We start from the raw sequence: 221750 nt of genomic DNA, 5'->3' as shown, positions 1-221750 counted from the left end.
TCACGTAGAGCCGCGTGGGCTGCATCACGGCCGTGCGGAAGGGCTGGCCGTCGAGCGTGGCCGGCAGGTCGTCGCCCGCGCGCTCGATCACCTTGCGCACCAGGCTGAAGCCGTTGGAATGCACGCCGGAGGAGGCCAGGCCCAGCACGACGTCGCCCGCCGCCACATCCCGGCCGGTGAGGATCTTGGACTTCTCGACCGCGCCGACGGCGAAGCCCGCGAGGTCGTACTCGCCCGGCGGATACATGCCCGGCATCTCGGCGGTCTCGCCGCCGATCAGGGCGCAGCCCGAGAGCTCGCAGCCGCGCGCGATGCCGCCCACCACGGCCGCGGCCGTGTCGACGTCGAGCTTGCCGCAGGCGAAGTAGTCGAGGAAGAACAGGGGCTCGGCGCCCTGCACCAGCACGTCGTTCACGCTCATGGCGACCAGGTCGATGCCCACGGTGTCGTGCATGTCCCACTCGAAGGCCAGGCGCAGCTTGGTGCCGACGCCGTCGGTGCCGCTGACCAGCACCGGTTCCTTGTAGCGCTTGGGCACCTCGAACAGCGCGCCGAAGCCGCCGATGCCGGCCAGTACGCCTTCGCGCATCGTCTTCTTCGCCAGCGGCTTGATGCGGTCGACCAGCGCGTCGCCGGCATCGATGTCGACGCCGGCGTCCTTGTAGCTGAGCGGGGTGGGCGAGTTGGAGGTCATGGCGGTCGGACGGTTTGGAAGCCGGAAGAAGGAAGGATGACGAGGAAGGGGCCGGGGAGGCCGGGAAAGCCGGACCGGCCCGCGATGGGCGCCGTGTGCAGGGGATGCGGCGGCGCCCAGGGCCACGATGGCCGGGCCGATAGAATTCGCCACGATTTTAAGGGCCGTCCGGCCCGGTCCCATGAACCCTTCTCTCGCGTCCTCCGTGCCACGGCAGCCGCCCGCTTCGCTCCCGGCATGAAGCAGCTCGCGCTCGACATCGGACTGGCGAGCGGTCCCACGCTGGCCGATTTCCACGCGGGTCCCAACGAACCGGTCCTGCGCCACCTCGCGCTCTGGGTCGACGACGCGCCGCCGCTGCCGGGGCAGTCGCCGGTGCCGGTCTACCTGTGGGGCGAGAGCGGCAGCGGCAAGACGCACCTGCTCGAGGCCGTGCGCAGCGCCTTGCGCGAGCGCGGCGCGCTGGTGGGCGTGCTGCACGCCGGCACCACGCAGCCGCTGGCCTTCGACGAGCGCTGGGGCGCCGTGCTGATGGACGACGTGCACCTCTACAACCCGGTGCAGCAGCACGTCGCCTTCACGTGGTTCGTCACCGCGCACGCATTGCAGCGCGGGGTGCTGGCCACGGGGGGGCTGCCGCCGGCCGACCTCGCGCTGCGCGAGGACCTGCGCACGCGCCTGGGCTGGGGACACGTCTTCCACCTGCAGCCGCTCGGCGAGGACGAGCGCCGCGCCGTGCTGCGCCAGGCCGCCGACGCGCGCGGCGTGCTGCTGGCCGACGAGGTGCTCGACTACATGCTGCATCGCTTCAGCCGCGACCTCGGCAGCCTCATGGAGCTGCTCGACCAGCTCGACGGCTACGCGCTGCAGACGCAGCGCGCGGTGACGATCCCGCTGATCCGCTCGATGCTCGAGAACCAGTAGGCCCGCCGATCCCCGAACGAACCTTCCGGGCGCCAGGCGTCCGGCTTTCCCAGACTGCTTCCAAATGATCAAGACATTCATCGACAAACTGCTCGGCAAGTCCGCCGGATCGGCCCGCGGCGCCAAGTCGCGCTTCGGCAAGCGCGAGGAGGTGGCCGCCGGCGTCCACGGCATCGACCCGGCCCTGGTCGACGAGCGGGCGAAGAACGTCGTCACCACGCTGCAGGACGCCGGCTACGAGGCCTACGTCGTCGGCGGCGCGGTGCGCGATCTGCTGCTGGGCCTGCGGCCCAAGGATTTCGACGTCGCCACCAACGCCACGCCCGAGCAGGTCAAGGCGCTGTTCCGGCGCGCCTTCATCATCGGGCGACGCTTCCGCATCGTGCACGTGGTGTACGGCCGCGGCCGCGAGCACGAGGTGATCGAGGTCTCGACCTTCCGCGCCTACATGGACAACGCCGCGGCCGAGCAGGTCAAGGGCAACGAGCGCACCAGCAAGGGCGAGCTCGCCGGCATGACGCACGCGGTCGATTCCACCGGACGCGTGCTGCGCGACAACGTCTGGGGCCCGCAGGAGGAGGACGCGGCGCGACGCGACTTCAGCGTCAACGCCATGTACTACGACCCGGCCAGCCAGGTGGTGGTCGACTACCACGGCGGCATCCGGGACGCGAAGAAGCTGGTGCTGCGCATGATCGGCGACCCCGTCACGCGCTACCGCGAGGACCCGGTGCGCATCATCCGCGCCATCCGCTTCTCGGCCAAGCTCGCCGCGCTGGGCTTCGAGATCGAGCCCAAGACGGCCGCGCCGCTGGTCGAGTCGGCGCGCCTGCTGGCCGACGTGCCGCAGAGCCGCCTGTTCGACGAGATGCTCAAGCTGCTGCAGACCGGCCACGCCGTCGCGACCATCGCGCAGCTGCGCAAGCTCGGCCTCGCGCGCGGCATCTACCCGCTGCTCGACGTCATCGTCGAGCGCGCCGATCAGCCGTTCGTGCGCGCCGCGCTGCAGGACACCGACCGCCGCGTCGCCGAGGGCAAGCCGGTGGCGCCGAGCTTCCTGCTGGCCTGCGTGCTGTGGGCCGACGTGCGCGACGGCTGGGCCGATCGCGTCGAAGGCCGCAACGGCCAGCGCGGCATGCCGGCCTTCCCGGCGCTGCAGGAAGCGATCGACGAGGTCTTCGACACCCGCATCGGCGACGTCTCGGGCCGCGGCAAGCTCGGCGGCGACATGCGCGAGATCTGGATGATGCAGCCGCGCTTCGACAAGCGCGTCGGCTCGACGCCCTACAGCCTGGTCGAGCAGGCGCGCTTCCGCGCCGCCTTCGACTTCATGCGCCTGCGCGCCGACGTCGGCGAGGTGAGCGAGGCGATCGCCGAGTGGTGGCAGGAGTTCGGCAGCGCCGACGACCTGCGCCGCCAGGACCTGCTCGACCAGGTGCGCGAGGAGCAGAAGCCGGCCGCGCGCACGCGGGTGCGGGTGCGCAACCCGGCGGGCGAGGGCGCGGTGGCGCCGCGGCCTTCCCAGTCCCGCGACGACGGCGACCGCGCCGCATCCGGTGAACGCGACGAGCGCCACGACGGTGGCGGATTCGACGGCGATGCCGGCCCGGCCGTGCCGCCCGACGGCGAAGCGGCGCCGCGCAAGCGCCGGCGGCGCCGCAAGCCGCGCAGCGGCGGCGAGGGCGGTTCGGACGGGTCGTCGAAGCCGTCCGACGCGGGCGGCGGCGACCACGGCGCATGACCCACGCCGCCCGTGCCTTCGTCGCGCTCGGCGCCAACCTGGGCGACGCGCGCACGGCAGTGCTCCGGGCGATGGACGCGCTCGACGGCCTGCCGGGCACGCGCATCGCGGCGCGCTCCTCGCTCTGGCGCAGCGCGCCGGTCGATGCCGCCGGTCCCGACTTCATCAACGCCGTGGTCGCGCTCGACACGACCCTGGACCCCCACGCCCTGCTGGCCGAACTGCAGCGCCTGGAGCACGCCGCGCTGCGCGAGCGCCCCTACCGCAACGCGCCGCGCACGCTCGACCTCGACCTGCTGCGCCACGGCGACGCGTCGCTGCGCACCGAGCACCTCACCCTGCCGCATCCGCGCATGAACGACCGTGCCTTCGTGCTGCGGCCGCTCGCCGAGATCGCACCGCTGCTGGTCCCGGCGGCACGGCTCGACGCCGTCGCCGATCAGGTCATCGAGCGGCTCTGAGAACCAGGGCGCGGTGCCGGGGCTCGGGCCCGCCGCCGACGGGTCGATCGAGGCCGCCCCTTACACTCGCCGGCTGTCACGAAATCGTCATCACGGCGACATCCGCATCGTTTAAGGAGCCAACGTCATGTTCGGCAAGCTGCTGCCCCGAGAGGGCAATTTTTTTGAGATGTTCAACCAGCACGCGGAGCGCATCGTCGAGGCCGCGCGTGCCTTCGAGAACCTGGTGGCCAACTACGGCGACGTGCATCTGCGCGAGCAGTACAACCGCGACGTCGACAACGCCGAGCGCGCCGCCGACCGCGTGACGCACGACGTCAACCGGCTCATCCACAAGACCTTCATCACGCCGATCGACCGCGAGCAGATCCACAAGCTCATCAACACGATGGACGACGTGGCCGACCTGATCCAGGACTCGGCCGAGACCATGGCGCTCTACGACGTGCGCCACATGACCGAGGAGATCGTGCGTCTGACCGCCCTGAGCGTGAAGTGCTGCGACCGCCTGAAGGACGCGGTGAAGTTCCTCGGCAAGATCGCCGACCCGGCCGTGGCCGAGGCGACGCTCAAGACCTGCGAGGAGATCGACCGCCTCGAGTCCGATGCCGATCGCGTCATGCGCAGCGCGATGAGCAAGCTCTTCCGCGAGGAGCCCGACGTGCGCGAGGTGATCAAGCTCAAGGCCATCTACGAGCTGCTGGAGACGATCACCGACAAGTGCGAGGACGTGGCCAACGTGATCGAGGGCATCGTCCTCGAGAACTCCTGAAGCGCGGCGTTCCATGGCATCGGTACAGGTAGGGCTGTGGGTCGTCGTGCTGCTGGTGGTGCTGGCCATCGCGTTCGACTTCATGAACGGCTTCCACGACGCGGCGAACTCGATCGCGACGGTGGTTTCGACCGGGGTGCTCAAGCCCGGTCAGGCGGTGGTCTTCGCCGCGTTCTTCAACCTGGTGGCGATCTTCGTCTTCCATCTGAGCGTGGCGGCGACGGTGGGCAAGGGCATCGTGCAGCCCGGCATCGTCGACGTGCACGTGGTGTTCGGCGCTCTCATCGGCGCCATCACCTGGAACCTGGTGACGTGGTACTACGGCATCCCCAGCAGTTCCTCGCACGCCCTCATCGGCGGCATCGTCGGGGCGGTGATGGCCAAGGCCGGATCGAGCGCGCTGGTGGCCGCGGGCATCTGGAAGACGGTCGCGTTCATCTTCGTCTCGCCGGTGCTGGGCTTCGTCCTGGGCTCGGCCATGATGGTGCTGGTGGCGTGGGTCTGCCGGCGCGCGACGCCCTCGCGCGTGGACCGGTGGTTCCGCCGGCTGCAGTTGGTCTCGGCCGGTGCCTACAGCCTGGGCCACGGCGGCAACGACGCCCAGAAGACCATCGGCATCATCTGGATGCTGCTCATCGCCACCGGCCACTCCGGCACCGACACCCCCCCGACCTGGACCATCGTGAGCTGCTACACCGCGATCGCGCTGGGCACCATGTTCGGCGGTTGGCGCATCGTGAAGACGATGGGCCAGAAGATCACCAAGCTCAAGCCGGTGGGCGGCTTCTGCGCCGAGACCGGCGGCGCGCTGACGCTGTTCCTGGCGACGGCACTGGGCATTCCGGTGTCGACCACGCACACCATCACGGGCGCGATCGTCGGCGTGGGGTCGGTGCAGCGGGCCAGCGCGGTGCGCTGGGGCGTGGCCGGCAACATCGTCTGGGCCTGGATCTTCACGATCCCCGCCTCGGCCTTCGTGGCCGGCGTCGCCTACTGGGTGAGCATGCAGATCTTCTGACCGCCGAGAAATCCTCCGGTCATTGCGAGATCTTCCGGCCTTCCTCAACCTGATGCTCGAAGTAGCGCTGGAAGCTGAAGACGATGCTGGACATCAGCACCGTGGTGCCGATCAGGAGCGCCACGACGACGGCGCCGATGGTCAGCCAGCCGGTCCGCCCGGCCGGTGCATCGGGCGCCGCGCCCGCGTTGAAGCGAGCGTTCCACTTCTCGGGCGCCATGAGGCCGTAGACGATGGCCGTCAGCGCGCAGCCGGCGATGGTGAAACCCACCAGCGGGATCAGCACCCAGCTCAGGCCGTCGTCGAGTCCGTAGGCGCGCGCCCGCTCGATGCCGTAGACGCCCAGGGCGGTCGGGATCGGCAGCAGCCAGCCGAGCATGTCGCCTGCGCCGTGCAGGTAGAAGCGATGCAGGCCGAGCGGCCCGCCGACGAAGGCCAGCCAGGCCGCGAGCGTCTTGTTGCGGGGCGTCCTCATGACGCCGTCATGCCGGCCTGGTCAGGCTGCCGTCGCCGAGCACCCGGTCCATCAGCACGACGTCGAGCCAGCGGTCGAACTTCCAGCCGACGTCCTTGAGCACGCCGACGTGCCCGAAACCCTGCGCGCGATGCACGCCGATCGAGCCGAGATTGGCCGCATCGCCGATGACGGCGATCAGCTTGCGCACGCCGGCGGCTTCGGCGGCCTCGATCAGCGCCTCCAGAAGCGTCGTGCCCACGCCCCGGCCGCGCGCGTCGTCGGCCAGGTAGATCGAATCCTCGGCGGAGAAGCGGTAGGCCGGCCGGGGCTTGAACCAGTTGCAGTAGGCGAAGCCGAGGATGGCGCCGTCGCCGGAGCGTTCGGCGACGAGGTAGGGCAGGCCCTTGGCCAGCACGTCGGCACGGCGTGCGGCCATGTCGGCGGCGCCGGGCGGTTCGGTCTCGAAGGTGCCGGTGCCGTGCAGCACGTGGTGGGCGTAGATGGCGGCGATCGCGGCGATGTCGGCGTCGAGGCTGGGTCGGATGAGGATCGTCATGGCGGCGGGGGGAGACGCAGGAAGAAGGGGGGGGAGGAAGCCGGGCGGGCTATAATCGCGGGCTTTTCAGCGTGTCGCTGGCCGGGTGGCCATGTCGCGTGTCTCAACGCTGGAAGATCATTGTGGGCGAACCTTGCGGGTTTGCCACCACCCCAAGGATAAATCATGGTCGTCATTCGACTCTCCCGCGGCGGCTCCAAGGGCCGTCCGTTCTTCAACATCGTCGTCTCCGACAAGCGCGTGCGCCGCGACGGCCGCTTCATCGAGCGCCTGGGTTTCTACAACCCGATCGCCAAGTCGAACGAGGAAAGCATCCGCATCGCCCAGGACCGTCTGACGTACTGGGAAAGCGTCGGTGCCCAGGCATCGCCCACGGTCACCCGCCTGATCAAGCAAGCCGCCGCCGCAGCCCCCAAGGCCGCGGCCTGATCGCTTCGGCACGGCGATGCTGCCCACCCTCGAAACCGCCGCACTGCCGGCGGATGCCGTGGAGGTCGGTCGCATCGCCGATGCCTGGGGCATCAAGGGCTGGTTCAAGGTCCTGCCCCACAGCGCCCAACCCGAGGCGCTCTTCTCTTCGAAGCGCTGGTTCATCCAGCCTTCCGGCCCGGTCCATGCGGCACCGCAGACCCAGGCCTTCCGGCTCGCCATCCGCGAAGCCAAGGAACATTCCGACTGCATCGTCGCCACGTCCGACGACGTGCCCGACCGCAATGCCGCCGAGGCCTTGCGCGGCGCCCGCGTCTTCGTGCCGCGTTCGAGCTTTCCCACCGCGGGCGAGGACGAGTACTACTGGGTCGACCTGATCGGCCTGAACGTCGTCAACCGCGAAGGCGTCGCGCTGGGCACGGTGCGCGAGCTGCTCGCGACCGGACCGCAGACGACGCTCGTGCTGACGGCCGATGCACCTGCGGACGAGACCGGCGCCAGCACCGGGACGATCGAGCGGATGGTGCCTTTCGTCTCCGCCTTCGTCGACGAGGTCGATCTCGCGGGTCGCACCATCAGGGTCGACTGGCAACCCGACTACTGAGGAACGCTGGCGCGGCATCGCGCCAGGACTCGGACGCGTTCCGCGCGTTCCGCATCACTCAGGTTTTCCAAGCACGGAGTCCTTCCCGATGCGCTTCGACGTCATCACGCTCTTCCCCGAACTGTTCGTGCCCTTCCTGGTCACCGGCGTGACGCGTCGCGCCTACGAATCCGGGCAGGTCGAGGTGCATTTCTGGAATCCGCGCGACTTCGCCGCCGGCAACTACCGGCGCGTGGACGACCGACCGTTCGGTGGCGGTCCGGGCATGGTGATGATGGCCGAGCCCCTGTCCGCCTGCCTCGACGCCGCCCTGGCGGCCCGGGGCGCGGCGGCGCCGGTCGTGCTGTTCTCGCCCATCGGCGAGGTGCTGCGGCATGCGGCGGTCGCCGACTGGGCGGCCGGGGAGGGCGCGGTGCTGGTCTGCGGCCGCTACGAGGGCATCGACCAGCGGTTCATCGACGCGCGCGTCACGCACCAGATCAGCCTGGGCGACTTCGTGCTGTCCGGCGGCGAGGTGGCCGCGATGGCACTGCTCGACGCGGTGGCGCGGCTGCAGCCGGGCGTGCTGGGCGACGAGGCGAGCCACGTCCAGGACAGCTTCAATCCGGTGCTCGACGGCCTGCTCGACTGCCCGCACTACACCCGGCCCGAGCAGTGGAACGGGGAGTCAGTGCCGGCGCCGCTGCTGTCCGGGCATCACGCGCAGATCGAGCGCTGGCGGCGCGATCAGCGCCTGACGATCTCGGCCGCCAAGCGTCCCGAGCTGGTCGCCGCGGCACGCGCCCAAGGCCGTCTCGACGAGATCGACGAGAAGGCACTGGCGAAAAAGCTATAATCGAGGGCTCCCCGATCCTCTGCCCGGCCGCGGCACCCAGGAAACGGCTGGCTCTCGTCGATCGACACGATCCTCGGGGCCGCCGGACCCGCCGCCTTTTGTGTAGCGCGTGCAAGATCGAATCCAGGACCTCCATGAACCTCATCGAAACGCTCGAGCAAGAAGAAATCGCTCGCCTCAACAAGACCATTCCCGCATTCATGCCCGGCGACACCGTGATCGTCAGCGTGAACGTCGTCGAAGGCAGCCGCAAGCGCGTGCAGGCCTACGAAGGCGTCGTGATCGCCAAGCGCAATCGCGGCCTCAACAGCGGTTTCACCGTGCGCAAGATCTCCAGCGGCGAAGGCGTGGAGCGCACGTTCCAGACCTACAGCCCGTTGATCGCCGGCATCGAGATCAAGCGTCGCGGCGACGTGCGTCGTGCCAAGCTGTACTACCTGCGCGAGCGCAGCGGCCGTTCGGCACGCATCAAGGAAAAGCTGCCCAGCCGCGCGGCCAAGGCTGCGTCCGCCGCCGCTGCCGCCCAGTAAGCAGTCGGTCGGAGAGCTTCGGCTCTTCCCCGCCTTCCGACGAGCCGCCCTTCGAGGCGGCTTTTCGCATTCATGGGCTGCGTTTCTCGACGCGTTGGTTTCCACCGAAACGGCCGCATGTCCAATCACTTCATCTCCCTCGCGCCCGCCATGTCGAACGCTCCGTCCACCATCGAACCGATCAACGCCGTGTCACCAGTGGCTCTCGATCCGCGATCGGTTCCGGTGATCGGGGTCGACGACGATCTGCCGGCCGTGCCGCCGTCGCAACTCACCGTCGCCGCCCTGCGCGCACGCTTCGCGAATCCACCCGACTGGATGCCGGAGTTGCGACGTGAGCCTGCCATCGGTGATCGCGCCCCGGCGCAGGCGGCCGTGCTGGTGCCCATCGTGCAGCGCGTGCAACCCATGGTCCTCCTCACGGAGCGGGCGACCCGCATGTCGACGCATTCGGGACAGGTCGCGTTTCCCGGCGGCCGGGTCGACCCGGACGATGCGAACGTCGCTGCCGCTGCGCTGCGCGAAGCCTGGGAGGAGGTCGGCCTGTCGGCGCGATTCGTCGAGGTGCTGGGGGCCTTGCCCACCTACACCACCGTCACGTCGTTCATCGTGACGCCGGTCATCGCCATCGTGCAGCCGGGTTTCGAACTGAGGCTCAGCCCGCACGAGGTGGCCGACGCGTTCGAGGTACCGCTGGCCTACCTGATGGATCCTGCCCATCACCGCCGCCATCGGATGGTCGGCGAAGGCGCCGAGGCGAGACAGTGGTTCTCGATGCCCTACCAGGACGGCGCGCACGAGCGCTTCGTCTGGGGCGCCACCGCCGGGATGCTGCGCAACCTCTATCGCTTCCTTTCCGCCTGACCGGCGGACGCCCGGCCGCGCCTTCGGGAGCGGTCGCTATCATCGAATCATGAGCTTCTTCGCCATCCTGTGCGCCTTGCTGATCGAGCAGGCACGGCCGCTCGCATCGCCCAATGCCGTCTACAACGGCGTGCTGGCCTGGACGCGCTGGACCAGCCGCAACTTCGATGCCGGCAAGCCGCACCACGGATGGGTGGTCTGGGCGATCGCGGTGCTCGTGCCGACTCTGTCGGTGCTGGGCGTGCACTGGCTGCTGGTCATGACGCTGGGGTTGCCGTTCGCCGTGCTGTGGAGCGTCGCGGTGCTCTACACGACGCTCGGTTTCCGGCAGTTCAGCCACCACTTCACCGGCATCCGCGATGCGCTGGAAGACGGCGACGAGCCGCTGGCGCGCTCGCTGCTCGCGCACTGGCAACAGATCGGCGTCGCCAACCTGCCGCGCAGCGAGATCGTGCGGCACGTGATCGAACATTCGGTCATCGCCGCGCACCGGCACGTGTTCGGCGTTCTCGTGTGGTTCTCGATCCTCGCGGCCCTGGGTCTGGGTCCTGCGGGCGCCGTGTTCTACCGGATGAGCGAGTTCGTCTCGCGCTACTGGGCGCACAAGGAGGGCGCTGCGCTCCAGCCGTCGAGTCGCGGCGTGCAGCACGCGGCGCGGCGGGCCTGGTTCGCGACCGACTGGCTGCCCGCGCGCGTCACCGCGCTCGGCTTCGCCGTGGTGGGCAGCTTCGAGGATGCCATCGACTGCTGGCGCAACGACGCGCGGCGTTTCCCCAACCCCAACGACGGCGTGATCCTGGCGGCCACGTCCGGTGCGGTCAACGTCCGGCTGGGCGGCGGCGTGCTGGCGTCGGGGCCGGTGGTCGATGCGCTGCCGCGCGCCCAGGCCGGTGACACGACCCCGGCCCTGTCGCGCAGCCACAGCGGCAGCACGCCGGGTCGCGAACCCGATCTCACGCACCTGCGCAGCGTGGTCGGGCTGGTCTGGCGCTCGGTCGTGATGTGGATGGTGCTGCTGGCGCTGTTGACGCTGGCGCGGCTGCTCGGCTGAACACGCGATTCGCGAGCATGCGGTCGCCGGGCCGCGGCAGGACGGGCCCGGCACCGTCTCAATAGGTTCGTGCCTGGCTCAGTTCGTCGAACAGTTCGCCGTAGATCCGGTAGCGGGTGGCGCTGATCGGGCCATCGGGATGCGCGGGTGTCTCGACGTTCGCGATGACGCCGCAGCCTGGTTCGTGCAGGTGGGTGCAGTTGTAGAACCGGCACTGTCCCGCATGGTCGGCGATGTCGGGCATCAGCTGAGCGAGCTGCATCGGCTCGATGTGATGGAGGCCGAATTCCTGGAAGCCGGGCGAGTCGATGAGGCCCGTCGTGCGCGCCTCGTCGACCCAGTACCAGGTCGTGCTGGTGGTCGTGTGCTTGCCGGAGTTGAGCGCCTGCGAAATCTCGTTGGTCAATGCGCTCGCACCCGGCACCAGCAGGTTGATGAGGGTGCTCTTGCCCGCACCGGACGGCCCGAGGACCAGCGTCGTCTTGCCTGCGAGCAATTCCGCGAGCGATGCGCGGTCCGGCGCGCTCGATGCGGTCAATGACAGCGGCAGCACGGTGTGACGCATGCGGCGATAGGGTGCGAGTCGGTTCCAGGCGCGTTCGAAGGGCGTCGAGAGGTCGCTCTTGTTGAGCGCGATGACGGCGTCGATCCGCTCGGCCCGCGCGGCGATCAGCGCGCGCGTGAGCTGATGTTCGGAGAACTCCGGCTCGGCCGCGATCAGGATCAGCACCTGATCGAGATTGGCCGCGAACGACTTGGTGCGGATCTCGTCCTGGCGGTAGAACAGGTTGCGCCGCGGCACGACCTGCTCGATGGTGCCTTCGTCCTCGCTCTTCTGCCAGCGCACCCTGTCGCCGACGACGGCCTGGCTCTTCTTGCCGCGCGGATGGCAGATCAGCCGTTCGCCCGCCGGTGTCTCGACCATGCAGTGGCGGCCATGGCCGGCGACGACGAGGCCGTCGTGCAGGCCGGATGCGACAGGTTGCGGCGTGCCGCTGCGCTTAGCCAAGGCGGCGCATCCGACTCACGACGACGTGCCCTGGCCGAGCAGGGCATCGGCCTGTATCGCGCAGTCGAGGTCCGTGACGGAGATGCCGCCGACATCGTGCGTGCTGAAGCGCACCACGCAGCGGTCGTAGTGCACCGACAGGTCCGGATGGTGATCCTGCCGATGCGCGATCAGCGCCAGCGCGTTCACGAAGGCGATCGTCTCGAAGTAGTCGGCGAAGCGGTAGGTCTTCTCGATGGCGACATCGGCGCCGTCGCCTGCGAGGCGCCAGCCTTCGATGCGCGTGAGGCCGGTGACGATCTCGGTCGCGCTCAGGGCGCGGCGCTTCTCGGTCTTCCAGTCGCGTGGGATCAGCATGCTGCGGGTCATGAGGTCGTGTGTCCTTTCAGGCCGCGACGGCCGTCGTGGCATTCATCCGCGCGAGTCGCTCCGACGCCGGCGGGTGCGAGTAGTAGAACTTGACGAACACCGGATCGGGCGTGAGCGTCGAGGCGTTGTCCTGGTAGAGCTTGAGCAGCGCCGTCGACAGGTCGGTACCGTTGGTCTGCGCGATGGCGTAGGCATCGGCCTCGAACTCGTCGCGGCGCGACAGCCGTGCCGACAACGGCGCGATGAAGAATCCGAACACCGGCACCGCGATCATGAACAACAGCAGCGCCACGGCGTCGTTGGATGCACCGAGGATGGGCTGAACGCCCAGACCGGCGTAGAACCAGGATCGACCCGAGAGCCAGCCCAGGAGCGCGAAGCCCGCGAAGCTCGCGGCGAACAGCATCGCCATGCGCTTGACGATGTGGCGATGCTTGAAGTGGCCCAGCTCGTGGGCCAGCACCGCTTCCACTTCCCCGGCGCTGAGCTGGCGCAGCAGGGTGTCGTAGAACACCACGCGCTTGCTGGCGCCGAAGCCCGTGAAATAGGCGTTGGCATGGGCGCTGCGGCGGCTGCCGTCCATCACGAACAGGCCCTTGGCGGCGAAGCCGCAGCGCTGCATCAGCGCCGTCACCCGGGCCTTCAGGCCGGCGTCGTCGAGCGGTGCGAACTTGTTGAAGAGCGGGGCGATGAATGCGGGGTAGATCAACATCAACAAGAGGTTGAAAGCCATCCATGTGCCCCAGGCCCACAGCCACCACATCGACCCGGCGGTGCCCATGATCCACAGGATGAGCGCGGCGATGGGCAGGCCCACGAGCACGCCGACCACCAAGCCCTTGGCTGCGTCGGCCAACCACAGGCGCCACGTCATCTTGTTGAAGCCGAAGCGTTGCTCCAGCCGGAAGGTCTGCCACAGCGTGAACGGCAATTCCAACAGTCCTCCGATCGCGGCGAAGGCGGCCAGCAATGCCAGTTGACGTGCCACGCCGCCGCCGAGGACGTCGAGCAGCACCTTGTTGAGCAGGTCGAGACCGCCCAGCAGCGTCCAGGCCAGCACCACCGCCGCCGACCATGCCGTTTCCGCCAGACCGAATCGCACTTTCGCCACGGTGTAGTCGGCGGCCTTCTGGTGGGCGGCCAGTGTCATGGTGGTGGCGAACGCGGCCGGCACGGCATCGCGATGTCGCGCCACATGCCGGATCTGGCGCGAGGCGAGCCAGAACTTCGTGACCAAGCCGATCGTCAGGGCTGTCGCGAAGGCATAGGTGAGGATGAGAGGATCGGGCATGGGTGGTCGAGTTTAGTCCTGCGTCCCGGTGCCGGAAGGCGGGCAAGGGCATCGACGACAATCGTCCGATGCCTGAATCCCTCGACCCCACACCGACCGCGCCGACGCCTGCATTGAAGAAGAGCGACCAGAACCTGGTCTGGCTCGACTGCGAAATGACCGGTCTCGATCCCGACAGAGAGCGTCTGATCGAGATCGCGGTGGTCATCACCGGCCCGGACCTGACACCGCGCATCGACGGCCCGGTCATCGCCATCCATCAAAGCGATGCCGTGCTCGATGCCATGGACAACTGGAACAAGGGCACGCATGGAAGAAGCGGCCTGATCGACAAGGTCAAGGCCTCGACCATCGACGAGGCGACAGCGGAACAACAGCTGCTGGACTTCATCGCACGCTACATTCCCAAGCAGGGCTCGCCGATGTGCGGCAACACCATCGGTCAGGACCGGCGATTCCTGGTCAAGTACATGCCCCGTCTGGAAGCGTACTTTCACTATCGCAATCTCGACGTCAGCACGCTAAAGGAACTGGCCAAGCGGTGGAAGCCCGCCGCCTACGCCGCCTTCAAGAAGCAGCAGGCCCATACGGCGCTCGCCGACGTGCATGAGTCCATCGAGGAACTCGCGCATTACAGATCGACGTTCCTGCGCCTTGAGGATTAGGTAAAACCCCAAGACTGTGTCATAATCAGAGGCTCCGCTGCACAGTCGCAGCGTTTCTTGCATCTCCCTATCTTGCACACGCGCCCGATCGAACGGGCCGCAGCCGAAGCAGCTTGCCGGACCCGCCCGGTCGGCCTCATCGCTTTGCTGAATGTCGTTGGATGGTTGATGTTTTTCACCACCCGACGGAGCGCCGCCTACGGCAGCGCTCGCGTATGAGATTGAATCATGACCGACGCTTATCAAGCGCAGGGCGAATTCGCGCCTGTGCAATCCGACGACTTCAACGCCGTGCCTGAAGCCGCCCACGACCAGGACTTCCTGGTTCCTGCCCTTTCCGACGGCGATGCTGCCATGACCACCGATGTCGCGGTCGACGCGGCACCGAAGGGCCCCAACGGTTTCGTCCGTCTGGGACTGGCTGCCGAACTGGTCGCCGCCGTGGCCGACTTGGGCTACGACGAGCCGACCACCGTGCAAGCCAAGGTCATCCCGTTGGCATTGACCCATTCCGACGAAGGCGATGCGCGCTTGGTCGACCTGATGGTGTCGAGCCAGACCGGCAGCGGCAAGACCGCCGCCTTCCTGCTGCCTGTCCTGCATACCCTGCTCAAGCAGGAAGCGGAGGCCGAAGCCGCTGCGAAGGCCGAGTTTCAGCGTCTGGCCGCAGAAGCCGCCGAGCGTGGCGAGGCATTGCCCAAGAAGGCCAAACGCAAGGATCCGACCAATTCGCGCAATTTCAAGGCTGCCACGCCGGGCGCCTTGATCCTGTGCCCCACCCGGGAACTCGCTCAACAGGTCGCGCACGATGCCATCGATTTGGTTCGCCATTGCCGCGGCCTGCGTGTGGCCAGCGTGGTCGGCGGCATGCCTTACCAGCTTCAGATCGCGAAGCTGCAGAACGCCAACCTCGTCGTTGCCACGCCGGGTCGCTTGCTCGACCTGCAGCGTTCGATGCAGATCAAGCTCGACCAAGTGCAATTCCTGGTTGTCGATGAAGCCGACCGCATGCTGGATCTGGGTTTTTCCGACGATCTCGCCGAAGTCAACCAACTCACGATCGAGCGTCGGCAGACGATGATGTTCAGCGCGACCTTCGCACCGCGCATCCAGCAACTCGCCACCCGTGTCATGCGGCAGCCGCAGAAAGTGCAGATCGATTCGCCGCAGGAAAAGCACGCCAACATCAAGCAGGTGCTCTTCTGGGCCGACAACGTCACGCACAAGCGCAAACTGCTCGATCACTGGCTGCGCGATACCACGATCAACCAAGCCATCGTGTTCGCCAGCACCCAGGTGGAATGCGACGGATTGGCCAATGACCTGCAGCAGGAAGGCTTCAGTGCCGTGGCTCTGCACGGCGCACTGAGCCAGGGTCTGCGCAATCGCCGCCTGATGGCGCTGCGGCAAGGCCAAGTCCAGATTCTGGTGGCGACCGACGTGGCCGCACGCGGCATCGACGTGCCGACGATCACGCACGTCTTTAACTTCGGTCTGCCGATGAAGGCTGAGGATTACACGCACCGCATCGGCCGCACCGGTCGTGCCGGTCGCGACGGCATCGCCGTGACGTTCGCTGAATTCCGCGACCGTCGGAAGATCTTCGATATCGAAGGCTACAGCCATCAGCAGTTCAAAGCCGAAACCATTCCTGGTTTGGAGCCGCAGCAGCGCATTCAGCAGTCGCGTCCGCAAGGTGATTTCGGCGGCCGCGGGCGCGACGGCCATTCGCGCGATCGCAAGTTCGGTGGGGCTGGCGGTGGTGCTCATCGTGGCAACAGCGGCTTCGGCAGTTCGAGCGGCAACTATGTCGGGGCCAGTGGATTCAACGACCGCGGTCCTCGCGGTACGGCACCGGTCGTCGTGAATCGCGGCCCACGCGGCAGCAATCAGAATGCCGCTTTCGGCCAACGCGACGAGATCAGCTACGGTGGTCGTGGTCGGTCGGGTCCGAGCGAAAGCATGGGTGGTCAGCGCAGTGGTGTGGCCGGACGCGGCAGTGACATGGGGCTCGCGGGATCGGGACGTGGTGGCATGGCTGGCAATGGTCCTGCAGGTGGCGGCAAGGTCTTTGTTCCGCGCGACGCTCAGAAGCGGCCCTTCAAGCCTGTCCGCTGATCGTTTCGATCTGAAAGCATCCGAGCGATTCGAAACTGCTTGAGAATGGAAAGCCCGCACTTCTGAAAGTGCGGGCTTTTCTATTTTTTGAGTCGTTCGAAGAGGCGGTCCTGGCCATGCAGTGATCGAGCTTGTGTCCGGAAGCTCGCTCTTTCCATGATTGCAGCCACCTTGGCTTCGATCGCGCACTGCCTGCTGGCAAATCAGGACTCTGCCGGCCTCTCTGACGCAAGCTTCAAGCGGGATCCTTTCGGGTCATCCATTCGATGAATGGTCGCCGACTCGTGCCAAAGACCCGAAATGTCGATTCAGCCAGGACGGTTGCAGCGCGAAGTACCATGATGCGCTGCACCAAAAGGTCGTCCGGCAAGTACCGTGCGACACGATCTTGAGAGCATCGAACGACTCGGATTCCTCCGCGATGCCATGGACCGGGCGTATGCCATGGTCACGGGATCGGTAAGCGACGTATCCACTTCGAGCGACAGATCGATCTCCAGCTGGCTCTGCTTGAACCGATATGTGGGATCGGCAAGTCTCGCTTTATGGAAATTCATTGGCAGCATCGCGTTCGCCGAGCGCTTTCGTCTTTGTCTTTGCCACCTCATAAGGTTTTTCTGCCTAACGGAATGTGCTGGCGGCTGTGTTTCAAGAACGAGCCTCGATGGTTGAGGTCGTTTAAATGTGCCGCCCTGTGCAGAGTGAGAAACGAGCAGCGCTTGAACAAATGACTTCGAAAAATTCCGAGTAAATCGCTGCCTCAGTCGAAATTTTTTCTGGTTGCGATGATCCGGATCTTTGAATTTGCGTCAGGCACCGATTGTTTGCCGATGCAGTGAGACTGATCTTGCATGATTACCGACGAACGAAATAATAGGAATCTTTGGGTTTGCCAGCGTCCTCGTCGATACGGACACACAATCGAGGCCGAGACAATGAGTCAAAGCATGTCTTGATGGGTGTTTGGTTGCCAGCACCTTGAAGTTGGTCGATCGTTCTTTGCAGTTCCAGTATCTCCGTCGTCAACTTGAGCGTTCTTGCGCCATTGACGGTCGTCCAGAAGGCTGCAGATATGCCGACGACGATGGCTGTAAAAGTGAGTGCCATCGAAATTCGCCGTGATTGCGACAGAAACGACAGTCCTGAATTGTTGAATTGCTTTGCAAGTTCATCGAGCATCCGGCTGGATCGGTCGAGTCGCTGTACCAGCACGGGACGTTCAGCAATCGACGCATCTTGAAGTAGCGCGTCTTCAACGACTAGCCGTACCGTCGCCGGAAGCTCATCGAGCTTGCGTGTCATGGATGCAGCTGCAGACGCCAGTTGCAGTCGAGTCGCCTCGGCATCTACATGGTAACGACGGATTTCGACGAGCAACTCATTGGCCCTCATCACCAAAGCCGCATCCCAATTATCTGTTCCCATGATGGGTAGTCCGTCAAATCTTAACAGTATGATGTGATGCTCTCGATTCGATAAGGCTTTACGAAATTTTTAAAACCTTAGATATCGAAGGTGCCATTGAACTGCACTCACAGCATGAAAGTGCCGGGTCGACCTCGAGCGATGAGGGTTTATCAGTCGGAAGTCGAAATCGTCGTCGACGCCGTGCTTCGTTGCAGTCGGTAACCTTGGCCGTAGACCGTTCTCAAATGGACGTCTCGCGTCCCTTCAAGTTGGAGCTTGTTGCGCAGTCTGTAGATGTGAATGTCGAGCGAGCGGGTTATCGATTCGCTGCTGTATCCTGCAGAAGCCAGAAGGTGTCCTCTGGATACCGGTCGATCGAGATTTCGAAATAAAGTAAGAGCGAATTTAAATTCTTTCTCAGTCAGTCGAACTTCGTCGATTTTTTCGCCGTCTTCCGAACGATATTTGACTATGTTGGTAGCGCTGTCGAAATTCCAGCGACCAAATCGTGAGCCTGAGCCCACCCGACTCTTCAACGTCCTTTCGAAAAGACGTGCAACTCTTGCTCTAAGTTCCAAAGGCCTGAAGGGTTTGAAAATATAGTCATCTGCACCGAGAGTCAATGCTGCGGCGACATCGCGCTCTGCGGCACGCGCGCTCAACATGATGACGGGGGTATTGTCGTTTCGCTCGGTTCTAAGCCAGTGCAGCAAGTCGAATCCGTCCAGGTCAGGCATCATCCAATCGAGTACCAGCACGTCAAAGGTTTCGGTTCTCAACGATCGGCGCAGAGACTCTCCACTGGAGAACGTACTGCAGATCGTTTCACTCTCGGCCGCCACGAATGGCGCTTTCAATGCACCTATCAGTTGTGCGATCTGTGCATCGTCATCGTCAAGAAGTGCTATGCGCATGAGATTTCAGTCTATTGAAACAAATGACGGGTAAACATCGATGCCGACCGATGGCATCAGAATGGGATGTTCACGATTCTTTCACTCATCAGGCGAAGCGGAAATATGAAAAACTGAACATTTATTAACAGCAACACCAACTCTACATAGAATTGTTGTGATTTTTAGTAACAAAGCTCTTGACATGGCACGTCTTTTTGTATCAGAAGTGTATCCGAATCTTACATTAAGGTATTTTTGAATATTTTGGTTACTTTTTGATAAATTGGATCGAAGTTTAAAATTGTCAAATTATTTAGGTAAAAACTTTGCCATTTTTAGCTTGCTGTGAGACTGAAAAAATTTTCAAAATGGATTCATTTCATGGCGATCTTGTCAAGCTGATTCGAATCTAGGGTGAACTATGGAAGATATTCCAGAATAGGTTTTTGAAACTGAAATTGAAATCATTCTTGCGATCGTGATGTGATTTTCTATGCGGTACTGATCTGAATAATTAGAATTTCGCTTGTCGAGGTGAGGGTGTTCATGAAAAAGAAAGCGTACGTAAATAAAAGAACTTTTGGGTTGTTGACGACATGTTATTAATGATCTTGCCCCGTATTTCGGGGCGCGGTCTGTTCGCGATGTGACGTCCACTCGAACTGAGCGAGGCGCTGTTGGGCAGCACGATGACGTCCGAACTCCCTGGGTGATCTCATCCTCAGCGCCGAGAGTGGGTGGATTTCGTTGAAGTGCTCGAAGGCCGCAGCCATCTGCGCCATCACCGTCCTTGCATCGGTCAGGTCCATGTGGCCGACGTGGTCGCGCCTGAGCGTATTGACGAAGTTCTCGGCCATCCGGTTGCTTTGCGGACTGCACACGGGTGTATTGACCGGCGACCGGCCCAACGCCTGGCGATCTGCCGCGTCTTGGGGGCAATGGGGGTGTCGCCGTTGTCCGAGACCAGCTCCAAGGCGTGAGTCTCTGAAATGCCTTCTACGTCGCCGAAGCGCTTTTCCACCGCCACGCTGAACATCTCGCGCTCGGACTCGCCCGGCAGGCCTCGCCTTCCCAGGCCCGATAAATCAGGATTTCCCGATCGCAGCAGTCTTTGCATGTTGGTCGCCCTCACGGTTTGATTCGAGTCGCGCTTGATCTCGAAACCGTCCAGCACCACCGCATGTCGCTTCGGGGACTGTAGCCTTGCCTTCGTGAGGCCGACTGGACTGGCGTCGTTGTAGTGCCTCGGGCGGCAACAGCGCATGGCTGGCCATCACGCGGTCGACGCTCTTGGCGTTGACTCGCGGCACGCCAGCATCGGCTCGCTGGCGGTTCACCAGCGCGCAGGTACGGCGGTAGCCATAGATCGGCAGGTCGGTGACCTGGACCCCGATCTTGTCGAGCAGCAGGGCGTTATCGACCTGTGCAGTACGGCAGGTCCGGGCGTCGATCCAATCGTCGCTGCGAGCACGCAGTCGCCGAACGTTCGAGCGCGCCAACCCCAGGGTCTCGCAGACGACCTTCATAGGCCGTCCCTGCCCAGCAAGGGTGAGTGCGCAATCCACTTTCTTGCGGTGTCGTACGCCACGGCTTCCTTGAAGATCTCGTTCTTCAAGGTCGTCTTGCCCAGCACACCCTGGAGCATGGCGATCTCGGTCCGGGTGGCGATGGCGAGCAGCAGCGGGCCGCTGCCGGCGATCACGATGCGTTCGCCGGCCACCGTCAAGCCGCCCTTGACGAGCGATGAGCGACACGCTCATGCCTGGCTCGTAGCTGCGTCGAACCAGCGCGGCCTTCTCCGCAAGAGACCAGCGCCTGCGACGCTGGTCTCTCATGATCACCTTGACGGTGGTGTCCGTATTCCTGGTCGTGTTCACAGTCCTGCTCCTACCCTGAAAGACAGGCGACAAACCGTGTCTTGCCATTTACGGGGCCAACTCACTGAATCTGCAATCGATCAGAATGGGTATGCCCGCATTTCGAAGAAATGCCGAGAAGGCTGCAATTCACTAATGTCAGAGATGGAAAATTAAATTTTCTCGCATCGTCTCCGTATCATGACCGGGGAATGTTGGAAAGTGCGAACACAGGCTTCGGAAAATCCCAATGCCTTGCAACGAGTCGTGCGAGCGGGTTCTTCTCGGCGATTATTGCTCGATGACTTCACACTTTGAGGGGTGGTCGAGCAGCAAAGTCTCTGTCGGCTCGATGCGTCGCTTCACTTCAGCTTGGTAAGGCCGGAACTGTGGCCTTGCACTGCGCATATCGGGTCGAGTTGCCAGAGTGGACACTGCAGTGACTGTGAAGGCGACAAGCGCGGCCAGGTCAATGAAGTACACATGGCAGTCGACGCCAGGCTTTTTCTATGCCGCGCATGCGATGCTCCATTAATCGAAAAAACGCGCATGTGCTCCAGTTAAATAAAGACGGTCAGTGGTCACATGGTCGAACGGCTTTGAGTGGATCGGGACTATGTGTGGAAGCAGACTGGGTACGACGTACAAGCTCGTGGAATCGGGTTCCAGCCGATCAAGTTGGCCGAAGTAAAGAACTTTGCTGTGGTGTTGTTCGGACTTCACATGGTCGAGCACTGCTTCACCCCAAAGGCATGGCTTTGCCGTCTGAACGAAGACTGCAAACTTTTGTTACGAAGTGAATACGCATGCAATCTTCAAACTCCTCACTTTGCATGAATGGACGATTTTTGCCTAATCTTCGATCTAGCGTTTTTCTTGAAAAATGACAAATATCTCATCACCTTACAATTGGATTAGAAAGAATTTTCTTCAAGATAGAGATGGAACTTTTCAAAAGAGCGATGTCTTCAATATCCTTGGCCCCAGAGATTTCCCTGCAGATTGAAATGCCTTCGTCGAAACCATGGATGGCAGGACTGCCAGCAAGTGTATGGGCGGCTCTTTTCGCGGCAATGAAATCTCCTGATTCGGCTGAACGTTCAATTTCACTTACTAACGCACGTCTGGACTCGATAAAACTCGGAAAGGCTTCAATGAAGCTCTTTTCAATCCACAACTTGTTCTCCATCAGACTTGTCGCTGTCTTGGAAGAAATAATCTTCAGGATTTCTTCGAAGTCTTCTTGCCTGACGGGTTTCGTCAAAATTCCGTCGAAGCCTGCCTTTTTTGCTTTTTCGATGGTCTCAATGTCATCGTACCCAGTGAAGGCATAGATTATGCTGGCTTCTTCTGCGGCCGAAGATTGCATTTCTCGGATCCGACTCAATGCTTCGAATCCGTCCATTATGGGCATTTCGAGATCCATCACCACGATGTCTGGCCTCCTGAGCGTCAGGGCTTCGATGGCATCTCTTCCGTTGATCGCGCGACGTGCTCCGACATGACGGGGCAACCAACTCAACAATAGCAACCAGTTGTATTCATCGTCTTCCACGACCAAGAGTTCGATGGGAGTTTCTTTTGCTTCGGAATCTGGTGAAAGTGCAATGTCGACCAAATTGCCAGGCAAAGATGGACCAAATGAGTTCGCATGCAGGCGATCGCTCCTATCGTCTTTGGGTTCGACTCTAGCGCGGTTGAGTTTCAACATGAGAAGCGTACCTCTCTCCGTTGAGGTCGACATTGTCAGATCCCCACCCTGGGCCCGAGCGATCAATCTCGCAGAATATGTACCGAGTCCTAGACCACCACGTTTTCCGTGAGTAGCATATTTCTCGAAAAATTCATCGCGAATGGACTCGTGTACTGCGCCCTCGTTGTGAATCAACAAGCCTGCTCTTGCACCTTGGTATATAGCCATCGTGACGGTACTGTTTTCCGGGGCCGCTTCCAGAGCATTTCGAACGAGGTTCTCAACAATAGAAAATGTAAGGAGATGGTTTCCCGTGGCTTTCAAGTTGTTCACGGACGCGTTGAACTCAAGATGAACGTTCTTGGAGCGGGCATGATTGATGAGTTCGCCGATTACATTCCTACCGATCACGACAAGATCGATCGTTTCCGGAACGAATCGAAATGTTCCTTCTTCCATTCGATAAAGATCCAAGGACATCGTCACCATGGAAAGAGCCCTCGCGGCGGTGCGCTCTATGGATGTCAAAAGATGCTCTTCCGTGTTGGATAAGACGCGCCCTTTGCGCAGTAAAGCCGCTGCGGACTCGATGCTTTTTAAAGGAGAGCGTAGATCGTGTTGCGCCAGCCTTTCCACTTCCTGACGAGCATGAAGGGCGCTTTTTGCGGAATTGAATTGTGTCGATATCTCGATTGCTTGAGAGGCGAGTTTGCGTTGACTTTCTCTGAGCAGTTCTTCTATTTGCAGACGTTCCTCGATGCTCAATAAAGTGACAATCAACTTGTTGTCCACTCCGCTAGCTCGAACAAATTGAGCGTGAACCCATATGGTGCCGCCGGTTTTCCGTACCAGTCTGCAGTCACATGAAGCCATTGAACTGATTTGTCCTACAGACAGGCGACTCGCATGGAAGCGAGCTCTGTCTATTGATAGATGATCCGCAGGATGGAAAATATTGGAGAAATGAACTCTTCTCGACGGATCTGGAATTTCCAGGTTTTTCGTTAACGGTTCACTTAAATATTCAACTTGATCATTTTCTCCTATTTCCATGTGCCAAAATCCGGCAGCGCTTTGCGCCATTTGCAGGTTGCGAATGCGTCGGTTCAAGTCATTTTGGCCTACATCTTTGAATCGCCTATAAACTGCTACGCTTCCTGCGAGTACCACGGTGGATCCGAGAAATTCCAATCCTTCGCTAATATGCTCAGCAAGAAGCAGTACGACGGAAACCAGCATGACGCTGAGCGATACGATGGGAAAAATGATCTCCGAAGACGCGATTAATATCGTCAGCACTATCGATGGGAGCCACCACAGGAAAAAATCAAGACCGCGATGTGCCGTCCATGTGGTCCAGATTAAAGTAGTCAGCAATAGGAGGAATTCGTGAGTTCGATTCTTGTTGTCTTCTATAATCCTCCATCCTCGCCATGCAAGAGAAACGAGGAAGCCTATATTTATGGCGAGAGATAATCCATCTTTTGGTTTCGTGTCATAAATGCATCTTATGCCTACCCAAATTGCCATGCCGCATATGATTAAAAGAAATGCGAAATCGTCAGGCTTCGTGATTTTTGTGCGAAAAAAGATATTTGGAACTTTGGGCATGGATTTGTTCGATTGTTTGAAATAGAAAGATCATGTTTTAGATCGATGCTATCGTTCTGACGTGTGATGCTCTTGGTGAAGCATTCTTGATATATAACTGACAGACTGATTTATATATTTTTATTTTTTAGGAATTTGCCGATAGGTGTTCGGTTCGAGGTCAAGTCAGAATGTGTGGCCGAGTAAAAAGATTTTCTGGGAAATCCAATGAGGAAATCAATTGGGGATGAGGATGGTCAAATCAGAAGAATTAGGCTTCAGCATTTGGAGTTGGCGGCTGTTATGGGAGCAGGTCGTAGCTTCTTTCCAATCTACGCACTATTCGCGGTGTCGGCGACCGTCGTTATTTATCCCAGTGTCTCACGTGTGGTGACCGCTGCATGGGTAAGCACATATTTGATTTACACCGTAATCAGGACCGTTGCAACAGCGCTTTACCATGACGATGTGGATCGTGAAATTCCGTCTCGAATTCAGAAGTGGCGAAAATTCGTATTTTTTTCTGCCTTTACCCATGGGGCGATTTTAGGAAGTCTTGCAGTAATCGCGTTGCCGGTCCTGAATTCGGCGCGACAATTGGTTTTGACTGCATTCATTTTGATCGTGACTACAGGCGCGGTCCTTTATGTCTCGGCAGTTCTACCCGCACTTATCATTCTGATTTCCGCTGCCTTGCTTCCTTACGTAGCGGTATGGTATCTATATGCAAGCGCTTCTGAGATTCCAGTCGCATATTTTCTTTGTGCGGCTTGGATCATCAACTTGTTCATGAGCTTGATTCACCATAGAGCGGGATCCCGACTTTTTGAATTGGTGGCTGAGAATGAAGTTCTTGTAAAGGCTTTCGAGGAGAAGAACAGGGAGCTTGAGATAGCAGATCGAGCGCGGCTGCAATTGCTGGCGGTCACCAGTCATGATCTCCGTCAACCAGTTCATGCTTTGGGTCTAATCCTCGCGCATGCCAGTGAGCATGACGATACAAGGCTAATCGGTCAGCATTTCGAAAAAATGAGGGAAATATCGAACCTGATATCGGAGATGCTTTTGGAGTTGATGGACTTGAGCATGCTTGAGCATGAGAAGACCGTAAAGAAAATTGAAGAAGTTTGTTTGACTACAATCCTCATGCAATTGAAGGCAAGTCAGGAACCTGTTGCCAGAAGAAAAGGACTTGCTCTCAATATTCTTGCAAATAAGGAGATATGGGTGTTGGCAGATGCAGGATTGCTAAGAAGAATGCTTCTCAACTTGCTTTCTAATGCAATAAAGTATACAACGATAGGATTCGTAGAAATAGAATGCCATGTTCAAGGTGGTCATGTTTTGATTGGCGTCCGAGATACGGGAATGGGAATCCCTTCGGAAAGATTGAATGAGATTTTTCAGCCTTACGTGAGGCTCGACCCCAGAATCGAGGAGAAGGAAAGTGTCGGTCTTGGTCTTTCCATTGTTCAACGCGCTGCGATAGCACAAGGCTTCAAGATTCGGGTCTCTTCGGTAATGGGTAGTGGCTCTGTGTTTGAACTGTGTGTTCCGCATGTTGCGAACCCTCAGAAAGTCGATCAGACTGAAATCGCAAGTTCGAACGCGCTGCCATCCGGCGAAGTTCTCATTGCCGTGATCGATGACGACTTCTTTGCACGCGAAGCACTCGTCATGCTTTTAAAACATTGGGGGTATTCCACCGCAAGCGCAGAATCGATTGGTGACTTGCAGAAGGAGTTGAAATCGCAAAGAAAGCCCGCTTTGATCATTGCTGATAATCATTTGAGTCCGATCGAGTTTGGGTCCGATGCTATTCAAGCAGTTCGAGAGGATTTCAATGATTTCTCAATCCCGGCGATCGTTGTAACCGGGGATGCGAATGTGCGGCTCAGTGGATTGAGCCATGTTGAAGTTGCTCACAAACCAATCAAGCCAGCTTTGCTCAAGGAGCTTGTCGTCAGAATGACGCCGAGCATCGCTAGATCAAAATCCACACCGCAGCGATAGCCAAGTACGCACAGATGTGGGTGCCTCTGCATTATTTCTCAAAAACTGCTGACTCTTCGTGCAATCGAGTTGTTTAATCTGAACATATCTTAATGAGATCAACAGATCGCAAGGTGGCTGTCGGATGATGCGGTTTTGAAACGGCTAGCTGTCGTACGAAATATCGAGGCCCTGAAAACTTTGTTGATCAACACTGGTTTGATAGTTCGAAAAATTCGATCTCTGACGGCAAATGGCAAAATAATAATGAACACGCTCAGGGAAATTGATAATTCGTTGCGTTCTGGATCTCAAATGGGTGAATTTTTGCCTATTAAAAAGGAGCATTCAGTAGTTCATGGGCATGGAATCCATCTGGATTGATGATGCGGAAAACTCATTCGAAGGCTAACTCGCGGCCTCGAGTTGCATTGATCGCTTTTACTCCGCGTAGCAGAGAGTATGGGCGAAGGGCCTTGCGTGTGCTGGGATGCATGCCGCTCGTATTCATGGATGCGGAAGAGTTCTTGCAGATCGGAAAGCGAGCGAGAGAACTCTCGATGATGTTGTTGGAGCATCCGATCCCGAGCGGCGAGGTCGATACTGATTCGTCAGACACAGGCGAGACAATCAGGCGGGCTGTGGGCGATGAATTGCCTGTCGTCCATTCGATCGCCATTCAGGCCGGGGGCGCCATTCCCGCTTTTCGTGCGGGAGACATGCTGCTTCCGGGCTCTTTATCGTTCGCTCAGCTCTGCCGCACGCTACGCGGTTTTTTGAAGAAACACGGAATGCAGACCACCGATTCGATTCTCGAATGGGGTGTCTATCGGTTCTGTGTCGATTCGGGTCTGGTGTATGTCGGAGGGACGCCGGTTTCCTTGAAACCGGAAGAGTTCGATCTGGCCTTGGAACTCTTTTTCAATGCAGGGGCGAAAGTGTCGAGGCCATGGCTCAAAGCGATGATTCCAAGTCTGCAGACACTCCGCCGACGTGCTTCTGCGCCAGCTGCCGATGCGACATTGCTACGAGTCCGAGACTTGCTGGATTTGCAAACCCAACACGGGTGGGACTTGCAGGTGAACCCAGGTTCCAGTTGCACGCTCGTGAGATCGGACTGGCTGGTGTAATACTTCGGATTAAAAACGCGCCGTTTTTGCTAACGCAAGCGTCCGTTCAAGTACGGCTCCGGATCGATTGCCACGCCGTTCTTCCTGAGTTCGAAATGAAGTTTGACTCTTTCCGCGTCTGACTCACCCATTTCGGCGATCTTCTGGTTCTGCGCAACGACATCATTTTCTTGCACCAGGATGGCTTGGTTGTGCGCATAAGCCGTCAGGAAGATCTCATCGTGTTTGATGATGACCATTTTTCCATATCCGCGCAGTTGATCACCGACATACACCACGCGCCCGTCCGCGGCAGCGACCACCGGATCACCGGCTCGGCCTGCGATGTCGATGCCCTTGCTTCTGACACTGTCGTAGCGCGTGATCGTCGGGCCTGCCGAGGGTCTGATGAACTGAGCTTTGAGGGGAGAAGAACCCGCGCTCTGGGACACACGAGGCAAGGGTGTCGTTCGCGAGACCACCGTGGGCGTCGCACAAGCTCCGATCAATGAAGTCAATGCGATGACAGTCAGCAGTCGCAGAGGTCGATCGATGTTAAAGGTCAGATGCAACGTCATTGAGGTGCTGGTTGATTTGGCGATGAGACGATCGAAGGGCTTCCTCGCAACCCCTTTTTGTCGGAAAAACTATTTGGAAATGGGGATCGTCATGCTTCGATCGACCGGAACCGCCGTCACGCTGTTCTGAGGTGAACCATCAATCAAACGATCGGAGTAGTACAGATAGACGAGCGTGTTGCGTTTGACATCGAGCATGCGCACGACACGCAAACGCTTGAACATGATCGAGAGACGCTCGCTGAAGACTTCATCGCGTTTTTTCAGCGGCTCGGTGAAGGATATCGGACCGACCTGTCGACATGCGATGGAGGCCTCCGCCTTGTCTTCGGCCAGTCCCAGCGCGCCGCTGACGCCACCTGTCTTTGCCCGCGACACGTAACACGTCACCCCGTTAACTTTGGGATCGTCATAGGCCTCGATCACGATCTTGTGATCGGGGCCGATCAGCTTGAAGGCGGTGTCCACGTCGCCAACGGTTTCCGCCGAAGCGACACTGCCGAAGGCAAAGACCGCGAGACCGACCGCGGTCGATCCCAAGGCTCGCATGACTCGCATGACTCGCATGACTCGCATGACTCGCATGACTCGCATGACTCGCATCATGGACGGACACAGGGCGGGGGATCGCATGAAAGCCTGTGCGTCCGTCATCTGATGTCGAGCGTGTGAACGCGCTCGAAGCTGCCGAGGCGCCGATCCTCGAAGTAAAGCCTCAATGTTTCGCGGACGGTGCGGAAAGCAATCTCTTCCCACGGAATTTCCGTCTCGGCGAATAAACGCGTTTCGATGGTTTCATGACCTGGGTCGAAGACATCGTCGAGCAACTTGGCGCGGTAGAACAGATGCACCTGACCCACATGCACGACGCTCATCACGGCGAAAAGGCCCTGCATTTCGAAATGTGCACCGGCTTCCTCGTCCGTTTCTCGTGCCGCACCTTGCGCGGTCGTCTCGCGGAGTTCCATGAATCCGGCCGGCAGGGTCCATTTACCTCGGCGCGGCTCAATGTTGCGCTTGCACAGCAGCACCCGGTCGCCCAACACCGGGATCGTGCCCACCACGTTGAGGGGATTCTCGTAATGGATCGTGCCGCACGAGGGACACACGGCGCGCTCTCGCGTATCACCGTCGTCAGGCACACGATAGACCACGGAAGCACCGCAGTTCCTGCAGTGCCTGATCGTCCGGACCGGAGGGTCGATGGATTCCGCGACGCTCATGGATCAAACGATCTTGATCTTCAAGGCCGGCAGTCCGCCGACGCTTCCTTCCAAGACGTCACCCGCCACCACGGCGGCGACGCCCTCGGGAGTGCCTGTGAAGATGAGATCGCCCGGCTGCAATTCCCAGGCCGACGAGAGGTGCTCGATCGTCTCGGCGATGGTCCAGATCAACTTGGCCACATTGCTGGCCTGGCGCGGTGTTCCATTGACTTGCAGAGCGATGTCCGCCTTCTCCACGTCCCCGGCTTGCGAGGTGGGAACGATCGGACCGATCGGTGCGCTCTGGTCGAAACCCTTGGCGATGTCCCAGGGGCGACCTTGCTTCTTCATGTCGGCCTGCAGGTCGCGACGCGTCATGTCCAGACCCACGGCATAGCCGAAGATGTGCTTGTGGGCGTCGGCGGCGGCGATGTCGCGGCCACCCGTCCCGATGGCGGCGACCAGTTCGATCTCGTGGTGCAGGTTCCGTGTCAGCGTGGGATAGGCGATGGTGCCGGTCGCGCCATCCTCGACGACCACGATCGCGTCGGCGGGTTTCATGAAGAAGAAGGGCGCCTCGCGACCGGAAAAACCCATCTCCTTCGCATGATCCTCGTAATTGCGACCGACGCAATAGATGCGGCGCACCGGAAAACGGCCTGCCTGGCCGACCACGGGAATCGACACCACATCGGGTGCGGGAACGACGTATTCGGAAGCCATCGCTTGGGTCCTTGTAATTGACGAGTTCAAACCTGACTCGAGGAATTTTTCACACGGCAGGCAGTGTGCCAGAGGACGGTCGATTCGACCGGGCGACGCCAGCCCGGGGAAGCCCGTGGGTTCCTGTGGGCATGCCGCCGCTATGCTCCGGCCGCATGATGATGAAGCTGCACAACTATTTCCGCTCGTCCGCCTCGTACCGGGTGCGCATCGCGCTCGCGCTCAAGGGCCTGGCCTACGAGTACGCGCCGGTCCATCTGGTGCGTGGGGAACATCTCAAGGCACCCTTCACGTCGATTTCGACGGACATGCTGCTTCCCTTGCTGGAAGTCGAGGATGACGCCTCGGGCGGGACGGAACGTTTTTCTCAGTCGATGGCGATCATCGAATACCTGGACGAAACGCATCCCGAGCCCCCGCTGCTGCCGGCCGACCCTGCCGATCGCGCGCATGTTCGTGCCCTGGCGCAAACCATCGCCTGCGAGATTCACCCCGTCAACAACCTGCGGGTGCTGAAATACCTGGTGCGTGATCTCAAGCTCGACGATGCCGTGAAGACGGCCTGGTATCGGCATTGGGTGCGCGAGGGTCTTCAGGCCTTCGAGCGTCAATTGGCGCAGCGACCACCCGGTCTCTACTGCTACGGCGACACGCTCACGCTGGCCGACTGCTGTCTGGTGCCGCAGATCTTCAATGCCCAGCGCTTCGACTGCGACCTCGCGGGACTGCCGCGCACGATGGCCGCCTACGAGGCTGCGATGCAGGTCGACGCCGTGCAGCAGGCCCATCCTTCGCGTTGTCCCGACGCGGAAGCCTGATCGGTGCCGACGTTGCGCATGCCGGCCGACTGGCTCGTGCCCGACTGGCCCGCACCTCCCGGTGTGCATGCACTCTGCACCACGCGAGCCGGCGGCGTGTCTCCATCGCCCTACCAGAGCTTCAATCTGGGCACTCATGTCGGTGACGCGCCCGCAGCCGTCGCCGCCAATCGTTCGGTGCTGCGCGATGTCCTCGGTGTCCGGCCGGTCTTCCTGGAGCAGGTGCATGGCGTCGAGGCGACGGTGCTCGACGACACCACGCCGGATGGTGCGCGCGCCGACGCCTGCATCGCGCTGCATCCCGGGATCGCCTGCACGGTCATGGTCGCGGACTGCCTGCCGGTGCTGTTCGCCAGCGCATGCGGCACGCGCGTGGCGGCGGCGCATGCCGGATGGCGTGGCTTGGCCGCGGGGGTGCTCGAACGGACGCTCGAGCGGCTGACCGCCCACGGTGGACGACGTCCGGTGGTCTGGCTGGGTCCCTGCATCGGACCACGCGCTTTCGAAGTCGGCGACGAGGTCAGGGCTGCTTTCGAGAAGCACGATCCGTCGATGGCGACCTGCTTCCGCGCCGCCGGTGCGCCGGGCAAATGGTGGGCCGATCTGCCCCTGATCGCCAGGAAAAGGCTGACGGCCGCTGGCGTTCGCGACATTCACGGCAACGACGGCACCGGCATCTGGTGCACGGCAAGCAATCCGTTACGTTTCTTTTCGCATCGGCGCGACGGTGTCAGTGGAAGATTCGCCGCTTGCATCTGGCTGCACGGTTGAACCGCCCGCTCCAGGCGACGCGATCGCACGCGCCGCGTCCTGCTGTGCCTGCTCCATCTGCCGGATCCGTTTGCGACGCGCCGGGGCGTTCATTAGGTAAACCACCAACGCAACCGGTGCCGCGCCATAGAGTAGAAACGTGAACACGGCGCCGATCACGGTGCCCGTGGTGTTGGTGCCTTCGGCTACCGCCATCATCAGGGCGACGTAGAGCCAGGCGATCACGACGATGTGCATGTGGTGGGGTGCGCCGAAAGGGCCGGACGGGTGGGGGATGTCGCGTTGTGGGCGACTTGTGAATGCAGGATACTTTCTTCGTAAAGCAATGGACATCGACGAGGATTCAGGAGACATCATGAAACAACAAGCGGCCGCGGCCGACGCTTTCGTTCCCTTCCAGCAGGCCTTGGCACGCGGATGGCAGCAGGCCATGGAATCTTTCCAGTCCATCGGCACGGCCGGTGTTCCGGGCGGAACGCCCTTGACCGACTTCGCGAAGCCGGCGGGCTCGAGCGGCGCTCTGCCGAAGCTCTCGCTGGCGCCCGAGAAGATGAAGGAAATCCAGCGCCAGTACATGGCCGAGGCGACCGATCTCTGGCGCCAGGGCCTCACGGCCAAGCCGGCCGGCGACCGGCGCTTTTCGGCCGAAGCTTGGTCGGGCAATCCGCTGTCGGCCTTCACGGCGGCGGTGTACCTGTTGAATGCCCGCACGCTGCTGGGCATGGCCGATGCCGTCGAAGCCGATGCGAAGACGCGGGCCCGGCTGCGCTTCGCGGTCGAGCAGTGGCTCGCCGCCACGTCGCCGAGCAACTCGCTGGCCTTCAATGCCGATGCGCAGAAGAAGGCCCTCGAGACGCAGGGGCAGAGCATCGCCCAGGGCATGCAGAACCTGCTGCACGACATCCAGCAGGGCCATCTCAGCATGACCGACGAGAGTGCCTTCGAGGTCGGGCGCAACGTCGCCACCAGCGAAGGCGCCGTAGTGTTCGAGAACGAGATCTTCCAGCTGCTCGAGTACAAGCCGCTCACGGCCAAGGTCTACGAGCGGCCGTTCCTGCTGGTGCCGCCCTGCATCAACAAGTTCTACATCCTCGATCTCCAGCCGGAGAACTCGCTGATCCGCTATGCCGTCGAACAGGGCCATCGTGTCTTCGTGGTGAGCTGGCGCAACCCGGACGAGTCGATGCGCGACTGCACGTGGGACGACTACATCGAGGACGCCGCGATCAAGGCGATCCACGTGGTGCAGGACATCGCCACGAAGGACAACAAGGACGACAAGATCAACGCGCTGGGCTTCTGCGTCGGCGGCACCATCCTGAGCACGGCGCTGGCCGTGCTGGCCTCGCGCGGAGAGAAGCCCGTGGCGTCGCTCACGCTGTTGACGACGCTGCTGGATTTCACCGACACCGGCGTGCTCGACATCTTCATCGACGAGCCGATGGTGAAGTACCGCGAGATGCAGATGGGGCAGGGCGGCATGCTGCCCGGCAAGGAGCTGGGCTCGACCTTCAGCTTCCTGCGGCCCAACGACCTGATCTGGAACTACGTCGTCGGCAACTACCTCAAGGGCGAGAAGCCACCCGCGTTCGACCTGCTCTATTGGAACGGCGACGCGACCAACCTGCCGGGACCCTTCTATGCCTGGTACCTGCGCAACACGTACCTCGAGAACAAGCTGATCGAGCCCGGTGCGCTCACCGTCTGCGGCGAGCCGATCGACCTCGGCAGCATCGACGTGCCGACCTACATCTACGGCTCGCGCGAGGACCACATCGTGCCGGTCGGCGGCGCCTACGCGTCGACGCAGGTGCTCAATGGCAAGAAGCGCTTCGTGATGGGGGCGTCGGGCCACATCGCCGGCGTCATCAATCCGCCGGCGCAGAACAAGCGCAGCCACTGGAGCCGGGACGACGCACAGTTCCCGGCCACGTCCGCCGAGTGGCTCGACGGTGCCACCGAGCATCGCGGCAGCTGGTGGACCGACTGGTCGCAATGGCTCAAGACGCACGCCGGCAAACAGATTCCCGCACCCAGGAATTACGGCAGGGAACGCGCCTACAAGGCGAGCGAACCTGCCCCGGGCCGCTACGTCAAGGCGAAGGCCTGACGACCCAGAGGCACGGCCCACAGAAGAATCATCAAACTGGAAAAGAACGGAGAGCATTCATGGAAGACATCGTCATCGTTTCAGCCGCACGCACGGCCGTCGGCAAGTTCGGCGGATCGCTCGCGGGCATTCCCGCCACCGAACTGGGCGCCCTGGTGATCAAGGAAGTCCTTTCTCGCGCGCGTTTGGGCAATGACCAGATCGGCGAAGTGATCATGGGACAAGTGCTGGCGGCAGGCGCGGGACAGAACCCGGCACGTCAGGCGCTGCTCAAGAGCGGCATCGGCAAGGAGACGCCGGCACTGACCATCAACGCGGTGTGCGGCTCCGGCCTGAAGGCCGTGATGCTGGCGGCCCAGGCCGTGGCCACGGGCGACAGCGAGATCGTCGTCGCGGGCGGCCAGGAGAACATGAGCCTGTCGCCCCACGTGCTGCCCAACTCGCGCAACGGCCAGCGCATGGGCGACTGGAAGATGGTCGACACCATGATCGTCGATGGCCTGTGGGACGTCTACAACCAGTACCACATGGGCATCACGGCGGAGAACGTCGCCAAGGAATACGACATCAGCCGCGCGATGCAGGACGAACTGGCGCTGGGCAGTCAGACCAAGGCCGCCGCCGCGCAGGATGCCGGCAAGTTCAACGACGAGATCGTCAGCGTGAACATCCCGCAGAAGAAGGGCGATCCGATCGTCTTCTCCAAGGACGAATTCATCAATCGCAAGACCAATGCCGAAGGCCTCGCTGGCCTGCGTCCGGCGTTCGACAAGGCCGGCGGCGTGACGGCGGGCAATGCGTCGGGCCTGAACGACGGCGCCGCGGCGGTGGTCGTGATGACGGCGAAGAAGGCGGCGGCACTGGGCCTCACGCCGCTGGGCCGCATCGCCAGCTACGCCACGATGGGTCTCGACCCGAAGATCATGGGCATGGGCCCGGTGCCGGCGTCCAAGAAGGCGCTGGAGCGCGCCGGCTGGAAGGCCGCCGATCTCGATCTGCTCGAGATCAACGAGGCCTTCGCGGCCCAGGCGTGCGCGGTCAATCGCGAAATGGGCTGGGACACGAGCAAGGTGAACGTGAACGGTGGCGCCATCGCCATCGGCCACCCTATCGGTGCGTCGGGCTGCCGCATCCTGGTGACGCTGCTGCACGAGATGCAGCGTCGCGATGCCAAGAAGGGCATTGCCTCGCTGTGCATCGGCGGCGGCATGGGCGTCGCGCTCACGATCGAGCGTTGAGGACGGTCCCGGCGAAGGCTCGCATGGCCGATGCCGGGACATCCGCAGAAATCCATTCTTCGCATGCATCCCATCGGGTCGATGCGTGCAAATCAATGTCGTGGCTCAGTGTTTTCCTGCACCTGTCGGTGTGAGAAATTTGGGTACAGTGACTTTGTCTCCTGAGAGACAAGAACAAATCAAGGAATCGTCATGAGTAAAAAAGTCGCTTACGTCACCGGTGGCATGGGTGGTATCGGAACCGCCATCTGCCAACGCCTGCACAAGGATGGCTTCACCGTGATCGCCGGTTGCGGTCCCACCCGCGACTTCGCGAAGTGGCTGGCCGAACAGCGCGAACTGGGCTTCGAGTTCCACGCTTCCGTCGGCAACGTCGGCGACTGGGCTTCCACCGTCGAGGCCTTCAACCAGTCGAAGTCGGAACACGGCAGCATCGACGTGCTGGTCAACAACGCCGGCATCACGCGCGACCGCATGTTCCTCAAGATGTCGCCGGAAGATTGGAGCGCGGTGATCGAGACCAACCTCAACAGCATGTTCAACGTCACCAAGCAGGTGGTGGGCGACATGGTGGAAAAGGGCTGGGGTCGCATCATCAACATCAGTTCCGTCAACGGCGCAAAGGGCCAGGCCGGCCAGACCAACTACTCGGCCGCCAAGGCCGGCATGCACGGCTTCACCATGGCGCTGGCGCAGGAACTCGCCGCCAAGGGCGTGACCGTCAACACGGTGAGCCCGGGCTACATCGGCACCGACATGGTCAAGGCCATCCGCCAGGAAGTGCTCGACAAGATCGTGGCCACCATCCCGGTCAAGCGCCTGGGCGAGCCCAGCGAGATCGCATCGATCATCTCGTGGCTGGCGACCGACGAAGGTGGCTATTCCACCGGTGCCGACTTCTCCGTCAACGGCGGCCTGCACATGCACTGATGCCGCGGCGTCCGCGGTCCTCGCATCGCGCGAGGTGAATGCAGGCTTCGAAAACCCGCTCCGGCGGGTTTTTTCCATTGGGGCCACGGGTCACGCATCGGACGGCGGCTAAAGTCGGCCTGTCTTCGCACGCCGAGCGATACGGCGACATGCTCACGGATCCCGCGCGGTCTGCGCACCCTTTTTGCCATCGGACAAGGATGCCCCACAGCGTTTCACTGATCAACACCATCGCGGCCGGACTCGGGCTGGCGCTCATCCTGGGCTTTCTGGCCGTTCGACTGCGGCTGCCGGCGCTGGTCGGCTACCTGCTGGCGGGCGTGATCCTCGGCCCGTTCACACCCGGCTTCGTCGCCGACATGGAAATCGCGGCGCAATTGGCCGAGATCGGCGTGATGCTGCTGATGTTCGGTGTCGGGCTGCACTTCTCGCTGGACGACCTGATGGCCGTGCGCAAGATCGCCGTTCCCGGAGCGCTCGTGCAGATCGGCGTGGCGACATTGCTGGGCGGGGCGTTGGCGATGTGGTGGGGTTGGCACCTGGGCGCGGCCCTGGTGTTCGGCCTGGCGCTGTCGGTGGCGAGCACGGTGGTGCTGCTGCGCGCGTTGGAAAGTCTCGGACTGCTGGACAGCTACATCGGACGCATCGCGGTCGGTTGGCTGATCGTCGAGGACCTCGCCATGGTGCTGGTGCTGGTGCTCCTGCCGCCGCTGGCCGGAGTGCTGGGCGGTCGTACCACCACCGGCGGCGGCGATGCGGCGGCGATCTGGCAGACGCTGGGCTTCACGTTGCTGCAGGTGAGCGGCTTCATCGTGCTGATGCTGGTGGTCGGGCGACGCGTGTTCCCCTGGGTGCTGTGGCAGGTCACGCGCACGGGTTCGCGCGAGCTGTTCACGCTGTGCGTGGTGGCCGCCGCGGTGAGCATCGCCTTCGCGTCGGCGGCGCTCTTCGGCGTTTCCTTCGCGCTGGGCGCCTTCTTCGCGGGCATGGTGATGCGCGAGTCGGAATTCAGCCACCGCGCGGCGGAAGAGTCGCTGCCGCTGCGAGACGCCTTCGCGGTGCTGTTCTTCGTCTCGGTGGGGATGCTGTTCAATCCCGCCGTGCTGGTGGAGCGACCGCTGCAGGTGCTGGCGGTGGTGCTGGTCATCATCGTGGGCAAATCGATCGCGGCCGGCGTCCTGGTGCTGGCGTTCCGCTATCCGCTGCGCACCGCGCTCACGGTGAGCGCCAGCCTGGCGCAGATCGGGGAGTTCTCGTTCATCCTGATCGCGCTGGGCATGTCGCTCGGCCTGCTTCCGGACGAGGCGCAGAGCCTGGTGCTCGCTGGCGCGCTGATTTCCATCGCCACCAACCCGTTGTGGTTCAGCCTGATCGCACCCGTGCAGGGCTGGCTGCACAAACGCTTCGCCTTCGCCCGCACGCTCGAACTGCGCGAGGATCCACTGGCCGAACTGCCGGTGTCGACCGAGGCACGTTACCTGTCACGCCAGGTGGTGCTGGTCGGCTACGGACGAGTGGGACGCCGCATCGCCGCCGAACTGAAGACCCACGAAATACCCTTCGTCGTCGCCGAGCAGAATCGCGAACTGGTCGAGCGGTTGCGCGCCGGCGGCACCGCAGCGGTGTGGGGCGACGCCGCAGAGCCCGCGGTACTCATCCAGGCACACATCGCCAAGGCGCAGGTCCTCGTCGTCGCGACCCCGAACACGCTGCACGTCCAGCAGATGATCGAGACGGCCCGATTGCTGAACCCCACCATCCGGACCGTGATCCGCAGCCACAACGAGGAAGAAGCTCGCCTGCTCGCGGAAGATGCATCGGTGACCGTGTTCCTCGGCGAACACGAACTGGCTCAGGCGATGGCCCGACAGGTATTCGAGCACGCGGCACCTTGAGTGCCGTCCGGTCGCGATCGCCCGAATCGCGATCGGATCGATGCTCAGAGGTCCTCGATGACCAGCATGCGATATCGCTGGGCGATCGAGTACGGCACCGTGCGGACGACCTCCATGACGCGTTCGGCGTCTTCCTCGTTCTCGGTCTTGACCATCAGGCCGGTATGACCTTCGCGGGCCAGCTTGGTGTAGGCGCGAACGACGGCACCTTCGGTGCCGGCGGAGGGCAGCGGGTTGTCGGCATCGCTGGTGGTCGGCGTGATCTGCGACAGCACGATCTCGGGCGGCACCAGGTACACCGCATCGGTCGGCACGCCGTTCTCCTCGAGCTTCCGCCCCACCGCGCGCGCATCGCCGGCTTCCGGGAACATGATGAAAGAATGGCCCGTGGGATAGAAGGCGCCGCCGATGGCGGCGGTCATGCTGGAGTCGAGTGTGAAGTTCTGCATGAGGTCTCCTCGAGACGATGAATCCGGATCAGGCACCGTGCCTTGTGATGACGAGTCGGTTCAGGGTAGAGCGTTGGCGACCACGAACTGTAGGAAAACCATGGGATCTGGTGACGCCGCAAGGCGTGCCGTTTCCGTGCCTGTTTGTAAGCAATACAATAACATTTGTATCAAAACGTGAATTTCTATGCTGGTAGCGCAAGCTTGCGCTCCTTAGGATTCAACGGATCTGAAATCCAAAGTTTTAATTTATGTCGCACTTGCGGAACGTCGCGCTGACTGTGCACGAACTCGAGGCCGGTGAGTACTACTGGGTGCTGATGGAAGGGACGGACTACACCATCGAGGATGTGCTGCCCTACCTGCCGATCGAGTCGTCCGCCGATCCCTATGGCACCTATGCGAACGCCTTGGTCGCGGGAATGGCCGCCATGCGGCGCATGTTCGGCCCGGGCGGACCGCGGGAATGACCGGCGAAGGCGATTAACATGCGGTCCCGGGTCGACGCCGATCGCGTCGCATGGCGACAGCCCATGCGCCGGCCGCCGTCAAGGTCGATGGCCCCGGCCCCCGTTTCCATCCAAACCGCAGGTGCGGACCCCGACGGTCCGCATGCCACCCGATCCGGAACGATCGCGGAAGCCGCAGCGGTCTGAAATCCTTTCAACCGCATTCTCGAATCTCTTCATGACGTTCAGCGTCTTTCTCGTCGAAGACAACCTTTCCGTTCGCGACGGCCTCCTCGACATGCTGGAGGAGGTCGGCGACGCCACCGTCGTCGGCGTCGCACCGACCCAGGACGAAGCCACCCGGTGGCTGCTCGAGCATTCGCACGTCTGGCATCTGGTGATCGTCGATCTGTTCCTGTCGGAAGGCTCCGGCATGGAGGTCGTGAAGGTGTGCGCGCCGCGGCAGGCCCACCAGCGCGTCGTCGTGCTGACCAACTACGTCGAGGCGTCGGCGTCGCGCGCGCTGTCGCAGGGCGCCGACGCGGTGTTCGACAAGACCTCGCAGCTGGAGGAATTCCTCGCCTACGTGCAACTGTGCGGCACGCAGCATCGCGACCGGGAGCAGGCATGACGCGGCAGACCGCCATCGTCCCGGGGCTGCCGGCCAAGGTGCTCTCGGTGGCGCCGATGCTCGATCGGCAAAGAAACCCAGCCTTCATGCGGGTTTGAAGCTGAGGGTGTGCAAAGTGTGTGCGTGCGGTGCGTTGCGCCGCGTCAACGATGAGGAGAAAAGTCTTCCTTTTCGACACGTGTGACAGTTACATTCAAGAAACAATGTCGATTGCACATTGAAGTTCTTTGAAGCTAAGGGATAACGCTGAGAACTTATGAGGCTTTGAGGCATTGACACTAACCAATCAATAAGTTATTTGGCAAAAAGTGTTTTGCATGGCAATTTGATTGGCGAGACTGCCTTAATAAGATTCGTTTTAGATAAAACTGCGGTATAAAAAAATGACATTTAGAGAGATCTTGCCTCTTAGTTGCCCTCCTGCAAGCACTAAGGCGCCGACTGTGTCTACTCTATGGAGACTTTTGAAAATTCAATCGGTTTGCGAAAAAGATTTCGATTCGACTGCTCAACGAAATCCTCATATGCCTCAACCTCATCCATGCGAGGCTAGAGGAATATCTTTGATTCCGGATCTTCAGCATTGTAAAAATATTGTTAAGTCGCCAAGATACAAGCATTTTAATTTTGCGGCAGCAATTCCTTATTCAATTTCTACCGGAATTTGGCATCAAGATTCAGATGACCATGTCAATTGGTGGATCTATCAATCTACCAATCCCTTGAATGTGGTTGTCAAGGTTGAGGCTTTGAAATGATTAGCGTAGTAATCACAGAAGTATTGCTCAGATATGACGAGCCACTTGTAGTTGTGGCAAGGAATGCCGTTGACGACAAAAAATATGTTGGAATTAATTATGGTGATGGGGCTGCAGGCTATCTGTTTTACTTTGCAAGGGTAAATCATCACAATCTTCAACTTCTCTATGAGCAGAGAATTGACGTTCGATATTTAATTACAAAGCTTAAGCAAGGGAAATATCTGTTAGGTCAAGGATGGGGTAGCAAAGAAGAAGTTTTCCGTGTACATGCTGTAAAAGAACTCGATCCAGAGTTTTTGCCTGAGACGGGAATGTTTATATTCCATCACGCTCTCACCAGTCCACAGTCTGAACTAAGGACTGTCCACATAGATGGACGATGGGGAATCGAAGATCTTAGGAAATTTTCCGATCTGGTCCAAGATGCTTACGCTTTCGTATATGCGTTGTCAGGAGCAGGTGCTACTTCGACAAAACAACGTATGGGCGAACTTTTTCGAAAGTATCCTTGGCGTGGAGGGTTTAGCTCGGTTAATTTTTTTGATGATCTTTACAAAATCATTCCTTCTCCAAACCGTGCGCAAGTTCGAGAAATCCAGTATGCATCGCCAGGTTTTATCAAGTTGAAAATGGATGGTGAAGTTGCTACGTCGATAAGTGATTTCATAACAACCATCAACCAGAAAGATTCTGACGCTACGACAGCCTACAACGATGCAAGGGCTACGCTACGAGCTCGTAATTGGCTGGGGAAGGCCAAAGACGATCTGGATTTAAGCGAGCAAGACGTTGGCATGCTTATCGATTTGGTGAACAAATTGTCGAACGCTTTTGGTTTGTCCATACAAGTTGAAGAAATAGTCCAGTTTGCTGGGTCCGATCCACTCGGCGCCGTAAAGATTTTGCTGGCTTACTACAGACGCTTGGCTGGACTTGCGGACTATGTTGCTACTGGAAAAGCTCAACAACTATTCGTTTAATCTCAGATCGTTGATATATGAAACCATTGCGATTCGCGCTGGGGGATGAATAATGGAAGGTGCTTCGACGGGAATTGGCCTAGTAATCATCTTGGCTGGCCTGGTGGTGACAGTGCTGTGGATCTGCATGCCGTTCGCCATCTTCGGGACCAAACCAATCCTGCGCGAGTTGCTGGCCGAGCAGAAAAGGACGAATGAACTTCTGGTGGAGGCTGCAGAGCGGGCCAAGCCGGCGCAGCCATCGCTTGTCAGCGAGAGGTATCGCGACCCTGCGTGAGGGTGTGCACCGTAGAGCGGCCGGATGTTGAGCAACCGCGTCCCCTCATGCACTACAGGCAACCGCGATAGTTATGTGAATTGACCTGATCGACGTGGTCACAAGTCTTTCCGTTCGCAACCCCCACGCCCACAGGTATGCCATAGCCTAAACGCGCCCGCGTGGGCACGCCCGCGCCCAAATGCCGCCAACTGGCGCCGCCGCCCATCCGGTCTTCTGCCATAGCGGTCGGTGCCGTCGCCCCGGAAACTGGCGGTATGCCGAAGCACCCTATCGTCGACTCGCCTACGCCGCCCAAAAACAGAGATGTCAGGCGGAAGAGGACAACCGGGAAGGATCCAAGATCCGCCTGCCACTGGACTGCAAAGGAGGACGCGTTCATCAAGCGTCACTGCGAGTCGATGACGGACCTGGCAATGGCAGCCGCCCTCGGTCGCTCCAGTGATGCCATCAGCCTCCGGCGTCAACGAATCACACAAGTTCTGAAAAGGAAGTCACCGCAGAAGTGGGACGCTGAGCAGGATTTCTTGCTTGCAGAACTCTACGGCAAGGTCGACACCGTGTTCTTGGCCGCCGTGCTTGGGCGTTCCCTTCGCGTGTTACGCGATCGCGCTTCCTTAATGGGCCTGCAGATCAAGAATCTTTGGTCGCCCGAGGAAGACGCGATCTTGAGAGAGCACTTCCCCTATGCCCCAGTCTCGCGATTTGCCAAGTTGCTGCCTGCGCGCGGCCTCGGATCGATTTATGACCGCGCCGACACGCTGGCCCTGTCCAGAGATCCGTCCTACATGCTTCGTACCCCAAAGCTCCGAAGGTTTTGGGCCTATCCGCCCGAGCTGCGATCACTCATCCAGCTGTTCAACCAAGTTGAAAGGAGACTGCGAGATGTCCAAGCGAAACATTGAAAGCATGAGAGGTCACTTGTTCAGGGTACTCGAGGCCCTGGATGACGACACGAAGCCGCTCGACATCGCGCGGCAGCGGGCCGTGTGCGAGACGGCCCAGACGCTCATCAACTCCTTGAAGGTCGAGGTTGAGTTGCATGCCATGCTGCGCGGTGCCATCGACGTGCCGTTCATCGAGAGCCAGAGCAGCGAACGCCCGAACAGTGCAGACAGGTCACCCGCACGTGCTCCTGTGGAACGAAATCAAAGCGCCCTTACAGCAGGCCCTAGCCCCAGCCATCCTTGGCGCAGCTCTCCAGCAACTCGAGTACGGACCTAATCGAGAACGCCCCAGGGTGCAGGCGCTACCGAGGAAGCACCTTCATACATCGGAGCTCTTGGGTGTACGACTCTGGGGCGTCGCAGTCATCGTCTACCTCGACGCCGTCCGAGAGCCGTAGCGGTTCTCGATGGAGCGGCCGATGGTTCCGCCGGCGGCGATGTCGCTGGCGACCATGTTCTTGACCTCCCTCATCAGGATGTCGATGCGCACGCCGCCGTCTTCGGTGGGCGTCTGCCTGACCTCTGCGTCAACGGGCGCGCCGTTGTTGTGCACGTGCACCTCGACGCTGCCGTTGCTGCCCGACGCCGCCACACCAAGCCGGCCATCCGCGCCGCGGCGTAGCGGCATGATGGCCTCTGGCCCTTCTTCGGCGAATACCCCGCCCTTGGCGAAGGCGAAGAGCTGCGGTTTGTCGTACACCTGGTTCGAGTAGGAGCTGAGACTGGGCGACTCATAGACACCTCCCAAAGCGTTCTTGGCTACGCTACCTGTCACACCCCCTGTTACGCCACCAAATAGGCCACCCAGGGCACTCGCCAGTGGCCCGGTGATGCTCTGGCGGATTGTGATTCGCACGATGTCGGAGATGATGGAGTTGGCCAAGCTCTTGAAGTCGGCTTTGCCAGTCATCACGAAACTGACAAGCTGGTCCTCCATGCCTTTGAAGGCACCGCCGACAGCTTGCTGCATCTGCCGGGCGACGTTGGCTGAGTCCTCGGCGTAGGTGGCCAGCGCGCTTTGGGCGCCCAAGCTCCAATCGCTCTGCATCCTCTTCAATTCGCCGTAGTAGGTGGCATGGTCGGCCAGCGATGTGCCCAAGGCGCTCTTGATGCTGGCGATCTCAGCGAGGTAGTTCTCTGAGCCCAGCTGGCTCTTGGGCGTGGCCTTGGTGAGCTGGTCCTGCAGGCGCAGAGACTCGCGGTACAAGCCGTTGATCTCCTGAATGCGTTGCTGCTCGAAGTCAGATTTGCCGAAAGCCCCCAGCGCCCGGCCGTAGCCCTCACGGCGCTCGGCTTGGGCGCTGGCGATCTGCTCCTGCAGCTGTGCGGCACGGTCTTGAAAGGCGATCGCTTCCTGGGCGAGCTTGGCCTTCTTCTTGGCCTCCTCGTCTTCGATCATGCCGAGCTTTTCGAGCAGGGCGATTTCTTGCAGGAGCCCACGGATCTCGCCCTGGCGCGCGAGCAGGTCCTTCTGGTCCTTGGTGAGGGTGCCCTTGCCTTTGATGTCGGCGATCTTTTGCTCGAACTCAGCCAACTCCTTGGCGGCGCCGGTCAGCTTTTCGCCCACCACCAGGCGCCGCATCGCCGCGGCTTCCTGCTCGCGCAGGTCCTGCAGATACTTCGTGCCGGCGTCGTCCTGATAGGCCTTCGGCTTCGCCGTCTTCGGCCCCTCGTTGGCCTTGCGGATCGCCGCCTCTTCCGCCGCGATCGTGCTCGCCGTCAGCTTGCCGCCGTCCGCGATGATCTTCGCGTTGTTGGCGCGATAGATCTCAAGCGCCCGATTGGTCTTCTCGGTCGCCGTCAGTGCTGCCTCGGCCCACTTCGCATTGGCTTGGCGTGCGGCCACGGCCTCTCTGCTGGTCTTTAAGGCTGCGCCCTCGGCCGTGGCCGCGCGAGCAGACAGACGAACGATCTCGCTCTGCGCTTCGACTGCTGCTTTGGCGGCCTCGAGCTGCGGCTGCACGTCGCCCGTCGCCATGCCCCGGGACACGCGGGAGTCGTAGGTCGCCTGCAGCGCCGCCACGGCCTTCTGTGCCGCGCTCAGCGCGATCTCAGGGGTAGCCTGCCGGCCCACGCCCAGAATCGAATCCCACATGCTCGACGCCGTGCCGGTAATGCCTTTCATCAGCCGTTCAAGGCTGCCCAGGTTGCCCTTGAGCTTCTCGGCTGTCGCGGCCTGGGCGGTGTCGTAGGCGGACTGCGCCACGGCCGCGGCCTCGCTCTTCTTGCCTTGGTCCTCCAGCGCTTTGATCTGGTCGTACAGGGCCAGCGTGAGGTAGCCTGTGCCCTTGGCCAGCTTCTCAGTCGCCTTCAGCGGTTCGTCGGCCAGCTCGCCAAAGGCCTTGGCCGTGTCGGCGACGCTGGTGCCGATCGTGCGCTCGACAGCGATGGCCGTCGCGGCAAACTTTTGCAGGTTGGCTGCGCCCACTTGGCCGGTGCCGGCCAGGGCCGCCAGCGCCTCGGCCGCTTGGCCTTGTGTGCCCGCGCCGATCCCCTTCAGACTGGCCGCCATGAGGTCCAGCTGCCCAGCCGTGACGCCGGCGGCGTTGCCGCTCAGGATGATGGCTCGCTGATAGGCCGTCTGTTCCTGCGAGCCCTTGTATGCGGCCGCGCCCAGGACGGCTGCTGCGGCCGCCGCAACAGTGAAGGGATTCGCCAGCCCAAGCACGTAGCCCCCCAACGCCCGCGACGCGGCGCCGACGCCCCCGAAAGAATCCTTCAGCTGCCCGCCTTGCTGCAGCAGGACGGTCAGCGGGTTCTGGCCGCCTTGCAGGCTGGTCACGATGTCCGTGAATTGCGCCGGCACCTGGCGCATGGCGGCGGCCGTCTGGCCGGCCGAGACGCCCACGGCCTTCTGCTTGAGCGACAGCTGGTCGAGCTGGTCGAGGTATGGTTTGAGGGCGCCGACATCGATGCCGCGCTGGCCGGCCAAAGCGCGGTAGTAGTCGGCGCCGGACTTGGACCCAGCTTCCATCACGGCGATCTGCCTCTGAAGCGAGCCGATCATGTTCTTGGTCGCAGCCTCAACCTTGAACGCCGCCGGCGCGGCAGCGGCGCCGATACCGTCAATGCCTGCTGCTGCCTGCTTTCCGGTGTCGGATGCGGCTTTGCCCAGGTCGGACAGTTTGCGCTTGATGCCTTCGACGCCCGATGTGACGCCGCTGCCGTCGACGCCGACGGCAATCTGTGTTTTCAGATCTCCGGCCATGTGGCCTCCTCAAAAGGGAACACCCCAGCCGCACGGGCGGCGGGTGGGGTGTGAAATGGATGAGCGCTGACGATGCGCCCAGGAAGGACAGGCCGAGCCCCAATCGGAGCCCGGCTGGGCGTCATGCCCTTTCGGCCAGCGCGGCAAAGAAGCCGCGGGTGCTGGAGCCCATCTGATACGGCGTCACCGGCGCGTTCCACCACGGCTGACCGCCGACGCGGAGCACGAAGCGGAAAGCTGTGATGTCGTAGTCGAACCAGATGTGGATCGACACGTCGGTGCGGATGCCGCCGGACTTCACGGCCGTCAGGTAGTTCGACAGGTCACCGAAGATGATGTCGCCCTTGTCGCCCAGCGCGGGCATGGCTTCCGAGTACACGATCGGACGGCCCATCAGGGTGCCATACGGTGCGGCCGACAGGCCACCCGGCGGCAGGTAGGCAGGGACGGCCGTGCCGGCACCGGGGAACGCCATCGTCATCAGCTGCGGCTCGACATCGGCGTTGAGCAGCCAGCGCGCATTGCGACGCGCGGCCGGCGTCACTGCGCTCCAGAGCTTCATGATGTTGTTGAACAGGATCGTGTCGGCAGCCTGGCCGGACTCCTTCGGAATGATCACCGTGCCGGGCGACTGCAGGATGCCCAGCGGCATGCCGACGCCAGTGCCGTTGATGATGGCGTCGTTGACCTTGAAGTTGATCTTCTCAGGCGCCTTCTTGTTCACGTAGCCGGCCATCGCAGGCGCGTCTTCGAGCAGCTCGTCGGTCAGCGGGACCAGGGCGATGACCTTGTTGAGCTTGACGGTCTTCTCGGTCAACTGCGGGCGCGACTGCGTCTTCTGACCGCCTTCCACCTCCCAGTAGGCCTGGATGCCGCCGCTCGACTGCCAGGGCGTCGTCTCGTCGGCGGGGAAGGTGATGGTGTTGCTCGAGCTGGTCTGCTGGTCGGTGAGGCTCAGCAGGGAGTCCTCGCCCATGACCTTCTGCATGATGGCGGCGCGGAAATCCGGAGGCACTGCGAAGCCGCCATCCTGGCCGACGCCCTCGGAGCCGAAGGTGGTCGGCGAGGCGTTGAACACCAGGCGGGGGTCGGTCTGGGCGCCCTTGGCCGAGCTCTTGATGACGGCGTTGAGGAACTCACCGGTCGAAGCGAAGCCGTTGCGGCCTGAAGCGGCGGCGCGTGGACTGGCAAACATGCGATCGGTGGACGGGCGGCGGGAGGCGGCTTGGGCGGCGGTGCGGTGGTCTTCGGGTTCTTCGCGCACCTGCACGTTGGTCTTGCGGCCCGAGGCCTGAGTGCGACGCTGTGCGACTTCGATGCGGGCTTCGATGGTCTCGAACTGTCGAAAGATTTCGGTGACCTGGGCGCTCTCGTCATCGTTCACTTCACGATTTTCCGAACGGGCCTTGGCATGGATGCCTTTGACCTGGTCGCTCAGATCGAGCAACTGCTCCTGCAGATCTTCGACCGTGGCAGTGTCATTGAAGGCGGGGAAGAGGGATGCGCCATGGGCGACTGGAGCAAAGCCGAAAGCCAATGCGACGGCTGCGGCGGTGAAAGCGCTGGAAAAAGCCAGCTTGTGTGTCGTGTTCATTGCATGTCCTTTTCAATCACAAGGCGCGATTGAGGCGCGCCGATCCGAAGCCTTTGCGGGAGTGCAAAAACCTCATTTCGATGCGCCGGACATGTCAGGTTAGGTCGCTGGCAACCTAACCGAGTGAAGCCGTTCAACATTCGGCCAATATGCCCATCGTCCGGTACTTCGGAATGCCGCTTGGCTGGCCAGAGCGGTCACTTGATGGATTGGCAGGGCGAATATTGCCATAAGCGTGTCAACTATTCAAGCTCAAGCTCGTAGTCGTCGGAAAAATTCCAGGCGCCGGAAATCTTGTAGGCGCTGCCAACGACTGCGACGAGTTTTCCGTTTCGGCCTTCGATCCGCAGACTGATCGCGGCGTTGTTCGTCTTCTTGACCATCTTGACCAGCTCACGACAGTGAGCACCGTCATCACCTTGAATGCTGCTCACGAGGAATTTGCCTGCCTTCTGCAGTTCGGGGTCGTATCTCATTGGGGTGGGTCCTCAGGTTGGGAAGTGGTCGACCTTGCAGATCTCGGTGGCCGAGCCGTCGACGTTGACCAGCATCAGCCGAACCGATGCGGCCTCATTCATCAAGCCAACGCGCAGCTCGCACCAGCTGCCGGCGGCGTGCGCGTCGACGATCTTTTGGCGGACCGGCTCGGGCATCTCATTCAAGGCGTGGGCCACGAAGGGACCAGTCGCGCCGATCAGGTCAGAAAGCAGGACGTTCATGCGCTGGTCTCCTGAAGCTGAGCGGTGCGCCGGCGTTGCTCAGGACTGGCCATCAGCCAGGTGCGCAGCTCCTTCAGGGAAGCGCCGCCGTGCACGACACGCTGGGCGAAGTAGTCGCGGAAGAAGTAGCGGCCCCGGATTCGTTCGGCCGATGGATTCAGCGCACGCTCGAGCACCCAGCCGTTCTGCCTGGCCTCTGCGGCGAGCTCATCCCACAAGGGATGGGCCTTAGAGCCCCGGCGCCAGCCGTCGCGCAGGTTTCTCTCGGTTTGCGTTTTGGTCATTGGTTGGTTCCTTGGTAGTCCAGTCAGTGCCCTGTGGGCGGTTGGAATTTGGAGAACGGGTTGCCAGCGGTCGGCGATTTCAGCAGCGGAACCTTGGAGCGATCGGCCGGTGTCAGACCCAGTTTTCCCAGCGCTGCCTCGAGGCGCACCATCAACTTGACGTCCAGGTGCAGCGGCCGCGATCGCAGAGCGTTGAGCACCCGCGCGGCGTGCTCGACGATCAGCCGGTCGGCATTGCACAGCGTGCCGGGGTGGCAGATGCCCACCACCTCGATCCAGCAGGCACGCTCGGCGTCAGACAGATGGGCCGGCGGCGCGCCAATTTCGCCGGTCGGCGTGGGCTCATTCGCGCGTGCAGCTCGTCGCTCAGGATGTGTCTTGAACGTGCCGCGCAGCTCGTGCACGTTGGTCGGTTTGCGTGGTCGGGCCATGGCAGGTCAGAGTTTTAGTTTTGGAGACGTGAGAAAAAAGGGAACCTTCCGGTCTTGGGTTTGATGCCGCCAGGGACTCGATCCACCCCCTCCGGTCGGCGACGCGACGCCAGCAGGTAGGTGTTAATCCTTGTTAAGGTTTTTTGATTCCCGCGCGACATTGAAGACAGGTCGAATCAGGCTGCAGGCCGCATCAGGCTTAGCTTTTGTCCTTGCTAAGGGGGTGAGCGCCACTTGTTAAGGTGTTCATGCGAGGGGAAATTTTCTGCACGTGAGGAGAACCGTGGTTTCCGGTCAGGCGAGGTTGCAGACATTGCACCCGCCCCTCCCGTCCAGCGGCGATGTGGACCCACCAGAACGACGCAGGAGCGGCGATCAGCGGCCGGCCCTCGCCCTGGCCTCGGCGGCTGTCTTCTCAGCATGGCAAGGCTCGTTGCACAAAGGCTGCAGGTTCGACTCGTCGTTGCTGCCGCCTTGCTCGCGCGGCACGATGTGGTCGATCTGGTCGCGATAGCTGACCCAGAGGCGGCCGCACATCGCGCACTTGTAGCCATGCCGGGCGGCGACACGCTCGCGCTTGGCCATCCAGGCGCGGCCGCGTTCCATCTCGGTCGTGCCGGCCTTGGTGCTCAACGTCGGCACCTTGCTCGTGTTGAACGTGGCGATCCTGGGTTTGAGGGTGCGGAGTGTCATGCCAGCCCCAGCCCCAGCGCCATGTGCCAAGGGCGGCGTGGATCGGGCGTGATCATTGCGATCCCTCGCGGATGGCATCGGTCAGCTCACGCAGGAAGCCGCGCATCACTTCCGCTCCCGCTGGTTCGACGATCGCGAGCGCGGCCTGGAGGGAGTCGAGGTCCTCCCAATTGCCGAGACGCAGGCACTCGATGAGCTCGCACGCCACGCTTCGACCTGCTTTCACGAACTCGTTTTCGCCGCCCTTTGCAGGTTGCAATGACGCAGATGCGAGAAGGTAGGTCTCCATGAGGAATCTACTTGCGAAGTCCGTATGACGGCGCGAGAGGAGGGCGGTGGATTCAGGCATGGTGGGCGGTGCTTTCGGGGTTAGTGGTGGTCGATGTGGTTTCCACTTGGCTATCCCTGTTTCGGTGGAAACCAGCGTGGAAACCGGGGTGGAAACCAACGGGCGAGCTATGCAGTTTCTGCAAGTCGGTGAAGTGGTCGAGCAGGTCGACACGCAAGTGCAGCGGTGTGCCCAGGCAGTCGGCGCGCATGTCCTCACGTGCTTGAGCGCCGTCGCCGTAGAGGTCACAGACATGCATCGCTGCCCTCAGCAGCTCGGGCGCGGAAACTTCAAACACCTGCATGGAGACCTCGCTTCTGCGCGTTCGGCGCCGACTTCTTCGGGGTGGGGCCGTTCCAATCGCTGATCTGCTGGTACTGCCCTCGGAACTGCAGCGGCGCGAGCCCCTGAGGCCCGTTGCGGTGGGCAACGATCTCGATTTCGGAGTAGCCGGCGAAGTCGTGCAGCTTCGGGCTCAGCGGGTGGGCGTAATCGGTGAACAGGACCGCGACCTGGTCGGCAGCAGCCTCGATGGCGCCGGAGTCGCGCAGGTGCGTCATCGTCGGCCGGCCGTAGTGCTCGTCGGCCTTTCGGCTCATCTGCGACAGCAGCACCACGGCGATGTCGAGATCCATCGCCAGCGCCTTGATGCCGTTGGCGATGATGTCGAGCTCACGGTTGCGGTTGTCGTCACCGCCGGCGCCCTGCATCAGTTGCAGGAAGTCGACGAACAGGACGTCAAGGCCATGCTCGCGCTTCACCTTGATGGCCTTGCGGCGCACGTCCATGAGGCTCTGTGCCGATTGGTCGTCGTGCACCAGGTGGAGTCGGCCCAGGCGATCGGCCGCCTCGGTCACGTCGGTCAGTAGGTCGACGTCCGCCGGATCAGCGCGCAGGATGCGGCCCAGGTCGATAGCCCCCATCGCGGCCGTGTGCCGGTGCATCAGTTGCAGCACGGGCATCTCCTGGCTGATGAACAGCACGCCGTACTCGCGGGCCATGGCACGGGCGAGGGCGAGGGCGAGGGCGGTCTTGCCGTGCTTCGGGCGCGCGCCGATCACCATCATTTCGCCGCGGCGCAGCCCACCATTGAGCAGCTGGTCCAAGCCCCGGATGCCGGTCGGAATGGCTGGGTTCTTGCCCTGCCTGAGGTCGTCGAGGTGCTGCAGGTAGTCGACGACGGACTGCGTGATGTGCTGCGGCTCGCGCTTGGCCCTCACGGTCGCCAGCTTGGCCAGCTTCATCTGCGCGGAGTCGAGCACCTGGGCGGTCGGCACGGCCTTGTCGAAGGACTCATCGGCGATGGCGTCGACTGTCGCGATCAGCTGGCGCCGGCGGTGGTGGTCGTTGACGATCTCGGCGTAGCGCCGGATGTTCGAGCCGCTCGGCATGTACTGCGCGATTTCGTTCAGGTGCACCAGGGCACGGCCGTCCTGGTCCTGGCCCTTCGCCCGGAGCCGCTCGTAGACGGTCACGACATCGAACGGCTGGCCAGCGGCGGCCATCTCCTGGACGGCGCGATAGACCTGGGCGTAGAAGGTCGTGTGGAAGGCCTCGGGCGGCAGGTGGATGCGGTGGATCGACTCGTTGTCCAGCAGCAGGGCGGACAGCAGGCTGGCCTCCGCCTCCGGGCTGTGCGGCGGAATGCGCCGGTCGTCTTGAGAGCTCATGCGTAGTCCCTTCTGGCCGGCGCGGCCTCGGTCTTGTTGTCGTAATTGCCCTGCACGACCTTGGCGAAGTTGTCGGCCTTCATGAGCCAGCCCAGGTCGCAGCCACCCCACTTGCCACTGCGGCCGCTCAGAAAGTCGCTGCTCGCCACGTGGTCGAAGAACAGGTCGAAGAAGCCGATCGCCTCGTCGGCGGTCGTGGCGTAGCGCTTGCCGCCTTCGCCCACGGCCGTCATCACCCACCGCCAGCGCGCCCGCATCGCCTCGGCGCTCTTGCCGTTCCAGAGTTCTCGACGCGGTTGAGGCAGCCCCGGCAGGTGTTTCCCGTACAGGTCCATCAGGTCTCGATGCGGGCACTCAGGCACAGCCGGCTTGCCGGTCGTGACCATGTCTCTGATGTCTTCTTGATGTATTGATGTATCGGGTGTGCCAGACGCACTACTCCCGTGCGTCTGGCGCACGGGTGGGGGTGCGTCTGGCGCACTGGTGGGGTGTGCGAGGCGTACGGGTGCTTCTGGCGTACCGGTGCGCGTGGCGCACTGGTTAGCGATGACTTCAAGCTGAATCGTGACCCGGTTGTTTCGGCCGGTAGTCCGCTCGACTTGGATGAAGCCGTCGCGCTCCAAAGCCTTCACGGCATGGATGACGGCGGTGCGACTCAGGCACGTCCATTCACAGATGCCGGGCAGAGAAAGCCACGCCAAGCCTTCGTCGTCGGAGCGATCTGCGAGGCACATGAGGACGCTCTTTTGCGGCGCTGTCAGCACCAAGCGCTTACAGGCGTTGGTGACCGGATTGCTCACGCAGCTGTCCCTTGATCGTCGGTGCGAGCCCCCAGCACAGCCAAGAGGCCTTCCAGGTCGTGCAGAGTGCTGCAGGTGCGGGTCTGGCCGGACTGGCGAACCTCGTAGTGCGCGCGGCCAGCCTTGATGACGGTGTGCAGCTCGTAGCCCAGGAGGGCGAATCGGGCGCCCAGGCTGGCGATGGTCTTTTCGATGGACATCAGTGTGCTCCTGCTGCTGGTGCTTGAACATCGTGGAGGCTGTCGGCACACCAACGTCCTGCGGCAGCGTCGCTCTCGTAGCAGAGAGTCGTCCAGCGGATGTAGTCCTCCACCAAGCCCTGATTGATGGCTGGACGGCGGTCGAGGAGATCTCGCAGGCGTGCGTTCTCGCTACGCAGTCGCTCGACTTCGAGAGCCTTGTCGGTGGCGGTGGACATGGTGGCGTTCATCGGATGCCGTCCTTGATGGCCTCGGAGAGTTCGTCGATGAAGCCAGCCATGACCTCCGGCGCTTGGTTCTTTCCGGACAGCATGACTCCAGCGGCGAGCAGGCTCGGGGTTTCATCACCGCTGCGCAAAGCGTCAATCAGCTGTACGGCCCAGGCGCGGCCAATGTCCATATGCGCGGCCTCCTTGGTGTTCTTGGGCTTGAGCTCCAGCTGCTTAGCCAACTGCTGGCAGGCGCTCACGAAGCGGGTCATAGGGAGCCCCTTGCCGTCGCGACGTTGGTGGAGCGCGCGCGGTTCTCCATGTACGCGGCGACGGACTTGCGCGGATAGAAGTACCTGTTGCCGACCAGGACGTAACCTGGGCCAGTGCCGCGACGGCGCCAGGCTTCAGCGGTCGCCGGCGTGATGCCGGCCAGCAGCATCAGGTCGTGCTCGGTCAGGCAGTCCAGGCGGGTCGCCATCTCGCTCAAGCGGTCCATCTCCTTCTCGCTCAATGGAGGAGGGGTGGTACTCATTGCTGAGCACCTTGGGCCTGCCGCTTGATGCCTTGTTCCAGCAACATGACGATCTGAGCGTTCATCGAGCGCCGGTTGGTGACCGACAGCTCTTTGATCTTGGTGCGCATGCCATCAGGCAGACGAACTACGAACTGCTCTGCACTCCGGCTTCGGGCCTCTGTCGCTCGAGTCTCGATCTCCATGACCGCTCCTGAAAGTAGTAGTGAGTACATATCATACGTCATGGCGATGAAAATGACTGGGGAGTATCATCGGACCATGGCAAAAGACCTTCCCCCCAGCAGAACCGCACCGCAATTTGTCGTCCGCCTGCCCAACGAAGCGTTCAGAGAGCGCTTAGCTGAAGCAGCGAAAGCGAATGGCCGGTCGATGAACTCGGAAATCGTGAGCAGGCTGGAATCCAGTTTTCAAGCTACCTCTCCTCGTGCGTTGAAAGCTGGGATGCAGATTGCTTTGATGGAATCTCGAGTAGCCACAGTGCGAGCAAACCGAGCGATTGAAGAATTGCGAGCTGAAACCCTGGTCGAACGAATTCAAAAGCTCAAAGACGCCAAATCGAAGGCGAACTTGCCCGATGTACAGGTGCTAACCGAGCAGTTGGACGCCGCAAAAGCTGCTGAAGCAGATCTGCAAGCTCAGTACTACAAGCTGTTGATCCAACTCAAAGACATGCACACAGAAGACAGCTCAACGAAAGATTCAGACATTGACTGACCCCGCCCCTTTTCAGGAAGCCTGCTCAGTTCTGAGCAGGTGTCAGCGGGCGCACGTTGAATAGAGCCCCGGAGGGCCAACTTCTTCAGCAGCAGGTCTTGCCGATAGGCCGTGAGGCTACGTACTGCTGCGGGTAGACGGCCCCGGCGCTGCGGTTGGATCACTGGCGCAGCTGCAGCTGTTGGAAGGGCAATGACGGTGCCGCTCACGATGGCACCTTCTGGGCGAGGCACTCGTTCGTGTAGGGCGAGAGCAGCCAGGCCACGGCGTCGCCTTCATAGATGGTGCGGTTGCTGCCGACTCGGTGCAGCCCCATGTCGGCGATCCATCCCAGCCTTCTGACGACGCGACGGAGTACGTCGAGCTCGTGAGCCTGCAGTTCGGCATCGTCGGTGGGGGTGACCTTCAGACGCTCTTCGGTGAGATATGCCGTGTTGGCGATCTCTTCGAACAGAGCCTCAATGGCGTCATCGGGCGCGGTCTGAGACGCACTGTTGCTGCGCGCAGTGCTCACGATTCCACCTCTTGCGACAGCAGCTCGATGGCGAGAGGCGGCAGCAGCCACTGCTCAGCGTGTCCGTTGCACAGGGTGTGGATGCTGCCAAGACGCTGCAGTGCGATGTCGGCCATCCAGCCCAGGCGGGCTACAACACCGCGAAGCCTGTCGACTTCGTGCTCGTAGAGCTCGGCGTTGTCGGCAGGACTGGCGCGCAGCTCCTGTTCTGTGGAATATGCCGTGGTCGCGATCTCTGCAAGCAGGATCTCGATGGCGCGATCGGGCGCGGCTTGGGTAGACTTCTGAGTAGCCATGATGTGCAGCTCCTTGCTGTTGATGCACGTTGTCGTTAGGCCGGTCGGGTGTTCCACCACCCTTCCTGGCCGCCTAGATTCGCTGCAGATGCAGGACTGTTCCACCAGCCCCACCGCCCTGCAGCACGGCGTTCATCCTGACCGGTAGGCTTTGTGCACGTCCTCCGGTTTTGTTGCGGTGTAGCGGCGCAGCATCCCCCAGGTTTTGTGCCCGGTCAGCAGCGCCACACGAGGAATGTCCAGGCCATCTCGGAAGAACTGCGCCGTCGCGCGGTGGCGAAGGTCGTGAAAGTGCAGGTCGTCGATGGGCGGCACCAGGCGCTGACAGGCGCGCGTGAATGCGGCCGAGACTGAATCACCCCTCACGCCAAAGATCGAGCCTTCTGTGCGGCCTTCCAGCAACGGCCGGACGATGGCCAGGGCGTCGGGCAGCAGTGGCACCGTCTGGTTGTTTCCGACCTTGTTGCGCGGGTCCTTGCGATCTCGAATCAGTACTGTCCGGCGCGTCAAGTCGACGTCCTCCACCTGCAACGCGCAGATCTCACCCTGACGCATGCCCGTGGCCAGCGCGAAGCGGCATAGCAGCGGCATGTCGATCTTCTGGCGGGGGAGGGTGGCCCAGTAGCCGTACAGGCGCTCCAGCTCGGCGTCCGTGGGTTCGCGTTCGCGCTCCGTGCTGCGCGTCTGCAGGCCGCGGTGCTTCAGACTGGCGCGGGCCTCGGCCGGCAGCTGGTCGGGGAGGTCTAGCTGGCGGGCGTGGCGGCCCCACTTGAGCACAGCCGACAGGAAGGAGAGGTCTGCCGCGATCGTCACGCCGCCAGCGCCTTCCTTCACGCGCTTGTCGATGAAGTCGCGCAGCACCAGGGCGGTGATGGCGTTGAGCTTGACCTTGCCCATGCGGGCCTTCAGCATCGCCAGCGTGGCCGCCTTGGTCCGTCCGGCTTCCTTGGCGTGCATCTCGATGTACAGGTCAATCAGTTCGGCCAGCGTCGAGCCCTTGGGCGGCTGCGCATAGCCACTCGCCACCACTTGATGCGCTTGGCTCTCGATCCCCTTGGCCCAGGCTTCAGCATCGCGCTTCAGCGGGAAGGTCGCAGCCCGGTAGAAGCCGCCGCGCCGAATCTGGGCGCGCCACTTGCCGCTGGGTAGCTGGGAAAATGAGGCCATGTGTGCAATCTGTGTAGGTCGCCGTGTGCACAGATTATTAACGCTTTCTTCACTTCGTGTGCGTGCCGTGTGCACATATTTTTGTGCACGTGCGAAAGTGCCTTGTTAGTCACCGTAGAAAATGCATACAGATCAACAACTTAAGTCGATGCGTGTTTCCGTAGCTCCGATGCTCGACTGGACCGATCGCCACTGCCGCCATTTCCATCGCCTGCTGTCGCGGCACGCGCTGCTCTACACCGAGATGGTCACTACCGGCGCGCTGATCCACGGCGACGTCGAGCGGCACCTGCGCTTCGGCGTCGAGGAGCATCCCGTCGCCTTGCAGCTGGGCGGCAGCGAGCCCGCCGACCTCGCCCGTTGCGCGCGCCTGGGCGAGGAGTGGGGCTACGACGAGATCAACCTCAACTGCGGCTGCCCCAGCGAGCGCGTGCAGCGCGGTGCCTTCGGCGCCTGCCTGATGGCCGAGCCGGCGCTGGTGGCCGACGGCGTCAAGGCCATGGTCGACCGGGTCGACATCCCCGTGACGGTGAAGCACCGCATCGGCATCGACCGCCAGGAGAGCTACGACTTCGTGCGCGACTTCGTGGGCACGGTGAGCGAGGCGGGCTGCGAGGGCTTCGTCGTCCATGCGCGCAATGCCTGGCTCAAGGGCCTGTCGCCCAAGCAGAACCGCGAGATCCCGCCACTGCGCTACGAGCTGGTGCATCGCCTCAAGCACGACTTCCCCCACCTGCGCATCGCGCTCAACGGCGGCATCGTCTCGGACGCGCAGGTGCACGAGCACCTGCGGCTGCTCGACGGCGTGATGGTCGGACGGGAGGCCTATCACAACCCCTGGTGGCTCGCCGACTGGGATGCGACGTTCTTCGGCGACGCCGTGGTCGAACGCACGCGCGAGGACGTCGAGTCAGCGATGTGCGACTACATGGCGCGCGAGGCCGCCGAGCACGGCACGCCCTGGTCGAACATCGCGCGCCACATGCTGGGCCTGCGCAACGGACTGCCGGGCGCGCGGCGCTGGCGCCAGGTCTGGAGCGACCACCGGCTCAAAGTGCTGGCGCCGCATGCCGTGATGGCGCTGGCGCACGCGCCGGCCGATCACGCCGCCGCCTAGATCCGCATCAGGCCGCGGCTTCGAGGCCGTTGTCGAAGTGCTCGCGCATGCGCGCCGTCGCGGCATCGGCGTCGCGCGCCAGCAGGGCGGCCAGCAGGGCGCGATGCTCGGCCAGGGATTCGTCGATGCGCCCGGTCTTGAGCAGCGAGTCGTAGCGGTTGAGCTTCATCACCTTGCGCAGGTCGGTCACCATCTGGGTGCGCCAGCGGTTGTCGGCGATCTCCAGCAGCCGCATGTGGAAGCGCTCGTTGAGGGCGAAGAAGTGGGCGCGATCGACCTGGCCCGGCGCCGCGGCGGCTTCGAGCTGGGCGTGCAGCGCCTGCAGTTCGCCCAGCTGCGCCGGCGACGCGCACCCGGCCACGGCGCCGGCCGCGTCGCTCTCCAGCAGCGACAACAGGTGGTAGACGTCGGCCAGATCCTGTCGCGACACCTCGGTGACGTAGGCGCCGCGGCGCACCTTCATCGTCACCAAGCCCTCGGCCGCCAGCACCTTCAGGGCTTCCCGCAGGGGAGTGCGACTGATGCCGTAGGCCTCGGCGAGCTTCATCTCGTCGATCCAATCACCGGGTGCCAGCTCGTGGCTGAAGATGCGCTGGCGCACGCGTTCGGCCACCTCCTGGTAGAGCGCGCGGGGCGTGAGGGTGGCGGCTGACATGGCGGCGACTGTACCGCAGAAAATTGGATTGAATTAATAATTACGGAGGCGTTAAACTGCCGCGCCGATGCTTCGCGAACCGGGGCCTCGGCGCTTTTCGCCCGACGCGCATGACCCCTGCGTGTCCGGCGGCCTTTCTCCACGAACCCGCTGCAGGCGACATGAGCATGCCCGAACCGACCTTCAAGACCGCCGACCTCGCCGCCTGGACGCGCGCCGCCGCGAAGTCCGCGCCGGGCGGCGATCTCGACGCGCTGACCTGGACGACACCCGACGGCATCAAGGTCAAGCCGCTCTACACCGCCGCCGACCTGCAGGGCCTGAAATACACCGACACGCTGCCGGGCTTCGAGCCCTACCTGCGCGGCCCGCAGGCGACGATGTACGCGGTGCGCCCGTGGACCATCCGCCAGTACGCGGGCTTCTCGACGGCGGAGGAGTCCAACGCCTTCTATCGCAAGGCGCTGGCCGCCGGCGGGCAGGGCGTCTCGGTCGCGTTCGACCTGGCGACGCACCGCGGCTACGACAGCGACCACCCGCGCGTGACCGGCGACGTCGGCAAGGCCGGCGTGGCGATCGATTCGGTCGAGGACATGAAGATCCTGTTCGACCGGATCCCGCTGGACAAGGTGAGTGTGTCGATGACGATGAACGGCGCCGTGCTGCCGGTGCTGGCGGGCTACGTGGTCGCCGCGGAGGAGCAGGGCGTGGCGCAGGACCAGCTCAGCGGGACCATCCAGAACGACATCCTCAAGGAGTTCATGGTCCGCAACACCTACATCTTCCCGCCCGCGCCGAGCATGCGGATCATCGGCGACATCATCGAGTACACGGCGCAGAACATGCCCAAGTTCAACTCGATCTCCATCAGCGGCTACCACATGCAGGAAGCCGGCGCCAACCAGGCGCTGGAACTGGCCTTCACCCTGGCCGACGGCAAGGAGTACGTGAAGACCGCGCTGGCCAAGGGGCTCGACGTTGACGTGTTCGCCGGCCGGCTCTCGTTCTTCTGGGCGATCGGCATGAACTTCTACCTGGAGGTCGCCAAGATGCGCGCCGCGCGCCTGCTGTGGTGCCGGATCATGAAGGAGTTCGAGCCGAAGAATCCCAAGAGCCTGATGCTGCGCACGCACTGCCAGACCTCCGGCTGGTCGCTCACCGAGCAGGACCCCTACAACAACGTCGTGCGCACCACCATCGAGGCCATGGCGGCGGTCTTCGGCGGCACGCAGAGCCTGCACACCAACGCGCTCGACGAGGCCATCGCGCTGCCCACCGAGTTCAGCGCCCGCATCGCCCGCAACACCCAGCTCATCATCCAGGAGGAGACGCACATCACCAGCGTGATCGACCCCTGGGCCGGCAGCTACATGATGGAGAAGCTGACGCAGGACATGGCCGACGCCGCCTGGACGCTGATCGAGGAGGTCGAGGCCATGGGCGGCATGACGCGGGCCGTCGACAGCGGCTGGGCCAAGCTGAAGATCGAGGCGGCGGCGGCCGACAAGCAGGCGCGCATCGACTCGGGCCGCGACGTCATCGTCGGCGTCAACAAGTACAAGCTCAAGACCGAGGACGCGATCGACAGCCTCTCCATCGACAACGTGCGCGTGCGCGACGGCCAGATCGCCAAGCTGAAGACGATCCGCGCGACGCGCGACGGCGCCGCCGTGCAGGCCGCCCTGGACGCGTTGACCGCCGCCGCCGAGAGCGGCGAGGGCAACCTGCTGGCGCTGTCCATCGACGCCGTGCGCCTGCGCGCGACCGTCGGCGAGATCAGCGACGCGCTGGAGAAGGTCTACGGCCGCCACCGCGCCGACACGCAGAAGGTGACCGGCGTCTATGCCGCGGCCTACGACTCGGCCGAGGGCTGGGAGGCGCTGCAGCACGAGATCGCCGCCTTCGCCGAGGAGCAGGGCCGCCGCCCGCGCGTGATGATCTCCAAGCTCGGGCAGGACGGCCACGACCGCGGCGCCAAGGTGGTGGCCACCGCCTTCGCCGACCTGGGCTTCGACGTCGACATGGGGCCGCTGTTCCAGACGCCCGAGGAGTGCGCGCGCCAGGCGATCGAGAACGACGTGCACGCGGTGGGCGTCTCCACCCTCGCGGCCGGCCACAAGACGCTGGTGCCGGCCATCATCGCGGAACTCAAGAAGCAGGGCGCCGACGACATCATCGTCTTCGTCGGCGGCGTGATCCCGCGCGGCGATTACGAGATGCTCTACGAGGCCGGCGTCAAGGGCATCTACGGCCCCGGCACGCCGATCCCGGCGAGCGCGAAGGACGTGCTGGAGCAGATCCGCGCGGCGGTGGCGGCCTGACGCACTGCCCGCATGATCGGCCCCATGACGACATCACCGACATCCGACATCCGCTGGCTGCAGCGCCTGGACAACTACCGGCGCGCCTTGCGCCAGTTGCAGGCCGCCGTGGTGCTGGCCGGCGAGCGTCCGCTGTCGGAGCTGGAGCAGCAGGGCCTGATCCAGGCCTCCGGGTTCACCCACGAACTCGCCTGGAACGTGCTCAAGGACTGTTTCTTCCACCAGGGCGCCAGCCAGATCACCGGCTCGCGCGACGCCACCCGGCAGGCCTTCTCGACCGGACTGGTCGAGGACGGCGAGGGCTGGATGGAGATGATCGTCAGCCGCGATCAGTCCTCGCACACCTGCAACCGTGCGACGGCACTCGCGCTGGTCGAACGCATCACGCAACGCCATGCCGGGCTGTTCGAGCGGCTGGCCTCCAAGATGGAGAGCTTGCGCGGTGCGTGAGGACGCCGCCCCGTTCGGCCTGCCGGCGGCGACGGTCGACGCCATGCGGACCGTGCTGTCGCGCCATCCCGGCGTGCGTCGTGCCGTGATCTACGGTTCGCGCGCCAAGGGCAATCATCGTCCCGGCTCCGACATCGACCTCGCCCTGTTCGGCGACGGGCTGACCGCTGCGGACCTGCTGACGGTCGACGGTGCGCTCGACGCGCTCGATCTGCCCTATCGCATCGACCTGTCCCTGCACGCCGACATCGAGGATCCGGCGCTGCGCTCGCACATCGAACGCGTCGGTCGCGTCCTGCACGAGGCCGCCGTGGTGCCGGCGCGCGACTGATGGACGCCCGCGCCATCCTCGATGCCCTCGCGGACGACGCCGCGCCGCGCCAGCGCCGCGCCGTCGCCAAGGCGATCACGCTGCTCGAATCGACCCGCGCCGACCATCGCGCGCAGGGCGACGAACTGCTCGGCGCGCTGCTGCCGCGCACCGGACGCAGCTTCCGCCTGGGCATCTCCGGCGTGCCGGGCGTGGGCAAGTCGACCTTCATCGAGACGCTGGGTCTGTTCCTGATCGAGCGCGGCCATCGCGTGGCGGTGCTCACCATCGACCCGTCGTCGACCGTCTCCGGCGGGTCGATCCTCGGCGACAAGACGCGCATGGAAAGGCTGTCGGTCCACGAGCGCGCTTACATCCGGCCGAGCCCGTCGTCGGGCACGCTCGGCGGCGTGGCCGAGAAGACGCGCGAGGCCATGCTGGTGTGCGAGGCCGCCGGCCACGACATCGTGATCGTCGAGACCGTCGGCGTCGGCCAGAGCGAGACGGCGGTGGCCGGCATGACCGACATGTTCGTGCTGATGCAGTTGCCCAACGCCGGCGACGACCTGCAGGCGATCAAGAAGGGCGTGATGGAGATCGCCGACCTGGTCGTCATCAACAAGGCCGACCTCGACCGCGACGCCGCCACGCGCGCGCAGGCGCAGATCACCTCGGCCCTGCGCCTGTTCGGCCACCACGGCAATCCGGCGCACGCCGAGGCGATGCGCGCCGCGCATGCCGAGCCCGGCTCGCCCGAGGCGGAGATCCGCTTCTGGCAGCCGCGCGTGATGCAGCTGAGCGCGCTGGAAGGCACCGGCGTCGACGCCTTCTGGGACGCCGTGTCGGCGTTCCGCCGGCTGCAGGAGGCCAACGGCAAGCTCGCCGCACGGCGCGAGAAACAGTCGCTCGCCTGGATGTGGGAGCGCATCGACGCCGGCCTCAAGCAGGCGTTCCGCCAGCATCCGCAGGTGCGCGAGCTGCTGCCGCGCACCGTCGCGCAGGTCGCCGCGGGCGAACTGCCGGCATCGACCGCCGCGCGCCAGCTGCTCGCGCTCGCACGCCGCGCGGCCGACGACGGCCATGGCGGGATGGCGAACCGGGCCGGGGTGCCGGCCCCGGAGCCGTCGTCCGGCTCGACGGGCGCCGGTGGGTCCTGATCCGTCCTTTCCTTTCTTTCTTCTTCTCACAAGACCAAGCGCCATGAAAGACATCCTCGAACAACTGGAACAGCGACGCGCCCAGGCCCGCCTGGGCGGCGGGCAGAAGCGCATCGACGCGCAGCACGCCAAGGGCAAGCTCACGGCGCGCGAGCGTATCGAATTGCTGCTCGACGACAACACCTTCGAGGAGTGGGACATGTTCGTCGAGCACCGCTCGACGGACTTCGGCATGGCCGACAACAAGATCCCCGGCGACGGCGTGGTCACCGGCTACGGGATGATCAACGGCCGCCTGGTGTTCGTCTTCAGCCAGGACTTCACCGTCTTCGGCGGCGCGCTGTCGGAGGCGCACGCGGAGAAGATCTGCAAGGTGATGGACCAGGCGATGAAGGTCGGCGCGCCGGTGATCGGCCTGAACGACTCGGGCGGCGCGCGCATCCAGGAGGGCGTGGCCTCGCTCGGCGGCTATGCCGACGTGTTCCAGCGCAACGTGATGGCCAGCGGCGTGGTGCCGCAGATCAGCATGATCATGGGTCCGTGCGCGGGCGGCGCGGTGTACTCGCCGGCCATGACCGACTTCATCTTCATGGTCCGCGACAGCTCCTACATGTTCGTCACCGGCCCCGAGGTCGTGAAGACCGTGACGCACGAGGACGTGACGGCCGAGGAACTGGGCGGCGCGCTCACGCACACCACCCGCAGCGGCGTGGCCGACATGGCCTTCGAGAACGACGTCGAGGCGCTGATGATGCTGCGCCGGCTCTACAACTACCTGCCGCTGAACAACCGCGAGAAGCCCCCCGTGCGCCCGAGCGGCGATCCGGCCGATCGTGCCGACGCCTCGCTCGACACCCTGGTGCCGGACAACGCCAACAAGCCCTACGACATGCTGGAGCTGATCACCAAGGTGGTCGACGACGGCGACTTCTTCGAGCTGCAGCCCGACTACGCGAAGAACATCGTCATCGGCTTCGCGCGCATGGAGGGCCAGAGCGTGGGCATCGTCGCCAACCAGCCGCTGGTGCTGGCGGGCTGCCTGGACATCCGCTCGTCGATCAAGGCGGCGCGCTTCGTGCGCTTCTGCGACGCCTTCAACATCCCGGTCATCACCTTCGTCGACGTGCCCGGCTTCATGCCCGGCACCAGCCAGGAGTACGGCGGCATCATCAAGCACGGCGCCAAGCTGCTCTACGCGTATGCCGAATGCACGGTGCCCAAGATCACCGTCATCACCCGCAAGGCCTACGGCGGCGCCTACGACGTGATGGCGTCCAAGCACCTGCGCGGCGACGTCAACCTGGCCTGGCCGCGCGCCGAGATCGCGGTGATGGGCGCCAAGGGCGCGGTCGAGATCATCTTCCGCGAGGACAAGAACGACCCCGAGAAGCTGGCCGCCCGCGAGGCCGAGTACAAGGCCCGCTTCGCCAACCCGTACGTGGCGAGCACGCGCGGCTACATCGACGATGTCATCCTGCCGAGCGAGACGCGCCGGCGCATCTGCCGCAGCCTGGTGATGCTGCGCGCCAAGAAGCTCGAGAACCCGTGGCGCAAGCACGGCAACATCCCCTTGTGAACGACTGGCTCGCCCCCAGTCTTCGCGCACTTCGTGTCGCTTTGCCAACCCCTACCGGGGGCAACACCAGCAGCCCGGCAAAGCCGGTTCTGCGCTGTTTCCCGAACAGACTTTCTGACGGACGGAACCATGTTTAAGAAAATCCTGATCGCCAACCGCGGCGAGATCGCCTGCCGCGTCATCAAGACCGCCCGCAAGATGGGCATCGCGACCGTCGCGGTGTATTCCGACGCCGACCGCGATGCGCGCCACGTCGAGCTGGCCGACGAGGCCGTGCACATCGGCGCCTCGCCCAGCCGCGAGAGCTACCTGCGCGGCGACCGCATCATCGCGGCGTGCAGGCAGACCGGGGCCGAGGCGGTGCATCCCGGCTACGGCTTCCTGTCGGAGAACGAGGCCTTCGCACGCGAGGTCGAGGAGGCGGGCATCGTCTTCATCGGACCGAAGCACGCCTCCATCGCGGCGATGGGCGACAAGATCGCGTCGAAGAAGCTGGCCAAGGAAGCGAAGGTCAACACCATCCCGGGCTGGAACGACGCCATCGAGACGGCCGAGCGCGCCGTCGAGATCGCCCGGGACGTCGGCTACCCGGTGATGATCAAGGCGTCGGCCGGCGGCGGCGGCAAGGGCCTGCGCGTGGCCTTCGACGACAAGGAGGCCTTCGAGGGCTTCACCTCGTGCCGCAACGAGGCGCGCAATTCCTTCGGCGACGATCGCGTCTTCATCGAGAAGTTCGTCGAGGAACCGCGCCACATCGAGATCCAGGTGCTCGGCGACTCGCAGGGCCATGTGATCTACCTCAACGAACGCGAGTGCTCGATCCAGCGGCGCCACCAGAAGGTGATCGAGGAGGCGCCGTCGCCCTTCATCAGCGACGCCACGCGCCGCGCGATGGGCGAACAGGCCGTGGCGCTGGCCAAGGCCGTGAACTACCAGAGCGCCGGCACGGTGGAGTTCGTGGTCGGCAAGGACCAGGGCTTCTACTTCCTGGAGATGAACACCCGGCTGCAGGTGGAGCATCCGGTGACGGAGTGCATCACGGGCCTCGACCTGGTCGAGCTGATGATCCGCGTGGCCGCCGGCGAGCCGCTGCCCCTGACGCAGGCCGAGGTGAAGCGCGACGGCTGGGCCATCGAGTGCCGCATCAACGCCGAGGATCCGTTCCGCAACTTCCTGCCGTCCACGGGGCGGCTGGTGAAGTTCCAGCCGCCCAAGGAGACGATGTTCGCCGCCGACACCGAGCACCTGCAGGGCGTTCGCGTCGACACGGGCGTCTACGACGGCGGCGAGATCCCGATGTTCTACGACTCGATGATCGCCAAGCTGATCGTGCACGGCCGCGACCGCGCGCACGCGATCGCGCGGATGCGCGAGGCGCTCGACGCCTTCGTCATCCGCGGCGTCGGCAGCAACATCCCGTTCCAGGCCGCGCTGCTCGCGCACCCGAAGTTCGTCGCCGGCGACTTCAACACCGGCTTCATCGCCGAGCACTACGCCCAGGGCTTCCGCGCCGAGGACGTGGCGCACGACGATCCCGACTTCCTCGTCGCGCTCGCGGCCTTCATGCACCGGCGCTACCGGGCGCGCGCCTCGGGCATCAGCGGGCAGCTCGAAGGCCACGGCGTGAAGGTCGGCGAGCGCTTCGTCGTCGTCACCCTGGGCGCCGGCGGCAGGAACGTGCACACGCCGGTGTCGGTCACCGACTTCAAGGGCAAGACCGGCTCCAGCGCGGTGCAGGTCGACGGCAAGACCTACCAGATCGACAGCGCCGCGCTGCTGGGCGACCCGCGCGTCGAGGGCATCGTCAACGACCGGCCGTTCTTCGCCCAGGTCGAGCGCGGCGCGGGCCGCAACCCGCTGGCGCTGCGCGTGGCGCACCACGGCACGCGCATCGACGCCATGGTGCTGTCGCCGCTGGGGGCGCGCCTGCACGAACTCATGCCCTACAAGGCGCCGCCGGACCTCAGCAAGTTCCTGATGTCGCCGATGCCGGGGCTGCTGGTGGAGGTGTCGGTGCAGCCGGGCCAGCAGGTGCAGGCCGGCGAGAAGCTGGCCGTCATCGAGGCCATGAAGATGGAGAACGTGCTGTTCGCCGCGCGCGACGGCGTGGTGGGCACCATCTCGGCGGCCAAGGGCGATTCGCTGGCGGTCGACCAGATCATCCTGGAGTTCGCGTGATGGGCGCGGACGACACCCGGACGGTGACGCTGCACCGGCCGCCGGCGCCCGCGGCGGCCGCCGCGCCGGCGCGCTGGACGGTCGAGGCGATCCAGGCGCTGCTGGACAAGCCCTTCATGGACCTGCTGTTCGAGGCGCAGACGGTCCACCGCGCGCATTGGCCGGAAGGCACGATCGAGCTGGCGACGCTGCTGTCGGTCAAGACCGGCGGCTGTCCCGAGAACTGCGGCTACTGCCCGCAGGCGGCCGAGTTCGACACCGGCGTCAAGGCGGAGAAGCTCATGGCGGTCGACGAGGTGCGCCGCGCCGCGCAGGCCGCCAAGGACGCGGGCGCGACGCGCTTCTGCATGGGCGCGGCCTGGCGCGCGCCCAAGGACCGCGACATCGAGAAGGTCGCCGAACTCATCGGCGCCGTGAAGGACCTGGGGCTGCAGACCTGCGCCACGCTCGGCATGCTGGAGGCCCACCAGGCCGACGCGCTGCGCGACGCCGGGCTCGACTACTACAACCACAACCTCGACACCGCGCCCGAGTACTACACCGACGTCGTCGGCACCCGGGCGTACCAGGACCGGCTCGACACCCTGCGCCACGTGCGCGATGCCGGCATCCGCGTGTGCTGCGGCGGCATCGTCGGCATGGGCGAGGCGCCGGTGCATCGCGCCGGCCTGATCGCGCAGCTGGCCAACCTGCAGCCCTATCCGGAATCGGTGCCGATCAACAGCCTGGTGCGGGTGCCCGGCACGCCACTGGCCGACAGCGAGCCGATCGATCCGCTGGATTTCGTGCGCGTGATCGCGGTCGCGCGCATCGTCATGCCCCGGGCGCGCGTGCGGCTGTCGGCCGGCCGTCAGCAGCTCGGCGACGCGGTGCAGGCGCTGTGCTTCATGGCCGGCGCCAATTCCATCTTCTACGGCGACAAGCTGCTGGTGACGGGCAACCCCGACGTCGAGGCCGACGTCCGGCTGCTGGCCCGATTGGGCCTGGACGGCCACCGCATCGCCAACCCGCCCGAGGTCCATCCATGAACGCCGCGTCGCGTCCTTTCAAGGTGCTGGGCATCCAGCAGATCGCCATCGGCGGCCTCGACAAGTCGCGCCTGCGGCGGCTGTGGGTCGACATGCTGGGCCTGGAAGTCACCGGCACGTTCAGGAGCGAGCGCGAGAACGTCGACGAGGACATCTGCGCCATCGGCGAGGGACCGTTCAAGGTCGAGGTCGATCTCATGCAGCCGCTCGACCCGGACGGCAAGCCCGCCGTGCACGCGACGCCGCTCAACCACGTCGGCCTGTGGATCGACGACCTGCCGGCAGCCGTCGAATGGCTGACGGCACAGGGTGTGCGCTTCGCGCCGGGCGGCATCCGCAAGGGCGCGGCGGGCTTCGACATCTGCTTCCTGCATCCGAAGGCGAACGACGAATTCCCGATCGCCGGGGAGGGCGTGCTGGTGGAGATGGTGCAGGCGCCGGCCGAGGTGGTCCGTGCCTTCGCGGCGCTGGCGGCGGGTGCTCCGGCCGCTCCGGTCGCTCCGGCCGCCGGCTGAGGTTCTCGGTCTTCGGTCAGGCGCCGTCGGAATCCGGCGGACCACGGCGCACGGCCGCCGCGCGAGCCAGCGCGGCTTCGATGATGGCGCGCTTGCGCGCGGCCGCCGCCTCGACGTCGGTGGGCGCCACCGGGGGCAGGGCGGTCGCCGCCGCATCGCGCGCCTGTCGCGCCCGGTGCGCGCCATAGCGTCGACGTGCCGCCTCGGCCTGTGTCGCCGACCAGGCCCGCCAGCCGCTTAGGCCGGGCGTCTCCACGGCCAGTGAAATGCAGTCGACGGGGCAGACCGGGACGCACAGCTCGCAGCCCGTGCAATGCGTTTCCACCACGGTGTGCATGCGCTTGTTGATGCCCAGGATGGCGTCGGTCGGGCAGGCGTCGAGGCAGAGCGTGCAACCGATGCACCAGGCCTCGTCGATGACGGCCATGACGCGCGGACCTTCCTCGCCGCAGGTGGGGTCGAGCGGCAGGAGCGCTCGGCCCGTCAGCGCGGCGAGCCGCTCGACGCCTTCGGCGCCGCCGGGCGGGCAGCGGTTGATGGCCGCGTCTTCCTCGACGATCGCCTCGGCGTACGCGCGGCAGTCGGGGTAGCCGCAGCGCGTGCATTGCGTCTGCGGCAGGGCGGCGTCGATGCGGTCGGCGAGCGCCTGCATCGAAAGGGTCGCCCGTGTCTCGACGGGGCTCAGGACTTGCCGGCGCCGCCGATGCGTCGCGTGGTGGCGGGGGAGGCCGCGCGCCGACGCGCTGGCGTCGCCGTCTTGGCGACGGTGAGACCGCCAGCCGTCTTGGCCGCCGCGGCGGTGACGGAGCGTGTCGTCGAGGACTTGCGTGCGGCAGGTGCCGTCGCGGCATCGGCGATGGCTTCCAGGACCGTCCCGGCGGCGACGACGGGTGCCGCGAGGGCCTGGGAGGTCCCCGAGACGACGTCGTTCGTCGCACGCTCGATGGCGTTGCCGGTGGCCTCGGTCACGGCGGATGCCGTCGCGTTCGCTGCGGTGTCCGGCTGGAACAACGCGACCTGGGGGTCGGGCGACGCTGCGGGTTCGGGTTGGCTCTTGGACGTCGCCGAGGCGGAGGCCTTGGCCGATGTCGTCGCCGCCTTCGATCGCGATGCGCCGGCGGTCGTCGATGCCTTCGTGGCTTTCGCGGTCTTCACCGGCACGGCCCGTGCCTTGGTCGCTCGAGTCGGTGCCGCCTCGGCCTCGGCCTTCTTCGGCGCCGCGACCTTGCGGGCCACCCGGACGCCGGTCTTCACCTTCGGCGGATCGATCTTGACCTTGTCCTCGGCCGTGACCTCGTTCGCCCGCTCGTGGGCGACGGCGCGCTTCTGGGACTGGTCGTGCGCCAGGATGAAGGACGTGACCTCCGGATAGACGACATCGCGCCAGCGACGGCCGGCGAAGATGCCGTAGTGGCCCGCGCCCGGCACTTCGAGGTGGCGGCGCTGGCTCTTGTCGATGCCGGTGCACAGGTCGTGCGCCGCGCGGGTCTGGCCCGAGCCCGAGATGTCGTCGAGTTCGCCTTCGACGGTGAGCAACGCGACCTTCCGGATGTCCTCGGGCTTCACGCGCTCGACCTCGCCGTCGACCCCGCGCACGTCCCAGGTGCCCTGCACCAGCAGGAAGTCCTGGAACACCGTGCGGATGGTCTCCAGGTAGTAGTCGGCATCCATGTCGAGGACGGCGTTGTACTCGTCGTAGAACTTGCGGTGCGCCTCGACGCTCGCGTCGTCGCCCTTGATCAGGTCCTTGAAGTAGTCGTAGTGGCTCGACGCATGGCGGTCCGGGTTCATGGCCACGAAGCCGGTGTGCTGCAGGAAGCCCGGGTACACGCGGCGACCGGTGCCGGGGAAGCCCTGCGGCACGCGATAGATCACGTTGTTCTCGAACCACTCGAAGCTCTTGTTCATCGCCAGGTTGTTGACCGCCGTGGGTGACTTTCGAGCGTCGATGGGCCCGCCCATCATGGTCATCGACAACGGCGTCTGCTCGCCGCGGCTGGACATGAGCGACACCGCCGCCAGCACCGGCACGGTCGGCTGGCACACGCTCACGACGTGGCAGTTGCCGTACTCGGTCTGCAGGTGGCGGATGAATTCCTGCACGTAGTTGATGTAGTCGTCGAGGTGGAACTCGCCGTCCGACAGGGGTACCGTGCGGGCGTTCTTCCAGTCGGTGATGTAGACCTTGTGGTCCTGCAGCATGGTGCGCACGGTATCGCGCAGCAGCGTGGCGTAGTGGCCCGACAGCGGCGCCACGATGAGCACCACGGGTTGCTTCTTGAGCATGGCCAGGGTCGCCGGATCGTCCGTGAAGCGCTTGAAACGGCGCAACTCGCAGAAAGGCTTGTTCAGCGCGATCGCTTCCTGGATGACGACGTCGCTGTCGCCGACCTTCACGCTCTTGATGCCGAATTCCGGTTTCTCGTAGTCCTTGCCGAGACGGAACAGCAGGTCGTAGCCGGCGGCCATGCGCTGGGCCATCGGCAGGTGCGACAGCGGGGACATGTCGTTGCTGTAGAGCTTCGACGCGGCCTGGGCGAAGTCGGTGAGCGGTTCCATCAGGGACCGCTGGGCTTCATAGAGTTGGTAGAGCATGGGGCTGGGACCTGGTTGGAACTGTTATCGGAATTGTTGCGGTGCAATATATCAACACAACGCCCCTTCATGGTAGGGGACCGGCCCTAGCCCATGGAGGGATTCCAGCCCGCTCGCCGGTCAGACGACCTTGGCGATGCTCGCGCAGACGTGGTCGATGTTCCTGCTGTTGAGCGCGGCGACGCACATGCGCCCCGTGTCGGTGCCGTAGACGCCGAATTCGCTGCGCAGACGCACCATCTGGTCCTTGGTCAGGCCCGAGTAGCTGAACATGCCGATCTGCTGGGTGATGAAGCTCATGTCCTGCGTCACGCCGGCGGCCTTCAGGCCGTCCACCAGCTTCTGGCGCATCGCCTTGATGCGGGTGCGCATCTCGGCGAGTTCGCCTTCCCAGACGGCCCGGCGCGCCGGGTCGTTGAGCACGGCCGCCACCACGGCGCCGCCGTGGATCGGCGGGTTGCTGTAGTTGGTGCGGATCACGATCTTGAGCTGGGAGAGCACGCGGGCCGCTTCTTCCTTGTCGGCGCACAGCACCGACAGCGCGCCGACGCGCTCGCCGTAGAGGCTGAAGCTCTTGGAGAAAGACGTGGAGACGAAGAAGGTCAGACCGGCGTCGACGAACTTGCCGATCACCGCGCCGTCCTCCTGGATGCCGTTGCCGAAGCCCTGGTAGGCCATGTCGAGGAACGCGACCAGGTCCTTGGCCTTCACGGCCTCGACCACGCGGTCCCACTGCTCGGGCGTGATGTCGTAGCCGGTGGGGTTGTGGCAGCAGGCATGCAGCACCACGACGGTGCCGGCCGGGGCGGCGTTCAGGGCGCCGAGCATGGCGTCGAAGTCGACGCCGCGGCGCTCGGCGTCGTAGTAGGGATAGCTCTCGACCACGAAGCCGGCGTTGGTGAACAGGGCGCGGTGGTTCTCCCAGCTCGGGTCGCTGATCAGCACCTTGGCGTCGGGGCGCAGGCGCTTGAGGAAGTCGGCGCCGACCTTCAGGCCGCCGGTGCCGCCGATGGCCTGCACCGTGGCGACGCGGCCGGACTTCACCGGCTCGCTGTCGGCGCCGAAGACCAGGCCCTTGACGGCCGCGTCGTAGGCGGCGATGCCGTCGATGGGCAGGTAGCCGCGCGCGCTGGGCGCCTTCATCATGTCCTCCTCGACGGAGCGCACGCAGGCGAGCAGCGGCAGCTTGCCATTGTCGTCGTAATAGACGCCGACGCCGAGGTTGACCTTCTGGGGGTTGCCGTCGGCGGCGTATTGCTCGTTGAGACCCAGGATGGGGTCGCGCGGCGCCATCTCGACGGCGGTGAACATAGACATGGGAGGAGTCCTCAGGATGATTCGGATCGCCAAGGAGGCCGGTCGGCCTCTGGCTCTGGCCCCGAAGCTGGATTAGGCTTTCAGGTTGCCTTGAATTTTACCGACCGCCCGCCAACTGCCACGGACACACGTCATGCCTCCCATCACCGAAGTCATCTCCCCGTCCCCCGCCGCCGACCCGACCGGTCCGTTCAAGGAAGGCACCTTCCTCACCTTCCCCGGCTCGCCCTTCGAACTGTTCCAGCCCTATCCGCCCGCGGGCGACCAGCCCACCGCCATCGAGGGGCTGGTCGAGGGCATCGAGAACGGCGAGGTCTTCCAGACCCTGCTGGGCGTCACCGGCTCGGGCAAGACCTTCACCATGGCCAACGTGATCGCGCGCATGGGCCGTCCGGCGATCGTCTTCGCGCCCAACAAGACGCTGGCCGCGCAGCTCTACAGCGAGTTCCGCGAGTTCTTCCCGAAGAACGCGGTCGAGTACTTCGTCAGCTACTACGACTATTACCAGCCCGAGGCCTACGTGCCGCAGCGCGACCTGTTCATCGAGAAGGACAGCTCGATCAACGAGCACATCGAGCAGATGCGCCTGTCGGCCACCAAGAGCGTGCTGGAGCGGCGCGACACCATCATCGTGGCGACGGTGAGCGCCATCTACGGCATCGGCACGCCCGAGGACTACACCCAGATGCGTTTCATCATGCGCGTGGGCGACGAGATCGGGCAGCGCGACGTCATCGGGCGGCTCATCCGCATGCAGTACACGCGCAACGAGCAGGACTTCTCGCGCGGCACCTTCCGCGTGCGCGGCGACACCATCGACGTCTTCCCGGCCGAGCACAGCGAACTCGCCATCCGCATCGAGCTGTTCGACGACGAGATCGAGTCGCTGCAGCTGTTCGACCCGCTCACCGGCCGCATCCGGCAGAAGATCCCGCGCTTCACGATCTATCCGTCGAGCCACTACGTGACGCCGCGCGACAAGGTGCTCACGGCGGTCGAGTCGATCAAGCTCGAACTCGACGCGCGCCTGAAGGAGTTCGTGAGCCAGGGCAAGCTGGTGGAGGCCCAGCGCATCGAGCAGCGCACCCGCTTCGACCTGGAGATGCTCGCCGAGATCGGCCACTGCAAGGGCATCGAGAACTACTCGCGCCACCTCTCGGGCGCGGCGCCGGGCCAGCCGCCGGCCACGCTGACCGACTACATGCCCAAGGACGCGCTGATGTTCCTGGACGAGAGCCACCAGATGATCGGCCAACTCGGCGGCATGTACAACGGCGACCGCGCGCGCAAGACGACGCTGGTCGAATACGGCTTCCGGCTGCCCTCGGCGATGGACAACCGGCCGCTGCGCTTCGAGGAGTTCGAGGCGCGCATGCGCCAGTGCATCTTCGTCTCGGCGACCCCGGCGCAGTACGAGAAGGACCACTCCGGCAACGTCGTCGAGCAGCTCGTGCGCCCGACCGGCCTGGTCGATCCGATCGTGGAAGTGCGTCCGGCCACGCACCAGGTCGACGACGTGCTCGGCGAGATCCGCCTGCGCGTCGAGAAGAGCGAGCGCGTGCTCATCACCACGCTGACCAAGCGCATGGCCGAGCAGCTCACCGACTACCTGGGCGACAACGGCGTGAAGGTGCGCTACATGCACAGCGACGTCGACACGGTCGAGCGCGTGGAGATCCTGCGCGACCTGCGCCTGGGCGCCTTCGACGTGCTGGTGGGCATCAACCTGCTGCGCGAGGGGCTGGACATCCCGGAGGTGTCGCTGGTGGCCATCCTCGACGCCGACAAGGAAGGCTTCCTGCGCGCCGAGCGCAGCCTGATCCAGACCATCGGCCGCGCGGCGCGCAACCTCAACGGCCGCGCCATCCTGTATGCCGACCGCATGACCGACTCGATGCGCAAGGCCATCGACGAGACCGAACGCCGGCGCGTCAAGCAGATCGCCCACAACGAGGCCCACGGCATCACGCCGCGCAGCATCGTGAAGAAGGTGCGCGACCTCATCGACGGCGTCTACAGCGAGAAGAGCGGGCGCGAGTCCGAAAAGCTGGAACTCGAGCGCGCCAAGGTCGAGGACATGAGCGAGAAGGACATCTCGCGCGAGATCAAGCGGCTGGAGAAACTGATGCTCGAGCACGCGCGCAACCTGGAGTTCGAGAAGGCGGCCCGGGTGCGCGACCAGCTCTCGATCCTGCGCGAGCAGGCCTTCGGCGCCGGGGGCGGCGACAACATCGCCGTCATCTGAAAACTGTCGCGCTTCCGGCCTACAGCGGCACGGGCTCGAATGTGGGTTAACCCGAGCAGGCCGAAGGGCCTTCTGTTATACTTGAGCGAATTAGTCAACAACAATAACTTCGCGATGAAGAGCCGGTGTCCGCCGCGAAGGCGAGGCGATCGGTAGAGGCGGAGACCGCGCCATCCGGCCATGAACGGGTCGGGTGTCAATTTACGAAGCACACAAGGAGCTTTCGATGCGTCTCACAACCAAAGGTCGTTTCGCAGTCACCGCGATGATCGATCTGGCCCTGCGCCAGAACACCGGCCCGGTGACGCTGGCGGCCATCAGCCAGCGCCAGCAGATCTCGCTGTCCTACCTGGAGCAGCTGTTCGGCAAGCTGCGCCGTCACGAACTGGTGGAATCCACCCGTGGCCCCGGCGGCGGCTACAGCCTCGGGCGCAAGGCGGCGGAGATCACCGTGGCCGACATCATCGTGTCGGTCGACGAGCCGATCGATGCCACGCACTGTGCCGGCAAGGAGAACTGCCTGGGCGAGGCGGGTCGTTGCATGACGCACGAACTCTGGGCCTCGCTCAACCAGCGCATGGTCGAGTTCCTGGACTCGGTCACGCTGCAGAAATTGGTCGACGACCAGATCGCCAAGGGCGTGCAGATCGAGAACAAGCCCGCCGTCAAGCGTGCCATCTCGGCGCAGCCGGTGGTCAAGCCGATCCGCGTGAACGCGCCCAACTCGGTCTTCGCATTGGGCAACGCCTTCGCCAAGTCCTGATCCGCCGGTCGAAATGCGTGGCGCCTCGGGGCGCCGCCCAATGCCTGCCCACGGACATCGACCCACTTCCCATCTACAGCCACTCACGCAGTCAGAGCCAGCCATGGACGTCACGCCTCATTTCCCCATCTACCTCGACTACGGTGCGACCACGCCCGTGGACCCGCGCGTCGTCGACGCCATGATCCCGTGGCTGCGCGAGCACTTCGGCAACCCGGCATCGCGCAGTCACGCGTGGGGCTGGGAGGCCGAGGAAGCCGTCGAGAAGGCGCGCGGCGAAGTCGCGCAGCTCATCGGCGCCGATCCGCGCGAGATCGTCTGGACCTCGGGCGCCACCGAGTCGAACAACCTCGCCATCAAGGGCGCGGCGCAGTTCTACAAGGGCAAGGGCAAGCACCTGATCACGGTCAAGACCGAGCACAAGGCCGTCCTCGACACCATGCGCGAGCTGGAGCGCCAGGGCTTCGAGGTGACCTACCTCGACGTGCAGGAGAACGGCCTGCTCGACTTCGAGGTCTTCAAGGCCGCGATCCGCCCCGACACCATCCTGGCGAGCGTGATGTTCGTCAACAACGAGATCGGCGTGATCCAGGACGTGGTCGCGCTGGGCAACCTGTGCCGCGAGAAGGGCGTGATCTTCCACGTCGACGCGGCGCAGGCCACCGGCAAGGTCGAGATCGACATGACGAAGCTGCCCATCGACCTGATGAGCCTGGCCTCGCACAAGACCTACGGTCCCAAGGGCATCGGTGCGCTGTACGTGCGCCGCAAGCCGCGCGTGCGGCTCGAAGCCCAGATGCACGGCGGCGGCCACGAGCGCGGCATGCGCTCGGGCACGCTGCCCACGCACCAGATCGTCGGCATGGGCGAGGCCTTCCGCATCGCCCGCGTCGAGATGAAGGACGACCTCGCGAAGGCCGCCGCGCTGCAGAAGCGCCTGATCGACGGCCTGAGCGACGTCGAGCAGGTCTTCATCAACGGCGACCTGACGCACCGCGTGCCGCACAACCTGAACATCAGCTTCAACTACGTCGAAGGCGAGTCGCTGATCATGGGCATCAAGGGCCTGGCGGTCTCCAGCGGCTCGGCCTGCACGTCGGCCAGCCTGGAGCCGAGCTACGTGCTGCGTGCCCTGGGACGCAGCGACGAACTCGCCCACAGCAGCCTGCGCATGACCATCGGCCGCTTCACGACCGAAGAGGAGATCGACTACGCGATCTCCACCATCCGCCACAACGTCGCCAAGCTCCGCGAGCTGAGCCCGCTGTGGGAGATGTTCAAGGACGGCATCGACATCAGCACGATCCAGTGGTCCGCCCACTGAGCGATCGCGACCGAACCCACGACGAAACCAACAAGGAATCCACCATGGCTTACTCTCCCAAGGTCATCGACCACTACGAAAACCCCCGCAACGTCGGCTCCTTCGAGAAGGGCGACGACTCCATCGGCACCGGCATGGTCGGCGCGCCGGCCTGCGGCGACGTCATGAAGCTGCAGATCAAGGTCAATGCCCAGACCGGCGTCATCGAGGACGCACGCTTCAAGACCTACGGCTGCGGTTCCGCCATCGCTTCGTCGTCGCTGGTGACCGAATGGGTCAAGGGCAAGACGCTCGACGAGGCCGCCGCGCTCAAGAACGCGCAGATCGCCGAGGAACTGGCGCTGCCGCCGGTGAAGATCCACTGCTCGATCCTGGCCGAGGACGCCATCAAGGCCGCCGTGCTGGACTACAAGCAGAAGCACGTCGACGCCACCGGCGCCACGGCGGCGGCCCCGGCCGCGGCCGAAGAGACGGCGGTCCACTGACATGGCCGTGACGCTCACTCCCGCCGCCGCGCGCCATGTCAACCGGTACCTCGGCAAACGAGGCAAGGGCGTCGGCGTGCGGCTGGGCGTCAAGACCACGGGTTGCTCGGGCCTGGCCTACAAGCTCGAGTACGTGGACGAGTTCTCGCCCGAGGACGTGGTCTTCGAGGACCAGGGCGTCAAGGTCCTGGTCGATCCGAAGAGTCTGGCCTACATCGACGGCACGCAGCTCGACTTCGTGCGCGAGGGCTTGAACGAAGGCTTCAAGTTCCTCAATCCGAACGAACGCGACCGCTGCGGCTGCGGCGAGAGCTTCAGGATCTGATTCCGCCGATCTCCGCTTGAACTGAACGAAAGCCGCCGCGTTTGCCGGCGGCATTTTTTTGCTTGTCATGAACCTGAACGACACCGACTTCGAACTGTTCGGCGTGCCGGCGACCTTCGCGCAGGAGCGCGCGGTGCTGGACGCGCGCTGGAAGGAACTGCAGCGCGAGGCGCACCCGGACCGCTTCGCGGCCCAGGGGCCGGCGGCGCAGCGCCTGGCGATGCAGTGGTCGGTGCGCATCAACGAGGCCTACCAGCGCCTTAAGGACCCGGTGCGGCGCGCGGCCTACCTGTGCGAACTCCACGGCGCGCCGGTCGACGCCGAGCGCAACACGGCGATGCCGACGGCCTTCCTGATGCAGCAGATGGAGTGGCGTGAGTCGCTCGACGACGCCGACTCGCCCGCCGCCGTGGAGCGCCTGCGCGACGAGGTCGAGGCCGGGCGGGCGCGGGCGCTGTCGGCGCTCGACTGGCTGATCGACGAGCAGGGCGACCACGCGGCGGCTGCGCAGCAGGTGAGAGCCCTCATGTTCATCGAGCGCTTTGCGCAGGACGTCGAGAACCGCGCCGACGGCTTGGGACAATAGGACCATGGCACTCCTCCAGATTTCAGAACCGGGCCAGGCGCCCGACCCGCACCAGCGGCGCGTGGCGATCGGCATCGACCTCGGCACCACGCACTCGCTCGTCGCCGCGGTACGCAACGGCGTCGCCGAATGCCTGCCCGACGACCAGGGCCGCGTGCTCCTGCCCTCGGCCGTGCGCTACCTCGACGGCGACCGGCGCCAGATCGGCCACGACGCGCTCGCCGCCCGTGCCGACGATCCGGCCAACACCATCACCTCGGTCAAGCGCCTGATGGGCCGCGGCGCCGCCGACATCGCGCATCGCGAGGCCATGCCCTACCGCCTCGTGGACGACGGCGGCATGCTGAAGGTCCATACGGCGGCGGGCGAGAAATCGCCGGTCGAGATCAGCGCCGAGATCCTGGCGACCCTGCGCTACCGCGCCGAGGACACCTTCGACGACGACGCGCTGCACGGCGCCGTCATCACCGTGCCGGCGTACTTCGACGAAGGCCAGCGCCAGGCCACCAAGGACGCCGCGCAGCTCGCCGGCCTCAACGTCCTGCGCCTCATCAGCGAACCCACGGCCGCGGCCATCGCCTACGGCCTCGACAACGCCAGCGAGGGCGTCTACGCCGTCTACGACCTGGGCGGCGGGACCTTCGACATCTCGATCCTGCGGCTCGCGCAGGGCGTCTTCGAGGTCATCGCCACCGGCGGCGACTCGGCGCTCGGCGGCGACGACTACGACCACGCGTTGGCCGACCTCGCGCTCGCGCGCCTGGGCCGGCAGGCCGGGAGCGACACCGACCGCGCCGCGCTGCTGGTGGCCGCGCGCGCCGCCAAGGAAGCACTGACCGACGCCGCGTCCGTGACCTTCGCGGCCCGCCTGGCCGGCGAGGAAGCGCGCGTCGACCTCACGCGCGACGACTTCGACGCCGCCACCCGGTCGTTGACCGACCGCACCGTCGTCGCCGTGCGCAAGGCCCTGCGCGACGCGCGCCTCGCGCCCGACGACCTGCAGGGCATCGTGCTGGTGGGTGGTGCCACCCGCATGCCGCAGGTGCGGGCGGCGGTGGCGGCCTTCTTCGGCCGCGCGCCCCTGACCGACCTCGATCCCGACGAGGTCGTCGCCTTGGGTGCCGCCATCCAGGCGAACCAGCTCGCCGGCAACGGCGGCGCCGACGACCTGCTGCTGCTCGACGTGATCCCGCTGTCGCTGGGCATCGAGACCATGGGCGGGCTGGTCGAGCGCATCGTGCCGCGCAACCAGACCATCCCGACGGCGATGGCGCAGGACTTCACCACCTACCAGGACGGCCAGACCGCCCTGGCGCTGCACGTGGTGCAAGGCGAGCGCGACCTCGTGGCCGACTGCCGCAGCCTCGCGCGCTTCACGTTGCGCGGCATCCCGCCGATGGCCGCAGGCGCCGCGCGCATCCGCGTCACCTTCACCGTCGATGCCGACGGCCTGCTGTCGGTCGCCGCGCGCGAGCAGGGCAGCGGCGTCGAGGCCAGCGTGGCCGTCAAGCCGTCCTACGGTCTGTCGGACGACCAGATCGCGACCATGCTGCAGGACAGCTTCGCCACCGCGCAGCAGGACATGTTGTCGCGCGCCCTGGTCGAGGCCCGCGTCGACGCCGAGCGCATGCTGATCGCCACGCGCGGCGCGCTCGAGGCCGATGGCGACCTGCTCGAGGCCGGCGAGCGCGAGGCCGTCGAGCGGCTGCTGGAGGCGCTCGACACCGCCCGCGCCGCGAGCACCGACGCCGCCGCCATCGAGGCCGCCACCAAGGCCCTGGCCGACGGCACCGAGGCCTTCGCCGCGCAGCGCATGAACCGCGGCATCGCCCGCGCGCTGGCCGGCCGCAAGGTCGAATCCCTGTAGAAATCCATTCCGATGCCCACGATCAAGATCCTTCCCCATCCCGAGTACTGCCCGCAGGGTGCCGAGGTCACCGCGCCGGCGGGCACCTCGATCTGCGAGGCGCTGCTGGACAACCACATCGACATCGAGCACGCCTGCGAGATGAGCGCGGCCTGCACCACCTGCCACGTCGTCGTGCGCCAGGGCTTCGACTCGCTCGCGCCGTCCGAAGAGATCGAGGACGACCTGCTCGACCGCGCCTGGGGTCTGGAGCCGCAGTCGCGCCTGAGCTGCCAGGCCATCCTGGCGCAGCAGGACCTGACCATCGAGATCCCCAAGTACTCGATCAACCACGCGAAGGAAAACCACTGATGTCGCGCCAGATCGTCCTCGATACCGAAACCACCGGCCTGTCCGCCGACACCGGCGACCGCGTCATCGAGCTCGGCTGCGTCGAGCTGCTCAACCGCAAGCTGACCGGCAACGACCTGCACATCTACTTCAACCCCGAGCGCGAGAGCCACGAGGAGGCGCTCAAGGTCCACGGCCTGACGACCGACTTCCTGCGCGACAAACCGAAGTTCGCCGCGCTGGCCGACGACGTGGTCGACTACCTGCGCGGCGCCGAACTCATCATCCACAACGCGGCCTTCGACGTCGGCTTCCTGAACAAGGAGCTGGAGCTCGCCGGCCTGCCGCCGCTGCGCACCTTCGTCTCCGAGGTCACCGACACGCTGGCCATGGCCAAGGCGGTCTATCCGGGCAAGCGCAACTCGCTCGACGCGCTGTGCGATCGCTTCGGCGTCGACCGCTCCAACCGCACCTTCCACGGCGCGAAGCTCGACGCCCAGCTGCTCGCCGACGTCTACATCAACCTGACGCGCGGGCAGGACGCGCTGCTGATCGACGCCGCCGCCGACGAGCCGACCCACGGCGTGGTCGTGGCGGTCGACCTGCGCCGCTTCGCGCTGCCGGTGATCGCGCCGGCCGAGGACGAGCTGGCGGCGCACGAGGAACTGCTCGCGCAGCTCGACAAATCGAGCAAGGGCAAGACGCTTTTTCGCAGATTGGAGCCGCAGGCCTGAAAGGATGTGGCATAATCGCGGGCTTCGCTGCACGGCGAAAACGATTTCAGCGGTTCGAAACCCATCGGGTTGCGGATCGCGGGGGCGGTTAGCTCAGGGGTAGAGCACAGCATTCACACTGCTGGGGTCCCAGGTTCGAAACCTGGACCGCCCACCAAACACCGAAGTGAAGAAGAAAGGCCCGGCCTGATCGCCGGGCCTTTTTTCGTTGGGCGTTCCGATGACGCACGGGCACTCGGGTCGGGGCGATGCGACCAGAATCGATGGCTTGTTTATTGCATGACCCATCGCACCCCATGAACATCGCCGACTCCTTCGCGGACATCAGCCGCTTCGTCGACATCCGTCGCGACATCCACGCCCATCCCGAACTCGGCTTCGAGGAACACCGCACTTCCGACAAGGTCGCGCGTCTGCTGGCCGAGTGGGGCATCGAGGTGCACCGCGGCATCGCCGGCACCGGGCTGGTCGGCGTGCTGCGGCGCGGCAGCTCGGGCCGGACCATCGGCCTGCGCGCCGACATGGACGCCCTGCCGATGCACGAGGCTAACGCGTTCCCGCACGCCTCGACCCACTCCGGGCGCATGCACGCCTGCGGGCACGACGGCCACACGACGATGCTGCTGGCGGCGGCCTGGCACCTGGCGCAGCACGCCACGCCCTTCGACGGCACGGTCCACTTCATCTTCCAGCCGGCCGAGGAGATGGGCAAGGCGGGCGCCAAGAGGATGATCCAGGACGGCCTGTTCGAGCGCTTCCCGTGCGACGCGGTGTTCGCACTGCACAACTTCCCGGTCGGTGAGGTCGGCCGCTTCGCGCTCAACGAGGGCGCGCTGATGGCCTCGAGCAACACCTACAAGGTCACCGTGCGCGGTCGTGGCACGCACGCCTCGCTGCCGCACACCGGCATCGATCCGGTCAAGGCCGTGGTCGCGCTGGCCCAGGCGCTGCAGACCGTGGTGGCGAGCGTCATTCCCAGCACCGAGCGCGCGCTGCTGGCCGTCACGCAGCTCCAGGGCTCGGACGCGCCCAACGTGATTCCCGACACGGCCACGGTCGGCGGCACGGTGCGCACCTTCTCCGTCGCCGCGATCGACCGCATCGAGGAGCGCGTGCGCGCGCTGGCCCAGGGCATCGCGCAGGCGCACGAATGCAGTGCCGAAGTGAGCTTCGTGCGCGCCTCGCCGCCGGTAGTCAACCACGCGGCGGAGGCACGCTTCGCCGCCGGGGTGATGCGCGAGGTGGTGGGCGAGGGCATGGTGACGACGGACTTCCCGGCCGTGATGGGCGCGGAGGACTTCGCCCACATGCTGCAGGCCCGGCCCGGCTGCTACGCCTTCCTGGGCAACGGCGACGGCGAGCATCGCCTCGACGGCCACGGCCCGGGGCCCTGCATCATCCACAACACCTCGTTCGACTTCAACGACGAGATCATCCCCATCGGCGCCAGCTACTTCGTGAAGCTGGTCGAGCGCTGGATGCCGGTCGCGGGCTGAACGGCGTCGCGGCGCGCGCCGGGGCCGTGCTCCGCCGCCGCGTCCGCCCGTCGTTCCCGCCGCCATCGCTGCCGCGCCACCCTGTTTCCTTCCTCCGTCCTCCAGAAAGCACTCCCGACCATGGCTCCACCGCTGCGCGCCCGCCGTTCCTTCGCCGCCCTCGTCTCCACCGGCCTGTTCGCCCTGACGCTGGTCGGCGCCGCGCTGCCCGCGCAGGCGCAACGCGTGATCCGCATCGTGGTGCCCTTCGGCACCGGCGCGGTGCAGGACACCGTCGCGCGCTCGTTCAACAACGAGCTGGGCGAGGCGCTCGGCGCCAACGTCATCGTCGAGAACCGGGCCGGCGCGGGCGGCACGGTGGGCGCCTCCCTGGTGGCCAAGGCGCCGCCGGACGGCAACACGCTGGTGCTGGCCGCGGCCAGCCACAACATCGCCGCCCATCTCTACGCGAAGCTGCCCTACGACACGCTGAAGGACTTCGTCGGCGTCGCCACCGTGGGCAACGCCGGCTACGTGCTGATGGTGTCGAGCGCCCTGAACGCCGGCACCACGGCCGACTTCATCCGCGAGGTCAAGGCCCATCCGGGGCAGTACAACTACGCCTCGGCCGGCAACGGCAGCGCCACGCACCTGGCGATGGCCGCCTTCCTGGCCAAGGCCGGGCTGCAGATGACGCACATCCCGATGAAGTCCACCGGCGAGGCGGTCAACGAGGTGCTCGCCGGCCGCGTGCAGGCGGTGATCTCGTCGAGCATCGGCGTCATCGGCCTGCAGAACGATGCGCGGGTGAAGTCGCTGGCGTCCACCGGCAAGCGCCGCAGCCCGTTCCTGCCCAACCTGCCCACCGTCGAGGAGAGCGGGCTGCCGGGCTACGAATTCGATTCGTGGATCGGCCTGCTCGCACCCGCCGGCACGCCCAAGACCGAGGTCGACCGGCTCAACGCCGCCGTCACCCGCGTGATGGGCGAGCCGGCGATGAAGGAGCGCTTCGCCCGCCTGGGCGTGGAGCCGCGCGTTTCCAGCGCGGAGGATTTCCAGAAGCTGCTGCGCGCCGACTACGACACGATGGGCGCGGTGGTGAAGGCCTCGGGCGCGCGGATCGACTGAGGGGTCATGCGGCGTCGTCAGGTCCTGATCGCGGTCGTTCCGATGACCGGCGCAGCGTGGGCGACGCCTGCGATCGCCGCCTCGTCCCGGCTCCCGTCGGAATGCCGCTGGCTCCCGGGCCGCTGGCGCTCCGACGTCGAACCGACGATGGCGCACTTCACGCTCCGGGGCCGCACGCCGGCGCTGCAGCACCGGGCGCGGATCGCCGACCTGTTCGGCCGCATGACGCACACGTTCACGCCGACGCGCTTCGTCGCCGAGCAGGTTCTGGACACGGGCACGATCCGCATCGAGAGCGGCTACCGCGTGAGCCGCTTCACGTCGAGTTCGGTCACGCTGGTCTTTCCGGACGCACCGGAGCCGATGCCGGAGACGACGCTCTACCGCAGCGGCGACCGCTACGTCGTGCGCAGCGGAGACAACTTCGAGTATTTCCGCAGGATCGACTGACCGATCCGACCGGGCGTCGGCGTCGTCCCACAATCCCCGCATGGACGCCCTCAAGACCCTCGCCCTGTTCGTCGCCACGGCGCTGGCGGAAATCGTCGGCTGCTACCTGCCGTACCTCTGGCTGCGGCAGGACCGATCGGCGTGGCTGCTGCTGCCCGCCGCGCTCGCCCTGGCCGCCTTCGCCTGGCTGCTGACGCTGCACCCGGCCGCCGCCGGGCGCGTCTATGCGGCCTACGGCGGGGTCTACATCGGCGTGGCGATCGTCTGGCTCTGGGCCGTGGACGGCATCCGGCCGTCCGCGACCGACTGGGTCGGCGTCGCGGTCAGCCTGTGCGGGATGGCGATCGTCATGTTCGGCCCTCGGCCGGCCGCGTGAGGGGCGCAGGGGGCGGGCCGAGCGGATCGGCCGGTGCGGCAGGGTCGTCCGACGGTGCCCGGCCGCCCGCGACGCGGGGCATGCGCCCGGCCGCGTCGCGCCGGTGCGCCAGCCGGTAGAGCAGCGGCAGCACCAGCAGCGTCAGCAGCGTCGACGACAGGATGCCGCCGATCACCACCGTGGCGAGCGGGCGCTGCACCTCGGCGCCGGTGCCCACGGCGACGGCCATCGGCACGAAGCCGAGCGAGGCCACGAGCGCGGTCATCAGCACCGGCCGCAGGCGCGTGAGCGCGCCCTCGCGGATCGCGGCGTCCAGCGGCATGCCGGCCTCGCGCAGGCCGCGGACGAACGCGATCATTACCAGCCCGTTGAGCACCGCCACGCCCGACAGCGCGATGAAGCCGACGCCGGCGGAGATCGACAGCGGGATGTCGCGCAGCCACAGCGCCAGCACGCCGCCGGTGAGCGCGAAGGGCACGCCGGTGAACACCAGGAGGCCGTCGCGCAGGTTGCCGAACATCGCGAACAGCAGGGCGAAGACCAGCGCCAGCGCCAAGGGCACGACGATGCGCAGTCGCGCCGTGGCCGACGCCAGCTGCTCGAAGGTGCCGCCCCACTGCAGCCACTGGCCGGTCGGCACCGCGACGCGTTCGGCCACGCGCGCCTGGGCCTCGCGCACGAAGCCGCCGATGTCGCGGCCGCGCACGTTGGCCGTCACCACCACGCGGCGCTTGCCGTTCTCGCGCCCGATCTGGTTGGGGCCGATGGCATGGACGAGGGTGGCGACGTCGCCCAGCGTCACGAAGCGGCGCGGCGCGCCCGGCTCGGCGGCCGGCAGGCGGATCGGCAGCCGCGCGATGGCCTCGACGTCGGCGCGCAGCGCGTCCGGCAGGCGCACCAGGATGTCGAAGCGGCGGTCGCCCTCGAACACCGCGCCGGCCTCGCGCCCGCCCAGCGCGGCGGCCAGTTCGTCCTGGATCTCGCCGACGCTCAGGCCCAGGCGCCAGGCCTTCTCGCGATCGATCCTCAGGGTCAGCACGGGCAGGCCGGTGGTCTGCTCGACCTTCACGTCGGCCGCGCCCGGCAGGCCTTCGAGCACCCGCGCGACGCGCGCGGCGACCTCGTTCATGGCCGCCAGGTCGTCGCCCGCGACCTTCACCGCGACGTCGCTGCGCACGCCGGAGATCAGTTCGTTGAAGCGCATCTGGATCGGCTGGGTGAACTCGTGGTTGCTGCCGGGCACGGCGGCCGCAGCGCGCGCTATCGCGGCCACCAGGTCGGCCTTGGCGCGGCCGGGATCGGGCCATCGGTCGCGCGGCTTGAGCATGACGAAGGTGTCGGCCACGTTGGGCGGCATCGGGTCGGTGGCGATCTCGGCGGTGCCGATCTTGGCGAAGACGGTCTCGACCTCCGGCAGGGCCCCGATCGCCTGCTCCAGCCGCGCCTGCATCTCGACGGCCTGCGTCAGGCTGGTGCCGGGGATGCGCAGCGCGTGCAGGGCGACGTCGCCCTCGTCGAGGCTGGGGACGAACTCGCTGCCCAGGCGGGTGGCGAGCAGGCCCGAGAGCAGCACGCAGGCGCCGGCCAGGGTCAGCACCAGGGGCTTGCGCGCCATCGCGACGTCGAGCGCGCGCGCGTAGCCGCGCCGGGCCCGTGTCATGAGCCGGCCCTCGGTCTCGCGCACCCGGCCGGTGACGAACAGGGCGACGGCCGCCGGCACGAAGGTGACCGACAGCACCATCGCGCCGAACAGCGCCACCACCACCGTGAAGGCCATCGGATGGAACATCTTCCCCTCCACCCCGGTGAGGGCGAACAGCGGCAGGTAGACCGCCATGATGATCAGCTGGCCGAACAGCAGCGGCCGGCGCGCCTCCCGCGCCGCCGCGAAGACCTCGCGCAGGCGCTCCTCGCGCGTGAGCGTGCGCCCGAGCGCGCCCTGCGCGTGCGCCAGGCGCCGGATGCAGTTCTCGACGATCACCACCGCGCCGTCGACGATGATCCCGAAGTCCAGCGCTCCCAGGCTCATCAGGTTGGCGCTCACGCGCTGGCCCACCATGCCGGTGAAGGTGAACAGCATCGACAGCGGGATCACGCAGGCCGTGATGAGCGCCGCGCGGATGTTGCCCAGGAAGACGAACAGCACCGCCACCACCAGCGCGGCGCCCTCCAGCAGGTTCCCGCGCACCGTCGCGATGGCCTTGTCGACCAGCACCGTGCGGTCGTAGACCGTGCGCGCGACCACGCCCGGCGGCAGGGTCCGGTTGATCTCCTCGAGCCGCCGGGCGACGGCGATGGACACCTCGCGGCTGTTCTCGCCCAGCAGCATGAAGACCGTGCCCAGCACCACCTCGCGGCCGTTCTCGGTCGCCGCGCCGGTGCGCAGCTCCTTGCCGTGGCCGACCTCGGCGACGTCGCGGATGCGCACCGGCACGCCCTGCGCGGTGGCCACCACGACGTCGGCGATGTCATCGATCGAGCCCAGCTGACCCGGCGCGCGGATGAGCTGCTGCTCGCCGCGCCGCTCGATGTAGCCGGCGCCGACGTTGGCGTTGTTGCGCTCCAGCGCGGCGACCAGGTCGCCCAGGGTCAGCCCGTGGGCCACCAGCCGCTCGGGCCGCGGCGCGACCTGGAACTCGCGCGCGTGGCCGCCGATGGTGTTGATCTCCGTCACGCCCGGCACGGTGCGCAGTCGCGGCTTGATCACCCAGTCCTGCAGCTCGCGCAGGTCCATCGGCGACCAGGCGCCGCCGCCGGGCTTGCGCGCGCCGGGCTCGGCCTCCACGGTCCACATGGTGATCTCGCCCAGGCCGGTGGCGATCGGCCCCAGCGCGGGCGAAAGGCCGCCGGGCAACTTGGCGCGCGCCTCCTGCACGCGTTCGCCCACCAGCTGGCGGGCGAAGTAGATGTCGGTGCCGTCCTCGAAGATCACGGTCACCTGCGACAGGCCGTAGCGCGAGATCGAGCGCGTCTGCGCCAGGCGCGGCAGCCCGGCCATCGCCGTCTCGATCGGGAAGGTCACGCGCTGCTCGGTCTCCAGGGGCGAATAGCCCGGCGCCTCGGTGTTGATCTGCACCTGCACGTTGGTGATGTCGGGCACGGCGTCGACCGGCAGGCGCTGCCAGCTGACGATGCCCAGCGCGGCCATGCCGAGCACGGCGAGCATGACCAGCCAGCGCTGGTCGATGGCGAAGCGAACGAGTCGTTCGAACATGGTTGACGACTCCGCTCAGTGGGAATGGCTCGCGCCGGCCTTGCCCAGCTCGGCCTTGACCAGGAAGCTCTGGGTGCGGGCGTAGCGCTCGCCCGGCCGCAGGCCCGCGCGCACCTCGACGTGGCGGTCGTCGGCCAGACCCGGTTCGAGCGGCCGCGCCACCAGCGCCGCGCCCTCGCGGACGAACACCGCCCGGGCGCCGTCGACGTCCTGCAGCGCCTCCACGGCGACGGCCACCGGCACCTCGCGCGCTTCCAGCAGCACGTCGATCGACACCGGCAGTCCCGGACGCCAGAGGCCCTTCGGATTGGGCAGCACCAGGCGCGCGACGGCGTGGCGCGTCTGCTCGCCGACCAGCGCGCCGATGTGGCGGATGCGGGCGTCGGCGCGGGCCTCGAAGGCCTCGGCGCGCACCACCGCCGGCAGCCCGGTGACGACGCGGCCCAGGTGCTGCGGTGCCACCTGCGCCTCGACCCAGACCGAGCCCAGGTCGGAGATCGTGAACACGGGGGCGTCCTCCTTCACCGTCTCGCCGGGCGCGAGGCGCTTCTCCGTGACGACGCCGTCGATCGGCGAGCGCAGCTCGTAGCGCGTCAGGTCGCCGCCGGCCGGCGCGCCGCCGAGCATCGCCAGCTTGCCCTGCGCGCTCCGCACGGCGATGGCCGCTTCCTCCAGCGTCGCCTGTGCCTGCAGCAGGTCCTGCCGGGCCGAGATCTTCTCCTCCCACAGCTGCTGCTCGCGCTCGACGGTGCTGCGCGCGAGCGCGAGGCGGCGCTGCGCGGCCAGCAGCACGGCGCGCTGGTCGGCCAGGCCGGGGCTGCTCAGCACCGCCAGCACCTGGCCCTTCCTGACCGTGTCGCCCGCGCTCGCCTGGACCCGCTCGACCAGGCCGGCCAGGCGCGGCACCACCTGCACGGTGCGGTCGGCGTCGTAGCGCACCTCGCCCAGCAGGCGCAGGGTGCTTTCGACGACGGCCGGCCCGGCCGTGGCCAGTTCGATGCCGGCGGCCCGCAGCTGCGCGTCGGTCATGGCGACGCGGTCCTTCGCGGGTTCGGCGTGCGCGTCCTTGCCGGCCGCGGCCGGCTCGGCGTGACCGGTGCCTTCGGTGCTCGCGGTGCTCCGGGCCCGTTCGTCGTGATCGCCATGGTCGTCGTGGTCGCCGTCGCCGGCCGCGCCGGGGCGCAGGATCAGGACCGCGAGGACGAGCGTCAGGGCGACGACGGCGGCGATGGCCAGCCACTGGGTGCGCGGCAGGCGCGAGAGGGTGTTCTTCATGATGCTGTGGAGTCCGTGGTTCATGGCGTGCCCGGCAGCGTCCCGGCGCCGAGGATGCGTTGGAGGTCGAAGGCCGCGCGCTGCGCCTCGGCCAGGGCGCGCAGCACCTGGGTGCGCGCCTGCAGCAGGGTGCGCTGGGCGTCCAGCGCTTCCAGGAAGCTGAACTTGCCCAGCTCGAAGCCCTTGGTGGCGGCGTCGAAGGCGCTCTGCGCGCCGGGCAGCACGTCGGACGCCAGGGCCCGTGCCTCGTCGCGCGCGGCGGCCAGGCGCGCGAGCGCCTGCTCGGCCTCGGCCTCGGCCAGCGCGCGGGCCGCGCGCAGCTCGTCGGCCGCCTTGTCCTCGCGCCGCTGGGCCTCGAGCACGTTGCCCTGGTTGCGGTCGAACAGCGGCAGCGGAATGCTCACGCCGACGACCGCCTGCTGGCGTCCGGCTTCCTCGACGCGCCGGGTGCCCACGCTCACCGTCACGTTCGACAGCCGGCGCGCGCGCTCCAGCGCGGCGAGCGCGCGGCGCCGTTCCAGTTCCAGCATCGCGCGTCGCACGCCGGGGGCGGCGTCGAGCCGGTCGCGCACCGCGTCGGCCGGCGGCAGCGCGGGCAGGTCGTCCAGGCGGCCCTCGGGCCGGGCGGCGCCCAGCGGCCGGCCCATGGCGTAGGCCAGGCGGGCGCGCGCCGCCACGATCTCCGCGCCGACCTGCGTCAGCTCGATGCGCACGCCGGCCTCGGCCACGCGCGCCTTGGTCTCCTCGACCGGCGACACCTGGCCCGCCGCCACGCGCCGGCCGGCGGCGCGCGACGAGCGCTGCGCCAGCGCCAGCGAGTCCTCGGCCACCCGGGCGCGTTCCTGCAGCGCCAGCAGGTCGAAGAACGCCGTGGCGACGGCAGCGCGCACCGCCAGCCGGCGCGCGTCCAGCTCGAAGCGCGCCGCGTCGAGCGCGCGTTCGGCCGCGTCGATGCGCGCCGCGCGCTGGCCGCCCAGTTCGATCGGCTGCTGGACCTGCACGGTGGTCGTGCGCGTGTCGCGCCGCGTGTCCTCGATCAGGTAGGCCAGCTCGGGATTGGGCCGCGTGCCGGCCTGCAGCCGGACACCCTCGACGGCCTCGATCTCGGTGCGGGCGGCGGCCAGCTCGGGATTGGCCGCGAGCGCGATGTCGATCGCCTGCCGCAGCGACAGCGACGGCGCGGCGGCCATGGCGGGCACGACCGGCACGGCCGAGACGGGCAGGACGGGAATGGAAGGAGGGGCGCCCTGGGCCAGGGCGGCCCCGGGCGAGGTCGAACAGAAAAAGAAAGCTGCCGCCAGCGGCAACGGGAACCTGCGCATCGGAATCTCCGGAAATCACTCGGGAAGAGAGGACATCCGGCGGGGGTCCGGGGCGCGGCGGCCCCTCCGGCTAGAGGAGAAGCCGCGCGGGCCCCGAGGAGGACGACCTCGCCGGAACGGATTCGGCGAGGCGTCGAGGGGGCTTGTCCGGGGCCGCGATCCAGCGGCTGGCATAGCGTTCGGCCCGGTGCGGCCGGGCGGCGTCGGCCGGTGGCTCCGGCGCCGCCAGCGCGGGCATGGCGGGGACCGGATGGACGAAGGACAGGTGATGGTGATCGACCTCGCCGGGCAGCGCGCGGCCGTCGCCCGGCGCGGCGTCGCTCGCGGCAGCGGCCGCGTCGGCCGCGTCGGCGTGCGACGCCTGGGCGTGGTGCGCCCCGTGGTGCCCGAAGTGCTGCACCGTCGGATCGGCCTCGTGCACGCACAGCGCCGCCGCCGCGCTCCAGACCGACTGGAGCGGCAGCAGCAGCATCAGGACGACGAGGACGAGGCGGCGCATGGCGGCGAGTGTCGTCGATGGACCGGGTGCCGCCACGGGAAAGTCCTCACGCCGCGCCGGCCGGGCGCTTCGTCGCGCGCAGCAGGCGCAGGCCGTTGGCCACCACCAGCAGGCTCGCGCCCATGTCGGCGAACACGGCCATCCACATGGTGGCGCTGCCGAACACCGCCAGCGCGAAGAACACGACCTTGATCGACAGCGCCAGCGCGATGTTCTGCCACAGCACGATGTGGGTGCGCCGGCTCAGGCGCAGGGTCTCGGCGATGCGTCCGAGGTCGTCGTTCATGACCACCACGTCGGCCGCCTCGACGGCGATGTCGGTGCCCGCCGCGCCCATGGCGAAGCCGATGTCGGCTCGCGCCAGCGCCGGGGCGTCGTTGATGCCGTCGCCGGTCATGGCGACCGGGCCGTAGCGCTGTCGCAGGTCGACGATGGCGGCGAGCTTGTCCTCGGGCAGCAGGCCGCCGCGCACGTCGTCGATGCCGGCGGCGCGGCCCACGGCGCGGGCGGTGGCGACGTTGTCGCCCGTGAGCATGACCGGCGTCACGCCGAGCGCGCGCAACTGCGCCACGGCCTCGATGGAACTGCGCTTGAGCGTGTCGGCGACCGCGAACAGGCCGAGCACGCCGCGTTCGTCGGCCAGCAGCGTGACGCTGCGGCCCTCGGCCTCGTGCACGGCCAGCGCCGCCGCCAGCGCCGGGCTCGACTGGCCACGCTCGGTCACGAAGCGGTGGTTGCCCAGCACCATCGGCCGGCCGTCGAGGGTGCCCTCGACCCCGCGGCCGGGCAGGGCGCGGAAGCCCTCGACCGCGTCGGCATCGGCGTCGCCGGGCACGGGCGTGTTCATCGTGGCCGCTGTCGCGGGACGACCCGCACCGGTGGCGAGCCCCGCCGCGATGGCCTTCGACACCGGGTGGTCGGAGCGTGCCGCGAGCCGGCCGGCCCAGGCCTCGACCCGCGCCGCGTCGGCATCGCCCCAGGCCTGGTGGGCGACCAGCTTCGGCCGGCCCTCGGTCAGCGTGCCGGTCTTGTCGAGCGCCACGGTCCGGATGCGGCGCGCCTCCTCCAGGTAGGTGCCGCCCTTGATCAGGATGCCGCGTCGCGCCGCCGCCGCCAGGCCGCTGACGACCGTCACCGGCGTCGAGATCACCAGCGCGCACGGGCAGGCGATCACCAGCAGCACCAGCGCCTTGTACAGCGCGGCCAGCCAGCCCCAGCCCAGCAGCAGGGGCGGCAGCACCGCCACGGCCAGCGCCAATGCGAACACGGCCGGCGTATACACGGCCGCGAAGCGGTCGACGAAGCGCTGCGTCGGCGCGCGCGTGCCCTGCGCCTCCTCGACGGCGTGGATGATGCGCGCCAGCGTGGAATCGCCCGGAGCGGCGGTGACGCGGAATTCCAGTTCGCCGTGCTGGTTGACGGTGCCGGCGAAGACCGGGTCGCCCGGGGCCTTGTCGACCGGAATGCTCTCGCCGGTGACCGAAGCCTGGTCGATGCTGCCCTCGCCGCGCGTGACGACGCCGTCGAAGGCCACGCGCTCGCCGGGCCGCACGCGGGCGACGGCGCCGGGCGCCACGCCGGCGGCCGGCACGCGCCGCCACGCGCCGTCGTCCTGGCGCACCTCGGCCTCGGCCGGCGCGAGGTCGACCAGCCCCTGGATCGCGTTGCGCGCCCGGTCGACGGCGCGGGCCTCGATCAGCTCGGCGATGGCGTAGAGCGCCATCACCATCGCCGCTTCCGGCCACTGGCCGATGACGAAGGCGCCGGTGACGGCGACCGACATCAAGGCGTTGATGTTGAGCCGGCCGCGACGCAGGGCGGTGAGCCCCTTGCCGTAGGTCTCGAGCCCGGCGAGGCCGATGGCCAGCGCGGCGATGGCCATGCCGGCGACGGTCCAGGCAGTGGCGTCGGGCGCGAACCAAGCCACGCCTTCGGCGACCAGCGCCAGGCCCAGCGCCGCGCCCAGGCGCACCAGGCCGCCGCTGCCGGCGCCGTGCGCGTGGTCGTGCGCGTCGTCGCGAGGCGCGTCGTGCCCGCCGTGGGCATGGCCGGCCGTCGCGCCGCCGCCGGCCGGACCGGTGGTCGTGGCGACCGCGACCGGCTCGGGCGCGTAGCCCGCCTTGCGGATCGCCGCCAGCGCTGCCGGCACGGCCGCGTCGTCGGCGTCGATGCGCAGCTGCCGGCGCGACAGCGCGAAGTGCAGGCCCTTGACGCCCGGCATCGGCTCGACGAGGCGGCGGATCTCCGATTCCTCGACGCTGCAGTCCATCGTCGGGATGCGGAAGACGTGGCGCGCCGCGGCCGGGGACGCGATGCCGACGTCGTCGGCCGCCGTCGCCTCTTCGGTGGTACCGCCGCAACACGGCGCGAGGACGAGCGGTCCGGGCAGTGCCGGCTTCGCCGCGCCGTCCACCGGCGCGCAGCAGGACGTCGCCGCCGCATGCGCCGGCGCCGATGGCGAGGCGGTCGCGATGCCCGACGCGCAGCTTGGCGAGGCCGGTGCGCAGCACGGAGCCGACGCCGCCGCATCGACGCCATTCCCCTCCGGTGCGGGGTGCGAATGGGCCCGTCCGTGCGCGTGCGCGGAAGCCGGATCGATGTCGTGCGTGTGTCGGAGCGCCATGAAACCTCGCTGATGAAGACGGCATTGCACACCCTGCACCCGCTGCAGGGTCAAGCCTCTACGATCGGTGCCTGTTCTGCCAGGAGGGGCATGCCATGAAGATCGGCGATCTGAGCCGCGCGACCGGCGTCGACGTCGGCACCATCCGCTTCTACGAGCGCTCGGGCCTGCTGGCCGCGCCCCGGCGCGAGGCCAACGGCTACCGCAGCTACGGCCCCGAGCACCTGGAGGGCCTGTCCTTCGTGCGCCACTGCCGCGCGCTGGACATCCCGCTGGCCGACATCCAGCGCCTGCTCGACTTCACCCTGCGCCCCGATGCCGATTGCGGCGACATCAACGGCCTGGTCGACCGCCAGATCGAGCGCGTGCGCGCCCGGCTCGACAGCCTGCGGGCCCTGGAGAAGCAGCTGACCCTGCTGCGCGGCAAGTGCTCCCAGGGCCACCGCGCGCAGGAGTGCGGCATCCTGGGCGAGCTGGTGTCGGCGGCCCACGGCGAGGCCTGCGCCTGCCACGCCTGAGCGCGGCCCTCAGCGCCGCATGGTCGCCTGCAGCGACACCGACGGCGCCTCGTTGCCCCAGGCGCCGCGCACGTAGGTCAGCACCGCGGCGATGTCGCCGTCGTCGAGCACCTGGCCGAAGGGTGGCATGCCGTGGGGGCGCGGATTGCCGGCGGTGGCAGGCAGGTAGCCGCCGTGGCGCACGATCTGGATCAGGTTGGCGGGATTGGCCATGAGGACGGCGCGGTTGCCCGCCAGGGGCGGGTAGGCGCCGGCCGCGCCCTGGCCGGCGTCGCCGTGGCAGTAGGCGCAGCGCTGGTCGTAGAGGCGCGCGCCGCGCTCCATCGTGCCGGCGTCGCGGCGCTCGGGCGCCGGGCGGGGCGTCGCGGGGGCGTCGGCGGCCACGGCGCCGTCGGTCGGCAGGTGCTGCAGGTAGGCCGCCATCGCGCCCAGGTCGGTCTCGCTCAGGTGCTGGGTGCTGCCGTACACCACGTCGGCCATCGGCCCCATGACCGAGCCGCGCGGCGAGGTGCCGGTGCGCAGCAGCTGCACGACCTCGCGCGCGTCCCAGTCGGCCACGCCGGCCTCGCGCGTGGATGCCAGCGAGGGCGCGTACCAGTTCTCGATCGGGATCAGTCCGCCCGAGAGCCCGCGTGAGGCCTCGGTCGCGCCCAGCGCGTTGCGCGCGCCGTGGCAGGCGATGCAGTGGCCCAGGCCGTCGACCAGGTAGGCGCCCCGGTTCCACTCGGCCGATCGCGCCGGGTCGGCGACGAAGGTGGCGGGCTCGAAGGACAGCGCCCGCCACGCCGCCAGCGCGAGCTGCGTGTCGTAGGGGAAGCGCAGCCGGTGCGGCGCGTTGGGCACGGCGGCGGCGGGCACGGTGCGCAGGTAGGCGTAGAGGGCGTCGGAGTCCTCGCGCGTTACGCGCGTGAAGCTCGGGTATGGGAAGGCCGGATAGAGCAGGCGGCCGTCCTTGGAGCGGCCGTGGTGCATCGCGCGCCAGAAGTGCGCCGCGCTCCAGCCGCCGATGCCGTGCGTGGCGTCGGGCGTCAGGTTGCTGGCGTGGACGGTGCCGAAGGGCGTCTCGATGCCCAGGCCGCCCGCGTAGGGCGCGCCGCCGCGCTGCGTGTGGCAGCCTGCGCAGTGGCCCGCGAGCGCGAGGTAGCGGCCGCGCTCGACCTGCGCCGGCGTGGCCTCGAAGGCGGCGGCCGGCGCGTCGACGGGCGCCTCGCCGCGCAGGTTCAGCCACGCCAACACGCCCAGGCCGAGGCCGGCCAGCACGACGGTTCCGAGCACGACGACGGCGAGGCGGCGCGCCAGGGACGGGGACTTCGGCGCGGTCTTCACGGCGTCCTCCCGGCGACGTCGGCGCCCGGCATCGCGCCGCAGGGCATGGGCAGCGGATGGGGCAGGGCGGCGATGGCCTTGGCGTCTGCGGGCACCGGCTGGATCGCCAGCCAGCCCGCGACCGCGTTGATGTCGGCCGTGCTCAGCCGGCGGCCGACCTCGCGCATGCAGTCGTTCGGCAGGGCGTGGCGGCTGTCGGTGAGCCAGGCGCCGAGCTGCGACGAGAGGTAGAGGCGCGGCAGGCCGACCAGGGCCGGGATGCCCGGCTGCACGCCGGTCAGCGCCGCGCCATGGCACTGCACGCAGGCGGGGATGCCGCGCGGCGCGTCGCCCTCGAGCGCCAGCACGCGGCCGCGCGCCAGGGTCGCGGCCGAGGCGTCGCTCGTGGTCGGCACGGCCGGGTAGGGCAGGTCGAGTCCGGCGAAGTACGCGGCCATCTCGCGCAGGTAGTCGTCGGACAGGTGCCGCACCAGGTGCGTCATGTCGGAATTGAAGCGACGCCCGTCGCGGAAGCTCGCGAGCTGGTTGAACAGGTAGCCCGCCGGCTTGCCGGCCAGGCGAGGGTAGTAGGCGGCGTTGCCGGTCGCGCCCTCGCGGCCGTGGCAGGCGATGCAGGCGGCCACGCGCTGGGCGATGGTGTCGGGCACGGTGTGGGGTGCGGCGGCGGGCACGGCGCGGGTCGCGGGCGGCACGGCGGTCCCGGCCGTCGCGCTGCCGGTCGCGGCTGCGGACGGCGGGTCCTGCGCGAGGGCCGTCGCCGTGCCCGCCATCGCCGTCGCGAAGGCCGCCGTGGCCGCCAGGATGCGCGAGCGTCGGGCGACGGTGGTGCGCCAGCGTGGCGCGTGTGCGGTGCGTGGTGACGAAGGCATGCGGATCGCGTCGTGGATGGGAATCTGCAGGGCGCGCCCTGCGCCGGGATCGGCCGATCGGCTGCGGCGCGTGCTTCTCGGATGCGGCGCCGGCCGAGCGACCCGTGTCATTCTCCTGCGCGGACACGGATGCGGCGGCGGACTTTTTGTCCCAGCCCGTGGCGGCGGGCGGCGGACGCATCGCGACCGCCGCCAACAAAATTTCATCGCCGCCGGTCGAAGAGGCGCTTTTTGCCCCCTATAATCGAAATCGCTTCGAAATGCGGGATTAGCTCAGTTGGTAGAGCGATACCTTGCCAAGGTATAGGTCGAGAGTTCGAGTCTCTTATCCCGCTCCACATTTCAGCAGCGTCGTTCAGAAGGGCCCTCGGGGCCCTTTTTTCGTTTCTGCCTCCACCGCAGTGCGACAGCGTCACGGTGCGGGCTCCTTTCCGGGAAAGCGCGACTTCCATGAAGATGAACTCACTGGACGGCCTGATCGAGGCCCTGGCGTCGGCTCACAGCGCCGGCACCGTCGTCGACGGTGCGGCGTGGGGCGATGCCCTGTCGGACGCCGAGCAGGCCTACTGGGTGCAGGACGGCGTCGGCCGCGCGCTCGGCGTCTTCGGCTCCGGGGTGCCGCAGCACTGGAAATCCGGCGGCCCCTCGCGCACCGCCACGCTCACGCACGCGCCCCTGCCGCCCGCGGGCGTGCGCGCCGGTCCGGCCCGCTTCGCCGACATGAGTTTCCACATTCCCGGCTTCGAGGCCGAGATCGCCCTGCGACTGGGCCGCGACGTGACGCCCGACATGGCGGCCGCCCTGACCGACGACGGCGTCGACGCGCTGATCGACGCCATGGCCGTCTCGGTGGAGATCGTCGACTCGCGCTGGGACGACACCGGGCGCACCTTCCCGTTGCTGAAGCTGGCCGACTTCCAGTCGCACGGCGCACTGGCGCTCGGCGACTGGGTCCCCTACGAAGCCCGCGACTGGTCGGCCCAGACCTGCCGCGTCCACATCGAGGGCGGCGAGCCGGTCGTGTTCACCGGCACCCATTCGCTGGGCGCGCCGCAGTGGCTGCTGCCGGCCTGGCTGCGCCACGTCACGCGCGGCGGCAAGACCGTCGCGGCCGGCACGGTCGTCACCACCGGCACCTGGTGCGGTCTGATCCCGCTGCGGCCCGATGCCGCGGCCTCGGTGAGCTTCGACGGCATCGGCGCGCTCGACCTGCGGCTCGCGGGCGGCTGACGCCGGCGGCCGGGAGCGAGTCTCCCGGTCCGCTTCCGGTCAGGCGGCGGGGCTAGAGTCGCCCGCATGCACCTGCCCTTCATCCAGGCCGCCGGACTGCGCCGGCTCGCCTATGGCGCCGTCGCCGGGATCGCGGTCGGCCTCGTTCCCTGGCCGCTGGGCGGCATCGCGCGCGGCCTGCTGGGCTGGAGCGTCGGCGCCGGCGTGTACCTGGCGCTGGCCTTCTGGCTGTGTCGCACCTTCGATGCCGAGCGCACGCGCGCGCGCGCCCAGTCACTCGATCCGCCCAACGCGATGATCCTCGCCATCATGGCCACGGCCGTCGGCGCCTGCATCGCCGCCATCACGATGCTGCTGCAGCAGGTCAAGGACATGACCGGGCTCGAGCGCGCCGGCCACATCGCGCTGGCGCTCGCGGCGCTGGCGACCTCGTGGCTCTTGATCCACACCGTCTACGCCTTCCACTACGCGCACCGCTACTACCAGCAGGAACTGCGCGACCGGCGCCTGAGGAAGACCGACGTCGAGCCCAGCCTCGACTTTCCCGGCAAGCCCGACCCGGACTACTTCGACTTCGTCTACTTCTCCTTCGTCATCGGCATGACCTCGCAGGTCTCCGACGTGCAGGTGACCACCTCGCGGCTGCGTCGCGTGACGCTGGTGCACAGCGTGCTGGCCTTCGCCTTCAACATGCTGGTCCTGGCACTGTCGGTCAATGTCGTGGCCAGCGCAATTTGATGACAGGGTCACGTCATTTGCGTTAAATTAATAAACAAGTATTACAAAAAAGACTCAGATGACGCACAAGACAGTCACGGTGATCGTGCCCACGCACCTGCCCGAGCCCGACGCCATGGGCAAGGTCTCGCTGGCGCAGACGCTCTCGGTTCTGCATCGCCACGTCATCACCTTCGTGGTGCCCGTCGGGCTCGACGTCCGCTGGTACGAGGACTTCTGCCGCGGCAAGGCGGAGGTCCGTTTCGAGCGCTTCGAATGGCACGGCTTCTTCGAATACAGCCGGCTGATGCTGAACCCGGCGTTCTACCGGCGCTTCCTGGACTACGACTACGTGCTCATCTGCCACCTCGACGCCTTCGTCTTCAAGGACGAACTGCTCGAGTGGTGCGAGCGCGGCTACGACTACATCGGCTCGGTGATCTACCGTCTGGGCTGGAAGGACGGCGTGCCGCTGTCGCGGCGCAAGGCGATGGTCAATGCCGGCCTGCGCAGACTGCTGCGGACGCGGCGCACCGAATACCTCGCCAACGGCGGCTTCGCGCTCAAGAAGGTCAGGACCTTCTTCCGGCTGACGAAGCGCTTCAAGCCCTGGCTCGACCTCTACGCCACCGTGGCCCGGCTGCGCGGACGCGGCATCTGGGAGGACATGCTGGTCAACCGGCACTTCCCGCGCCTGTCGCGGCGCTTCTCGCTGCCGCCCCGGGCCGTGGCCGAACGCTTCGGCGCCGAGTTCGTGGACTTCGACCCCGTGGACCTGCCGTTCTCCGCCCGGTCGCCCGACACCCTGCCGTTCGGCGTCCACGGCTGGCCGCAGTTCCAGCCCGACTACTGGCGGCCGGTCATCCGGGGCTACGGCCACGCCGTGTGAGGCGCGGGCGCACCAGCCCGGTCGACAGCGCCACGCCGCAGACGATGACGGCGGCGCACAGCAACATCCAGCCCGTGACGTGCTCGTCCAGGAACGCGACGCCGTAGACCACCGCGAAGACCGGCACCAGGAAGGTCACGGTCAGCGCCCGGGTGGGACCGGCGGTGTCGATCAGGCGGAAGAACAGCACGTAGGCGAAACCGGTGCAGGCGATGCCCAGCACGGCGACGGCCAGCCAGGCCCGCGGGCTCGGCAGCCGCGCGGGCCATGTCAGCAGCGCGGGCAGCGCCAGGAACAAGGTCGCGCCGATCTGGCTGCCCGCCGCGCTCGCCAGGGGCGGCAGGCCGGCCAGGTGACGCCGCGCCGCGCTGGCCGAGATGCCATAGCAGACGCAGGCGCCCAGGCAGGCGCCGATGGCCAGCGAGGGCACGAGCAGGCTGCCGTCGGCGCCCGCGTGGAAGCCGACGCTGCGGCTCGCGAGCATCGCCACGCCGAGGAAGCCGATCACCAGCCCGGCGATGCGCGCGCCGGCGGGCCGCTCGCCGAACCAGGCCCAGGCGACCAGCGCGCCGAACATCGGCACCGTCGCGTTCAACACCGACGCGGCGCCGCTGGTGAGCGTGAGCAGGGCGAAGCAGAACAGCGCGAAGGGCAGGCCCGAATTGAGCACGCCGATGCCCAGCATGGGCTTCCAGTGCCGGCGCAGGGCCGGTCCCTGACCGCGCAGCAGCATCAGCGGCACCAGGAACAGCATGGCGACGCCCACGCGCATCGTGGCGGCCGGCACGGCGCCGAATTCGGGTGCCGCGATGCGCATGAACAGGAACGACGCGCCCCACAGCGCGCCGAGCAGCACCAGGTCGACGAGCCAGCGCCGCGACGGCGTCGGGGACGACGTGGGTGCCGATGCGGACGAGGGCTGCGAAGGCACGGCCGGCACGACGGCGGCATCGGCCCCGGCAGCGAACGGGGTTCGGCTCACAGCGCGCCTTCCAATGTCAGCAGCGCGGTCTTGCGCGCGAGGCCGCCGGCATAGCCGGTGAGCGCGCCGTTCGCGCCGATCACGCGGTGGCACGGCACGATCACGCTGATCGGATTGCGCCCGACCGCCGCGCCGACCGCGCGCACCGCCGCCGGTCTGCCCACGCGTGCGCCGAGGGTGCCGTAGCTGGCGGTCGCGCCGCGCGGGATGTCGCGCAGGGCGTTCCACACCCCCTGCTGGAAGGCGGTGCCGTGCGAAAGGTCCAGCGGCAGGTCGAAGGCGGCGCGCCGGCCGGCGAGGTAGTCGCCGAGCTGCGCCGCCGCCTCGCGCAGCACGGGATGGTCGGCATCGGGATGCCAATCGGTGGTGTCGGGCGCGTGGCGCTGGGCGTCGAACCAGAGGCCGCACAGGCCGAGGTCGGTGGCCGCGAGCGTCACGCCGCCCAGCGGGGTGTCGACATGGGTGGCGTGGATCGCCGGGGTCCTGAATCTCATGATGGCTTCCTTCTCGTTGTCCGGGTCGTCTTCGCCGGAGTCGCCCGCTTCGGTGCCGGGGCGTCGGCCGGGGCGGCCGTCACGGCGGCCGGATCGGGCACCGGCTCGAGCGGCGCCCTGGCGGCCACGGCCGGCGCCAGGGTCTGCCAGGCGCGCAGCACCGCATAGCTGCGCCAGGGCCGCCAGGCGAGCGAGGCGTCGGCGGCGGCGCGCGCCGAGGCGACGCCCATCGCCTTCTGCAAGGCCACGTCGCCGGACGGAAAGGCATCCGGCCAGCGCAATGCGCGCATGGCGATGCATTGCGCGGTCCAGTCGCCGACGCCCGGCAGGGCGTGCAGGGCGGCCAGGGTGGCGACCACGTCGGCGCCGGGATGCAGGGGCAGCCGGCCGGCGATGGTCTCGCGCGCCAGGGCCTGCAGGGCGCCCTGGCGCTGGCGCACGATGCCCAGGTGGCCGAGCGCTTCGCTGCTGGCGGCCAGCAGGGCCTCGGGGGTCGGGAACAATCGGTCGATGCCGTCGAAGGGCGTCGCGATCGGCTCGCCGAAGGCCGTCACCAGCCGGCCGCCGATGGTGCGCGCCGCCGCCACCGAGATCTGCTGGCCGAGCACGATGCGCACCGCCATCTCGAAGCCGTCGAGCGTGCCCGGCACGCGCAGGCCGTCGCCCTGCGGGAAGGGGCCGCTGAGCACGGCGTTGATCGCCATCGGCTCGGCATCCAGGTCGAGCAGGGCGCGCACCCGGCTGATGACCACCGGCAGCACGATGGCCAGCGAGTCGCTGACCGACAGGCGCACCTGCTCGCGTTCGGCATCGAAATGCAGGCGCAGCCAGCCGGTGTGCGCCCGGCCGGCCTGCACGATGCGCAGGGTGCGGGCGAAGGGCGTCGAGGCGTCCGCGCCGCCGGTTTCCATGCCCTTGAGCGCGTGCCGGGCGTGGAATTCGAACATCGCGTCCATGTCGAAGGGCGGGCGGTAGCCCAGGCGGACCTCGATGGCGCCGGCTTCGGTGCCACCGCTGTCGCCGTCGCCGTCATCGCCACCGCTGTCGCCGTCGCCGTCATCGCCGCCGCTGCCGCCGCTCGCCGAAGGGCGGCCGGCGCGGCGCATGGCGCTCGGGTTGAGCCCGTAATGGGCGACGAAGGCGGCATTGAAGCGCCGCACGCTCGCGAAGCCGCTGGCGTGCGCCACCTGCGCCATGGGCAGGGCCGTGTCGGCGATGAGCTGCTTGGCGGCGAGCAGGCGGCGCGTTTGCAGGTATTGCAGCGGCGAGACGCCGAAACGGGCTTCGAAAATGCGACGCAGGTGGCGGTCGCTCACGCCCAGCCGCGTCGCGACATCGGCGGCACCGGGGCCGTCGACATGCCAGGCATCGGGTTCGTCGATCAGGCGGGCGGCTTGCAATGCCAGGATGGCGGAGGCGTCCTCGGTCGACCAGCTCGCCGCGCGGGGCGCGAGTTCGGGCCGGCAGCGCAGGCAGGGGCGAAAGCCGGCGGCTTCGGCTTGCGCCGCGTGGCGATAGAAGCGGCAGTTCTCCCGCAATGGCACGCGCACGCGGCAGACCGGCCGGCAATAGATGCCGGTGGAGGTGACGGCGGTGAAGAAGGAGCCGTCGAAGCGCGCATCGTGGGCCTGCATGGCGCGGTAGCAGGCGTCGCCGCCCAGGCCGTCGGGCAGGTCGGCGGGCGAGGCGGTGGAAGGAAGCGGTGTCATGCGGGCCATCTTACGGGCGACCTCGACCGGCATTGGCCGTTTCCGGACATGCGACTGCCGGAAGCACATGCCTACAATGTGAACTCGTTTTTTCCGCGAACTTTTGGGGCATACCTCCATGCAAATCAGCGCATCGATCTTCAAGGCCTACGACATCCGGGGTGTCGTCCCCACCACCCTCGACGCGGAGATCGCGGAAGCGCTCGGTCGTGCTTTCGGCAGCGCGGCGCGCGCGGCGGGCGAGAAGAGCGTGGCGGTCGGCCGCGATGGCCGCCTCTCCGGTCCGGCCTTGTCGGAGGCCTTAATCCGCGGTTTGGTGGCCACGGGTGTCGAGGTCATCGATGTCGGCGCGGTCACCACGCCGATGCTGTATTTCGCGGCGCACACGCTCGCCACCAGCGGCATCCAGGTCACGGGCAGCCACAATCCGAAGGACTACAACGGCTTCAAGATGGTGCTGGCGGGTCGCGCCATCTATGGCGACGAGATCCAGTCGCTGCGTCGCGTCATGGAAGCCGGCAGTGCCGACCTCGCCGAAGGCGGCAGCGTGCGCAAGGTCGATGTGCTGGAGGCCTACACGAAGCGCATCGTCGGCGACATCAAGCTGGCGCGTCCGATGAAGATCGTGGTCGATTCGGGCAATGGCATCGCCGGTGCATCGGCACCGGCCATCCTGCGCGCCATCGGCTGCGAGGTCACCGAGCTCTTCAGCGAGGTCGATGGCGACTTTCCCAACCACCATCCCGATCCGAGCAAGCCCGAGAACTTGGTCGACCTGATCGCCGCTCTGAAGTCCGGTGGCGCCGAACTCGGCCTGGCCTTTGATGGCGATGGCGATCGCCTGGGCATCGTCACGCGCGAAGGCAACAACATCTATCCCGATCGCCAGATGATGCTGTTCGCGCAGGACGTGCTCTCGCGCGTGCCGGGCGGCACCATCGTTTACGACGTCAAATGCTCGCAGCGCCTGGGCCCGGCGATCGAGGCCGCCGGCGGCGTGCCGATGATCTTCAAGACCGGCCACTCGCTCATCAAGGCCAAGATGAAGGAGATCGATTCGCCCCTGGGCGGCGAGATGAGCGGCCACATCTTCTTCAAGGAGCGCTGGTTCGGCTTCGACGACGGCACCTATGCCGGCTGCCGCCTGCTGGAGATCCTGAGCAAGAGTCCGGATGCGAGCGCCGTGCTCGACGGTCTGCCCACCAGCTTCTCGACGCCCGAGCTCAACGTGAAGTGCGCCGAGGGCGAGCCGCACACGGTGGTCGAGCAACTCGTGAAGACGGCCGACTTCGCCGCGCCGGCCAAGCTCTCCACCATCGACGGCGTGCGCGTCGACTGGCCCGATGGCTTCGGCCTGATCCGCGCGTCCAACACCACCCCGGTGCTGGTGCTGCGCTTCGAGGGCCAGACGCAGGAAGCGCTCGATCGGATCGAGCACGAGATGCTGGCGTTCCTGAAGACCGCCAAGCCCGACGCCACCATCGGCGCCGCGGCGCACTGAGCCTTCCCATCCTCTCCGAGCCCCAGCGACCGAAATCCTCCCGCGTGCCCTCGATGCTGCTGCGCCTGTACGGCGCCTTCACCCGTCTCGTTCAACCCCTGGTCCGGCGCAAGCTGCGCCGCCGCGCCGTGGCGGAACCCGGTTACGCGGTCGCGGTCGAGGAACGCTTCGGTCACTACGATCCCCTGCCGGCCGATGCCGAGCCGGTCGCCACCGGCGGCTGCTGGGTGCATGCCGTGTCGCTGGGCGAGACGCGCGCCGCCGCGATCCTGATCGCCGAATTGCGGCGCCAGCATCCGGACATCCCGATCCTGCTCACGCATGGCACGGCGACCGGGCGCGAGGAGGGCGCCAAGCTGCTGCGGCCCGGCGACATCCAGGTCTGGCAGCCGTGGGACGAGCCCGGCGCGGTCGGTCGCTTCCTCGACCGCTTCGCGCCGCGCATCGGCGTGCTGATGGAGACCGAGGTGTGGCCGGTGATGGTCGATGCCTGCCAGGCGCGCGGCATCCCGCTGGTGCTGGCCAATGCGCGATTGAGCGAGAAGTCGCTGGCCGCGGCCGAGCGTCTGCGCTGGCTGTCGCGCCCGGCCTATTCGGCCCTGACGGCGGTCTGGGCCCAGACCGAGGCCGACTCGCACCGGCTGGTGTCGCTCGGCGCCAAGGTCGAGGGCATCTACGGCAACCTCAAGTTCGACGCCACGCCCGATGCGCGGCAGCTCGCCACGGCCAAGGCGCTGCGCGGCACGCTGCCCAAGCCGCTGGTCGTGCTGGCGAGTTCGCGCGATGGCGAGGAGCGCCTGCTGCTCGACGTGCTCAAGCGCTTCGGAGCGACCGAGGCAGCGCCGCCGCCGACGCAGGCGGGTGTCGACTCGATCGCACGGCAGGTCGCCGCCGTGCAATGGATGATCGTGCCGCGCCATCCGCAGCGCTTCGACGAGGTCGCCGAACTGATCGAGTCGAATGGCTTCGCGGTCGCGCGCCGCAGCGTCGCCGGGGCGCCGGCGGCGCACGAGATCTGGCTGGGCGATTCGCTCGGCGAGATGGCGCTCTACTACGGCTTGGCCGATGCGGCATTGCTCGGCGGCAGCTTCGAGGACTTCGGCGGCCAGAACCTGATCGAGGCGGCGGCCTGCCGCTGCCCGCTGGTCCTGGGTCCCTCGACCTTCAACTTCGCCGAGGCGGCCGAGCTGTCGCTGGCCGCCGGCGCCTCGCTGCGCGTCGAGACGATGGAGCAGGCCGTCAAGGCCGCGCTGGCGCTGGTCGGCGATCCGGCCCGGCGCGAGACCATGGCCGAGGCGGCGCAGGGTTTCGCCGCCGCCAACCGCGGTGCCGCGCAACGCACGGCGACGTCGGTGCTCGCCGTGGTGGAGGCGACCGCCATGCAGCACGACGACCGGCCATCGGGCGGGGCGGCCGAGCCGGTGCTCGAACCGGTAGCGTCGAACGGGACGGCATCGAATGGATCGGGTGCAGCGGCGGCGTCGAACCCGTCGGCCGCGCCGGTCGCACCGGCCGTGCCCACCGCGCCGGGACGAGCGACCGCGAGTTCCGGCGGCGAACGCCCGGAACCCTGGCTCGACTGATTCAGCGCGAGGTCGGCGGCGCCGCTGCCGGCACGGCCGAACCGGTCGCCGGCGCCGGCACCGAAGGGTCGGCGGGACGGCCGCCGTCGCGCGCCAGCGTAGCGTCGATCGGCAGCAGGTCGGGCGCCGACAGGGTGCCGTTGGCCTGCCGCAGGCGCAGGTGGCCCAGCAGCACGTTGTAGCGCGCCAGGGCCAGGTCGCGCCGGGTCTGGAACAGCTGGCTCTGCGAGTTCAGCACGTCGATGTTGATGCGCACGCCGACCTGATAGCCAAGCTGGTTGGCTTCCAGGGCGCTCTGGCTCGATGCCTCGGCGGCTTCCAGCGCGCGCACCTGACCGGCCCCCGAGATCAATCCCAGGTAGGCCGTCCGCGTCGCCTGCGCCACGCCGCGGCGCGTGGCTTCGAGCGTGGCGCGCGACTGGTCCTCCAGCGACAGCGTCTCGCGGATGCGGTTCTGCGTCGCGAAGCCGGCGAACAGCGGCATGTTGAGCACCACGCCGACGTTGGGACCGCGGGCGACCGTGCCGACCGTGGTGAGCACGGTGCCGTTCGGATTGCGCGACACGTTGTAGCCCAGGCTGGCGTCGATGGTGGGCTTGTGGCCGGCCTCGGCCTTCTGCACCTCGAGCGCGGCGACGTCGACGCCCAGCCGGGCCTGCTCGATGGCCGGATGCGCCTCCTGCGCCCGGGTCACCCAGGCCTCCATGTCGGCCGGCAGGGGTGTGGGCAGCACGATCGGCAGGGCCAGCGGCAAGGGCGCGCTGCCGCGCTGGCCGACCAGGGTGTCGAGCGCCAGACGCTTGACCTGCAGGTCGTTGCCGGCGGCGATCTCCTGGGCCAGCACCAGGTCGTAGCGCGACTGGGCCTCGCGCGAATCGGTGATGGTCGCGGTGCCGACCTCGAAGTTGCGCTGCGCCGAGGCCAGCTGCTCGGCCACCGCCGCCTTCTGCGCGCGCACCAGCCCCAGGGTGTCCTGCGCGGCGAGGACGTCGAAGTAGGCTTGGCTCACGCGAACGATCAGGTCCTGCTCGGCGGTCGTCAGCACGGTGCGCGCGATCTCGGCCTGGCGCAGTCCCTGCTCGTAGGTGGCCCAGGCGGCGGGCCGGTAGAGCGGCTGGCTGGCGTTGATGCCGGCGTTCTGCGCCGTGTAGGCGCGCGTCGCCGAGCCGCGCGGGGCGCCGGAGAGGACCTCGATGTCGTAGTCGGTGCGCGTGACGCCCGCCTGCACGCCGACCTGCGGCAGGATGCCGGCCTTCGCCTGCGCCGCGCGGGCGATGCTGGCGTCGTATTGCGCCAGGGCGCCCTGGTAGGTGGCGTCGTAGCCGCGTGCCGCCTCGTACAGCGTGACCAGGCTCTGGCCGCATGCCGGCGCGGTGAATGCCGCCGCCAGCAGAAGGGGCGGGCCGGCCGCGAGAAGACGTCGAAGCGGCGCGATCATGGCTCAGTACCGCGGCACGGCGGCGTCGCGCGTGGCCGACCAGGCATCGATGCCACCGGCGACGTTGGCCACCTCGGCGAAGCCCTGCTGCGCCAGGAAGGCCGCCACCCGCTGGCTGCGCGCGCCGTGATGGCACAGGCAGGCCACGGGGCGCGCCGGGTCGAGCTCGGCCAGGCGCGCGGGAATCTCGTTCATCGGGATGGCGACCAGCTCGACGCCATCGGGCGCGGTCACGGCGGCGGTCTGCAGTTCCCACGGCTCCCGCACGTCGAGCAGCAAAGGCTTCGCGGACGTGCCGGCGCTCCAGGTTTCCAATTCGGCGGGGCGGACTTGTTCGATCATGCGGACGACCTTTCGCGGCGGACCTCCGCGCACGCTGGCGTCGGCGGTCCGCCCGGCACAGCGCGGCGGCTGCGGAAGTGGACGGACGAGGCGGCGGACGACGTGGGCGGGAAGCCGTCGTCCCCCGGTCTCAGAAGCTGAAGCGCGAGGGTTCCGGGAAGTTCAGCAGCCGGGGCGCGACGGTGTCCCAGGGCTGCACCACGTCCCACTGGCTCTCGCTGGTGCGGGTGACGACGTGGGCGCGCATCATGGGTTCCTGGCCGACGATGGCTGCCAGGCGGCCGCCGATGGCGAGCGAGCCCAGCAGGTTCTGCGGCACGTGCGCGACCGATCCGCTCAGGACGATGACGTCGAAGGTGGGGCCGCTGGGCAGCGGCTTGGAGCCGTCGGCCTGCCGCACGTCGACGTTGGCGACGCCGTTGCGGCGCAGGGTCGCGGTCGCGCGCTCGGCGAGCGTCGGGTCGATCTCCAGCGTCAGCACGCGCGCGGCCTGATGGGCCAGCAGCGCGGCCATGAAGCCCGAGCCGGTGCCGATCTCGAGCACGGTCTCGTGCTTCTGCACGTGCAGGTCGTTGAGCAGGCGTGCTTCCACCTTGGGCGCCAGCATGGTCTGGCCGGGCACCGAGCCGTCGCCGAGCGGCAGCTCCATGTCGAAGAAGGCGAGCGCGCGGTGCGCGGCGGGGACGTAGTCCTCGCGCCGGATGCTGCTGAGCAGTTCGAGGACCTGCGCGTCGTGCACGTCCCAGGGGCGGATCTGCTGCTCGATCATGTTGAAGCGCAGGCGCTCCGGCGTGGCGGGGGTGTTCATGGCGTGTCTTTTCTGGCTTCGGGAGCCCGGAGGGAGGCGACGATTTTAGTTGGCGCGGCGAGCAGGCCGCCGACGAGAAGTTCGGTCTGCACCGAGACATAGCGCTGCGGATCGACGGCGACGCTGCTGTCGACGCAGCTGATGGAGGAATGCCGCATCATCGTCAGCATCAGCATGGTCGAGGTGACGGCGTAGCTGGCGTGGTCGACGTCGATCGGATGGAATTCGCCGCTGTCGATGCCGCGGCGCAGGATGCGCCGGATGAGCGCGTGGCCCGGCTCGACCACTTCGCGGCGATAGTAGGCCGCCAGTTCGGGGAAGTTGTTGCCCTCGTTCATCATCAGCTTGGCGATGCCGGAGACCGGGGTGGAACCCACCAGCTCCCACCAGACATCGATGCAGCGGCGCAACATGTCGGCCGTGCTGCCCTCGAAGCGCTCGAACTCGGCGTTCCACTGGTCGTAGTGGCCGGCGAGGGTCTCGGCGATGACGGCCTTGAGGAGATCGGTCTTGCTGGGGAAATAGAGGAAGAGCGTACCCTTGGAGACCCCCGCGCGCGCCGCCACTTCCTCGGAACGGGTGGCCGCGAATCCCTTCTCGACGAACAGCTGCAGGGCCGCCTGGACCAGTTCGCCGGGTCTCGCCTCCTTGCGCCGCTCGTGCTTGGCACGGACCGGGCAGATCGAAGGGCTGATGAGGCGGGGCATGCGGGAGAGTTAATGACTGGCGGGTTATTAATCCTAGTGAAGCACCCGTGCAGCGTCAAGACACGACAATGGAGCGCTTCGTCTTTCGCCACCGAGCCGAATCCACCATGTCCAGCATCCCTCCCTCTTCCGCTCCTTCCTCCGACAGCGCAGCCGGCGCGTCGTCGACCGAGACCATCGTGCTCGGCGGCGGCTGCTTCTGGTGCACCGAGGCCGTCTTCGATCGCGTCCAGGGCGTGGTCGACGTCGAATCGGGCTACAGCAACGGCCAGGTCGCGCGACCGACCTACGAGCAGGTCTGCACCGGCCGTACGGGCGCGGTCGAGGTGGTGAAGGTGGCGTTCGATCCGTCCGTGATCTCGCTGCGCGAGCTGCTGGAGATCTTCTTCGTCATCCACGATCCGACGACGCTCAACCGCCAGGGCAACGACGTCGGCACGCAGTACCGCAGCGGCATCTACACCACGCACGACGGCCAGCGCGAGGTGGCCCGGGACGTGATCCGCGAGATCGCGGCGAGCGGCACCTACCGCGCGCCGATCGTGACCGAGGTCGTGCCGCTCGCGGACTATTCCACCGCCGAGGCCTATCACCAGGACTACTTCCTGCAGCACCCGAACCAGGGCTACTGCGCCTTCGTGGTCGGCCCCAAGGTCGAGAAGTTCCAGAAGACCTTCGCCGCGCGCGTGAAGGGCTGAAGGCGCCGGGGACCGACGAGGTGGAAGCCACGGGTCGCATGCGCGTCCGTACGGGGCCCGGCGGGGTGGCGCTCGTCCTCGCGCTCGCAGTGGCGCTGTGGGTCGCCTCGACGCTCGGCTTCATGCACCGGGTGGTGCATGCGCCGGACGCGCGCCCGGCGGTCCTGAATCCGGGCGCCACGGCGTCCCGGGCGGATTCACTCGAGTCGCACGTCCACGCCGGGGTCGGCGTGGCGGCGCTCTTCGGCCATCACGGCAGCGAGGACGACTGCCGTCTCTACGACCAGCTCGCCGGCGGCTTCGCCGTGCCGTCGGTGCCCATCGTGACGCTGCCCATCGCCCTGCCGACGGCGCGCTTCCACTTCTTCCTGGGCGAAGCCATCGCCCGCTGGGTCGCGCTGTTCGATGCGCGCGGCCCGCCCGCGACTCGCTGAATTTCCTTGTTCTCCGGTTCCGAGCCGCATCTCCCCCGGGATGGTGCGCCGGCCGGCTTTCATTCGATTCAACGAGTTCGCATCCCATGATCCACGACTTCCGGCGCCATGCCATCGGCATCGCCGTCCTTTCCTTCGCCTCGATCCTCGGCGCCAGCGCCCTGGCCCAGAACCGGGCCGCGACGCCGACCCTGAGCGAGGTCACCGTCACCGGCAATCCGCTGGGCGCAACCGACCTCATCGCGCCGACCACGACGCTGCAGCGCGACGAGCTCCTGCTGCGGTCGCAGTCCACGCTGGGCGAGACGCTCGACGGCGTTCCCGGCGTCGCCAGCAGCTACTTCGGCCCCAATGCCAGCCGGCCCGTCATCCGTGGGCTGGACGGCGACCGCATCCGCATCCTGCAGAACGGCGGCGCCGCGCCCGACGCCTCGGCGCTGAGCTACGACCACGCGGTGCCGGTCGACGCGCTGGTGACCGAGCGCATCGAGGTGCTGCGCGGCCCTTCGGCACTGCAGTACGGCGGCAGCGCCATCGGCGGCGTGGTCAACGTCATCGACAACCGCATCCCGACCGAGCCGCTCGACGGCTTCGGCGGCCGGGCCGACGCGGGCTACGCCAGCGGCAGCAACGAGAAGAGCGGCGGCGTGGTGCTCGAAGGCGGCGACGACCGCTACGCCCTGCACGTCGACGCCTTCGACCGCCGCTCGGACGACGTGCGCGTGCCGATCGAGCTCGACTGCGAGAAGCCCGGCGCGCCCGGTCTCGCGCGGCGCATCTGCAACTCGCAGAACCGCGCCAGCGGCGGCGCCGTCGGCGGCACGCTGTTCCTCGACCGCGGCTGGATCGGCGCGTCCGCCAGCACCTATCGCAGCGACTACGGCACGGTCGCCGAGCCCGACGTCACCATCGGCATGAAATCCGACCGCTACGCGCTGGAGGGCGAGTGGCGTCCGGGCGGCTTCTTCACCAGCGTCCACGCCAAGTTCGGCCACACCGACTACCGCCACACCGAGTACGAAGGCGCCATCGCCGGCACCACCTTCGCCAGCCTGAGCGACGACCTGCGCGTCGAGGCGCGCCACCGGAGGATCGGCAGCCTCGAAGGCCTGATCGGGTTCACGAGCGAGCGCAACCGCTTCTCCGCCGATGGCGAGGAGGCCTTCGCGCCGCACAGCCGCACGCGTTCGGACGCGCTCTTCCTGCACGAGGAACTGGGCATGCCCTGGGGCCGCCTGAGCTTCGGCGCCCGCACCGAGCGCGTGCGGGTGGCGTCGCTGGGCTATCCGGACGATCCGTCGATCGATCGCTTCTTCGTCGGCACGCGCCGCTTCGATCCGCACAGCGCGGCCTTCGGCGCGCTGGTCGATGTCGCGCCGCAATGGCAGCTGACGTCGAACCTGGCCTATACCGAGCGAGCGCCCAAGGACTACGAGCTGTTCGCCAACGGCCCGCACGTGGCGACGGCGGCCTGGGAGGTCGGCAATCCCGCCCTCGACAAGGAGAAGTCGCTCGGGCTGGACCTGGGCGCGCAGTGGAAGTCCGGTCCGAACAACGCCCGCGTGAACGCCTACGTGACGCGCTTTCGCAACTACATCGGCCTGAACGCCACCGGCAACCTGCTCGACGGGGAGGGTGCGCCCGCGGCGCCGGGCACCGGCGAGACCCTGGCCGAGTACGTCTACGGCAACACGCGCGCGCGCTTCACCGGCATCGAGGCGAGCGGCAACTGGCGGCTGCTCGGTCGCGAGGGCTTCGCGCGCACGGCCGACGGGTCCACGCTCGACCTGCTCTGGCGCGGCGACCTGGTGCGCGCCACCGACACCGATACCGGCCAGGCCCTGCCGCGCATCGCACCGGTGCGCGTGGGCGCCAGCCTGGCCTGGGCCCGCGGGCCATGGTCGGCGCGGGCCGGCTTCGACCATCACGCGGCGCAGAACCGCGTGCCCGACGTCGGCGCCCGGGCGACCGAGGCCTACACGCTGTGGAACGCCGCGCTGGCCTACCGCATGAAGGTGCAGGCCGCCAACCTCACCTGGTACGCACGGCTGGACAACATCGGCAACCGGCTCGCCTACAGCGCGACGTCGATCCTGACGACCACCGTCTACCCGGCCGCGCCGTTGCCGGGGCGGTCGTTGAAGGTCGGCTTGCGCGTGACCTTCTGACGCCCGGCGGGACCGGGGAGGAAATCCTTGCGCGGAGGGCGCGAGACGCCGAGCCGCTATGCTCCTCCGCGTGAATTTTTCCGTCGTCATTCCCCAGCACTCCGCCGTCCTCGCGATGACGCCGGGGCGCCTGCCAAGCATCCGGTCGGCAGCCACCGGGGCGGGCGCATGCCGATGAGGACCGGTGTCGGAGCGCGTCTGCCGCGTCAACTCTACCTGCCGCGCATCCTCGGTTGCGGGCTGGGTGGGTTGGGCATGGCCGCCGCGCTGCGCGAGGGCACGGCACCGGGATGGATCTGGGGGTTCCTGGCGTTCGTCGCCCTGGTCTGGCCGCATGTCGCCTACCTGTGGGCGTCGCGCGCCGAATGGCCGGGACGTGCCGAGAAGCGCAACCTCATGATCGAGGCGCTGATGATCGGTGCCTCCGTCTGCGCCATCGGCGGCAACCTGGTGCCCAGCGCCATCGCGCTGGCGATCGTCTGCATGAACAACATGTCCGTCGGTGGCATGCGATTGTGCGGCTGGGGCCTCGTCGCGGCGGCGGCGGGTGCGTTCGCCATGGGAGCGCTGGTGCCGTTCCGGTTCTCCTCCGATTCCAGCATGCTGGTGCAGCTGGCCGTGGTGCCGGTGATGCTGATGTACCTGCCGGCCTTCGGCTGGACGACGAACCGGCTCTCGCAGACGCTGCACCGCAGCCGGGAGGCCCTGCGCCGGGCGAGCCAGATCGACGCCCTGTCGGGTCTCTACAACCGGCGTACCTTCGAAGTCGGTTTCCAGGCCACCTTCCAGGGGCTGGCCGCATCCGATGCCGGGACCGGCGTGCCGCCCGCACGGCGGGCCACCGCCCTGGTGCTGTGCGACGTCGATCACTTCAAGCGCATCAACGACGGTGCCGGACATGCCGCGGGCGACGCCGTCATCCGCAGCATCGGCGAGCGCCTGCGCACCCACGTCCAGTTGCCCCACGTCGCGGCGCGCTACGGCGGCGACGAGTTCGCCATGCTGCTGCTGGATCACGACGGCGACCAGGCGCGAGCGTTCATGGAGCGGCTGTGGTCGCGTCTGGGCGCCGAGGCGTCCGCGTCCGGGCCGGTGCCGGCGTTCACGATGAGCGCGGGCATCGCCTGTTTCGATGGCACGTTGGGAAGCGCCGACGAATGGATGGCGCGGGCCGACGAGGCGCTCTACGAAGTCAAGCGCCGCGAACGCGGTGGTGTGTGCGTCGCCCGGCAAGCGGCAGCTCGCCGGGTGCCGGGCGACGCGTCGGCATGAACCGGCCCGGGTGGCGCCGGCGAAACCATCAGGACATCCGCTTCGACGCGACGGGGCGATGGATCAGGGTTTCGAGCAGTCGACCCATGTCGTCCACTAGCGGCACGTAGTCGGGACTGTCGCCGAGCACGGCATTGATCGTCATGCCCGGTATCGCGGCATCGGCGGGGCTCTGCACGATGCCCAGGGCACCCGGCGTGCGATGGATGGCGCGCAGGCCCGCCGTGCCGTCGCGGCCGCGGCCGCTCATGACGATGCCGATCATGCGGGCGCCGTAGACCTGCGAGGCCGACGCGAACAGCAGGTCGCCCAGGTGGGTGTCGACGGTGGCCGGCGCGCGGTCGATCCTGAAGTGGCCCTCGGCGTCGACCGTCACGCCCTGCTGGCGAGGCGCCACGAAGACCCGTCCCGGCTCGACGCGGGCGCCATCGACGACATACGTCACCGGCACCGAGAGACCGCGCGCGATCTGGTCGAAGGTCAACGGCGCACCGTCGGCGGGCTCCTTGATGACCACGACGATGGCGGCCGGGATGCCCGCGCGCAAGGGGTGGAGCACGCGATGCAGATCGTCGAGACCTTCGCTGGACGCGGCGATGGCGACGAACTTCCATTCATTGGGCATGGTGACATTTCCGGTGATGTCTTGAAAGTCAGGAGGCGCCCGCACGGGCCGCGTGGCGACCGGCGCCAGACATCCGACCGGGGTCCGGGCTCCGATGGACGACCCGGGCGGCAAAGCGACCCATTGTGCGCGCGTCGGGACACCGGGCGGAAATTCAAATAGCGTCTTATGTCGTGCGCCGGGTTGTGGGCCCTGGCTCGAACGAATAGCATGGGCGCCCCGCCGGCCGGCCCGGCTCCTGGCCCTGGCGCAGGCACGGCGGACCCACCTTCCGAGATTTCCCATGACAAAGAGACCGTTCCTGCTCGCCGCGCTCGCCCTGGGCGCCGCCTTCACCGCCCCGGCCATCCTGGCCCAGGAGAACTACCCGACCAAGCCGGTGCGCATGATCGTGCCTTTCCCACCGGGCGGCGGCACCGACATCCTGGCGCGGCTGGTGGCCACCAAGCTCGGCGAGAGCGCCAAGTGGACCATCGTCGCCGACAACCGCGCCGGCGCCGGCGGCACCATCGGCATCGCCGAGGCCGCCAAGTCGCCGCCCACCGGCTACGACATGGTGATGGGGCAGAAGGACAACATGGTCGTGGCGCCCTGGCTCTACAAGCACCTGAGCTACGACCCGACGCGCGACCTGGTCGCCGTGGCGAGCGTCGCCTACACGCCGGTCATCATCGCCACCGGCGTCAACTCGCGCTTCAAGACCCTGGCCGACGTGGTCGCCGCCGCGCGCGCCACGCCCGATGCCGTCACCTACGGATCGCCCGGCAACGGCACCACGATCCACCTGGCGGGCGACCTCTTCGGCAAGGCGGCCAAGGTGTCGTTGCGCCACGTGCCGTACAAGGGTTCCGGTCCGGCCTTGATGGACGTGCTCGCGGGCAACGTCGACCTGCTGATGTCGTCGGTGCCCTCGGCCATGGGACAGATCAAGTCGGGCAAGCTGCGGCCGCTGGCCGTGACCTCGGGGACGCGCAGCAGCTCGCTGCCCGACGTGCCCACGGTGGCGGAGCTGGGCTATTCCGGCTTCGACGTCAGCACCTGGTACGGCATCTTCATGCCGGCGCGCACGCCCGCGGCGGTGGTCGACGTCGTCAACCACAAGGTCAACGAGCTGTTGGCCACGGCCGACATGAAGGCCGCCATCCAGGGCCAGGGCGCCGAGGCGCTGCCCATGACGTCGCAGCAGTTCCAGAAGGTGGTCGTCGACGACGTGCGCAAGTGGAAGGGCATCGTCGAGGCCTCGGGCGCGACGATCGAATAGTCCGTTTCGGAAGTGGGCGCGGGCATCGGCCTTGCTAGCGGTCGGTGGCATGGACCTCGCCCACCATTTCGATGCCGCGTCCCGGCTGAGCCCGAAGAGCGCGGCCATCGCCCTGCGATTGCTGGCGCGGATCGGCGCGGTGCTCGACCCGCAGGCGCGGGAGGCCCTCCACGACATGCTGACCGAGCAGTCCCGGCGCTCGGGCGCGTTCTCCGACAGCGACCTGATGGCGCTCATCGCGCACGACGAACCGGTGTCCGGACGGGGTTTCGTCTTCGAAACCATGCACCAGCGCACGGCCCGGCTGTGGACCGAGCGCGTGCTGGCCGACGGCTCGCTGCGCGCTGGGTCGCGCCGGATGCCGGACGGCCGGCGGTAGCCGGTCCGGCGTCGAAACGAGAAAGCGGCGCCGAGGAGGCCGTGCCGCTCATCGCACCGCGCAGGGCACGGGCGCCCCGGCGATGCCCGTGCCGATTCAGGCGGAGGCGGCTTCCAAGGCCGAGTTGAAGGTCGCGCTCGGACGCATGACGGCGGCGGTCTTGGCCGGGTCCGGACGGTAGTAGCCGCCGATGTCGACCGGCTGGCCCTGCACCGTCTTGAGTTCCTCGACGATCTTCTGCTCGTTCTTCGACAGCGACTCGGCCAGCGGCGCGAAGTGCGCCTGCAGGTCCTTGTCCTCGGTCTGCGCGGCCAGGGCCTGGGCCCAGTAGAGCGCGAGGTAGAAGTGGCTGCCGCGGTTGTCGAGCTCGCCGGTGCGGGTCGACGGGCCCTTGCCGTTGTCCAGCAGCATGCCGGTGGCGGTGTCGAGCGTCTCGGCCAGGATCTTGGCCTTCTGGTTGCCGGTCTTCTGGCCCAGGTCCTCCAGCGACACGGCCAATGCCAGGAACTCGCCCAGCGAATCCCAGCGCAGGTGGTTCTCTTCCACCAGCTGCTTGACGTGCTTGGGGGCCGAGCCGCCCGCGCCGGTCTCGAACATCGCGCCGCCGGCCATCAGCGGCACGATCGACAGCATCTTGGCGCTGGTGCCCAGCTCCATGATCGGGAACAGGTCGGTCAGGTAGTCGCGCAGGATGTTGCCGGTCACCGAGATGGTGTCCTTGCCGCGGATCACGCGCTCGAGCGTGTAGCGCATCGCGCGCACCTGCGACATGATCTGGATGTCCAGGCCCTTGGTGTCGTGGTCCTTCAGGTAGGTCTTGACCTTCTTGATGAGCTCGGCCTCGTGCGGGCGGTACTCGTCGAGCCAGAACACGGCCGGCATGCCCGAGAGGCGGGCGCGGTTGACGGCCAGCTTGACCCAGTCGCGGATCGGCGCGTCCTTGGTCTGGCACATGCGCCAGATGTCGCCCTGCTCGACGTTCTGCTCCAGCAGCACCTCGCCGGTGGCGAGGTCGACGATGCGGGCGACGCCGGCCTCGGGGATCTCGAAGGTCTTGTCGTGCGAGCCGTACTCCTCGGCCTTCTGCGCCATCAGGCCGACGTTGGGCACGGTGCCCATGGTGGCCGGGTCGAAGGCGCCGTTGGTCTTGCAGAAGTTGATCATCTCCTGGTAGATGCGGGCGAAGGTGCTCTCGGGCATCACGGCCTTGGTGTCCTTCGGACGGCCGTCCGGGCCCCACATCTTGCCGCCCTGGCGGATCATGGCCGGCATCGAGGCGTCGACGATCACGTCGTTGGGCGCGTGCAGGTTGGTGATGCCCTTGGCCGAGTCGACCATGGCGAGTTCGGGGCGGTGCTCGTGGCAGGCGTGCAGGTCCTTGACGATCTGGTCGCGCTGCGAGGTCGGCAGGTTCTCGATCTTGCTGTAGATGCTCGAGAGGCCGTTGTTGACGTTGACGCCGAGCTCGTCGAACAGCTTGCCGTGCTTGGCGAAGGCGTCCTTGTAGAAGATCTTCACGGCATGGCCGAACACGATGGGGTGCGACACCTTCATCATGGTCGCCTTCACGTGCAGCGAGAACATGACGCCGGTCTCGCGCGCGTCCTCCATCTGTTCCTCGTAGAACTTGCACAGGGCGTTCTTGCTCATGAACATGCTGTCGATCACCTCGGCGTCGAGCAGGGCGACCTTCTTCTTCAGCACGATGGTCTTGCCGCTCGTGGTGACGAGGTCCATCTGGACGTCGCGCGCCTTGTCGAGCGTCATGCTCTTCTCGCCGGCGTAGAAGTCGCCCCCGTGCATGTGCGAGACGTGGGTGCGCGAGGCCGGGCTCCACGGACTCATCGAGTGCGGGTTCTTGCGCGCGTTGCGCTTGACGGCGGCGGGGGCGCGGCGGTCGGAGTTGCCCTCGCGCAGCACCGGGTTGACGGCGCTGCCCAGGACCTTCGAGTACTTGGCCAGCACGGTCTTGTCCTCGTCGGTCTTCGGGTCCTCGGGCAGGTCGGGGATGTCGTAGCCGGCGGCCTGCAGTTCGCGGATGGTGGCCACGAGCTGGGGCACCGACGCGCTGATGTTGGGCAGCTTGATGATGTTGGTGTCGGGGAACTGCGTGAGGCGGCCGAGTTCGGCGAGGTTGTCCGGCACGCGCTGCGATTCGTTCAGGCGGTCCGGGAATTCGGCCAGGACGCGCGCGGCGACCGACACGTCGCTGGTGACGACGTCGATGCCCGCCGCCTTGGCGAAGGTCTGGATCACGGGCAGCAGCGAGGCCGTTGCCAGCAGAGGCGCCTCGTCCGTCAGGGTGTAGATGATCTTCGATGTTTCAGCAGTCATGGAGGGACCTTTCGTATGGATGGGGAGCTCGCCCGCGACGGTGAGGGCGATCGGCGGCGCGCGTGCGTGCGGTCGGCGGCACGCAAGTCGCGGGCCGCTTTCTCGGTGAGCCGGAGGTGTCGACGGACGTTGTCAATCGGCCGGCGCCGCGTCGCAGCCATTATTCCAGCAGTCGTGCGCGTCCCCGGCGTTTCGTGTGGAAATGCCCGGCGCCGGCAGAATCGTCGGCCATGGAATTCGACTTCGCGACCGTGCTCCTCAACGACCTCGACGGTCCCTTCGTGGTGGAGATCGTCTTCCGCACGATCGTCATGTTCGTCGTCATCCTGACCTTCCTGCGGCTGTCCGGGAAGAAGGGCGTGCGCCAGCTGTCGATCTTCGAGGTGGCGATCATCATCGGGCTCGGCTCGGCCGCGGGCGACCCGATGTTCAACCGGGACCACGGCATCGTGCCGGCGCTGCTGGTGTTCGCCTGCATCCTGGCCTTCTACCGGGGCATCACGTGGGCCGCCGCGCGCAGCGAACGCATCGAGAGCCTGCTCGAAGGCGATCCGGTCCATGTCATCGAGGACGGGGAGTTCGTGCTCTCGGAAGCCAACCAGCGTCTCTACGCCAAGGACGAGTTCTTCTCCGAGATGCGGCAGCAGTCGATCGAGCACGTCGGCCAGGTCCGCCTCGCCATCCTCGAGACCACGGGCAGCATGAGCTTCTTCTACTTCGACGACGACGAGGTGAAGCCGGGGCTGCCCGTCACGCCCAGGCCCTATGGGAAGCGGCGCCGCGTCCTCGACGCCCCGGGCGAGTTCGCCTGCACCGGCTGCGCCCGCGTGACGCGCATCGAGGCGGCCACGCACACCTGCGAGCGTTGCGGGCATGGGGAGTGGGTGGAGGCGATGGCGTCCAGGCGCATCGGTTGAATCAGGGTCGCGCAGGTCGCTCGCCGCCTGCCCGGGCAGGCGCAGGGGCGGCTCCTTCCGCAAACATAAAATAGGATTCATTCTCATTACCGATCGATCGTCCGCATGCCCGCTGCCGCCCGTCAACACGTCGAGGTTCTCTACCGCGACCACCACGCGTGGCTGCAAGCCTGGCTGGCCCGCAAGCTCGGCAATCCGTGCGAGGCATCGGATCTGACGCATGACGCCTTCGTCAACCTCATCAGGGCCGGGCAGGCGGGACGCCTGCAGGAACCGCGCGCGTACCTGATCACCCTGGCCCGGCGACTGCTCTGCAACCTCTGGCGCCGGCGCGACCTGGAACAGGCCTGGCTCGCTGCGCTGGCCACGCTGCCGGAGGACGTCGCGCCCTCACCGGAAGATTACGCCTTGGTGCGCGAGGCCGTGGAGACCGTCGACCGATGGCTGTCCGGCATGGCACCGAAAGTGCGCGAGGCCTTCCTGCTGCGGCGGCTCGACGGGATGAAGCATTCCGAGATCGCGCAGGCGATGAACGTCTCCCAGGCCTCGGTGGAGCGCTACCTCCGGCAGGCCTTGCTGCACCTGTGCATACTGCCGGCAGGCGCCGATCGCCCATGAACGTCACGGTGCCCGAGCGGGCCCTGGCGCAAGCCATCGAGTGGCGCGTGCGCCTCGATGCCGATCCCGTCGGGACGGACACCGAACGCGCCTTCGAGCGCTGGCTCCGGCAGGCGCCTGTCCACGGTCAGGCCTGGTCGGTGCTGCACGCCCGCCTGGAAGGACTGGACGCGGAGTTGATGCAGATCCGCCAATGCGACCCACCGACCGGCATCGCCAGCCGGCGGACGCTGCTGGCGCCGGTGCCGCGCACGACCCGGCGTCGTCGCGTGCTGGCCGGCGGCGCCACCGGACTGATGGCCGCCACCGTCTCCGCCTGGTGGGTCGATCGCCACACGCCCCTGGCCACCCTGAGCGCCGACCTGCGCACCGGCACCGGGCGGCGCTTGTCGCATCGCCTGGCCGACGGCAGCGACATCACCCTGGACGCACGCTCCGCCGTCGACATCGTCTATGGCGCTCGCCAGCGACTCGTGTGGCTGCGCGAAGGGGCCGTGTCGGTGCGTGTGGAGGCCGACGCCGTCGCCCGGCCTTTCGTCGTGCGGAGCGCGCAAGGCACGGTGCGCGCGCTCGGCACGCGCTTCATGGTGCGCCAAGGCAGCGACAGCAGCCTGGTCCACGTGATGGAGCACCGCGTGCGCGTGGCCCTGCGTTCCGGCGACGAACGGATGCTGCGGGCCGGGGAGAGCGCTCGCCTGTCCGATGGCGCCATCGAGCCGGTGGACACCTCGGCCATGACGCCGGACGGCTGGGCCGATGGCGCGATCGAGGTGAAGGACGCTTCCCTGGGCGAGGTGCTGGCCGCGTTGCGGCCCTACAGCGCGGCGGTGATCCGGGTCGGTCCCGCGGCGGCGCAGCTGCGCGTCTTCGGCGTCTTCGCGCTGGACCGGCCGGAGTCGGTCCTGCAGACCCTGGTCGACACCCATCCGATCGACGTGCGGCACTGGGGCCGTTGGCTGATCACGGTGGATCTCAGGTCGCAGGCCTGAGACCGGTCGCGCAGGCCGCCGGGCAGGATGAGGGTTTCGGGCGTGCCCGCGTGTCAAGAGGGATGCAGCGCTGCAACAACGCCGCATCCACCTCACCCAAGGACCCCATGGCCGTCATCCACCGCGCATCCGTCTGGCGCACCCTCCCAAGTCCCCCGGGCATCCTGTCGCCCCTCGCCCTCGCCCTCGCGCTCGCGCTGGTCCCCGCCGACCGTGCCGCAGCGCAGACTCCGGCGGCACCGCCGGCCGGCGTGGTCGCGCAGGCCTGGAACCTGCCCGCCGGCGCATTGGACGACACCCTCGTGCGCATCGCGCGCCAGGGCGGCCGCAGCATCAGCGCCGACCCCGCGCTGCTGGCCGGCAAGCGCGCACCGGCCATCCGCGGCAGCCTCAGCGTCGAAGAGGCCGCGCGCCAGGCCCTGGCGGGCAGTGGCCTGCTGCTGGCACGCACCGCGGGCGGTGCCTTCACGGTGCTCGCGAGCGGCGTGCCGTCCGCAGCGCCGTCCGCGACGCCTGGCGCCGCCGCCGGTCTCGCCACCGGCGGGACGCTGTCGGAGGTGCGCGTGGAAGCCGAGGGCGAGCGCGACCGTCCCTCCGAAGGCACGGGCAGCTACGTGCCGCGCGGTCCCAGCGGCATGGCCACTGGCCTGGCCCTGAGCCTGCGCGACACGCCGCAATCGGTCAGCGTGATGACCAGGCAGCGCATGGAGGACGAGAACCTCACGTCGATCAACGAGGTGCTGGCGCGCACCCCCGGTGTCGCCACCTCGGCGCTCGGCACCGAACGCACCAACGCCAACGCGCGCGGCTACCCCATCACCAACTACCAGCTCGACGGCGTCAGCACGCACACAGAGTTCCTGGGCCTGGATGCGCTGCCCGCGCAGGGCATCGCCGACATGGCGCTGTACGACCGCGTCGAGGTGCTGCGCGGCGCCTCGGGGCTGACCACGGGCGCGGGCGATCCGTCGGGCATCGTGAACATGGTGCGCAAGAAGCCCGCCACCGGACGCCAGGGCACGGCGGAAGTCGCCGTCGGGTCGTGGAACCACCGGCGCGGCGTCGTCGACCTGTCGTCGCCGGTGAACGAATCGGGCAGCGTGCGCGCACGCCTGGTGGCGGTGCACCAGGAGGGCGACAGCCACATCGACTTCTACGGTCGCAAGAAGGACGTCGTCTACGGCGTGGTCGAGGCCGACCTGACCCGCACCCTGAAGCTCACCGCCGGCATTGACCACCAGAAGAGCAACTCGCGCGGCTCGATGGCCTACCTGGGCTTTCCGCTGATCAACGCCGCCGGAAGGCAGAACGACTTCCCCGTGTCCTTCAGCACCGCCAGCCGCGACAACCGCTTCGACACCCGCTCCACCCACGCCTTCGCCTCGCTCGAACAGGCCTTCGACAACGGCTGGAAGCTCAGGCTCGCCATGGACGGGCTGCGTTCGCGCCAGCGCGAGGACGCCACCTACCTGGCCGTCGGCGGCCTGTTCGACCCGGTCACCGGCGACGGCCTGACGCTCAACAGCGAACGGCGCGACTACCGGCTGGACAGCCGCACCGTCGACCTGAAGCTCGGTGGACCCTTCGCGTTGTTCGGCCGCCAGCACGAGGCCCTCGTGGGCATCGACCACACCGACTTCCGCAGCCTGACCACCGGCAGCTTCGACACCACCGGACTGCGCGATCTGCCGGTCAACATCCACCGCTGGGACAACCGCGGCAGCCCGGTCTTCGGGCCCGACTTCGTCACCTTCGACAGCACCCGCCGCCAGAAGAGCCTCTACGGCGCCGGCCGCTTCGAACTGGCCGACCGGTTGAAGCTGATCGCCGGTGGGAAGCTGATGGACTTCGACAGCGACTACGTCACCGACACCACCGGCGGCTACCACGCCGGCTATCCGGTGTCCGAGCGGCGCAAATTCACGCCCTATGGCGGCCTGGTGTACGACCTGGGTCCCGTGCACACGCTCTACGCCAGCTTTGCGACCATCTACGCACCGCAGAACGCCCAGGACCGCAACGGGGCGCAATTGGCCCCGACCTCGGGCAACACCTACGAGGCGGGCTTGAAGAGCGCCTGGCTCGACGGTCGGCTGACCACCAGCGCGGCGGCCTACCAGATCCGCCAGGACAACGTGGCCGAGGCCGACAACGGCTACGTCGTGCCCGGTACCACCAACACCGCGTCGCGCGCCATCGAGGGTGTGAGGACGCAGGGCGTGGACCTGGAGATCAACGGCGCTCTGGCGCGTGGCTGGAACATGTCGGCCTCCTACAACCACAGCCAGTCCGAGGATGCGACCGGTGCGCGTGTCAACACGACCTTCCCCAAGCAGATGGTCCGGCTGTGGACCACGTGGCGCGCGCCAGGCGACTGGAGCCGGCTGACCCTGGGTGGCGGCGTGGACTGGAACAGCGGCATCCGCTACGACATCGACGCCTGGCAGATCGAGCGCACGGTGACCGTGCGCCAGAAGGCCTACGCCGTGGCCGGCTTGATGGCGAGGTACGACGTGGACGACCGCCTGTCGGTCACGCTGAACGTGCGGAACGTCTTCGATCGGAAGTACATCGCCGCGATGTCGGGCTGGTGGAATTCGGGCATGTACGGTGCGCCGCGCAACGTGCAGGTGACGGCGCGCTACCGGTTCTGAGTCGGCGTCCGGACTGTTCCGCCCCATCCCACGGGCATGCCGGCCGTCACGCGAGCCGCGGCGTCTTTCTCGACGGTAGCGTGGACCCGCATCCCGGGCCGCCATGGGCCGCGTCGAGAACGCCGGAGCAGGGAAGGCCCACGCAGCGCGGACTCGCACGTCGCTGCTCGCTCGGCGATCGCATGGACCCGAACGCCGGCGGTCGCCGCAGCGCACGGCGCGACCGCAACGCAGACGGCCTGCGTGAAGACGGGAGGCTCGTTGCCGGCAGAGGGCCGGCCCTCGACATCGGCGACGCTCGACCACCAGCTCGGAGCGATCCCCGGCGGGTTCGCAGGAGGGCGCGAACAGGCGGCGGCCCGAGCGTCGAGGCGAAACGTCGAAGGAAACAAAAAAGCCTGCTACCGACGAGGTAGCAGGCTTTTCGACGCTGACGCGATGTTGGTGGTGGGCCCTGAGTGACTCGAACACTCGACCTACGGATTAAGAGTCCGCTGCTCTACCAACTGAGCTAAGAGCCCCTGAGTGACATTGATTGCTGTCATCAGGCAAGACCAAGATTATAGCCTGGAAAATTCCAGCTTGGCCAGGCTCGAGCCTTCACGCGACAGAAAAAGTAGAAAACCTGCCGCGACGCGCGCAAGGGTCATCGCACCGGGCGTGGTTCGGGCCCGGGATGGGCATCGATGAAGCGACGCTCCAGCAGCAGGTAAGAAAGCGCCGAGAGGGCCGTCGCCAGCACCACCGCCAGGCCCGCCAGCAGGGTGAACGCGGAAGGCGACAGGGCCGCGACGTCGAAGGCATGGGCATGGCAGAGACCGAACACCGCGAAGAACACCATCACGTGGAGCAGGTAGAGGCTGTAGCTGAGCATGCCGAGCGTCACGGCGCTGCGGCTCGACAGCACGCGGGGACGCGCGACGGCGACGCAGCCGAAGAGCGCCAGCACGTGCAGTCCCTGCAGGACGCGGTCCCGGTCGACCACCGCCCAGTTCAGCGCCATCGACGCGACGCACAGGCACAGGGCACCGCGTGCCGCGGCGCACTGGCCGGCCGTCGGCTGCAGGCGCGCGAGCGGCGAGGCGAGGGCGCCCAGCGCGAAGAACATCCACACGCCGAAGCCCTCGACGAGCATCAGCACCATCGCCACCAGGGCGATGGCGACGCTGCCCGGGGCCCTGCCCAGGCGAATCATCATGAACACCAGCGGCAGCACGACGTAGAAGCGCCATTCGAAGGCCAGGGTCCAGCTCATGCCCAGCAGGCGCGAGGTCTCGAACGCACCGACGCGCGGCAGGGAATAGAAGCCGAACGCCATCAGGCGGGGCATGGCGTCGAGGGCCGAGGCGACGAAGTGCCGGTCGACGCGCGAGAACAGCGCCGCGACGGCGATGGCCGTCAGCACGGCGACCGCGTAGGCCGGCACCAGCCGCTGGAGCCGCCGGACGAAGAACCGGAGCCAGTCGACGTCCCGCGCCGGCAGCAGCTTGTCGGCGAACAGGTAGCCGGTGATGCAGAAGAAGATCTGCACGCCGATGCGGCCGAGGTAGTCCAGCAGGCTCAGGGTCCGGGCGTCCAGGACGAAGCCGGTCGGCGCGAGCTGGAGGTTGCTCAGCACCAGCGGCGCGTGGTTGAGCATCACCAGCGCGACGGCCACGCCGCGCAGGCCGTCGAGCCAGCGGGTGCGCTGCTGCGTCGCGGCGGGCAGTCCCGGGGCACGCCGCGAGAGCAGCAGCGCCGATCCGAGCATCGCGGCCAAGAGGCATGCGAGCATCAGCAGGCTCCCGGCGAAGGGCAGGCTCGCCACGTCGGCGAGCGGCGGCCGCAGCACGTCGCCCGCCGTCATCGGCGCGCGCGACAGGTCGAGCGTCCGGGTCAGTGCCGTGCGCGCGGCGGCACCGGGCCACGGCGCGCCACCGTCGTCCCGGATGCATGCCGCGTGCGCGAAGGCATCGATGCAGGCATGGAAGTCGTTCATGTTCACCCCATCAGATGAGTCGCCCGCCGGCCTGGTCCGGATCGGGGTGCGTGCGCGCACGACGGCGCGGCGCATCACGTCGCGAAGCGGGTTTCGGGCTCAGGTTCTGTCGTGGCCGGGCACGGCCGACGGACCTCCGGAGGGCTTCGTGTCGATGCACACGGAAGCACGCGCGGATGTCGGCTCGGCGACCCGGACGGAAGGAAGCCGCCGGAGGACTCGATCTAGGGGGGTGTGACGGAGAAGAAGTGACCCAGCGGGAGTTCGCTGCCGCGGAACGCCACCGGATGGGCGCACAGGCGTTCGCAATCCGCGCGCAGGACGGCGTCCTGGGCGTGGCGGGATCGGGCGGGCCGGTGTCGCGTCATCGCGGGTGGGGGAGGGTCGGAGCGGTCGAGGCAGTCGGAAGAGGGGTCGGGCCGCCGCGTCAGGTGACGAGATCGGCGATGTTGGTCTCGGGGCTCTTGAAGGCGTCCGGGCTGCTCTTCTTCAGGCGCAGCTGGGCCGGGCGATAGGACGACTGGGTGAACACCTGGATCAGCATGCCCACGCCCTTGCGGAAGATCTTGTAGGGCGTCTTGGTCTTGAGCGCCGTGAGCACCAGGTGCATGCCGTTGCGCAGCTGCACCTGCGTGTTGCCCACCCGCTTGCCGTCGGTCAGCAGGCCGCCGTAGACGACCGTGCGTTCCGGGAAGTTCTCGAACAGCGCCGTCACCACCTTGACCTCGTCGAAGGGGTTGACGCCCTGCTTGGCGAAGCTGTCGTAGAGCGTGCCGGTGTAGAAGGCGCGCGTGTGCGTCATCGTGACCTCGTCGAGCACGGCCGCCTTGTACGCGGGGTCTTCCATGAGCAGCGCCCAGATGTGGTCGGCGCCCCAGCCGCAGACGTACTTCTCGATGATCGGCAGCAGCGTCTTCATGTACGAGGTCTTGATGCACGGCGACATGCATTCGAGATGGTTCGTGTAGCGCAGGCTGAAGCCCGGACACTGCATCAGCACCGGGTAGGAGACGAAGCTGTCCATCGACATCGCCGGCTGCGCGATCGTCAGGTCGTGCGCGACGGCCATCTCGAAGATCCGGTTGATGCCGCGCGCGGTCATCAGCAGGTCGTCGTCCGGCAGCATCACGTAGTCGTAGCGGTCGAGCAGCTCCGGGTGGGCGCGGAAGTGCCGCGCCAGGCTGTCCCACTTGGTGCCCTGGTCGACCACCGTGGGCAGGTCCACGGCGGCGATCTGGGCGGCGGTGTCGCCGTAGGCGTTGAGCTGCAGGTCCCAGGTGCGGGTGCACGAGGTGTCCTCGATCCAGGCCTTGTGCAGCGACTTGCCGCCCACGCGACCGATGACGAGAAAGCGCTTCGAGGTCTGCTGTGTCATGGTTTTCTCGTTTCCGTGGGGGTTCAGAAGAAGGCGGGCGTGTCCGCCTCGAGCAGCGGCCAGGCGGCATCCTTGTCGGAGATGCCGGTGACGGCCAGCGGCCAGGCGATGCCCAGGCGCGGGTCGGAGTAGCGCAGGCCCCATTCGGCCGCCGGCGTGTAGGGGGACGACACCAGGTAGCTGACCTCGACGTCCTCGGTCAGGGTCTGGAACGAGTGCGCGAAGCCCGGCGGCACGTAGAGCTCGCGGTGGTTGGTCGCGGTGAGTTCGAAGGCCTCGTGGCGCATGTACGTCGGCGAGCCGGCGCGCAGGTCGACAATGACGTCGACGATGGCGCCCTGGGTGCAGCGCACCAGCTTGGCTTCCGAGGCGTCGCCGCGCTGGAAGTGAAGGCCGCGCAGGGTGCCCTTGTCGGCGGAGAACGAGGTGTTCTGCTGCACGTAGCGCGTCACGAGGCCGTGCGCCTCGAACTCCTGGGTGCACATGGTGCGCGCGAAGAAGCCGCGCGCGTCGCCGCGCTTTTCCAGGTCGATGATCCAGGCGTCCTGGAGGGTGGTGGGGGTGAAGATCATGGGCGCTTCGAAAAATGAGGGGACTGCGACCGTCGGTCAGGCCGAGGCGGCCGCCGTGGCGGCGGCCGGTGCGAACGTGCGTTCCTGCTCGGCGTAGAGCGCGTCGATGGTGCGGCCGGCCGGAATCTCGATGTCGTCGAAGGTCAGCGCGGCGTCCTTGGCCACCGCCCGCACGACCTTGCAACCCACGGCCAGACCGATCGGCAGCAATGCTTCGCCGCGGATGGCTTCGATGTTCTCGGCCACGCCGTAGACCTCGTAGCCGCCCAGCTCGTCGATCAGGTCGCCCGGCGCCAGGTCCTTCTTGGCGACGGCGATGACGCCCACTTCCGGGCCGGCGAGCGGCGTCAGCACGGCGTCGTCGAACAGCACCGCGCGCGCCACCGAGGTCGGCACCTCGAAGTGGCAGAGGTGGTAGGGCGTGGAGAAGCAGTAGTACGGACCGGTGCCCAGCTTGTAGAGGTTCAGGTAGTGCTGCTGGCGCGGGTCGTCGTGCGTGGCCAGGACGAAGACGCCGGGGCCGGGACGCGCGCCCACCACGTAGTCGACGATGCCCGGGCCGCCCTTGTCGAGGTGCTCGGCGAAGGCGCCGATCGTCTCCTCCAGCGTCACCAGCGGCGCGCCGGGGTTGCCGCCGGAGAAGTCCGGGCCGAGCATGCCGCGCCGCGCGACCTTCATGCCGGTGCCGTTGGCCACGATGGCCTGCTCGAAGGAGATCTTGGTGCCGTCGGCGAACGAGGCCACCATGGCGGGCTTCTGGCCCCACTTCTCGGCGAACGCGCGCTGCGTCGTCGGGTTGCGGTAGGGGTCGTGCAGGCCCTTGATGTTGCCGCACAGCACCGGCTTGCAGCCCAGGCCCTCGACGAAGCGGTAGAGGTTCATCTGCACGCCGGGCTGGTCGCCGTCGGAGAAGGTGTAGACCACACCGCGCGCCTGGGCCTTCTGCTTGAGGATGGGGCCGACCGTGCCGTCGAGCTCGGCGTTCATCTGCACCACGTGCTTGCCTGACTCGATGGCGGCGAGCACCACGGTGGCGGCGTACTCGAGCGAGCCGGTCACCTCGATGATGGCGTCGAGGCCCGCCGCGCGCGCGAGCGCCACGGCGTCCTCGGTGACGGCCGGCGTGCCGGCGGCGATGGCCGCCTCGAGCTCGGCCTGGGTGTCGCAACGCACCGCCTCGACGTTCGCTTCCGCGTAGGCGCGCTGGGCCGGCTCGATGCGGCGGTTGGCGATGGCGCACAACCGCATGCCCGGCGTCGACGCGATGATCTGCAACGCGATCCCGCGCCCCTGGAAACCGGCGCCCACCAGGCCCACCTTGATGGGGTTGCCGGCGGCGGCGCGCTTCTTGAGCGCGGTGTCAACAATGATCATTCCAATTACTCCGTGAACCTCGATGCGATGCTTTGTTGTGGTAATACCGAAGTATTAGTCAGTCCAGACTTTCCAGGGTGCTGAGTTACCCTTGCCCCACAGGCCTTCGAGAACCTGCTTGTCGCGCAGCGAGTCCATGCTCTGCCAGTAGCCGGTGTGGTGGTAGCTCGCCAGCTTGCCCTGTTCCACCAGGCGCGCCATCGGTGCTTCCTCCCACATCTGGTGGTCGCCGTCGATGACGTCGAAGACCTCCGGTTCGCAGACGAAGAAGCCGCCGTTGATCAGGCCGCCGTCGGTGGCGCCCTTCTCGCGGAAGCCCTTGACGTTGCTGCCGTCGTCCGAGAGGTGCAGGGCGCCGTAGCGGCCGGGCTGCGTCACCGCGGTGAGCGTGCAGTGGGCGCCCGACTTCTCGTGGAAGGCCATGAGCTCGTGGATGTTCACGTCGGACACGCCGTCGCCGTAGGTCAGGCAGAAGCGCTCGCCGTCGAGGTACTTGCGGGCGCGCTTGATGCGCCCGGCGGTCATCGTCTCCAGCCCGGTGTCGAGCACGGTGACGCGCCAGTTCTCGCTGCGCGTCTCCAGCCAGTCGACCTTGCCAGTGCCCAGGTCGATGGTGAAGTCGGTGTCGCGGGCCTGGTGGCGCAGGAAGTACTCGCGGATCATGTCGACCTTGTAGCCGCCGAGCACCACGAAGTCGTTCAGGCCGTAGTGCGCGTACAGCTTCATGATGTGCCACATGATCGGCTTGCCGCCGACCTCGACCAGCGGCTTGGGCCGGATGGTCGTCTCTTCGCTCAGGCGGGTGCCGTAGCCCCCCGCCAGCAACACTACTTTCACCATCGTCGTTTCTCCTCGCGATGCGGTCCGGATCGGTCCGGCCGCAGACTCATGGGTGGGAAGGGCCCCGACGCGCGTCGGGGCGGCCGGCCGATGGGCCGGCGGCGAAAGCAGGGGACTTCAGGCGTCCAGGGCCTGCCACTCGAAGGCCTGGTTCAGGCGCTTCTCGTCGATGTGGCCCTGCAGGACGTTCAGGCGGATCAGCATCGACTTGCGGAAGTCGGCGTCGTCGAACTTCATGCGGCGCATGCCGGCGAGCAGGTTCTGGATCGACTGCGCCAGATCCACCTGGGGCTGGTGCTGGGGCGCGAGCGACTTGTAGAGCGCGAAGTCGACCTGGTAGGAGCGGCTGTCGGCCGGTGCGTCCAGGTTGATCGAGACCTTGGTGCCCGGCACGGCGTCGGCCACCGCCTTGGCGAGGTCGCGCACCTGGTAGTTGCATTCGTCGGCACCGGCGTTCACGGCCAGGTAGCGGCCGCCGTTGTCGGCGGGACGGGCGACGGCCCAGTCGATGGCGCGCGCCATGTCGGCCACGTCGATCAGCGGGCGCCACGGCGAGCCGTCCGACAGCACGGTGATCTCGCCCTGGCTCAGTGCGCAGGCGACGAAGTCGTTGAGCACCAGGTCGAGCCGCAGGCGGTCGGACATGCCGCAGGCCGTCGCGAAGCGCAGACAGGTGATGGTCATGCCGGTGTCGAGTTCGGCCAGCTCGCGCTCGGCGCCGATCTTCGACTTGGCATAGGCGGTGATCGGGTTGAGGTCGTCCGACTCCTTGCGCGGTCCGCCCAGGGCGATGCCGTAGACGCTGCAGCTGGAGGCAAAGACGTAGTTCTTCACGCCGGCGTCGGAGGCGGCCTTGGCGATCGACACGGCCGAGCCCTGGTTGATGTCCATCGTGGGCTTCTCGAAGCGATTGCCCATCGGATCGTTGGAGATCGCCGCGAGCTGCACGACGGCGTCGTAGCCCTTCAGGAATTCCGGCGCCAGATCGCGCACGTCGCCGTAGAACTGCTCGTCGAGGCTGCGTTCGGGCACGACGGTCGTGCCGGTGAGGCCGTGGGCGAAGTAAGCGTTGTCGTAGCCATGCAACACGGCATCGGCATGGGCGGCTCTCAGGTACTTCGAGACCACCGAGCCGACGTATCCCATGTTTCCGGTAATCAATATTTTCATGGTTTTCAATTTCGCTACGAGCAATACAATGGATGTATACCTAAGACCTCATTTAGAGGCTTTTTCTTAGGATACGGCACTTCGGTTTACAAAGCTCTCACCTCGTTTCCTACCGCCAGGAGCGGTCGGTCCGGATCGTCGCCGACATCGAGCGCCATGGCGGTTCGACTTTCGAGTTCCAGATCAATGTAAACCTTAAGTAATAATTGTGCCGAGAAACAGTCCAAGTGTCACCTTTTGTTTATGCGAGTTTGAGTTTTCTTGTTCAGGTTCGGTTCAAGTGTGAAATTTGACCGGTTTTCAAGGACTTTTCGATCCTGTCGAAAACGGTCGTCCACCGTCGGGAAGTCGTCGGCGGACGGAGACGAAAGCGCAGGGCAAAAAAAAGCCCCGGCGGATGGCCGAGGCTTCTTGTCGTCGCGAGCGCTGCTGGCGTCGCGGTCCGGAATGTGTGGTGGAGAGGATGAGGATCGAACTCACGACCTCCGCATTGCGAACGCGGCGCTCTCCCAGCTGAGCTACCCCCCCGACAAGGATCGGATTCTAGTCAGGACGTTCTCTTTTCCTCATGACCTGCCCATGATGTCGGGATTGCCGCCGTTCACATCAGCAGGTGCTCGCCCGCGTTGTCGCCGCCCAGGGTGACGTAGTTGACCTTGCGGATGTCCATCAACGCCTTGCCGCCCGCATAGCTGATGGAGCTCTGCACGTCCTGCTCCATCTCGACGAGCGTGTCGGCGAGCTTGCCCTTGATGGGTTCGAGGATGCGCTTGCCTTCCACGTGCTTGTACTCTCCCTTGTTGAAGTCGCTGGCCGAGCCGTAATACTCCTTGTAGAGCACGCCGTCGACCTCGACCGTCTTGCCGGGCGACTCCTCGTGGCCGGCGAACAGCGAGCCGATCATCACCATCGAGGCGCCGAAGCGCACGCTCTTGGCGATGTCGCCGTGGTCGCGGATGCCACCGTCCGCGATGATCGGCTTGGTCGCCACGCGCGCGCACCACTTGAGCGCGCTGAGCTGCCAGCCGCCGGTGCCGAAGCCGGTCTTGAGCTTGGTGATGCAGACCTTGCCCGGCCCGATGCCGACCTTGGTCGCGTCGGCGCCCCAGTTCTCCAGATCGATGACGGCCTCGGGCGTGCCGACGTTGCCGGCGATCACGAAGGACGCCGGCAGCTTCTGCTTGAGGTAGCCGATCATGTTCTTGACGCTGTCGGCATGGCCGTGGGCGATGTCGATGGTGACGTACTCGGGCGCCAAGCCGCCCTCGGCGAGGCGGTCGACGGTTTCGTAGTCGGCCGGTTTCACGCCCAGCGAGATGGAGGCGAACACGCCCTGGTCGCGCATGCGCCGCACGAACGCGACGTTGTCGAGGTCGAAGCGGTGCATGACGTAGAAGTAGCCGTTCTGCGCCAGCCACAGGCAGGTGGTCTCGTCGACCACCGTCTTCATGTTGGCCGGCACCACCGGCAGGCGGAAGCTGCGGCCGCCGAGCGCGACGCTGGCGTCGCACTCCGAACGGCTCTCGACGCGGCACTTGCGCGGCAGCAGGAGGATGTTGTCGTAGTCGAAGATCTGCATGGAACCAAGCTCCTGGAAGGGGAAGAGGGCGCCTCGGGACGATTCCCGGCGGCGCGGGCGCTTGGGGGTTGGCGTCCGGTCCTTCCCGCCGCGTCGAACGGCGGGCGAAAAAAAACCGGGCGTCAAGAAACTTGGGCCCGGTGATCGATTCTAGGACGGCAGCGACGGCCCGGTACCCCGGCTTTCGTATAGACCTCATTCGGCGCGCGGTGGGTCGCGCGGTGCGGCTTCCTACAATCGTCCGATGTCTCTCTTCGGCTCGCACGACGCCCCCGCCGGCGCCTCTTCCCCTGGCCCGGCCCACGCCGATCCAGCATCCTCTCCGCTGCTGGCCAACCTCAACCCCGAACAGCTCGCCGCCGTCACGCTGCCCGAAGGCAACGCGCTGATCCTCGCCGGTGCCGGTTCGGGCAAGACCCGGGTGCTGACCACCCGCATCGCCTGGCTGCTGCAGACCGGCCAGGTCTCGCCTGGCGGCATCCTGGCCGTGACCTTCACCAACAAGGCCGCCAAGGAAATGCTCACGCGATTGACGGCGATGCTGCCGGTCAACGCGCGCGGCATGTGGATCGGCACCTTCCACGGGCTGTGCAACCGCTTCCTGCGCTCGCACTGGAAGCTGGCGAACCTGCCCTCGACCTTCCAGATCCTCGACACCCAGGACCAGCTCTCGGCCATCAAGCGGCTGATGAAGCAGCACCAGGTCGACGACGAGCGCTTTCCGGCCAAGCAGACGCAGTGGTTCATCGCCGGCGCCAAGGAGGACGGATTGCGACCCGACGGCGTCGAGGCCCGCACCGAGGACGACCGCAAGAAGGTCGAGCTCTACCGGCTCTACGAGGAGCAATGCCAACGCGAGGGCGTGGTCGACTTCGGCGAGCTGATGCTGCGCAGCTACGAGCTGCTGCGCGACAACGACGCGGTGCGCGAGCACTACCAGCGGCGCTTCCGCCACATCCTGATCGACGAGTTCCAGGACACCAACCGCCTGCAGTACGCCTGGATCAAGATGCTCTCGGGCCACGTTGACCACGGGCAGTTCACGCCGGCGGCCCACAACAGCGTGATCGCCGTGGGTGACGACGACCAGAGCATCTACGCCTTCCGTGGCGCCCGGGTGGGCAACATGGCCGATTTCGTGCGCGAGTTCGACGTCCAGCGCCAGATCAAGCTGGAGCAGAACTACCGCAGCTACAGCCACATCCTCGACTCGGCCAACGCGCTCATCAGCCACAACACCAAGCGACTGGGCAAGAACCTGCGCACCGAGCAGGGCCCGGGCGAGCCGGTGCGCGTCTACGAGTCCACCAGCGACTTCGCCGAGGCGCAGTGGATGGTCGAGGAGATGCGGCAGCTCGTGCGCGAGGACGTCGAGCGCAAGGAGATCGCGGTGCTCTACCGCAGCAACGCGCAGAGCCGGGTGATCGAGACGGCGCTGTTCAACGCGGCCGTGCCCTACCGGGTGTACGGCGGCTTGCGCTTCTTCGAGCGCGCCGAGATCAAGCACGCGCTGGCCTACCTGCGGCTGATGGAGAACAAGGACGACGACACCAGCTTCCTGCGCATCGTCAACTTCCCGCCGCGCGGCATCGGCGCGCGCAGCATCGAGGTGCTGCAGGACACCGCGCGCGCGGCCGGGCGCTCGCTGCACGACGCCGTCAGCGCCGTGGGCGGCAAGGCGGGCGGCAACCTGTCGGCCTTCGTCGCCCGCATCGACGTGATGCGCGAGCAGACGGTGGGGCGCTCGCTGCGCGAGATCATCGAGATGGTCCTGGAGCACAGCGGCCTGGTCGAGCATTACAAGGCCGACCGCGAGGGCGCCGACCGCATCGAGAACTTGAACGAGCTGGTGAACGCGGCCGAGAGCTTCGTCACGCAGGAAGGCTTCGGGCGCGACGCCGTCGCGCTGCCGGTCGACGAACTGCGCCAGTCGCCAGCCAGCCAGGGGCTGGACCCGAACCTGACGTTGATCGACGAGCCGATCGAGACGCTGGCGCCCGACGCCGAGACCGGCGAGACGCTCAGTCCGCTCGCGGCCTTCCTGACGCACGCGGCCCTGGAGTCCGGCGACAACCAGGCCCAGGCCGGCCAGGACGCCATCCAGCTGATGACGGTGCACGCGGCCAAGGGCCTGGAATTCGACTGCGTCTTCATCACCGGCATGGAGGAGGGCCTGTTCCCGCACGAGAACTCCATGAGCGACCACGACGGCCTGGAGGAGGAGCGCCGGCTGATGTACGTGGCCATCACGCGCGCGCGCAAGCGCCTCTACATGAGCCATTCGCAGACGCGCATGCTGCACGGCCAGACGCGCTACAACGTCAAGAGCCGCTTCTTCGAGGAGCTGCCCGAGGAATCGCTGAAGTGGCTGACGCCGAAGAACCAGGGCTTCGCGCCCTCGGCCTTCGGCTATGGCGGCGGCTACGCGACATCGCGCGGCGCGGCCGGCGGGGGTGGCAGTGGGGGTGGCGGCTTCAGCAAGGACGCCTTCGCCAGCCCGCCGGTGCCGCCGCAGAAGTCGGCGCCTTCGCACGGCCTGCGCTCGGGCATGAAGGTGTTCCACAACAAGTTCGGCGAAGGCACCGTGACGGCGCTCGAAGGCGTGGGCGACGACGCCCGTGCGCAGATCAACTTTCCGCGCCACGGCGTGAAGTGGTTGGCGCTTTCGGTCGCCAAGCTGACGCCGGTGTGAGTCCCCGCTGATCCGGCTCCTACACTCCCGCGAAAAACGGGAGCGAGGGATGCGGTCGATCACAAGGGGTACGCGGTGTTCCGTCGCGTTGCTGGGGTGGCTGGCGGCCTGCGGGGCACAGGCACACACACAGGCACCAATTGCACTGCGAGGGCCCGGCCCTTTCCACAAGCTCGAACTGCCCCTCGCGATCCATGGCCGTGCCGCGTTCGGCGACCTGCGCGATCTGCGGGTGCGCAATGCGTCCGGACAGACGGTGCCGTGGGGCTGGCTCGATGACCCGCAGGCGACGAGCGACGCGACGACGACCACCGTCCGCGCCTCCCTGTTCGCGTTGGAAACGGCCCGTCCCGATTCGACGGCGCCGACACCGGTGTCCGCACGCGGCGATGCGGACGAATGGGTGATCGATACCGGCGAGATGGAAGGCGAGCGAGTCCGCGCGCGGTTCGAGCTCGCACCCGGACCCAGCGGGTTGTTCCCGTTCGCGCTGGACGCCAGCGACGACCTGCGCCGGTGGCGCGGCATCGACGCCGAAGGACAGATCGCGCGGCTGCAGCGGGGCCCGGCGCGCATCGAGCGGTCGAGCGTCGAACTCGGGCCGGTCGAAGCGCGATTCCTCCGCCTGCGCTGGAAACATCCGGAACGGGCGCCCCGGCTGGCGGCGGCCTGGATCGACATCGCGCAGCGGACCGTGGAGCCGCTGGCCTGGACCGCCGACATCGACCCCTCGGCCTGTGGCTTCGACGCCTGCGACTACCCGGTGCCGCGCGGACTGCCGGTGCGGAGCCTGCGCATCTCCTTGAACCAGTCCAACACGCTGGCGCCGCTGCGTGTCCTCGACGTCGATCGGCCGGCTGAGGAAACGCTGCTCGCCGAAGCCACGGTGTTCCGTCTGGACCGGTCGTCGGAAGAAACGCGTTCGGGCGCGATCGCCCTGGACGGCCGCTCCCACGCGGTGCTGCGCCTGCGCACCCAGGGGGCGATCGCGGCACTCGGGACGCGACCGCCCACCCTGTCGTACGGCGCCCGGCCGCCGACCCTGGTGTTCCTCGCGCAGGGGCGGCCACCTTTCACGCTGTCCTGGAACGAGGACAGCAGGACCGCGTTGCCGATGCCCCATGCCTTGCCGCTTCGGCAACTGATTCCAGGCGGATGGAGAAGCCGGCCGCCGAAGATCGATCCGGCGAGCGCGACCTTCGAAGACCCGGTCGATGAACCCTCGGATGCCGGTCCTTCCGCAGCCGCGTCTGCAGCGAACCCGTCGGACGAGACGGCCACGATCCGATCCGGAAGAACGTTTCCGGAAACCCACCCCTGGAGCGCGCTGGCCATCGTGGCGGTGCTGCTCACCGCGATGGTCTGGTCGTTGCTGCGTGCGATCGGGTCGACGCCCCGGGCCTGGATGTCGTCGTCGCGGTCCCTGACGCCGCAAGTCGACGATCGCCACCGCGTTGCCGCTATCGAGGCCCGTCGGCCGGCGCGTCGGCGTCGAACGTATCCCTGAACGAGAACCAGGCGCTGGTGAAGAACATCGCCGCCGTGATCAGCACGCCGCCGATCACCAGCGTGCCACCCGCCGCCGCGCCGGCGCCGTCGCCGCTGCCGAAGAGGCCCATGCCGGCCAGCAGCACGGTGATGAGGCTGAGCAGGATGCCGGCGCCCATGACGACGCCCATCCACACCAGGCCGAAGACCGACAGCGCGCCGAAGGTCCTGAAGCAGGCCACGAAGCTGAAGAACAGGCTCTTGGCCGGCGCGACGCGATGCCAGTGGACCAGCGCCGGCGCATGCCAGAAGGCCAGCGACAGCGGCAGGTAGAACGCCAGCGACAGCCACAGGGCGCCCTGGAAGGCACCGCTCTCGGCCATCTCGCGGCTGACCGGCTCGCCCAGCAGGTAGGCGCGGGCGAACTGGCCGCCGTCGACCAGCGCCGAGATCCCCACCACCAGCAGGAACAGCACCGCGTACAGGGCACCGAGCACCGCCAGCGGCCGCACGTCGGCGCGCACGGCCTGGAAGGCGGTCGCGAAGAGGCTGGCCGAACTCGGCTGGGCACCGATCGCCGACACCGCCGCGGCGGCCGCCATGAGACCCAGCGTCATGGTCGGCAGCAGCATCAGCGCGAGCACCGTGCCAACCAGCGGCAGCTGCGAGGCCAGCGACACCACCGCCATGAAGAACATGAACAGCGCCATGAAGGCCAGCGGACGCTTGGCGAAGGTCTGGAGACCGCTGCGGACCCAGGTGGCGCCCGTGCGGGCCGGGACGAGGTTGAGTTTCATCGGTTCCGTTCAGGCACCCAGGGTTTCGGCCACGGCCGCCAGCGGCGTGCGCACGCGCTCGCGCAGCACGCGCTCGAAATGCGTCGGATCGTGCGCCTTGAGCATGCTGGCCTCGCGCGGCAGGTGGAAATCCCACAGCCGCGAGATCCAGAAGCGCAGCGCGGCGGCGCGCAGCATGGCCGGCAGCAGTGCGCGCTCGGCGCCGGTGAGCGGCCGCACCGTGGCGTAGGCCTCCAGCAGCGCGTTCGTGCGTTCGGCGTCGCTCCGGCCGGTCGACAGGTCGACGGCCCAGTCGTTCAGACTCACGGCCAGATCGAACAGCCAGCTGTCGGTACCGGCGAAATAGAAGTCAAAGACGCCGCTCAGCCGGGGCGGCTCGCCGGCCTCGGCGGTGCCGGCGGCGAACATCGCGTTGTCGCGGAACAGGTCGGCATGCACCGGGCCGCGCGGCAGGGCGGCGTAGGACGACGAAGCGGCGACATGGTTCTGATAGGCCAGCTCGCTGCGCAGCAGGTCGGCCGCGGCGCCGTGGAGGTGGGGCAGCACGACCGGCGCGGTCTCGTTCCACCAGTCCAGGCCGCGCAGGTTGGGCTGCACGCGCGGGAAGTCGCGTCCCGCCAGATGCATGCGCGCCAGCCAGCGGCCGAGCTCGGCGCAATGCGCGGGACCGGGGGCCAGCACGCTGTGGCCGCTCAGGCGGTCGACCACGGCGGCGGGCTTGCCGGCCACGGTGTGCAGCAGCGCGCACGGGGCATCGGCAGGGGAAGCGAGCGGATGTCCGGTCGCGGGCGCCATCGCCGGGTCGGCCACCGGCGCCGGCACCGGGATGCCCCGGCTCGCCAGGTGCTCCATCAGGCACAGGTAGTAGGGCAGCTGCTGGGGACCCAGCCGCTCGAACAGCGTGAGCACGTACTCGCCGCGCTTGGTGGTGGCGAAGTAGTTGGTGTTCTCGATGCCGCCTTCGATGCCGCGCAATGCCGTCAGGGCTCCGAGGCCCAGGCGGCGCACGAGCGCGTCCGCCTCGTCGTGACCGACTTCGGTGTAGACCGCCACGCCGCGCTCAGAACTTCAGCAGGTTCCACACGCGGGCGCCGATGCCGCTGCTGCCGGTCTCGGCCTGGCCCTGGCGCTCGCGGCCACCGTCGTTGGGCAGCACCTCGTAGGCCGGCACGTTGGCCTTGGGCTGCACGGTGATGCTCTGGGTCTGGCCGCCGTAGCGGACCTCGTCGACCCGGGCGCCGTTGTCCTCGACGTGGATGTTCTCGATCTTCTGGTTGCGTCGGCCCTCCGCGCGGGTCTGCGCGGCATCGGTCGGCGCGACGCCCTGGGCCGCCGTCGAAGGGGTTCCTCCCGTCGCCGCCGGCAGCGCGCCGGTCTGGGCGCAGGCGGCCGCGGTCGAGAGGGCGCAGACGGTCGCCAGCAGGGCCTGGCGGAAGAGGGAGGAAGTAGAGGTGGCCATCTCGGGATTGTAGGTGCGCACCCCGGCCGCGCGTTGTCGGCGCGCGGTGCCGAAGGCTGCCGGCCGCCATGCCGCGCGCGGGCAGAATGAGGCGGATGACCGACAAGAAAACGCTGCTGCTCGTCGACGGATCGAGCTACCTCTATCGCGCCTTCCATGCCATGCCCGACCTGCGCGCCGTGCCCGGCGACGCCGCCAGCCCGGCCACCGGCGCCATCCGCGGCATGATCAACATGATGCAGTCGCTGCGTCGCGAGGTCCGGGCCGACTATGCCGCCTGCGTCTTCGACGCACCGGGCAAGACCTTCCGCGACGACTGGTACCCCGACTACAAGGCCCACCGCTCGCCCATGCCCGACGACCTGCGCAGCCAGGTCGCGCCGATCCACGAGGTGGTGCGGCTGCTGGGCTGGCCGGTGCTGTGCGTGCCCGACGTGGAAGCCGACGACGTCATCGGCACGCTGGCCCGCACGGCCGCCGCCCAGGGCGTCGAGGTCATCGTCTCCAGCGGCGACAAGGACCTGAGCCAGCTGGTCGACGAGCACGTCACGATCATCGACACCATGAACGGCAAGCGGCGCGACGTCGCCGGCGTCACGGCCGAGTTCGGCGTGCCGCCCGCGCTGATGGTCGACTACCAGACGCTGGTGGGCGACACGGTCGACAACGTGCCCGGCGTCGACAAGGTCGGCCCGAAGACGGCCGCCAAGTGGCTGCTGCAGTACGGTTCGCTCGACGCCCTGATGGAACACGCCGCCGAGATCAAGGGCCAGGCCGGCGAGAACCTGCGCAAGGCGGTCGACTGGCTGCCGCAGGGCCGCCGGCTGGTGACCATCCGCACCGACTGCGACCTGGGCGGCCACGTCGAGGGCCTGCCCGCGCTGGAAGGCATCGCCATCGGCGCGCAGCAGGTCGACGCGCTCAAGGCCTTCTACGAGCGCTACGGCTTCAAGAGCCTGGCGCGCACGCTGGAGGCGCACGCGGTGCCGCCCGAGCTGATCGCGCAGAACAAGAAGAAGAAAGGCCCCGAGGCCAGCGGCGGCCTGTTCGACGAGCCCGAGGCGGAGGCCGCCGAGAAGGCCTCCAACCTCGCCTACGACACGATCCTGACCTGGGAGATGTTCGACGCCTGGATGGCCAGGATCGACGCCGCCGCGCTGGTGGCGGTCGACACCGAGACCGATTCGCTCGACGAGATGCGCGCCCGGATCGTCGGCGTGAGCTTCAGCGTCGAGCCGGGCGCCGCCGCCTACGTCCCGCTGGCGCACGACTACGCCGACGTGCCCGCGCAGCTGCCCATGGACGAGGTGCTCGCGCGCCTGAAGCCCTGGCTGGAGGACCCGGCGCGGCCCAAGCTCGGCCAGAACGTCAAGTACGACCGCCACGTCTTCGCCAACCACGGCATCGAGGTGCGCGGCTACGCCCACGACACCATGCTGCAGAGCTACGTGCTGGAGGTCCACAAGCCGCACGGCCTGGCCAGCCTGGCCGAGCGCCACCTGGGACGCGGCGGCATCGACTACGAGGACCTCTGCGGCAAGGGCGCCAAGCAGATCCCGTTCGCGCAGGTGTCGATCGACAAGGCGGCCGAGTACTCGAGCGAGGACAGCGACCAGACGCTGGACGTGCATCGCGTGCTGTGGCCGCAGATCGAGGCCGACGAGAAGCTGCGCTTCGTCTACCAACTGGAGATGCGCAGCAGCGAGGCGCTGTTCCGCATCGAGCGCAACGGCGTGCTGATCGACGCCGCCCGGCTCGCCGCGCAGAGCCACGACCTGGGCACGCGCATCATGGCGCTGGAGCAGGAGGCCTACGAGCTCGCCGGCCAGCCCTTCAACCTCGGCAGCCCGAAGCAGATCGGCGAGATCTTCTTCACCAAGCTGGGCCTGCCGATCGTCAAGAAGACCCCCAGCGGCGCGCCCAGCACCGACGAGGAGGTGCTGGAGAAGCTGGCCGAGGACTTCCCGCTGCCGGCCAAGCTGCTCATGCACCGCAGCCTGTCCAAGCTCAAGGGCACCTACACCGACAAGCTCGGCCAGCTCGCCAACCCGCGCAGCGGCCGCGTCCACACGCACTACGCGCAGGCCGTGGCGGTGACCGGGCGCCTGAGCAGCAACGACCCCAACCTGCAGAACATCCCGATCCGCACGGCCGAGGGCCGGCGCGTGCGCGAGGCCTTCGTGGCGCCGTCGGGCCACGTGATCGCCAGCGCCGACTACTCGCAGATCGAGCTGCGCATCATGGCCCACATCAGCGGCGACGAATCGCTGCTGCGCGCCTTTACCGAGGGCATCGACGTGCACCGCGCGACGGCGGCCGAGGTCTTCGGCACGCCGGTGGACAAGGTCTCCAGCGAGCAGCGGCGCTACGCCAAGGTCATCAACTTCGGTCTCATCTACGGCATGAGCAGCTTCGGCCTGGCGAAGAACCTGGGCATCGAGACCAAGGCCGCCGCCTCCTACATCGACCGCTACTTCGCGCGCTACCCGGGCGTCAAGCGCTACATGGACGAGACCCGCGCCAGCGCGAAGGAGCAGGGCTACGTCGAGACCGTCTTCGGCCGGCGCCTCTACCTGCCCGAGATCAACTCGCCCAACGGACCGCGCCGCGGCGGCGCCGAGCGCGCGGCCATCAACGCGCCCATGCAGGGCACCGCCGCCGACCTGATCAAGCTGAGCATGGTCGCGGTGCAGGACGTGCTCGACGCCGAGGACCGGGCCACGAAGATGATCATGCAGGTGCACGACGAACTGGTCTTCGAGGTGCCCGAGGCCGAGGTCGACTGGGTGCGTGCCGAGATCCCGCGCCTGATGGCCGGCGTGGCCGAGCTCAAGGTGCCGCTGCTGGCCGAACTGGGCATCGGCCCCAACTGGGATCAAGCCCATTGATCGCCCCCGACCGCCAGGAATTTCCGTCCCTCGTTCCGATGAAAGTCGCCATGACCGCACCTCGTTTCCTCGTTCGACGCTCCGGCCTGGCGCTGCTGTGCGCCGCCGCGTGCGCCTTCGGTTCCGCCGCCCACGCCGCGCCCGATGCCCGCATCGCCGAACTGGCGGCCCGCGAGAGGCAGCCGCTGCTCGAATCGCTCTCGCAGCTCGTGGGCATCGAGTCGGGCAGTCGCGACCTCGAGGGCCTCGACAGGATCGCCGGGCTCATCGCCGGCCGGCTGCGCGCGCTCGGCGGCGAGGTCGAGCTGATCGAGCCGGGCAGCGCGGCCGCGCCGCAGGTCTACCGCATGGAGGACACGCCCGAGAAGATCGGCAAGGTCGTGAAGGCCACCTTCAAGGGCACGGGCACGAAGAGGATCATGCTCATCGCCCACATGGACACGGTCTACCAGCGCGGCATGCTCGCCGGCCAGCCGTTCCGCGTCGAGGGCGACAAGGCCTACGGGCTTGGCATCGCCGACGACAAGCAGGGCATCGCGGTGATCCTGCACGCGCTGGCCATGCTGCGCCAGCTCGACTTCCGGGAGTACGGCACGCTCACGGTGCTGATCAACGGCGACGAGGAGATCAGCTCGCCGGGTTCGCGCGCGCTCATCACGCAGCAGGGCGCCATGCACGACGCGGTGCTCTCGCACGAGGGCGCCTCGATCGCCCAGGACACCCTGTCGCTGGCGACAGCGGGCATCGGCGCGGTCTCGCTCACGGTGAAGGGCAAGGCCTCGCACGCCGGCTCGGCGCCCGAGCGCGGCGTCAACGCCTTCTACGAGATGGCGCACCAGGTGCTGCAGATGCGCGACCTGTCCGATCCGGCCACCGGCCTGAAGCTGAACTGGACCACCGCCCAGGCCGGCACCAACCGCAACGTGATCCCGGCCCTGGCCACGGCGACCGCCGACGTGCGCGTCACCCGGGTCGCCGACTACGACCGCGTCGAGAAGGCGATCGCCGAGCGCGTGAAGAACCAGCTGGTGCCCGAGGCGCAGGTCGAAGCCCGCTTCGAGCGCCGCCGCCCGCCGCTGGAGTCGAGCGCCGCGTCGCTCGCGCTGGCCCGGCACGCGCAGGGCATCTACGGCGAACTCGGCCGGCGCCTGGCGGCCGACGACAAGGTCGCCGGCGGCGGCACCGACGCCGCCTTCGCCGGGCTCTCGACCAGGGCGGCCGTGGTCGAGCGCTTCGGCCTGCAGGGCTTCGGCGCCCACTCGGCCGATGCCGAGTACGTGCTGCTCGATTCGATCGAGCCGCGGCTCTACCTCGTCACGCGCCTGATCGTCGACATCTCGCGCGGCAAGGCCGGGCTGTGACGGCCGCGCCACGTCCCGATCCTCGAACCGCCCGCATCGCTTCCATCAACGCTTCACGCTCCATCACCCCGTCATGAAGAAATCCCCGTCCCTCCCGTCGTCCGTCCGTTCCCTGATCCTGGCCGCCATCGCCGCCACGGCCGCCGTCGCCCACGCCGAGGTCGTCGTCAAGGACGCCTGGGTGCGCGCCACCGTGCCGCAGCAGAAGGCCACCGGCGTCTTCATGCGGCTCGACGCCTCGGCCGACAGCCGCCTGGTCTCCGTCGCCACGCCCCTCACGCCGGTGGCCGAGGTGCACGAGATGAAGATGGAGGACGGCGTGATGCGCATGCGCCGCCTGCCGGCGCTCGACCTGCCCGCCGGCAAGCCCGTCGAGCTCACGCCGGGCGGCTACCACGTCATGCTGATGGACCTGAAGCAGCAGGTGAAGGCCGGCGAGACCGTGCCGCTGACCCTGGTCTTCGAGGGCAGGGACGGCCGGCGCGAGACGCGCGAGGTGACGGCGCAGGTGCGCGCGCTCGCCGCCGGTGCCGCCGCGGCGCCCGCCGCCGGTGCGCATGGCGCCCACGGCGACCACAAGCACTGACGCCGCGCGGCGCGGCAGGCATGGCGCGCCGCGGCGGTTGACACGCCGTCGTCCGACGCGCCCCGTCGCGGTTGTGGGCGACCATCGCGCGTCATCAACGCAAGGAGTGCCTTTCCATGTTCAGACTCATCGCGACGCTCGCGGTCGCAGGCGTCGTCGCCGCATGTGCGCAACCCGGCCCGACCGGCCCCATGTCGGCCAAGCCCATGCCCCCGGCCGGCGGCCCGATGGCCCCGGCGCCGATGGCGGCACCGGCACCGCCCCCGCCGCCGCCCGCGACGCCACCGGCCGCCCAGGTGTTCCGCCAGGCTCCGCTGCCCTACGCGCCCGACGCGCTGGAGCCGGTGATCGACAAGGCCACGATGGAGATCCACCACGGCCGCCATCACAAGGCCTACTACGACGCGCTCAACAACGCCGCGGCCTCCAGCCCCGAGGTGGCGCGCGCGAGCCTCGAGCAGCTCGTCGCCACGGCCTCGCGCCAGACGCTGGTGGTGCGCAACAACGCCGGCGGGGCCTGGAACCACGCCTTCTTCTGGAACATCATGGCGCCGGTCGGGCAGGGCGGTGCGCCGTCGCCCGCGCTGATGGCGCGCATCCAGGCCGACTTCGGCTCGATGGACACCCTGATGCGCCAGTTCAACCAGGCCGGCGCCTCGCGCTTCGGCTCGGGCTGGGCCTGGCTGATCGTCAAGGACGGCCGGCTCGCCGTGACCTCCACGCCCAACCAGGACAACCCGCTGATGGACCTGGCCGAAGTGCGCGGCACGCCGATCCTGGGCAACGACGTCTGGGAGCACGCCTACTACCTGAAGTACCAGAACCGCCGTGCCGACTACCTCTCCGCCTGGTGGCAAGTGGTGAACTGGAACGAGGTCAACCGCCGCTTCGCCGCCGCGTCCGCCGCCGCACCGGCCCCGGCGCGCTGATCCGCCTCCGTGTCCGCGCGGGGCCGGTGCGTGGATGCGCACCGGCCCCGCGTTCTTTCGTCCCCTTCTCCGACCTTCGCGGTCGTCCTCCGGAAAGCGATTCACCCATGTCCTCCTCGTTCCCATCGTCCGACGCCGGACGCAGCGACCTCGACGCCGAATTCGATTCCCTGCGCCCGGGCGCCAGCACGGCGGCGGGCGCGACGCGCCGCACCGCGCTGATGGCCGCGCTCGGCGTCGGCTACGCGGCGGCCGCCGTGCCCGTCGCGGCGCAGACCTTCATCACGACCCCGGCCGACGGCCTCGCGGCCGGCCCCGTCACCTACAGCGTCGACGGCTTCGACGTGCCGGCCTACGCCGCCGCGCCGGCGGGCAAGACCGGCCTGCCGGTGGTGCTGGTGATCCAGGAGATCTTCGGCGTGCACGAGTACATCGCCGACACCTGCCGGCGCTTCGCCAAGCTCGGCTACCTCGCCATCGCGCCGGAGCTCTACGCGCGCCAGGGCAATGCGCGCTCGTTCACCGAACTGCCGAAGCTGATGAGCGAGCTGGTCGCCAAGGTGCCCGACGCCCAGGTCATGGCCGACCTCGACGGCGCTTTGCGCTACGCGGCCACGCGCGGCGGCGACGTCTCGCGCGCCGGCATCATCGGCTTCTGCTGGGGCGGGCGCATCACGTGGCTGTACGCGGCCACCGGCAAGGTCAAGGCCGGCGTGGCGTGGTACGGGCGGCTGGTGGGCCAGCCGAGCGAGCTCATGCCGCGCAACCCGATCGACATCGCCGCGCAGCTGCAGGCGCCGGTGCTGGGGCTCTACGGCGGCAAGGACCAGGGCATCCCGCTCGACACGGTCGAGCGCATGAAGGCGGCACTGGCCACCGGTCCGGCCGCCGCGAAGGCCTCGCAGTTCGTCGTCTACCCGGAAGCCGGCCACGCCTTCCATGCCGACTACCGGCCGAGCTACGTCAAGGACGCGGCCGAGGACGGCTGGAAGCGCACGCTGGCCTGGTTCAAGGCCAACGGCGTCGCCTGACGCGGCGCGTCGCCGGGCGATGGCCGCCGCCGGGCGGCGAATCGTCGGCGGATGTCATGGGACACTCGGCGCCCGCCGTTTCTTCCCATCGCTGGCCCGCGGGCCAGAAAGTCCGTCGTCATGAACCTGTTCCTCATCCTCGCCGCCACGCTGGCCGCCGGCATCGGCAGCGTCTGGATCGCCGCGCTGCTCATGCGCGTGGGGGTGCGCAACGGGGGCAACGGCCTCAATGCCCAGCACCTTCTGAGCCTGGCCGCGGGCGCGCTGCTCGCCACCGCCTTCATGCACCTGCTGCCCGAGGCCTTCGAGGGCGGCGTCGAGCCCTCGCGCCTGTTCGCTGCGCTGCTCTTCGGCGTGGTGTGCTTCTTCCTGCTCGACAAGGCGGAGCTGTGGCACCACGGGCACGAGCACCATCACGGCGAGACGGCGCATGCCCATGATCACGGCCACGGCCACGGCCACGGCCACGGCCACGGCCACGGCCACGGCCACGGCCATGTCCACGCGCATGCCCATGGCGCGCCGCGCGCCGGCGGCTGGACGGTGCTGACGGGCGACAGCGTCCACTGCTTCGGCGACGGCATCCTGATCGCCTCGGCCTTCGCCGCCGACGTCCGCCTGGGGCTGGTGGCGGCCGTGTCGGTGCTGGCGCACGAGGTGCCGCACCACATCGGCGACCTGGTGGTGCTGCGCCAGACCTCGGCCAACGCGCGCGCGGCGGTCGTCAAGGTGTCGCTCGCCGGCACGATGACGGCGCTGGGCGGACTCATCGGCTGGTGGCTGGTCGACCGGCTCCACGGCTGGCTGCCGTACTTCCTGGTGCTGGCCAGCAGCAGCTTCATCTACGTGGCGCTGGCCGACCTCATCCCGCAGCTGCAGAAGAGCCTGCCGGCGCGCCAGACCGCGGCGCAGGTCGCGTGGCTGGCCATGGGCATCGCGGTGGTCACCCTGGTCAGCACGCTGGCGCATGGCGGCCACGACCACGGGCACGCCGATGACGACGCGCACGGCCATGGCACGGCCGAAGAGCGTCACCACGAGGGCGACGGCCACGACCACGGGCCCGGCGAGACGACGCCCCGGCGCGCGGTGCCGACATCGGCACCGATGCGCTGAGCGTCCGGCCCACCGGTACGCCGCCGGGGTCCGGGGAAGGGTTTCTCCGACAAGCGAGTGGCCGGCCGGCTGTTGCGCTGCGGCGGACCCGGGCGCAGCATGGTCGTTCTTTCCACACACGCAGACAGGGACCCCTCATGACCCACCCCGACCCCACGCTCCGCACCGGCTCGCCGACCCGGGAGGCCGGCGAACTGCCCCTGCTCGGCGATGGCTTCGATGCGCCCGATGAACTGGATTCGGCCGCGCCCGACGAACTGGAGGAAGAGACCGGCATCGACCTGACCGATGCCAGCGACCTCGACGCCGACAACGTGCCGGCCGACGAGGAGAGCGAGCGCGTCGTCCACGCGCCCGACTGAGGTTTCAGCCGGGCACTCGGATCCTCAGGGCTGCGCGCCCTGGCGCGTCGGCAGGCCCGGCGTGCTGCTCCACTCGCTCCAGCTGCCCGCGTAGAGCGCCGTCGGACCCAGTCCGGCGATCTGCATCGCCAGCAGGTTCGGCACGGCGCTGACGCCGCTGCCGCACTGGTGCACCACGGTCGACGGGTCGCGGTCGCCGAGCAGACGTTCGAACTCCTGCCGCAGTTGCGCCGCCGGCTTGAACTTGCCTTCGGCGCCCAGGTTCTCGGAGAAGGGCCGGTTCAGCGCGCCGGGAATGTGGCCGGCGATCGGGTCGAGCGGCTCGACCTCGCCCCGGTAGCGCGCGCCGGCACGGGCGTCGATCAGGGTCTGGCCGGACCCGTCCAGGCCCTTCAGGACTTCCTGCGTGCCCACCAGCGGCAGCAGCGGATCGGCCGGCACGAAGTTCGACTGGAAATGCGCCGGCTCGACCCGGTCGGTCACCGCGCCGCCGGCGGCCTGCCAGGCCTGCAGGCCACCGTCGAGCACCGCCACGGCGTCGTGCCCCATCCACTTGAGCATCCACCACAGGCGGCCGCAGAAGTTGGCGCCGTTGCGGTCGTAGACCACGGCCTGCATGTCGTTGCGGAAACCGACGCTGGAGAGCCAGGCCGAGAAGCGTTCGCGGCTGGGCAGCGGATGGCGCCCGCCCGAGGCGGGGACGCCGTCGTCCTGCGCCACCACCACGCCGTGGCGGCCCGGCACCCCGTGGCGGGCGCTCAGGTCGGTGTCGAGGTTGGCGTGGACGGCACCGGGAATGTGCGCCGCCTGGTATTGCGCCGGGCCGGCGTCTGGCTTCATCAGGTCGAAGCTGCAGTCGAAGACCATCGACGGGGCGCCGTCCGCCTTCAGTGCCAGGAGTTCTTCCGCGGAGATCAGTGTGGTGTGCATGTGGGTACCCTGCGTGCGAGGTTGGGGCGCCCACCGGCGGCGGGCGTCGTCAGCGTTCTTCGGCGGGCGCACGGGGCAGCGAGCGCTGCCGCAGGACCGTGGCGGCGATGCCGCTGGCGATGATCAGCGCCATGCCGGCCCAGCCGAGCGCGTCGATGCGATCGTCGAAGAGCACCACACTGTAGATCGCCGCGAAGACGATGCCCGAGTACTGCAGGTTGGCCACGACCAGCGTGCCGTTTTCCGTCCGGGCCGACGCGTAGGCGCGCGTCATGCACAACTGGCCGCCCGAGGCCAGCAACCCCACCGGCACCAGCCACAGGGCATGGCCCCAGGTCCACTGGCTCCAGGGCGTGAAGCCCGTCAGCACCGTCGCGAGCCCGCCCGCCACGGCCGAGCCGACGGCGAAATAGAACACCGTGCGCGCCTCGGGCTCGCCCAGGCGCGACAGCGCCACGACCTGCATATAGGCGAAGGCGGCCGTCAGGCCCGACATCAGGCCGACCGCGCCGGCCAGCCCGCTGGCGCCCGCTGTGTCGCCGACGTCGGGCTTGAGGATCATCACCACGCCGCCGAAGCCGGCGAGCACGGTCGTCACCAGGGCGCCCTGCAGGGGCGGACGCGCCACGCCGCCGTCGCGGCCGGGCACCGGCACCCAGGCCAGCAACGCGCCGCCGACCAGGAAGGCGGCGATCCAGACGCTGCTCATGTAGTTGAGCGTCATGGCGGTGGCCAGCGGCAGGTGCGCGATGGCGTAGAACCACGCGCCCAGCGACACCACGCCGACGGTGCTGCGCCAGGCGTGCATGCCCGGATGGCGCGTGGCCAGCGAGACGCCGCTGGCGCGCGCGAGCAGCCACAGGAACACGATGCTGATCAGCCCGCGGTAGAGCACCAGCTCGGCGCTGGAGAACCATTGCGAGGCGATCTTCACGCACACGCCCATGCTGGCGAACAGCAGGGCGGCCAGCACCATCCACAGGGCCTGCATCGCGTGCTCAGGCCCCGGCGCGCGGCGTGCGCCGCGTCATGCGAGCGACTGCGCCATCTCGCGGCGGTACCACTCGTGGAACTGCTGCATGCCGTCTTCCATCGGGCTCTGGTAGGGGCCGGTCTCGTTGTCGCCGCGCAGCATCAGGGCGCGGCGCCCGGCGTCCATGCGCTCGGCGATCTCGTCGTCCTCGACGCAGGTCTCCATGTAGGCGGCCTGCTGGGCCTCGATGAACTCGCGCTCGAAGGCGACGATCTCCTCGGGGTAGAAGAACTCCACCATGTTGAGCGTCTTCTGCGGACCGACCGGATGCAGGGTCGACACCGTGAGCACGTGCGGATACCACTCGATCATCACGTGCGGGTAGTAGGTCAGCCAGATGGCGCCGTACTTGGGCGGCTGGCCGTCGCGGTACTGCAGCAGCTGCTCCTGCCACTTCTGGTAGACCGGACTGCCGGCGCGGCCGAGCCGGTTGGCCACGCCCACGGTCTGCACGGAGAAATCGCGCGCGAATTCCCAGCGCAGGTCGTCGCAGGTGACGAAGCTGCCCAGGCCGGGATGGAACGGGCCGACGTGGTAGTCCTCGAGGTAGACCTCGACGAAGGTCTTCCAGTTGTAGTTGCACTCGTGCAGCTCGACGCGGTCGAGCGCGTAGCCGGAGAAGTCGAGGTCCGCGCGCGGGCCCAGGCCGGCGAAGTCGGCCGCCACGTCGCGCCCGCTGCCGTCGCGATTCTTCTCGAACAGCAGGCCGTTCCACTCCTCCAGCGGATAGTTGTGGAGGTTCAGGCACGGGTCCTGCGCGAAGTGCGGCGCGCCGATGAGCGTGCCGGTGGTGCGCGGGTCCGACGCGGCGTAGGTCCAGCGGTGCAGCGGGCAGACGATGTTGCCGCCGGCGCCCGCGTCGAGCGCGCCGCGGCCCTGCAGGATCGTGGCCTGCCGGTGGCGGCAGACGTTGGAGATCAGCTCCACGCCCTTGGGCGTGTGGACCAGTGCGCGGCCCTGGTGCTCCTGGGGCAGCGTGTGGAAGTCGCCTCTTTCGGGCACCGCCAGCCGATGGCCGACGTAGCGCGGACCGTTGGCGAAGAGGGTATGCAGTTCGCGGGCGTAGAGCGCCTCGTCGAAGTACGCGGAAACCGGAAGTTGGCTCTGGGCCTTCTGCAGTTGAAGACTTAAATCAGACATGGGTGACCTGACCAAGCTCCCCACAGGGAGAGAAAAGAAGGAGAAGGAAGGTGTCGCTGGCGAACCCGTCAGGCCCTGGAGCGGAGAAGGGCGGCGACCGCGAGGAACGATGCCGGCGGGGACCGGCAGGGGAGGGGCATTGTACCCGCCGGGTCCGCAATGCGGCGGCGCCCTAAAATGTTCGGCTTACCTCCAGGTTCCATCCAGACTCCCCACGCATGCCCAAGTCGCCATCCTCCGTCGTCGGAACCGCTCCGGCGAGCCCGGCGAAGCCCGTCGATCCCACCTCCGCCTCCGCTGCGGTCCCGGCCGTGCCGTCGGCCGACGTCACCCCGCCGGCCAGCTACGAAGCCGGCCTGCAGGAACTGGAACGGCTGGTCAACGAGCTCGAATCGGGCCAGCTGCCGCTCGACCGGCTGCTCGTGAGCTACCAGCGCGGTGCCTTCCTGCTGTCGCACTGCCGCGACCGGCTGCAGGCGGTGGAGGACCAGATCAAGGTGCTCGACGCCGGCACGCTCAAGCCGTGGTCGGCCGAATGAGCGCCGAGGGCGCCTGGACGGCGCAGCGGCTGGCCGCCTGGAGCGCGCCGCACCTGGCACGCGTGGAGGACGCGCTGTCGCGCTGGGTCGGCGTCGATTCGCCCGCGCAACTGGGCGACGCCATGCGCTATGCGGTGCTCGGCGGCGGCAAGCGCCTGCGGCCCCTGCTGGTGCTGGCGGCGGGCGAAGCCGTCGGCGGCAGCGACGCCGCCGCCCTGCGCGCGGCCTGCGCGACCGAACTCATCCACGCCTACTCCCTGGTCCACGACGACCTGCCCTCGATGGACAACGACGTCCTGCGCCGCGGCAAGCCCACGGTGCACGTCCGGTTCGGCGAGGCCGGCGCCCTGCTCGCGGGCGACGCGCTGCAGGCGCTGGCCTTCGAGCTGCTGACGCCCGACGACGAGCCGGCGGTCACGCCGCGCATGCAGGCCACGCTGTGCCGGCTGCTGGCGCGCGCCGCCGGCAGCCAGGGCATGGCGGGCGGGCAGGCGATCGACCTGGCGAGCGTGGGCGTGACGCTCGACGAGGGCCGGCTGCGCGAGATGCACCGGCTGAAGACCGGCGCGCTGCTGCAGGGCAGCGTGGAGATGGGCGTGGCCTGCGCCACCGCCGACGTCGCGCCCGCCGCGGCCCGGGCCCTGCGCGACTACGGCGCGGCGTTGGGCCTGGCGTTCCAGGTCGTCGACGACATCCTCGACGTCACCGCCGACTCGCAGACCCTGGGCAAGACCGCCGGCAAGGACGCCGCGGCCGACAAGCCGACCTACGTCTCGCTCCTGGGCCTGGACGGCGCCCGCGCCGAGGCCGCCGCCCTGCTGGAACGCTCGCTGGCCGCGCTGGAAGGCAGCGGCTTGGACGACACCGGCGCGTTGCGCGCGCTGGCACACATGGTCGTCGACCGCGACCGATAAAGACAACCACACATGGCCGAGCTGCTCCCCACCATCCACGACCCCTCGGCGCTGCGCGCCCTCGACCGCGATCAGCTCAAGCAGCTGGCCCACGAAGTGCGCGCCTGCGTGCTCGACAACGTCTCTCGCACCGGCGGCCACCTGAGCTCGAACCTCGGCACGGTCGAGCTGACCGTCGCGCTGCACCACGTCTTCCACACGCCGCACGACCGGCTGGTGTGGGACGTGGGCCACCAGACCTACCCGCACAAGATCCTCACCGGCCGGCGCGAGCGCATGCCCACGCTGCGCCAGCAGGGCGGCATCTCGGGCTTCCCGCAGCGCAGCGAGAGCGAGTACGACACCTTCGGCACCGCCCACTCGTCGACCAGCATCTCGGCCGCGCTCGGCATGGCCATGGCGGCCAAGCAGAAGGGCGAGGACCGCCACGCCGTGGCCATCATCGGCGACGGCGCCATGACCGCGGGCATGGCCTTCGAGGCGCTCAACAACGCCGGCGTGTCCGACTGCAAGCTGCTGGTGATCCTGAACGACAACGACATGTCGATCAGCCCGCCCGTGGGCGCGCTCAACCGCTACCTGGCGCAGCTCATGAGCGGCAACTTCTATGCCGCCGCCAAGAACGTCGGCAAGAGCGTGCTGCGCGCGGCGCCCCCCCTGTTCGAGCTGGCCAAGCGCTTCGAGCAGCATGCCAAGGGCATGGTCGTGCCGGCCACGCTGTTCGAGCAGTTCGGCTTCAACTACGTCGGCCCGATCGACGGCCACGACCTCGACTCGCTGGTGCCCACGCTGGAGAACCTGCGCCTGCTCGACGGCCCGCAGTTCCTGCACGTCGTGACGAAGAAAGGGCAGGGCTACAAGCTCGCCGAGGCCGATCCGGTGGCCTACCACGGGCCGGGCAAGTTCGACCCGCAGATCGGCCTGGTCAAGCCGCAGACGGCGCCGCGCCAGACCTTCACGCAGGTCTTCGGCGACTGGCTGTGCGACATGGCCGCGCACGACGGCCGGCTGGTGGGCATCACGCCCGCGATGCGCGAGGGCTCGGGCATGGTCGAGTTCGAGCGACGCTTCCCCGGCCGCTACCACGACGTCGGCATCGCCGAGCAGCACGCCGTGACCTTCGCGGCGGGTCTGGCCTGCGAGGGACTCAAGCCGGTGGTCGCCATCTACTCGACCTTCCTGCAGCGCGCCTACGACCAGCTGATCCACGACGTCGCGATCCAGAACCTGCCGGTGGTCTTCGCGCTCGACCGCGCCGGCCTGGTGGGCGCGGACGGCGCCACGCATGCGGGCGCCTACGACATCCCGTTCCTGCGCTGCATCCCGAACATGAGCATCGCCTGCCCGGCCGACGAGGCCGAGTGCCGGCGCCTGCTGACGACCGCCTACGAGCAGGACCATCCGGTGGCGGTGCGCTATCCGCGCGGCGCCGGGGCCGGCGTCGCGCCCGCGCTCACGCTGGACGCCTTGCCCTTCGGCCGGGGCGAGGTCCGGCGCGAGGGCTCGCGCATCGCGATCCTGTGCTTCGGCACGCTGCTGCACCCGGCGCTCGAGGCCGCCGAGGCGCTGGGCGCCACGGTGGTCAACATGCGCTGGGCCAAGCCGCTGGACGTCGAGCTGCTGCTGCAGGTCGCGGCCGCGCACGAGGCGCTGGTGACGCTGGAGGAGGGCGCCATGACGGGCGGTGCCGGCGGTGCCGTGCTGGAGGCGCTGCAGGCGGCCGGCATCGTGCGGCCGGTGCTGGTGCTGGGCCTGCCCGACGTCTTCGTCGAGCATGGCGATCCGGTGCGGCTGATGGCCGGACTGGGGCTGGACGCGGCGGGCATCGCGCGCTCCGTCGAGGAGCGATTCGGCATCGCGACGCCGGTGGCCGCGCCCGCGGCGGCGGCCTCGGCGGCCCTGTCCTGAGCGGGGAAATCCGCAGGGTAAACCCCGGGCGATCGGGTGGATGCGCTTTTTTACAATGGCGCCGGCCCACAAGGTCTGGAACGCGGCTCTGGCCGCGTTTTTCTTTTCCCCCTCGCTATTTCGGAGTCAATTCCCCATGGATCGTCGTTCCCTCATCAAGCACGCGGGCATCGCCGGCGTCCTGGCCGCGGGCATCGCACCGGCCGTGCACGCGCAGGCGGCCGTGCGCTGGCGTCTGGCCTCGAGCTTTCCCAAGTCGCTGGACACCATCTTCGGCACGGCCGAGGTGTTCTCCAAGAAGGTCAGCGACATGACCGGCGGCAAGTTCCAGATCTCGGTGCATGCCGGTGGCGAGCTGATGCCGGCCTTCGGCGTGGTGGACGGCGTGCAGAACGCATCGGTGGAGATGGCGCACACGGCGCCCTACTACTTCTACGGCAAGGACCCGACCTTCTGCCTGGGCTGCGCGGTGCCCTTCGGCTTCAACACCCGCCAGATGAACGCCTGGATGTACGAGGGCAACGGCCTGAAGCTCATGCGCGAGTTCTACGCCAAGTACAACATCATCAACCTGCCCGGCGGCAACACCGGCGCGCAGATGGGCGGCTGGTTCCGGAAGGAGATCAAGTCGGTCGCTGACCTCAAGGGCCTGAAGTTCCGCACCAACCCCTTCGCCGGCCGCGTGCTGGAACCCTTCGGCGTGATCCCGCAGTCCATTCCCGGCGCCGACCTGTACCCGGCACTGGAGAAGGGCACGCTCGACGCGCTGGAGTGGGTCGGCCCCTACGACGACCAGAAGCTCGGCTTCAACAAGGTCGCGCCGTTCTACTACTACCCCGGCTGGTGGGAAGGCGGCCCGCAACTCGACTTCTACATCAACACCAAGGCATGGGAAGGGCTGTCGTCCGAGTACAAGGCGGTGGTCGAAGCGGCGGCCTCGCACGCCAACATCACCATGACGGCCAAGTACGACGCGCGCAACCCCGTCGCGCTCAAGCAGCTCGTGGGCTCGGGCACCAAGCTGCGGCCGTTCCCGCAGGACGTGATGAACGCGGCCTTCAAGTCGGCCCAGGAGATCTACGCCGGCCTGAACAACACCAACCCGGAGTGGAAGAAGATCTACCCCGACTACGCGAAATTCCTGGCCGACCAGAACGCCTGGTTCCGCTTCACCGAAGGCACCTTCGACCGCTTCATGCAGCAGCAGAAGCTGTGAATAAATCTTCTGCGCGTCCCGATCTCGCACCTGCGGTCCTCGCCGTACGTGAGTACGGCTGCGGTCCTCGATGCGACCTCGGGCCTGCTCGACAACGATTTCTTCACAGCTTCTGAAGCGAGGGGCGCGGGGCGCTCTCCGGAACGGATTCCAAGGCCCCGCCGGTCGCATCGGCGGGGCTTTTCTCGTTTCAGGCGCGCGGCGGCAGCATGGCGCGCCCGGCGTGCTCGCCCACGCGCTGCGCGAAGGCGGTGAGCAGGGCCGGGTCGGCCGACTGGAACCAGCCGATGGCGCCGTTGCGGCGCTTGACCAGCAGGCGCGGCGCGATCACCTTCTGCAGCGGCGCCCAGTGCACGAGCTTGAGCTGCACCACCTCGCCGGCGTGCGCGCGGCGGTTCCAGAGCCAGGTCTGGGTCAGCACGTCGCCGTCGAGCCGCGTGCGGCTGCGCACCACCCAGGCGCCCATCCACACCACGCCGACGCCCGCGAGCGCCAGCACCGCCAGGCTGCCGGCCGACCACGTCGCCGCGCGCAGGGCCGGCAGGCTCCACAGCGCCAAGCCGACGACGTCGACCACGATCACCACCGACAGCACGCGCAGGAACACCGGATAGGCCGGGCTCTCCAGCACCGGCCGCGCGGCCTCCGCGGGGGCCGTCGCCGGCGCGCCGTCCGGATGCGGCGCCACGGGATCGGATGCCGTCACCGCGGCGGCGCCGGTTCCGGCTCCGGTGCGGCGGGCGTGGCGGGCGCGTTCTGGCCCGGCTCGGAGGTACCGAACGGGTTCTCCATGTCGATGTTGCCGCTGTCGGGCTGCTGGCCCTCGGTGGGCATCTCCAGCTGCACCTTGTCGGTGTCGACCACGACGGCCTTGTCGAGGAAGACGGTGACGGTCTGCGGGAAGAAGATCACGATGCCCACCAGCAGCAGCTGCATCGCCACCCAGGGGATGGCGCCGAGGTAGATGTCGCGCGACTCCACCTTGCGCGGCAGCGCGCCGTTCTTGAACAGGGTGTCGGCGATGCCGCGCAGGTAGAACAGGGCAAAGCCGAAGGGCGGGTGCATGAACGAGGTCTGCATGTTCACGCACAGCAGCACGCCGAACCACACCATGTCGATGCCCAGCTTGTGCGCCACGGGGCCGAGCATCGGCAGGATGATGAAGGCGATCTCGAAGAAGTCGAGGAAGAAGGCCAGGAAGAAGACGAACACGTTGACCGCGATCAGGAAGCCGATCTGGCCGCCGGGCAGGCCCGAGAGCATGTGCTCGATCCACACCGCGCCGTCCACGCCCTGGAACACCAGCGAGAAGACGCGCGAGCCGATCAGGATGAACACCACCATCGCCGTCATGCGCATGGTGCCCTCCATGGCGTCCTTGAGCAGCGACCAGGTCAGCCGGCCGTGGATGCCCGCCAGGATCAGCGCGCCGACCGCGCCCATCGCGCCGGCCTCGGTCGGCGTGGCGATGGCGTGGTCCATGAAGGGCAGGCCGCCCATCGAGCCGAGCACCGCGAAGATCAGGATCGCCGAGGGGATGATGCCGCGCAGGCACTTGCCCCACAGCGCCCAGCCGTGCAGCGTGCGCGCCGAGGGCGGCAGGCCCGGCACGTGGCCGGGGCGCAGGCGCGAGACCAGGAAGGTGTAGGCCGCGAAGATCAGCACCTGCAGGATCGACGGGCCCCAGGCACCCTTGTACATCTGGCCGACGTCGGTGCCGAGCTGGTCGGCCATGACGATGAGCACCAGCGAGGGCGGCACCAGCTGCGTGATGGTGCCCGAGGCCGCCAGCACGCCGGTCGAGTAGCGCATGTCGTAGCCGTAGCGCATCATGATCGGCAGCGAGATCATGGCCATGGCGATGACCTGGCCGGCCACGGTGCCGGTGATGGCGCCCAGCACGAAGCCCACGATGATCACCGAGTAGCCCAGGCCGCCGCGCACCGGGCCGAAGAGCTGGCCCATCGAGTCGAGCATGTCCTCGGCCAGCCCGCACTTCTCCAGCACCGCGCCCATGAGCGTGAAGAAGGGGATCGCCAGCAGGGTCTCGTTGGACAGGATGCCGAAGACGTTGAGCGGCAGGTTGGCCATGAAGCCGGCCGGGAACCAGCCCATCTCGATGGCGACGAAGCCGCTGAGCAGGCCCAGCGCGGAGAGCGAGAACGCGACCGGGAAGCCGATCAGCATGATCACCACGAGCCCCGCGAACATCAGCGGGGCGAAATTTTCCATGTGCATTTTGGGAGGCTCTCGCGGGGGTCAGGCGATGTCGGCGGGGAGGGCGTCGGCGACGCGGCGTGGCGGCGTGGCGGCGGCGATCATTGCAGCGGCTTCTCGTAGTGCGTGCTCATCTCGATGTCGCCGCGCAGGTAGGCCACGCGCTTGACGATCTCGGCCACGCCCTGCAGGAACATGGTGCCGAAGCCCACCGGCATCAGCAGCGCCGCCGGCCAGCGCACCAGGCCGCCGATGTTCCCGGAGATCTCGTTGGTCTGGAACATGTTGAGGAAGAACGGCCAGGTCAGGTACGTCATCAGGCCCATCACCGGCAGCAGGAAGAAGGTCAGGCCGAAGAGGTCGACGTACACCGGGCCGTTGCCCTTGAGCTTGCCGTAGACGATGTCGACCCGCACGTGCTCGTTGAAGCGCAGCACCACCGGCGCGCCCAGCATCACGGTGGCGGCGAAGAGGTACCACTGGATCTCCAGCCACGCGTTGTTGCTGAAGTCGAAGCCGTAGCGCACGAGCGCGTTGCCCGCCGAGATCAGCGAGGCGGCCAGCACGGTGACGCCGGCGATCTTGCCGAGTTTCTCGCTGACCCAGTCCATGAGGGTCGCGAATCGAAGGAGTGCGGACAAGGTGGAGGTCTCCGGGGCGATGTGGGCGCCGGGCGTTGTCGGACAACGCCGCGCAAAGCCCGCGATGGTAGCCCCCGCACCCGCGTTGGTGCCGACAAACCATCGACGGGTTTTCCCTGAGAGCGACCCCGGGAACATAATCCGCCGATGCCCCCCGCACCCGACCCCACGGCTCCTCCACCGCCCGGCCGGGCGCGCCCGGCCCACCCGCGCAGCATCGACGGTCCCGACATGCGCGCCGCCGGGCGCGAACTGCTCTCGCTGGCCCTGATCGACGCGCGCAACCGCACCCTGCACCTGCTGTCCCTGTGCGCCGACGCGCCCGACGCGCTGTGGCTCGCCGGCCACGCCGGCTGGTTCAGCGAGTGGTGGATCGCCCGCAACACGCAGCGCGCCTTCGGCCTGGCCTGCTCGCCGCGGCCGACGCGGCTGGCCTCCGTCGAGCCGCGTGCCGATGCCTGGTGGGCGCAGCGGCCGGCCGGCCCGGCGCATGCCTTCCCCGGCGTGCTGCCCGACGCCGACACCACGCGCGCCTACCTGCTCGAGACGCTGGAGAACACGCTCGACATGCTCGAGCGCGCGGTCGAGACCGACGCCGGCCTCTACTTCTACCGGCTCGCGCTCTTCCACGAGGACCTCTGCGGCGAGGAGCTGGTCGTGCGGGCGCAGACGCTCGGGCTGCCGCTGGACCTGCCGCTCGACGCGCCGCTGCTGCCGCGCGACGCCGTGCCGCTGCCCGCGACCGCCTGGGCGCTCGGCCGCTCTGACGAGGGCTTCGCCTTCGCGCAGGAATGCGGCATCCAGGAGGTCGAGGTGCCGGCCTTCGAGATCGACGCCCAGCCCGTGACGTGGTCGCAGTTCGCCGAGTTCGTCGACGACGGCGGCTACGACCGCCTCGAATTCTGGCGTCCCGAGGGCGCCGAGTGGCTGGTGCGGCAGGCCGAGGGCCGGCGCGCGCCGCGCCACGTCGAGCACATCGGCGTGGCGCACCAGGGCACCGGCGGCGCCGTCACGCAGCGCCGCTTCGGCCGTGCCGTGCGCCTGGCCGGCAACCGCAGCGCCGTCCACCTGAACTGGTGGGAGGCCGACGCCTGGGCGCGCTGGGCCGGCCGCCGTCTGGCCACCGAGGTGGAATGGGAGATCGCCGCCCAGGCGGCCGCGCACCATGGCTTCCGCTGGGGCGACGTGCACGAATGGACCGCCAACGTCCTGCGCCCCTGGCCCGAGTTCCGGCCCGATCCGTGGAGCGCCGGCACCGCGCTCGACCCGCGCCCGGCCTTCGGCCACGCCCGCGTGCTGCGCGGCGCCTCGCTCGCCACGCACGCGCGCCTGCGTTCGCCGCAGCGGCGCGGCTTCGCGCTGCCAGCGTGGGACGAGGGCTTCGTGGGGTTCAGGACCTGCGCGGTGTGACCTCCGCGATCGCGTCGTAGCCCAGCGGACTGAATTCGACCAGGCAGAAACCGTGGCCGAAGGGATCGGCGAACAGTGCCAGCCGACCGAAGGGCTCGTCGGAAGTCACTCCCTCTTGCACCGCTCCGGCACGCGTCGCGCGCGCGATCGCCGCGTCGAGGTCGTCGACCACGAAGTCGAGGTGCACGGGCGACCAGTGCCGCCGGTAGCGACGCGTGTCGTCTCCCGCGGGGCCGATCGGTGTTCCGGACGCCTTCTCGAGCAGGTAGATCGGCACGTCGGCGCCCCGCAGTTCGACCACGCCGCCGCCCGCGAAGCGGCGCCCGATGCGCAGGCCCAGCGCGTCCGTGTAGAAGTCCAGGCCCTGCTGCAGGTCCGGCACGTCGATGTTGACCAGCAGTCCCGGCATGCGTCGGCTCCGTCTACAGCGCCGTCGCCTGCCGCACCGCCCGCTCCCAGCGCGCCATCGCCTCCTCGGCCTGGGCGCGTTCCATCGTCGGGATGAAGCGCCGCTCGACGCGCCAGAGCGTCGACAGCTCGGCGGTGTCGGCGAAGACGCCGCAGGACAGGCCGGCCAGGCAGGCCGCGCCCAGCGCGGTGGTCTCGACGACCTCGGGCCGCACCACCGGGATGCCCAGCAGGTCGGCCTGGAACTGCATCAGCAGGTCGTTGACGCAGGCGCCGCCGTCCACCCGCAGTTCGGTCACCGGCGCGCCGCCGCCGGCCACCGCGTCGCGGCTCATGGCCTGCAGCAGCGCGGCGCTCTGGTAGGCGATGCTCTCCAGCGCGGCGCGCGCGATGTGGGCCACCGAGGTGCCGCGTGTCAGGCCGGTGATGACGCCGCGCGCTTCGGCGTTCCAGTAGGGTGCGCCCAGCCCGGTGAAGGCCGGCACCATCATCACGCCGCCGGCGTCGGGCACGCTCTCGGCGAGCGACTGCACCTCGGCGCTGCCCTGGATGGCCTTCAGGCCGTCGCGCAGCCACTGCACCACCGCGCCGCCGACGAAGACGCTGCCCTCCATCGCGTAGCGCGGCCGCGCGTCGGTCTGCGCGGCGCTGGTCACCAGCAGGCCGTTGCGCGACGGCCGGAAGGCCTCGCCGGTGTGCATCAGCAGGAAGCAGCCGGTGCCGTAGGTGTTCTTGGCCATGCCGGCGTCGAAGCAGGCCTGGCCGAACAGGGCGCTCTGCTGGTCGCCCGCCACGCCGCCGATGGGCAGCGCGGCGCCGAGCAGGTCGGCGTCGGTGTCGGCGAAGTGCGCGCTCGACGGCCGCACCGCCGGCAGCAGCGACGCCGGGATGTCCAGCAGCGCCAGCAGCTCGGGGTCCCACCGGTTGCGGTGGACGTCGAAGAGCATGGTGCGCGAGGCGTTGCTGACGTCGGTGACGTGCACCCGGCCGCCCGTGAGCCGCCAGATCAGCCAGCTGTCGACGGTGCCGAAGGCGAGTTCGCCGCGCTCGGCCTGCGCGCGGGCGTCGGGCACGTGGTCGAGCAGCCAGCGCAGCTTGGTGGCGGAGAAGTAGGCGTCGACGACCAGGCCGGTGCGCTCGCGGATCAGCGCGTCCGCGCCGTCCTCGCGCAATCGCGCGCACAGGGGCTCGGCCCGCCGGTCCTGCCAGACGATGGCGTGGTGCACCGGCTGGCCGGTGCGGCGGTTCCACAGCACGGTGGTCTCGCGCTGGTTGGTGATGCCCACGGCGCGGATGTCGCGCGCCGCCAGCCCGGCCTTCGTCAGCACCTCGCGCGCGGTGGCGAGCTGGCCGGCCCAGATCTCCTGCGGGTCGTGCTCGACCCAGCCGGGTTGCGGATAGATCTGCGTCAGCTCCTTCTGCGCCACCGCGACGATGCGGCCCCGGTCGTCGAACACGATGCTGCGCGAGCTGGAGGTGCCCTGGTCGAGGGCGAGCAGGTAGGTCATGGCGAGGGTGTCTCCGGGTGTTCCATCAGGCGCCGGCGATCTCGCAGCGCACGCCGGCGCGCTCGAGCAGTTCGGGGAAGGGCGCGGGCGGCGCGGCGTCGGTGAACAGCCGGTCGATCTGCGCCAGCGTGCCCAGCTCGATCATGGCCGGCCGGTTGAACTTGCTCGCGTCGGCCGCCAGCCACACCTCGCGGGCCTGCGCGATGATGGTCTGCGCCACCTTCACCTCGCGCAGGTCGAAGTCGCGCAGCGACCCGTCGGCCTCGATGCTGGAGACGCCGATGAGCGCGATGTCGACCTTGAACTGGCGGATGAAGTCGATCGTCGCCTCGCCCACCACGGCGCGGTCGCGCGAGCGCACCGAGCCGCCCGCCACGATCACCTCGCAGGCCGTGTTGCCGCTCAGGATGGTCGCCACGTTGAGGTTGTTGGTGATCACGCGCAGGCCGGCGTGGCGCATCAGCTGCCGGGCGATGGCCTCGGTGGTGGTGCCGATGTTGAGGATCAGCGAGCAGTCGTTGGGCACGCAGGCCGCCACGGCGCGCGCGATGCGGGTCTTGGCGTCGGCGTGGAGCGAGGCGCGCTGCGGGTAGGCGATGTTCTCGGTGGTCGACAGCCCCGGCAGGCGCACGCCGCCGTGGAAGCGCGCGAGCAGGCCGTCGTCGGCCAGGCGCTGCACGTCGCGCCGCACCGTCTGCAGGGTCACGCCCAGCATCTCGGCGAGCTGCTCGACGGTGGCCGAGCCGCGGCCGCGCACGATGTCGAGCAGCTTGATCTGGCGGGGATTGGTGTTCACGTGGAGCGAAGGGTGGGGCAAGCGAGCGAAATGCGCGTTACTTTAGAACGAACGAAAACGAATCGCTCTAAGGGAAAGCTATGAGAAAAATCGCGCCCAAAGGAAACAGAATGAATGAATACGAAAGCGCCGGCGATCCGGCGCGTGCCGTTCCCCCGTCTTCCGTCATCGCTTCGAACCCTCCCTCCACCGTGACCGCTCCCGTGCGCCAAGCCCCCGGATCCGATGCCGACGACTGCGACGTGCTGGTCATCGGCGGCGGCATCAACGGCTGCGGCATCGCCCGCGACCTGGCCGGCCGGGGCTGGCGCGTGACGCTGTGCGAGCAGGACGACCTGGCCTCGCACACCTCCTCGTCGTCGACCAAGCTGATCCACGGCGGCCTGCGCTACCTGGAGTACTACGAGTTCTCGCTGGTGCGCAAGGCCCTGCGCGAGCGCGAGGTGCTGCTCAAGAGCGCGCCGCACATCATGTGGCCACTGCGCTTCGTGATGCCGCACGACCCGGCGACGCGGCCGGCCTGGATGATCCGCATGGGCCTGTTCCTCTACGACCACCTGGCCAAGCGCGAGGTGCTGCCGGGCTCGCGCGGCATCGACCTGCGGCGCCATCCGGCGGGCGGGCCGCTCAAGCCGCGCTTCCGGCGCGGCTTCGTCTACTCCGACGGCTGGGTCGACGACGCCCGGCTGGTGCTGCTCACGGCCATCGACGCGCGCGACCACGGCGCCACGATCCTGACGCGCACGCGCTGCACCCGCGCCGTGCGCACCGCCGACGGCTGGACCGCCACGCTCGACGGCCCGGCCGGCGCGCGCACCGTGCGCGCCCGCGCCGTCGTCAACGCGGCCGGCCCGTGGGCCGAGGCCTTCCTGCGCGGCGTCGCCGAGTCGGCCCGCGGCGAGACCATGGCCACCAAGAGCCTGCGGCTGGTCAAGGGCAGCCACATCGTGGTCGGGCGCCTGTTCGACCACGACCATGCCTACATCTTCCAGAACCCCGACAAGCGGATCATCTTCGCGATCCCCTACGAGGACGCGTTCACCCTGATCGGCACCACCGACGTCGAGGTCCGGAGCGACGACCCCGGCGCGGCCCGCGCCAGCCCCGAGGAGATCGCCTACCTGTGCGAGCAGGTCAGCCGCTATTTCGAGCGGCCCGTGACGCCGGCCGACGTGGTCTGGACCTACTCCGGCGTGCGGCCGCTGCTCGACGACGCCTCGGGCGACCCGTCGGCCGTCACGCGCGACTACCTGCTCGAGGCCAACACCGCCGGGGCGCCGCTGCTGTCGGTGTGGGGCGGCAAGATCACCACCTTCCGCAAGCTGGCCGAGGACGCCGCCGACGAGGTCGGGACCCTGCTGGGTCGAGGGCCCGCGCAGCGCCCGGCGTGGACCGCCGGCGCCTTCCTCGCCGGCGGCGACCTGTCGGGCTGGATCGGACCGCGCCGGCGCGGCTCGCGGCCGGTGGAGGAGTTCGAGCGTTTCATCGCCGCCGTACAGGCACGCCATCCCTGGCTCGACGCGGCGCTCGCGCGCCGGCTGGCGCACGCCTACGGCGCCCGCATCGCCGACCTGCTGGGCGACGCCGCGTCGCCGGCCGACCTGGGCGCCGAGGTCGCGCCCGGCCTGTACGAGCGCGAACTGCGCTTCATGCAGGCCCACGAGTGGGTGCGCACGGCCGACGACGCGCTGTGGCGCCGCTCCAAGCTGGGCCTGCGCTACACGCCGGAACAGCGCGCGGCGGTCGGGCAATGGCTGGAGCGGCACGCGACGGACCCGGCGCCCGCGGGCGACTAGCACCAGAGACGACGAAGCGAACGGAGGAACGAGGCGATGCAACTGACACTCGAGCGCGTCACCCAGCGGGTGGGCGCCCAGACCTGGCTCCACGAGCAGAGCATCGCGCCGCGCGCCGGCGCGGTGACGGTGCTGCTCGGCGCCACCCAGGCCGGCAAGACCAGTCTGATGCGCCTGATGGCCGGTCTCGACGCGCCCACCACCGGCACGGTGCGCGTCGACGGCCGGGACGTGACCGGCCGGCCGGTGCGCGAGCGCAACGTCGCCATGGTCTACCAGCAGTTCATCAACTACCCCTCGCTGACGGTGGCCGACAACATCGCCTCGCCGCTGCGCCTGCGCGGCGAGAAGGACGTCGACGCCCGGGTGCGCGCATTGGCCGACAAGCTGCACATCGGCATGTTCCTGCAGCGCCTGCCCGCCGAGCTCTCCGGCGGCCAGCAGCAGCGCGTGGCGCTGGCGCGCGCGCTGGCCAAGAACGCGCCGCTGATGCTGCTCGACGAGCCGCTGGTGAACCTCGACTACAAGCTGCGCGAGGGCCTGCGCGAGGAGCTGACGCAGCTGTTCGCCAGCGGCGACTCGACCGTCGTCTACGCCACCACCGAGCCCGGCGAGGCGCTGCTGCTGGGCGGCCACACGGCGGTGCTGGACGCCGGCGAGCTGCTGCAGTACGGGCCGACCTCCGAGGTGTTCCACGAGCCGGCCTCGCTGCGCGTGGCGCGCGCCTTCAGCGACCCGCCGATGAACCTGATCGCCGCCACGGCGGTCGAGGGTGGGGTGCGGCTGGCCGGCGGGCCGCTGCTGGACGTGACGCCGCCCCTCGATGCCGCGGCGCGGTCGGCGAGCGCGCCGGAGGCGCTGACGGTCGGCCTGCGCGCGAGCGCGCTGAAGGTGGAGGCGGCGCCCGGCGACGTCGCGCTGCCGGGCCGCGTCGAGCTGGCCGAGATCTCCGGCTCCGACACCTTCGTGCACGTGCACACGGCCGTCGGCGAGCTGGTGGCGCAGCTCACCGGGGTGCACCGCTTCGAGCTGGGCGCGCCGCTCGCGCTGCACGTCGACGCGCGCCGCGCGCACGTCTTCGACGCCGCCGGGCGGCTGATGGTCGCGCCGCGCTGGCGCAAGGGCCACTGACGTGGCGCGCATCGACCTCGACCTGGCGCACGCCTACCGCGCGAACCCGCGCGAGGACGCCGACTACGCCCTGCTGCCGCTGAAGATGAGCTTCCGCGACGGCGGCGCCTACGCCTTGCTCGGCCCGTCGGGCTGCGGCAAGACGACCATGCTCAACATCATCTCGGGGCTGGTGGCGCCCTCGCACGGCAGCGTCGCCTTCGACGGCCGCGACGTGACGAAGGCCAGCCCGCAGGAGCGCAACATCGCGCAGGTGTTCCAGTTCCCGGTGATCTACGACACCATGACGGTGGCCGAGAACCTGGCCTTCCCGCTGCGCAACCGCAGGGTGCCCGAGGCACGCATCCAGCAGCGCGTGGGCGAGATCGCCGAGATGCTCGACCTCAGCGCCCAGCTCGACCAGCGCGCCGCCGGCCTCGCCGCCGACGCCAAGCAGAAGATCTCGCTGGGGCGCGGACTGGTGCGCAGCGACGTCTCGGCGGTGCTGTTCGACGAGCCGCTGACCGTGATCGATCCGCACCTCAAGTGGCAATTGCGGCGCAAGCTCAAGCAGATCCACCGCGAGCTCAAGCTGACGCTGATCTACGTCACCCACGACCAGGTCGAGGCGCTGACCTTCGCCGAGGAGGTGGTGGTGATGACGCGCGGCCGGGCGGTCCAGGTGGGCAGCGCGGAGGCCCTGTTCGAGCGGCCGGCGCACACCTTCGTCGGCCACTTCATCGGCTCGCCGGGCATGAACTTCGTGCCGGCGCGCAGCCACGGCGGCGCGCTCGACGTCGCCGGCCTGACGCTCGCCGCGCCGCGCCCGCTGCCCGAAGGCGAGCTGAAGATCGGCATCCGCCCGGAGTACCTGCGCCTCGCCGGCGCCGGCACGCCGGGCGCCGTGCCGGCGGTGGTGAGCCAGGTGCAGGACGTCGGCACGCACGCGATGCTCGGCGCCGACCTGGCCGGCACGCGCGTGAAGGCGCGCCTGCACGCCGACGTCGAGCCCCCCGCCGTGGGCGAGACGGTCTGGCTGCGCGTGCTCGACGAGCACGCCTGCTACTACCGCGACGAGGAGCTTGTCGCATGAGCGCCGCGCCGGGCCGCCCCAAGCCAGCTCGCACCGCAGTGCGCAGTACGGAGGCATTCCCATGAGCACCACCCAGAAACCCGTCAACCAGAAGGCCTGGTTCCTGATCCTGCCGGTGCTCGTCTGCGTCGCCTTCTCGGCCATCGTGCCGCTGATGACGGTGGTGAACTACTCGGTCCAGGACATCATCTCGCCCGAGCGGCGCGTGTTCGTCGGCACCGAATGGTTCGCGGCCATGATGCGCGACGACGAGCTCCACGGCGCGCTGCTGCGCCAGCTGGGCTTCTCGTTCTCGGTGCTGCTGGTGGAGATCCCGCTGGGCATCGCGTTGGCGCTGTCGATGCCGGCCAAGGGCTGGAAGTCCTCGGCGGTGCTGGTGACGATCGCGCTGTCGCTGCTCATCCCGTGGAACGTGGTGGGCACCATCTGGCAGATCTACGGCCGCGCCGACATCGGCCTGCTGGGCTACACGCTGCAGAAGCTGGGCATCGACTACAGCTACACCGGCAGCGCCACCGACGCCTGGCTGACCGTGCTGGTGATGGACGTCTGGCACTGGACGCCGCTGGTCGCGCTGCTGGGCTTCGCCGGCCTGCGCTCCATCCCCGACGCCTACTACCAGGCCGCGCGCATCGACGGCGCGAGCAAGCTCGCCGTCTTCCGCTACATCCAGCTGCCCAAGATGCGCGGCGTATTGATGATCGCGGTGCTGCTGCGCTTCATGGACAGCTTCATGATCTACACCGAACCCTTCGTGCTGACCGGCGGCGGCCCCGGCAACGCCACCACCTTCCTGAGCCAGTACCTGACGCAGAAGGCCGTCGGCCAGTTCGACCTCGGCCCGGCGGCGGCCTTCTCGCTGATCTATTTCCTCATCATCCTGCTGCTGTGCTTCGTCCTCTACAACTGGATGCAGCGCGTGGGCACGCAGAAGGCCGAGGTCGAGCAATGAACGACGAACGCCGCTTCCAGAAGCGCACCCTCTTCCTGCTGCTCTACATCCTGTTCGCGCTGCTGCCCATCTACTGGATGGTCAACATGAGCTTCAAGACGAACGAGGAGATCCTCTCGAGCTTCTCGTTCTTCCCGCAGCACTTCACCTGGGCCAACTACGTCCGCATCTTCACCGACGAGTCCTGGTACTCGGGCTACGTCAACAGCCTGATCTACGTCGCGATCAACACCGTCATCTCGCTGGCGGTGGCGCTGCCGGCGGCCTACGCGTTCTCGCGCTATTCGTTCCTGGGCGACAAGCACGTCTTCTTCTGGCTGCTGACCAACCGCATGACGCCGCCGGCGGTGTTCCTGCTGCCGTTCTTCCAGCTCTACAGCACCGTCGGCCTGATGGACACGCACCTGGGCGTGGCGCTCGCGCACCTGCTGTTCAACGTGCCGCTGGCGGTGTGGATCCTGGAGGGCTTCATGAGCGGCATCCCGCGCGAGATCGACGAGACGGCCTACATCGACGGCTACAGCTTCCCGAGGTTCTTCGTGCGCATCTTCTTGCCGCTGATCAAGGCCGGCGTGGGCGTGGCGGCCTTCTTCTGCTTCATGTTCAGTTGGGTCGAGCTGCTGCTCGCGCGCACCCTGACCAGCGTCAACGCCAAGCCGATCGTCGCCACCATGACGCGCACGGTCAGCGCCTCGGGCATGGACTGGGCGACGCTCGCCGCCGCCGGCGTGCTGACCATCGTGCCGGGCGCGATCGTGATCTGGTTCGTGCGGCACTACATCGCCAAGGGCTTCGCGATGGGGAGGGTGTGATGTTCGACTGGATGGTCTGGACCACCCCGGTGGCCGTGTTCTTCTGCTGCATCGCGCTGCTGCTCGCGGGCATGACGGTCTGGGAACTGAAATCGCCCACCACCCTGCGCCGCGGCTGGCTGCCCATCGCCACCACGCGCGGCGACCGGCTGTTCATCGGCCTGCTGATGGCCGCCTACGTCAACCTGGCCTTCATCGGCCTGGCCGGCAGGTTCCAGGAATGGTTCGGCCTCGCTGCGGAGCCGTCGATCTGGATCAGCTTCGTGGCCTCGATGGGGCTGCTGGCCCTGGTGATGCGCAAGGGCTGAACGCGCGTCGACCGCCGGCCTCGTCTTTCGTTCAAGCCGTCCGGCTCTCCGCGATCCCCGGAGCCGCGATCCGACCGACCACCCGGGGACGCAACCACCACTGGTAGAGGAGACACGACATGAAGAAGATGCAGATGCGCCACACGGCCCTGGCCCTGGCGGCGGCCGCGATGTTCGCCGCGCAGGGCGCGTCGGCCGGCGAGGCCGAGGCGAAGAAGTGGATCGACGCCGAGTTCCAGCCCTCCACGCTGTCCAAGGACAAGCAGATGGAGGAGATGAAGTGGTTCATCGACGCCGCGAAGAAGCTCCAGGCCAAGGGCGTCAAGGAGATCGCGGTGGTCTCCGAGACCATCACCACCCACGAGTACGAGTCCAAGACGCTGGCCAAGGCCTTCGAGGAGATCACCGGCATCAAGGTCAAGCACGACCTGATCCAGGAGGGCGACGTGGTCGAGAAGCTGCAGACCTCGATGCAGTCGGGCAAGTCGATCTACGACGGCTGGGTGTCGGACTCCGACCTGATCGGCACGCACTACCGCTACGGCAAGATCATGTCGCTGACCGAGTACATGGCCGGCGCCGGCAAGGAATTCACCAACCCCGGCATCGACCTCAAGGACTACATCGGCACCAGCTTCACCACCGCGCCCGACGGCCAGATGTACCAGCTGCCCGACCAGCAGTTCGCCAACCTCTACTGGTTCCGCGCCGACCTGTTCGCCCGCAAGGACCTGCAGGACCGGTTCAAGGCCAAGTACGGCTACGACCTGGGCGTGCCGCTCAACTGGAGCGCCTACGAGGACATCGCCGAGTTCTTCAGCGTCGACGTCAAGACCATCGACGGCAAGCCGATCTACGGCCACATGGACTACGGCAAGAAGGACCCCTCGCTCGGCTGGCGCTTCACCGACGCCTGGCTGTCGATGGCCGGCGCCGCCGACAAGGGCATCCCCAACGGCATGCCGATCGACGAGTGGGGCATCCGCGTCGCCGAGGACAAGTGCACGCCCACGGGCGCGTCGGTCTCGCGCGGCGGCGCGACCAATTCCCCGGCCGCCGTCTACGCGCTGACCAAGTACGTCGACTGGATGAAGAAGTACGCGCCCAAGGAGGCCATGGGCATGACCTTCGGCGAGTCCGGCCCGGTGCCGGCGCAGGGACAGATCGCCCAGCAGATCTTCTGGTACACGGCCTTCACCGCCGACATGACCAAGCCCGGCCTGCCGGTGGTCAACGCCGACGGCTCGCCCAAGTGGCGCATGGCCCCCGGCCCGAACGGCCCGTACTGGAAGCAGGGCATGCAGAACGGCTACCAGGACGTCGGCTCGTGGTCCTTCTTCAAGGGCCACGACGCCAACAAGACGGCCGCCGCCTGGCTCTACGCCCAGTTCATCACCGCCAAGACGACCTCGCTGAAGAAGTCGATCACCGGCCTCACGTTCATCCGCGACAGCGACATCCGCTCCGACTACTTCACGCAGAACGCCGCCAAGTACGGCGGCCTGATCGAGTTCTACCGCAGCCCCGCGCGCGTGGCCTGGACGCCCACCGGCACCAACGTGCCCGACTACCCCAAGCTCGCGCAGCTGTGGTGGAAGAACGTGGCCGAGGCCGTGACCGGCGAGAAGACGCCGCAGAAGGCGATGGACAACCTGGCCGACGAGATGGACAACGTGATGGCCCGCCTGGAGCGCGCCGGCATGGCCAAGTGCGCGCCCAAGCTCACGCCCAAGGGCGACCCGGCCAAGTACCTGAGCGACGACCACGCGCCGTGGAAGAAGCTGGCCAACGAGAAGCCCAAGGGCGAGACCATCGCCTACGACAAACTGCTGACGGCCTGGAAGGACGGCAAAGTACGGTAACCCCCCAGGCTTGCCCACTTCGTGTGGCAGCGCCCACCCCCCTGCTGGGGGCGACACCGGTGGCCCGGCGGAGCCGGTTCCACGGTGTCTCTGGCGTGGGCCGGCCTGGCTGGCGCCGGCCTGGCGGCGGTGGGGTGGGGTATCTTGGGCGATTCCGGGCCTTGGCCCGATCGACCGGAGGTTGCTGATGCGACGACGTGAGCTGGCGGGGATGGCGTTGCTGCCCTGGGTGGGTGCCCGGGCGGCGGAGGACGATGCGTTCCTGCGCGCGGTGCGCGGGGGCGGTTGCGCGGTGGTGTTCCGCCACGGGCAGACGGTGCCGGGCATCGGCGATCCGCCGGGGTTCGCGCTGGCGGCGTGCGCGACGCAGCGCAATCTGAACGACGAAGGGCGCGCGCAGGCGCGGCGCATCGGCGAGTGGTTCGCCGGCCACGGGTTGCGGCCGCTCGCCGTGCGATCGAGCGCCTGGTGCCGTTGCCAGGACACGGCGCGGCTGGCCTTCGGCGCGGTCGAGATGTGGTCGCCGCTCAACTCCACTTTCGACGATGCCGCGCTGTCGCCGGCGGCCACCGCCCGGCTGCGCGAGGCCCTGCGCGCCATCCCGGCCACGGGCTTCGAGGTGTGGGTGACGCATCAGGTCAACATCTCCGCGCTCACGGGCCGTTTCGCGGCGTCGGGCGAGGGCTTCGTGGTCGATGCGGCGGGCGCCGTGCGGGCGCAGGCGCGGCTCTGACGGTGCTCGGCGGCGACGGTTCGGCCGGCCGGCCGGCCGGCGGGCTCAGCGTCTCCCGAGGGCAGGAACCTCGCGGTCGAGACCTTCCGCGCGATAGAAGCGGGCGAGCGCGTCCGTCGTCGCCAGATGGACCTTGGGCAGTCCGACGTCTTCGAACATCGCCGCCCAGGCCTTTCGCTTGGGTGGCGTGGCGATGGCGATGTGGTGGACCATCGACCACTTCACGCTGTCCCTGTTGCCCTCCAGCGCGCCTTGCCGATGGCGGTCGAACCAGATGCGCCGGAGGTAGCGCAGCAGGCTCACGGCCGTCGGCACGTCCAGCAGGACGAGGCCGGTGGCGCGTTCCAGGCGCCGGCCCAGGCAGCGCGTGTAGTTGCCGTCCATGACCCAGCGCGGCTGCCGGATGACCTGGTCGTGCAGGGCCAGGAATTCCGCCTCCGGGCGGGGCTGCCAGTCCGTGCGGGGCAGGTGGAACAGCTGGTCGAGATGCACGGCCGGCAGGCCGCGCCGGCGCGCGATGGCCGTGGCCAGGGTCGACTTGCCGCTGTTGGACGGCCCCAGGATGCAGATGCGCTCGCCGAGTTCGTCGAGCGGGCGCACGGCCCGGAGGTCCGTGGTCGCGCCTCCGTCCTTCATGCCGCCCGCCGTTCCAGCCGCTCCGGCGTCATTGCGCCATCGCCGCCTTCACCTCGTCGCCGAGGTCGAGCACCGACATCGCGTAGTAGCTGCTCCAGTTGTAGCGCGTGATGACGTAGAAGTTCTGCGTGCCGGCGACGTAGCTGGGCGCGTCGGCGCCGTTCTGCAGCTCGATCAGCGCCAGCAGGCCGGGGTGCGAGAGGGCCGGGCCCTCGAGCACCGCGCCGGCGGCGACGAAGCTGTCGGCGCTGAAGGTCGGCAGGATGTCCGGCGCCATCAGCACGTCCATCCGCAGGCGCGCCGGATCGAAGGCCACCGGGTAGGTCGAGGGCATGCCGCGCCGCCAGCCGAAGGCCTTGAAGTAGTTCGCCACCGAGCCGATCACGTCGGCCGGGTTGTTCACCAGGTCGATGCGGCCGTCGCCGTCGAAGTCGACCGCGTACTTGGCGATGCTGCTGGGCATGAACTGCGGCATGCCCATGGCGCCGGCGTAGCTGCCCAGCGGCACCAGCGGGTCCTGGGCGGTGCGGCTCTCGGTGCTCAGGAAGCTTTCCAGCTCGCCGCGGAAGAAGGCCTCGCGCTCGGCCGCGCGCGGGTGGCCGGCGGGGAAGTCGAAGGACAGCGTGGCCAGGGCGTCGATGACGCGGAAGCTGCCCATGTTGCGCCCGTAGATGGTCTCCACGCCGACGATGCCCACCACGATCTCCGGCGGCACGCCGTACTCGGCCTCGGCGCGGGCGAGCGTGGCGGCGTTGTCGCGCCAGAAGCGCACGCCGGCGGCGATGCGCACCGGGTCGATGAAGCGGCCGCGGTAGGCGCGCCAGTTCTTGGCCGTGCCGCGCGGCGCCGGCAGCATCAGGCGCGGCACGTTGGGCAGGAAGCGCGCCGCGCCGATGGTGGCGCGCACCCAGTCGCGGTCGAGGTCGCGCCGCGCGGCGACGTCGTCGGCGAAGCGCATGGCGTCGTCGCGCGTGGCGTAGACCGCTGCCTCGGCCACCTGGGCGACCTTGCGCTTCGCGGGCTGGGACGACGCCGCGACGCCGCTCGACCAGCCGCAGGCGAGCGCGAGGGCGAGGAGGGCGGCGCGCGTGGCGACGCGGGGCAGGGCGAGCGAGGCGCCGGCCGGCGCGGTGCGGGGGGAGGAGCGATGCATCGAAGGATTGTGCCGGCCGGGCGCCGACCCCGCGCGGCCGGAGGTTCCTGTCCTGCTTGCTCCCCCTCCCTCCGGGAGAGGGCAGGGGTGAGGGCCGGCGGCGGTCATGGAGGCGGCGGCGCATCTACCGCCCGCGGCCCCTCACCCGGCCTCTTCCCGGCGGGGAGAGGAGTGAAATCCCGTGCATGTCTCGGCCGCCCGGTCTTGCTCCCTCTCCCTCCGGGAGAGGGCGGGGGTGAGGGCCGACGGCCGTCATCGAGGCAGCAGCGCATCCACCGCCAACAGCCCCTCACCCGGCCTCTCCCCGGAGGGAGAGAAGTCAATCCAACTGCTCCGCCTCAACCAGCCTGCCGGCGCGGCCACGCCAAGCGCCGGAACTCCGCGTGCAGCGCGGGCAGGCCCGCCTCGGGCGCCTTCGCGTAGCGCTGCGCCTCGAGCCGCAGCAGCCAGTCGCGCGCCGGCTGGGCATCCGCGCCGAAGCGCGCCGTCGCCTGCTCGGCCATCCGACGCGGCGGCGTGGCGGCGTCCAGATCCAGGCCGGCCTTGGCCAGGCGTTCGCGGGCCTGGCCGAGCAGGCGCAGCCACGGATCGCGCCGGCGGCGTTCCCACAGGGTCCAGCCGCCGCCCGCCGCCGTCGCGGCCACCAGCAGCCACAGCAGGGCGATCGCCAGGTCCTGCGGGCTCGGCGCGTCGAAGCCCAGCCACTTCAGCAGGTCCAGCTGCCGGCTCTGCGTGTAGTTGAGGACGCGCTGGTTCCAGGCGTTGTTGACCGCTTCCCAGGCCTCGCGGAAGTGCTGCAGCAGGGTCGGGCTCATGGTGCCGATGGCGCCGGCCAGGAAGCCCGGTGGCGCCGTCAATCGCCGGAAGGCGCCGATGCGCTCGGGCGAGATGGCGCCGGTCGGGTCGACGCGCACCCAGCCGATGCCGACCTCCCAGACCTCGGCCCAGGCGTGGGCGTCGCTCTGGCGCACCACCCAGGTCCCGTCCAGGCCGTTGAGCTCGCCGCCCTGGTAGCCGGTGACGATGCGCGCGGGCACGTCGAGCGCGCGCATCAGCACGACGAAGGCCGAGGCGATGTGCTCACAGAAGCCTTCCTTTCGGTCGAACCAGAATTCGTCGGCGGTCTCGTCGCCGTAGACGCCGGGCTCCAGCGTGTACGAATAGCCGCCGGTGCGCAGCCGCTCCAGCGCCGAGCGCACGTAGCCCGGCGTGCCGGCGGCGGCCAGCGCCGGGTCGGCCCTCATCTGCGCGGCGAGGGCGACGGTGCGCGGGTTGGCGCCCGGCGGCAGCAGGGTGTCGCGCCGCAAGGCTGCGGTGCGCCGCAGCGGACCACTCTGGAAATCCGGATGGCTCTCGGCGCGATAGCGCAACAGGTCGCCGAGCGGGCGGTTGGCCAGCCACTGCAGGTCGGGCGTCGCCACCACGCGCAGGCCGGGGACGTGCGAGACGTCGGGCGGCTTCGATGGCGCGTCCAGCGCCAGCAGCCAGGGCCGGTTGCTGGGTTCGAGCGTGACCTCGTAGCCGACCACCTCGCCGCGCACGCGCAGCTCCGCCGACAGGAAGCCGCGCTCCCACGGCTGCGGCGCGGTCCAGGTGCGGCCGTCGAACTCCGACAGCACCGGCCCGCGGAAGTACAGCGCGCGCTGGTCCGGCACGCGGCCGCCGTCGAAGCGGATGCGCGCGGCGATGCCGTCGTCCAGCGCCAGCCGCGCGATGCTGCCCACGCGCATCGTGTTGGACAGCCCCGAGCGGCCCGTGACCTCGTCGTTGGGCGTGCCCCACAGCGGCGCCAGGCGCGGGAACAGCATGAACAGCGCCAGCATGATCGGCGCTCCCAGCAGCGCCATCCCGCCGGCCGTGCGCGCGGCCTGCGCGAGCGGCGGCCGGCCCACCGGCATGTGCGCGTTGACCAGCGCGGTCAGCAGACCCAGCAGCGCCAGCAGCATCGCCACGGCCGTGAGCAGGGTCTGCGACTGGAAGAAATTGGTGAGCATCGCGAAGAAGCCCAGGAAGAAGACGACGAAGGCGTCGCGCCGCGCGCGCAGCTCCATCGTCTTGAGCGCCAGCAGCACCACCACCAGCGTCACGCCGGCATCGCGCCCGAGCAGCGTGCGGTGCGTGGCCAGCGTCGCCCCCAGCGCTACCGCCAGCAGCGCGAGGCGCCACCAGCGGCCGGGCAGCGGCCGGCCCCGCACGGCCAGCGTGCCGCGCCAGGTCAGCACCACCGCCACCAGCGCGCCGCACCACCACGGCAGGGTCGGCAGCTGCGGCAGCACCACCAGCGCGATCACGCCGAGCAGGAACAGCGTGTCGCGCGCGTCGCGCGGCAGGCTGCGCGGGTCCAGTCCGCGCCACGTCGCGTGCCCGTTCAGCATGTGGCGAGCACCTCCAGGCAGCGCCGCCGGTGCGCCTCGCCGCGCCCCGGCGCGACCTGCCGGCCGCCGGCGCGCAGGCCGTAGTCCAGGCCCAGGCGGTCGGCCGCCAGCACCCAGGCGCACAGCCGCGAGAGGGCGGCCTCGGCGTCGGCCAGTCCGGTGGCGCGGGCGTCGAGCCACAGCTCGCGGCGCCGGTCCTGCCGGGTGTCGCGGCTGACCAGGTCGTCGGAGCCGGCGGCCTGCGCGCGCGCCGCCTTCTTCCAGACCACGAGCTTCTGCGGGTCGCCGCGCTGGTAGGCGCGCACGCCGTCGTACTCGCCCGCGCCACCGCCGCGCGTGGCCGGGGCGCCGGCGTCGGCGGCCAGGGGCTCGCCCGCGGGCAGCGGCGGCGGATGCGCTTCGGGCGCCGGGTAGACCAGCAGCTGCGAGGCCGGCCGCCAGACGGTCCAGACCCGGAAGGTGCCGAGCGGGAAGCGCGTCTCCGCCGTCAGCGCCGGCACCGGGTGCAGGCCGCGCCGCTCCGGCCGGAAGGTGATCTCGACGGTCTCGTCGCCCTGCGCCGGCACGTCGGCCCAGGCCCACTGGCCGCTGCCGCGCACGGCCAGGCCGATGCCGTGGCGCACGCGTCGCCGGGCGTTGTGCAGCACCACGCGGAACACCGCCGCGCGGCCGGCGAACTGCGCCTCCGGCGGCAGCAGGTGCAGGCTCAGCCCGCGCAGCGTCGCGTGGCCGACGTGCATGCCCACGGCGACGCAGCCGGTGATCATGAAGGTCAGCAGGTAGCCCAGGTTGAGCTGGTAGTTGATCGAGGCGACCAGCTGCACGACGAGCGTCGCGGCCAGCAGCCAGCCGGCGGCCGTCGGCACGATGTAGACGTTGCGCTGCGTGAGTTCGAGGAGGTCGGACGCCGGCTGGCGGGAGAGGAACCAGCCGTCGATGCGCCGGCGCAGCGCCGTGGTGGGCATCGGCGCCGTCCTAGGGCAGCGGCACGGCGGCGATCATCGCGCGCACCTGTTCCTGCGCGCCGCGTCCGGCGTCGCCCACCGGCGTGACGCGATGCGCCACGGTCTGCGGCAGCACGGCCTGGATGTCGTCGGGCGCCACGTAGTCGCGGTTGGCCAGCAGCGCCTGCGCCTTGGCCGCCCGCAGGATCGCGATGCCCGCGCGCGGCGACAGCCCCTGCAGGAACCAGCGGCCGCTGCGCGTGGCGGCGATCAGGTCCTGCAGGTAGTCCAGCAGCGGATCGGCGGCGTGCACCTGCTGCACGCGCTGCTGGATCGCGTGGAGTTCGCCGGCTGTGAGCAGGGCGGGGAGGTGCGCCAGCATCTCGCGCCGGTCGGCGCCGGCGAGCAGTTCGCGCTCGGCGGCGCGGTCGGGGTGGCCCAGCGAGATGCGCATCAGGAAGCGGTCGAGCTGCGATTCGGGCAACGCGAAGGTGCCGAGCTGGTCGTGCGGGTTCTGCGTCGCGATGACGAAGAAGGGCGTGGGCAGCGGCCGGGTCTCGCCCTCGATCGTCACCTGCTTCTCCTCCATCGCCTCGAGCAGCGCGCTCTGGGTCTTGGGGCTGGCACGGTTGATCTCGTCGGCCAGCAGCACCTGGGCGAAGACCGGCCCGGGATGGAACACGAAGGTCTGGCTGTTGCGGTCGTAGATGGCGACGCCGGAGAGGTCGCCGGGCATCAGGTCGGCGGTGAACTGCACGCGCGAGAACTGCAGCCCGAAGGTGTGTGCGAGGGCGTGCGCCAGGGTCGTCTTGCCGACCCCCGGGACGTCCTCGATCAGCAGGTGTCCGCCCGCCAGGAGGCAGGCCACGCAGTCCCGGACCTGCGCCTCCTTGCCCACGATCACGGTGTTAAGCTGACCGAGCAAACTGGCGAGCTTCGCGGCCACGTCCATCTTTGTATCCATTTGCAAACCATAACGCACGGTCCGACGGCCCCACGCACCGTAGGGCCGGAGCACGCGAACGAGACATGGGCAAGACAGGTTATTTCACCCACCGCGACTGCTGGCGGCACGACATGGGCGCCGGGCATCCCGAATGTCCCCAGCGCCTCGACGCCATCGAGGACCGCCTGCTGCTCAGCGGCGTGGGCGACGCGCTCGAACGCGGCGACGTGCCGTTGGCCACGCTGGCGCAGATCACCCGGGCGCACACCGTCGCCCACCTCGAACACCTCGAATCCCTGAGCCAGCGCCTGGTGGCCGACGCGCCCGCCGGCGGCCCCGACCACGCCCAGCTCGACCCCGACACCGTGCTCATGCGCCACACCGTGCTGGCCGCCCGTCGGGCCGCCGGCGCGGCCGTGGCGGCGACCGACGCGGTGCTGTCCGGTGCGCTGGAGAACGCCTTCTGCGCCGTGCGCCCGCCGGGCCATCACGCGGGGCGCGCGCAGGCGATGGGCTTCTGCTTTCTCAACAACGTCGCCATCGCGGCGCGCCACGCGCTGGAGGTGCACGGCCTCGACCGCGTGGCGGTGGTCGACTTCGACGTCCACCACGGCAACGGCACCGAGGACATCCTCGCCGGCGACGAGCGCGTTCTGATGGTCGGCATCTTCCAGCACCCGTTCTATCCGCACACCGACATCGACCACCCGGCGGCCAACATGCTCAACCTGCCCGTGCCCGCCTACACCAAGGGCATGGACGTGCGCGAGCTGATCGAGGCGATGTGGATGCCGCGTCTGGAGGCCTTCCGGCCGCAGATGATCTTCATCAGCGCCGGCTTCGATGCCCACCGCGACGACGAGTTGGGCCAGCTGCGCCTCAACGAGCAGGACTTCGCCTGGATCACCGAGCGCGTGCGCGGCGTCGCCCAGCGCCATGCGCGGGGGCGCATCGTGTCGATGCTCGAAGGCGGCTACCACCTCGACGCGCTGGCCACCAGCGTCGAGGCGCACGTGCGGGTATTGGCCGATCTCTGAACAGGGGTCCACGCATCCGATGCGCTTCGACGACTTCCTCGAACGCCTGCGCTCGGTGCGCATGGGCGGCCTGTGGATCGAGCTGGCCGTGCTCGCCGGCTGCCTGGCGCTGGCCTGGGGCCTGAGCCGCTGGTCCGGTCGCGGCCAGCCGCGCGATTCCATCTGGTTCGGCCAGCGCACCTTCGACGGTCTGCTGTTCCCGCTGCTGTCGCTGGTCTTCGTCGACCTCGCGCGCCGCGCCGTGCTGGACCATCAGGTGGTGGTGGTGCTGCGCATCGCGGTGTCGGTGTTCGCGTCGCTGGTGGCGATCCGGCTGATCGCGCGGGTGCTGCGCGCGGTGTTCCCGAACTCGGCGCTGGTCGGACTGGTCGAGCGCACCGTCTCCTGGATCGCCTGGGCCGGCGCGGTGCTGTGGATCGTCGGACTGCTGCCGCCGGTGCTGGCCGAGCTCGACGAGATCACGCTGGCCTTCGGCAAGGACCGCGTCAGCCTGCGCACGATCCTGGAGGGCACGCTGTCGGCCGGGCTGGTGATGGTGATCGCGCTGTGGATCGCCGCCACCATCGAGAAACGCATCCTGCGCGAGGCCGTGAGCGACCTGTCGATGCGCAAGGTCGCCTCCAACGCGATCCGCGCCTTCCTACTGCTGGTGGGCCTGCTGTTCGCGCTGTCGGCGGTGGGGGTCGACCTGACGGCGCTGTCGGTGCTCGGCGGCGCGCTCGGCGTGGGCCTGGGCTTCGGCCTGCAGAAGCTCGCGGCCAACTATGTCAGCGGCTTCGTGATCCTGCTGGAGCGCTCGATCCGCATCGGCGACAACGTGAAGATCGACAGCTTCGAGGGCCGCATCACCGACATCAAGACGCGCTACACCCTGGTGCGCGCGGGCAACGGGCGCGAGGCCATCGTGCCCAACGAATCGCTTATCACCAGCCGCGTCGAGAACCTGTCCCTGGCCGACCTGAAGTTCAACCTCACGACGGTCATCGTGGTGGGCTACGACAGCGACGTGGCGCAGGTGCAGGCCATCCTCACCGAGGCCGCGAAGGCCCAGCCGCGCGCGATGACGGAGCCCGCGCCGGTCGCCTTCCTCACCGCCTTCGCGCCGGACGGCATCGAGTTCACGCTGCATTTCTGGATCGCCGACCCCGACAAGGGCAAGGACAACGTGCGCTCGGCGATCAACGTCGCCCTCCTCGAGGGTCTGCGCGCGGCGAAGGTCGACATCCCGTACCCGCAGCGGGTGCTGCGGGTGGAATCCCTGCCCCGGAACTTCCCTTCCACGCCCGAAGCTACTTTATAATTCGAAAGAAAAGAACGGTCGTTCTTTTTTCTTGGATCTTCCTTCGAGGCTCGCCGTTCCGACGGTGACACAAACGGACAGCCGTCCGAAAAGACCGACCCTAGAATGATCGGTTGCCCTTTCGAAGGCACGTGGTTTTGCCATCTCATGGAGTCATATCAATGAAGGTTCTGGTCCCAGTCAAGCGGGTCGTCGACTACAACGTGAAGGTTCGGGTGAAATCCGACGGCAGCGGAGTGGACGTGGCCAATGTGAAGCACAGCATGAACCCCTTCGACGAGATCGCCGTCGAGGAGGCCGTCCGGCTCAAGGAGAAGGGCGTGGTCACGGAGATCATCGCCGTGTCCTGCGGCGAGACCAAGTGCCAGGAGACCCTGCGCACGGCGCTGGCCATCGGCGCGGACCGTGCCATCCTGGTGGAGACGAGCGTGGAGCTCCAGCCACTGGCGGTGGCCAAGCTCCTGAAGGCGCTGGTCGACAAGGAGCAGCCGCAGCTGGTGATCCTGGGCAAGCAGGCGATCGACGACGACGCCAACCAGACCGGCCAGATGCTCGCCGCGCTGGCCGACCTGCCCCAGGGCACGTTCGCCAGCAAGGTCGAGGTCTCGGGCGACAAGGTCAGCGTCACGCGCGAGGTCGACGGCGGCCTGGAGACGGTGTCGCTGACGCTGCCGGCGATCGTCACGACCGACCTGCGGCTCAACGAGCCGCGCTACGTGACCTTGCCCAATATCATGAAGGCCAAGAAGAAGACGCTCGACGTCGTGAAGCCCGAGGACCTGGGCGTGGACGTCGCGCCGCGCCTGAAGACGCTCAAGGTCGCCGAGCCGCCCAAGCGCGGTGCCGGCATCAAGGTGGCCGACGTGGCCGCGCTCGTCGACAAACTCAAGAACGAAGCCAAGGTGATCTGACCATGCCCATTCTCGTCATTGCCGAACACGACCACGCCAGCGTCAAGCCGGCCACCCTCAACACCGTCACGGCCGCGCTCGCCATCGGCGGGGACGTCCACGTGCTCGTCGCCGGCGCCAACGCCGCGGAGGCGGGCGCGGCCGCCGCGCAGATCGCCGGCGTGGCCAAGGTCATCGTGGCCGACGGCGCGAGCCTGACCGAAGGCCTGGCGGAGAACGTCGCCGCGCAGGTGCTGGCCATCGCCTCGAACTACAGCCACATCCTGTTCCCGTCGACCGCGGCGGGCAAGAACGTCGCCCCGCGCGTGGCCGCCAAGCTCGACGTCGCGCAGATCAGCGACATCACCAAGGTCGACGGTCCCGACACCTTCGAGCGGCCGATCTACGCGGGCAACGCCATCGCCACGGTGCAGAGCACGGACGCGATCAAGGTCGTCACGGTGCGCACCACGGGCTTCGACGCGGCGGCGTCCTCCGGCGGCAGCGCGACCATCGAGAACGCCGAGGCGGTGGCCGACTCGGGCAAGTCCAGCTTCGTCGGGCGCGAGGTCACCAAGAGCGACCGGCCCGAGCTCACGGCGGCCAAGATCATCGTCTCGGGCGGCCGGGCGCTGGGCAGCGCGGAGAAGTTCACGGAGGTGATGACGCCGCTGGCCGACAAGCTCAACGCGGGCCTGGGCGCGAGCCGCGCGGCGGTGGACGCGGGCTACGCGCCCAACGACTGGCAGGTGGGGCAGACCGGCAAGATCGTGGCGCCGCAGCTCTACATCGCCGCGGGCATCTCCGGGGCGATCCAGCACCTGGCGGGCATGAAGGACTCCAAGGTGATCGTGGCGATCAACAAGGACGAGGAGGCGCCGATCTTCTCGGTGGCCGACTATGGCCTCGTGGCCGACCTATTCACCGCCGTGCCGGAACTCGTCGAGAAGCTCTGAGACCGGGCGGACCGGCGCTCGCTGCAAGCATCACAAAGGCATCGTTCGCGGTGCCTTTTTCGCATCTGAACCACGGCGGCCGCGCATCCCGCGCGGTCCGTCGCGACCCATCGCACTCATCGGAGACACCGAACATGACCTACCGCGCCCCGCTCGAAGACATGCTGTTCGACATGGAACACCTCGCCGGTCTCGACGCCATCGCCGCGCTGCCGGGCTTCGAGGACGCCGGCCTGGAGACTGCGCGCGCCGTGCTGGCCGAATGCGCGCGTTTCACCCAGGACGTGGTCGCGCCGCTGAACGTGGCGGGCGACCGCGAACCCTCGTCGTTCAGGGACGGCGTGGTCACCACCACGCCCGGCTTCAAGGACGCCTTCGCGCAGTACACGGCGGGTGGCTGGCAGGGGCTGCAGCACCCGCTGGACTTCGGCGGCCAGGGCCTGCCCAAGACCATCGGCGCGGCCTGCGCGGAGATGCTCAACGCGGCCAACATGAGCTTCGCGCTGTGCCCGCTGCTGTCTGACGGCGCCATCGAGGCGCTGCTCACGGCCGGCTCCGACGAGCTGAAGTCGACCTACCTCGGCAAGCTGGTCAGCGGCGAGTGGACCGGCACCATGAACCTCACCGAGCCCCAGGCCGGCAGCGACCTCTCGCTGGTGCGCACGCGCGCCGAGCCCGCGGGCGACGGCACATACAAGGTCTTCGGCACCAAGATCTACATCACCTACGGCGAGCACGACATGGCCGCCAACATCGTGCACCTGGTGCTCGCGCGCGTGGCCGGCGCGCCCGAGGGCGTCAAGGGCATCAGCCTGTTCGTGGTGCCGAAGTTCCTGCCCACGGCCGACGGCGCGCCCGGCGAGCGCAACGACGTGCATTGCGTGAGCATCGAGCACAAGCTGGGCATCAAGGCCTCGCCCACGGCCGTGCTGCAGTACGGCGACCACGGCGGCGCCATTGGCTGGCTCGTCGGCGAGGAGAACCGTGGCCTGGAGTACATGTTCATCATGATGAACGCGGCGCGCTATGCCGTCGGCGTGCAGGGCGTGGCGATCGCCGACCGGGCCTACCAGCATGCCGTGGCGTACGCCCGCGAGCGCGTGCAGAGCCGCCCGGTCGACGGCTCGGCCAACGCGAGCGTGGCGATCATCCAGCACCCGGACGTGCGGCGCATGCTCATGACCATGCGCGCGCAGACCGAGGGCTGCCGCGCCATGGCCAGCGTCGCCGCCGCCGCCTACGACGCCGCGCACCACCACGCCGACGAGGAAGCGCGCAGGCAGAACGCCGCCGTGCACGAGTTCCTGGTGCCGCTGGTCAAGGGCTACGCGACCGAGATCAGCATCGAGGTTGCCTCGCTGGGCGTGCAGGTGCACGGCGGCATGGGCTTCATCGAGGAGACCGGCGCGGCGCAGTACCTGCGCGACGCGCGCATCCTGACGATCTACGAGGGCACCACCGCCATCCAGGCCAACGACCTGGTCGGACGCAAGACCGCGCGCGACGGCGGACGCACGGCGCGCGCGCTGGCCGAACGCATCGCGCGGACCGAGGCGGAACTCGAGGCCGATGGCGGCGAGGCGGCGCTGGCCGTGCGCGCGCGCCTGCGGGCCGCGCGCGAGGCCTTCGTCGAGGTGGTCGACTTCGTGGTCGCGCAGGCCAAGGCCGCGCCCAACGCCGTCTTCGCGGGCAGCGTGCCCTACCTGATGCTGGCGGGCAACCTGGTGGCCGGCTGGCAGCTGGCGCGTTCGCTGCTGGTGGCCCGGACGCTGATCGAGACCGGGACCGGGGCCGAATCGGCCTTCATGCACGCCAAGATCGCCACGGCGCGCTTCTACGCCGAGCACATCCTGAACAAGGCGCCGGGCGTGCGCGACAGCATCGTCCACGGCGCCGACAGCGTCACGGCGATGGCGCTGGACGCGTTCTGACATGTCGACTTCCTCTCCCTCCGGGAGAGGGCGGGGGTGAGGGCCGGCTGCGGTCATCGAGGTGGCAGCGCATCCACCGCCCGCGGCCCCTCACCCCACCTCTCCCCGGAGGGGAGAGGAGTCGATCCGGACACGACGGCGTTGAGGGAGCTGACGCTGTTCTTCGTCGCACGACGCTACCCGCTGTCGCCCGTTCGACCCCCACCCGCCACCCCGCGCCCTATAACCCTTTCCTTCCCCTGAACGGAGTTCCCATGTCCCGACTGCCTCCCGTGCTCGCCCACCTGACGCTGCCCATCATCGGTTCGCCGCTGTTCATCATCAGCAACCCGAAGCTGGTGATCGCGCAGTGCACGGCCGGGGTGGTGGGGTCGATGCCGGCGCTCAACGCGCGGCCGGCCTCGCTGCTCGACGAGTGGCTCGCCGAGATCACCGAGGCCCTGGCCGCGCACGACCGCGCGCACCCCGACCGGCCGGCCGCGCCCTTCGCCATCAACCAGATCGTCCACAAGAGCAACGACCGGCTCGAGCACGACATGGAACTCGTCGCCAAGTACAAGGTGCCGATCGTCATCACGTCGCTGGGGGCGCGCACCGACGTCAACGAGGCGGTGCACGCCTACGGCGGCGTGACCCTGCACGACATCATCAACAACGCCTATGCGAGGAAGGCGATCGAGAAGGGCGCCGACGGCCTGATCGCGGTGGCCGCCGGCGCCGGCGGCCATGCGGGCGTGAAGAGCCCGTTCGCGCTGATCCAGGAGATCCGCCAGTGGTTCGACGGCCCGGTGGCGCTGTCGGGCTCGATCGCCACCGGCGACGCCGTGCTGGCCGCGCAGGCGATGGGCGCCGACTTCGCCTACATCGGCACCGCCTTCATCGCGACCGAGGAAGCGCGCGCGAGCGACGACTACAAGCGCGCCATCGTCGAGGGCAGTTCCGACGACATCGTCTATTCCAACCTCTTCACCGGCGTGCACGGCAACTACCTCGCGCCCAGCATCGTGGCCGCCGGGCTCGACCCGGCCAACCTGCCGCAGGGCGACCTGAAGACCATGAATTTCGCCGCCGGCGAGGGTTCCAAGGCCAAGGCCTGGAAGGACATCTGGGGCTCGGGCCAGGGCATCGGCGCCATCGGCGAGGTGACGAGCGCGGCGGCCTACATCGACCGGCTCAGGCGCGAGTACCAGGCCGCGCGACAGCGGCTGGCGCTGTAGGCGCGGCGGGGTCTCCCGGCGCGGCGGCATCACCGGCGGCGCGGCAGGGCGATGCCGGGCCGTCTCGCGGTTGTGCGGATAATTCCGCCCCATGAGCGGCAATACATTCGGAACTCTCTTCGCAGTCACCAACTTCGGTGAATCCCACGGTCCCGCGATCGGCTGCGTCATCGACGGCTGTCCGCCGGGCCTGGCGCTCTCGGAGGCCGACATCCAGGGCGACCTCGACCGCCGGCGCCCCGGCACCAGCCGCCACGTCACGCAGCGCAACGAGCCCGACGCGGTGCAGATCCTCAGCGGCGTCTACGAGGGCCGCACCACCGGCACGCCGATCGCGCTGCTGATCCAGAACACCGACCAGCGCAGCAAGGACTACGGCCAGATCGCCCAGCAGTTCCGCCCCGGCCACGCCGACTTCACCTACTGGAAGAAGTACGGCATCCGCGACCCGCGCGGCGGCGGGCGCTCGTCGGCCCGGATGACGGCGCCGATGGTCGCGGCTGGCGCGGTGGCCAAGAAATGGCTGCTGGAGAAATACGGCACCGTGTTCCGCGGCTGCATGACGCAGATCGGCGAGGTCGCCATCCCGTTCGAGGACTGGGCGCACGTGCCGCGCAACCCGTTCTTCGCCCCGGTGGCCGACGTGTCGCACCTGGAGGCCTACATGGACGCCCTGCGCAAGGCCGGCGACTCCTGCGGCGCGCGCATCCGCGTGACGGCGCAGCACGTGCCGGTCGGCCTGGGCGAGCCGCTGTTCGACAAGCTCGACGCCGAGATCGCCTTCGCCATGATGGGCATCAACGCGGTCAAGGGCGTGGAGATCGGCGCCGGCTTCGCCAGCGTCGCCCAGCGCGGCACCACGCACGGCGACTCGATCACGCCCGGGGGCTTCGCCACCAACAACGCCGGCGGCGTGCTCGGCGGCATCAGCACCGGGCAGGACCTGGAGGTGGGCATCGCCATCAAGCCGACCAGCTCGATCATCAGCCCGAGGCAGTCCATCGACGTCAACAACCAGCCGGTGGAGGTGGTGACCAAGGGCCGCCACGACCCCTGCGTGGGCATCCGCGCGACGCCGATCGCCGAGGCGATGCTGGCGCTGGTGGTGATGGAGCACGCCCTGCGCCAGCGCGCTCAGTGCGGCGAATCGGCCGCCGCCGGCGGCACCGCCGATGCCGGACGGCTCCAGGCGTCGTTCCTGTAGCGGCACTTTTTCCACGACGGCGGGCTCCGACACGCTCGCCGGTCGCGATGCCCGTCCGCCGGTCGCCGCTCCTTCCTTCTCGAAACGGACCTCCCGATGTTCTCCATGCCGCCCGCCACCCAGGCGCTGATCCTCAGCTGCGTCGCCGTCTTCGTCCTGCAGTCGCTGGGCGTCGACGGCCTCGCGGCCTTCGCGCTGTGGCCGTGGGATTCGGGCGGCTTCCTGCCATGGCAGCCGGTGACCTACGCCTTCCTGCACGGCGGGGTGTCGCACCTGGTGTTCAACATGTTCGGCCTGTTCATGTTCGGCGCCGAGCTCGAACGCGTCTGGGGCGCCAAGCGCTTCCTCGTCTTCTACTTCGCCAGCGTGCTGTGCGCGGCCCTGGCGCAGCTGGCGGTGGCGGCCTGGAGCGGCAGTCCCAATCCCACCATCGGCGCCTCGGGCGGGCTGTTCGGCCTGCTCGCGGGCTTCGCGATGCTGTTCCCCAAGCGCACCATCGTGCCGCTGATCCCGCCGATCCCGATGCCGGCCTGGCTGTTCGTGGTGCTCTACGGCCTGGTCGAACTGACCCTGGGCGTGACCGGCAGCATGAGCGGCGTGGCGCACTTCGCGCACCTGGGCGGCATCCTGGGCGGCTGGCTGACCCTGCGCTACTGGCGCGGGCAGATTCCGTTCGGCAGCCGGCGCTGAGGTCGACGACGGGTTGAAGTCCGGCCGGTCGCCGCCACCATCGGAGATCGCGACCCGACCATCCGGCCGGTTCGAACCCCATCCCACCGGAGTCCCGCGCCATGGCCACCCCCCTCAAGATCGATTTCGTCTCCGATGTCTCGTGCCCCTGGTGCGCCGTCGGCCTGGGGGCGCTCGAAGCCGCCCTCGCGCGCGTCGCGCCCGACGTCCGGGCCGAGCTGCATTTCCAGCCCTTCGAACTCAATCCGCAGATGGCTGCCGAAGGGCAGGACATCGGCGAGCACCTGCACGGGAAGTACGGCTCCACCCCCGAGCAGCAGGCGCAGATGAGCGAGACGATCCGCCAGCGCGGGGAGGCGGTCGGCTTCACCTTCACGCCCGGCGCCCGCCGCCGGGTCTACAACACCTTCGACGCGCACCGGCTGCTGCACTGGGCGGAACTGGAGGGCCTGGAACGCCAGCACGCGTTGAAGAAGGCGCTGCTGAAGGCCTACTTCACCGACGGCCTCGATCCGTCGGACCCCGAGACGCTCGTCCGGCTGGCGGGCGACGCGGGACTCGATGCGGCGAGGGCCCGCGAGATCCTGGCGGGCGATGCGTACGCCGATGCCGTGCGCGAGCGCGAGCGGCTCTACACCGACGCCGGCATCCACTCGGTGCCCGCGATCGTCCTGAACGACCGCCATCTGATCTCCGGCGGCCAGCCGGTCGAGGTGTTCGAGCGCGCCCTGCGCCAGATCGCCGGAGCGCAGCCGTCGCAGGTGGTGTCGGCCTGAGCGGGACGGGGACGCGACCGGAGCGTGGCCCGGTTCGCGCGCCGCCGACGCGGCGTCACCCGCCGCGCGCTGCCGTGCGCTTCTTCCCGATAGCGTGGATGATCGCCGGCACCTCGGCCGACAGCTCGCGCGCCAGGTAGCCCAGCGGCCCGTGGCGGCGGCCGAGCGCGTGGCCGGCGCGCGCGTGCAGCAGCACGCCCCAGGCGCTGGCCTGCAGCGGCGACAACCCGCGCGCCGCCAGCCCGCCGATCAGGCCGGCGAGCGTGTCGCCCGAGCCCGACGTCGCCAGGCCCGGCGTGCCGCCGTCGAAGCGCCAGGCGCCTTCGCCCGGTTGGACGATGAAGGTCTCCGCGCCCTTGAGCGCCACGCAGGCGTTCCAGCGCCCGGCGGCTTCGCGCGCGGCGCCGAGCGGATCGGCGCAGACCGCCTCCTTGGTCAGGCCCGTGAGGTGCGCCATCTCGCCGGCGTGCGGCGTCAGCACCACCGGCTGGTCGAAGGCGCCGTCGCGCGCCACCGACATGGCATAGGCGTCGAGCACGACGACGGCCTCGCGCAGCAAGGGCAGCAGGCCGCGCACGAAGGCGACGCTGCGCTTCTCGTCGAGCATGCCCGGCCCCAGCACCACGGCACCGACCCGGGACGCCACCGACTCCAGCGTCGCGCAGCCCCTGGCCAGCAGGCCGCCACCCTTGTTCTCGGCCAGGGCGATCACGCGCGCTTCGGGGATCGCCAGCGCCAGGCCGAGCGCCACGCGCTCCGGCGCCGCGATGGTCAGCTTGCCCGCGCCGGCGCGCAACGCGGCGACGGCAGCCAACAGCGCCGCGCCCGGGATCTCGTGGCTGCCCGCCACCACCAGCACGTGGCCGCGCGTCTCCTTGTCGGCCGCGCCGTCGGGCGCCGTGAGCGGCCAGTGGGCCAGCGCGGCATCATCGATGGGCCTGGCGGCCGGCTTCGCGACGGCCGGTGCGCGGGTGCGGGTTTTCGCGGCGGTGACCGGGACCGGTGCGGCGGCGCGGCGCGGCCGTGCGGGCGCGGTCATGGCTTGGGCGAGGTCTGCGCGTCGGGCGCGCTGGTCACCGGCGTCGCGGCCTCGCGCAGCGGCGCCAGGAAGTTCACCAGGTCGAGCGTCATGACGTCGTCCTGGTCGGCGGGGCTGTCGTCGGGGCGGGCGCGGTAGGAGGTCACGGCGCAGTTGGGCACGTCGCCCTGGCGGTCGATGTCGAGGATCCGGTGCTCGTCCATGTGCTCCATCAGGTAGCGCATGCAGTTGACGATCACCTGGTGGCCCACCACCAGCACGCGCTGGCCGGCGTACTCGCGCGTCACCATCTCCAGCAGGCTGCGCAGGCGCAGGATGACGTCGCACCAGCTCTCGCCGCCGGGCGGTCGGAAATAGAACTTGCCGACGTGGCCGCGCTGCTCGTCGAGCTCGGGGTGCTTCTGCTGGATGCCGAAGCGCGTGAGCCGGTCGAGGATGCCGAACTCCTTCTCGCGCAGCCGCTCGTCGATGCGCAGGCGCACGCCCCGGTCGGCGCCCAGGCCGGCGCTCTCGGCCAGCAGGCGGGCGGTCTCGCGCGCCCGCACGTAGGGCGAGCACAGGATGACCTCGGGCTGCTCGTCGCGCGGCAGGCGGCCGAACCAGTCGCCCACCGCCGTGGCCTGCTTGACGCCCAGGTCCGACAGCGGCACGTCGATGTCGCGCCAGGCGAGATCGATCACCGGCAGGCCGCCCGACTCCGCCGCATCGCGCGCGACGTTGCCGGCGCTCTGGCCGTGGCGGATGAGCCAGAGCGTCCGTGGCCAGGAGGTGGTCGACACGGCGGGAGCGGACGAGGACGAGGTGGAGGAGAGAGAGGCGGAGGAGGAGGGCATCGGATCATGATAGGAAGCGACCCCGGGCCTTTCCGTAGGCCGAGGCCGCCGGCTTTCACAGCGCGTTACGGCCCGTGGGCCGGTCCCGGTTTTAATCGGGTTGTCATCCAACCACGGACCCGCCCCATGCCCGAGCGTCATTCATCCGATTTCAGACCCGTGCCCGAGCCCTCGCGCGGCGTCGGCGGCGTGCTGCTGGTCCTCGCGATCCTGGCCGGCGCCGCCGGCTTCGCCTGGTGGCACTGGTTCCGCCCGCCCGTGGCGCCGGTCGACGCCACGCCGCCGGCGGCCAGCGCGCCCGATCAGCCCGCCGCCGAGGCGCCGCCGCCCGCGCCCGAGCAGGCCGTCGGCCCGCAGAACCCGATCGACACGCTCGCCCCGCCCGAGGCGGCGCTGCCGCGCCTGAACGATGCCGACGCGCGCGTCACGACGGCACTCGGCGAACTGCTCGGCGGCGCGAAGTCGCTGTCGTTCCTGCAGCTCGACGGCTTCGTGCGGCGCGTGGTGGCCACGGTGGACAACCTCGTGCGCCCGCAGGCGGCGGCGCGCATGTGGCCGGTGCAACCCGCGCCCGGCCGCTTCACGGTGGCCGGCGGCGCGGGCGGTGCCCCGGCGACGATCGACCCCGCCAACGCGGCACGCTACGGCACCTTCGTCGCCTTCGCCGAAGCGGTGAACGTCGAGCGCGCCGCGGCGCTCTACGCCCGGCTCTATCCGCTGTTCCAGGAGGCCTACGAGGAACTGGGCTACCCGGGCCGCTACTTCAACGACCGCCTGATCGCCGTCCTCGACCACCTGCTGCAGGCGCCCGAGCCCGAGGGCCCGGTGGCCGTGACGCTGGTCGAGGTCAAGGGCGAGTACGCGACGCCCCGGCCCTGGACGCGCTACGAGTTCGTCGACCCGGAACTGGAATCGCTCTCCAGCGGCCAGAAGATGCTGGTGCGCATGGGCGTGGCCAACGAGCGGCGGCTGAAGGCGCAGCTGGCGGCTTTCCGCGCGCGCATCGCCACGGGCGCGGTGGCCACCAGGCGCTGAGGGCGCGCCGGCCACGCCCGACGGGCGCCCGCCCTCATTCCGCCTCGGCGTAGGCCTCGACGGGCAGGCAGCTGCAGAACAGGTTGCGGTCGCCGTAGACGTTGTCGACGCGGCCCACCGGCGGCCAGTACTTCGCCGAGCGGAGCGCGGCCACCGGGTAGGCGCCGAGTTCGCGCGCGTAGGGGCGCGTCCACTCGGTCGTCAGCAGGCTGGCGGCGGTGTGCGGCGCGTGCTTGAGCGGGTTGTCGTCCTTCGGCCAGACGCCTTCCTCGACGCGGCGGATCTCGCCCCGGATGGCGATCATGGCGTCGACGAAGCGATCGAGCTCGGCCAGCGGCTCGCTCTCGGTGGGCTCGACCATCAGCGTGCCGGGCACCGGGAAGCTCAACGTCGGTGCGTGGAAGCCGTAGTCGATCAGGCGCTTGGCGACGTCCTCGGCGGTGATGCCGCACTGCTTGGCGATCGGGCGCAGGTCCAGGATGCACTCGTGCGCGACGTGACCGTTGGGGCTGGCGTAGAGCGTGGGGTAGTGGTCGACCAGGCGCGCGCTGACGTAGTTGGCGCTCAGGATGGCGGTCTCGGTGGCGGCCTGGAGGCCGTCGGCGCCCATCATGCGGCAGTACATCCAGCTGATCGGCAGCACCGCCGCGTTGCCCAGCGGCGCGGCCGAGACGGCGCCGACGGCGTGTTCCGGCCGCACGGCGGCGTCCGGGTTGGCGCTCGCGTGGCCCGGCAGGAAGGGCACCAGGTCGGCCACCACGCACACCGGGCCGACGCCGGGTCCGCCGCCGCCGTGCGGGATGCAGAAGGTCTTGTGCAGGTTCAGGTGGCTGACGTCGCCGCCGAACTCGCCCGGCGCGGCCACGCCGACCAGCGCGTTCATGTTGGCGCCGTCGACGTACACCCGCCCGCCGTGGGCGTGCACCAGCTCGCACAGCTCCTTCACGCGGGTCTCGAAGACGCCGTGCGTGCTGGGGTAGGTGATCATCACGGCGGCCAGGTCGGCGGCGTGCTTCTCGCAGGCGCGCTTCAGGTCGTCCATGTCGACGTTGCCGTTGGCGTCGCAGGCCGTCACCACCACCCGCATGCCGACCATCTGGGCGCTGGCCGGGTTGGTGCCGTGCGCCGACGACGGGATCAGGCAGACGTCGCGCCCGCCGTCGCCGCGCGAGGCGTGCCAGGCCTTGATGGCCAGCAGGCCGGCGTACTCGCCCTGCGAGCCGGCATTGGGCTGCAGGCTGATGCCGGCATAGCCGGTGGCCTCGCAGAGCCAGGCGCGCAGCTGGCGGTCGAGCTCGGCGTAGCCCTGGAGTTGGTCGGCCGGCGCGAAGGGGTGGATGTCGGCGAACTCGGGCCAGGTGACGGGGATCATCTCGCTGGTCGCGTTGAGCTTCATGGTGCAGCTGCCCAGCGGGATCATGCTGCGGTCGAGCGCCAGGTCCTTGTCGGAGAGGGATCGGATGTAGCGCAGCATCGCCGTCTCGCTGCGGTGCGTGTTGAACACCGGATGCGTCAGGAACGCGCTGGTGCGGCGCAGCGCCTCGGGGATCATGGGTGCGGCGTCGGCGGCCAGCGCCTCGAAGCGCGGCATCGCCACGCCCGCGGGCACGAACAGCGCCCACAGGGTCTCGATGTCGGCGCGCGTGGTGGTCTCGTCCAGCGAGATGCCCAGGTGCCGCTGCAGGCGGTGGCGCAGGTTGACGTTCGCGGCCTCGGCGCGCGCGACGATGGCGTCGGTGGCGTCGCCGGTCTTCACGGTCAGGGAGTCGAAGGCGGTGTCGTCGACGGTCTCGAAGCCCATCTGCGCCAGGCCCCGGGCCAGCAGGGCGGTCAGAGTGGCGACGCGCCGCGCGATGCGCGCGAGGCCGTCGGGGCCGTGGTAGACGGCGTACATGCTCGCCACCACCGCCGGCAGCACCTGCGCCGTGCAGATGTTCGACGTCGCCTTCTCGCGGCGGATGTGCTGCTCGCGCGTCTGCAGCGCCAGGCGCAGGGCGGGCGCGCCGTGCGCGTCGACGCTCACGCCCACCAGCCGGCCGGGCAGCGAGCGCTTGTAGGCGTCGCGGCAGGCCAGGTAGGCCGCGTGCGGGCCGCCGTTGCACATCGGCATGCCGAAGCGCTGGGTGGTGCCGCAGACGATGTCGGCGTCCCATTCGCCCGGCGGCGCGAGCAGGGTCAGCGCCAGCAGGTCGGCCGCCACGCACAGGGCGGCGTCGTGGCGGTGGGCGAGGTCGGCCAGCGCGCGCAGGTCGTGGATCGCGCCGGTGGTCGCCGGGTACTGGGCCAGCGCGCCGAAGAAGCCGCCGGCTTCCATCAGCTGCGGCAGCGACTGCGCGGCGGTGCTGACCCGCAGCTCGATGCCCAGCGGCGCGGCGCGCGTACGCAGCACCTCGATGGTCTGCGGATGGCAATCGCCCGCCACCAGGAAGACGGCGCTCTTGGCCTTCACGCTGCGGCGCGCCAGCGTCATGGCCTCGGCCGCGGCGGTGGCCTCGTCGAGCATCGACGCGTTGGCGATCGCCATGCCCGTGAGGTCGCACACAATGGTCTGGAAGTTGAGCAGGGCTTCCATGCGGCCCTGCGAGATCTCGGCTTGGTAGGGCGTGTAGGCCGTGTACCAGGCCGGGTTCTCCAGCACGTTGCGCAGGATCACGCCGGGCGTGTGCGTGCCGTAGTAGCCCTGGCCGATGAAGTTGCGCGCGACCTTGTTCTTGGCCGCCATGGCCTTGAGTTCGGCCAGCGCCTCGGCCTCGCTCGCCGCGCCGGGCAGGTCCATCGGCCGCGTGCGGCGGATGGCCGCCGGCACGATGCCGTCGATCAGCTCGGCGCGCGTGGCCGAGCCGATCGCCGGCAGCATGCGCGCCTCGTCGGCCGGCGAGATGCCGATGTGCCGGGGGATGAATTCACCGGCGGTGTCGAGGTCGGTCGGGAGAGAGAGGTCGTGGGAAGGCATGGCGGGTGGACTTCAGCTTGCGGAGAATTCGTCGTAGGCGGCCGCGTCCAGCAGGGCGTCGACCTGCGCGGCATCGGACAGCTTGACCTTGAAGAACCAGCCGGCGCCCAGCGGGTCGCTGTTGGCCAGGCCGGGATCGGCGCGCAACGCCTCGTTGACCTCGGTGACCTCGCCCGAGACGGGCATGAAGACGTCGGCGGCGGCCTTGACCGACTCGACCACGCCGGCGACCTCGCCCTGCGCGTAGGTGGCGCCCACCTCGGGCAGGTCGACGAACACCACGTCGCCCAGCGCGTCCTGCGCGTGGACCGTGATGCCGACGGTGGCGGCGTCGGCGCCGGTGGTCTCGACCCATTCGTGGTCTTTGGTGAACTTGACGGTCATGGGGAAGGCTCCTGAGAAAGAGAGGGAACGAAAGGAAAGGGAAGGGGAAGCGTAGCGGGGCCGGCGATGGCGGGTCGACGCTCGGGAATCGGCGGCGGGCGGTCGATGCCGCGGATCAGCCGCGGAAGTAGCGCGCCGGCACGAAGGGCAGCGGCACCACCTCCATCGGCACCGCCTTGCCGCGCACGCGCGCCTGCAGCCGGGTGCCGGGCGCGGCCAGCGCCTGGGGCACGTAGCCCATCGCGACGGGTCGGTCCACCGTGGGTGCGAGCAGGCCGCTGGTGACCTGGCCGATGGTCTGGCCGTCGGTCGATTCGAGCGGCGTGCCGTCGCGCACCGGGATGCGCTCCAGCGCGACCAGGCCGACGCGGCGGCGCGCGTCCGGCTCGCCGCCGGCCGCGTCGAGCTGCGCCAGCACCCGCCCGGCGCCGGGGAAGCCGCCGGCGCGCGCGCCGCCGGTGCGCCGCACCTTCTGCATCGCCCAGCCGAGCGCGGCCTCGACCGGCGTCGTCGTGCGATCGATGTCGTGGCCGTACAGGCACAGACCGGCCTCCAGCCGCAGCGAGTTGCGCGCGCCCAGGCCGATCGGCAGCACCTCGGGCTCGGCCAGCAGCGCGCGGGCGAGCGGCTCGGCGTCGGCGGCGCGCACCGAGATCTCGAAGCCGTCCTCGCCGGTGTAGCCGCTGCGGGTGACGAAGGCGCCGATGGCCGCGTCGCCGGCGCCGATGCGCACCGCGCCGCCGGTCATGAAGACGAAGCGGCCGATGCCGGGCGACAGCCGCTCCAGCACGGCCGCGGCCTGCGGGCCCTGCAGCGCGAGCAAGGCGTGGTCGGGCAGCGGCTGCACCTCGCAGCGCGCGCCGATGCGGGCCTGGAGGTGCGCGAGGTCGGCCGCCTTGCAGGCGCCGTTGACGATGACGAAGAGCGAGTCGCCGCCCTCGTTGAAGAACATCAGGTCGTCGAGGATGCCGCCGTCGTCGTCGAGCAGCAGGCCGTAGCGCTGCCGACCGGGGGCCAGGCCGACGACGTCGACCGGCATCAGCGTCTCGAAGGCGGCGGCGGCGTCGGCGCCGACGAGGCGCAACTGGCCCATGTGCGAGATGTCGAACAGGCCGGCGGCCGTGCGGGTGTGGCGGTGCTCGGCGACCAGGCCGGCGGGGTACTGCACCGGCATCGAGTAACCGGCGAAGGGCACCATGCGGGCGCCGAGCGCGACGTGCAGGTCGTGCAGCGGGGTGGTGCGCAGCGCGCCGGCGTCGGCGGCTGCGGCTGCGGCTGCGGCGGGCGCCACGGTGGCGGGGGAGGGAGCGGGAATGGCGGTCATGGGACGCTTTCCGTTGAACGAGGGGCGGATCGAATTCCACGGCTCGCAAGCCGTGGGCCACCCCTGCTGTCCGCTCTACCTGAGAGATTCGCCCCGCCTGGAAAGGCTCGGGGTTTGCTCCTTCGGTGGACCGGCTCCGTCGCCCTCGGGCGCGCTCCGGTCTCTCTCCAGCAAGGCAACGCCCGCGTGAGCGGGCGTTTCGTCAGTCCTGGGTACCTGAGCGTTCGGATGGGTTCCTGCGCCTTCGGCGGCCTTCCCGGGGGACGGCGCTCTCCTGACCCGTCCGAGTGTAGTGGAGGATGCCGCGCCGCCCGGCGGCGGTTGTGTCGCTACTTGAAACCGAGCGCGCGCGGCAGCCAAGTGGAGAGCGCCGGCACGAAGGTCAGCAGCACCAGCACCGCCCCGTGCGCCCAGAGAAAGGGCACCAGCTCGCGCACCAGCTGCGACATCGGCACCTTGGAGACGTTGCAGGTCACGAACAGCAGTCCGCCCACCGGCGGCGTGATCATGCCCAGCGTCAGGTTGTAGATCACGATCATGGCGAAGTGCACCGGGTCGACGCCCAGCTTGATCGCCACCGGCGCCAGGATCGGCGCCAGCACCATCACGCCCGGCAGCGGCTCGATGAAGATGCCGAACAGCAGCAGGAAGACGTTGACGATGATCAGGAACATCCACGGCGAGAGCTTCATCGAGATCAGCCACTCGGCCATCTGCTGCGGGATGCCCTCGATGGTCAGCACCCAGGCGAAGGAGGCCGACAGCCCGATGATGATCAGCACCGAGGCCGACAGCAGCGCCGAGCGCTCCAGGATGTTGGGCAACGCCTTCCACTCGAGCGTGCGGTAGACGAACTTGCCGCACAGCAGCGCGTAGAACACCGCCACCACCGAGGCCTCCGTCGGCGTGAACCAGCCCGCGCGCATGCCGCCCAGGATCACCACCGGCAGCAGGATCGCCGGCAGCGCCTTCCAGGTCGTCACGAGGATCTCGCGCAGCGGCGGCAGCCGGCCGTCGCCCTTGTAGTTGCGCTTCTTCGAGACGTGGAAGTTGACCACGCACATCGCCACCGCGATCAGGATGCCCGGCACGATGCCCGCGACGAACAGCGAGCCGACCGAGACCGTCTCGTCCTGCAGCGCGTAGATGATCATGATGATCGAGGGCGGGATGATCGGCCCGACGATGGCCGTCGAGGCGGTCAGCGCGGCGGCGTAGGAGCGGTCGTAGCCGGCCTTGCCCATCATCTTGATGAGCATCGATCCCGGTCCCGCCGCGTCCGCCAGCGCCGAGCCGGAGATGCCCGAGAAGAAGGTCAGCGACACCACGTTGGTGTAGCCCAGCCCGCCGCGCTTGTGGCCGACGAACTGGCCGGCGAAGCGCAGCAGCACCTCGGTCAGCGAGCCGCCGCTCATCAGCTCTGCCGCCAGGATGAAGAAGGGCACCGCCATCAGCGGGAAGCTGTCGATGCCGGTGAAGGTCTCCTTGAGCAGCACGATCAGCGGATAGCTCTCCGCCAGGATCAGCGTGGCGGCCGTGGCCATGCCCAGCGCGAACGCCACCGGCACCCCGATGGCCAGGAACACGCAGGCCGAAACGATCAGAACAACGCTAGCGTCCATGGAAGGCAATCAGTGTCGGGGTGGGCCCGGACACCGCGGAACCGGCTCCGCCGGGCCGCGGGTGTCGCCCCTCGAAGGGGGTGGGCGCTGCCACACGCAGTGGGCAAGCCTGGGGGTGATCAAAGTGACGCGCTGGCGTTGGCGTCGAAATGGGCGTCGGAAGGGAACTCGCGCCGCAGCACGTAGCCCTTGACCACCAGCAGGAAATGCACGATCAGCAGCACGCCGCCGATCGACATCGCGGCGTAGATGTAGCCGAAGGGCAGCTGCGTGACGGCGGTGAGCTGGAACATCGTGCGCTGCACGTAGAGCCAGCCGTACCAGACCAGGAAGCCGAAGAAGGCGAACAGCAGCGCCGCGACGACCGCGCGCACCGCGATGCCGCCGCGCGCGGGCAGGGCGTCCTGCAGGTTCTCCACCGCGATGTGGCCGCCGTAGCGCAGCACCGGTCCGGCGCCCAGGAAGGTCAGCCAGATCATCATGTGACGTGCCACCTCCTCGGCCCATTCGAGCGAATGGCTGGTGAGGTAGCGCAGCGCCACGTTGACGAAGATGATGACCGACATGGCGGCCAGCAAGGCGATCAGCGCCCAGCGGTTGGCGGCGAGGAAGTGGCGCTCGAAGGCTTGCACGGTCCGGGCGGTCTCACTTGACGTCGGTGATCTTCTTGATGTTGTCGGCGCCGAACTCCTTGGCGTAGCCGACGTAGGCCGGCTTGAGCGCCTCGCGGAAGGCGGCGCCGTCGACGGTGCGGGTCACCTTCATGCCCTGGCTCTCCAGCAGCGCGATGCCGCTGTTCTCGTCGTCGTTGACCTTCTTGCGCTGCGCCACCGCGGCGGTCTGCGCCGCCGCGACGAAGACCTTCTTGTCGGCGTCCGACAGCTTGTTCCAGACCTTCGGCGAGAGCAGCAGCAGGGCCGGCGAATAGACGTGGCCGGTCATCGACAGGTGCTTCTGCACCTGGGAGAACTTCGACGCCAGGATCACGGGGATCGGGTTCTCCTGGCCGTCGACCGTGCCCTGCTGCAGGGCGCCGAACAGCTCCGGGAACGCCATCGGCGTGGGAAGGATGCCGAAGGTGCGGTAGCCGTCCATGTGCACCTTGTTTTCCATGGTGCGCATCTTCAGCCCGGCGGCATCGGTCGGCTTGACGATGTCGCGCTTGTTGTTGGTCATGTGGCGGAAGCCGTTCTCCGTCCAGGCCAGGGCGATGATCCCCTTGGCCGGGAACTTGGTCAGCAGGTCCTGGCCGATCGGGCCGTCCATGACCTTGCGCGCGTGGTCGTAGTCGCGGAAGAGGAAGGGCAGGTCGACGATGCGGACCTCGGGCACGAAGTTGCCCACCGGGCCGGTGGAGGTGTTGACCAGGTCCTGCGTGCCCAGCTGGATCGCCTCGATCTGCTCGCGCTCGCCGCCGAGCGCCGAGTTGGCGAAGTGTTGGCACTTGTAGCGCCCCTGGGTGCCCTTCTCGATCTCGTCGCAGAACACGGTCGAGCCGACACCGTAGTGCGATTCCTTGGAGGTGGCGTAGCCGATCTTGAGCGTGGTGGTCTGTGCCTGGGCGCCGGCCGCGCCCGCGAGGCCGAAGGCGAGCGCGAGGGCGGTGGCGAGGATGCCGTTCTTCATGGGTCGTGTGTCTCCGCAAGGGTCGGACGCCCCAGCGGCGCCCCGCCGGACTATGCGGCACCCGGAGCGCTCCCCGCGTCGGGGGTTACACGGACACGGGGAAGAAAACCGTCGAATTGGTCAGGCCACCGGCCGGCGTGCCGACTTCGGCCGGAAGGCGGCGCAGACGGCCGCGTCGGTCTCCAGGTACGGCCCGCCGATCAGGTCGATGCAGTAGGGCACGGCGGCGAAGATGCCTGCGACGGCCTGCGAGCCGTCGGGATTCCTGAGGCCCTCCAGCGTTTCGGCGATGGCCTTGGGCTGGCCGGGCAGGTTCAGGATCAGGGCGCGGTCGCGGACGACGGCGACCTGGCGCGACAGGATCGCCGTCGGCACGAAGCGCAGGCCGATCTGGCGCATCTGCTCGCCGAAGCCGGGCATCTCCTTGTGGGCGACGGCCAACGTGGCCTCGGGCGTGACGTCGCGCGGCGCCGGGCCGGTGCCGCCGGTGGTCAGCACCAGGGAACAGCCGGCGTCGACCAGCTCGATCAGGGTCGCGCCGATGACGTCCCGCTCGTCGGGAATGAGGCGCGGCTCGAAGGCGATGGGGTTGCGCAGGGCGCGCGTGAGCCAGTCCTGCAGCGCGGGCAGGCCCTGGTCGACGTAGACGCCGGTGGAGGCGCGATCGCTGACCGAGACGATGCCGATGCGCACCGGGTCGAAGGCGGCGCTCACGGGGCGACGCCGTCGTCGTCGGCTTCGGCCTCGTCGTCGCCGGCTCCGGCGAGCTGCGCGCGCACGACCTGGAAGATCTCCCGGTAGGCCTTGCCCTGGCGCGGCGCCTCGCCGGCCGGGCCGGCCTTCAGGTCCTTGCGAGCCTGGCGCACCAGCGCGCGCAGCTGCTGGCTGTCGGTGGCGGGATGGGCCTCGATCCAGCCGCCGAAGGCGTCGTCCTCGGCGATCAGGCGGTCGCGCCAGCGCTCGGCCTCGTGCAGGGTGGCGGTCTCCTCGGCGGGGCCGCGATGCTGCTCGTCCAGCGCGGCGCGCACCAGGTCGAGCGTGGGGGCGTCGAGTCCGCGCATGAGCTTGCCGATGAACTGCATCTGGCGGCGCTTGCCCTCGAAGTTGGTGATGCGGCGCGCCTCCACCACGGCGTCGACGAACTTCTCGCTCAAGGGCAGCTTGTCGAACAGGCCGGCGCGCAGGGTCAGCAGGTCCTCGCCGAGCTTCTGCAGTTCGGCGCTCTCGCGCTTCAGGTCGGTCTTGCTGGCTTCGTCGGTGCCCTTGAGCTCGCGCTTGAGCTCGAGGTCGAGTTCGCTGCCTTCGGCAACGAATTCGCCGCGCACGTAGTAGCCTTTTTTGGGTTTGCGGGACATAGGTCGATCGGTGGCCGCAATGGACCGTGTCAGAGAGGGAAAGGGGGGCGCAAGTATCATAGCCAGCACATGACGACATCCACTTCGCGCGCCGAATCCGGCTTCGCCTACAGCCGCTCCTTCTTCGAGAACCTGGTCGACTCGGCCCTCGCGCACGCGAAGAAACTCGGGGCCACCAACGCCGGCGCCGAGGCTTCCGAAGGCTGCGGCCTGAGCGTCTCGGTGCGCAAGGGCGAGCTCGAGAACGTCGAGCGCAACCGCGACAAGTCGCTGGGCATTACGGTCTACGTCGGCAACCGGCGCGGCAACGCCAGTACCTCCGACTTCTCCGACGCCGCCATCGCCCAGACCGTGCAGGCGGCCTACGACATCGCCCGCTTCACCGCCGAGGATCCGCTCAGCGGCCTGCCCGACGAGGCCGACATCGTGCGCGAGCAGCCCGACCTCGACCTGTTCCACCCCTGGGACATCGACAGCGAGCGTGCCGCCGTCCTGGCGCTCGAATGCGAGGCCGCCGCGCTCTCCACCGACCGCCGCATCACCAACAGCGAGGGCGCGGGCGTGTCGGCCCAGCAGAGCCACTTCTTCAGCGCCCACACGCACGGCTTCCGGGGCGGCTACGCCAGCTCGCGGCATTCGATCTCGGTCGCGCCGATCGCCGGCAAGGGCGACGACATGCAGCGCGACGCCTGGTACAGCTCGATGCGCTCGGCCGACGAACTCGCCAGTCCGCAGGCGGTGGGCCGTTACGCCGCCGAGCGGGCGCTCTCGCGCCTGGGCTCGCGCAAGATCAAGACGACGCAGTGCCCGGTGCTGTTCGAGTCGCCGCTGGCGGCCGGGCTGCTCGGCGGACTGGTGCAGGCCACCAGCGGCGGCGCGCTGTACCGCAAGAGCACCTTCCTGCTCGACTCGCTCGGCAAGCAGGTGCTGCCCAAGCACATGGACGTCGCCGAGGACCCGCACGTCCCGCGCGGCAAGGGCAGCTCGCCCTTCGACGACGAGGGCGTCGAGACGCGGGCGCGCAAGGTGGTCGACGGCGGTCGCCTGCAGGGCTACTTCCTGAGCACGTACTCGGCGCGCAAGCTGGGCATGCGTACCACGGGCAATGCCGGCGGTTCGCACAACCTGACCCTGAGTTCGCGCCGGACGAAGGCCGAAGACGACCTCGACGCCATGCTGCGCAAGCTGGACACCGGCCTGTTCGTGATCGAGCTAATGGGCCAGGGCGTGAACTACGTGACCGGCGACTACTCGCGCGGCGCGAGCGGCTTCTGGGTCGAGAAGGGCCGCATCGCCTATCCGGTGCAGGAGATCACCATCGCCGGCAATCTCAAGGACATGCTGCTGGGCATCGAGGCGGTCGGTGCCGACGCCTACAACCACGGCGCCAAGACGACCGGGTCGGTGCTGGTCAACCGCATGAAGGTCGCGGGCAGCTGAAGCCGCGCTCCGTCGCCGGCGGCGCGCGGCGCGCCGGCGACAGAGCCCATTCCGCAGCCGATCAGCCGGCGAGCGCCGCCTTCACCGCCGCGCTGACCTGGCCCATGTCGGCCTTGCCGGCCAGGCGGGCCTTCACTGCGCCCATGACCTTGCCCATGTCGCCGGGGCCCTTGGCGCCGAGTTCGGCCACGATCGCCTTCACCTCGACGGCCACCTCGTCGGCGCTCAGGCGCTGCGGCAGGTAGACCTCCAGCACCTTGATCTCGGCGGCTTCCTTGTCGGCGAGGTCGGTGCGACCGCCCTGGGTGAAGGCGGTGACCGAATCCTTGCGCTGCTTGACCAGCTTGTCGACGATGGCGACGACCGCCGCGTCGTCGAGTTCGATGCGCTCGTCGACCTCCTTCTGCTTCATCGCCGCGAGCAGCAGGCGGATGGTGCCCAAGCGTTCGGCGTCCTTGGCGCGCATGGCGGTCTTCATGTCTTCGGTGATCTGGTTCTTGAGGCTCATGGGCGTCTTCCTTGGAAATCGAACAACAACGGGAAATGCGGGACAAAAACAAGGCCGCGGCAGGTTTCCCTGGCGCGGCCGGTGCGTGTCGTGGGGCGGGGCGTCGCCGGTGCTCGGTGGGAGCAGCGGACAGGGCCCTGCCGGACGGGACTCAGTACAGCTTCTTGGGCAGCTGCATGCTGCGCACGCGCTTGTAGTGGCGCTTGACGGCGGCGGCCTTCTTGCGCTTGCGCTCGGCGGTCGGCTTCTCGTAGAACTCGCGGGCGCGCAGGTCGGTCAGCAGGCCGAGCTTCTCGATGGTGCGCTTAAAGCGGCGGAGGGCGACGTCGAAGGGCTCGTTTTCTTTAACGCGGATGGTGGTCATTGATGAATCGTTGAATCGAAGTTGGCCCCAGGAGATCGAGGCCTGGCGCCGGGGTTCCTCAACTGGAGAAGTTTTGCGGCCGTTGAGGGGAGGCCAAAGTGAGCCCAGGATTATAGCCCGCCCGCGAAAGGATTCACGCGGCCGGCGTCAGCGCCTGCGCGCAGGCGAAGGCACTGGCCCAGGCCCACTGGAAGTTGTAGCCGCCGAGCCAGCCCGTCACGTCGGTCACCTCGCCGATGAAATGGAGTCCGGGGTGGCGTTTCGATTCGAGCGTCTGCGAGGACAGCTCGCGCGTGTCGACGCCGCCGGCGGTCACCTCGGCCTTGCGATAGCCTTCCGTGCCGCTGGGGGTGATGCGCCAGCCGGCGACGCGCTCGGCCAGGGCCGCCAGGGCGCGGTCGGCGGCTTCGTTGATGGGGCGCTGCAGGGCCGGATCGTCGCCGACCCAGGCGTCGGCCAGGCGCGAGGGCACCAGCGTCGCCAGCTCGTTGGCGATGCGCTTGCGCGAGCGCGACTTGGCCGCGCCGAGCGCCTCGGCCACGTCGGTGTCGGGCGCGAAGTCGATCGCCAGCGGCTGGCCCTCGCGCCAGTAGCTGGAGATCTGCAGCACCGCCGGGCCGGAGAGTCCCCGGTGCGTGAACAGCAGGTCCTCCAGGAAGGCCATGCGCTCCTTCTTCGCGCCGACCTCGATGCGCACCGGCAGCGCCAGCCCGGAGAGCTGCGCGTAGGGCGCCCAGCCCTCGCCGGCGAAGGTCAGGGGAACAAGTGCCGGGCGCGGCGCGACGACGCGCAGGCCGAACTGCTCGGCGAGGCGGTAGCCGAAGTCGCTGGCGCCGATCTGCGGGATCGCCAGGCCGCCGGTGGCGACGACCACCTGCGGCGTCTCGACCGGCCCGCGCGCGGTGTCGATGCGGTAGCCGCCCCCGGGCCGGGCGGCGACGCCGCGCACCGCGCAGGGCTGCCAGCGCTCGACGCCGCCGGCCGCGCACTCGGCCAGCAGCAGGTCGATGATCTGCTGCGACGATCCGTCGCAGAACAGCTGGCCCTTGTGCTTCTCGTGGTAGGCGATGCCGTGCTTCTCGACCAGCGCGACGAAGTGCTGCGGCGTGTAGCGCGAGAGCGCCGAGCGGCAGAAGTTGGGGTTCTCGCCGACGAAGTGGCGCTGCGGCGCGCGCACGTCGATGTCGCGGTTGGTGAAGTTGCAGCGCCCGCCGCCGGAGATGCGGATCTTCTCGGCGATGCGCTCGGCATGGTCGACCAGCAGCACGCGCAGCCCGCGCTGGCCGGCCTGCGCGGCGCAGAACAGGCCGGCCGCGCCGGCGCCGACGACGACGGCGTCGAAATCGGCGGTAGTGCCGGTGCGGTCGGGGGTGGGATGGGAGTCGGGATCGGGCATGCCGGAAAGAAAGGAAGCGGAAGAGGGTGCGAGGCCGGGATGCGAAGGACCGCCGTGGCGGTCCCGGAGGCTCAGCGCCGTCGCAGGACGACCGGTTGGGCGGAAGGACTCGGCCGGTCCGCATCGGCGATGCCCGCGACGGTCGGCACGGCGACCGCCAGGCCGCGCAGCACGTCGCCCACGACGATGATCGACGGGCTGCCGAGGCCGGCCTCGCCGATGGCGCTGCACAGTGCCGCGAGGTGGGTCACGACATGGCGCTGCGTCGGCAGGCTCGCGTGCTGGATCACCGCCACGGGCGTGTCCCCCGGCAGGCCGTGCAGCAGCTCGGCCTGGATGTGCGAGGCCCCCGCCACGCCCATGTAGATCACCAGCGTGAGCCGCGCGTCGCGCGCGGTCGCCGCCAGCGCGCGCCAGTCGGTCGGATCCTGCGGCGCCGCCGCGCCGGTCTTGGCGTGGCCCGTGACGAAGACGACGCCCTGGGCGTGGTCGCGGTGCGTGAGCGGCACGCCCAGGGACGTCACGGCGGCGAGCCCGGCGGTGATGCCGTTGACCACCGTGGCCTCGATGCCGGCCTCGCGCAGGTGCTCGACCTCCTCGCCACCACGCCCGAAGATGAACGGGTCGCCGCCCTTGAGGCGCACCACCGTCTCGCCCTCGCGCACGGCGGTGATCATGAGTTTCTCGATGAAGGCCTGGGGCGTGCTCTTGCAGCCGCCGCGCTTGCCCACGTGGACGATGCGCGTGCCGGGGCGGGCGTAGGCCGCGACGATGGCGTCGTTCACCAGGTCGTCGACGAACAGCACGGTGGCCGCGCCGATGGCCTTGACGGCCTTGAGGGTCAGCAGCTCGGGGTCGCCGGGGCCGGCGCCCACCAGCGTACAGGTGCCGAGTCGGGTGGGGGAGGGATTCGTCATGCGTGCTCCGCGAGCCGCACGATGAACTCGACCTGCCGCGCGATGGCCGGTGGCAGCGGCGCGTCGCCGGCGAGCACGGCACGCGTGTAGGCCGCCGTGGTCGCGATGTCGATCTCGCTCGGCAGGCCCTCCACCTCGGGCGCGGTGCCGGGCTGCTGCGCCTGCAGCTCGATGCGCTCGCCGCGCGCGAAGCCGTCGATCTGCGCCGTGCGGCGGGGGTCGGAGACGACCTCGCCCTCCAACCCGCGCGAGAGCAGGGCGGTCGCGCCGACCAGCTCGAAGGTCTCACCCATGGTGCGCGCGTACTCGGGATGGGTGTAGCTCGCCACCACCACGCACGCGCCGGTGGTCGGCCGGATCAGCTTGGTGACGCTGTGGGCCGGATTGCGCAGGCCGACGACGCGACGCACGTCGAGCAGCCGCTTGAGGGCCGGGTCGAGCAGTTCGGTCGGCGCGAAGGCGACCTCGCCCGGGGCGATGGCCCGGATGCGGTCGAGCGGCGCCACGCCCAGCGCCTCCAGCACGCCCGAGGCCAGCACGCGGCTCGCTTCGGTGGCGGTGCCGTGCACCAGCACCGGCAGGCCCTCGCGCGCGACCAGCAGCGCCAGCAGCGGCGTGAGCACCGGCAGCTTGCGCGCGCCGTTGTAGCTCGGCAGCGAGACCAGCGGCCGATCGCCCGGCGGCACCGGATCGAGCCGCGCGTGCGTGGCGTCGAGGAAGCCCGCCATCTCCTGCGGCGTCTCGCCCTTGATGCGCATCGCGAGGCAGAACGCACCGACCTCCAGGTCCGTGACGTTGCCGTCGAGCACCTGGCCGAACAGGTCGGCCGCCTGCTCGCGCGTGAGCGGCCTGGCGCCGCGCGCGCCCCGGCCGATTTCCTTGATGTAGTGACTGATTCCCATGGGTCCGGGGATTGTCCCGCAATGCTTATGCCGAAACCGGACCGGGCTTATGTCGCCGACACCGGCCGGGTGATCGATGCGGGCGGGTTCAGAGCTGCAAGGCGATCACCGCCGTCACGTGGCCCCGGGGCGCCACGGGAATGGCGATGGTCGCCTCGGCCACGCACGGCACGCCGGTGGTGAAGGCGCGCGCGAGCGGGCTGTCGCCGGTCGCCGTCAGCGCGAGGCTGCCCGGCGTCGGTACGGCCGCGTCCTGCGTGTCCTCGGAGAAGCCGAAGGTGCGTTGCAGCAGCGTTCCGTTGGCATCGGGCTCCCAGGTTTCCACGCGGCGGGCGATGGGCGTGGCCAGCGCCGAGAGGAAGGCCATGACGACGTTCGAGCCGTCCAGCGTGGCGCACGGAATGGCGAAGCCGCGGTTGATGCCGACCTTCACGGCGCCGTCGGCGCGCAGGAAACCCGATCCCTTGCCCAGATCGGGCAGGAACACGGGCTTGCGCTGCGCCCAGGCCATGCCCGGCAGGCCGTTGCCCTTGCGGAAGGCGGTGGCGCGCGAGATGAATTCGAACGTGTCCCCGGTGGTGCCGTAGTAGCCGTCGACCAGCGTCATGTCGTGCGACTCCTCGGGATCGTTGCCCCAGAGCTCGATGGCGCCGGCGTGCGCCTCGTCGTCGCCGCAGAAGAACACGACCACGGCCGCGATGCGCTCGCCGCGCACGATCGGCACCGCGATGCCGCAGGTCAGTCCGGCGGCGCGGGCGGCCTCGATGCGGCGGAAGTAGGAGCCCTCGAGTCGCTGGAGAACGATCGGCCGGCCGATGTCCCAGGCGCGCCCGGGCAGGCCCTCGCCGCGGGCGAAGGACAGTCCGGCGCTGGCGTCGGCCAGCGCGGTGGCATCGCCGAACAGGCCGCCGCCGAACGTCAGCGATTCGCCGTCGGCGTCGGGCACCCAGTATTCGACGGCACGGATGAAGGTCTTCATGGCGTGTTCCTCGCGACGGGACGGCGACCTCAGGCCGCCTTCTCGACGTGGCCCTGGCGCGTGTAGAGGAAGTCGATCACCGCCTTGCGGTAGTGCACGTAGTCGCGGTCCTCGGCCAGCGCGACGCGGTTGCGCGGGCGCTCCAGCTTGATGCTGAGCACCTCGCCGATGGTGGCCGACGGGCCGTTGGTCATCATCACGATCTTGTCAGACAGCAGCACCGCCTCGTCGACGTCGTGCGTGACCATGACCACCGTGCTGCGCGTCTTCTGCACGATCGCCAGCAGTTCGTCCTGCAGCCGGGCGCGGGTCAGCGCGTCGAGGGCGCCGAAGGGCTCGTCCATCAGCAGCACCTTGGGCTCCATCGCCAGCGCCCGGGCGATGCCCACGCGCTGCTTCATGCCGCCGGAGATCTCGCCGGGGCGCTTCTGGGCCGCCGGCGTGAGGCCGACCAGCGCCAGCGCCGCGTCGGTGCGCGCCTTGAGCTGGGCGCGGCCCTCGGTGGCGGCGAAGACGCGCTCGACGCCCAGGAAGATGTTCTCGTAGCAGGTCAGCCAGGGCAGCAGCGAGTGGTTCTGGAACACCACCGCGCGCTCCGGGCCGGGACCGGCGATCTCCTTGTCGGCGCACAGCAGCACGCCGTGCGTGGGCCGGGTCAGGCCGGCGATGAGGTTGAGCAGGGTCGACTTGCCGCAGCCCGAATGGCCGATCAGCGCGACGAACTCGCCCTTGGCGACCGTCAGGTGGATGTCGCGCAGGGCCTGGAAGCTGCCCTTGGGCGTCTTGAAGGTCTGCTCGACGTCCTGGATGTCGATGAACTTGCGGTCGGAGCGCAGTTCCGGGGGAGCGATCATGACTTCACCTCTTCGAACGTGAACGCGGTGGCGATCTTGATGAGCGCGAATTCGAGGATCAGGCCGACGATGCCGATCACGAAGATCGCGATGATGATGTTCTTGACGTTGAGGTTGTTCCACTCGTCCCACACCCAGAAGCCGATGCCGACGCCGCCGGTCAGCATCTCGGCCGCGACGATCACCAGCCACGCGGTGCCCACGGCCAGGCGCACGCCGGTGAGCATGTAGGGCAGCACGGCCGGGAACAGGATCTTGGTGATGATCTTCCACTCGCTCAGGTTGAGCACCTTGGCGACGTTCATGTAGTCGCTGGGCACGCGCTGCACGCCCACGGCGGTGTTGATGATCATCGGCCAGATCGAGCAGATGAAGATGGTCCAGATGGCCGCCGGATTGGCGCCCTTGAAGACCAGCAGGCCGATCGGCAGCCAGGCCAGCGGCGAGACCGGGCGCAGCAGGCTGATGAGCGGGTTGAACATGCGCGACATGAACTCGAAGCGCCCGATGGCGAAGCCCGCCGGGATGCCCACCAGCGCCGCCAGGCCGAAGCCCAGGGCCACGCGCTGCAGCGACGACAGCACGTTCCAGCCGACGCCCTGGTCGTTGGGGCCGTTGCTGTAGAACGGGTCCTTGAACACCTGCACGGCCTGGAGCCAGGTTTCCCAGGGTCCCGGGAAGGTGCCGGCGCTGTTCATGGCGATCAGCTCCCAGACCAGCAGCAGCACGCCGAAGCCCGCGAGCGGCGGCAGCACGCGCATCCAGAAGCGGCGCAGGTCGAGCGACCTGCGTGCCGCGGGCGGGGGTGCCTTGGCGAGCGTGGGGGTCGCGAGGGCGGAGGATGCCGGTGCCGTGGGGACGGCATCCAGCGGCGGATGGAAGACGGCGCTGACCATGGTGGTTCTCCTTCAAGCCTTGACTTTGAAGCCGTCGGCGTAGGCCTTGGGGTTCTTGCCGTCCCACACGACGCCGTCCATCAGCTTGCTGGTGCGCATCGTCTCCTTGGGCACGGGCGTCTTGGAAGCGGCGGCGGCCTGCTTGTAGAGCTCGATCTGGTTGATCTCGGTGGCGACCTTGAGGTAGTCCGGATGCTCCTTGAGCAGGCCCCAACGCTTGTGCTGCGTGAGGAACCACATGCCGTCGGACAGGTAGGGGAAGCCGACCGCGCCGTCGTTGTAGAACTTCATGTGGTTGGGGTCGTCCCAGTTCTTGCCCAGGCCGTTGGTGTAGCGGCCCAGGATGCGCTGGTTGATGGCGTCGACGCTGGTGTTGACGTAGCTCTTGTCGGCGATCGTCTCGGCCATCTTGTTCTTGTTCTGCAGGCTCGAATCGATCCAGCGGCTCGCTTCCAGGATCGCGGCGGTGACGGCGCGCGCCGTGTTGGGATTCTTCTTCGCGAACTCGGCGGTGCAGCCGAGCACCTTCTCGGGGTGGTCCTTCCAGATGTCCTGCGTGGTGATGGCGGTGATGCCGATGCCGTCCATGATGGCGCGCTGGCCCCAGGGCTCACCCACGCAGAAGCCGTCCATGTTGCCGATGCGCATGTTGGCCACCATCTGCGGCGGCGGCACCACGATGGACTTCACGTCCTTGACCGGGTTGATGCCGTTGGCCGCCAGCCAGTAGTTCAGCCACATCGCGTGGGTGCCGGTCGGGAAGGTCTGCGCGAAGGTGTATTCGCGCTTCTCCGCCGCCATCGCCTTGGTGAGCAAGGGGCCGTCGACCGCGCCCTTGTCGGCCAGCTTCTTCGACAGCGTGATCGCCTGGCCGTTGTTGTTGAGCGTCATCAGGACGGCCATGTCCTTCTTCGGGCCGGAAACGCCCAGGTGCACGCCGTAGACCAGGCCGTAGAGCACGTGGGCGAAGTCGAGGTCGCCGTTGACGAGCTTGTCGCGCACGCCGGCCCAGCTCGCTTCCTTGCTCGGCACGATCTTCACGCCGTATTTCTTGTCGATGCCCAGCACCGACGCCATCACCACGCTGGCGCAGTCGGTCAGGGGGATGAAGCCGATCTTGACCTCCTCCTTCTCGGGCTTGTCCGAGCCCTGGGCGTAGACGGCGGCGCGCAGCGCGGGGTCGATCGCCACGGCGCCGACGGCGGCGGCCTGCAGCAGGGTGCGGCGGCTCAGTCCTGGTTTCATCGAATCGGTCATGCGGGTGGGCTCCAGTCCAGAAAAGGGAAAGACGAAAGGCACGGCGACAACGAAAAAGGCGTCCGCATCGCGCAGCGGCCGGCCACGCGGGCAGGAGTTGCGGATACGGACGCCTTTGTCCGGTCGGGGGCGGCAACCGTCGTTGGATGCCGCCTGGAAGGAATGCGCAGGCCGTCGATGGCCTGTGTCTCCCATCCGATGCAAAGCGCGTGCCAGCTTTTCGGCCACGCGGTTCTGGTGCGGTGCACCAATCAGGCCCGCTGGGGTGCGATCGCCGCGGGCAGGTACTCGGCCATCGCCAGCACCGACTCGGCCACGTCGACCAGGCGGCGGTTCTGGTTCATGGCGGTCTGGCGCAGCATCTTGTGGGCCTCCTGCTCGCTGAGCTGGCGGTGCGCCATCAGCAGACCCTTGGCACGTTCGACCAGCTTGCGCTCGTTGAGCGTGGCGCGCACCGTGTCGAGCTCGTCGCTCATCGCCTGCAGGCGCACCGACTGATCGCGCACCAGTTCGAGGATCGAGCGCTCCAGCTGCCGCCCATACAGCGCCGGATTGCCGCGTTGGGGCGTGGGCGTCGCGGCGGGCGGGGTGTCGAAGAAGGCGTTGGACGCCGGTGGCGGGGCGTCGGCGACGCGCGCCAGCAGTGCCTCGTGCGCGGCGAGTTCGGTGCGGGCCCGGGCGGTCTTGGCCTCGCACAGGCGGCGCAGGTCGTCCGCCAGTCGTTCCTCGACCGTCTGCATGGCGTCGATGCGGCGCGTGCAGCAGTCGAACCAGGCCGCGCTCATCTCGGGGTCCAGCGCCACGCCCGCCGGTGCCGCGCAGGCGATGCGGCGCATGCGCTCCAGCTCGGCCATCTGCGCCGGGGGCAGGTTGGCCAGCCACTGCGCCTCCAGCTCGGGGCCGGCGAATTCGGCGAAGACCTTGAAGCAGCGCTCCTGCGACTCGATCAGGTCGAGCCAGTCCTGCTGGCGCGTGCGCTCGTTGCGGCCGGAGGCGAAGGCGACGCCGCCGCAGGCCCGCTCCTGGCCGGCGAACTCCTTGCCCTGCATGAAATTGAACATCGCCGCGAGCAGGCGCGAGATCTCCGGGTCGGTCGCGCCGTCGGCGGCCTCGAACACCACGGCGAGCCAGCCGGCGACGAGCCGGCCGTAGGCGGCGGTGGCCTCGGCCACCGGCAGCGCCAGCGCGCCGATGCGTTCGCGCAGGCCGGGCAGGGCGTCCAGCCCGGGCAGCACCCAGGCGATGCGGCTGAACAGGCGCGCGCCGTTGCGCAGGTGGACGCCGGAAAAGGGCGATCGCATGCCGTCGGTACCGGCCACGGGCGTGACGGCGGTGTCCGTGGTGGCTCCCGACGGACCGGCCGGTGCCTCCAGCCGGTCGAGCCGCACACGCACCGCCTGCTCCAGCTGGCGGCTCTGCGCCACCTGCGCCTCGCGCTCGGCCACGAAGCGGCGTCCGCCGGAGGCCAGCACCACGTTCGACAGGCCGCGCTCGCGCTGCAGCGCATGCACCAGCCGCCCGATCGCGCCCACGAGTTCGCTCGTGCGCCCGAGCTGGTCGAGTTCGTCGATCTCGCATCGCAGGGCGGCGACCAGAAAGCTCAGTCCGGATTTCATCGTGGGAAGGGCATCGAGCAACAACCGTGCCTCGCCGGCGACCGCCCCCTACACTCGGTCGGATGCTGGTCCTCGGAATCGAATCCTCCTGCGACGAAACGGGCGTGGCCCTGGTCGAAACCCGCGACGGCGGCGCCGTGCCCGTGCTGCGCTCGCACGCCCTGCACAGCCAGATCGCCATGCATCAGGCCTACGGGGGCGTCGTCCCCGAGCTCGCGAGCCGCGACCACATCCGCCGCGTGCTGCCGCTCGCCCGGGCGGTGTTCGACGAAGCCGGCCGGACGCTGGCCGAGGTCGACGTGGTCGCCTACACGCGCGGTCCGGGCCTGGCCGGCGCGCTGCTGGTGGGGGCGGGCGTCGCCTGCGCGCTGGGCGCGGCATTGGACCGGCCGGTGCTGGGCGTGCATCACCTCGAGGGGCACCTGCTGTCGCCGTTCCTCAGCACCGACGCGCCCGAGTTCCCGTTCGTCGCCCTGCTGGTCTCCGGCGGCCACACGCAGTTGATGCGCGTCGACGGCGTCGGCCGCTACGAGATCCTGGGCGAGACGATCGACGACGCCGCCGGCGAGGCCTTCGACAAGTCGGCCAAGCTCATGGGGCTGCCGTACCCGGGCGGTCCGTGGCTCGCCAGGCTGGCCGAGGCGGGCGATCCGGCCGCCTTCAAGTTGCCGCGACCGCTCCTGCACAGCGGCGACCTCGACTTCTCCTTCGCCGGCCTGAAGACCGCCGTGCTGACGCAGGCGAAGAAGCTCGGCGACGACCTGGAGGCGCGCAAGGCCGACCTCGCGGCCTCGACCCAGGCGGCGATCGTCGAGGTGCTGCTGCGCAAGTCCCTGGCCGCGCTCGACCGCACCGGGTTGAAGCGCCTGGTGGTGGCCGGCGGCGTCGGTGCCAACGCGGCGTTGCGCGCGCAGCTGAACGCGGCCTGCGCCGCGCGGCGCGTGCGGGTGCATTACCCGGAACTCCACCTGTGCACCGACAACGGCGCCATGATCGCCATGGCCGCGGCGATGCGCCTGCAGGCCGGCGTGCAGGCGGCCACGACCGGCTATGCCTTCGACGTCAGGCCGCGCTGGCCGCTCGACCGCGTGGCCGACGCCGTGGCCTGACGGGTCACCGCCGACGCCGCGTCGTCAGTGAGGGCCGTCGCCGGCGTCACGGTCCTCGAAGACCATGCCCGGCACGTAGGGCACCGATTCCCGGCGCAAGCGCTCGAACTCCCGCGCGTAGGTGCCGGCGAGCGCCGTCCAGTGCCGGAAGAGGTTGAAGTTCTCGGCGTTGTGTCGCGCGCCGGCGCGGGTGAAGTTCATCGAGCCGAAACCGACCGTGCCCTCGTCCACGACGAGGAACTTGTGGTGCATCACCGGGTAGCGGGCATCGATCCACAGCGGCACGTTCCGGTCGTGGAAGTAGGTGGCGCTGGATTGGGTCAGCGTGGCCTGCGAGCGGTCGAGCACCACCCGCACGTCGACCCCGCGCCGGAAGGCCCGTTCCAGGGCGCGGGCGATGGAGGACGAGGTGAAGTAGTAGCCGGCGATCCACACCCGCGTGCGCGCCGTGCCGATGAGTGCGACGAGCGCCTCGTCGGTGCCGGCGCCGGGCGAGAAGAAGACGTCGACCGTCGCATGGGCGGAAAGAGGTGGGAGCGGCACCGCCGTCGTCGCGGCCGTGGCCGTGGCCGGGGCCGGTGGAGCGGATGCCACGACGTGGTCGACGGGCTTCGTCGGCGACCGCGCCGCGGCCGGTGTCGACGTCAGGAGGAGCGCGACCGCGGCGATCAGCGCCTTCCACAGGGTGGCGGCACGCGGGCGATGCGTGCCGGGCGCGCGGCGAGACGTCGGCATGAGGGAAGGGACGTCGTGCCGACGTCAGTCGTTCTGCGCGGCCAAGGCGGTTTCGACACGGGGCAGCGGCAGGGTCGAGAGCATGTCGCGCCACAGCGCCGACCACACCGGCCAGTCGTGGCCGCCCTCGGTCGTGAAGACATGACCTGCGGGCAGGACGTCGGCCAGCAGCTGATGGTTGGGGGCGAAGCGGTCCGCCAGACCGTGACCGAGGTAGAGCGGAGGCAGTTCCGCCGCCGAGGCCGGATCGGCATAGCGCTGCAGCCAGGGCCAGAGCTTGCGGTCGACCTCCTCGTCGGGCGGCGGGCCTTCGGGGTTCTTCCAGACCCGCAGGCCGCCGGCCTTCTGGATCTCGGCGCCGATCGGGCGGCGGCCGAGGTAGGGCGCGAGGACCACGATGCCTTCGACGAGACCGGGATGCGCCAGTTCGTGCGTCAGGGCGCCGAAACCGCCGATGGAGATGCCCACCAGCCAGATCGACTTGTAGCCCTGGCTGCGGGCCGGTGCCAGCACGTCGTGGGTCAGGCGCGGGATGAACGTCTGGTCGTAGTAATAGGAAACGTTGGCATCGACCAGCATCACGTCTGCCGCGAAGCCTTGCCTGCGCACACCGTTGACGAATCCTTCGCGCTCGAATTCTTCAGGTTTGAGGAAGGCACCAGGCAAGAAAATCAGCAACGTGTCGGCACGATGTCCGGGCGTCAGCGCATGCAGATGTGTATCCAACGGATTCCCCTGAGTGACGGGGACTCCGCTGCCACGGGTTGTCAGCGGTATCGCGACGTCAAATTAATAAATAGGTTCCTGTGTTTGTGTTGAAAAAGTGATTTTTTACACAGGTTGCTTATTCGAACATAAAAACTAGAAATAAGTGACAGCTGACATAAAAAATCAGATTTCGCTGATTGCAAAATTGTAGAAAAAAGTGTTGCAAATAGATTTATTGTCATAAATCTGTTTTCAATTTCAATGACGTCGAAAACCTTGGTTTGCTCGCGGACCAACCTTCGCGAACAGCTCGCTGCCGCAAAACTCCGTCGAGTGTCCTGCAGAAAATCAGTGTATTTTTTCAGCAACACTTTTTTGCACGTATCGCCGCGCGAGTGGGAGCGATAGAAGGCCATCGCGGCCCGTTGTCCGATGGGGCGGTGGGCCGGCGGACGTCTCGTACACTGCCCGGCCTCTCGTCATTGAGCGTCCCGCCATCCTTCGAGCGACCCTCGCGCCTGGATGGCCGGACGCACGCTTCCATGCTCCATCGCCCCGTTCGCCGCCGTCAGGCGCTGAAACTCGCCGCAGCGTCCCTGTGCGCCGCCCTGACCACGGCGACCGCCGTCGCCGACTCGCCGCAGCCCATCCGGCTGGCCCTGATCGAGAGCATGAGCGGCCCCTTCGCCAACACCGGCGAGGCGGTGTTCCGCAACCTCCTGTGGGCGGTCGAGCGCGTCAACGCGCGCGGTGGCATCCCGCTGCCCGGCGGAGCCCGCCTGCTCGCGCTCGACCGCTACGACAGCAAGGGCCAGAACGAGGAGGCGCTGTCGGCCCTGCGGGCGGCCATCGACGACGGCGCGCGCATCGTGCTCCAGGGCAACTCGTCGGCGACGGCCGCGGCGTTGATCGACGCCATCGACAAGAACAACGAGCGCGACCCCGCCCGGCGCGTGCTGTTCCTGAACTACTCGGCGGTCGATCCGGTGCTCACGAACGAGCGCTGCAGCTTCTGGCATTTCCGCTTCGACGCCCATGCCGACATGCGCGTGACGGCGCTCATGCAGATGGTGAAGGAGGACGCGGCTTTGAAGCGCGTCTACCTGATCGGCCAGGACTACAGCTTCGGCCAGGCCGTGCTGCGCGAGTCGAAGCGCCAGCTCGCGGCGCTGCGGCCCGACGTGCAGGTGGTGGGCGACGAACTGCATCCGCTCGGGCGCGTCAAGGATTTCTCGCCCTACGCCAGCAAGATCATCGCCAGCGGCGCGCAGGCCGTGGTGACCGGCAACTGGGGCAACGACCTGACGCTGCTGGTCAAGGCGGCGCGCGAAGCCGGGTTCAACGGCACCTTCTACACGTTCTACGGCAATGCGCTGGGCGCGCCGGCGGCCATCGGCGATGCCGGCATCGGCCGCGTGGTGGCCGTGGCCGACTGGCTGCCGAACGTGCAGACCGCCCCGTCGGAGGCGTTCTACCGCGCCTTCCGCGCGCGCTTCCCGAAGCCGTCCGACGACTACGTGCACATGCGCATGCAGTTGCTGGTGGAGGCATTGGCGCAGGCGATCGGTAATGCCGGCGGCGTCGAGGCCATGGCGGTCGCGCGGGCGCTGGAACGCGCCGACGTGACGCTCGCCGGCCAGCGCGGACGCATGCGCGCGGCCGACCACCAGTTCCAGCAGTCCCTCGTCGTCGGCGTGATGGACCGCCAGGGTGCCGACGGGGTGCGCTTCGACGTCGAGGGTTCGGGCTACGGCTTCCGGGTCGTCAAGACGGTGGCCGCCGAAGGCGCCGAGATGCCCACGACCTGCCGCATGCAACGGCCCTGACGTTCCGCGGCTTCCATCGGGTTGGCCGGCGGCCGCATTCCCATCCTATCCATCGAACCATCTTCCAGGAGGAATCCCCATGCGCCAGGCCATCCACGATCTCCAGGCTTCGAAGATCCGCGAGGTCGCCAATGCCGGCCTGGGGCGCGACGACGTGCTCGCGTTCTGGTTCGGCGAGAGCGACGAGGTCACGCCCGAGCCGGTGCGCCAGGCTGCGATCGAATCGCTGCAACGGGGCGAGACCTTCTACGCCCACAACCTGGGGTTGCCCGAGCTGCGCTCGGCCGTCGCGCGCTACACCAGCGCCCTGCATCCGGCCGTCGACGCGTCGCGCATCGCCATCACTTCCGGCGGCGTGAACGCGCTGATGCTGGCGGTGCAGGCGCTGGTGGATGCCGGCGACGAGGTGGTCGCCATCACGCCGGTCTGGCCGAACCTCGTCGCCCAGCCCGCCATCATGGGCGCGGACGTGCGCTGCGTCGCGTTGCGGCCGGTCGACGGCGCCTGGACGCTGGACCTCGACGCCTTGCGCGACGCCGTCACGCCGCGCACCCGGCTGCTGATCGTCAACGCGCCCAACAACCCCACGGGCTGGACGCTCACGCGAGACGAGCAGCGGGCCATCCTCGACCATTGCCGCGTCACGGGCACCTGGATCCTGGCCGACGAGGTCTACGAGCGGCTGTACTTCGAGCCGACGGCCAACGGCTGCGCGCCCAGCTTCCTCGATCTCGCCGCGCCCGAGGACCGGCTGGTCGTCGCCCACAGCTTCTCGAAGAGCTTCCTGATGACCGGCTGGCGCCTGGGCTGGCTGGTGGTGCCGCCGTCGCTGATCGAGGGCATCGGTAAGCTGATCGAGTTCAACACCTCGTGCGCCAGCGTCTTCACCCAGCGCGCCGGCATCGCCGCGCTGGCCCACGGCGACGAGATCACGCCCCGCGTCGTCGCGCACCTCAAGGCCTGCCGCGACGTGCTGGTGCCGTTGCTCGCCGACCTGCCCGGCGTGCAGGTGGCGCCGGCGCGCGGCGGCATGTACGCGTTCTTCCGGCTCGAAGGCTTCGGCGATTCGCTCGACGTCGCCAAGCGGCTGGTCGCCGAGGCCGGCCTCGGACTCGCCCCCGGCGATGCCTTCGGCCCGGAGGCCGGGGGATGGCTGCGCTGGTGCTTCGCCTCCAGGGATCCGCAGCGCCTGGTGCACGGCGTCGAGCGCCTCGGAAAGTGGCTGGCGGCCCGATGAGGACGGGCGGGCTATAATCCAAAGGCTTTGCATGCCGCAAGGCGCACGGTGCATGCAGTTCCAGCGCACACCGCAAGTCAAACATCCCGGAACAGGAAACACACACATGATCGCAGCCTCCATCAAGGCCGAAGTCGTCAAGGACAACGCCCGCGCCGCCAACGACACCGGCAGCCCCGAAGTCCAGGTCGCACTGCTGACCGCCCGCATCAACGAGCTCACCCCCCACTTCAAGACGCACGCCAAGGACCACCACGGCCGTCGTGGCCTGCTGCGCATGGTGAGCCGCCGCCGCAAGCTCCTCGACTACCTCAAGTCCAAGGACGCCGACCGCTACACCGCACTGATCGCGAAGCTGGGTCTGCGCAAGTAATCCGGTTCGCACGCAAAAAACGCCTGGGTTAGTCCGCTAGCTCAGGCGTTTTTTACTTCGCGAACGGCAACAGATCGTCAATTCCGGAGTGCCGCACAGAGCGAAGCTGTGTCATTCCATCGAAGTTCCGGTGCCTTCGGGCCATGCGAATCTCGCTGGAATGGCATCGTGTTCTGGAAGCGTTCCGATTCCCCCGGCGGAAGCCGTCCGGCGCAGCCCGTTGCTGCGACGGCCGGGTCTCCCGCCCTCAAAACAGGAGCTAACACATGAGCCTCTTCAACAAAGTCACTAAGTCGTTCCAGTGGGGCGGCAAGACCGTCGTCCTCGAAACCGGTGAGATCGCCCGCCAGGCCAGCGGCGCCGTCGTCGTCGACATCGAAGGCACCGTCGTGCTGGCGACCGTGGTCGCTTCCAAGTCGGCCAAGCCCGGCCAGGACTTCTTTCCGCTGACCGTCGACTACATCGAGAAGACCTATGCCGCCGGCAAGATCCCCGGCAGCTTCTTCAAGCGCGAAGCCAAGCCCAGCGAGCACGAGACGCTCACCAGCCGCCTGATCGACCGCCCGATCCGCCCGCTGTTCCCCGAGGGCTTCCTCAACGAAGTGCACGTGGTCATCCACACGCTGTCGCTCAACCCCGAGGTCGACGCCGACATCGCCGCCATGATCGGCGTCTCGGCCGCCCTGTCGGTCTCCGGCATCCCGTTCAGCGGCCCGATCGGCGCGGCCCGCGTCGGCTACATCAACGGCGAATACGTCCTGAATCCGGGCCAGACGGCCCGCAAGGACTCGCAGATGGATCTGGTCGTCGCCGGCACCGAATCGGCCGTGCTGATGGTCGAGTCCGAAGCCCTGCAGTTGAGCGAGGAGGTCATGCTCGGCGGCGTGGTGTTCGGCCACGAACAGGCGGCCATCGCCATCAACGCCATCCACGAACTCGTGCGCGACGCCGGCAAGCCGGTTTGGGACTGGCAGGCCCCGGCCGAGGACGAAGCCTTCGTCGCCAAGGTCAACAGCCTGGCCGAGGAGAAGCTGCGCGCGGTCTACCAGATCCGCAGCAAGCAGGCCCGCACCCAGGCGCTGCGCGAAGCCAACGCCGGCGTGATGGCCGCCCTCAAGGAGAGCGGCGAGCCCTTCGACGCCGGCAAGGTCAGCGACCTGCTGTTCGCGATCGAGAGCCGCATCGTGCGCAGCCAGATCCTCGAAGGCGAGCCGCGCATCGACGGCCGCGACACGCGCACCGTGCGTCCGATCGAGATCCGCAGCTCGGTCCTGCCGCGCACCCACGGCTCGGCGCTGTTCACGCGCGGCGAGACGCAGGCGCTGGTCGTCACCACGCTGGGCACCGAGCGCGACGCGCAGCGCATCGACGCGCTGTCAGGCGACTATGAAGACCGCTTCCTGTTCCACTACAACATGCCTCCCTTCGCCACCGGCGAAGTCGGCCGCATGGGCTCCACCAAGCGCCGCGAGATCGGCCACGGCCGCCTGGCCAAGCGCGCGCTCGTCGCCGTGCTGCCGAGCAAGGAAGACTTCCCCTACACCGTGCGCGTGGTCTCAGAGATCACCGAATCGAACGGCTCCTCGTCGATGGCCTCGGTCTGCGGCGGCTGCCTGTCGCTGATGGACGCCGGCGTGCCCGTGAAGGCGCACGTGGCCGGCATCGCCATGGGCCTGATCAAGGAAGGCAACCGCTTCGCGGTGCTGACCGACATCCTGGGCGACGAGGACCACCTCGGCGACATGGACTTCAAGGTGGCCGGCACGACCGCCGGCATCACCGCGCTGCAGATGGACATCAAGATCCAGGGCATCACCAAGGAGATCATGCAGGTCGCCCTGGCGCAGGCCAAGGAAGCGCGCGTGCACATCCTGGGCAAGATGCAGGAAGCGCAGGGTTCGGCCAATGTCGAGGTGTCGCAGTTCGCGCCCCGCATGACCACGCTCAAGATCAATCCCGAGAAGATCCGCGACGTGATCGGCAAGGGCGGCGCCGTCATCCGCGGCCTGCAGGAAGAGACCGGCACGACGATCAACATCGACGAGGACGGCACCATCACCATTGCCTCGACCGATCCGGAGAAGGCCGAGATCGCCAAGAAGCGCATCGAGCAGATCACGGCGGAAGTCGAGATCGGCAAGGTCTACGAAGGCCCGGTCACCAAGATCCTGGATTTCGGCGCGCTGATCAACCTGCTGCCCGGCAAGGACGGCCTGCTGCACATCAGCCAGATCGCCCACGAGCGCGTCGAGCGCGTGCAGGACTACCTGACCGAAGGCCAGATCGTGAAGGTCAAGGTCCTGGAGACCGACGAGAAGGGCCGCGTCAAGCTGTCCCTCAAGGCCCTGACGGAGCGTCCGGCGGGCATGGAATTCCAGGAGCGCGCACCGCGCGAGGACCGTGGCGGCGAGCGTCGCGAGCGCTCCGACCGTGGGGACCGCAATGACCGTGGCGACCGTGGCGATCGTCAGCCGCGCGGCGAGCGCGCGCCCCGTTTCGACAACAACGGCAACCCGGGTGGTCAGGAACGCGGCGGCGAGCAGCAGCAGCCGCAGCAGCAGTTCCAGCCCCAGCAAGCGTTCCATCTGGAGCAGGCGCAGGTCGAGCCGCAGCAGCGCCCGGTGCCGCAGGACGCTTCGCGCGGCGATCGCAACAACGAACCGCAATCCTGATCCGCACCGGCGGGCGTCGCCCGCCCTGTGGATCGCGCGGCGTTCCCTCGAGGGGCGCCGCGCGCAGCCTGGAGAACCCCATGAAAGCCATCGAGATCACGACCTTCGGCGCGCCCGAAGTCCTGCGCGTCGCCGAGCGGCCCGAGCCGGTCGCGGGCGCCGGTGAACTGCTGATCCGCGTGGCGGCCAGCGGGGTGAATCGGCCGGACGTGCTGCAGCGCACCGGCAACTACCCGGTGCCGCCGGGTGCCTCGGACCTGCCCGGCCTGGAGGTCGCGGGCGAAATCGTCGCCGGCGATGCCGAGGCGATGGCCGCGGCGGGACTGGCCGTCGGCGATCACGTGTGCGCGCTGGTCGCGGGCGGTGGCTATGCGCAATTGTGCGTGGCGCCGGTCGTGCAGTGCCTGCCCGTGCCGCGCGGCTGGAGCGATGTCGAGGCGGCCACGCTGCCCGAGACCTTCTTCACCGTCTGGAGCAACGTCTTCATGCGCGGCCGCCTGCAGAAGGGCGAGACGCTGCTGGTGCAGGGCGGTTCGAGCGGCATCGGCGTCACGGCCATCCAACTCGGCAAGGCCATGGGCGCGACGGTGATCGTCACGGCCGGCAGCGACGACAAGTGCGAAGCCTGCAAGGCCTTCGGCGCCGACCACGCCATCAACTACAAGACGTCCGACTTCGTCGAGGAGGTCAAGCGCCTCACCGGCGGCAAGGGCGTCGACGTGGTGCTCGACATGGTCGCCGGCAGCTACGTGGCGCGCGAGATCGAATGCCTGGCCGACGACGGACGCATCGTCATCATCGCGGTGCAGGGCGGTGTCAAGGGCGAGATCAACGCCGGCCAGGTGCTGCGCCGACGCCTCACCATCACCGGCTCGACCCTGCGGCCCCGGAGCGTGGCCTTCAAGGGCGAGATCGCCCGGGCCTTGCGCGAGACGGTCTGGCCGTTGCTGGAAAACGGGACCGTCAAGCACGCCGTCCACAGCAACTTCGCCGCGCTCGGCGATTCGGCGGATGGCCCCAGCGGAGCCGCTCAAGCCCACACCCTGATGGAATCGAACCAGCACATCGGCAAGATCGTGCTGACCTGGTGAACCCCTAAGAACGAGATCGACATGACGAACAGGAAGCTCATCGCGGGCAACTGGAAGATGAACGGCAGCCTCGCGGTCAACGAGGCGCTCGTCGGTGCCTTGCTGCGCGACATCGGCACGCCGGCCTGCGACGTCGCGCTGTGCGTGCCGTCGCCCTATCTGGCACAGGTGCAGGCCCTGGTGACGGGGTCTCCGCTCGCGCTCGGCGCGCAGGACATCTCCGCCCGGCCGCACGGTGCCTTCACCGGCGAGAAATCCGCTTCGATGCTGAAGGAATTCGGCGTGCTCTACGCCATCGTGGGGCATTCGGAACGGCGCGAATACCACCGCGAGGCCGACGATCACGTGGCGGCGAAGGCGGGCGCCGCGCTCGGCGCGGGCATCACGCCGATCGTGTGCGTCGGCGAGACGCTGGCCGAACGCGAGGCAGGGCGCACCGAGGAGGTCGTGAAGCGGCAACTCGCCGCCGTCATCCATGCCAACGGGCACTGCATCAGCGAAATCGTCGTGGCCTACGAACCGGTCTGGGCCATCGGCACCGGCAAGACGGCGACGCCCGAGCAGGCGCAGTCGGTGCATGCCGTGCTGCGCGCGCAACTCCATCACGCGGCGAGCGACCATGCGGCCGGGATCCGCATCCTCTACGGCGGCAGCATGAACGCCGCCAACGCCGCCGAACTGCTGGCGCAGCCCGACATCGACGGTGGGCTCATCGGCGGCGCCTCGCTCAAGGCGCCGGACTTTCTGCAGATCATCGCTGCGGCCCGCTGAGGCGAGGCGCGGGCGTTTCAACAAGGAGTGACAACAATGAACGTGGTTCTCAATATTCTGGTGGGCGTGCAGATGCTCACCGCGCTGGCGATGATCGGGCTGATCCTGATCCAGCACGGCAAGGGCGCCGACATGGGCGCGGCCTTCGGCAGCGGCAGTGCGGGCAGCCTGTTCGGCGCCAGCGGCAGCGCCAACTTCCTGTCGCGCACGACGGCGGTTCTCGCCGCGGTCTTCTTCGTGACGACCCTGCTGCTGGCCTATTTCAGCCATGCCCGTCCCGCGGGCGGCGGCAGCCTGCTGGAGCGGGCCACGACCGGAACGCCGCTGCCGGCCGCGGCACCTGCCGCGTCGGCACCCGCGTCGACCGGAGCCGCATCGCAGATTCCATCGAGCAACACGATCCCCGTGGCGCCGACGACACCGGCCGTGCAGGCCGTTCCCGCCCCGACCGTGGTGCCGGCTCCGGCGGCGCCGGCTTCCGGCACCGGATCGACGCAATAATCTGTCATGTTCCTTCGATCCGGCTGGAAAACCGGATGTATTTCAGGGTAAACTCGTAAGCTGTCCGGAAAGCCAAAAACTCTTGGGTTCCTCATGCCATCCGGACAGTCAAAACCGCGGTCGTGGTGAAATTGGTAGACACGCTATCTTGAGGGGGTAGTGGCGAAAGCTGTGCGAGTTCGAGTCTCGCCGACCGCACCAAATCTCACCGGCAGGTGTCAGCAAAGCAGCTGATGTCTGTCGGTGGCAAGCGGTGATAGAACAACGATGAACCTCGATTCCTACCTCCCCGTCCTGTTGTTCATCCTGGTCGGCATCGGAGTCGGCATCGCTCCTCAGGCGCTGGGCTATCTGCTCGGCCCCAACCGGCCCGACGCGGCCAAGAATTCCCCCTACGAGTGCGGCTTCGAAGCGTTCGAGAACGCTCGGATGCAGTTCGACGTCCGCTATTACCTCGTTGCGATCCTGTTCATTCTTTTCGATCTCGAGATCGCTTTCCTGTTTCCCTGGGCCGTGGCCTTCACGGAACTCACCGCGCAGGGCGCCACCGCGTTCGTGGCGGTCGTGATCTTTTTGGCGATCCTGGTCGTGGGCTTCGTCTACGAATGGAAAAAGGGCGCCCTTGACTGGGAATAGGAATTGCCTGCGCGGCGTTCGCCGCACCCACGAAGAAACAAGGTACAGCCATGGCCATTGAAGGCGTTTTCAAAGAAGGTTTCGTCACCACGTCGTACGACTCCGTGGTGAACTGGGCGAAAACCGGTTCGCTGTGGCCCATGACCTTCGGTCTGGCCTGCTGCGCCGTGGAAATGATGCACGCGGCGGCGGCGCGTTACGACATCGGCCGTTTCGGCGCCGAGGTGTTCCGTGCCAGCCCTCGTCAATCCGATCTGATGATCGTCGCCGGCACGCTGTGCAACAAGATGGCGCCGGCCCTGCGCAAGGTCTACGACCAGATGGCGGAGCCGCGCTGGGTGCTGTCGATGGGTTCGTGCGCCAACGGCGGCGGCTACTACCACTACAGCTATTCCGTGGTGCGCGGCTGCGATCGCATCGTGCCGGTAGACGTCTACGTGCCCGGCTGCCCGCCGACGGCCGAAGCGCTGATCTACGGGATCATCCAGCTGCAGCAGAAGGTGCGTCGCACCAACACCATCGCGCGCGCTTGAAGGGCCCACATCCATGACAGCTTTTGCGATCGACCCGGCCGCGTTGAAAACGAACGTCGAGCGCGCGCTCGGCGACAAGCTCAAGAGCGCCACGGTGGCCCTGGGCGAACTGACGGTGGTGGTCAAGGCCGCCGACTACCTGGAAGCCATGCGCATCCTTCGCGATGCGCCGGAATGCAGGTTCGAGCAACTGATCGACCTGTGCGGCGTCGACTATTCGGCCTACCGCGACAGCGTCTGGGAAGGCCTGCGCTACGCGGCGGTGGTGCATCTGCTGTCGACGAGTCTGAACCAGCGCGTGCGCGTCAAGGTCTTCTGCGCAGACGACGACTTTCCGGTGCTGCCATCGCTGATGCACCTCTGGAGTTCGGTCAACTGGTTCGAGCGCGAGGCTTTCGACCTCTTCGGCATCGTGTTCGAAGGGCACGAGGACCTGCGCCGCATCCTGACCGACTACGGCTTCATCGGCCATCCGTTCCGCAAGGATTTCCCGCTCAACGGCAACGTCGAGATGCGCTACGACGAAGACCTGAAGCGCGTCGTCTACCAGTCCGTGACCATCGAGTCGCGCGAGGTCACGCCGCGCATCATCCGCGAGGAGAACTACGGGGGCCCGGCATCCAAGGTCGTGCCCCGGTGATCGAACATGGCTGAAATCAAGAACTACACGCTCAACCTGGGCCCGCAGCACCCCGCAGCGCACGGTGTCCTGCGCCTGGTGCTCGAACTCGACGGCGAGGTCGTCCAGCGCGCCGACCCGCACATCGGGTTGCTGCACCGTGCCACCGAGAAACTGGCCGAGGGCAAGACGTACATCCAGTCGCTGCCCTACATGGACCGTCTCGACTACGTGTCGATGATGAGCAACGAGCACGCCTATTGCTTGGCGATCGAGAAGCTCCTGGGCCTCGAGGTGCCGATCCGCGCCCAGTACATCCGCGTCATGTTCGGCGAGATCACGCGCCTGCTCAACCACCTGATGTGGCTGGGCTCGCACGGCAACGACTGCGGCAGTTCGACCATCCTGATCTACGCGTTCCGCGAGCGCGAGGACCTGTTCGACGTCTACGAGGCGGTATCGGGCGCGCGCATGCACGCGGCCTATTTCCGTCCGGGCGGCGTCTATCGCGACCTGCCCGACGCGATGCCGCAGTACAAGGTCAGCAAGATCAAGAACGCCAAGGCACTGGCGCGGATGAACGAGAACCGCAGCGGCTCGGTCCTCGACTTCATCGACGACTTCACGCAGCGCTTCACGAAGCACGTGGAGGAGTACCACACGCTGCTGACCGACAACCGCATCTGGAAGCAGCGCACCGTGGGCATCGGCGTCATGTCGCCCGAGCGCGCGCTCAACCTGGGCCTGACCGGCCCGATGCTGCGCGGCTCGGGCATCGCCTGGGACCTGCGCAAGAAGCAGCCCTACGACGTCTACGACCGCATGGATTTCGACATCCCGGTGGGCAAGACGGGCGACTGCTACGACCGCTACCTGGTGCGCATGGAGGAGATGGTGCAGTCCAACCGCATCATCAAGCAGTGCGTGGACTGGCTCAAGGCCAACCCCGGCCCGGTCATCACCGACAACCACAAGGTGGCCGCGCCCGCGCGGGAGTCGATGAAGGCCAACATGGAAGAGCTGATCCATCACTTCAAGCTCTTCACCGAAGGCTTCCACGTGCCCGAAGGCGAGGCCTACGCGGCGGTGGAACACCCGAAGGGCGAGTTCGGCATCTACCTGATGAGCGATGGCGCCAACAAGCCCTACCGCCTGAAGATCCGCGCTCCCGGCTTCGCCCACCTCGCCGCGCTCGACGAACTCACGCGCGGCCACATGATCGCCGACACCGTGGCCATCATCGGCACGCTCGACATCGTGTTTGGAGAAATCGACCGATGAACGACAGCATTTCCAACCCGGCCGGCGCGCAGCCGTTGTCGGATGCCACGCACCAGCGCTTCGCGCGCGAGATCGCCAAGTACCCGGCCGACCAGGCCCAGTCGGCCGTCATGGCCTGCCTGGCCATCGTGCAGCAGGAGCACGGCCACGTCAGTGCCGATCACGAGAAGGTCGTCGCCGACGTGCTCGGCATGCCGCAGATCGCCGTGCACGAGGTCACGACCTTCTACAACATGTACAACCAGCAGCCGATCGGCCGCTTCAAGCTCAACGTCTGCACCAACCTGCCGTGCCAGCTGCGCGACGGCGAGAAGGCGCTCGCGCACCTCGAGAAGAAGCTGGGCATCGGCATGGGCGGTACGACGGCCGACGGCCTGTTCACGCTGCAGCAGAGCGAATGCCTGGGTGCCTGCGCCGATTCGCCGGTGATGCTGGTCAACGACCGCACGATGTGCAGTTTCATGACCGGTGAGAAGCTCGATCAATTGGTCGACGGGTTGCGCGCCAGCGTGCACGCGCCGGCCTCGAACGGGGAGGCCGCATGACGCCCGACCAAGTCCTGGAACAGTTCCGCGCGACGGGTGTCCAGACCTGCTTCCACGATCGCCACATCGATGCGC

At 68.1% G+C, this 221750-nt stretch carries 214 protein-coding genes, 5 tRNA genes, 2 pseudogenes and 2 riboswitches (2 of these 223 running past the window's edge); of the genes and pseudogenes, 118 read left to right on the top strand and 103 right to left on the bottom strand.

Translation table 11 applies throughout. The annotated features are described in order from the left end of the window. Positions 1-694, bottom strand: the 5' portion of a protein-coding gene (purM, locus tag ABID77_RS06955) for a phosphoribosylformylglycinamidine cyclo-ligase (protein ID WP_429592738.1). It extends 347 nt beyond the left edge of the window; 694 of the gene's 1041 nt are visible here — the first part of the coding sequence; its start codon is at positions 692-694; the stop codon falls past the left edge of the window. Positions 695-931: 237 nt separating this feature from the next. Between purM and hda the strand changes: the two genes are divergently transcribed. From hda to ABID77_RS06930, 5 genes are all read left to right on the top strand, one after another. Further along, positions 932-1618 carry a DnaA regulatory inactivator Hda gene (hda, locus tag ABID77_RS06950; RefSeq protein ID WP_429592735.1) on the top strand — a complete coding sequence of 229 codons (687 nt, stop codon included), beginning with the start codon at positions 932-934 and terminating at the stop codon, positions 1616-1618. Between the two features lie 64 nt (positions 1619-1682). Next, positions 1683-3359 (top strand): polynucleotide adenylyltransferase PcnB, encoded by a 1677-nt coding sequence (gene pcnB, locus ABID77_RS06945; protein WP_429592732.1) that lies wholly within the window; start codon positions 1683-1685, stop codon positions 3357-3359. Next, positions 3356-3820: a 2-amino-4-hydroxy-6-hydroxymethyldihydropteridine diphosphokinase gene (gene folK / locus ABID77_RS06940; RefSeq protein WP_429592730.1), complete on the top strand. Its 465-nt coding sequence runs from the start codon at positions 3356-3358 to the stop codon at positions 3818-3820. Before pcnB ends, folK begins: the two co-directional genes overlap by 4 nt. 127 nt (positions 3821-3947) lie before the next feature. Further along, the gene (locus ABID77_RS06935) at positions 3948-4592 is read left to right on the top strand and encodes a DUF47 domain-containing protein (protein ID WP_429592727.1); all 645 of its coding nucleotides are present in this window, start codon (positions 3948-3950) and stop codon (positions 4590-4592) included. 13 nt (positions 4593-4605) lie between these two features. Continuing rightward, positions 4606-5610: an inorganic phosphate transporter gene (locus ABID77_RS06930; RefSeq protein WP_296307967.1), complete on the top strand. Its 1005-nt coding sequence runs from the start codon at positions 4606-4608 to the stop codon at positions 5608-5610. Between the two features lie 19 nt (positions 5611-5629). Here ABID77_RS06930 and ABID77_RS06925 read toward each other — a convergent pair whose 3' ends face one another. Together ABID77_RS06925 and ABID77_RS06920 are read right to left on the bottom strand one after the other, a co-directional pair. Beyond that, entirely contained in the window at positions 5630-6085 is a 456-nt protein-coding gene (locus tag ABID77_RS06925; protein ID WP_429592725.1) for a hypothetical protein, read from the bottom strand. 7 nt (positions 6086-6092) lie between these two features. Continuing rightward, on the bottom strand, positions 6093-6623 hold the full coding sequence (locus ABID77_RS06920) for an N-acetyltransferase family protein (protein ID WP_429592723.1): 531 nt from the start codon (positions 6621-6623) through the stop codon (positions 6093-6095). 165 nt (positions 6624-6788) lie between these two features. On the opposite strand from ABID77_RS06920, the gene rpsP reads away from it, so the two are divergent. From rpsP to ABID77_RS06890, 6 genes are all read left to right on the top strand, one after another. Next, entirely contained in the window at positions 6789-7052 is a 264-nt protein-coding gene (rpsP, locus tag ABID77_RS06915) for a 30S ribosomal protein S16 (protein WP_296307973.1), read from the top strand. Positions 7053-7068: 16 nt separating this feature from the next. Then, positions 7069-7656, top strand: coding sequence for a ribosome maturation factor RimM (rimM, locus tag ABID77_RS06910; RefSeq protein ID WP_429592720.1), 588 nt, complete (start codon positions 7069-7071; stop codon positions 7654-7656). Positions 7657-7744: 88 nt separating this feature from the next. Next, complete coding sequence (gene trmD / locus ABID77_RS06905) at positions 7745-8491, top strand: tRNA (guanosine(37)-N1)-methyltransferase TrmD (RefSeq protein WP_429592717.1); 747 nt, start codon at positions 7745-7747, stop codon at positions 8489-8491. Positions 8492-8625: 134 nt separating this feature from the next. After that, positions 8626-9021, top strand: a complete 396-nt coding sequence (gene rplS, locus ABID77_RS06900; protein ID WP_429592714.1) for a 50S ribosomal protein L19 — start codon at positions 8626-8628, stop codon at positions 9019-9021. A 150-nt stretch (positions 9022-9171) separates the two neighbouring features. Beyond that, complete coding sequence (locus ABID77_RS06895) at positions 9172-9885, top strand: CoA pyrophosphatase (protein WP_429593344.1); 714 nt, start codon at positions 9172-9174, stop codon at positions 9883-9885. Between the two features lie 49 nt (positions 9886-9934). Further along, positions 9935-10936: a CobD/CbiB family protein gene (locus tag ABID77_RS06890; protein WP_429592711.1), complete on the top strand. Its 1002-nt coding sequence runs from the start codon at positions 9935-9937 to the stop codon at positions 10934-10936. Between the two features lie 58 nt (positions 10937-10994). Here ABID77_RS06890 and rsgA read toward each other — a convergent pair whose 3' ends face one another. The 3 genes from rsgA to ABID77_RS06875 all read right to left on the bottom strand — a co-directional run bounded on the left by rsgA (position 10995) and on the right by ABID77_RS06875 (position 13605). Next, positions 10995-11861 (bottom strand): ribosome small subunit-dependent GTPase A, encoded by an 867-nt coding sequence (rsgA, locus tag ABID77_RS06885; RefSeq protein ID WP_429593341.1) that lies wholly within the window; start codon positions 11859-11861, stop codon positions 10995-10997. Between the two features lie 99 nt (positions 11862-11960). Next, on the bottom strand, positions 11961-12314 hold the full coding sequence (locus ABID77_RS06880) for a 4a-hydroxytetrahydrobiopterin dehydratase (protein WP_429592708.1): 354 nt from the start codon (positions 12312-12314) through the stop codon (positions 11961-11963). A 16-nt stretch (positions 12315-12330) separates the two neighbouring features. Then, positions 12331-13605 carry a M48 family metallopeptidase gene (locus ABID77_RS06875; protein ID WP_429592705.1) on the bottom strand — a complete coding sequence of 425 codons (1275 nt, stop codon included), beginning with the start codon at positions 13603-13605 and terminating at the stop codon, positions 12331-12333. A 68-nt stretch (positions 13606-13673) separates the two neighbouring features. Between ABID77_RS06875 and orn the strand changes: the two genes are divergently transcribed. Both orn and ABID77_RS06865 read left to right on the top strand, forming a co-directional pair. Beyond that, on the top strand, positions 13674-14270 hold the full coding sequence (gene orn / locus ABID77_RS06870) for an oligoribonuclease (protein ID WP_429592702.1): 597 nt from the start codon (positions 13674-13676) through the stop codon (positions 14268-14270). A gap of 228 nt (positions 14271-14498) precedes the next feature. Further along, on the top strand, positions 14499-16388 hold the full coding sequence (locus tag ABID77_RS06865; protein ID WP_429592699.1) for a DEAD/DEAH box helicase: 1890 nt from the start codon (positions 14499-14501) through the stop codon (positions 16386-16388). Positions 16389-17243: 855 nt separating this feature from the next. On the opposite strand, the gene ABID77_RS06860 is transcribed toward ABID77_RS06865, so the two are convergent. From ABID77_RS06860 to ABID77_RS06845, 4 genes and pseudogenes are all read right to left on the bottom strand, one after another. After that, complete coding sequence (locus ABID77_RS06860) at positions 17244-17813, bottom strand: hypothetical protein (protein ID WP_429592696.1); 570 nt, start codon at positions 17811-17813, stop codon at positions 17244-17246. A 152-nt stretch (positions 17814-17965) separates the two neighbouring features. Continuing rightward, complete coding sequence (locus ABID77_RS06855; protein ID WP_429592693.1) at positions 17966-18709, bottom strand: response regulator transcription factor; 744 nt, start codon at positions 18707-18709, stop codon at positions 17966-17968. A 584-nt stretch (positions 18710-19293) separates the two neighbouring features. Continuing rightward, positions 19294-20616 (bottom strand): annotated as a pseudogene (locus ABID77_RS06850) (integrase core domain-containing protein). 829 nt (positions 20617-21445) lie between these two features. Beyond that, positions 21446-23851, bottom strand: a complete 2406-nt coding sequence (locus tag ABID77_RS06845) for an ATP-binding response regulator (protein WP_429592691.1) — start codon at positions 23849-23851, stop codon at positions 21446-21448. Between the two features lie 207 nt (positions 23852-24058). Here ABID77_RS06845 and ABID77_RS06840 point away from each other — a divergent pair, with 207 nt between their 5' ends. After that, positions 24059-25843: an ATP-binding response regulator gene (locus tag ABID77_RS06840; protein WP_429592688.1), complete on the top strand. Its 1785-nt coding sequence runs from the start codon at positions 24059-24061 to the stop codon at positions 25841-25843. Between the two features lie 473 nt (positions 25844-26316). Beyond that, the gene (locus ABID77_RS06835) at positions 26317-26952 is read left to right on the top strand and encodes a hypothetical protein (protein WP_429592686.1); all 636 of its coding nucleotides are present in this window, start codon (positions 26317-26319) and stop codon (positions 26950-26952) included. Between the two features lie 29 nt (positions 26953-26981). Here ABID77_RS06835 and ABID77_RS06830 read toward each other — a convergent pair whose 3' ends face one another. The 4 genes from ABID77_RS06830 to ABID77_RS06815 all read right to left on the bottom strand — a co-directional run bounded on the left by ABID77_RS06830 (position 26982) and on the right by ABID77_RS06815 (position 29437). Next, on the bottom strand, positions 26982-27509 hold the full coding sequence (locus ABID77_RS06830) for a murein hydrolase activator EnvC family protein (RefSeq protein WP_429592683.1): 528 nt from the start codon (positions 27507-27509) through the stop codon (positions 26982-26984). A gap of 69 nt (positions 27510-27578) precedes the next feature. Then, positions 27579-28058, bottom strand: a complete 480-nt coding sequence (locus tag ABID77_RS06825) for a CreA family protein (protein ID WP_429593338.1) — start codon at positions 28056-28058, stop codon at positions 27579-27581. A gap of 101 nt (positions 28059-28159) precedes the next feature. Beyond that, a complete protein-coding gene (locus ABID77_RS06820; RefSeq protein WP_429592680.1) occupies positions 28160-28732 on the bottom strand; it encodes an NUDIX hydrolase in 573 nt (190 codons plus the stop codon). A 3-nt stretch (positions 28733-28735) separates the two neighbouring features. After that, positions 28736-29437: a fumarylacetoacetate hydrolase family protein gene (locus tag ABID77_RS06815; RefSeq protein ID WP_429592677.1), complete on the bottom strand. Its 702-nt coding sequence runs from the start codon at positions 29435-29437 to the stop codon at positions 28736-28738. A gap of 161 nt (positions 29438-29598) precedes the next feature. Between ABID77_RS06815 and maiA the strand changes: the two genes are divergently transcribed. Continuing rightward, positions 29599-30255, top strand: coding sequence for a maleylacetoacetate isomerase (gene maiA / locus ABID77_RS06810; RefSeq protein WP_429593335.1), 657 nt, complete (start codon positions 29599-29601; stop codon positions 30253-30255). 18 nt (positions 30256-30273) lie between these two features. Further along, positions 30274-31026 carry a peptidoglycan editing factor PgeF gene (pgeF, locus tag ABID77_RS06805; protein ID WP_429592674.1) on the top strand — a complete coding sequence of 251 codons (753 nt, stop codon included), beginning with the start codon at positions 30274-30276 and terminating at the stop codon, positions 31024-31026. On the opposite strand, the gene ABID77_RS06800 is transcribed toward pgeF, so the two are convergent. Then, positions 30955-31602 (bottom strand): hypothetical protein, encoded by a 648-nt coding sequence (locus ABID77_RS06800; RefSeq protein ID WP_429592671.1) that lies wholly within the window; start codon positions 31600-31602, stop codon positions 30955-30957. The genes pgeF and ABID77_RS06800 overlap by 72 nt on opposite strands. Here ABID77_RS06800 and phaC point away from each other — a divergent pair. From phaC to ybaL, 4 genes are all read left to right on the top strand, one after another. Beyond that, the gene (gene phaC, locus ABID77_RS06795; RefSeq protein ID WP_429592668.1) at positions 31577-33136 is read left to right on the top strand and encodes a class I poly(R)-hydroxyalkanoic acid synthase; all 1560 of its coding nucleotides are present in this window, start codon (positions 31577-31579) and stop codon (positions 33134-33136) included. The two genes, ABID77_RS06800 and phaC, sit on opposite strands and share 26 nt — an antisense overlap. 59 nt (positions 33137-33195) lie before the next feature. Continuing rightward, positions 33196-34374: an acetyl-CoA C-acetyltransferase gene (locus ABID77_RS06790; protein WP_429592665.1), complete on the top strand. Its 1179-nt coding sequence runs from the start codon at positions 33196-33198 to the stop codon at positions 34372-34374. Positions 34375-34566: 192 nt separating this feature from the next. Next, on the top strand, positions 34567-35304 hold the full coding sequence (gene phbB, locus ABID77_RS06785; protein WP_296307706.1) for an acetoacetyl-CoA reductase: 738 nt from the start codon (positions 34567-34569) through the stop codon (positions 35302-35304). 200 nt (positions 35305-35504) lie between these two features. Beyond that, on the top strand, positions 35505-37199 hold the full coding sequence (ybaL, locus tag ABID77_RS06780) for a YbaL family putative K(+) efflux transporter (RefSeq protein WP_429593332.1): 1695 nt from the start codon (positions 35505-35507) through the stop codon (positions 37197-37199). A 44-nt stretch (positions 37200-37243) separates the two neighbouring features. Here the strand turns inward: ybaL and ABID77_RS06775 are convergent, their stop codons facing one another. Continuing rightward, positions 37244-37648: a hypothetical protein gene (locus tag ABID77_RS06775; protein ID WP_429592663.1), complete on the bottom strand. Its 405-nt coding sequence runs from the start codon at positions 37646-37648 to the stop codon at positions 37244-37246. Positions 37649-37929: 281 nt separating this feature from the next. On the opposite strand from ABID77_RS06775, the gene ABID77_RS06770 reads away from it, so the two are divergent. The 7 genes from ABID77_RS06770 to ABID77_RS06740 all read left to right on the top strand — a co-directional run bounded on the left by ABID77_RS06770 (position 37930) and on the right by ABID77_RS06740 (position 41970). Next, a complete protein-coding gene (locus ABID77_RS06770; protein ID WP_429592660.1) occupies positions 37930-38118 on the top strand; it encodes a hypothetical protein in 189 nt (62 codons plus the stop codon). 142 nt (positions 38119-38260) lie between these two features. Next, positions 38261-38728, top strand: coding sequence for a response regulator (locus ABID77_RS06765; RefSeq protein WP_429592657.1), 468 nt, complete (start codon positions 38261-38263; stop codon positions 38726-38728). Positions 38729-39252: 524 nt separating this feature from the next. Further along, positions 39253-39486: a hypothetical protein gene (locus ABID77_RS06760; protein ID WP_429592654.1), complete on the top strand. Its 234-nt coding sequence runs from the start codon at positions 39253-39255 to the stop codon at positions 39484-39486. Next, a complete protein-coding gene (locus ABID77_RS06755) occupies positions 39483-40469 on the top strand; it encodes a hypothetical protein (RefSeq protein WP_429592651.1) in 987 nt (328 codons plus the stop codon). Before ABID77_RS06760 ends, ABID77_RS06755 begins: the two co-directional genes overlap by 4 nt. A 127-nt stretch (positions 40470-40596) precedes the next feature. After that, the gene (locus ABID77_RS06750; protein WP_429592648.1) at positions 40597-40746 is read left to right on the top strand and encodes a hypothetical protein; all 150 of its coding nucleotides are present in this window, start codon (positions 40597-40599) and stop codon (positions 40744-40746) included. A 416-nt stretch (positions 40747-41162) separates the two neighbouring features. Then, positions 41163-41651, top strand: a complete 489-nt coding sequence (locus ABID77_RS06745) for a hypothetical protein (RefSeq protein WP_429592645.1) — start codon at positions 41163-41165, stop codon at positions 41649-41651. Continuing rightward, positions 41632-41970: a hypothetical protein gene (locus ABID77_RS06740; RefSeq protein WP_429592642.1), complete on the top strand. Its 339-nt coding sequence runs from the start codon at positions 41632-41634 to the stop codon at positions 41968-41970. The genes ABID77_RS06745 and ABID77_RS06740 overlap by 20 nt, the downstream gene beginning before the upstream one ends. A gap of 93 nt (positions 41971-42063) precedes the next feature. Here the strand turns inward: ABID77_RS06740 and ABID77_RS06735 are convergent, their stop codons facing one another. The 16 genes from ABID77_RS06735 to ABID77_RS06660 form a co-directional block, all read right to left on the bottom strand. Then, positions 42064-44901: a phage tail tape measure protein gene (locus tag ABID77_RS06735; protein WP_429592639.1), complete on the bottom strand. Its 2838-nt coding sequence runs from the start codon at positions 44899-44901 to the stop codon at positions 42064-42066. Positions 44902-45022: 121 nt separating this feature from the next. Continuing rightward, entirely contained in the window at positions 45023-46495 is a 1473-nt protein-coding gene (locus ABID77_RS06730; RefSeq protein ID WP_429592637.1) for a phage major capsid protein, read from the bottom strand. A gap of 242 nt (positions 46496-46737) precedes the next feature. Then, positions 46738-46971 (bottom strand): hypothetical protein, encoded by a 234-nt coding sequence (locus ABID77_RS06725; protein ID WP_429592634.1) that lies wholly within the window; start codon positions 46969-46971, stop codon positions 46738-46740. A gap of 12 nt (positions 46972-46983) precedes the next feature. Beyond that, a complete protein-coding gene (locus ABID77_RS06720; RefSeq protein ID WP_429592631.1) occupies positions 46984-47214 on the bottom strand; it encodes a hypothetical protein in 231 nt (76 codons plus the stop codon). Further along, positions 47211-47498 carry a hypothetical protein gene (locus ABID77_RS06715; RefSeq protein ID WP_429592628.1) on the bottom strand — a complete coding sequence of 96 codons (288 nt, stop codon included), beginning with the start codon at positions 47496-47498 and terminating at the stop codon, positions 47211-47213. The genes ABID77_RS06720 and ABID77_RS06715 overlap by 4 nt, the downstream gene beginning before the upstream one ends. A gap of 23 nt (positions 47499-47521) precedes the next feature. After that, on the bottom strand, positions 47522-47929 hold the full coding sequence (locus tag ABID77_RS06710) for a hypothetical protein (RefSeq protein ID WP_429592625.1): 408 nt from the start codon (positions 47927-47929) through the stop codon (positions 47522-47524). A 375-nt stretch (positions 47930-48304) separates the two neighbouring features. Beyond that, on the bottom strand, positions 48305-48622 hold the full coding sequence (locus tag ABID77_RS06705; RefSeq protein WP_429592622.1) for an HNH endonuclease: 318 nt from the start codon (positions 48620-48622) through the stop codon (positions 48305-48307). Positions 48623-48674: 52 nt separating this feature from the next. Further along, complete coding sequence (locus ABID77_RS06700; protein WP_429592619.1) at positions 48675-48971, bottom strand: hypothetical protein; 297 nt, start codon at positions 48969-48971, stop codon at positions 48675-48677. Next, positions 48964-49254, bottom strand: a complete 291-nt coding sequence (locus tag ABID77_RS06695; protein ID WP_429592616.1) for a hypothetical protein — start codon at positions 49252-49254, stop codon at positions 48964-48966. Before ABID77_RS06695 ends, ABID77_RS06700 begins: the two co-directional genes overlap by 8 nt. Then, the gene (locus tag ABID77_RS06690) at positions 49241-50620 is read right to left on the bottom strand and encodes a replicative DNA helicase (RefSeq protein ID WP_429592614.1); all 1380 of its coding nucleotides are present in this window, start codon (positions 50618-50620) and stop codon (positions 49241-49243) included. The genes ABID77_RS06695 and ABID77_RS06690 overlap by 14 nt, the downstream gene beginning before the upstream one ends. Further along, the gene (locus ABID77_RS06685) at positions 50617-51420 is read right to left on the bottom strand and encodes a helix-turn-helix domain-containing protein (RefSeq protein ID WP_429592611.1); all 804 of its coding nucleotides are present in this window, start codon (positions 51418-51420) and stop codon (positions 50617-50619) included. The genes ABID77_RS06690 and ABID77_RS06685 overlap by 4 nt, the downstream gene beginning before the upstream one ends. Continuing rightward, complete coding sequence (locus ABID77_RS06680; protein WP_429592608.1) at positions 51417-51620, bottom strand: hypothetical protein; 204 nt, start codon at positions 51618-51620, stop codon at positions 51417-51419. Before ABID77_RS06680 ends, ABID77_RS06685 begins: the two co-directional genes overlap by 4 nt. Continuing rightward, complete coding sequence (locus ABID77_RS06675; RefSeq protein ID WP_429592605.1) at positions 51620-51850, bottom strand: hypothetical protein; 231 nt, start codon at positions 51848-51850, stop codon at positions 51620-51622. Before ABID77_RS06675 ends, ABID77_RS06680 begins: the two co-directional genes overlap by 1 nt. Beyond that, positions 51847-52101, bottom strand: coding sequence for a hypothetical protein (locus ABID77_RS06670; RefSeq protein ID WP_429592602.1), 255 nt, complete (start codon positions 52099-52101; stop codon positions 51847-51849). Before ABID77_RS06670 ends, ABID77_RS06675 begins: the two co-directional genes overlap by 4 nt. Further along, a complete protein-coding gene (locus ABID77_RS06665; protein ID WP_429592599.1) occupies positions 52098-52364 on the bottom strand; it encodes a helix-turn-helix transcriptional regulator in 267 nt (88 codons plus the stop codon). The genes ABID77_RS06670 and ABID77_RS06665 overlap by 4 nt, the downstream gene beginning before the upstream one ends. Continuing rightward, positions 52361-52549, bottom strand: coding sequence for an Arc family DNA-binding protein (locus tag ABID77_RS06660; protein WP_429592596.1), 189 nt, complete (start codon positions 52547-52549; stop codon positions 52361-52363). The genes ABID77_RS06665 and ABID77_RS06660 overlap by 4 nt, the downstream gene beginning before the upstream one ends. Between ABID77_RS06660 and ABID77_RS06655 the strand changes: the two genes are divergently transcribed. Next, complete coding sequence (locus tag ABID77_RS06655) at positions 52548-53081, top strand: Arc family DNA-binding protein (RefSeq protein ID WP_429592593.1); 534 nt, start codon at positions 52548-52550, stop codon at positions 53079-53081. The genes ABID77_RS06660 and ABID77_RS06655 overlap by 2 nt on opposite strands. Positions 53082-53286: 205 nt before the next feature. Here the strand turns inward: ABID77_RS06655 and ABID77_RS06650 are convergent, their stop codons facing one another. From ABID77_RS06650 to ABID77_RS06640, 3 genes are all read right to left on the bottom strand, one after another. Beyond that, positions 53287-53595 (bottom strand): hypothetical protein, encoded by a 309-nt coding sequence (locus ABID77_RS06650; RefSeq protein ID WP_429592590.1) that lies wholly within the window; start codon positions 53593-53595, stop codon positions 53287-53289. Further along, on the bottom strand, positions 53592-53891 hold the full coding sequence (locus ABID77_RS06645; RefSeq protein ID WP_429592587.1) for a hypothetical protein: 300 nt from the start codon (positions 53889-53891) through the stop codon (positions 53592-53594). Before ABID77_RS06645 ends, ABID77_RS06650 begins: the two co-directional genes overlap by 4 nt. A gap of 132 nt (positions 53892-54023) precedes the next feature. Beyond that, entirely contained in the window at positions 54024-55058 is a 1035-nt protein-coding gene (locus ABID77_RS06640; protein WP_429592584.1) for a tyrosine-type recombinase/integrase, read from the bottom strand. Positions 55059-55179: 121 nt separating this feature from the next. On the opposite strand from ABID77_RS06640, the gene dusA reads away from it, so the two are divergent. Then, positions 55180-56175 carry a tRNA dihydrouridine(20/20a) synthase DusA gene (gene dusA, locus ABID77_RS06635; RefSeq protein WP_429592581.1) on the top strand — a complete coding sequence of 332 codons (996 nt, stop codon included), beginning with the start codon at positions 55180-55182 and terminating at the stop codon, positions 56173-56175. A gap of 7 nt (positions 56176-56182) precedes the next feature. Here the strand turns inward: dusA and ABID77_RS06630 are convergent, their stop codons facing one another. Next, positions 56183-56830 carry a GntR family transcriptional regulator gene (locus ABID77_RS06630; RefSeq protein ID WP_429592579.1) on the bottom strand — a complete coding sequence of 216 codons (648 nt, stop codon included), beginning with the start codon at positions 56828-56830 and terminating at the stop codon, positions 56183-56185. Positions 56831-56991: 161 nt separating this feature from the next. Here ABID77_RS06630 and scpA point away from each other — a divergent pair, with 161 nt between their 5' ends. The 8 genes from scpA (at position 56992) to ABID77_RS06590 (ending at position 66365) form a co-directional block, all read left to right on the top strand. Further along, the gene (gene scpA, locus ABID77_RS06625) at positions 56992-59151 is read left to right on the top strand and encodes a methylmalonyl-CoA mutase (RefSeq protein WP_429592576.1); all 2160 of its coding nucleotides are present in this window, start codon (positions 56992-56994) and stop codon (positions 59149-59151) included. Positions 59152-59175: 24 nt separating this feature from the next. Further along, complete coding sequence (locus ABID77_RS06620; RefSeq protein ID WP_429592573.1) at positions 59176-59601, top strand: nucleotidyltransferase substrate binding protein; 426 nt, start codon at positions 59176-59178, stop codon at positions 59599-59601. Then, on the top strand, positions 59594-59932 hold the full coding sequence (locus ABID77_RS06615) for a nucleotidyltransferase domain-containing protein (protein ID WP_429592570.1): 339 nt from the start codon (positions 59594-59596) through the stop codon (positions 59930-59932). Before ABID77_RS06620 ends, ABID77_RS06615 begins: the two co-directional genes overlap by 8 nt. Then, positions 59932-61068, top strand: a complete 1137-nt coding sequence (meaB, locus tag ABID77_RS06610; protein WP_429592568.1) for a methylmalonyl Co-A mutase-associated GTPase MeaB — start codon at positions 59932-59934, stop codon at positions 61066-61068. The genes ABID77_RS06615 and meaB overlap by 1 nt, the downstream gene beginning before the upstream one ends. 43 nt (positions 61069-61111) lie before the next feature. Then, a complete protein-coding gene (locus tag ABID77_RS06605; protein ID WP_429592565.1) occupies positions 61112-62644 on the top strand; it encodes an acyl-CoA carboxylase subunit beta in 1533 nt (510 codons plus the stop codon). A gap of 129 nt (positions 62645-62773) precedes the next feature. Then, on the top strand, positions 62774-64822 hold the full coding sequence (locus ABID77_RS06600) for an acetyl-CoA carboxylase biotin carboxylase subunit (RefSeq protein WP_429592562.1): 2049 nt from the start codon (positions 62774-62776) through the stop codon (positions 64820-64822). Next, a complete protein-coding gene (gene bioB, locus ABID77_RS06595) occupies positions 64822-65850 on the top strand; it encodes a biotin synthase BioB (protein ID WP_429592559.1) in 1029 nt (342 codons plus the stop codon). The genes ABID77_RS06600 and bioB overlap by 1 nt, the downstream gene beginning before the upstream one ends. Beyond that, the gene (locus ABID77_RS06590; RefSeq protein WP_429592556.1) at positions 65847-66365 is read left to right on the top strand and encodes a VOC family protein; all 519 of its coding nucleotides are present in this window, start codon (positions 65847-65849) and stop codon (positions 66363-66365) included. Before bioB ends, ABID77_RS06590 begins: the two co-directional genes overlap by 4 nt. Before the next feature lie 16 nt (positions 66366-66381). Here ABID77_RS06590 and ABID77_RS06585 read toward each other — a convergent pair whose 3' ends face one another. The 3 genes and pseudogenes from ABID77_RS06585 to ABID77_RS06575 all read right to left on the bottom strand — a co-directional run bounded on the left by ABID77_RS06585 (position 66382) and on the right by ABID77_RS06575 (position 70277). Continuing rightward, positions 66382-67017: an RnfABCDGE type electron transport complex subunit B gene (locus ABID77_RS06585; protein WP_429592553.1), complete on the bottom strand. Its 636-nt coding sequence runs from the start codon at positions 67015-67017 to the stop codon at positions 66382-66384. A 665-nt stretch (positions 67018-67682) separates the two neighbouring features. Beyond that, a pseudogene (locus ABID77_RS06580) lies at positions 67683-68960 on the bottom strand (polyhydroxyalkanoate depolymerase); the annotation flags it as partial. A gap of 120 nt (positions 68961-69080) precedes the next feature. After that, positions 69081-70277: an amino acid aminotransferase gene (locus tag ABID77_RS06575; RefSeq protein WP_429592551.1), complete on the bottom strand. Its 1197-nt coding sequence runs from the start codon at positions 70275-70277 to the stop codon at positions 69081-69083. Between the two features lie 133 nt (positions 70278-70410). Between ABID77_RS06575 and uvrB the strand changes: the two genes are divergently transcribed. The 14 genes from uvrB (at position 70411) to ABID77_RS06505 (ending at position 82365) form a co-directional block, all read left to right on the top strand. Then, the gene (gene uvrB, locus ABID77_RS06570; protein ID WP_429592548.1) at positions 70411-72522 is read left to right on the top strand and encodes an excinuclease ABC subunit UvrB; all 2112 of its coding nucleotides are present in this window, start codon (positions 70411-70413) and stop codon (positions 72520-72522) included. 226 nt (positions 72523-72748) lie between these two features. Then, positions 72749-73285, top strand: a complete 537-nt coding sequence (iscR, locus tag ABID77_RS06565) for a Fe-S cluster assembly transcriptional regulator IscR (RefSeq protein ID WP_429592545.1) — start codon at positions 72749-72751, stop codon at positions 73283-73285. A gap of 103 nt (positions 73286-73388) precedes the next feature. After that, positions 73389-74609: an IscS subfamily cysteine desulfurase gene (locus ABID77_RS06560; protein ID WP_429592542.1), complete on the top strand. Its 1221-nt coding sequence runs from the start codon at positions 73389-73391 to the stop codon at positions 74607-74609. Between the two features lie 44 nt (positions 74610-74653). After that, on the top strand, positions 74654-75094 hold the full coding sequence (iscU, locus tag ABID77_RS06555) for a Fe-S cluster assembly scaffold IscU (protein ID WP_429592539.1): 441 nt from the start codon (positions 74654-74656) through the stop codon (positions 75092-75094). 1 nt (position 75095) lies between these two features. Beyond that, positions 75096-75419: an iron-sulfur cluster assembly protein IscA gene (gene iscA, locus ABID77_RS06550; RefSeq protein WP_429592536.1), complete on the top strand. Its 324-nt coding sequence runs from the start codon at positions 75096-75098 to the stop codon at positions 75417-75419. 67 nt (positions 75420-75486) lie between these two features. Beyond that, the gene (hscB, locus tag ABID77_RS06545; protein WP_429592534.1) at positions 75487-76005 is read left to right on the top strand and encodes a Fe-S protein assembly co-chaperone HscB; all 519 of its coding nucleotides are present in this window, start codon (positions 75487-75489) and stop codon (positions 76003-76005) included. Positions 76006-76009: 4 nt separating this feature from the next. Then, positions 76010-77872, top strand: coding sequence for a Fe-S protein assembly chaperone HscA (gene hscA / locus ABID77_RS06540; RefSeq protein WP_429592532.1), 1863 nt, complete (start codon positions 76010-76012; stop codon positions 77870-77872). A gap of 12 nt (positions 77873-77884) precedes the next feature. Further along, entirely contained in the window at positions 77885-78223 is a 339-nt protein-coding gene (gene fdx / locus ABID77_RS06535) for an ISC system 2Fe-2S type ferredoxin (protein WP_429592529.1), read from the top strand. Continuing rightward, on the top strand, positions 78223-78936 hold the full coding sequence (gene dnaQ, locus ABID77_RS06530) for a DNA polymerase III subunit epsilon (protein ID WP_429592527.1): 714 nt from the start codon (positions 78223-78225) through the stop codon (positions 78934-78936). Before fdx ends, dnaQ begins: the two co-directional genes overlap by 1 nt. A gap of 82 nt (positions 78937-79018) precedes the next feature. Further along, a tRNA-Val gene (locus ABID77_RS06525) sits at positions 79019-79093 on the top strand. A 139-nt stretch (positions 79094-79232) separates the two neighbouring features. After that, on the top strand, positions 79233-80432 hold the full coding sequence (locus ABID77_RS06520) for a M20 aminoacylase family protein (RefSeq protein WP_429592524.1): 1200 nt from the start codon (positions 79233-79235) through the stop codon (positions 80430-80432). 120 nt (positions 80433-80552) lie between these two features. Beyond that, the gene (locus tag ABID77_RS06515) at positions 80553-81539 is read left to right on the top strand and encodes a tripartite tricarboxylate transporter substrate binding protein (protein ID WP_429592522.1); all 987 of its coding nucleotides are present in this window, start codon (positions 80553-80555) and stop codon (positions 81537-81539) included. A gap of 147 nt (positions 81540-81686) precedes the next feature. Further along, entirely contained in the window at positions 81687-81989 is a 303-nt protein-coding gene (locus ABID77_RS06510) for a hypothetical protein (protein ID WP_429592519.1), read from the top strand. 40 nt (positions 81990-82029) lie between these two features. Continuing rightward, the gene (locus ABID77_RS06505) at positions 82030-82365 is read left to right on the top strand and encodes a YnfA family protein (protein ID WP_429592516.1); all 336 of its coding nucleotides are present in this window, start codon (positions 82030-82032) and stop codon (positions 82363-82365) included. Here ABID77_RS06505 and ABID77_RS06500 read toward each other — a convergent pair. From ABID77_RS06500 to ABID77_RS06480, 5 genes are all read right to left on the bottom strand, one after another. After that, a complete protein-coding gene (locus tag ABID77_RS06500; RefSeq protein WP_429592513.1) occupies positions 82337-85579 on the bottom strand; it encodes an efflux RND transporter permease subunit in 3243 nt (1080 codons plus the stop codon). The genes ABID77_RS06505 and ABID77_RS06500 overlap by 29 nt on opposite strands. A 15-nt stretch (positions 85580-85594) precedes the next feature. Continuing rightward, positions 85595-86854 (bottom strand): efflux RND transporter periplasmic adaptor subunit, encoded by a 1260-nt coding sequence (locus ABID77_RS06495; RefSeq protein ID WP_429592511.1) that lies wholly within the window; start codon positions 86852-86854, stop codon positions 85595-85597. Positions 86855-86874: 20 nt separating this feature from the next. Further along, complete coding sequence (locus ABID77_RS06490) at positions 86875-88176, bottom strand: TolC family protein (RefSeq protein ID WP_429592508.1); 1302 nt, start codon at positions 88174-88176, stop codon at positions 86875-86877. 70 nt (positions 88177-88246) lie between these two features. Next, positions 88247-88675: a hypothetical protein gene (locus ABID77_RS06485; protein WP_429592505.1), complete on the bottom strand. Its 429-nt coding sequence runs from the start codon at positions 88673-88675 to the stop codon at positions 88247-88249. Positions 88676-88721: 46 nt separating this feature from the next. Then, the gene (locus tag ABID77_RS06480; RefSeq protein WP_429592503.1) at positions 88722-91298 is read right to left on the bottom strand and encodes a heavy metal translocating P-type ATPase; all 2577 of its coding nucleotides are present in this window, start codon (positions 91296-91298) and stop codon (positions 88722-88724) included. 95 nt (positions 91299-91393) lie between these two features. Between ABID77_RS06480 and ABID77_RS06475 the strand changes: the two genes are divergently transcribed. Further along, on the top strand, positions 91394-91816 hold the full coding sequence (locus ABID77_RS06475; RefSeq protein ID WP_429592500.1) for a Cd(II)/Pb(II)-responsive transcriptional regulator: 423 nt from the start codon (positions 91394-91396) through the stop codon (positions 91814-91816). A gap of 9 nt (positions 91817-91825) precedes the next feature. On the opposite strand, the gene ABID77_RS06470 is transcribed toward ABID77_RS06475, so the two are convergent. Further along, positions 91826-93142: a c-type cytochrome gene (locus ABID77_RS06470; protein ID WP_429592497.1), complete on the bottom strand. Its 1317-nt coding sequence runs from the start codon at positions 93140-93142 to the stop codon at positions 91826-91828. Then, on the bottom strand, positions 93139-94011 hold the full coding sequence (locus ABID77_RS06465) for a c-type cytochrome (RefSeq protein WP_429592494.1): 873 nt from the start codon (positions 94009-94011) through the stop codon (positions 93139-93141). Before ABID77_RS06465 ends, ABID77_RS06470 begins: the two co-directional genes overlap by 4 nt. A gap of 104 nt (positions 94012-94115) precedes the next feature. Between ABID77_RS06465 and ABID77_RS06460 the strand changes: the two genes are divergently transcribed. The 5 genes from ABID77_RS06460 to ABID77_RS06440 all read left to right on the top strand — a co-directional run bounded on the left by ABID77_RS06460 (position 94116) and on the right by ABID77_RS06440 (position 96847). Continuing rightward, positions 94116-94283 carry a hypothetical protein gene (locus ABID77_RS06460; protein WP_429592491.1) on the top strand — a complete coding sequence of 56 codons (168 nt, stop codon included), beginning with the start codon at positions 94116-94118 and terminating at the stop codon, positions 94281-94283. Next, positions 94274-94349 (top strand) — tRNA-Gly (locus ABID77_RS06455). Before ABID77_RS06460 ends, ABID77_RS06455 begins: the two co-directional genes overlap by 10 nt. A gap of 112 nt (positions 94350-94461) precedes the next feature. After that, entirely contained in the window at positions 94462-95241 is a 780-nt protein-coding gene (locus ABID77_RS06450) for a fumarylacetoacetate hydrolase family protein (RefSeq protein ID WP_429592488.1), read from the top strand. 66 nt (positions 95242-95307) lie between these two features. Then, entirely contained in the window at positions 95308-95979 is a 672-nt protein-coding gene (locus ABID77_RS06445; RefSeq protein ID WP_429592486.1) for a DUF1345 domain-containing protein, read from the top strand. Positions 95980-96037: 58 nt separating this feature from the next. Beyond that, entirely contained in the window at positions 96038-96847 is an 810-nt protein-coding gene (locus tag ABID77_RS06440; protein ID WP_429592484.1) for a DUF5672 family protein, read from the top strand. Here the strand turns inward: ABID77_RS06440 and ABID77_RS06435 are convergent. From ABID77_RS06435 to ABID77_RS06425, 3 genes are read right to left on the bottom strand one after another with little or no spacing between them, the layout of a single operon-like run. Beyond that, a complete protein-coding gene (locus tag ABID77_RS06435) occupies positions 96819-97778 on the bottom strand; it encodes a DMT family transporter (RefSeq protein ID WP_429593329.1) in 960 nt (319 codons plus the stop codon). The two genes, ABID77_RS06440 and ABID77_RS06435, sit on opposite strands and share 29 nt — an antisense overlap. 47 nt (positions 97779-97825) lie before the next feature. Continuing rightward, the gene (locus tag ABID77_RS06430; protein ID WP_429592481.1) at positions 97826-98323 is read right to left on the bottom strand and encodes a methylated-DNA--[protein]-cysteine S-methyltransferase; all 498 of its coding nucleotides are present in this window, start codon (positions 98321-98323) and stop codon (positions 97826-97828) included. Next, entirely contained in the window at positions 98320-100032 is a 1713-nt protein-coding gene (locus ABID77_RS06425; RefSeq protein WP_429592478.1) for a DNA-3-methyladenine glycosylase 2 family protein, read from the bottom strand. Before ABID77_RS06425 ends, ABID77_RS06430 begins: the two co-directional genes overlap by 4 nt. Positions 100033-100150: 118 nt before the next feature. On the opposite strand from ABID77_RS06425, the gene ABID77_RS06420 reads away from it, so the two are divergent. Both ABID77_RS06420 and ABID77_RS06415 read left to right on the top strand, forming a co-directional pair. Continuing rightward, on the top strand, positions 100151-101533 hold the full coding sequence (locus ABID77_RS06420; RefSeq protein WP_429592475.1) for a phosphomannomutase/phosphoglucomutase: 1383 nt from the start codon (positions 100151-100153) through the stop codon (positions 101531-101533). 53 nt (positions 101534-101586) lie between these two features. Then, the gene (locus ABID77_RS06415) at positions 101587-103116 is read left to right on the top strand and encodes a 3-deoxy-D-manno-octulosonic acid transferase (protein ID WP_429593326.1); all 1530 of its coding nucleotides are present in this window, start codon (positions 101587-101589) and stop codon (positions 103114-103116) included. Position 103117: 1 nt separating this feature from the next. On the opposite strand, the gene ABID77_RS06410 is transcribed toward ABID77_RS06415, so the two are convergent. From ABID77_RS06410 to ABID77_RS06395, 4 genes are all read right to left on the bottom strand, one after another. Further along, on the bottom strand, positions 103118-104554 hold the full coding sequence (locus ABID77_RS06410) for a TolC family outer membrane protein (protein ID WP_429592472.1): 1437 nt from the start codon (positions 104552-104554) through the stop codon (positions 103118-103120). A 3-nt stretch (positions 104555-104557) separates the two neighbouring features. Continuing rightward, positions 104558-104896 carry a rhodanese-like domain-containing protein gene (locus ABID77_RS06405; protein ID WP_429592469.1) on the bottom strand — a complete coding sequence of 113 codons (339 nt, stop codon included), beginning with the start codon at positions 104894-104896 and terminating at the stop codon, positions 104558-104560. A gap of 130 nt (positions 104897-105026) precedes the next feature. After that, positions 105027-105704, bottom strand: a complete 678-nt coding sequence (locus tag ABID77_RS06400; protein WP_429592467.1) for a protein-L-isoaspartate O-methyltransferase family protein — start codon at positions 105702-105704, stop codon at positions 105027-105029. Then, positions 105701-106411 carry a TetR/AcrR family transcriptional regulator gene (locus tag ABID77_RS06395; RefSeq protein ID WP_429592463.1) on the bottom strand — a complete coding sequence of 237 codons (711 nt, stop codon included), beginning with the start codon at positions 106409-106411 and terminating at the stop codon, positions 105701-105703. The genes ABID77_RS06400 and ABID77_RS06395 overlap by 4 nt, the downstream gene beginning before the upstream one ends. A gap of 107 nt (positions 106412-106518) precedes the next feature. On the opposite strand from ABID77_RS06395, the gene msrA reads away from it, so the two are divergent. The 4 genes from msrA to ABID77_RS06375 all read left to right on the top strand — a co-directional run bounded on the left by msrA (position 106519) and on the right by ABID77_RS06375 (position 110983). Then, positions 106519-107109 (top strand): peptide-methionine (S)-S-oxide reductase MsrA, encoded by a 591-nt coding sequence (gene msrA, locus ABID77_RS06390; protein ID WP_429592460.1) that lies wholly within the window; start codon positions 106519-106521, stop codon positions 107107-107109. 38 nt (positions 107110-107147) lie between these two features. Continuing rightward, entirely contained in the window at positions 107148-107543 is a 396-nt protein-coding gene (locus ABID77_RS06385; protein ID WP_429592458.1) for a hypothetical protein, read from the top strand. Between the two features lie 86 nt (positions 107544-107629). Then, positions 107630-109711, top strand: coding sequence for a TonB-dependent receptor (locus ABID77_RS06380; protein WP_429592455.1), 2082 nt, complete (start codon positions 107630-107632; stop codon positions 109709-109711). Positions 109712-109885: 174 nt separating this feature from the next. Further along, positions 109886-110983, top strand: a complete 1098-nt coding sequence (locus tag ABID77_RS06375; protein WP_429592452.1) for a diguanylate cyclase — start codon at positions 109886-109888, stop codon at positions 110981-110983. A gap of 28 nt (positions 110984-111011) precedes the next feature. Here the strand turns inward: ABID77_RS06375 and ABID77_RS06370 are convergent, their stop codons facing one another. Further along, positions 111012-111608, bottom strand: coding sequence for a chemotaxis protein CheB (locus ABID77_RS06370; RefSeq protein WP_429592449.1), 597 nt, complete (start codon positions 111606-111608; stop codon positions 111012-111014). A gap of 283 nt (positions 111609-111891) precedes the next feature. Here ABID77_RS06370 and ABID77_RS06365 point away from each other — a divergent pair, with 283 nt between their 5' ends. Beyond that, complete coding sequence (locus tag ABID77_RS06365; protein ID WP_429592447.1) at positions 111892-112869, top strand: Bug family tripartite tricarboxylate transporter substrate binding protein; 978 nt, start codon at positions 111892-111894, stop codon at positions 112867-112869. A gap of 49 nt (positions 112870-112918) precedes the next feature. After that, complete coding sequence (locus ABID77_RS06360; RefSeq protein ID WP_429592444.1) at positions 112919-113248, top strand: hypothetical protein; 330 nt, start codon at positions 112919-112921, stop codon at positions 113246-113248. A gap of 96 nt (positions 113249-113344) precedes the next feature. Here ABID77_RS06360 and ABID77_RS06355 read toward each other — a convergent pair whose 3' ends face one another. Then, complete coding sequence (locus tag ABID77_RS06355) at positions 113345-115582, bottom strand: NADP-dependent isocitrate dehydrogenase (protein ID WP_429592442.1); 2238 nt, start codon at positions 115580-115582, stop codon at positions 113345-113347. Between the two features lie 230 nt (positions 115583-115812). Between ABID77_RS06355 and ABID77_RS06350 the strand changes: the two genes are divergently transcribed. The 4 genes from ABID77_RS06350 to ABID77_RS06335 all read left to right on the top strand — a co-directional run bounded on the left by ABID77_RS06350 (position 115813) and on the right by ABID77_RS06335 (position 120760). After that, the gene (locus ABID77_RS06350; protein WP_429592439.1) at positions 115813-116499 is read left to right on the top strand and encodes a DUF421 domain-containing protein; all 687 of its coding nucleotides are present in this window, start codon (positions 115813-115815) and stop codon (positions 116497-116499) included. 105 nt (positions 116500-116604) lie between these two features. Further along, positions 116605-117117 (top strand): sigma-70 family RNA polymerase sigma factor, encoded by a 513-nt coding sequence (locus tag ABID77_RS06345; protein ID WP_429592436.1) that lies wholly within the window; start codon positions 116605-116607, stop codon positions 117115-117117. Then, entirely contained in the window at positions 117114-118106 is a 993-nt protein-coding gene (locus ABID77_RS06340) for a FecR family protein (RefSeq protein ID WP_429592434.1), read from the top strand. The genes ABID77_RS06345 and ABID77_RS06340 overlap by 4 nt, the downstream gene beginning before the upstream one ends. Before the next feature lie 107 nt (positions 118107-118213). Next, entirely contained in the window at positions 118214-120760 is a 2547-nt protein-coding gene (locus ABID77_RS06335) for a TonB-dependent siderophore receptor (RefSeq protein ID WP_429592431.1), read from the top strand. A gap of 445 nt (positions 120761-121205) precedes the next feature. Here ABID77_RS06335 and ABID77_RS06330 read toward each other — a convergent pair. From ABID77_RS06330 to ABID77_RS06290, 9 genes are all read right to left on the bottom strand, one after another. Then, positions 121206-121281, bottom strand: a tRNA-Lys gene (locus tag ABID77_RS06330). Positions 121282-121406: 125 nt separating this feature from the next. Next, positions 121407-122738, bottom strand: a complete 1332-nt coding sequence (locus tag ABID77_RS06325; RefSeq protein ID WP_429592428.1) for an acyltransferase family protein — start codon at positions 122736-122738, stop codon at positions 121407-121409. Positions 122739-123165: 427 nt separating this feature from the next. Further along, a complete protein-coding gene (locus tag ABID77_RS06320; RefSeq protein WP_429592425.1) occupies positions 123166-124113 on the bottom strand; it encodes a DUF707 domain-containing protein in 948 nt (315 codons plus the stop codon). Positions 124114-124136: 23 nt separating this feature from the next. Next, positions 124137-124685 carry a dTDP-4-dehydrorhamnose 3,5-epimerase gene (gene rfbC / locus ABID77_RS06315; RefSeq protein ID WP_429592422.1) on the bottom strand — a complete coding sequence of 183 codons (549 nt, stop codon included), beginning with the start codon at positions 124683-124685 and terminating at the stop codon, positions 124137-124139. 36 nt (positions 124686-124721) lie between these two features. Beyond that, positions 124722-126059: an NAD(P)H-dependent oxidoreductase gene (locus tag ABID77_RS06310; RefSeq protein WP_429592419.1), complete on the bottom strand. Its 1338-nt coding sequence runs from the start codon at positions 126057-126059 to the stop codon at positions 124722-124724. 54 nt (positions 126060-126113) lie between these two features. Then, positions 126114-126899, bottom strand: coding sequence for a glucose-1-phosphate cytidylyltransferase (gene rfbF / locus ABID77_RS06305; RefSeq protein WP_429592417.1), 786 nt, complete (start codon positions 126897-126899; stop codon positions 126114-126116). 117 nt (positions 126900-127016) lie between these two features. Next, positions 127017-128069 carry an NAD-dependent epimerase/dehydratase family protein gene (locus ABID77_RS06300; RefSeq protein ID WP_429592414.1) on the bottom strand — a complete coding sequence of 351 codons (1053 nt, stop codon included), beginning with the start codon at positions 128067-128069 and terminating at the stop codon, positions 127017-127019. A gap of 452 nt (positions 128070-128521) precedes the next feature. Further along, positions 128522-128597, bottom strand: a tRNA-Ala gene (locus ABID77_RS06295). Between the two features lie 73 nt (positions 128598-128670). Then, positions 128671-129648, bottom strand: coding sequence for a GMP reductase (locus ABID77_RS06290; protein ID WP_429592411.1), 978 nt, complete (start codon positions 129646-129648; stop codon positions 128671-128673). A 244-nt stretch (positions 129649-129892) separates the two neighbouring features. Here ABID77_RS06290 and ABID77_RS06285 point away from each other — a divergent pair, with 244 nt between their 5' ends. Together ABID77_RS06285 and ABID77_RS06280 are read left to right on the top strand one after the other, a co-directional pair. Further along, positions 129893-132340 (top strand): UvrD-helicase domain-containing protein, encoded by a 2448-nt coding sequence (locus ABID77_RS06285; protein WP_429592408.1) that lies wholly within the window; start codon positions 129893-129895, stop codon positions 132338-132340. Between the two features lie 49 nt (positions 132341-132389). Further along, entirely contained in the window at positions 132390-133847 is a 1458-nt protein-coding gene (locus tag ABID77_RS06280; protein WP_429592405.1) for a DUF3999 family protein, read from the top strand. Here the strand turns inward: ABID77_RS06280 and ABID77_RS06275 are convergent. The 3 genes from ABID77_RS06275 to ABID77_RS06265 are packed head-to-tail and all read right to left on the bottom strand — an operon-like array spanning position 133801 to position 136084. Beyond that, positions 133801-134625 carry a BPSS1780 family membrane protein gene (locus ABID77_RS06275; protein ID WP_429592403.1) on the bottom strand — a complete coding sequence of 275 codons (825 nt, stop codon included), beginning with the start codon at positions 134623-134625 and terminating at the stop codon, positions 133801-133803. The two genes, ABID77_RS06280 and ABID77_RS06275, sit on opposite strands and share 47 nt — an antisense overlap. A gap of 9 nt (positions 134626-134634) precedes the next feature. Further along, positions 134635-135678 carry a homoserine kinase gene (locus ABID77_RS06270; RefSeq protein ID WP_429592400.1) on the bottom strand — a complete coding sequence of 348 codons (1044 nt, stop codon included), beginning with the start codon at positions 135676-135678 and terminating at the stop codon, positions 134635-134637. A gap of 7 nt (positions 135679-135685) precedes the next feature. Further along, entirely contained in the window at positions 135686-136084 is a 399-nt protein-coding gene (locus ABID77_RS06265) for a hypothetical protein (protein WP_429592397.1), read from the bottom strand. 95 nt (positions 136085-136179) lie between these two features. On the opposite strand from ABID77_RS06265, the gene polA reads away from it, so the two are divergent. The 7 genes from polA (at position 136180) to ABID77_RS06230 (ending at position 144357) form a co-directional block, all read left to right on the top strand. Continuing rightward, the gene (polA, locus tag ABID77_RS06260; protein WP_429592394.1) at positions 136180-138972 is read left to right on the top strand and encodes a DNA polymerase I; all 2793 of its coding nucleotides are present in this window, start codon (positions 136180-136182) and stop codon (positions 138970-138972) included. Between the two features lie 50 nt (positions 138973-139022). Further along, positions 139023-140333 (top strand): M20/M25/M40 family metallo-hydrolase, encoded by a 1311-nt coding sequence (locus ABID77_RS06255; protein WP_429592391.1) that lies wholly within the window; start codon positions 139023-139025, stop codon positions 140331-140333. A 73-nt stretch (positions 140334-140406) separates the two neighbouring features. After that, on the top strand, positions 140407-140919 hold the full coding sequence (locus ABID77_RS06250; protein WP_429592388.1) for a copper chaperone PCu(A)C: 513 nt from the start codon (positions 140407-140409) through the stop codon (positions 140917-140919). 242 nt (positions 140920-141161) lie between these two features. Then, the gene (locus ABID77_RS06245) at positions 141162-141848 is read left to right on the top strand and encodes a superoxide dismutase (protein WP_429593323.1); all 687 of its coding nucleotides are present in this window, start codon (positions 141162-141164) and stop codon (positions 141846-141848) included. Positions 141849-141955: 107 nt separating this feature from the next. Next, a complete protein-coding gene (locus tag ABID77_RS06240; protein ID WP_429592386.1) occupies positions 141956-142879 on the top strand; it encodes a dienelactone hydrolase family protein in 924 nt (307 codons plus the stop codon). 120 nt (positions 142880-142999) lie between these two features. Next, positions 143000-143995, top strand: coding sequence for a ZIP family metal transporter (locus ABID77_RS06235; RefSeq protein ID WP_429592383.1), 996 nt, complete (start codon positions 143000-143002; stop codon positions 143993-143995). Between the two features lie 137 nt (positions 143996-144132). Further along, positions 144133-144357 (top strand): hypothetical protein, encoded by a 225-nt coding sequence (locus ABID77_RS06230; RefSeq protein ID WP_429592380.1) that lies wholly within the window; start codon positions 144133-144135, stop codon positions 144355-144357. Positions 144358-144381: 24 nt separating this feature from the next. Here the strand turns inward: ABID77_RS06230 and ABID77_RS06225 are convergent, their stop codons facing one another. Genes ABID77_RS06225 through ABID77_RS06215 form a run of 3 tightly spaced genes read right to left on the bottom strand, consistent with a single transcriptional unit; the run spans position 144382 to position 147460 of the window. Then, a complete protein-coding gene (locus ABID77_RS06225; protein ID WP_429592377.1) occupies positions 144382-145287 on the bottom strand; it encodes a sulfurtransferase in 906 nt (301 codons plus the stop codon). Positions 145288-145336: 49 nt separating this feature from the next. Continuing rightward, positions 145337-146278, bottom strand: coding sequence for a DMT family transporter (locus tag ABID77_RS06220; RefSeq protein WP_429592374.1), 942 nt, complete (start codon positions 146276-146278; stop codon positions 145337-145339). A gap of 36 nt (positions 146279-146314) precedes the next feature. Beyond that, entirely contained in the window at positions 146315-147460 is a 1146-nt protein-coding gene (locus ABID77_RS06215) for an aromatic ring-hydroxylating oxygenase subunit alpha (RefSeq protein ID WP_429592371.1), read from the bottom strand. A gap of 311 nt (positions 147461-147771) precedes the next feature. Here ABID77_RS06215 and xseB point away from each other — a divergent pair, with 311 nt between their 5' ends. The 4 genes from xseB to ABID77_RS06195 all read left to right on the top strand — a co-directional run bounded on the left by xseB (position 147772) and on the right by ABID77_RS06195 (position 152037). Continuing rightward, positions 147772-147999 carry an exodeoxyribonuclease VII small subunit gene (gene xseB / locus ABID77_RS06210; protein ID WP_429593320.1) on the top strand — a complete coding sequence of 76 codons (228 nt, stop codon included), beginning with the start codon at positions 147772-147774 and terminating at the stop codon, positions 147997-147999. Then, complete coding sequence (locus ABID77_RS06205) at positions 147996-148913, top strand: polyprenyl synthetase family protein (protein WP_429592368.1); 918 nt, start codon at positions 147996-147998, stop codon at positions 148911-148913. Before xseB ends, ABID77_RS06205 begins: the two co-directional genes overlap by 4 nt. A gap of 12 nt (positions 148914-148925) precedes the next feature. Continuing rightward, positions 148926-150821, top strand: a complete 1896-nt coding sequence (gene dxs / locus ABID77_RS06200; RefSeq protein WP_429592365.1) for a 1-deoxy-D-xylulose-5-phosphate synthase — start codon at positions 148926-148928, stop codon at positions 150819-150821. A gap of 136 nt (positions 150822-150957) precedes the next feature. Further along, positions 150958-152037, top strand: a complete 1080-nt coding sequence (locus ABID77_RS06195; RefSeq protein ID WP_429592362.1) for a TRAP transporter substrate-binding protein — start codon at positions 150958-150960, stop codon at positions 152035-152037. A gap of 190 nt (positions 152038-152227) precedes the next feature. Here ABID77_RS06195 and ABID77_RS06190 read toward each other — a convergent pair whose 3' ends face one another. The 3 genes from ABID77_RS06190 to ABID77_RS06180 form a co-directional block, all read right to left on the bottom strand. Beyond that, positions 152228-152743, bottom strand: a complete 516-nt coding sequence (locus tag ABID77_RS06190; protein ID WP_429592359.1) for a hypothetical protein — start codon at positions 152741-152743, stop codon at positions 152228-152230. Beyond that, positions 152740-154275 (bottom strand): TRAP transporter large permease, encoded by a 1536-nt coding sequence (locus ABID77_RS06185; protein WP_429592356.1) that lies wholly within the window; start codon positions 154273-154275, stop codon positions 152740-152742. Before ABID77_RS06185 ends, ABID77_RS06190 begins: the two co-directional genes overlap by 4 nt. A gap of 80 nt (positions 154276-154355) precedes the next feature. Continuing rightward, the gene (locus ABID77_RS06180) at positions 154356-154895 is read right to left on the bottom strand and encodes a TRAP transporter small permease subunit (RefSeq protein WP_429592353.1); all 540 of its coding nucleotides are present in this window, start codon (positions 154893-154895) and stop codon (positions 154356-154358) included. A 147-nt stretch (positions 154896-155042) separates the two neighbouring features. Between ABID77_RS06180 and ABID77_RS06175 the strand changes: the two genes are divergently transcribed. Further along, entirely contained in the window at positions 155043-156305 is a 1263-nt protein-coding gene (locus tag ABID77_RS06175) for an SUMF1/EgtB/PvdO family nonheme iron enzyme (protein ID WP_429592350.1), read from the top strand. On the opposite strand, the gene ABID77_RS06170 is transcribed toward ABID77_RS06175, so the two are convergent. Genes ABID77_RS06170 through ABID77_RS06160 form a run of 3 tightly spaced genes read right to left on the bottom strand, consistent with a single transcriptional unit; the run spans position 156286 to position 159017 of the window. Then, positions 156286-156714 carry a VOC family protein gene (locus ABID77_RS06170; RefSeq protein ID WP_429592347.1) on the bottom strand — a complete coding sequence of 143 codons (429 nt, stop codon included), beginning with the start codon at positions 156712-156714 and terminating at the stop codon, positions 156286-156288. The two genes, ABID77_RS06175 and ABID77_RS06170, sit on opposite strands and share 20 nt — an antisense overlap. 13 nt (positions 156715-156727) lie before the next feature. Beyond that, complete coding sequence (gene glpK, locus ABID77_RS06165; protein WP_429592343.1) at positions 156728-158221, bottom strand: glycerol kinase GlpK; 1494 nt, start codon at positions 158219-158221, stop codon at positions 156728-156730. A gap of 25 nt (positions 158222-158246) precedes the next feature. Continuing rightward, positions 158247-159017, bottom strand: coding sequence for a DeoR/GlpR family DNA-binding transcription regulator (locus ABID77_RS06160; protein ID WP_429592340.1), 771 nt, complete (start codon positions 159015-159017; stop codon positions 158247-158249). 110 nt (positions 159018-159127) lie between these two features. On the opposite strand from ABID77_RS06160, the gene glpD reads away from it, so the two are divergent. The 8 genes from glpD (at position 159128) to ABID77_RS06120 (ending at position 167683) form a co-directional block, all read left to right on the top strand. After that, positions 159128-160813 carry a glycerol-3-phosphate dehydrogenase gene (glpD, locus tag ABID77_RS06155; protein ID WP_429592337.1) on the top strand — a complete coding sequence of 562 codons (1686 nt, stop codon included), beginning with the start codon at positions 159128-159130 and terminating at the stop codon, positions 160811-160813. Positions 160814-160849: 36 nt separating this feature from the next. After that, positions 160850-161944: an ABC transporter ATP-binding protein gene (locus ABID77_RS06150; protein WP_429592334.1), complete on the top strand. Its 1095-nt coding sequence runs from the start codon at positions 160850-160852 to the stop codon at positions 161942-161944. Between the two features lies 1 nt (position 161945). Continuing rightward, entirely contained in the window at positions 161946-163016 is a 1071-nt protein-coding gene (locus ABID77_RS06145; protein WP_429592331.1) for an ABC transporter ATP-binding protein, read from the top strand. A gap of 61 nt (positions 163017-163077) precedes the next feature. After that, complete coding sequence (locus ABID77_RS06140; protein ID WP_429592328.1) at positions 163078-163968, top strand: carbohydrate ABC transporter permease; 891 nt, start codon at positions 163078-163080, stop codon at positions 163966-163968. Next, positions 163965-164780 carry a carbohydrate ABC transporter permease gene (locus tag ABID77_RS06135; RefSeq protein ID WP_429592326.1) on the top strand — a complete coding sequence of 272 codons (816 nt, stop codon included), beginning with the start codon at positions 163965-163967 and terminating at the stop codon, positions 164778-164780. The genes ABID77_RS06140 and ABID77_RS06135 overlap by 4 nt, the downstream gene beginning before the upstream one ends. Then, positions 164780-165088, top strand: a complete 309-nt coding sequence (locus ABID77_RS06130) for a DUF2160 domain-containing protein (RefSeq protein ID WP_429592323.1) — start codon at positions 164780-164782, stop codon at positions 165086-165088. The genes ABID77_RS06135 and ABID77_RS06130 overlap by 1 nt, the downstream gene beginning before the upstream one ends. A gap of 128 nt (positions 165089-165216) precedes the next feature. Next, the gene (locus tag ABID77_RS06125; protein ID WP_429593317.1) at positions 165217-166950 is read left to right on the top strand and encodes an ABC transporter substrate-binding protein; all 1734 of its coding nucleotides are present in this window, start codon (positions 165217-165219) and stop codon (positions 166948-166950) included. Positions 166951-167137: 187 nt separating this feature from the next. Then, complete coding sequence (locus ABID77_RS06120) at positions 167138-167683, top strand: histidine phosphatase family protein (RefSeq protein WP_429592320.1); 546 nt, start codon at positions 167138-167140, stop codon at positions 167681-167683. A 45-nt stretch (positions 167684-167728) separates the two neighbouring features. Here ABID77_RS06120 and ABID77_RS06115 read toward each other — a convergent pair whose 3' ends face one another. From ABID77_RS06115 to ABID77_RS06095, 5 genes are all read right to left on the bottom strand, one after another. Continuing rightward, positions 167729-168319, bottom strand: a complete 591-nt coding sequence (locus tag ABID77_RS06115) for an AAA family ATPase (protein ID WP_429592317.1) — start codon at positions 168317-168319, stop codon at positions 167729-167731. Positions 168320-168347: 28 nt separating this feature from the next. Further along, positions 168348-169472, bottom strand: a complete 1125-nt coding sequence (mltB, locus tag ABID77_RS06110) for a lytic murein transglycosylase B (protein WP_429592314.1) — start codon at positions 169470-169472, stop codon at positions 168348-168350. A 338-nt stretch (positions 169473-169810) separates the two neighbouring features. Further along, positions 169811-171847 (bottom strand): transglutaminaseTgpA domain-containing protein, encoded by a 2037-nt coding sequence (locus ABID77_RS06105; RefSeq protein ID WP_429592311.1) that lies wholly within the window; start codon positions 171845-171847, stop codon positions 169811-169813. After that, positions 171841-172812, bottom strand: a complete 972-nt coding sequence (locus tag ABID77_RS06100) for a DUF58 domain-containing protein (RefSeq protein WP_429592309.1) — start codon at positions 172810-172812, stop codon at positions 171841-171843. The genes ABID77_RS06105 and ABID77_RS06100 overlap by 7 nt, the downstream gene beginning before the upstream one ends. Positions 172813-172822: 10 nt before the next feature. Beyond that, positions 172823-173743: an AAA family ATPase gene (locus ABID77_RS06095; RefSeq protein ID WP_429592306.1), complete on the bottom strand. Its 921-nt coding sequence runs from the start codon at positions 173741-173743 to the stop codon at positions 172823-172825. A 77-nt stretch (positions 173744-173820) separates the two neighbouring features. Here ABID77_RS06095 and ABID77_RS06090 point away from each other — a divergent pair, with 77 nt between their 5' ends. The 9 genes from ABID77_RS06090 to ABID77_RS06050 all read left to right on the top strand — a co-directional run bounded on the left by ABID77_RS06090 (position 173821) and on the right by ABID77_RS06050 (position 183738). Next, entirely contained in the window at positions 173821-174774 is a 954-nt protein-coding gene (locus tag ABID77_RS06090) for a histone deacetylase family protein (RefSeq protein WP_429592303.1), read from the top strand. A gap of 19 nt (positions 174775-174793) precedes the next feature. Next, on the top strand, positions 174794-176074 hold the full coding sequence (locus ABID77_RS06085) for a mechanosensitive ion channel family protein (RefSeq protein WP_429592301.1): 1281 nt from the start codon (positions 174794-174796) through the stop codon (positions 176072-176074). 161 nt (positions 176075-176235) lie between these two features. Further along, on the top strand, positions 176236-176985 hold the full coding sequence (locus ABID77_RS06080) for an electron transfer flavoprotein subunit beta/FixA family protein (RefSeq protein ID WP_429592298.1): 750 nt from the start codon (positions 176236-176238) through the stop codon (positions 176983-176985). A gap of 2 nt (positions 176986-176987) precedes the next feature. Next, the gene (locus tag ABID77_RS06075) at positions 176988-177920 is read left to right on the top strand and encodes an electron transfer flavoprotein subunit alpha/FixB family protein (RefSeq protein WP_429592295.1); all 933 of its coding nucleotides are present in this window, start codon (positions 176988-176990) and stop codon (positions 177918-177920) included. A gap of 134 nt (positions 177921-178054) precedes the next feature. After that, positions 178055-179851, top strand: a complete 1797-nt coding sequence (locus ABID77_RS06070; RefSeq protein ID WP_429592292.1) for an acyl-CoA dehydrogenase — start codon at positions 178055-178057, stop codon at positions 179849-179851. A gap of 254 nt (positions 179852-180105) precedes the next feature. Next, positions 180106-181068, top strand: a complete 963-nt coding sequence (locus ABID77_RS06065; protein WP_429592289.1) for an NAD(P)H-dependent flavin oxidoreductase — start codon at positions 180106-180108, stop codon at positions 181066-181068. A 91-nt stretch (positions 181069-181159) separates the two neighbouring features. After that, entirely contained in the window at positions 181160-182272 is a 1113-nt protein-coding gene (gene aroC / locus ABID77_RS06060; RefSeq protein ID WP_429592286.1) for a chorismate synthase, read from the top strand. Between the two features lie 96 nt (positions 182273-182368). Next, positions 182369-182962 carry a rhomboid family intramembrane serine protease gene (locus ABID77_RS06055; protein WP_429592283.1) on the top strand — a complete coding sequence of 198 codons (594 nt, stop codon included), beginning with the start codon at positions 182369-182371 and terminating at the stop codon, positions 182960-182962. Between the two features lie 101 nt (positions 182963-183063). Continuing rightward, entirely contained in the window at positions 183064-183738 is a 675-nt protein-coding gene (locus ABID77_RS06050; RefSeq protein ID WP_429592281.1) for a DsbA family oxidoreductase, read from the top strand. A 55-nt stretch (positions 183739-183793) separates the two neighbouring features. On the opposite strand, the gene ABID77_RS06045 is transcribed toward ABID77_RS06050, so the two are convergent. Both ABID77_RS06045 and ABID77_RS06040 read right to left on the bottom strand, forming a co-directional pair. Continuing rightward, entirely contained in the window at positions 183794-184777 is a 984-nt protein-coding gene (locus ABID77_RS06045; RefSeq protein WP_429592278.1) for an NAD(P)H-hydrate dehydratase, read from the bottom strand. Then, positions 184774-185610 (bottom strand): histidine phosphatase family protein, encoded by an 837-nt coding sequence (locus ABID77_RS06040; RefSeq protein WP_429592275.1) that lies wholly within the window; start codon positions 185608-185610, stop codon positions 184774-184776. Before ABID77_RS06040 ends, ABID77_RS06045 begins: the two co-directional genes overlap by 4 nt. Before the next feature lie 126 nt (positions 185611-185736). Between ABID77_RS06040 and ABID77_RS06035 the strand changes: the two genes are divergently transcribed. Continuing rightward, positions 185737-186645 carry a DUF3014 domain-containing protein gene (locus ABID77_RS06035; protein ID WP_429592273.1) on the top strand — a complete coding sequence of 303 codons (909 nt, stop codon included), beginning with the start codon at positions 185737-185739 and terminating at the stop codon, positions 186643-186645. Positions 186646-186679: 34 nt separating this feature from the next. Here ABID77_RS06035 and gcvP read toward each other — a convergent pair whose 3' ends face one another. The 8 genes from gcvP to yjgA all read right to left on the bottom strand — a co-directional run bounded on the left by gcvP (position 186680) and on the right by yjgA (position 195909). After that, a complete protein-coding gene (gene gcvP / locus ABID77_RS06030) occupies positions 186680-189598 on the bottom strand; it encodes an aminomethyl-transferring glycine dehydrogenase (RefSeq protein ID WP_429592270.1) in 2919 nt (972 codons plus the stop codon). Positions 189599-189610: 12 nt separating this feature from the next. Beyond that, a complete protein-coding gene (gcvH, locus tag ABID77_RS06025) occupies positions 189611-189982 on the bottom strand; it encodes a glycine cleavage system protein GcvH (protein ID WP_429592268.1) in 372 nt (123 codons plus the stop codon). Positions 189983-190097: 115 nt separating this feature from the next. Next, positions 190098-191306 carry a glycine cleavage system aminomethyltransferase GcvT gene (gene gcvT, locus ABID77_RS06020; protein WP_429592265.1) on the bottom strand — a complete coding sequence of 403 codons (1209 nt, stop codon included), beginning with the start codon at positions 191304-191306 and terminating at the stop codon, positions 190098-190100. Between the two features lie 56 nt (positions 191307-191362). Beyond that, a riboswitch (glycine riboswitch) is annotated at positions 191363-191487 on the bottom strand. A 14-nt stretch (positions 191488-191501) separates the two neighbouring features. Next, positions 191502-191593, bottom strand: a riboswitch (glycine riboswitch). A gap of 42 nt (positions 191594-191635) precedes the next feature. Continuing rightward, a complete protein-coding gene (locus tag ABID77_RS06015; RefSeq protein ID WP_429592262.1) occupies positions 191636-192928 on the bottom strand; it encodes a TRAP transporter large permease in 1293 nt (430 codons plus the stop codon). 119 nt (positions 192929-193047) lie between these two features. After that, the gene (locus ABID77_RS06010; RefSeq protein ID WP_429592260.1) at positions 193048-193560 is read right to left on the bottom strand and encodes a TRAP transporter small permease; all 513 of its coding nucleotides are present in this window, start codon (positions 193558-193560) and stop codon (positions 193048-193050) included. 13 nt (positions 193561-193573) lie between these two features. Next, positions 193574-194554 (bottom strand): TRAP transporter substrate-binding protein, encoded by a 981-nt coding sequence (locus tag ABID77_RS06005; RefSeq protein ID WP_429592257.1) that lies wholly within the window; start codon positions 194552-194554, stop codon positions 193574-193576. A 120-nt stretch (positions 194555-194674) separates the two neighbouring features. Continuing rightward, a complete protein-coding gene (gene mog, locus ABID77_RS06000) occupies positions 194675-195268 on the bottom strand; it encodes a molybdopterin adenylyltransferase (RefSeq protein ID WP_429592254.1) in 594 nt (197 codons plus the stop codon). Then, positions 195265-195909, bottom strand: coding sequence for a ribosome biogenesis factor YjgA (yjgA, locus tag ABID77_RS05995; protein WP_429592251.1), 645 nt, complete (start codon positions 195907-195909; stop codon positions 195265-195267). Before yjgA ends, mog begins: the two co-directional genes overlap by 4 nt. 69 nt (positions 195910-195978) lie before the next feature. On the opposite strand from yjgA, the gene pmbA reads away from it, so the two are divergent. Then, entirely contained in the window at positions 195979-197349 is a 1371-nt protein-coding gene (gene pmbA, locus ABID77_RS05990) for a metalloprotease PmbA (protein WP_429592248.1), read from the top strand. 61 nt (positions 197350-197410) lie between these two features. Here the strand turns inward: pmbA and ABID77_RS05985 are convergent, their stop codons facing one another. The 10 genes from ABID77_RS05985 to ABID77_RS05940 all read right to left on the bottom strand — a co-directional run bounded on the left by ABID77_RS05985 (position 197411) and on the right by ABID77_RS05940 (position 207038). Then, positions 197411-197857, bottom strand: coding sequence for a GatB/YqeY domain-containing protein (locus ABID77_RS05985; protein WP_429592245.1), 447 nt, complete (start codon positions 197855-197857; stop codon positions 197411-197413). A 151-nt stretch (positions 197858-198008) separates the two neighbouring features. Next, positions 198009-198221: a 30S ribosomal protein S21 gene (gene rpsU, locus ABID77_RS05980; protein ID WP_007833691.1), complete on the bottom strand. Its 213-nt coding sequence runs from the start codon at positions 198219-198221 to the stop codon at positions 198009-198011. A gap of 133 nt (positions 198222-198354) precedes the next feature. Next, complete coding sequence (locus ABID77_RS05975) at positions 198355-199617, bottom strand: NAD(P)/FAD-dependent oxidoreductase (RefSeq protein ID WP_429592243.1); 1263 nt, start codon at positions 199615-199617, stop codon at positions 198355-198357. Between the two features lie 71 nt (positions 199618-199688). After that, positions 199689-200534 carry a uroporphyrinogen-III C-methyltransferase gene (cobA, locus tag ABID77_RS05970; protein WP_429592240.1) on the bottom strand — a complete coding sequence of 282 codons (846 nt, stop codon included), beginning with the start codon at positions 200532-200534 and terminating at the stop codon, positions 199689-199691. After that, positions 200531-201436, bottom strand: coding sequence for a DNA-binding protein YbiB (ybiB, locus tag ABID77_RS05965; RefSeq protein WP_429592238.1), 906 nt, complete (start codon positions 201434-201436; stop codon positions 200531-200533). Before ybiB ends, cobA begins: the two co-directional genes overlap by 4 nt. Positions 201437-201524: 88 nt before the next feature. Beyond that, entirely contained in the window at positions 201525-202415 is an 891-nt protein-coding gene (locus ABID77_RS05960; protein ID WP_429592235.1) for a GAF domain-containing protein, read from the bottom strand. Positions 202416-202444: 29 nt separating this feature from the next. Then, a complete protein-coding gene (locus ABID77_RS05955; RefSeq protein ID WP_429592232.1) occupies positions 202445-203269 on the bottom strand; it encodes an ABC transporter ATP-binding protein in 825 nt (274 codons plus the stop codon). Beyond that, on the bottom strand, positions 203266-204165 hold the full coding sequence (gene ntrB, locus ABID77_RS05950; RefSeq protein ID WP_429592229.1) for a nitrate ABC transporter permease: 900 nt from the start codon (positions 204163-204165) through the stop codon (positions 203266-203268). Before ntrB ends, ABID77_RS05955 begins: the two co-directional genes overlap by 4 nt. 12 nt (positions 204166-204177) lie before the next feature. Further along, positions 204178-205422, bottom strand: coding sequence for a CmpA/NrtA family ABC transporter substrate-binding protein (locus ABID77_RS05945; RefSeq protein WP_429592226.1), 1245 nt, complete (start codon positions 205420-205422; stop codon positions 204178-204180). Between the two features lie 251 nt (positions 205423-205673). Further along, the gene (locus ABID77_RS05940) at positions 205674-207038 is read right to left on the bottom strand and encodes a nitrate- and nitrite sensing domain-containing protein (protein ID WP_429592224.1); all 1365 of its coding nucleotides are present in this window, start codon (positions 207036-207038) and stop codon (positions 205674-205676) included. A gap of 62 nt (positions 207039-207100) precedes the next feature. Here ABID77_RS05940 and tsaD point away from each other — a divergent pair, with 62 nt between their 5' ends. Beyond that, positions 207101-208147, top strand: a complete 1047-nt coding sequence (gene tsaD, locus ABID77_RS05935; protein ID WP_429592221.1) for a tRNA (adenosine(37)-N6)-threonylcarbamoyltransferase complex transferase subunit TsaD — start codon at positions 207101-207103, stop codon at positions 208145-208147. Between the two features lie 24 nt (positions 208148-208171). Here tsaD and ABID77_RS05930 read toward each other — a convergent pair whose 3' ends face one another. After that, the gene (locus ABID77_RS05930) at positions 208172-208882 is read right to left on the bottom strand and encodes a phospholipase D family protein (protein ID WP_429592218.1); all 711 of its coding nucleotides are present in this window, start codon (positions 208880-208882) and stop codon (positions 208172-208174) included. A 24-nt stretch (positions 208883-208906) separates the two neighbouring features. Continuing rightward, on the bottom strand, positions 208907-209464 hold the full coding sequence (locus ABID77_RS05925) for an alpha/beta hydrolase (RefSeq protein ID WP_429592215.1): 558 nt from the start codon (positions 209462-209464) through the stop codon (positions 208907-208909). Positions 209465-210132: 668 nt separating this feature from the next. On the opposite strand from ABID77_RS05925, the gene ABID77_RS05920 reads away from it, so the two are divergent. The 14 genes from ABID77_RS05920 to nuoF all read left to right on the top strand — a co-directional run. Next, on the top strand, positions 210133-211416 hold the full coding sequence (locus tag ABID77_RS05920) for a branched-chain amino acid ABC transporter substrate-binding protein (protein ID WP_429592212.1): 1284 nt from the start codon (positions 210133-210135) through the stop codon (positions 211414-211416). A 79-nt stretch (positions 211417-211495) separates the two neighbouring features. Further along, a complete protein-coding gene (locus ABID77_RS05915) occupies positions 211496-212653 on the top strand; it encodes a pyridoxal phosphate-dependent aminotransferase (RefSeq protein WP_429592209.1) in 1158 nt (385 codons plus the stop codon). 106 nt (positions 212654-212759) lie between these two features. Continuing rightward, on the top strand, positions 212760-213026 hold the full coding sequence (gene rpsO / locus ABID77_RS05910; RefSeq protein WP_007837783.1) for a 30S ribosomal protein S15: 267 nt from the start codon (positions 212760-212762) through the stop codon (positions 213024-213026). A 266-nt stretch (positions 213027-213292) separates the two neighbouring features. Next, positions 213293-215698, top strand: a complete 2406-nt coding sequence (gene pnp / locus ABID77_RS05905; protein ID WP_429592206.1) for a polyribonucleotide nucleotidyltransferase — start codon at positions 213293-213295, stop codon at positions 215696-215698. 80 nt (positions 215699-215778) lie between these two features. Beyond that, positions 215779-216789, top strand: a complete 1011-nt coding sequence (locus ABID77_RS05900; protein ID WP_429592202.1) for an NAD(P)H-quinone oxidoreductase — start codon at positions 215779-215781, stop codon at positions 216787-216789. Positions 216790-216810: 21 nt separating this feature from the next. Continuing rightward, positions 216811-217560 carry a triose-phosphate isomerase gene (gene tpiA / locus ABID77_RS05895; RefSeq protein ID WP_429592199.1) on the top strand — a complete coding sequence of 250 codons (750 nt, stop codon included), beginning with the start codon at positions 216811-216813 and terminating at the stop codon, positions 217558-217560. Between the two features lie 36 nt (positions 217561-217596). Beyond that, the gene (gene secG / locus ABID77_RS05890) at positions 217597-218061 is read left to right on the top strand and encodes a preprotein translocase subunit SecG (RefSeq protein ID WP_429592196.1); all 465 of its coding nucleotides are present in this window, start codon (positions 217597-217599) and stop codon (positions 218059-218061) included. Between the two features lie 116 nt (positions 218062-218177). Further along, a tRNA-Leu gene (locus ABID77_RS05885) sits at positions 218178-218262 on the top strand. A gap of 66 nt (positions 218263-218328) precedes the next feature. Continuing rightward, positions 218329-218697 (top strand): NADH-quinone oxidoreductase subunit A, encoded by a 369-nt coding sequence (locus tag ABID77_RS05880; RefSeq protein ID WP_429592194.1) that lies wholly within the window; start codon positions 218329-218331, stop codon positions 218695-218697. 50 nt (positions 218698-218747) lie between these two features. Continuing rightward, positions 218748-219230, top strand: a complete 483-nt coding sequence (locus ABID77_RS05875) for a NuoB/complex I 20 kDa subunit family protein (protein ID WP_140839331.1) — start codon at positions 218748-218750, stop codon at positions 219228-219230. Positions 219231-219243: 13 nt separating this feature from the next. Next, on the top strand, positions 219244-219870 hold the full coding sequence (locus tag ABID77_RS05870) for an NADH-quinone oxidoreductase subunit C (RefSeq protein WP_429592191.1): 627 nt from the start codon (positions 219244-219246) through the stop codon (positions 219868-219870). 6 nt (positions 219871-219876) lie between these two features. Further along, the gene (locus tag ABID77_RS05865) at positions 219877-221130 is read left to right on the top strand and encodes an NADH-quinone oxidoreductase subunit D (RefSeq protein WP_429592188.1); all 1254 of its coding nucleotides are present in this window, start codon (positions 219877-219879) and stop codon (positions 221128-221130) included. Next, positions 221127-221675: an NADH-quinone oxidoreductase subunit NuoE gene (nuoE, locus tag ABID77_RS05860; RefSeq protein WP_429592186.1), complete on the top strand. Its 549-nt coding sequence runs from the start codon at positions 221127-221129 to the stop codon at positions 221673-221675. Before ABID77_RS05865 ends, nuoE begins: the two co-directional genes overlap by 4 nt. Beyond that, on the top strand, positions 221672-221750 hold the beginning of the coding sequence (nuoF, locus tag ABID77_RS05855) for an NADH-quinone oxidoreductase subunit NuoF (protein WP_429592184.1). The gene runs 1262 nt beyond the window's last position; the window shows 79 of its 1341 coding nt (coding positions 1-79); the start codon lies at positions 221672-221674; its stop codon lies beyond the right edge, outside the window. The genes nuoE and nuoF overlap by 4 nt, the downstream gene beginning before the upstream one ends.

The organism is Variovorax sp. PvP013 (genome assembly GCF_050435945.1).
In the GTDB taxonomy this organism is placed as follows: Bacteria; Pseudomonadota; Gammaproteobacteria; order Burkholderiales; family Burkholderiaceae_C; genus Variovorax.
This window is presented reverse-complemented; position numbering and strand designations above follow the sequence as displayed.

What these genes read in the sequence shown, in the direction of transcription:
- ABID77_RS06755 (WP_429592651.1), top strand. Translation starts at nt 39,483, where the DNA reads ATGATTAGCGTAGTAATCACAGAAGTATTGCTCAGATATGACGAGCCA.
- ABID77_RS06820 (WP_429592680.1), bottom strand. Translation starts at nt 28,732, where the DNA reads ATGAGCGTCGCGGAATCCATCGACCCTCCGGTCCGGACGATCAGGCAC.
- ABID77_RS06500 (WP_429592513.1), bottom strand. Translation starts at nt 85,579, where the DNA reads ATGTTCGAACGACTCGTTCGCTTCGCCATCGACCAGCGCTGGCTGGTC.
- msrA (WP_429592460.1), top strand. Translation starts at nt 106,519, where the DNA reads ATGTCCAGCATCCCTCCCTCTTCCGCTCCTTCCTCCGACAGCGCAGCC.
- ABID77_RS06575 (WP_429592551.1), bottom strand. Translation starts at nt 70,277, where the DNA reads ATGTCTATGTTCACCGCCGTCGAGATGGCGCCGCGCGACCCCATCCTG.
- pnp (WP_429592206.1), top strand. Translation starts at nt 213,293, where the DNA reads ATGAGCCTCTTCAACAAAGTCACTAAGTCGTTCCAGTGGGGCGGCAAG.
- ABID77_RS06310 (WP_429592419.1), bottom strand. Translation starts at nt 126,059, where the DNA reads ATGATCATTGTTGACACCGCGCTCAAGAAGCGCGCCGCCGCCGGCAAC.
- ABID77_RS06445 (WP_429592486.1), top strand. Translation starts at nt 95,308, where the DNA reads ATGCACCTGCCCTTCATCCAGGCCGCCGGACTGCGCCGGCTCGCCTAT.
- ABID77_RS06510 (WP_429592519.1), top strand. Translation starts at nt 81,687, where the DNA reads ATGGCGCACTTCACGCTCCGGGGCCGCACGCCGGCGCTGCAGCACCGG.
- rsgA (WP_429593341.1), bottom strand. Translation starts at nt 11,861, where the DNA reads ATGGTCGAGACACCGGCGGGCGAACGGCTGATCTGCCATCCGCGCGGC.
- ABID77_RS06735 (WP_429592639.1), bottom strand. Translation starts at nt 44,901, where the DNA reads ATGGCCGGAGATCTGAAAACACAGATTGCCGTCGGCGTCGACGGCAGC.
- ABID77_RS06465 (WP_429592494.1), bottom strand. Translation starts at nt 94,011, where the DNA reads ATGCCTTCGTCACCACGCACCGCACACGCGCCACGCTGGCGCACCACC.
- rfbC (WP_429592422.1), bottom strand. Translation starts at nt 124,685, where the DNA reads ATGATCTTCACCCCCACCACCCTCCAGGACGCCTGGATCATCGACCTG.
- ABID77_RS06255 (WP_429592391.1), top strand. Translation starts at nt 139,023, where the DNA reads ATGACCGCACCTCGTTTCCTCGTTCGACGCTCCGGCCTGGCGCTGCTG.
- ABID77_RS06725 (WP_429592634.1), bottom strand. Translation starts at nt 46,971, where the DNA reads ATGAGATACGACCCCGAACTGCAGAAGGCAGGCAAATTCCTCGTGAGC.
- yjgA (WP_429592251.1), bottom strand. Translation starts at nt 195,909, where the DNA reads ATGTCCCGCAAACCCAAAAAAGGCTACTACGTGCGCGGCGAATTCGTT.
- rfbF (WP_429592417.1), bottom strand. Translation starts at nt 126,899, where the DNA reads ATGGTGAAAGTAGTGTTGCTGGCGGGGGGCTACGGCACCCGCCTGAGC.
- ABID77_RS06205 (WP_429592368.1), top strand. Translation starts at nt 147,996, where the DNA reads ATGAGCGCCGAGGGCGCCTGGACGGCGCAGCGGCTGGCCGCCTGGAGC.
- ABID77_RS06335 (WP_429592431.1), top strand. Translation starts at nt 118,214, where the DNA reads ATGGCCGTCATCCACCGCGCATCCGTCTGGCGCACCCTCCCAAGTCCC.
- ABID77_RS05900 (WP_429592202.1), top strand. Translation starts at nt 215,779, where the DNA reads ATGAAAGCCATCGAGATCACGACCTTCGGCGCGCCCGAAGTCCTGCGC.
- ABID77_RS06730 (WP_429592637.1), bottom strand. Translation starts at nt 46,495, where the DNA reads ATGAACACGACACACAAGCTGGCTTTTTCCAGCGCTTTCACCGCCGCA.
- orn (WP_429592702.1), top strand. Translation starts at nt 13,674, where the DNA reads ATGCCTGAATCCCTCGACCCCACACCGACCGCGCCGACGCCTGCATTG.
- ABID77_RS06645 (WP_429592587.1), bottom strand. Translation starts at nt 53,891, where the DNA reads ATGGCTACTCAGAAGTCTACCCAAGCCGCGCCCGATCGCGCCATCGAG.
- hscA (WP_429592532.1), top strand. Translation starts at nt 76,010, where the DNA reads ATGGCACTCCTCCAGATTTCAGAACCGGGCCAGGCGCCCGACCCGCAC.
- ABID77_RS05875 (WP_140839331.1), top strand. Translation starts at nt 218,748, where the DNA reads ATGGCCATTGAAGGCGTTTTCAAAGAAGGTTTCGTCACCACGTCGTAC.
- ABID77_RS06405 (WP_429592469.1), bottom strand. Translation starts at nt 104,896, where the DNA reads ATGATCGAACAAGTCCGCCCCGCCGAATTGGAAACCTGGAGCGCCGGC.
- rpsP (WP_296307973.1), top strand. Translation starts at nt 6,789, where the DNA reads ATGGTCGTCATTCGACTCTCCCGCGGCGGCTCCAAGGGCCGTCCGTTC.
- ABID77_RS06065 (WP_429592289.1), top strand. Translation starts at nt 180,106, where the DNA reads ATGTCCCGACTGCCTCCCGTGCTCGCCCACCTGACGCTGCCCATCATC.
- ABID77_RS06710 (WP_429592625.1), bottom strand. Translation starts at nt 47,929, where the DNA reads ATGGCCCGACCACGCAAACCGACCAACGTGCACGAGCTGCGCGGCACG.
- dusA (WP_429592581.1), top strand. Translation starts at nt 55,180, where the DNA reads ATGCATACAGATCAACAACTTAAGTCGATGCGTGTTTCCGTAGCTCCG.
- rpsU (WP_007833691.1), bottom strand. Translation starts at nt 198,221, where the DNA reads ATGACCACCATCCGCGTTAAAGAAAACGAGCCCTTCGACGTCGCCCTC.
- ABID77_RS06380 (WP_429592455.1), top strand. Translation starts at nt 107,630, where the DNA reads ATGATCCACGACTTCCGGCGCCATGCCATCGGCATCGCCGTCCTTTCC.
- ABID77_RS06880 (WP_429592708.1), bottom strand. Translation starts at nt 12,314, where the DNA reads ATGACCCGCAGCATGCTGATCCCACGCGACTGGAAGACCGAGAAGCGC.
- ABID77_RS05930 (WP_429592218.1), bottom strand. Translation starts at nt 208,882, where the DNA reads ATGCCGACGTCTCGCCGCGCGCCCGGCACGCATCGCCCGCGTGCCGCC.
- ABID77_RS06740 (WP_429592642.1), top strand. Translation starts at nt 41,632, where the DNA reads ATGTCCAAGCGAAACATTGAAAGCATGAGAGGTCACTTGTTCAGGGTA.
- ABID77_RS06240 (WP_429592386.1), top strand. Translation starts at nt 141,956, where the DNA reads ATGTCCTCCTCGTTCCCATCGTCCGACGCCGGACGCAGCGACCTCGAC.
- ABID77_RS06560 (WP_429592542.1), top strand. Translation starts at nt 73,389, where the DNA reads ATGGACGTCACGCCTCATTTCCCCATCTACCTCGACTACGGTGCGACC.
- ybiB (WP_429592238.1), bottom strand. Translation starts at nt 201,436, where the DNA reads ATGGGAATCAGTCACTACATCAAGGAAATCGGCCGGGGCGCGCGCGGC.
- ABID77_RS06035 (WP_429592273.1), top strand. Translation starts at nt 185,737, where the DNA reads ATGCCCGAGCGTCATTCATCCGATTTCAGACCCGTGCCCGAGCCCTCG.
- ABID77_RS06485 (WP_429592505.1), bottom strand. Translation starts at nt 88,675, where the DNA reads ATGCGCCGCCTCGTCCTCGTCGTCCTGATGCTGCTGCTGCCGCTCCAG.
- ABID77_RS06300 (WP_429592414.1), bottom strand. Translation starts at nt 128,069, where the DNA reads ATGAAAATATTGATTACCGGAAACATGGGATACGTCGGCTCGGTGGTC.
- polA (WP_429592394.1), top strand. Translation starts at nt 136,180, where the DNA reads ATGACCGACAAGAAAACGCTGCTGCTCGTCGACGGATCGAGCTACCTC.
- ABID77_RS06815 (WP_429592677.1), bottom strand. Translation starts at nt 29,437, where the DNA reads ATGGCTTCCGAATACGTCGTTCCCGCACCCGATGTGGTGTCGATTCCC.
- ABID77_RS06775 (WP_429592663.1), bottom strand. Translation starts at nt 37,648, where the DNA reads ATGCAGAACTTCACACTCGACTCCAGCATGACCGCCGCCATCGGCGGC.
- ABID77_RS06400 (WP_429592467.1), bottom strand. Translation starts at nt 105,704, where the DNA reads ATGAACACCCCCGCCACGCCGGAGCGCCTGCGCTTCAACATGATCGAG.
- ABID77_RS06430 (WP_429592481.1), bottom strand. Translation starts at nt 98,323, where the DNA reads ATGAGATTCAGGACCCCGGCGATCCACGCCACCCATGTCGACACCCCG.
- ABID77_RS06475 (WP_429592500.1), top strand. Translation starts at nt 91,394, where the DNA reads ATGAAGATCGGCGATCTGAGCCGCGCGACCGGCGTCGACGTCGGCACC.
- rplS (WP_429592714.1), top strand. Translation starts at nt 8,626, where the DNA reads ATGAACCTCATCGAAACGCTCGAGCAAGAAGAAATCGCTCGCCTCAAC.
- dxs (WP_429592365.1), top strand. Translation starts at nt 148,926, where the DNA reads ATGGCCGAGCTGCTCCCCACCATCCACGACCCCTCGGCGCTGCGCGCC.
- ABID77_RS06620 (WP_429592573.1), top strand. Translation starts at nt 59,176, where the DNA reads ATGACGACATCACCGACATCCGACATCCGCTGGCTGCAGCGCCTGGAC.
- ABID77_RS06075 (WP_429592295.1), top strand. Translation starts at nt 176,988, where the DNA reads ATGCCCATTCTCGTCATTGCCGAACACGACCACGCCAGCGTCAAGCCG.
- ABID77_RS06495 (WP_429592511.1), bottom strand. Translation starts at nt 86,854, where the DNA reads ATGAAGAACACCCTCTCGCGCCTGCCGCGCACCCAGTGGCTGGCCATC.
- ABID77_RS06700 (WP_429592619.1), bottom strand. Translation starts at nt 48,971, where the DNA reads ATGCCTGAATCCACCGCCCTCCTCTCGCGCCGTCATACGGACTTCGCA.
- ABID77_RS05960 (WP_429592235.1), bottom strand. Translation starts at nt 202,415, where the DNA reads ATGAAGACCTTCATCCGTGCCGTCGAATACTGGGTGCCCGACGCCGAC.
- gcvT (WP_429592265.1), bottom strand. Translation starts at nt 191,306, where the DNA reads ATGACCGCCATTCCCGCTCCCTCCCCCGCCACCGTGGCGCCCGCCGCA.
- tpiA (WP_429592199.1), top strand. Translation starts at nt 216,811, where the DNA reads ATGACGAACAGGAAGCTCATCGCGGGCAACTGGAAGATGAACGGCAGC.
- pcnB (WP_429592732.1), top strand. Translation starts at nt 1,683, where the DNA reads ATGATCAAGACATTCATCGACAAACTGCTCGGCAAGTCCGCCGGATCG.
- ABID77_RS05945 (WP_429592226.1), bottom strand. Translation starts at nt 205,422, where the DNA reads ATGACCGATTCGATGAAACCAGGACTGAGCCGCCGCACCCTGCTGCAG.
- ABID77_RS06090 (WP_429592303.1), top strand. Translation starts at nt 173,821, where the DNA reads ATGGGCAAGACAGGTTATTTCACCCACCGCGACTGCTGGCGGCACGAC.
- secG (WP_429592196.1), top strand. Translation starts at nt 217,597, where the DNA reads ATGAACGTGGTTCTCAATATTCTGGTGGGCGTGCAGATGCTCACCGCG.
- ABID77_RS05985 (WP_429592245.1), bottom strand. Translation starts at nt 197,857, where the DNA reads ATGAGCCTCAAGAACCAGATCACCGAAGACATGAAGACCGCCATGCGC.
- ABID77_RS06425 (WP_429592478.1), bottom strand. Translation starts at nt 100,032, where the DNA reads ATGACACCGCTTCCTTCCACCGCCTCGCCCGCCGACCTGCCCGACGGC.
- ABID77_RS06670 (WP_429592602.1), bottom strand. Translation starts at nt 52,101, where the DNA reads ATGACCCGCTTCGTGAGCGCCTGCCAGCAGTTGGCTAAGCAGCTGGAG.
- ABID77_RS06080 (WP_429592298.1), top strand. Translation starts at nt 176,236, where the DNA reads ATGAAGGTTCTGGTCCCAGTCAAGCGGGTCGTCGACTACAACGTGAAG.
- ABID77_RS06920 (WP_429592723.1), bottom strand. Translation starts at nt 6,623, where the DNA reads ATGACGATCCTCATCCGACCCAGCCTCGACGCCGACATCGCCGCGATC.
- ABID77_RS05915 (WP_429592209.1), top strand. Translation starts at nt 211,496, where the DNA reads ATGCGCCAGGCCATCCACGATCTCCAGGCTTCGAAGATCCGCGAGGTC.
- ABID77_RS05940 (WP_429592224.1), bottom strand. Translation starts at nt 207,038, where the DNA reads ATGAAATCCGGACTGAGCTTTCTGGTCGCCGCCCTGCGATGCGAGATC.
- ABID77_RS06830 (WP_429592683.1), bottom strand. Translation starts at nt 27,509, where the DNA reads ATGACGTTGCATCTGACCTTTAACATCGATCGACCTCTGCGACTGCTG.
- bioB (WP_429592559.1), top strand. Translation starts at nt 64,822, where the DNA reads ATGGGCGCGGACGACACCCGGACGGTGACGCTGCACCGGCCGCCGGCG.
- ABID77_RS06360 (WP_429592444.1), top strand. Translation starts at nt 112,919, where the DNA reads ATGGACCTCGCCCACCATTTCGATGCCGCGTCCCGGCTGAGCCCGAAG.
- ABID77_RS06480 (WP_429592503.1), bottom strand. Translation starts at nt 91,298, where the DNA reads ATGGCGCTCCGACACACGCACGACATCGATCCGGCTTCCGCGCACGCG.
- ABID77_RS06520 (WP_429592524.1), top strand. Translation starts at nt 79,233, where the DNA reads ATGAACATCGCCGACTCCTTCGCGGACATCAGCCGCTTCGTCGACATC.
- iscA (WP_429592536.1), top strand. Translation starts at nt 75,096, where the DNA reads ATGGCCGTGACGCTCACTCCCGCCGCCGCGCGCCATGTCAACCGGTAC.
- ABID77_RS06245 (WP_429593323.1), top strand. Translation starts at nt 141,162, where the DNA reads ATGGCGGCACCGGCACCGCCCCCGCCGCCGCCCGCGACGCCACCGGCC.
- hscB (WP_429592534.1), top strand. Translation starts at nt 75,487, where the DNA reads ATGAACCTGAACGACACCGACTTCGAACTGTTCGGCGTGCCGGCGACC.
- ABID77_RS06045 (WP_429592278.1), bottom strand. Translation starts at nt 184,777, where the DNA reads ATGACCGCGCCCGCACGGCCGCGCCGCGCCGCCGCACCGGTCCCGGTC.
- ABID77_RS06225 (WP_429592377.1), bottom strand. Translation starts at nt 145,287, where the DNA reads ATGCACACCACACTGATCTCCGCGGAAGAACTCCTGGCACTGAAGGCG.
- ABID77_RS06600 (WP_429592562.1), top strand. Translation starts at nt 62,774, where the DNA reads ATGTTTAAGAAAATCCTGATCGCCAACCGCGGCGAGATCGCCTGCCGC.
- maiA (WP_429593335.1), top strand. Translation starts at nt 29,599, where the DNA reads ATGAAGCTGCACAACTATTTCCGCTCGTCCGCCTCGTACCGGGTGCGC.
- ABID77_RS06505 (WP_429592516.1), top strand. Translation starts at nt 82,030, where the DNA reads ATGGACGCCCTCAAGACCCTCGCCCTGTTCGTCGCCACGGCGCTGGCG.
- uvrB (WP_429592548.1), top strand. Translation starts at nt 70,411, where the DNA reads ATGCCTCCCATCACCGAAGTCATCTCCCCGTCCCCCGCCGCCGACCCG.
- trmD (WP_429592717.1), top strand. Translation starts at nt 7,745, where the DNA reads ATGCGCTTCGACGTCATCACGCTCTTCCCCGAACTGTTCGTGCCCTTC.
- ABID77_RS06690 (WP_429592614.1), bottom strand. Translation starts at nt 50,620, where the DNA reads ATGAGCTCTCAAGACGACCGGCGCATTCCGCCGCACAGCCCGGAGGCG.
- phaC (WP_429592668.1), top strand. Translation starts at nt 31,577, where the DNA reads ATGAAGGAAATCCAGCGCCAGTACATGGCCGAGGCGACCGATCTCTGG.
- ABID77_RS06280 (WP_429592405.1), top strand. Translation starts at nt 132,390, where the DNA reads ATGCGGTCGATCACAAGGGGTACGCGGTGTTCCGTCGCGTTGCTGGGG.
- ABID77_RS06320 (WP_429592425.1), bottom strand. Translation starts at nt 124,113, where the DNA reads ATGACACAGCAGACCTCGAAGCGCTTTCTCGTCATCGGTCGCGTGGGC.
- ABID77_RS06215 (WP_429592371.1), bottom strand. Translation starts at nt 147,460, where the DNA reads ATGTCTGATTTAAGTCTTCAACTGCAGAAGGCCCAGAGCCAACTTCCG.
- ABID77_RS06760 (WP_429592654.1), top strand. Translation starts at nt 39,253, where the DNA reads ATGCCTCAACCTCATCCATGCGAGGCTAGAGGAATATCTTTGATTCCG.
- ABID77_RS06925 (WP_429592725.1), bottom strand. Translation starts at nt 6,085, where the DNA reads ATGAGGACGCCCCGCAACAAGACGCTCGCGGCCTGGCTGGCCTTCGTC.
- ABID77_RS06655 (WP_429592593.1), top strand. Translation starts at nt 52,548, where the DNA reads ATGACCGCTCCTGAAAGTAGTAGTGAGTACATATCATACGTCATGGCG.
- ABID77_RS06705 (WP_429592622.1), bottom strand. Translation starts at nt 48,622, where the DNA reads ATGACACTCCGCACCCTCAAACCCAGGATCGCCACGTTCAACACGAGC.
- fdx (WP_429592529.1), top strand. Translation starts at nt 77,885, where the DNA reads ATGCCCACGATCAAGATCCTTCCCCATCCCGAGTACTGCCCGCAGGGT.
- ABID77_RS06175 (WP_429592350.1), top strand. Translation starts at nt 155,043, where the DNA reads ATGCCCCCCGCACCCGACCCCACGGCTCCTCCACCGCCCGGCCGGGCG.
- ABID77_RS06420 (WP_429592475.1), top strand. Translation starts at nt 100,151, where the DNA reads ATGCAAATCAGCGCATCGATCTTCAAGGCCTACGACATCCGGGGTGTC.
- ABID77_RS06845 (WP_429592691.1), bottom strand. Translation starts at nt 23,851, where the DNA reads ATGCCCAAAGTTCCAAATATCTTTTTTCGCACAAAAATCACGAAGCCT.
- ABID77_RS06865 (WP_429592699.1), top strand. Translation starts at nt 14,499, where the DNA reads ATGACCGACGCTTATCAAGCGCAGGGCGAATTCGCGCCTGTGCAATCC.
- ABID77_RS06275 (WP_429592403.1), bottom strand. Translation starts at nt 134,625, where the DNA reads ATGAAACTCAACCTCGTCCCGGCCCGCACGGGCGCCACCTGGGTCCGC.
- ABID77_RS06695 (WP_429592616.1), bottom strand. Translation starts at nt 49,254, where the DNA reads ATGCAGGTGTTTGAAGTTTCCGCGCCCGAGCTGCTGAGGGCAGCGATG.
- ABID77_RS06825 (WP_429593338.1), bottom strand. Translation starts at nt 28,058, where the DNA reads ATGCGAGCCTTGGGATCGACCGCGGTCGGTCTCGCGGTCTTTGCCTTC.
- ABID77_RS06750 (WP_429592648.1), top strand. Translation starts at nt 40,597, where the DNA reads ATGCCGTTCGCCATCTTCGGGACCAAACCAATCCTGCGCGAGTTGCTG.
- ABID77_RS06855 (WP_429592693.1), bottom strand. Translation starts at nt 18,709, where the DNA reads ATGCGCATAGCACTTCTTGACGATGACGATGCACAGATCGCACAACTG.
- ABID77_RS06890 (WP_429592711.1), top strand. Translation starts at nt 9,935, where the DNA reads ATGAGCTTCTTCGCCATCCTGTGCGCCTTGCTGATCGAGCAGGCACGG.
- rimM (WP_429592720.1), top strand. Translation starts at nt 7,069, where the DNA reads ATGCTGCCCACCCTCGAAACCGCCGCACTGCCGGCGGATGCCGTGGAG.
- ABID77_RS06055 (WP_429592283.1), top strand. Translation starts at nt 182,369, where the DNA reads ATGTTCTCCATGCCGCCCGCCACCCAGGCGCTGATCCTCAGCTGCGTC.
- ABID77_RS06185 (WP_429592356.1), bottom strand. Translation starts at nt 154,275, where the DNA reads ATGCACATGGAAAATTTCGCCCCGCTGATGTTCGCGGGGCTCGTGGTG.
- ABID77_RS05955 (WP_429592232.1), bottom strand. Translation starts at nt 203,269, where the DNA reads ATGATCGCTCCCCCGGAACTGCGCTCCGACCGCAAGTTCATCGACATC.
- ABID77_RS06720 (WP_429592631.1), bottom strand. Translation starts at nt 47,214, where the DNA reads ATGAACGTCCTGCTTTCTGACCTGATCGGCGCGACTGGTCCCTTCGTG.
- ABID77_RS06630 (WP_429592579.1), bottom strand. Translation starts at nt 56,830, where the DNA reads ATGTCAGCCGCCACCCTCACGCCCCGCGCGCTCTACCAGGAGGTGGCC.
- ABID77_RS06015 (WP_429592262.1), bottom strand. Translation starts at nt 192,928, where the DNA reads ATGGACGCTAGCGTTGTTCTGATCGTTTCGGCCTGCGTGTTCCTGGCC.
- ABID77_RS06800 (WP_429592671.1), bottom strand. Translation starts at nt 31,602, where the DNA reads ATGTACTGGCGCTGGATTTCCTTCATCTTCTCGGGCGCCAGCGAGAGC.
- ABID77_RS06665 (WP_429592599.1), bottom strand. Translation starts at nt 52,364, where the DNA reads ATGAGTACCACCCCTCCTCCATTGAGCGAGAAGGAGATGGACCGCTTG.
- ABID77_RS06605 (WP_429592565.1), top strand. Translation starts at nt 61,112, where the DNA reads ATGAAAGACATCCTCGAACAACTGGAACAGCGACGCGCCCAGGCCCGC.
- ABID77_RS06860 (WP_429592696.1), bottom strand. Translation starts at nt 17,813, where the DNA reads ATGGGAACAGATAATTGGGATGCGGCTTTGGTGATGAGGGCCAATGAG.
- ABID77_RS06490 (WP_429592508.1), bottom strand. Translation starts at nt 88,176, where the DNA reads ATGCGCAGGTTCCCGTTGCCGCTGGCGGCAGCTTTCTTTTTCTGTTCG.
- ABID77_RS06230 (WP_429592380.1), top strand. Translation starts at nt 144,133, where the DNA reads ATGACCCACCCCGACCCCACGCTCCGCACCGGCTCGCCGACCCGGGAG.
- ABID77_RS06370 (WP_429592449.1), bottom strand. Translation starts at nt 111,608, where the DNA reads ATGCCCAATGAATGGAAGTTCGTCGCCATCGCCGCGTCCAGCGAAGGT.
- ABID77_RS06385 (WP_429592458.1), top strand. Translation starts at nt 107,148, where the DNA reads ATGCGCGTCCGTACGGGGCCCGGCGGGGTGGCGCTCGTCCTCGCGCTC.
- ABID77_RS06120 (WP_429592320.1), top strand. Translation starts at nt 167,138, where the DNA reads ATGCGACGACGTGAGCTGGCGGGGATGGCGTTGCTGCCCTGGGTGGGT.
- ABID77_RS06440 (WP_429592484.1), top strand. Translation starts at nt 96,038, where the DNA reads ATGACGCACAAGACAGTCACGGTGATCGTGCCCACGCACCTGCCCGAG.
- meaB (WP_429592568.1), top strand. Translation starts at nt 59,932, where the DNA reads ATGGACGCCCGCGCCATCCTCGATGCCCTCGCGGACGACGCCGCGCCG.
- glpD (WP_429592337.1), top strand. Translation starts at nt 159,128, where the DNA reads ATGAATGAATACGAAAGCGCCGGCGATCCGGCGCGTGCCGTTCCCCCG.
- folK (WP_429592730.1), top strand. Translation starts at nt 3,356, where the DNA reads ATGACCCACGCCGCCCGTGCCTTCGTCGCGCTCGGCGCCAACCTGGGC.
- ABID77_RS06840 (WP_429592688.1), top strand. Translation starts at nt 24,059, where the DNA reads ATGAGGAAATCAATTGGGGATGAGGATGGTCAAATCAGAAGAATTAGG.
- ABID77_RS06325 (WP_429592428.1), bottom strand. Translation starts at nt 122,738, where the DNA reads ATGAACGACTTCCATGCCTGCATCGATGCCTTCGCGCACGCGGCATGC.
- nuoE (WP_429592186.1), top strand. Translation starts at nt 221,127, where the DNA reads ATGAACGACAGCATTTCCAACCCGGCCGGCGCGCAGCCGTTGTCGGAT.
- ABID77_RS06675 (WP_429592605.1), bottom strand. Translation starts at nt 51,850, where the DNA reads ATGAACGCCACCATGTCCACCGCCACCGACAAGGCTCTCGAAGTCGAG.
- ABID77_RS06355 (WP_429592442.1), bottom strand. Translation starts at nt 115,582, where the DNA reads ATGACTGCTGAAACATCGAAGATCATCTACACCCTGACGGACGAGGCG.
- ABID77_RS06895 (WP_429593344.1), top strand. Translation starts at nt 9,172, where the DNA reads ATGTCGAACGCTCCGTCCACCATCGAACCGATCAACGCCGTGTCACCA.
- ABID77_RS06290 (WP_429592411.1), bottom strand. Translation starts at nt 129,648, where the DNA reads ATGCAGATCTTCGACTACGACAACATCCTCCTGCTGCCGCGCAAGTGC.
- hda (WP_429592735.1), top strand. Translation starts at nt 932, where the DNA reads ATGAAGCAGCTCGCGCTCGACATCGGACTGGCGAGCGGTCCCACGCTG.
- gcvP (WP_429592270.1), bottom strand. Translation starts at nt 189,598, where the DNA reads ATGCCTTCCCACGACCTCTCTCTCCCGACCGACCTCGACACCGCCGGT.
- ABID77_RS06585 (WP_429592553.1), bottom strand. Translation starts at nt 67,017, where the DNA reads ATGCAGGCGCTCGCCGACCGCATCGACGCCGCCCTGCCGCAGACGCAA.
- ABID77_RS05870 (WP_429592191.1), top strand. Translation starts at nt 219,244, where the DNA reads ATGACAGCTTTTGCGATCGACCCGGCCGCGTTGAAAACGAACGTCGAG.
- ABID77_RS06085 (WP_429592301.1), top strand. Translation starts at nt 174,794, where the DNA reads ATGCGCTTCGACGACTTCCTCGAACGCCTGCGCTCGGTGCGCATGGGC.
- ABID77_RS06250 (WP_429592388.1), top strand. Translation starts at nt 140,407, where the DNA reads ATGAAGAAATCCCCGTCCCTCCCGTCGTCCGTCCGTTCCCTGATCCTG.
- rpsO (WP_007837783.1), top strand. Translation starts at nt 212,760, where the DNA reads ATGATCGCAGCCTCCATCAAGGCCGAAGTCGTCAAGGACAACGCCCGC.
- gcvH (WP_429592268.1), bottom strand. Translation starts at nt 189,982, where the DNA reads ATGACCGTCAAGTTCACCAAAGACCACGAATGGGTCGAGACCACCGGC.
- cobA (WP_429592240.1), bottom strand. Translation starts at nt 200,534, where the DNA reads ATGACGAATCCCTCCCCCACCCGACTCGGCACCTGTACGCTGGTGGGC.
- ABID77_RS06125 (WP_429593317.1), top strand. Translation starts at nt 165,217, where the DNA reads ATGCAGATGCGCCACACGGCCCTGGCCCTGGCGGCGGCCGCGATGTTC.
- ABID77_RS06100 (WP_429592309.1), bottom strand. Translation starts at nt 172,812, where the DNA reads ATGCCCACCACGGCGCTGCGCCGGCGCATCGACGGCTGGTTCCTCTCC.
- mltB (WP_429592314.1), bottom strand. Translation starts at nt 169,472, where the DNA reads ATGCATCGCTCCTCCCCCCGCACCGCGCCGGCCGGCGCCTCGCTCGCC.
- ABID77_RS06070 (WP_429592292.1), top strand. Translation starts at nt 178,055, where the DNA reads ATGACCTACCGCGCCCCGCTCGAAGACATGCTGTTCGACATGGAACAC.
- ABID77_RS06935 (WP_429592727.1), top strand. Translation starts at nt 3,948, where the DNA reads ATGTTCGGCAAGCTGCTGCCCCGAGAGGGCAATTTTTTTGAGATGTTC.
- ybaL (WP_429593332.1), top strand. Translation starts at nt 35,505, where the DNA reads ATGCCCCACAGCGTTTCACTGATCAACACCATCGCGGCCGGACTCGGG.
- ABID77_RS06660 (WP_429592596.1), bottom strand. Translation starts at nt 52,549, where the DNA reads ATGGAGATCGAGACTCGAGCGACAGAGGCCCGAAGCCGGAGTGCAGAG.
- ABID77_RS06040 (WP_429592275.1), bottom strand. Translation starts at nt 185,610, where the DNA reads ATGCCCTCCTCCTCCGCCTCTCTCTCCTCCACCTCGTCCTCGTCCGCT.
- ABID77_RS06835 (WP_429592686.1), top strand. Translation starts at nt 26,317, where the DNA reads ATGCCGCTCGTATTCATGGATGCGGAAGAGTTCTTGCAGATCGGAAAG.
- ABID77_RS06095 (WP_429592306.1), bottom strand. Translation starts at nt 173,743, where the DNA reads ATGGACGTGGCCGCGAAGCTCGCCAGTTTGCTCGGTCAGCTTAACACC.
- ABID77_RS06140 (WP_429592328.1), top strand. Translation starts at nt 163,078, where the DNA reads ATGAGCACCACCCAGAAACCCGTCAACCAGAAGGCCTGGTTCCTGATC.
- phbB (WP_296307706.1), top strand. Translation starts at nt 34,567, where the DNA reads ATGAGTAAAAAAGTCGCTTACGTCACCGGTGGCATGGGTGGTATCGGA.
- dnaQ (WP_429592527.1), top strand. Translation starts at nt 78,223, where the DNA reads ATGTCGCGCCAGATCGTCCTCGATACCGAAACCACCGGCCTGTCCGCC.
- ABID77_RS06105 (WP_429592311.1), bottom strand. Translation starts at nt 171,847, where the DNA reads ATGCTGAACGGGCACGCGACGTGGCGCGGACTGGACCCGCGCAGCCTG.
- ABID77_RS06410 (WP_429592472.1), bottom strand. Translation starts at nt 104,554, where the DNA reads ATGATCGCGCCGCTTCGACGTCTTCTCGCGGCCGGCCCGCCCCTTCTG.
- ABID77_RS06340 (WP_429592434.1), top strand. Translation starts at nt 117,114, where the DNA reads ATGAACGTCACGGTGCCCGAGCGGGCCCTGGCGCAAGCCATCGAGTGG.
- ABID77_RS06515 (WP_429592522.1), top strand. Translation starts at nt 80,553, where the DNA reads ATGGCTCCACCGCTGCGCGCCCGCCGTTCCTTCGCCGCCCTCGTCTCC.
- ABID77_RS06345 (WP_429592436.1), top strand. Translation starts at nt 116,605, where the DNA reads ATGCCCGCTGCCGCCCGTCAACACGTCGAGGTTCTCTACCGCGACCAC.
- ABID77_RS06745 (WP_429592645.1), top strand. Translation starts at nt 41,163, where the DNA reads ATGGCAGCCGCCCTCGGTCGCTCCAGTGATGCCATCAGCCTCCGGCGT.
- ABID77_RS06415 (WP_429593326.1), top strand. Translation starts at nt 101,587, where the DNA reads ATGCTGCTGCGCCTGTACGGCGCCTTCACCCGTCTCGTTCAACCCCTG.
- ABID77_RS06930 (WP_296307967.1), top strand. Translation starts at nt 4,606, where the DNA reads ATGGCATCGGTACAGGTAGGGCTGTGGGTCGTCGTGCTGCTGGTGGTG.
- ABID77_RS06765 (WP_429592657.1), top strand. Translation starts at nt 38,261, where the DNA reads ATGCCACCCGATCCGGAACGATCGCGGAAGCCGCAGCGGTCTGAAATC.
- ABID77_RS06395 (WP_429592463.1), bottom strand. Translation starts at nt 106,411, where the DNA reads ATGCCCCGCCTCATCAGCCCTTCGATCTGCCCGGTCCGTGCCAAGCAC.
- ABID77_RS06235 (WP_429592383.1), top strand. Translation starts at nt 143,000, where the DNA reads ATGAACCTGTTCCTCATCCTCGCCGCCACGCTGGCCGCCGGCATCGGC.
- ABID77_RS06715 (WP_429592628.1), bottom strand. Translation starts at nt 47,498, where the DNA reads ATGACCAAAACGCAAACCGAGAGAAACCTGCGCGACGGCTGGCGCCGG.
- iscR (WP_429592545.1), top strand. Translation starts at nt 72,749, where the DNA reads ATGCGTCTCACAACCAAAGGTCGTTTCGCAGTCACCGCGATGATCGAT.
- ABID77_RS05880 (WP_429592194.1), top strand. Translation starts at nt 218,329, where the DNA reads ATGAACCTCGATTCCTACCTCCCCGTCCTGTTGTTCATCCTGGTCGGC.
- ABID77_RS06130 (WP_429592323.1), top strand. Translation starts at nt 164,780, where the DNA reads ATGTTCGACTGGATGGTCTGGACCACCCCGGTGGCCGTGTTCTTCTGC.
- ABID77_RS06115 (WP_429592317.1), bottom strand. Translation starts at nt 168,319, where the DNA reads ATGAAGGACGGAGGCGCGACCACGGACCTCCGGGCCGTGCGCCCGCTC.
- ABID77_RS06375 (WP_429592452.1), top strand. Translation starts at nt 109,886, where the DNA reads ATGAGGACCGGTGTCGGAGCGCGTCTGCCGCGTCAACTCTACCTGCCG.
- ABID77_RS06450 (WP_429592488.1), top strand. Translation starts at nt 94,462, where the DNA reads ATGAAGATGAACTCACTGGACGGCCTGATCGAGGCCCTGGCGTCGGCT.
- ABID77_RS05865 (WP_429592188.1), top strand. Translation starts at nt 219,877, where the DNA reads ATGGCTGAAATCAAGAACTACACGCTCAACCTGGGCCCGCAGCACCCC.
- ABID77_RS06050 (WP_429592281.1), top strand. Translation starts at nt 183,064, where the DNA reads ATGGCCACCCCCCTCAAGATCGATTTCGTCTCCGATGTCTCGTGCCCC.
- iscU (WP_429592539.1), top strand. Translation starts at nt 74,654, where the DNA reads ATGGCTTACTCTCCCAAGGTCATCGACCACTACGAAAACCCCCGCAAC.
- scpA (WP_429592576.1), top strand. Translation starts at nt 56,992, where the DNA reads ATGAGCATGCCCGAACCGACCTTCAAGACCGCCGACCTCGCCGCCTGG.
- ABID77_RS06640 (WP_429592584.1), bottom strand. Translation starts at nt 55,058, where the DNA reads ATGGCCTCATTTTCCCAGCTACCCAGCGGCAAGTGGCGCGCCCAGATT.
- ABID77_RS06170 (WP_429592347.1), bottom strand. Translation starts at nt 156,714, where the DNA reads ATGCCGGGACTGCTGGTCAACATCGACGTGCCGGACCTGCAGCAGGGC.
- glpK (WP_429592343.1), bottom strand. Translation starts at nt 158,221, where the DNA reads ATGACCTACCTGCTCGCCCTCGACCAGGGCACCTCCAGCTCGCGCAGC.
- ABID77_RS06365 (WP_429592447.1), top strand. Translation starts at nt 111,892, where the DNA reads ATGACAAAGAGACCGTTCCTGCTCGCCGCGCTCGCCCTGGGCGCCGCC.
- pmbA (WP_429592248.1), top strand. Translation starts at nt 195,979, where the DNA reads ATGACGACATCCACTTCGCGCGCCGAATCCGGCTTCGCCTACAGCCGC.
- ABID77_RS06285 (WP_429592408.1), top strand. Translation starts at nt 129,893, where the DNA reads ATGTCTCTCTTCGGCTCGCACGACGCCCCCGCCGGCGCCTCTTCCCCT.
- ABID77_RS06195 (WP_429592362.1), top strand. Translation starts at nt 150,958, where the DNA reads ATGGATCGTCGTTCCCTCATCAAGCACGCGGGCATCGCCGGCGTCCTG.
- ABID77_RS06790 (WP_429592665.1), top strand. Translation starts at nt 33,196, where the DNA reads ATGGAAGACATCGTCATCGTTTCAGCCGCACGCACGGCCGTCGGCAAG.
- ntrB (WP_429592229.1), bottom strand. Translation starts at nt 204,165, where the DNA reads ATGGTCAGCGCCGTCTTCCATCCGCCGCTGGATGCCGTCCCCACGGCA.
- ABID77_RS06680 (WP_429592608.1), bottom strand. Translation starts at nt 51,620, where the DNA reads ATGTCCATCGAAAAGACCATCGCCAGCCTGGGCGCCCGATTCGCCCTC.
- tsaD (WP_429592221.1), top strand. Translation starts at nt 207,101, where the DNA reads ATGCTGGTCCTCGGAATCGAATCCTCCTGCGACGAAACGGGCGTGGCC.
- ABID77_RS05920 (WP_429592212.1), top strand. Translation starts at nt 210,133, where the DNA reads ATGCTCCATCGCCCCGTTCGCCGCCGTCAGGCGCTGAAACTCGCCGCA.
- ABID77_RS06350 (WP_429592439.1), top strand. Translation starts at nt 115,813, where the DNA reads ATGGAATTCGACTTCGCGACCGTGCTCCTCAACGACCTCGACGGTCCC.
- ABID77_RS06220 (WP_429592374.1), bottom strand. Translation starts at nt 146,278, where the DNA reads ATGCAGGCCCTGTGGATGGTGCTGGCCGCCCTGCTGTTCGCCAGCATG.
- ABID77_RS06265 (WP_429592397.1), bottom strand. Translation starts at nt 136,084, where the DNA reads ATGGCCACCTCTACTTCCTCCCTCTTCCGCCAGGCCCTGCTGGCGACC.
- aroC (WP_429592286.1), top strand. Translation starts at nt 181,160, where the DNA reads ATGAGCGGCAATACATTCGGAACTCTCTTCGCAGTCACCAACTTCGGT.
- ABID77_RS06875 (WP_429592705.1), bottom strand. Translation starts at nt 13,605, where the DNA reads ATGCCCGATCCTCTCATCCTCACCTATGCCTTCGCGACAGCCCTGACG.
- ABID77_RS06135 (WP_429592326.1), top strand. Translation starts at nt 163,965, where the DNA reads ATGAACGACGAACGCCGCTTCCAGAAGCGCACCCTCTTCCTGCTGCTC.
- ABID77_RS06150 (WP_429592334.1), top strand. Translation starts at nt 160,850, where the DNA reads ATGCAACTGACACTCGAGCGCGTCACCCAGCGGGTGGGCGCCCAGACC.
- ABID77_RS06590 (WP_429592556.1), top strand. Translation starts at nt 65,847, where the DNA reads ATGAACGCCGCGTCGCGTCCTTTCAAGGTGCTGGGCATCCAGCAGATC.
- ABID77_RS06005 (WP_429592257.1), bottom strand. Translation starts at nt 194,554, where the DNA reads ATGAAGAACGGCATCCTCGCCACCGCCCTCGCGCTCGCCTTCGGCCTC.
- ABID77_RS05975 (WP_429592243.1), bottom strand. Translation starts at nt 199,617, where the DNA reads ATGCCCGATCCCGACTCCCATCCCACCCCCGACCGCACCGGCACTACC.
- pgeF (WP_429592674.1), top strand. Translation starts at nt 30,274, where the DNA reads ATGCCGGCCGACTGGCTCGTGCCCGACTGGCCCGCACCTCCCGGTGTG.